General features: G+C 64.6%; 201 protein-coding genes, 2 pseudogenes and 1 riboswitch (2 of these 204 cut by a window edge). Of the genes and pseudogenes, 101 read left to right on the top strand and 102 right to left on the bottom strand.

What is annotated here, in order from left to right; genetic code table 11:
- Positions 1–606 carry the 5' portion of an amino acid aminotransferase gene (locus LQ232_RS09305; RefSeq protein WP_230180040.1) on the bottom strand. Its footprint begins 588 nt before the window's first position, so only the first 606 of its 1194 coding nucleotides appear in the window; its start codon is at positions 604–606; its stop codon lies off the left edge, out of view.
- Between the two features lie 17 nt (positions 607–623).
- Positions 624–1109, bottom strand: coding sequence for a glutathione peroxidase (locus LQ232_RS09300; RefSeq protein ID WP_230180039.1), 486 nt, complete (start codon positions 1107–1109; stop codon positions 624–626).
- 131 nt (positions 1110–1240) lie between these two features.
- On the opposite strand from LQ232_RS09300, the gene LQ232_RS09295 reads away from it, so the two are divergent.
- Positions 1241–2884, top strand: coding sequence for an ATP-binding protein (locus LQ232_RS09295; protein ID WP_230180038.1), 1644 nt, complete (start codon positions 1241–1243; stop codon positions 2882–2884).
- Between the two features lie 556 nt (positions 2885–3440).
- Here the strand turns inward: LQ232_RS09295 and LQ232_RS09290 are convergent.
- The 4 genes from LQ232_RS09290 to LQ232_RS09275 are packed head-to-tail and all read right to left on the bottom strand — an operon-like array spanning position 3441 to position 7701.
- Complete coding sequence (locus tag LQ232_RS09290) at positions 3441–4313, bottom strand: M14 family murein peptide amidase A (RefSeq protein WP_230180037.1); 873 nt, start codon at positions 4311–4313, stop codon at positions 3441–3443.
- Positions 4310–4885, bottom strand: coding sequence for a Holliday junction branch migration protein RuvA (gene ruvA / locus LQ232_RS09285; protein ID WP_230180036.1), 576 nt, complete (start codon positions 4883–4885; stop codon positions 4310–4312). The genes LQ232_RS09290 and ruvA overlap by 4 nt, the downstream gene beginning before the upstream one ends.
- The gene (locus tag LQ232_RS09280) at positions 4882–5544 is read right to left on the bottom strand and encodes a response regulator transcription factor (protein WP_230180035.1); all 663 of its coding nucleotides are present in this window, start codon (positions 5542–5544) and stop codon (positions 4882–4884) included. Before LQ232_RS09280 ends, ruvA begins: the two co-directional genes overlap by 4 nt.
- A gap of 15 nt (positions 5545–5559) precedes the next feature.
- Complete coding sequence (locus tag LQ232_RS09275; protein ID WP_230180034.1) at positions 5560–7701, bottom strand: sensor histidine kinase; 2142 nt, start codon at positions 7699–7701, stop codon at positions 5560–5562.
- A 124-nt stretch (positions 7702–7825) separates the two neighbouring features.
- Here LQ232_RS09275 and LQ232_RS09270 point away from each other — a divergent pair, with 124 nt between their 5' ends.
- From LQ232_RS09270 to LQ232_RS09230, 9 genes are all read left to right on the top strand, one after another.
- A complete protein-coding gene (locus tag LQ232_RS09270) occupies positions 7826–8833 on the top strand; it encodes a PhoH family protein (protein WP_230180033.1) in 1008 nt (335 codons plus the stop codon).
- Entirely contained in the window at positions 8830–9282 is a 453-nt protein-coding gene (gene ybeY / locus LQ232_RS09265; RefSeq protein ID WP_230180032.1) for an rRNA maturation RNase YbeY, read from the top strand. The genes LQ232_RS09270 and ybeY overlap by 4 nt, the downstream gene beginning before the upstream one ends.
- A 186-nt stretch (positions 9283–9468) precedes the next feature.
- Entirely contained in the window at positions 9469–10308 is an 840-nt protein-coding gene (locus LQ232_RS09260) for a hypothetical protein (RefSeq protein ID WP_230180031.1), read from the top strand.
- Between the two features lie 164 nt (positions 10309–10472).
- A complete protein-coding gene (locus tag LQ232_RS09255; protein WP_230180030.1) occupies positions 10473–10652 on the top strand; it encodes a hypothetical protein in 180 nt (59 codons plus the stop codon).
- 155 nt (positions 10653–10807) lie between these two features.
- Positions 10808–11596 (top strand): PEP-CTERM sorting domain-containing protein, encoded by a 789-nt coding sequence (locus tag LQ232_RS09250; RefSeq protein ID WP_230180029.1) that lies wholly within the window; start codon positions 10808–10810, stop codon positions 11594–11596.
- Positions 11597–11744: 148 nt separating this feature from the next.
- Positions 11745–12731, top strand: coding sequence for an HlyD family secretion protein (locus tag LQ232_RS09245; RefSeq protein WP_230180028.1), 987 nt, complete (start codon positions 11745–11747; stop codon positions 12729–12731).
- A 13-nt stretch (positions 12732–12744) separates the two neighbouring features.
- Positions 12745–15558, top strand: coding sequence for a ribosome-associated ATPase/putative transporter RbbA (gene rbbA, locus LQ232_RS09240; protein WP_230180027.1), 2814 nt, complete (start codon positions 12745–12747; stop codon positions 15556–15558).
- Between the two features lies 1 nt (position 15559).
- A complete protein-coding gene (locus LQ232_RS09235) occupies positions 15560–16705 on the top strand; it encodes an ABC transporter permease (protein WP_230180026.1) in 1146 nt (381 codons plus the stop codon).
- A gap of 32 nt (positions 16706–16737) precedes the next feature.
- The gene (locus LQ232_RS09230) at positions 16738–18357 is read left to right on the top strand and encodes an efflux transporter outer membrane subunit (protein WP_230180025.1); all 1620 of its coding nucleotides are present in this window, start codon (positions 16738–16740) and stop codon (positions 18355–18357) included.
- An 11-nt stretch (positions 18358–18368) separates the two neighbouring features.
- Here the strand turns inward: LQ232_RS09230 and LQ232_RS09225 are convergent, their stop codons facing one another.
- From LQ232_RS09225 to LQ232_RS09170, 12 genes are all read right to left on the bottom strand, one after another.
- Positions 18369–19454 (bottom strand): homocysteine S-methyltransferase family protein, encoded by a 1086-nt coding sequence (locus tag LQ232_RS09225; protein ID WP_371820221.1) that lies wholly within the window; start codon positions 19452–19454, stop codon positions 18369–18371.
- A 63-nt stretch (positions 19455–19517) separates the two neighbouring features.
- Positions 19518–20951, bottom strand: a complete 1434-nt coding sequence (locus LQ232_RS09220) for a bifunctional diguanylate cyclase/phosphodiesterase (protein WP_230180023.1) — start codon at positions 20949–20951, stop codon at positions 19518–19520.
- Positions 20952–20963: 12 nt separating this feature from the next.
- Entirely contained in the window at positions 20964–23078 is a 2115-nt protein-coding gene (locus LQ232_RS09215) for a bifunctional diguanylate cyclase/phosphodiesterase (protein ID WP_230180022.1), read from the bottom strand.
- A 97-nt stretch (positions 23079–23175) separates the two neighbouring features.
- Positions 23176–23457, bottom strand: coding sequence for a DUF3567 domain-containing protein (locus LQ232_RS09210; RefSeq protein ID WP_230180021.1), 282 nt, complete (start codon positions 23455–23457; stop codon positions 23176–23178).
- 463 nt (positions 23458–23920) lie between these two features.
- Positions 23921–24700, bottom strand: a complete 780-nt coding sequence (locus tag LQ232_RS09205; protein ID WP_230180020.1) for an SDR family oxidoreductase — start codon at positions 24698–24700, stop codon at positions 23921–23923.
- A gap of 15 nt (positions 24701–24715) precedes the next feature.
- Entirely contained in the window at positions 24716–25255 is a 540-nt protein-coding gene (locus LQ232_RS09200) for a DUF3833 domain-containing protein (RefSeq protein WP_230180019.1), read from the bottom strand.
- A 15-nt stretch (positions 25256–25270) separates the two neighbouring features.
- A complete protein-coding gene (locus LQ232_RS09195; RefSeq protein WP_230180018.1) occupies positions 25271–26527 on the bottom strand; it encodes an MFS transporter in 1257 nt (418 codons plus the stop codon).
- Positions 26520–27113 carry a chalcone isomerase family protein gene (locus LQ232_RS09190; protein ID WP_230180017.1) on the bottom strand — a complete coding sequence of 198 codons (594 nt, stop codon included), beginning with the start codon at positions 27111–27113 and terminating at the stop codon, positions 26520–26522. The genes LQ232_RS09195 and LQ232_RS09190 overlap by 8 nt, the downstream gene beginning before the upstream one ends.
- A gap of 7 nt (positions 27114–27120) precedes the next feature.
- Positions 27121–28365 carry a cyclopropane-fatty-acyl-phospholipid synthase family protein gene (locus LQ232_RS09185; protein WP_230180016.1) on the bottom strand — a complete coding sequence of 415 codons (1245 nt, stop codon included), beginning with the start codon at positions 28363–28365 and terminating at the stop codon, positions 27121–27123.
- Positions 28362–29156, bottom strand: a complete 795-nt coding sequence (locus tag LQ232_RS09180; RefSeq protein WP_230180015.1) for a DUF1365 domain-containing protein — start codon at positions 29154–29156, stop codon at positions 28362–28364. The genes LQ232_RS09185 and LQ232_RS09180 overlap by 4 nt, the downstream gene beginning before the upstream one ends.
- Positions 29153–30505: an NAD(P)/FAD-dependent oxidoreductase gene (locus tag LQ232_RS09175; protein WP_230180014.1), complete on the bottom strand. Its 1353-nt coding sequence runs from the start codon at positions 30503–30505 to the stop codon at positions 29153–29155. The genes LQ232_RS09180 and LQ232_RS09175 overlap by 4 nt, the downstream gene beginning before the upstream one ends.
- 74 nt (positions 30506–30579) lie before the next feature.
- Positions 30580–31176 carry a glutathione peroxidase gene (locus LQ232_RS09170; protein ID WP_371820160.1) on the bottom strand — a complete coding sequence of 199 codons (597 nt, stop codon included), beginning with the start codon at positions 31174–31176 and terminating at the stop codon, positions 30580–30582.
- A 117-nt stretch (positions 31177–31293) separates the two neighbouring features.
- Between LQ232_RS09170 and LQ232_RS09165 the strand changes: the two genes are divergently transcribed.
- The 8 genes from LQ232_RS09165 to LQ232_RS09130 all read left to right on the top strand — a co-directional run bounded on the left by LQ232_RS09165 (position 31294) and on the right by LQ232_RS09130 (position 42556).
- Positions 31294–32127 carry a ferritin-like domain-containing protein gene (locus LQ232_RS09165; protein ID WP_230180013.1) on the top strand — a complete coding sequence of 278 codons (834 nt, stop codon included), beginning with the start codon at positions 31294–31296 and terminating at the stop codon, positions 32125–32127.
- 161 nt (positions 32128–32288) lie between these two features.
- Positions 32289–33536 (top strand): hypothetical protein, encoded by a 1248-nt coding sequence (locus LQ232_RS09160; protein ID WP_230180012.1) that lies wholly within the window; start codon positions 32289–32291, stop codon positions 33534–33536.
- Positions 33537–33553: 17 nt separating this feature from the next.
- Positions 33554–34663 (top strand): transferrin-binding protein-like solute binding protein, encoded by a 1110-nt coding sequence (locus LQ232_RS09155; protein ID WP_230180011.1) that lies wholly within the window; start codon positions 33554–33556, stop codon positions 34661–34663.
- Positions 34664–34832: 169 nt separating this feature from the next.
- Complete coding sequence (locus tag LQ232_RS09150) at positions 34833–37058, top strand: type I secretion system permease/ATPase (RefSeq protein WP_230180010.1); 2226 nt, start codon at positions 34833–34835, stop codon at positions 37056–37058.
- Positions 37055–38563 (top strand): HlyD family type I secretion periplasmic adaptor subunit, encoded by a 1509-nt coding sequence (locus tag LQ232_RS09145; protein WP_230180009.1) that lies wholly within the window; start codon positions 37055–37057, stop codon positions 38561–38563. Before LQ232_RS09150 ends, LQ232_RS09145 begins: the two co-directional genes overlap by 4 nt.
- Before the next feature lie 4 nt (positions 38564–38567).
- Positions 38568–39779 carry a glycosyltransferase family 4 protein gene (locus LQ232_RS09140; protein WP_230180008.1) on the top strand — a complete coding sequence of 404 codons (1212 nt, stop codon included), beginning with the start codon at positions 38568–38570 and terminating at the stop codon, positions 39777–39779.
- Positions 39776–40381 (top strand): methyltransferase domain-containing protein, encoded by a 606-nt coding sequence (locus tag LQ232_RS09135; RefSeq protein ID WP_230180007.1) that lies wholly within the window; start codon positions 39776–39778, stop codon positions 40379–40381. The genes LQ232_RS09140 and LQ232_RS09135 overlap by 4 nt, the downstream gene beginning before the upstream one ends.
- Before the next feature lie 270 nt (positions 40382–40651).
- Positions 40652–42556, top strand: a complete 1905-nt coding sequence (locus tag LQ232_RS09130) for a calcium-binding protein (RefSeq protein WP_230180006.1) — start codon at positions 40652–40654, stop codon at positions 42554–42556.
- A 55-nt stretch (positions 42557–42611) separates the two neighbouring features.
- On the opposite strand, the gene LQ232_RS09125 is transcribed toward LQ232_RS09130, so the two are convergent.
- The 5 genes from LQ232_RS09125 to LQ232_RS09105 all read right to left on the bottom strand — a co-directional run bounded on the left by LQ232_RS09125 (position 42612) and on the right by LQ232_RS09105 (position 46730).
- Positions 42612–43313, bottom strand: a complete 702-nt coding sequence (locus tag LQ232_RS09125; RefSeq protein WP_230180005.1) for a PEP-CTERM sorting domain-containing protein — start codon at positions 43311–43313, stop codon at positions 42612–42614.
- A 117-nt stretch (positions 43314–43430) separates the two neighbouring features.
- The gene (locus LQ232_RS09120; protein ID WP_230180004.1) at positions 43431–44885 is read right to left on the bottom strand and encodes an NAD(P)(+) transhydrogenase (Re/Si-specific) subunit beta; all 1455 of its coding nucleotides are present in this window, start codon (positions 44883–44885) and stop codon (positions 43431–43433) included.
- The gene (locus tag LQ232_RS09115; RefSeq protein WP_230180003.1) at positions 44886–45203 is read right to left on the bottom strand and encodes an NAD(P) transhydrogenase subunit alpha; all 318 of its coding nucleotides are present in this window, start codon (positions 45201–45203) and stop codon (positions 44886–44888) included.
- A gap of 24 nt (positions 45204–45227) precedes the next feature.
- Complete coding sequence (panD, locus tag LQ232_RS09110) at positions 45228–45593, bottom strand: aspartate 1-decarboxylase (protein WP_230180002.1); 366 nt, start codon at positions 45591–45593, stop codon at positions 45228–45230.
- Positions 45594–45614: 21 nt separating this feature from the next.
- Complete coding sequence (locus tag LQ232_RS09105; RefSeq protein ID WP_230180001.1) at positions 45615–46730, bottom strand: Re/Si-specific NAD(P)(+) transhydrogenase subunit alpha; 1116 nt, start codon at positions 46728–46730, stop codon at positions 45615–45617.
- Between the two features lie 185 nt (positions 46731–46915).
- Here LQ232_RS09105 and LQ232_RS09100 point away from each other — a divergent pair, with 185 nt between their 5' ends.
- The 5 genes from LQ232_RS09100 to LQ232_RS09080 are packed head-to-tail and all read left to right on the top strand — an operon-like array spanning position 46916 to position 50567.
- A complete protein-coding gene (locus tag LQ232_RS09100) occupies positions 46916–47470 on the top strand; it encodes an NUDIX hydrolase (protein WP_230180000.1) in 555 nt (184 codons plus the stop codon).
- The gene (gene mnmA / locus LQ232_RS09095) at positions 47467–48579 is read left to right on the top strand and encodes a tRNA 2-thiouridine(34) synthase MnmA (RefSeq protein ID WP_230179999.1); all 1113 of its coding nucleotides are present in this window, start codon (positions 47467–47469) and stop codon (positions 48577–48579) included. Before LQ232_RS09100 ends, mnmA begins: the two co-directional genes overlap by 4 nt.
- Complete coding sequence (locus tag LQ232_RS09090; protein ID WP_230179998.1) at positions 48576–49031, top strand: putative toxin-antitoxin system toxin component, PIN family; 456 nt, start codon at positions 48576–48578, stop codon at positions 49029–49031. Before mnmA ends, LQ232_RS09090 begins: the two co-directional genes overlap by 4 nt.
- A complete protein-coding gene (locus LQ232_RS09085) occupies positions 49028–49597 on the top strand; it encodes a DUF1439 domain-containing protein (protein WP_230179997.1) in 570 nt (189 codons plus the stop codon). The genes LQ232_RS09090 and LQ232_RS09085 overlap by 4 nt, the downstream gene beginning before the upstream one ends.
- Before the next feature lie 28 nt (positions 49598–49625).
- Positions 49626–50567: a PaaI family thioesterase gene (locus LQ232_RS09080; protein WP_230179996.1), complete on the top strand. Its 942-nt coding sequence runs from the start codon at positions 49626–49628 to the stop codon at positions 50565–50567.
- 13 nt (positions 50568–50580) lie between these two features.
- On the opposite strand, the gene LQ232_RS09075 is transcribed toward LQ232_RS09080, so the two are convergent.
- The 3 genes from LQ232_RS09075 to LQ232_RS09065 are packed head-to-tail and all read right to left on the bottom strand — an operon-like array spanning position 50581 to position 53477.
- Positions 50581–51576, bottom strand: coding sequence for an NAD(P)-dependent oxidoreductase (locus LQ232_RS09075; RefSeq protein WP_230179995.1), 996 nt, complete (start codon positions 51574–51576; stop codon positions 50581–50583).
- Complete coding sequence (locus LQ232_RS09070; protein ID WP_371820157.1) at positions 51573–52655, bottom strand: hypothetical protein; 1083 nt, start codon at positions 52653–52655, stop codon at positions 51573–51575. Before LQ232_RS09070 ends, LQ232_RS09075 begins: the two co-directional genes overlap by 4 nt.
- A gap of 27 nt (positions 52656–52682) precedes the next feature.
- Positions 52683–53477: an SDR family oxidoreductase gene (locus LQ232_RS09065; protein WP_230179994.1), complete on the bottom strand. Its 795-nt coding sequence runs from the start codon at positions 53475–53477 to the stop codon at positions 52683–52685.
- Between the two features lie 91 nt (positions 53478–53568).
- Between LQ232_RS09065 and LQ232_RS09060 the strand changes: the two genes are divergently transcribed.
- Entirely contained in the window at positions 53569–54633 is a 1065-nt protein-coding gene (locus LQ232_RS09060; RefSeq protein ID WP_230179993.1) for an AraC family transcriptional regulator, read from the top strand.
- A 451-nt stretch (positions 54634–55084) separates the two neighbouring features.
- On the opposite strand, the gene glpD is transcribed toward LQ232_RS09060, so the two are convergent.
- Positions 55085–56722, bottom strand: coding sequence for a glycerol-3-phosphate dehydrogenase (gene glpD, locus LQ232_RS09055; protein ID WP_230179992.1), 1638 nt, complete (start codon positions 56720–56722; stop codon positions 55085–55087).
- A gap of 134 nt (positions 56723–56856) precedes the next feature.
- Here glpD and LQ232_RS09050 point away from each other — a divergent pair, with 134 nt between their 5' ends.
- The 16 genes and pseudogenes from LQ232_RS09050 to LQ232_RS08975 all read left to right on the top strand — a co-directional run bounded on the left by LQ232_RS09050 (position 56857) and on the right by LQ232_RS08975 (position 74448).
- Positions 56857–57675, top strand: coding sequence for a DeoR/GlpR family DNA-binding transcription regulator (locus tag LQ232_RS09050; protein ID WP_230179991.1), 819 nt, complete (start codon positions 56857–56859; stop codon positions 57673–57675).
- A 1-nt stretch (position 57676) separates the two neighbouring features.
- Positions 57677–59179, top strand: coding sequence for a glycerol kinase GlpK (gene glpK, locus LQ232_RS09045; RefSeq protein ID WP_230179990.1), 1503 nt, complete (start codon positions 57677–57679; stop codon positions 59177–59179).
- Between the two features lie 97 nt (positions 59180–59276).
- Positions 59277–60176, top strand: a complete 900-nt coding sequence (locus LQ232_RS09040; RefSeq protein WP_230179989.1) for an alpha/beta fold hydrolase — start codon at positions 59277–59279, stop codon at positions 60174–60176.
- Between the two features lie 183 nt (positions 60177–60359).
- Positions 60360–61238, top strand: a complete 879-nt coding sequence (dapA, locus tag LQ232_RS09035) for a 4-hydroxy-tetrahydrodipicolinate synthase (RefSeq protein ID WP_230179988.1) — start codon at positions 60360–60362, stop codon at positions 61236–61238.
- A gap of 66 nt (positions 61239–61304) precedes the next feature.
- Positions 61305–61697 (top strand): VOC family protein, encoded by a 393-nt coding sequence (locus tag LQ232_RS09030; RefSeq protein ID WP_230179987.1) that lies wholly within the window; start codon positions 61305–61307, stop codon positions 61695–61697.
- Positions 61698–61713: 16 nt separating this feature from the next.
- Positions 61714–62403 (top strand): YafY family protein, encoded by a 690-nt coding sequence (locus LQ232_RS09025; protein WP_230179986.1) that lies wholly within the window; start codon positions 61714–61716, stop codon positions 62401–62403.
- 73 nt (positions 62404–62476) lie between these two features.
- On the top strand, positions 62477–62743 hold the full coding sequence (locus LQ232_RS09020) for a hypothetical protein (protein ID WP_230179985.1): 267 nt from the start codon (positions 62477–62479) through the stop codon (positions 62741–62743).
- On the top strand, positions 62743–62913 hold the full coding sequence (locus LQ232_RS09015; RefSeq protein WP_230180696.1) for a DUF3365 domain-containing protein: 171 nt from the start codon (positions 62743–62745) through the stop codon (positions 62911–62913). The genes LQ232_RS09020 and LQ232_RS09015 overlap by 1 nt, the downstream gene beginning before the upstream one ends.
- A pseudogene (locus LQ232_RS09010) lies at positions 62880–63707 on the top strand (methyl-accepting chemotaxis protein); the annotation flags it as partial. The gene LQ232_RS09015 and the pseudogene LQ232_RS09010, both read left to right, overlap by 34 nt.
- Before the next feature lie 213 nt (positions 63708–63920).
- Positions 63921–65744: a right-handed parallel beta-helix repeat-containing protein gene (locus tag LQ232_RS09005; RefSeq protein ID WP_230179984.1), complete on the top strand. Its 1824-nt coding sequence runs from the start codon at positions 63921–63923 to the stop codon at positions 65742–65744.
- Between the two features lie 106 nt (positions 65745–65850).
- Positions 65851–68571 carry a leucine--tRNA ligase gene (gene leuS / locus LQ232_RS09000; protein WP_230179983.1) on the top strand — a complete coding sequence of 907 codons (2721 nt, stop codon included), beginning with the start codon at positions 65851–65853 and terminating at the stop codon, positions 68569–68571.
- Between the two features lie 10 nt (positions 68572–68581).
- Positions 68582–69166 carry an LPS assembly lipoprotein LptE gene (lptE, locus tag LQ232_RS08995; RefSeq protein ID WP_230179982.1) on the top strand — a complete coding sequence of 195 codons (585 nt, stop codon included), beginning with the start codon at positions 68582–68584 and terminating at the stop codon, positions 69164–69166.
- A 7-nt stretch (positions 69167–69173) separates the two neighbouring features.
- Positions 69174–70241 carry a DNA polymerase III subunit delta gene (gene holA, locus LQ232_RS08990; protein ID WP_230179981.1) on the top strand — a complete coding sequence of 356 codons (1068 nt, stop codon included), beginning with the start codon at positions 69174–69176 and terminating at the stop codon, positions 70239–70241.
- A 121-nt stretch (positions 70242–70362) separates the two neighbouring features.
- Positions 70363–71718, top strand: a complete 1356-nt coding sequence (locus tag LQ232_RS08985; protein ID WP_230179980.1) for a condensation domain-containing protein — start codon at positions 70363–70365, stop codon at positions 71716–71718.
- A 121-nt stretch (positions 71719–71839) separates the two neighbouring features.
- The gene (locus LQ232_RS08980) at positions 71840–72031 is read left to right on the top strand and encodes a hypothetical protein (RefSeq protein ID WP_230179979.1); all 192 of its coding nucleotides are present in this window, start codon (positions 71840–71842) and stop codon (positions 72029–72031) included.
- Positions 72032–72036: 5 nt separating this feature from the next.
- Positions 72037–74448 carry an EAL domain-containing protein gene (locus tag LQ232_RS08975; RefSeq protein WP_230179978.1) on the top strand — a complete coding sequence of 804 codons (2412 nt, stop codon included), beginning with the start codon at positions 72037–72039 and terminating at the stop codon, positions 74446–74448.
- An 11-nt stretch (positions 74449–74459) separates the two neighbouring features.
- Here LQ232_RS08975 and LQ232_RS08970 read toward each other — a convergent pair whose 3' ends face one another.
- From LQ232_RS08970 to LQ232_RS08960, 3 genes are all read right to left on the bottom strand, one after another.
- Complete coding sequence (locus LQ232_RS08970) at positions 74460–74855, bottom strand: thioredoxin family protein (protein ID WP_230179977.1); 396 nt, start codon at positions 74853–74855, stop codon at positions 74460–74462.
- Positions 74852–75565: a PEP-CTERM sorting domain-containing protein gene (locus tag LQ232_RS08965; RefSeq protein WP_230179976.1), complete on the bottom strand. Its 714-nt coding sequence runs from the start codon at positions 75563–75565 to the stop codon at positions 74852–74854. The genes LQ232_RS08970 and LQ232_RS08965 overlap by 4 nt, the downstream gene beginning before the upstream one ends.
- Before the next feature lie 106 nt (positions 75566–75671).
- Positions 75672–76610: a LysR family transcriptional regulator gene (locus LQ232_RS08960; protein WP_371820156.1), complete on the bottom strand. Its 939-nt coding sequence runs from the start codon at positions 76608–76610 to the stop codon at positions 75672–75674.
- A gap of 103 nt (positions 76611–76713) precedes the next feature.
- Between LQ232_RS08960 and LQ232_RS08955 the strand changes: the two genes are divergently transcribed.
- Complete coding sequence (locus LQ232_RS08955; protein WP_230179975.1) at positions 76714–77358, top strand: NAD(P)-dependent oxidoreductase; 645 nt, start codon at positions 76714–76716, stop codon at positions 77356–77358.
- Positions 77359–77487: 129 nt separating this feature from the next.
- On the top strand, positions 77488–79950 hold the full coding sequence (locus tag LQ232_RS08950; RefSeq protein ID WP_230179974.1) for a bifunctional diguanylate cyclase/phosphodiesterase: 2463 nt from the start codon (positions 77488–77490) through the stop codon (positions 79948–79950).
- A gap of 1 nt (position 79951) precedes the next feature.
- On the opposite strand, the gene LQ232_RS08945 is transcribed toward LQ232_RS08950, so the two are convergent.
- From LQ232_RS08945 to LQ232_RS08930, 4 genes are read right to left on the bottom strand one after another with little or no spacing between them, the layout of a single operon-like run.
- A complete protein-coding gene (locus LQ232_RS08945; protein ID WP_230179973.1) occupies positions 79952–81406 on the bottom strand; it encodes an ATP-binding protein in 1455 nt (484 codons plus the stop codon).
- The gene (locus LQ232_RS08940; protein WP_230179972.1) at positions 81403–82347 is read right to left on the bottom strand and encodes a hypothetical protein; all 945 of its coding nucleotides are present in this window, start codon (positions 82345–82347) and stop codon (positions 81403–81405) included. The genes LQ232_RS08945 and LQ232_RS08940 overlap by 4 nt, the downstream gene beginning before the upstream one ends.
- 16 nt (positions 82348–82363) lie before the next feature.
- Complete coding sequence (locus LQ232_RS08935; RefSeq protein WP_230179971.1) at positions 82364–84499, bottom strand: TonB-dependent siderophore receptor; 2136 nt, start codon at positions 84497–84499, stop codon at positions 82364–82366.
- Between the two features lie 12 nt (positions 84500–84511).
- Entirely contained in the window at positions 84512–85153 is a 642-nt protein-coding gene (locus tag LQ232_RS08930) for a response regulator transcription factor (RefSeq protein ID WP_230179970.1), read from the bottom strand.
- 347 nt (positions 85154–85500) lie between these two features.
- Between LQ232_RS08930 and LQ232_RS08925 the strand changes: the two genes are divergently transcribed.
- Entirely contained in the window at positions 85501–85836 is a 336-nt protein-coding gene (locus tag LQ232_RS08925; RefSeq protein ID WP_230180731.1) for a hypothetical protein, read from the top strand.
- A 69-nt stretch (positions 85837–85905) separates the two neighbouring features.
- Here LQ232_RS08925 and LQ232_RS08920 read toward each other — a convergent pair whose 3' ends face one another.
- A complete protein-coding gene (locus LQ232_RS08920) occupies positions 85906–87423 on the bottom strand; it encodes an aldehyde dehydrogenase (protein ID WP_230179969.1) in 1518 nt (505 codons plus the stop codon).
- An 89-nt stretch (positions 87424–87512) separates the two neighbouring features.
- Here LQ232_RS08920 and LQ232_RS08915 point away from each other — a divergent pair, with 89 nt between their 5' ends.
- A complete protein-coding gene (locus LQ232_RS08915) occupies positions 87513–88130 on the top strand; it encodes a ParA family protein (RefSeq protein ID WP_230179968.1) in 618 nt (205 codons plus the stop codon).
- A 15-nt stretch (positions 88131–88145) separates the two neighbouring features.
- Here LQ232_RS08915 and LQ232_RS08910 read toward each other — a convergent pair whose 3' ends face one another.
- From LQ232_RS08910 to LQ232_RS08855, 12 genes are all read right to left on the bottom strand, one after another.
- Positions 88146–89195, bottom strand: coding sequence for a PEP-CTERM sorting domain-containing protein (locus LQ232_RS08910; protein ID WP_230179967.1), 1050 nt, complete (start codon positions 89193–89195; stop codon positions 88146–88148).
- 170 nt (positions 89196–89365) lie between these two features.
- Complete coding sequence (locus tag LQ232_RS08905) at positions 89366–90784, bottom strand: DUF3138 family protein (protein ID WP_230179966.1); 1419 nt, start codon at positions 90782–90784, stop codon at positions 89366–89368.
- 49 nt (positions 90785–90833) lie between these two features.
- The gene (locus LQ232_RS08900; RefSeq protein WP_230179965.1) at positions 90834–91664 is read right to left on the bottom strand and encodes an ABC transporter permease; all 831 of its coding nucleotides are present in this window, start codon (positions 91662–91664) and stop codon (positions 90834–90836) included.
- A complete protein-coding gene (locus LQ232_RS08895; RefSeq protein WP_230179964.1) occupies positions 91661–92530 on the bottom strand; it encodes an ABC transporter permease in 870 nt (289 codons plus the stop codon). The genes LQ232_RS08900 and LQ232_RS08895 overlap by 4 nt, the downstream gene beginning before the upstream one ends.
- Before the next feature lie 8 nt (positions 92531–92538).
- The gene (locus tag LQ232_RS08890; protein ID WP_230179963.1) at positions 92539–93555 is read right to left on the bottom strand and encodes an ABC transporter ATP-binding protein; all 1017 of its coding nucleotides are present in this window, start codon (positions 93553–93555) and stop codon (positions 92539–92541) included.
- Positions 93552–94667 (bottom strand): polyamine ABC transporter substrate-binding protein, encoded by a 1116-nt coding sequence (locus LQ232_RS08885; RefSeq protein ID WP_371820155.1) that lies wholly within the window; start codon positions 94665–94667, stop codon positions 93552–93554. Before LQ232_RS08885 ends, LQ232_RS08890 begins: the two co-directional genes overlap by 4 nt.
- A gap of 4 nt (positions 94668–94671) precedes the next feature.
- Positions 94672–96057 (bottom strand): aspartate aminotransferase family protein, encoded by a 1386-nt coding sequence (locus LQ232_RS08880; RefSeq protein ID WP_230179962.1) that lies wholly within the window; start codon positions 96055–96057, stop codon positions 94672–94674.
- A 14-nt stretch (positions 96058–96071) separates the two neighbouring features.
- Positions 96072–97439: a glutamine synthetase family protein gene (locus LQ232_RS08875; RefSeq protein ID WP_230179961.1), complete on the bottom strand. Its 1368-nt coding sequence runs from the start codon at positions 97437–97439 to the stop codon at positions 96072–96074.
- A 15-nt stretch (positions 97440–97454) separates the two neighbouring features.
- Complete coding sequence (locus tag LQ232_RS08870; RefSeq protein ID WP_230179960.1) at positions 97455–98261, bottom strand: gamma-glutamyl-gamma-aminobutyrate hydrolase family protein; 807 nt, start codon at positions 98259–98261, stop codon at positions 97455–97457.
- 90 nt (positions 98262–98351) lie between these two features.
- Positions 98352–98825, bottom strand: a complete 474-nt coding sequence (locus LQ232_RS08865) for a VOC family protein (RefSeq protein WP_230179959.1) — start codon at positions 98823–98825, stop codon at positions 98352–98354.
- A gap of 87 nt (positions 98826–98912) precedes the next feature.
- A complete protein-coding gene (locus LQ232_RS08860) occupies positions 98913–99647 on the bottom strand; it encodes a DapH/DapD/GlmU-related protein (protein WP_253074361.1) in 735 nt (244 codons plus the stop codon).
- 263 nt (positions 99648–99910) lie between these two features.
- Positions 99911–100816: a LysR family transcriptional regulator gene (locus LQ232_RS08855; RefSeq protein WP_230179958.1), complete on the bottom strand. Its 906-nt coding sequence runs from the start codon at positions 100814–100816 to the stop codon at positions 99911–99913.
- A 103-nt stretch (positions 100817–100919) separates the two neighbouring features.
- Here LQ232_RS08855 and LQ232_RS08850 point away from each other — a divergent pair, with 103 nt between their 5' ends.
- The 4 genes from LQ232_RS08850 to LQ232_RS08835 all read left to right on the top strand — a co-directional run bounded on the left by LQ232_RS08850 (position 100920) and on the right by LQ232_RS08835 (position 105016).
- The gene (locus LQ232_RS08850; RefSeq protein WP_230179957.1) at positions 100920–101933 is read left to right on the top strand and encodes a zinc-binding alcohol dehydrogenase family protein; all 1014 of its coding nucleotides are present in this window, start codon (positions 100920–100922) and stop codon (positions 101931–101933) included.
- 73 nt (positions 101934–102006) lie between these two features.
- On the top strand, positions 102007–103059 hold the full coding sequence (locus LQ232_RS08845) for an AraC family transcriptional regulator (RefSeq protein ID WP_230179956.1): 1053 nt from the start codon (positions 102007–102009) through the stop codon (positions 103057–103059).
- Positions 103056–103925 carry a metal-dependent hydrolase gene (locus tag LQ232_RS08840; RefSeq protein WP_230179955.1) on the top strand — a complete coding sequence of 290 codons (870 nt, stop codon included), beginning with the start codon at positions 103056–103058 and terminating at the stop codon, positions 103923–103925. Before LQ232_RS08845 ends, LQ232_RS08840 begins: the two co-directional genes overlap by 4 nt.
- Before the next feature lie 86 nt (positions 103926–104011).
- The gene (locus tag LQ232_RS08835) at positions 104012–105016 is read left to right on the top strand and encodes a hypothetical protein (protein ID WP_230179954.1); all 1005 of its coding nucleotides are present in this window, start codon (positions 104012–104014) and stop codon (positions 105014–105016) included.
- Here the strand turns inward: LQ232_RS08835 and LQ232_RS08830 are convergent, their stop codons facing one another.
- Positions 105017–105535, bottom strand: a complete 519-nt coding sequence (locus LQ232_RS08830) for a hypothetical protein (protein WP_230179953.1) — start codon at positions 105533–105535, stop codon at positions 105017–105019.
- A 172-nt stretch (positions 105536–105707) separates the two neighbouring features.
- The gene (locus tag LQ232_RS08825) at positions 105708–107720 is read right to left on the bottom strand and encodes a PAS domain S-box protein (RefSeq protein ID WP_230179952.1); all 2013 of its coding nucleotides are present in this window, start codon (positions 107718–107720) and stop codon (positions 105708–105710) included.
- 107 nt (positions 107721–107827) lie between these two features.
- On the opposite strand from LQ232_RS08825, the gene LQ232_RS08820 reads away from it, so the two are divergent.
- A complete protein-coding gene (locus LQ232_RS08820) occupies positions 107828–108559 on the top strand; it encodes a response regulator (RefSeq protein ID WP_230179951.1) in 732 nt (243 codons plus the stop codon).
- Positions 108560–108572: 13 nt separating this feature from the next.
- Here the strand turns inward: LQ232_RS08820 and LQ232_RS08815 are convergent, their stop codons facing one another.
- Both LQ232_RS08815 and LQ232_RS08810 read right to left on the bottom strand, forming a co-directional pair.
- Positions 108573–109196: an OmpW family protein gene (locus LQ232_RS08815; RefSeq protein WP_230179950.1), complete on the bottom strand. Its 624-nt coding sequence runs from the start codon at positions 109194–109196 to the stop codon at positions 108573–108575.
- Positions 109197–109277: 81 nt separating this feature from the next.
- Positions 109278–110882: an FAD-dependent oxidoreductase gene (locus LQ232_RS08810; protein ID WP_230179949.1), complete on the bottom strand. Its 1605-nt coding sequence runs from the start codon at positions 110880–110882 to the stop codon at positions 109278–109280.
- A 101-nt stretch (positions 110883–110983) separates the two neighbouring features.
- Between LQ232_RS08810 and LQ232_RS08805 the strand changes: the two genes are divergently transcribed.
- Together LQ232_RS08805 and LQ232_RS08800 are read left to right on the top strand one after the other, a co-directional pair.
- Entirely contained in the window at positions 110984–112750 is a 1767-nt protein-coding gene (locus tag LQ232_RS08805) for a thiamine pyrophosphate-binding protein (protein ID WP_230179948.1), read from the top strand.
- Positions 112751–112768: 18 nt separating this feature from the next.
- Positions 112769–113983 (top strand): NAD(P)/FAD-dependent oxidoreductase, encoded by a 1215-nt coding sequence (locus LQ232_RS08800; protein ID WP_230179947.1) that lies wholly within the window; start codon positions 112769–112771, stop codon positions 113981–113983.
- On the opposite strand, the gene LQ232_RS08795 is transcribed toward LQ232_RS08800, so the two are convergent.
- On the bottom strand, positions 113973–117197 hold the full coding sequence (locus LQ232_RS08795; protein ID WP_230179946.1) for an AAA family ATPase: 3225 nt from the start codon (positions 117195–117197) through the stop codon (positions 113973–113975). The two genes, LQ232_RS08800 and LQ232_RS08795, sit on opposite strands and share 11 nt — an antisense overlap.
- A gap of 1 nt (position 117198) precedes the next feature.
- Positions 117199–119730 (bottom strand): winged helix-turn-helix domain-containing protein, encoded by a 2532-nt coding sequence (locus LQ232_RS08790; protein WP_230179945.1) that lies wholly within the window; start codon positions 119728–119730, stop codon positions 117199–117201.
- A gap of 538 nt (positions 119731–120268) precedes the next feature.
- Here LQ232_RS08790 and LQ232_RS08785 point away from each other — a divergent pair.
- Both LQ232_RS08785 and LQ232_RS08780 read left to right on the top strand, forming a co-directional pair.
- Positions 120269–122851: an EAL domain-containing protein gene (locus LQ232_RS08785; RefSeq protein ID WP_230179944.1), complete on the top strand. Its 2583-nt coding sequence runs from the start codon at positions 120269–120271 to the stop codon at positions 122849–122851.
- Positions 122852–122861: 10 nt separating this feature from the next.
- Positions 122862–123287, top strand: a complete 426-nt coding sequence (locus LQ232_RS08780) for an MAPEG family protein (protein ID WP_230179943.1) — start codon at positions 122862–122864, stop codon at positions 123285–123287.
- A gap of 1 nt (position 123288) precedes the next feature.
- Here the strand turns inward: LQ232_RS08780 and LQ232_RS08775 are convergent, their stop codons facing one another.
- Positions 123289–124437: a GGDEF domain-containing protein gene (locus tag LQ232_RS08775; protein ID WP_230179942.1), complete on the bottom strand. Its 1149-nt coding sequence runs from the start codon at positions 124435–124437 to the stop codon at positions 123289–123291.
- On the bottom strand, positions 124434–125594 hold the full coding sequence (locus tag LQ232_RS08770; protein ID WP_230179941.1) for a GGDEF domain-containing protein: 1161 nt from the start codon (positions 125592–125594) through the stop codon (positions 124434–124436). The genes LQ232_RS08775 and LQ232_RS08770 overlap by 4 nt, the downstream gene beginning before the upstream one ends.
- Positions 125595–125755: 161 nt before the next feature.
- Between LQ232_RS08770 and LQ232_RS08765 the strand changes: the two genes are divergently transcribed.
- The gene (locus tag LQ232_RS08765; RefSeq protein WP_230179940.1) at positions 125756–126121 is read left to right on the top strand and encodes a phage holin family protein; all 366 of its coding nucleotides are present in this window, start codon (positions 125756–125758) and stop codon (positions 126119–126121) included.
- Here the strand turns inward: LQ232_RS08765 and LQ232_RS08760 are convergent.
- From LQ232_RS08760 to thiL, 3 genes are read right to left on the bottom strand one after another with little or no spacing between them, the layout of a single operon-like run.
- Complete coding sequence (locus LQ232_RS08760) at positions 126107–126604, bottom strand: CinA family protein (RefSeq protein ID WP_230179939.1); 498 nt, start codon at positions 126602–126604, stop codon at positions 126107–126109. The genes LQ232_RS08765 and LQ232_RS08760 overlap by 15 nt on opposite strands.
- Position 126605: 1 nt before the next feature.
- Positions 126606–127193, bottom strand: coding sequence for a phosphatidylglycerophosphatase A (locus LQ232_RS08755; RefSeq protein WP_230179938.1), 588 nt, complete (start codon positions 127191–127193; stop codon positions 126606–126608).
- Position 127194: 1 nt separating this feature from the next.
- The gene (gene thiL / locus LQ232_RS08750) at positions 127195–128199 is read right to left on the bottom strand and encodes a thiamine-phosphate kinase (protein WP_230179937.1); all 1005 of its coding nucleotides are present in this window, start codon (positions 128197–128199) and stop codon (positions 127195–127197) included.
- Between the two features lie 112 nt (positions 128200–128311).
- On the opposite strand from thiL, the gene LQ232_RS08745 reads away from it, so the two are divergent.
- The 5 genes and pseudogenes from LQ232_RS08745 to LQ232_RS08725 form a co-directional block, all read left to right on the top strand.
- Complete coding sequence (locus LQ232_RS08745) at positions 128312–129457, top strand: GGDEF domain-containing protein (protein ID WP_230179936.1); 1146 nt, start codon at positions 128312–128314, stop codon at positions 129455–129457.
- A complete protein-coding gene (locus tag LQ232_RS08740) occupies positions 129454–130599 on the top strand; it encodes a GGDEF domain-containing protein (RefSeq protein ID WP_230179935.1) in 1146 nt (381 codons plus the stop codon). Before LQ232_RS08745 ends, LQ232_RS08740 begins: the two co-directional genes overlap by 4 nt.
- Before the next feature lie 104 nt (positions 130600–130703).
- Complete coding sequence (locus LQ232_RS08735) at positions 130704–132998, top strand: NADP-dependent malic enzyme (RefSeq protein WP_230179934.1); 2295 nt, start codon at positions 130704–130706, stop codon at positions 132996–132998.
- A gap of 204 nt (positions 132999–133202) precedes the next feature.
- Positions 133203–133604 (top strand): ribonuclease domain-containing protein, encoded by a 402-nt coding sequence (locus tag LQ232_RS08730; RefSeq protein WP_230180693.1) that lies wholly within the window; start codon positions 133203–133205, stop codon positions 133602–133604.
- 105 nt (positions 133605–133709) lie between these two features.
- Positions 133710–134096, top strand: a pseudogene (locus LQ232_RS08725) (barstar family protein); the annotation flags it as partial.
- 208 nt (positions 134097–134304) lie between these two features.
- Here LQ232_RS08725 and LQ232_RS08720 read toward each other — a convergent pair.
- Complete coding sequence (locus LQ232_RS08720; RefSeq protein WP_230179933.1) at positions 134305–135270, bottom strand: complex I NDUFA9 subunit family protein; 966 nt, start codon at positions 135268–135270, stop codon at positions 134305–134307.
- Between the two features lie 9 nt (positions 135271–135279).
- The gene (locus tag LQ232_RS08715; protein WP_230180692.1) at positions 135280–137478 is read right to left on the bottom strand and encodes a lytic transglycosylase domain-containing protein; all 2199 of its coding nucleotides are present in this window, start codon (positions 137476–137478) and stop codon (positions 135280–135282) included.
- A 96-nt stretch (positions 137479–137574) separates the two neighbouring features.
- Between LQ232_RS08715 and LQ232_RS08710 the strand changes: the two genes are divergently transcribed.
- Both LQ232_RS08710 and LQ232_RS08705 read left to right on the top strand, forming a co-directional pair.
- Positions 137575–138171, top strand: coding sequence for a 5-formyltetrahydrofolate cyclo-ligase (locus tag LQ232_RS08710; protein ID WP_230179932.1), 597 nt, complete (start codon positions 137575–137577; stop codon positions 138169–138171).
- 134 nt (positions 138172–138305) lie between these two features.
- Entirely contained in the window at positions 138306–139016 is a 711-nt protein-coding gene (locus LQ232_RS08705; RefSeq protein ID WP_230179931.1) for a PEP-CTERM sorting domain-containing protein, read from the top strand.
- A 94-nt stretch (positions 139017–139110) separates the two neighbouring features.
- Here LQ232_RS08705 and metF read toward each other — a convergent pair whose 3' ends face one another.
- Genes metF through ahcY form a run of 3 tightly spaced genes read right to left on the bottom strand, consistent with a single transcriptional unit; the run spans position 139111 to position 142197 of the window.
- Positions 139111–139956, bottom strand: a complete 846-nt coding sequence (gene metF / locus LQ232_RS08700; protein ID WP_230179930.1) for a methylenetetrahydrofolate reductase [NAD(P)H] — start codon at positions 139954–139956, stop codon at positions 139111–139113.
- 2 nt (positions 139957–139958) lie between these two features.
- Positions 139959–140732: a TlyA family RNA methyltransferase gene (locus LQ232_RS08695; protein WP_230179929.1), complete on the bottom strand. Its 774-nt coding sequence runs from the start codon at positions 140730–140732 to the stop codon at positions 139959–139961.
- Between the two features lie 16 nt (positions 140733–140748).
- A complete protein-coding gene (gene ahcY / locus LQ232_RS08690) occupies positions 140749–142197 on the bottom strand; it encodes an adenosylhomocysteinase (protein WP_230179928.1) in 1449 nt (482 codons plus the stop codon).
- A gap of 86 nt (positions 142198–142283) precedes the next feature.
- Positions 142284–142372, bottom strand: a riboswitch (S-adenosyl-L-homocysteine riboswitch).
- A gap of 94 nt (positions 142373–142466) precedes the next feature.
- On the opposite strand from ahcY, the gene LQ232_RS08685 reads away from it, so the two are divergent.
- The 3 genes from LQ232_RS08685 to LQ232_RS08675 all read left to right on the top strand — a co-directional run bounded on the left by LQ232_RS08685 (position 142467) and on the right by LQ232_RS08675 (position 145785).
- Positions 142467–143336 (top strand): hypothetical protein, encoded by an 870-nt coding sequence (locus LQ232_RS08685; protein WP_230179927.1) that lies wholly within the window; start codon positions 142467–142469, stop codon positions 143334–143336.
- Positions 143333–144088, top strand: coding sequence for a hypothetical protein (locus LQ232_RS08680; protein WP_230179926.1), 756 nt, complete (start codon positions 143333–143335; stop codon positions 144086–144088). The genes LQ232_RS08685 and LQ232_RS08680 overlap by 4 nt, the downstream gene beginning before the upstream one ends.
- 77 nt (positions 144089–144165) lie before the next feature.
- The gene (locus LQ232_RS08675; protein ID WP_230179925.1) at positions 144166–145785 is read left to right on the top strand and encodes a peptide chain release factor 3; all 1620 of its coding nucleotides are present in this window, start codon (positions 144166–144168) and stop codon (positions 145783–145785) included.
- A 23-nt stretch (positions 145786–145808) separates the two neighbouring features.
- Here the strand turns inward: LQ232_RS08675 and LQ232_RS08670 are convergent, their stop codons facing one another.
- Positions 145809–146549, bottom strand: a complete 741-nt coding sequence (locus LQ232_RS08670) for a PEP-CTERM sorting domain-containing protein (protein WP_230179924.1) — start codon at positions 146547–146549, stop codon at positions 145809–145811.
- Between the two features lie 239 nt (positions 146550–146788).
- Between LQ232_RS08670 and LQ232_RS08665 the strand changes: the two genes are divergently transcribed.
- A complete protein-coding gene (locus tag LQ232_RS08665) occupies positions 146789–147712 on the top strand; it encodes a triacylglycerol lipase (protein WP_230179923.1) in 924 nt (307 codons plus the stop codon).
- A 4-nt stretch (positions 147713–147716) separates the two neighbouring features.
- Here LQ232_RS08665 and LQ232_RS08660 read toward each other — a convergent pair whose 3' ends face one another.
- Complete coding sequence (locus LQ232_RS08660) at positions 147717–148961, bottom strand: HD-GYP domain-containing protein (RefSeq protein ID WP_230179922.1); 1245 nt, start codon at positions 148959–148961, stop codon at positions 147717–147719.
- 128 nt (positions 148962–149089) lie between these two features.
- The gene (metK, locus tag LQ232_RS08655) at positions 149090–150274 is read right to left on the bottom strand and encodes a methionine adenosyltransferase (RefSeq protein ID WP_230179921.1); all 1185 of its coding nucleotides are present in this window, start codon (positions 150272–150274) and stop codon (positions 149090–149092) included.
- A 253-nt stretch (positions 150275–150527) separates the two neighbouring features.
- On the opposite strand from metK, the gene LQ232_RS08650 reads away from it, so the two are divergent.
- The 3 genes from LQ232_RS08650 (at position 150528) to otsB (ending at position 154755) form a co-directional block, all read left to right on the top strand.
- Complete coding sequence (locus tag LQ232_RS08650; RefSeq protein WP_230179920.1) at positions 150528–151670, top strand: mechanosensitive ion channel family protein; 1143 nt, start codon at positions 150528–150530, stop codon at positions 151668–151670.
- A gap of 75 nt (positions 151671–151745) precedes the next feature.
- Positions 151746–153983, top strand: coding sequence for a trehalose-6-phosphate synthase (locus LQ232_RS08645; protein WP_230179919.1), 2238 nt, complete (start codon positions 151746–151748; stop codon positions 153981–153983).
- A 1-nt stretch (position 153984) separates the two neighbouring features.
- Positions 153985–154755, top strand: coding sequence for a trehalose-phosphatase (otsB, locus tag LQ232_RS08640; protein WP_230179918.1), 771 nt, complete (start codon positions 153985–153987; stop codon positions 154753–154755).
- Between the two features lie 40 nt (positions 154756–154795).
- On the opposite strand, the gene glk is transcribed toward otsB, so the two are convergent.
- Positions 154796–155812 carry a glucokinase gene (glk, locus tag LQ232_RS08635; protein ID WP_230179917.1) on the bottom strand — a complete coding sequence of 339 codons (1017 nt, stop codon included), beginning with the start codon at positions 155810–155812 and terminating at the stop codon, positions 154796–154798.
- Positions 155813–155876: 64 nt separating this feature from the next.
- Here glk and LQ232_RS08630 point away from each other — a divergent pair, with 64 nt between their 5' ends.
- The 6 genes from LQ232_RS08630 to LQ232_RS08605 all read left to right on the top strand — a co-directional run bounded on the left by LQ232_RS08630 (position 155877) and on the right by LQ232_RS08605 (position 162145).
- Complete coding sequence (locus LQ232_RS08630) at positions 155877–156782, top strand: lysophospholipid acyltransferase family protein (RefSeq protein WP_230179916.1); 906 nt, start codon at positions 155877–155879, stop codon at positions 156780–156782.
- Positions 156779–157675, top strand: a complete 897-nt coding sequence (locus LQ232_RS08625; RefSeq protein WP_230179915.1) for a lysophospholipid acyltransferase family protein — start codon at positions 156779–156781, stop codon at positions 157673–157675. The genes LQ232_RS08630 and LQ232_RS08625 overlap by 4 nt, the downstream gene beginning before the upstream one ends.
- A 635-nt stretch (positions 157676–158310) precedes the next feature.
- Positions 158311–159891, top strand: a complete 1581-nt coding sequence (locus tag LQ232_RS08620; protein WP_230179914.1) for a methyl-accepting chemotaxis protein — start codon at positions 158311–158313, stop codon at positions 159889–159891.
- 36 nt (positions 159892–159927) lie between these two features.
- Positions 159928–160791: a diaminopimelate epimerase gene (gene dapF, locus LQ232_RS08615; RefSeq protein ID WP_230179913.1), complete on the top strand. Its 864-nt coding sequence runs from the start codon at positions 159928–159930 to the stop codon at positions 160789–160791.
- Positions 160792–160829: 38 nt separating this feature from the next.
- A complete protein-coding gene (locus LQ232_RS08610) occupies positions 160830–161522 on the top strand; it encodes a DUF484 family protein (protein WP_230179912.1) in 693 nt (230 codons plus the stop codon).
- A complete protein-coding gene (locus tag LQ232_RS08605) occupies positions 161519–162145 on the top strand; it encodes a carbonic anhydrase (RefSeq protein WP_230179911.1) in 627 nt (208 codons plus the stop codon). Before LQ232_RS08610 ends, LQ232_RS08605 begins: the two co-directional genes overlap by 4 nt.
- A gap of 12 nt (positions 162146–162157) precedes the next feature.
- Here the strand turns inward: LQ232_RS08605 and LQ232_RS23595 are convergent, their stop codons facing one another.
- On the bottom strand, positions 162158–163702 hold the full coding sequence (locus LQ232_RS23595; protein ID WP_305878632.1) for a methyl-accepting chemotaxis protein: 1545 nt from the start codon (positions 163700–163702) through the stop codon (positions 162158–162160).
- A 112-nt stretch (positions 163703–163814) separates the two neighbouring features.
- Between LQ232_RS23595 and LQ232_RS08590 the strand changes: the two genes are divergently transcribed.
- The 5 genes from LQ232_RS08590 to LQ232_RS08570 all read left to right on the top strand — a co-directional run bounded on the left by LQ232_RS08590 (position 163815) and on the right by LQ232_RS08570 (position 170039).
- Positions 163815–164774 (top strand): tyrosine recombinase XerC, encoded by a 960-nt coding sequence (locus LQ232_RS08590; protein WP_230179910.1) that lies wholly within the window; start codon positions 163815–163817, stop codon positions 164772–164774.
- 55 nt (positions 164775–164829) lie between these two features.
- The gene (locus LQ232_RS08585; protein ID WP_230179909.1) at positions 164830–166023 is read left to right on the top strand and encodes a class I SAM-dependent rRNA methyltransferase; all 1194 of its coding nucleotides are present in this window, start codon (positions 164830–164832) and stop codon (positions 166021–166023) included.
- A gap of 102 nt (positions 166024–166125) precedes the next feature.
- Positions 166126–167217 (top strand): AraC family transcriptional regulator, encoded by a 1092-nt coding sequence (locus tag LQ232_RS08580; RefSeq protein WP_230179908.1) that lies wholly within the window; start codon positions 166126–166128, stop codon positions 167215–167217.
- Positions 167218–167287: 70 nt separating this feature from the next.
- On the top strand, positions 167288–168118 hold the full coding sequence (locus LQ232_RS08575) for an HDOD domain-containing protein (RefSeq protein ID WP_230179907.1): 831 nt from the start codon (positions 167288–167290) through the stop codon (positions 168116–168118).
- Positions 168119–168149: 31 nt separating this feature from the next.
- Positions 168150–170039: an ATP-binding protein gene (locus LQ232_RS08570; protein ID WP_230179906.1), complete on the top strand. Its 1890-nt coding sequence runs from the start codon at positions 168150–168152 to the stop codon at positions 170037–170039.
- A 4-nt stretch (positions 170040–170043) separates the two neighbouring features.
- On the opposite strand, the gene LQ232_RS08565 is transcribed toward LQ232_RS08570, so the two are convergent.
- Genes LQ232_RS08565 through LQ232_RS08555 form a run of 3 tightly spaced genes read right to left on the bottom strand, consistent with a single transcriptional unit; the run spans position 170044 to position 171799 of the window.
- The gene (locus LQ232_RS08565) at positions 170044–170619 is read right to left on the bottom strand and encodes a YceI family protein (RefSeq protein WP_230179905.1); all 576 of its coding nucleotides are present in this window, start codon (positions 170617–170619) and stop codon (positions 170044–170046) included.
- Positions 170620–170649: 30 nt separating this feature from the next.
- Positions 170650–171222, bottom strand: coding sequence for a YceI family protein (locus tag LQ232_RS08560; RefSeq protein ID WP_230179904.1), 573 nt, complete (start codon positions 171220–171222; stop codon positions 170650–170652).
- Between the two features lie 28 nt (positions 171223–171250).
- Entirely contained in the window at positions 171251–171799 is a 549-nt protein-coding gene (locus LQ232_RS08555) for a cytochrome b (RefSeq protein WP_230179903.1), read from the bottom strand.
- 167 nt (positions 171800–171966) lie between these two features.
- On the opposite strand from LQ232_RS08555, the gene LQ232_RS08550 reads away from it, so the two are divergent.
- The 3 genes from LQ232_RS08550 (at position 171967) to LQ232_RS08540 (ending at position 176540) form a co-directional block, all read left to right on the top strand.
- Entirely contained in the window at positions 171967–173157 is a 1191-nt protein-coding gene (locus LQ232_RS08550; RefSeq protein ID WP_230179902.1) for a diguanylate cyclase domain-containing protein, read from the top strand.
- Positions 173158–173182: 25 nt separating this feature from the next.
- The gene (locus LQ232_RS08545; RefSeq protein WP_230179901.1) at positions 173183–174343 is read left to right on the top strand and encodes a diguanylate cyclase domain-containing protein; all 1161 of its coding nucleotides are present in this window, start codon (positions 173183–173185) and stop codon (positions 174341–174343) included.
- Positions 174344–174422: 79 nt separating this feature from the next.
- On the top strand, positions 174423–176540 hold the full coding sequence (locus LQ232_RS08540) for an ATP-binding protein (RefSeq protein WP_230179900.1): 2118 nt from the start codon (positions 174423–174425) through the stop codon (positions 176538–176540).
- A 14-nt stretch (positions 176541–176554) separates the two neighbouring features.
- Here the strand turns inward: LQ232_RS08540 and LQ232_RS08535 are convergent, their stop codons facing one another.
- The 7 genes from LQ232_RS08535 to mnmG are packed head-to-tail and all read right to left on the bottom strand — an operon-like array spanning position 176555 to position 182942.
- Positions 176555–177088: a flavin reductase family protein gene (locus LQ232_RS08535; protein ID WP_230179899.1), complete on the bottom strand. Its 534-nt coding sequence runs from the start codon at positions 177086–177088 to the stop codon at positions 176555–176557.
- A gap of 52 nt (positions 177089–177140) precedes the next feature.
- The gene (locus tag LQ232_RS08530; RefSeq protein WP_230179898.1) at positions 177141–177887 is read right to left on the bottom strand and encodes a class I SAM-dependent methyltransferase; all 747 of its coding nucleotides are present in this window, start codon (positions 177885–177887) and stop codon (positions 177141–177143) included.
- 16 nt (positions 177888–177903) lie between these two features.
- On the bottom strand, positions 177904–178806 hold the full coding sequence (locus LQ232_RS08525; RefSeq protein WP_230179897.1) for a ParB/RepB/Spo0J family partition protein: 903 nt from the start codon (positions 178804–178806) through the stop codon (positions 177904–177906).
- 15 nt (positions 178807–178821) lie between these two features.
- Positions 178822–179394 carry an alpha/beta hydrolase gene (locus tag LQ232_RS08520; protein ID WP_230179896.1) on the bottom strand — a complete coding sequence of 191 codons (573 nt, stop codon included), beginning with the start codon at positions 179392–179394 and terminating at the stop codon, positions 178822–178824.
- A complete protein-coding gene (locus LQ232_RS08515; RefSeq protein WP_230179895.1) occupies positions 179394–180173 on the bottom strand; it encodes a ParA family protein in 780 nt (259 codons plus the stop codon). Before LQ232_RS08515 ends, LQ232_RS08520 begins: the two co-directional genes overlap by 1 nt.
- 7 nt (positions 180174–180180) lie before the next feature.
- Entirely contained in the window at positions 180181–180876 is a 696-nt protein-coding gene (rsmG, locus tag LQ232_RS08510) for a 16S rRNA (guanine(527)-N(7))-methyltransferase RsmG (protein WP_230179894.1), read from the bottom strand.
- 20 nt (positions 180877–180896) lie between these two features.
- On the bottom strand, positions 180897–182942 hold the full coding sequence (gene mnmG / locus LQ232_RS08505; protein ID WP_230179893.1) for a tRNA uridine-5-carboxymethylaminomethyl(34) synthesis enzyme MnmG: 2046 nt from the start codon (positions 182940–182942) through the stop codon (positions 180897–180899).
- A gap of 229 nt (positions 182943–183171) precedes the next feature.
- Between mnmG and LQ232_RS08500 the strand changes: the two genes are divergently transcribed.
- Both LQ232_RS08500 and LQ232_RS08495 read left to right on the top strand, forming a co-directional pair.
- Complete coding sequence (locus tag LQ232_RS08500; protein WP_230179892.1) at positions 183172–183765, top strand: PEP-CTERM sorting domain-containing protein; 594 nt, start codon at positions 183172–183174, stop codon at positions 183763–183765.
- Positions 183766–183890: 125 nt separating this feature from the next.
- Entirely contained in the window at positions 183891–184145 is a 255-nt protein-coding gene (locus tag LQ232_RS08495; RefSeq protein WP_230179891.1) for a YkgJ family cysteine cluster protein, read from the top strand.
- 11 nt (positions 184146–184156) lie between these two features.
- Here the strand turns inward: LQ232_RS08495 and LQ232_RS08490 are convergent, their stop codons facing one another.
- Positions 184157–185170: a sterol desaturase family protein gene (locus tag LQ232_RS08490; RefSeq protein ID WP_230179890.1), complete on the bottom strand. Its 1014-nt coding sequence runs from the start codon at positions 185168–185170 to the stop codon at positions 184157–184159.
- Positions 185171–185262: 92 nt separating this feature from the next.
- Positions 185263–185691, bottom strand: coding sequence for a YchJ family protein (locus LQ232_RS08485; protein ID WP_230179889.1), 429 nt, complete (start codon positions 185689–185691; stop codon positions 185263–185265).
- Between LQ232_RS08485 and LQ232_RS08480 the strand changes: the two genes are divergently transcribed.
- On the top strand, positions 185690–186487 hold the full coding sequence (locus LQ232_RS08480; protein WP_230179888.1) for an SDR family oxidoreductase: 798 nt from the start codon (positions 185690–185692) through the stop codon (positions 186485–186487). The two genes, LQ232_RS08485 and LQ232_RS08480, sit on opposite strands and share 2 nt — an antisense overlap.
- Here LQ232_RS08480 and LQ232_RS08475 read toward each other — a convergent pair.
- Positions 186419–187456 carry a hypothetical protein gene (locus LQ232_RS08475; RefSeq protein WP_230179887.1) on the bottom strand — a complete coding sequence of 346 codons (1038 nt, stop codon included), beginning with the start codon at positions 187454–187456 and terminating at the stop codon, positions 186419–186421. The two genes, LQ232_RS08480 and LQ232_RS08475, sit on opposite strands and share 69 nt — an antisense overlap.
- Before the next feature lie 230 nt (positions 187457–187686).
- Between LQ232_RS08475 and LQ232_RS08470 the strand changes: the two genes are divergently transcribed.
- Entirely contained in the window at positions 187687–188160 is a 474-nt protein-coding gene (locus tag LQ232_RS08470) for an RNA-binding protein (RefSeq protein WP_230179886.1), read from the top strand.
- Between the two features lie 90 nt (positions 188161–188250).
- Here LQ232_RS08470 and LQ232_RS08465 read toward each other — a convergent pair whose 3' ends face one another.
- Genes LQ232_RS08465 through LQ232_RS08450 form a run of 4 tightly spaced genes read right to left on the bottom strand, consistent with a single transcriptional unit; the run spans position 188251 to position 191246 of the window.
- On the bottom strand, positions 188251–189039 hold the full coding sequence (locus tag LQ232_RS08465; protein ID WP_230179885.1) for an SDR family oxidoreductase: 789 nt from the start codon (positions 189037–189039) through the stop codon (positions 188251–188253).
- Positions 189036–189668, bottom strand: a complete 633-nt coding sequence (gene lptC / locus LQ232_RS08460) for an LPS export ABC transporter periplasmic protein LptC (RefSeq protein ID WP_230179884.1) — start codon at positions 189666–189668, stop codon at positions 189036–189038. The genes LQ232_RS08465 and lptC overlap by 4 nt, the downstream gene beginning before the upstream one ends.
- Entirely contained in the window at positions 189665–190252 is a 588-nt protein-coding gene (locus LQ232_RS08455; RefSeq protein ID WP_230179883.1) for an HAD family hydrolase, read from the bottom strand. Before LQ232_RS08455 ends, lptC begins: the two co-directional genes overlap by 4 nt.
- 1 nt (position 190253) lies before the next feature.
- Positions 190254–191246, bottom strand: coding sequence for an SIS domain-containing protein (locus tag LQ232_RS08450; RefSeq protein ID WP_230179882.1), 993 nt, complete (start codon positions 191244–191246; stop codon positions 190254–190256).
- A 38-nt stretch (positions 191247–191284) separates the two neighbouring features.
- On the opposite strand from LQ232_RS08450, the gene LQ232_RS08445 reads away from it, so the two are divergent.
- Complete coding sequence (locus tag LQ232_RS08445) at positions 191285–193303, top strand: monovalent cation:proton antiporter family protein (protein WP_230179881.1); 2019 nt, start codon at positions 191285–191287, stop codon at positions 193301–193303.
- An 81-nt stretch (positions 193304–193384) separates the two neighbouring features.
- Entirely contained in the window at positions 193385–197425 is a 4041-nt protein-coding gene (locus LQ232_RS08440) for a response regulator (protein ID WP_230179880.1), read from the top strand.
- A 6-nt stretch (positions 197426–197431) separates the two neighbouring features.
- Here the strand turns inward: LQ232_RS08440 and LQ232_RS08435 are convergent, their stop codons facing one another.
- From LQ232_RS08435 to mnmE, 4 genes are all read right to left on the bottom strand, one after another.
- Complete coding sequence (locus tag LQ232_RS08435) at positions 197432–198490, bottom strand: HD-GYP domain-containing protein (protein ID WP_230179879.1); 1059 nt, start codon at positions 198488–198490, stop codon at positions 197432–197434.
- 33 nt (positions 198491–198523) lie between these two features.
- Positions 198524–198991 carry a cyclic nucleotide-binding domain-containing protein gene (locus tag LQ232_RS08430; protein WP_230179878.1) on the bottom strand — a complete coding sequence of 156 codons (468 nt, stop codon included), beginning with the start codon at positions 198989–198991 and terminating at the stop codon, positions 198524–198526.
- Between the two features lie 69 nt (positions 198992–199060).
- A complete protein-coding gene (locus LQ232_RS08425; RefSeq protein WP_230179877.1) occupies positions 199061–200422 on the bottom strand; it encodes a DUF3488 domain-containing protein in 1362 nt (453 codons plus the stop codon).
- 93 nt (positions 200423–200515) lie between these two features.
- Positions 200516–201937 carry a tRNA uridine-5-carboxymethylaminomethyl(34) synthesis GTPase MnmE gene (gene mnmE / locus LQ232_RS08420; RefSeq protein ID WP_230179876.1) on the bottom strand — a complete coding sequence of 474 codons (1422 nt, stop codon included), beginning with the start codon at positions 201935–201937 and terminating at the stop codon, positions 200516–200518.
- 135 nt (positions 201938–202072) lie between these two features.
- Between mnmE and LQ232_RS08415 the strand changes: the two genes are divergently transcribed.
- Both LQ232_RS08415 and LQ232_RS23530 read left to right on the top strand, forming a co-directional pair.
- A complete protein-coding gene (locus LQ232_RS08415; protein WP_230179875.1) occupies positions 202073–203059 on the top strand; it encodes a sterol desaturase family protein in 987 nt (328 codons plus the stop codon).
- Positions 203060–203147: 88 nt separating this feature from the next.
- Complete coding sequence (locus tag LQ232_RS23530; protein WP_256450035.1) at positions 203148–203276, top strand: hypothetical protein; 129 nt, start codon at positions 203148–203150, stop codon at positions 203274–203276.
- 84 nt (positions 203277–203360) lie between these two features.
- On the opposite strand, the gene yidC is transcribed toward LQ232_RS23530, so the two are convergent.
- The 4 genes from yidC to rpmH form a co-directional block, all read right to left on the bottom strand.
- On the bottom strand, positions 203361–205061 hold the full coding sequence (yidC, locus tag LQ232_RS08410) for a membrane protein insertase YidC (protein ID WP_230179874.1): 1701 nt from the start codon (positions 205059–205061) through the stop codon (positions 203361–203363).
- Positions 205058–205363 (bottom strand): membrane protein insertion efficiency factor YidD, encoded by a 306-nt coding sequence (gene yidD, locus LQ232_RS08405; protein ID WP_230179873.1) that lies wholly within the window; start codon positions 205361–205363, stop codon positions 205058–205060. The genes yidC and yidD overlap by 4 nt, the downstream gene beginning before the upstream one ends.
- The gene (locus LQ232_RS08400) at positions 205360–205863 is read right to left on the bottom strand and encodes a ribonuclease P protein component (protein ID WP_230179872.1); all 504 of its coding nucleotides are present in this window, start codon (positions 205861–205863) and stop codon (positions 205360–205362) included. The genes yidD and LQ232_RS08400 overlap by 4 nt, the downstream gene beginning before the upstream one ends.
- Positions 205864–205948: 85 nt before the next feature.
- Entirely contained in the window at positions 205949–206083 is a 135-nt protein-coding gene (rpmH, locus tag LQ232_RS08395) for a 50S ribosomal protein L34 (RefSeq protein WP_230179871.1), read from the bottom strand.
- Between the two features lie 250 nt (positions 206084–206333).
- Here rpmH and dnaA point away from each other — a divergent pair, with 250 nt between their 5' ends.
- From dnaA to LQ232_RS08365, 6 genes are all read left to right on the top strand, one after another.
- Positions 206334–207869, top strand: a complete 1536-nt coding sequence (gene dnaA, locus LQ232_RS08390) for a chromosomal replication initiator protein DnaA (protein WP_230179870.1) — start codon at positions 206334–206336, stop codon at positions 207867–207869.
- 246 nt (positions 207870–208115) lie between these two features.
- On the top strand, positions 208116–209240 hold the full coding sequence (dnaN, locus tag LQ232_RS08385; RefSeq protein WP_230179869.1) for a DNA polymerase III subunit beta: 1125 nt from the start codon (positions 208116–208118) through the stop codon (positions 209238–209240).
- 35 nt (positions 209241–209275) lie between these two features.
- The gene (locus LQ232_RS08380; RefSeq protein ID WP_230179868.1) at positions 209276–210217 is read left to right on the top strand and encodes a PEP-CTERM sorting domain-containing protein; all 942 of its coding nucleotides are present in this window, start codon (positions 209276–209278) and stop codon (positions 210215–210217) included.
- A gap of 85 nt (positions 210218–210302) precedes the next feature.
- On the top strand, positions 210303–211238 hold the full coding sequence (locus tag LQ232_RS08375) for a PEP-CTERM sorting domain-containing protein (protein ID WP_230179867.1): 936 nt from the start codon (positions 210303–210305) through the stop codon (positions 211236–211238).
- A 99-nt stretch (positions 211239–211337) separates the two neighbouring features.
- Positions 211338–213887, top strand: a complete 2550-nt coding sequence (gyrB, locus tag LQ232_RS08370; protein WP_230179866.1) for a DNA topoisomerase (ATP-hydrolyzing) subunit B — start codon at positions 211338–211340, stop codon at positions 213885–213887.
- A 236-nt stretch (positions 213888–214123) separates the two neighbouring features.
- Positions 214124–215224 carry a PEP-CTERM sorting domain-containing protein gene (locus LQ232_RS08365; protein ID WP_230179865.1) on the top strand — a complete coding sequence of 367 codons (1101 nt, stop codon included), beginning with the start codon at positions 214124–214126 and terminating at the stop codon, positions 215222–215224.
- 349 nt (positions 215225–215573) lie between these two features.
- On the opposite strand, the gene fic is transcribed toward LQ232_RS08365, so the two are convergent.
- The 4 genes from fic to LQ232_RS08345 all read right to left on the bottom strand — a co-directional run bounded on the left by fic (position 215574) and on the right by LQ232_RS08345 (position 220951).
- Positions 215574–216668 carry a protein adenylyltransferase Fic gene (gene fic, locus LQ232_RS08360; protein ID WP_230179864.1) on the bottom strand — a complete coding sequence of 365 codons (1095 nt, stop codon included), beginning with the start codon at positions 216666–216668 and terminating at the stop codon, positions 215574–215576.
- Positions 216669–216832: 164 nt separating this feature from the next.
- Positions 216833–218326 (bottom strand): M20 family peptidase, encoded by a 1494-nt coding sequence (locus LQ232_RS08355; protein ID WP_230179863.1) that lies wholly within the window; start codon positions 218324–218326, stop codon positions 216833–216835.
- Positions 218319–219725: a TAXI family TRAP transporter solute-binding subunit gene (locus LQ232_RS08350; protein WP_230179862.1), complete on the bottom strand. Its 1407-nt coding sequence runs from the start codon at positions 219723–219725 to the stop codon at positions 218319–218321. The genes LQ232_RS08355 and LQ232_RS08350 overlap by 8 nt, the downstream gene beginning before the upstream one ends.
- Before the next feature lie 44 nt (positions 219726–219769).
- On the bottom strand, positions 219770–220951 hold the full coding sequence (locus tag LQ232_RS08345) for an aminotransferase class I/II-fold pyridoxal phosphate-dependent enzyme (protein ID WP_230179861.1): 1182 nt from the start codon (positions 220949–220951) through the stop codon (positions 219770–219772).
- Between the two features lie 63 nt (positions 220952–221014).
- Here LQ232_RS08345 and LQ232_RS08340 point away from each other — a divergent pair, with 63 nt between their 5' ends.
- Positions 221015–221797: a class I SAM-dependent methyltransferase gene (locus tag LQ232_RS08340; protein WP_230179860.1), complete on the top strand. Its 783-nt coding sequence runs from the start codon at positions 221015–221017 to the stop codon at positions 221795–221797.
- Here LQ232_RS08340 and LQ232_RS08335 read toward each other — a convergent pair.
- A complete protein-coding gene (locus tag LQ232_RS08335) occupies positions 221790–222740 on the bottom strand; it encodes a class I SAM-dependent methyltransferase (RefSeq protein WP_230179859.1) in 951 nt (316 codons plus the stop codon). The two genes, LQ232_RS08340 and LQ232_RS08335, sit on opposite strands and share 8 nt — an antisense overlap.
- 44 nt (positions 222741–222784) lie before the next feature.
- Here LQ232_RS08335 and LQ232_RS08330 point away from each other — a divergent pair, with 44 nt between their 5' ends.
- Both LQ232_RS08330 and LQ232_RS08325 read left to right on the top strand, forming a co-directional pair.
- Positions 222785–223135: a nucleotide pyrophosphohydrolase gene (locus tag LQ232_RS08330; protein WP_230179858.1), complete on the top strand. Its 351-nt coding sequence runs from the start codon at positions 222785–222787 to the stop codon at positions 223133–223135.
- A 193-nt stretch (positions 223136–223328) separates the two neighbouring features.
- Positions 223329–223841 carry a hypothetical protein gene (locus tag LQ232_RS08325; protein ID WP_230179857.1) on the top strand — a complete coding sequence of 171 codons (513 nt, stop codon included), beginning with the start codon at positions 223329–223331 and terminating at the stop codon, positions 223839–223841.
- A 39-nt stretch (positions 223842–223880) separates the two neighbouring features.
- Here the strand turns inward: LQ232_RS08325 and LQ232_RS08320 are convergent, their stop codons facing one another.
- Complete coding sequence (locus tag LQ232_RS08320; RefSeq protein ID WP_230179856.1) at positions 223881–224234, bottom strand: four-helix bundle copper-binding protein; 354 nt, start codon at positions 224232–224234, stop codon at positions 223881–223883.
- A 115-nt stretch (positions 224235–224349) separates the two neighbouring features.
- Between LQ232_RS08320 and LQ232_RS08315 the strand changes: the two genes are divergently transcribed.
- The gene (locus LQ232_RS08315; protein ID WP_230180691.1) at positions 224350–224832 is read left to right on the top strand and encodes an MgtC/SapB family protein; all 483 of its coding nucleotides are present in this window, start codon (positions 224350–224352) and stop codon (positions 224830–224832) included.
- A gap of 6 nt (positions 224833–224838) precedes the next feature.
- Here LQ232_RS08315 and LQ232_RS08310 read toward each other — a convergent pair whose 3' ends face one another.
- Complete coding sequence (locus tag LQ232_RS08310) at positions 224839–225012, bottom strand: hypothetical protein (RefSeq protein WP_230179855.1); 174 nt, start codon at positions 225010–225012, stop codon at positions 224839–224841.
- A 102-nt stretch (positions 225013–225114) separates the two neighbouring features.
- On the opposite strand from LQ232_RS08310, the gene LQ232_RS08305 reads away from it, so the two are divergent.
- The gene (locus tag LQ232_RS08305) at positions 225115–225858 is read left to right on the top strand and encodes an SGNH/GDSL hydrolase family protein (protein ID WP_230179854.1); all 744 of its coding nucleotides are present in this window, start codon (positions 225115–225117) and stop codon (positions 225856–225858) included.
- Here the strand turns inward: LQ232_RS08305 and opgC are convergent.
- Complete coding sequence (gene opgC, locus LQ232_RS08300) at positions 225815–227068, bottom strand: OpgC domain-containing protein (RefSeq protein WP_371820148.1); 1254 nt, start codon at positions 227066–227068, stop codon at positions 225815–225817. The genes LQ232_RS08305 and opgC overlap by 44 nt on opposite strands.
- A 23-nt stretch (positions 227069–227091) precedes the next feature.
- A protein-coding gene (locus LQ232_RS08295; protein ID WP_230179853.1) for a potassium channel family protein crosses the window boundary here: on the bottom strand, positions 227092–227757 show its 3' portion. Its footprint extends 72 nt past the window's final position; only the last 666 of its 738 coding nucleotides appear in the window; the start codon falls outside the window, past its right edge — the gene reads right to left on this strand; its stop codon occupies positions 227092–227094.

The raw sequence follows: 227757 nt of genomic DNA, 5'->3' as shown, positions 1-227757 counted from the left end.
TTTCAGCACCGGGATCAACTGAGCCCATTGCGCCGCGCTCAAATCGACGCCAGTAGGGTTGTGGCAGCAAGCGTGCATCAACACGATGCTGTGAGCAGGCAGGCCGCTGATCGTGGCCAGCATGCTGTCGAAGCTCAAGCCGCCCGTGGCCGCGTCGTAATACGGGTAGGTGTTGACCTTGAAGCCGGCTCCTTCGAACATGGCGCGGTGGTTGTCCCACGTGGGGTCGCTGACCCACACCTGCGAATCCGGAAAGTAACGCTTGAGGAAATCGCCGCCTACCTTCAAACCGCCCGAGCCGCCGATGGTTTGCAAAGTGGCGATGCGGCCGCTTTTGACGGCTTCGTGGTCAGCCCCGAACAGCAGGTGTTGCACGGCCTCGCGGTAATTGCTGGCGCCCACCATCGGCAGGTAGGGCTTGGGGCCCACCGCGGCCAGCATGGCGCTTTCGGCCTCGCGCACGGCGGCCATCACGGGCAGCTTGCCGGCATCGTCAAAGTAAATGCCGATGCTGAGGTTGATCTTGTCGGTGCGCGGGTCTTTCTGGAAGTCCTCGTTCAGCGTGAGGATGGGGTCGCCTGGGTAGGCGTCAACGTGTTGGAACATGTCAGGCAACTTTCAAATCAACCGAGTGCTTTTTCAATGTCGGCGCGCAGGCTCTTGGGGGTGTCGGTGGGCGCGTAACGGCCCAGCACCGTGCCTTCGCGGTTCACCAAGAACTTGGTGAAGTTCCACTTGATGGCCTTGGTGCCCAGGATGCCCGGCGCCTCTTTCACCAGGTATTGGTACAGCGGGTGAGCCTCGGCGCCATTGACCTCGATCTTGGCCATCATCGGGAAGCTGACGCCGTAGTTGAGCTGGCAGAACGAGGCGATCTCTGCGTCGGCACCAGGGTCTTGTCCGCCAAACTGGTTGCACGGAAAACCCAGCACCGTCAAACCTTTGTCTGCATAGTCTTTCCACAGTTGTTCCAGGCCTTCGAACTGTGGCGTAAAACCACACTTGCTGGCAGTGTTGACGATCAGCAGCACACGGCCGCGATACTGCTCCAGCTTGACGGGGACACCGTCCGTGGAAAGCGCATCAAATTCGTAAATCGATTGGGTCATGATGGCCAAGAACTTTCTCAAAGTACCTACACATGAAGCGCCCATTCTGACATCATGAGTTCCTAGCTGTATCCCTTTGCTCGCCAGAGACAGGTGAGTATCCGCACCCCCGGTGCCGAGAGGAAAACGCCATGCCCCAAAACACCATTGAGGCCGACCTGCCAGTCACGACTGAGCAAGGTCTGCCCATGAGACAAATCCAGGCCGCTTTGCAACGCGCCCAAGCCACCAACCAAGAACTGGCCTTGCTGGCCGACCGGGTCAGTGACGCAGTGATGATCTGCGATGCGCAACGTTGCATACGGTGGGTCAATCCCAGCTTCTCCAGGCTGACCGGTTTTTCCTTGTCGGAAAGCCTGGACCAGCAGCCGGAAGAGCTGCTCAGCGGCCCCCACACCGAGGCAGCCCTGATCACCCGGATCAACCAGACGCTGGCGCAAGGCCACGCCGTTGAAAACCTCGAGATCTGCCACCACCGCAAGGACGGCGAGCCCTTCTGGGTGGCGCGTACCGTGCACCCCTTGCCCGACGCCGATGGCCAGGTCACCCGCTACATCGAACTGATGCGCGATGTCAGCGCCCAGCGCCGCGCCGAGGCCGAACACACGCGCCGCCTGCAGGCCGAGCTGACGCTGGTGGCCAAGGCCGACTTCCTGGCACGCATGGGGCACAGCATGCGCTCGCCCCTGAACGCCATCATGGGCTTCTCCCAGCTTCTGGACATGCAGGACCAGACGGGCATGCCCGAGACCCTGCAACGCCAGCTGGGCCACATCCGCACGGCAGGCCAACAGCTGCTCAGCCTGCTGGACCAGGCCCTGGAGTTCGCCCGCCTGGATGAACCCTCGGTCACCCTGCGGCCCCAGCGCCTGGCCATGACCGGCCTGCTGCGCGAGGTTTGCTCGGCGCAAGAGACTTTGGCCAGGGCGCACAACGTCACGGTCGTGGTCGATTGCGCACCGCACACCGTTTGGGCCGACCCGCAGCCCACCAAAGACATCCTGGTGCAGCTGCTGAACAATGCGATCCGCGTGAGCCCCTCAGGCTCCACGGTGTGGTTGCGGGCACGTGAAGTGACCGAAGAGCGCATGGGCATTGTCGAAGTGCGCGACCAAGGCGCCGGCATCGACCAAAGCGACCTGCCCAAACTCTTCCACCCTTTTACCCGCCTGGACCGCGCCACCGAAGCCGACAGCGGCGAAGGCCACGGCCTGGGCCTGGCGGTGGCCCAGCGCATGGCTGCGCTGATGCATGGACGCATCGAGGTGCACAGCACCTTGGGCGAGGGCAGCGTGTTTGGCCTGAAGCTGCCGCTGGCCGAGCGCACGCACACCGCCACGCCCACCAGCGCCCGTCCGTCCGAGCCTTTGGTGATGCTGCCGCCACTGCGCGTGGTGCACATCGAGGACAACGCGCTGAACCGCAGCTTGGTCGAGGCGCTGTTCGCCACTTACCCGCAAGTGCGTTTGTTGTCGGCTGACACGGCGGCCGATGGTCTGGCGTGTATTGAATCCATGCAGCCGGACGTGGCCTTGGTGGACATCAATCTGCCGGATGGCAGTGGTTTGGACCTGTGCCGCCAGTTGCGGGCCAAGGCGGCGTTCAAGAAGCTGCCTTTGATTGCGCTGAGCGGTGATGCTTTGCCGGATCACATTGCGCGGGCGCTGCAGGCGGGGTTCAACCAGTATTTGGTGAAGCCTTTGCAGATCAACCGGCTGCTGACAATTTTGGCTGCGCTGCCGAGTACGCAGGCGGCGCCACCGTTGAACTCCTGAATCGGGGAGCGCGGGGCGAGGGCTGGGCGGGTATCCGTCAGGGCTTCATGTTGGTGGTCCCGCTTTTCAAGCGGGACTGCCTTGCGGTGCTCGCAGCGAGGTGGTGTCGCCGAAACTCTCTTCGCGCCTTTCAGGCGCTGCGTTCAAACATCGGCGACAAGTCAGTTGACGATGCGCGCTTCGCGCACCCACCTCGCCGCTCCGCTCCTCAGCACCAACAAGGCGCCCCGCCGGATACACCCACCCAGCCCTTGTTTCGCCCCGCTGGTGGTGTGGCACGGCCCATTCGTGCTGCGCCACCAGCGGGGTGGATCAGGGATTCGGCGGAGGCGGGCGGGGCGACTTCGGGGGCGTCGAGGCGCACAGGCCATGGCGGGTTGCCCCTCGCACCGCGAGGGGTCGGCGAGGACTGTTTGAGCGCGTAGCGCGAGTTCCGCAGCCGCCCGCCGTGGCCGAGCACCGAGAGCAGTCCGCCGCGCAGCGGTGGACCGCCACCATAGGAGCCCTGTCCGCCTCCGCTGAATCCCCCACCCCGCGCTGCCCGGACAAAGCAAGCTCAGTTGGCCCCCAACCGCTCCGCCGTCCACCGCAGCAAATCCAGCCACATCTGCCGAATCTCGGCCTCTTGCGGCGTGCGAATGGCACTCGGCAATTCGATCGTCACCACCGGCATCTTCTTGTGCACACCGCCATAGTTGCCCAAGCTGCCCGGAAAGATCCCCACTTGGTCCAGGTACAGGCGTCCCAGCTTCTGAGGCGGCGAAGTGGGCCCGTCAAAGTCCAGCACGCCATAAGGCGCGTGCACCGACACGATCAAGTCGGGCTTCCAACGCTCCATCTCGTCAAACAACCACTTCGACTCAGGCTCGGACAAGGGCTTGGGCCCAGGGTAACGGCGCGGGTCGTTCTTGGTCCGCTTGCTCCAGTACTGCGGCGCTTCCTTGTCCCAATTGGGCGTGGGGAAATTGCGGTTCAGATCGACCCCGCGGGCATTGGTGCGCCGGGGCGAGGCCAGCAGCATGCCGTCCGGGTTCACCAAAGGCACGAAACGCCAGTGGATGTTGGACGGCGTCTCCGTGGCCGCGCGGATCCAGTGCAACACCAGCGAGGTGGACGACAGCTCGTCGCCATGCACACCGCCAATCACCAGCACGCGCAGGTGCGCGTTGGGCGAGATGACGTCGCGCTGCATCAGCGAATGCCCCTGGACCGACTTCGAGCCATTGGTCTGCAATTGCGCCTGGGCGCACAAAGCCATCGGCACATTGGGCAGCCGGCCCGCGGCCTGCTGGCAAAAAGCCTGGGGCGTCTGGATCAGCGCCACAGGCTGGGCGGGAGGCGCCAACTTGGGCTTGTTGGGGGCGGCCTGCGCAGACAGCGCCACGGCCAGCATCGCGCCCACGAACACCAATGAGAAACGCAAATTCATCGGGCGAGGTTCTTCAGGGCCAGCTTGATGCCGTCGCTCACGGAGACATCGGCCGGCAGTTGTTTGAGTGTGGCCTGCGCTTCCTTGTCGGTGTAACCCAAGGCCAGCAGGGCCTGCAGGATGTCTGACTGCGCGTCGCTGACCATGGAAAAACCAGGCGCCGAGAGCGCCGGGGCCAGCCTGCCCTTGAGCTCGAGCAACAGGCGTTCGGCCGTCTTCTTGCCGATGCCGGGCACCTTGACCAGGCGACCCGCATCTTGCGCCGCCACGGCCTGCGCCAGCTCGTCGGTGCTCAGGCCCGACAGCAAGGCCAAGGCAATGCGCGGCCCCACGCCGCTGATCTTGGTCAACTCGCGGAAGGAGGCACGCTCGCCCGCGGTCAGAAAACCGTACAGCAGCTGGGCGTCTTCGCGCACCACGAACTGGGTGAGCAGCGTTACGCGCGCACCCAGTTCGGGCAGGTTGTAGAAGGTGCTCATCGGCACCTGCACTTCGTACCCCACGCCGTTGCAATCGACCAGCACGTGGGGCGGGGACTTCTCGGCGAGAAGCCCGGTCAGGCGGGAGATCATCGGCGGAACAGGCCCAATCGTTGCGCTTCAAGGGCGGCTTCAGCACGCGAAGACACGTTCAGCTTGCGGTAGATCTGCTTGACGTAGTCGGCGATGGTGTGGCGCGACAGGTTCAGTTGCACGCCGATCTCGGGCAGGGTGAAGCCCTTGGCCACGCGCAGCAGCACTTCGTTCTCGCGGTCGGTCAGCTGCACGTGAGGCGTCACCGAGTCGGCCTGGGAGATAGGCTGCTGGCTGGCCTGCGCGGTGAAATACTTGATCACGCGGCGGGCGATGGACGGCGACAGCGGCGGCTCACCCAGGCTGATACGGTGCAGTTGCTCGGCCAATTGCTCGCGCGATTGCTCTTTCAGCAAATAGCCAAAAGCACCAGCTTGCAGCGCGGGGAACAGATGCTCGTCATCGTCGTGGATGGTGACCACGACCGACTGCACGTCGGGTTGCTTCTCGCGCAGCGCCTGCACCACCTCGACGCCCGAGCCGTCGGGCAGCCCCAGGTCGCACAGGGCCACGTCAAAACGCACGGCGTTGACCAGCTCAAGCGCATCGTGGACACGGGCACTCTCGCTGATGTGGGCGCCCGGGAAGACTTGCAGCGCCAGCGTTTTCAACCAGGCGCGGATTTCGGGAAGATCTTCAAGCAACAGAATCTGCTTCATGGCCGTGGCCTCACATCAAGGTGTCGTGCCCAGGGGAGATCCCTGTGCACTGTCGGGGATGCTAGCAGTGCTAGCGGGCTGCGTGTGCTCTATGGCCACCTTCTGTTGCACGACGGCAATTTCCAGCGGCAAAGTGAGCCGAATGACGGTGCCAAAACCGGGGCCTGATTCAACCAGGCACTGCCCGCTGAGCTGTTTGGCCCGGTGCTTCATGCTGGTCATGCCATGGCCACGGTCCAGTCGGCCATCCAGCTCCATCGGGATGCCCTTGCCATTGTCCTGGATCACCAGCAAGAAGTCATGGTGCTCCAAGTGCACATCGGTGTGAATCACCACGTGCGAGGCCTGGCTGTGTTTGATGATGTTGCTGACGGCCTCGCGGATGATCCGCGTGGTCTGCACATAGGTGCGCGCCGACAGGGGCTCTTCCACCTCGTCGATGGAATTGCGCCATTCGATCTCGATGCCGGCCTGGCCCAGGCGCGAGACCACCTCGGCGCGCCAGTCGGCCAAGGCATCGGACAGCACCATGGGACGGCCCGTCAGGCCGCGCACCGACAGGCGCATTTCTTCCAGAGCCTCTCGGGCCAGGGTCGAGATGCGGTCGTTGTCGCTGGTGTGCACGATGGTCAGCAGCTTGGCGCCCAGGTCGTCGTGCAGGTCGGCGGCGATGCGCTTGCGTTCTTTCTCGGCGATCTGCTCCACACGCAACTCGGCGATCTGGTTGAAGTTGCGTTCAATCTCGCCGCTGATTTCCTGCACGCGCTTTTCCAACTGGTTACGCGCGCCTTCGGCCGTCTTCAAGGCGCCAGCGTAGACCTGGATCAGGCGCACCGCCACCACGGCGTACAGCACCGGCATCACGAAGTAGGTGACATGCACGCCCCAGACGCGCAGCAAGCCGTTCTGAAATGACAGCTCGATGCCCATCACGGCCGAAACCACGCCCAGCGCCACACTCATCAGCCAGAACTCGGGCTTGCGTGTGCGGCCGGAGTGCCACAGAAAGTAGCCAATGGCCGCGAACAGCTCCAGGGCGAACAACACATACCAAAGGCGGGCCACCAGGAACAGGCCATTCGCCCCCACCAGCCACAGGCTGATCGGCAACAACAGGCACTGCGCCCACAGCATGGCGTTGACCTGGCGGGTCAGGTCACGTGCCTTGCGGTTGCGCACGCCATGGCCTGAATAGCCCAGCAAGAACTTGATGGCGAAGGCGGTCATGGGCGCGAACATCATCGCGATCAGCACTTCGGTGGAGACGTTGGACACCGGCAACTCGTTGATCCACCAACGCCCCGTCATCAGCGACCAGCCAATGGTCAGCAAACCAAAGTAGGTGAGGTAACTGAGCTGGCGCACCCAAGCCAGGCCCAGTGCGAACAAACCCAGCACCACCAGGATGCCGGCGATGACCTGCGACACCGTGTTGGACCAGAACTCGTGGTCCTGGTGCATGCGCTGCATGTCCTGCAGGGTGCCCACGCGGACCTCGTCAAGGCCACCCGCGCGCTGGCGCGCCGTGACCCGGTCAATCGGGTACCCGGTCACCTTCAAATCAAGCTGGTTGGCGCCTGTGCGCAGAAGAAAGGACGGCAAAGGCACCACGTGGGATTGGTCGCAATTGCGCGCCACCGGCTCGACCATGCGGCCGCCCCGGTACAGCAACTGGCCATTGAGGTGAACCTCGACGTTGGAGCAGGCGCGCTCGATGTAGGCGGCCAGCAACTTGTCGGCGCTGGGCTGGATGGGCGTGTCGAAATAAACGCGGTACCAGATGCTGCCCTCGTAACCGGGGTGCGAGCGAGACCATTCATCGGGCAGCCCGACCGACTGGCCCACACGGTCGATGGGGTAATGCGCACTTGAACTGGCCACGGCCCAGGCATCGCGGAACAACAAGGTGGCCGCTCCGCCATCGGCCAGCGTGGGCTTGCTCAGGCGGATGGCCTCCTGGTTGAGCACCACCAAACCCCAACCCACCACCCAGGCCAACGCCAGGCCCAGCGTCAACAGCAGCCACTGCCCGGCCCGGCTCACCGGGATGATGGTGCCGGAGGGCGTTTCAAGCGCGGCTTGGGCCGACGCGTCCGATCGCGGCCGATTCAACAGGTTTTGCCACCAGCGTTGCAACATGAATGAAGTCAATTCCATGGCCAAAACTGCGCACCATGCGCAATGTCGGGCCCATTCTGCAAGATCCGTCACACTTTGATGCCCCGGTCAAGCGACAATTTGCGGGCTTTTTGTTCACCAACGAGTTCACCCTGGGCCTCTCATGACCTTGCGTCACCGATTCATCCCGCTCGACAACACCCGACTCGCCCATTTGTGCGGACCGCTGGACGAACACCTGCGCACCATCGAGGCCGCGCTGGGCGTGACCTTGGCCCGGCGCGGCGACCAGTTCCGCATCGACGGCCCCAAGGGGCGCCCTGAAGATGCTTTGGAATTGCTGGAGACCTTGTACGCCAAATCGGCCCGCCAGCTCAGCCCGGAGCAGGTGCAACTGGCGCTGGCCTCGGTCTTGGCCAAGCGACAGAAACTCGGGCGTGGCAAGCGCGGCGCCAAGGACGCGGACGTGCCCGGCCCGGACGACGAGCCCGACGAAGGCCCGGTGCTGAGCACTCGCCGCAGCGACCTGCAGGGCCGCACCACCAACCAGGTCGACTACCTGCGCCACATCATGGCCCATGACCTGACCTTTGGCATCGGGCCGGCCGGCACCGGCAAGACTTTCCTGGCCGTGGCCTGCGCCGTCGACGCGCTGGAACGAAGCATGGTCCAGCGCATCGTGCTGACCCGTCCGGCGGTGGAGGCCGGCGAGCGCCTGGGCTTCCTGCCCGGCGACCTGTCGCAAAAGGTCGACCCCTACCTGCGCCCCTTGTACGACGCACTCTACGACCTGATGGGCTTTGACCGCGTCACCAAGGCCTTTGAAAAAGGCCAGATCGAAGTGGCCCCCCTGGCCTTCATGCGCGGGCGCACGCTCAGCCACGCCTTCGTCATCCTGGACGAGGCCCAGAACACCACGCCCGAGCAGATGAAGATGTTTTTGACGCGCATCGGCTTTGGCACCAAGGCCGTGGTCACCGGCGACGTGAGCCAGATCGACCTGCCCAAGGGCGCGCGCAGTGGCCTGATCGAGGCCGAACGCATCTTGCGCAAGGTCACCGGCGTGGCCTTCACCCGATTCACCCCGCACGACATCGTGCGCCACCCGCTGGTCGGCCGCATCGTCCAAGCCTACGACCGCGACGCCCTGAACACGCCTCCTGCCGCATGAGCACTGCCAAACCAACCCTGAGCCTGAGCCTTCAATTCGCCGACAAGACCCACCGCGAGCACCTGCCGCGCCACAAGGTGGCCCGCTGGATCAAAGCCGCGCTGGCCGTGGATGGCCTGGATGGCGAGATCACCGTGCGCATCGTGGGCGAAGACGAAGGCCGATCGCTGAACCGCGACTTCCGCCAGAAGGACTACGCCACCAATGTGCTGACCTTCGACTACACGCAAGAGCCCGTGGTGACCGCCGACCTGGTGATCTGCGCGCCCGTGATCGAGCGTGAAGCCCAAGAGCAGAACAAGCCGCTGCAGGCGCACTACGCTCACATGCTGGTGCACGGCACCTTGCATGCGCAAGGCTTCGACCACGAGGTCGACGACGAGGCCGAAGCCATGGAAGCGCAAGAACGCCGCATCCTGGCCGAGCTGGGTTTTGCCGACCCCTATTAGCAAACAAACAAACGTTTGAATACCTGCAATCAGGGCAGGCCAAAAGCATCTAATCGCCAATGCGTGCATTACCGCACGGGCGCAGGCACGCCCAAACAGGGGGGTGTTGGGGGGCACCCCCTGACCGGGTCAGGCGTCGATCTTCAGAATCCATACATCGACCAAGCCAACCCCTTGAGGTCCCCGATGTCCAACCCCAAAGCCAAGATCTACACCCGCTACCAAGCCCTGAACAACATCACTGTTCAGGACATCCGGGACATGTTCAAGGTGTTTTGCCGCTACTACGACAACGTCTCGCTCGACCAGTTCGTGACCGACCTGGGCAAGAAGACCGGCGCCTTCGTCGTGCGCCGCCAGCGTGACGACGCCATCGTGGGTTTCTCGACCTTCGGCGTGTACCGCATGCAGGTCGATGGTCGCGAAATCAAAGGCGTTTTCAGCGGCGACACCGTGCTGGAAAAAGAACATTGGGGCAACCGCGCCATCAACGCCGCGTTCGTCAAGCGCGTGCTGTGGGAAGCCATCAAGAACCCGCTGACGCCGCAGTACTGGTTTTTGATCTCGAAGGGCTACAAGACCTTCTTGCTCTTGAGCCGCAACTTCCCCGAGTACTACCCGCACCCCACGCAAAAGAACGATCACCTCAAGCACATCGCCGAGACCTACTGCGAAACGCTGTTCCCCGGCAAGTTGGACAAGCAGTCCATGGTGCTGGACTTTGGTGACGGCTACAACTGCCTGAAGGGCGACGTGACCCCCATCACCCGCGAGTTGCGCCAGCAGGCCGACATCGCCTTCTTTGAGAAATGCAACCCGCAGTGGGAACGCGGCACCGAGCTGCCCTGCGTGGGCCGCGCCGACCTGAAGGCTTTCTTCCAGGTGATCATTCCGCAACTGTGGAAGGTGCTGGTCAAGCCCTCACGCGCCCGGCCCGAAACCGTGCGCCAGCGTGCAGGTGCAGCGTGGGCTGATTCGAGTTTTGGCAAGGCCGTGGCCCGCCACCGTGACGCCTTGTGGGGCTAATCTGACAAACTGACATTCAAAACTTCCCAATTCGAGGGTATCTCCCCCGCTGATCTGGAGGGTCGCGAGGGATTCCCCGAAAAAGACGCCGTAACGCGCCTGGTTAGATTCCTTGTGTGTACCGAAGAGTGCACATTTCAACCAACCATTGAACAAGGAAAAACATGAAAGTTCTGAACACCCAGGAAGTGTCCCAAGTCAGCGGCGGCGAAAGCATCATCGACGCGATCCACCGCGCCGAGTACAACTCTTACGGCGTCCCCCTGATCAACGCCGGCATCTTCGCGATCAATTTGTTCTCGACCACGAAGATCCCTTACGTGACCACCAAGCCCGCTCCCTGATGTTCTGACATCGGATTGCCTGCCCTGCAGGCAATGCCCTGGCGGGACAAAAAACCCGGCCAGGGCCTCTCAAGTATTCACAAAATCGGACAACTGTCCTACAGTACGAGCCTCCAAGCAGCAGTTTCCCCTCGACCTCCACTCAAGGAGCCAGGATGAACACACTGACACGGCGCTCGAATCTGGCGCGCAGCTTCTTGCTCGCATCGCTCCTGGCGGCGGCCAACGCGCCCGCACAAGCCAATCCTGTCACCACCCTGCAACTGGTCATCGGCGGTATTTCGCTGACGGCGGACCTGTTGGGCATCGGCGGCACCTTCGTCGACATCTTTGGCGCCCCCAACCTGGGCACCCAGTCGGACGACAGCCCGTTGTACACCTCGGGCAGCAGTTCGCCCTCGCTCACCATCTCGGCCACCGACACCACGTTTGATCTGCTGCTCAAGCAGACGAACAACATCAGCGAGTTCGAGGACGATCTGCCGGCGGTGCTTTCCGGCATCACCAAGGTCAGCAGCAAGAACGGTCAGACCGACGCATGGAGCTGGAAGGTCACACTGGAAGCCAACATCAACACCTTCTCGTTCAGCGAGGTCTCGGCCCAGGGGTTTGTGCAGCACCTGTTCGTGGTGCACCCGGACCTGGATGAATCTTCACAAGCCCCGGCGCTCAACTACGACCTGCTGGCCAAGCAGAACTCCGTGCTGTCTGCCCACAACCTGTCAGACAGTGACACGGACACGCAAACCCATGCCAACGGGCCGCACCAAGATGTTTTGAAGCCGGCCACGCTGGAGACCCGGTGGGTGACCTCGGACGAGTTCGATTACGTGAACGTGCGTTTGCACGCGGTTCACGCGGTGCCCGAGCCGCAGGCCATGCTGTTGCTGGCCGCGGGCGGACTGGTGGCCTGGCTCGCCCGGCGCAGAACCACGATCAGCTAGCCGCGGGCTGCACTCAAGCGATCACCAGCCCCCTCAGGAACCCCGTCGCGTCTTGATCTGCGTTACTCCTTGACACACATCAACCCCGGTCCGGTGTGGAACAGGTCTGATACCTGCGGACTCCGGAATATGCAGTCAAGGCATGGTGATGAAGAAAGCGACAGTGACCATTGCAGCAGTACTGGCCACGCTAACTGCGGGAACCTATCTGGCCGTCAGCACCAACGTCAAGATGACCCGCCAGCCACAGGGCGTGGTGCAGGTCAACGGCCGACTTGAAGTCGAGCGCCTGGAGATCGCCAGCAAGTTTGCCGGGCAGGTCGTGGAGGTGGCCGTGCAGGAAGGCCAGCGGGTCAAGGCGGGCGACGTGATCGCGCGCATGGACGCGGCCGACCTGGAGGCGCAGTTGCAGGGCGTGCAAGCGATGGACCAGCGTGCCAGCCAAGCCTACAAACGGGCCCAGGGCGAAAGCCAAGTGCGCAACCAATACCTGCGCGTGGCGCAGCTTGAGTTGAAGAACACCGTCAAGATGCACGACGAGGATCTGGTGTCCAACGCCGAGCTTGAGCGGCGCCAGGCCCAGCGCGACGGCGAAGCAGCGGGGGTGTCGGTCGCGCGTGCCGCCATGGGCGAGGCTTCGGCGGCGAAGGCCGAGGCACAGGCCGGCATGAAGCGCCTGCGCCAGGCGATTGGCGACCACACCTTGCGCGCGCCGATGGATGGCCGCATCGAGTACCGCGTGGTCGAGCCGGGCGCTGTGATCCCCGCTGGCGGCCGCGTGGCCACGCTGCTGAACACCTCTCAGGTCTACATGACAGTCTTCCTGCCGACGGCCCAGGCCGGCCGCCTGCAGATCGGCGACGAGGCCAGGCTGGTGCTGGACGCCGCGCCCGGCATCGTGATCCCGGCACGGGTGTCGTTTGTCGCGGAAGAGGCGCAGTTCACGCCCAAGTACGTCGAAACCGCCACCGAGCGCGAGAAGCTGATGTACCGCGTCAAGCTCAAAGTGGAGCCGCAGCTGACACATCAATACGCCGCCTACGTCAAGGCGGGCATGACCGGCAATGGCTACGTGCGGATCAAGCGCGACACGGCCTGGCCGGACAAGCTGGCCGTCAATCTGCCCAAGAACTAGGGCCCGGGTGAGCATGAGCCGTCACCCATTCGCCGCTGCAACCGTCCCGGCTTCGCTGGCCGTGACGGAGCGTTGCGCCATCCGGCTGGAGGGCGTGTCGCACCGGTATGGCCAGCAGCTGGCCCTTGACCATCTCACACTGGAGTTGCCGGTGGGCGGCACCATCGGCCTGGTGGGGCCTGACGGCATCGGCAAGTCCACGCTGTTGGGACTGATCGCTGGCGTGAAGAAGCTGCAGCAAGGCCGCGTGCACGTGCTGGGCGGCGACATGCGTGACGCGCGTTTTCGCCGAGCGCTGTCGCCCCGCGTGGCCTACATGCCGCAGGGCCTGGGCCGCAACCTGTACCCGACGCTGACGGTCTACGACAACATCGACTTCTTCGCGCGCCTTTTCGGCCAGAAAGCGCCGGAGCGCCGGGCGCGCATCGAGCGCCTGCTGAAAGCCACCGGACTGGCGCCGTTTCCGGATCGCCCGGCCGGCAAGCTCTCGGGCGGCATGAAGCAAAAGCTGGGGTTGTGCTGCGCGCTCGTGCACGATCCCGATCTGCTGGTGCTCGACGAGCCGACCACCGGCGTCGATCCGCTGTCGCGCCGCCAGTTCTGGGCGCTGGTCACCGAGCTGTGCAACGAGCGGCCGCAGATGACCGTGCTGGTGGCCACGGCCTACATGGAAGAGGCCGAGCGCTTCGATCACCTGGTGGCCATGGACGCGGGCCGCGTGCTGGTGTCGGCGCCCACGGCCGAGGTGCTGGCGCGCACCGCAGCGCCCACCTTGGAAGACGCCTATGTGGCGCTGCTACCGCCGGAGCGACGGGGCAGCAGCGGGGCGCTGCTCATCCCGCCACTGCCGACGCCAAGCGGCCCGCCTGCGATAGAGGCCAAGGGGTTGACGCGCACGTTCGGCGCCTTCACCGCGGTGAAGGACGTGAGCTTTCGCATCGAGCGCGGCGAGATCTTCGGCTTCCTCGGCTCGAACGGCTGCGGCAAAACGACGACGATGAAGATGCTCGCGGGCCTGCTCGACATCACGGAGGGCGAAGCGACACTGCTGGGCCAGCCAATTGGGCGCGGCCGAGGCAAGGGCGCAGGTGACATGGCAGCGCGCTTGCGCGTGGGCTACATGTCACAGGGCTTCTCGCTTTACGAAGAATTGACGGTGCGCCAGAACCTTGAGTTGCACGCCAAGCTCTACCGGCTGGCCAACGAAGCCGCGCGCAACGCCATCGACACAGCACTCGACACCTTCCAGTTGCGAGCCGTCGTGGATGCGTTTCCCGGCGCCCTGTCGCTGGGCATACGCCAGCGCCTGCAACTGGCGGCGGCCTGTCTACACCGGCCCGAGGTGCTGATCCTGGACGAGCCCACATCGGGCGTGGACCCAGCGGCGCGCGACATGTTCTGGCGCCACCTGGTCAAGCTGTCGCGCCAAGAGAGGGTGACGATCTTCGTGTCGACCCACTTCATGAACGAGGCCCAGCGTTGCGACCGCATCTCACTGATGCACCGAGGTCGCGTGCTCGCCGTGGGCACGCCGGCCAAGCTGTGCGAGAACAAGCAGACCGAAACGCTGGAGCAGGCCTTCATCGACCACCTGCTGGCCGACGATGGCGAGTGGTCGCCGCCAAGCACGGGGGCGGAGCTGGCCGCTGCGCCGCAGCCACGGTCCGTCGCACCGCCGGTGACGGGGGGCCTGAGAGCCTGGTTCAGCTGCGTCTGGGCTTTTGCCGTGCGCGAGTCCATCGAGTTGCTGCACGACCGCATCCGGCTGAGCTTCGCGCTGATCGGCCCAATCGTGCTGCTGTGCGCGGCCACCTGGGGCGTGACCTTCGACGTCGAGCGCATCCCGTTCACCGTGCTCGATCATGACCGCACGGTCGACAGCCGGCGCCTGGTCGAGCACTTCGCCGGTTCGGCTTACTTCAGCCAGCAGCCGCCGCTGAGCGATGCGGCACAGATCGACGAGCAGTTGCTGTCGGCACGCTCGTGGCTGGTGATCGACATTCCGCCGCATTTCGGCAGCGACCTCGTCGGCGGACGCCAGCCAGAAGTCGCCTACTACATCGACGGCGGCCACCTGGCGCGCGCCGCCTACATCCGCAACTATGCGCAGGGCATCGCGCTGGAGCACGCCGTGCAGTTCGCGCGCAGCATCCCGGGCGCCCCCGACACCGCCTTGCCGGTACGCGTCGAGCCTCGCTTCACCTACAACCAGGAATTCCGCAGCGTCTTCGCCTCGGCCCCCAGCGTGCTGATGGTGGCGCTGATCCTGATTCCGGCCATGCTGACCGCGCTGGGCGTGGTGCGCGAGAAAGAGATGGGGTCGATCACCAACCTGTACGCCTCGCCAGCCTCGGTCGGCACCTTCCTGCTGGGCAAGCAGATGCCGTATCTGCTGCTCACGATGGCCAGCTACCTGAGCCTGGTGTTCGTGATGATCACGGTGTTTGGCGTGGCCGTGAAGGGCAGCTTCCTGGCGCTGACGCTCGGCGCGCTGGCCTATGTGTTCGCGGTCACGGCGCTGGGGTTGATGGTCTCGGCGCTGGTCAACACGCAGGTGGCGGCGCTGTTCCTGGCATCGATCGTCTGCGTGATCGTGGCCTCGAACTTTGCCGGCCTGCTGTGCCCGGTGTCGACCCTGCCCGACGAAGCCTATTGGATCGGCATGGGCTTCCCGGCCTCGTGGTTCCAGCTGATCAGCCTGGGCGCCATCACCAAGGGCCTGGCACTGCAATGGAACTTCTTCGGCCCGAAGTACGCGGCGCTACTGGGCTTTGGCATGCTCTACCTGTTGGTCGCGCGCGCACTGGTGCGCAAGCAGGAGGCCTGAGATGGACGACAGAACCAGCCCCCTGCGCCTGTGGCTGCGCAACGCGGCAGTGTTGACGCTGAAGGAGTTGCGCTGTGTGCTGCGAGACCGCAACATGATGGTCGCGATCGCGATCGCGTTCTCCGTGGGCGTCTACCTGGTGGCCACTGGCGTGCGTGCCGACGTTGCCAACGTGTCGGTCGGCGTGATCGACAGCGACCACTCGGGCCTGTCGATGCGCATCCGCGAGGCGATCCGCATGCCGCACTTCCACCCGCCGGTCGAGATCGACCGCGCGCAGGCCGACGCGGCGATGGACGCCGGCCGCTTCATCTTCATCGTTGACATCCCGCCGCACTTCGAGGCCGACGTCCATGCGATGCGGGCACCGGCCGTGCAACTGATGGTGGACGCCACCGCGATGACGCAGTCGAGCCTGGGCACCGCCTACCTCAACGAGATCGTGCTGCGCGAGACGCTGGCCTACCTGAAGGTGCAGGGCATCGAAGCGCGCCTGCCCACGCGTTCGGTGACGCACATTTTCTTCAACCCGAACGGCGAGTCGGTCTGGTTCGCGTCGGTGATGCAGGTGATCAACAACGTCACCGTGCTGGCCGTGGTGCTGGTGGGTGCGGCGGTGATCCGCGAGCGCGAGCACGGCACCATCGAGCACCTGCTGGTGATGCCGGTGCGGCCCTCCGAGATCGCGGCGGCCAAGATCATGGCCAACGGCTTGGTGATCCTGGCGGCGGTGGGGCTGTCAGTAGCGCTGGTGGTGCGCGGTGTGCTGGCGGTGCCCTCGGTCGGGTCGTTGCCGCTGTTCCTGCTCGGCACGGCCTTCTACCTGTTCTCGCTGACGGCGCTGGGGATCATGCTAGCCACGCTGGCGTCGTCGATGCCCCAGTTCGCACTGCTGTCGGTGCCCGTGTTCGTGATCATGTACCTGCTGTCGGGCTCGACCACGCCGCGAGAGAGCATGCCCATGCTGTTGCAGCAGGTCATGCTGGCCTCACCGTCCACCCACTACGTGAAGCTGGCCCAGGCCATCCTGTACCGCGGTGCGGGGTTGAGCGTCGTCTGGCCGCAGTTCGTCGCGATGACGGGGATCGGCGCGGTCTTCCTGGCCGTGGCGATGGCGCGCTTCCGCTCGATGCTGGCCTTCCAGTGATCCGCTTTTCAAGTCTGACTTCAAGGAACCCCATGGCCCACATCGCATGGCACCGCCTCGGCATGCTGCTGTCCATACCTGCGGCCGCGGCACTCTGCGCCTGCTCCAACACCGTCGAGGTGACCGTGCCAACAGCGCGGGTTCGCGTACCGGGGCATTTCATGAAGCGCCCCGGGGTTGACAAGATGCCAGCCGCGCCGAGGCCCGAGGAGCCACCAAGTCCTCCTCAGGCCGCCGGCACCGATCTGCAACGCTGGTGGCTCGACCTGAACGACCCGGTGCTCAACGCCTTGATTGAACGCGGTCTGCAAGAGAACACCGACATCCGCATCGCACTGGACCGCGTGCGCGAGGCCCGCGCGTATCAGACCCAGGCGGAGTCGGCGCATTACCCGACGGTCGAGGCTTTCGGGGGCTTGGCCTATTCAAAGGCGACGGTGCGCTTGCCCGACTGGCCACAACCACTGAACTGGCCGTCGGTGTCGCTGCCCACGGCCAAGCAAAGCGCGGCGGGCTTGGCCGTGGCTTGGGAGGTCGACCTGTTCGGCTCGCGGCACAGCTTCGCCGACTCGGTGCACCATTTGGTCCATGGCGCACAGGAACAGGTGCATGGCGCGCAGCTGCTGGTGGCCGGTGAGATCGCCACGCAGTACCTTGAGGCACGCGGCGTCGAGCAGCGCATTGAGGTGCTCAAGCGCGGCATCGTCGTGGCGCGCCGACTGGTCAGCTATGCCACCGGCCGCTTCAACGCCGGCCAGACCAAGCGCACCGACGTGCTGCGCGCCGAGGCCGAGGCCGAGTACACCGAATCGCAAATGGCGGGCCTGCGCCTGCTGCTGCAACAGCGCCTGCTGCGCCTGGCCACACTGACCGGCCAGGCCGCTGAAGACCTGCAAGCCCTGCCGCCACAGCCGGCGGGCGGCGGGATCCCGGCCAGCCTGCCGACCATGCTGCCCTCCGAGGTGCTGGAGAACCGGCCCGACGTGCGTGGGGCCGCGCACGTCGTGCGTGCACGCGCCGCCGAGCTGGGCTCGGCCAAGGCCGACCTGCTGCCCAAGTTCTACCTGGGCTTCCTGGCTGGCGAGGGCCACATCAGCCTGTCGAACCTGCCGACCACCCGGGCCAGTTTGCAAGCCTGGGGCTTGGGCGTGCAGCTGCCGCTGTTCACGGCTGGCCGCCTGCACGCCAAGATCGCGGTGCAGGACGCCCGCCTGGACTCGGCCGTGGCCGACTACGAACGCGCGATCCGGCAAGCGCTGGAAGACGTCGAGAACGCCTACCAGGCGCGCTTGGCGCTGGACGCCCGCAACACCCAGCTGGAGCGAGCCGTCAACTTGCAGCAGGAAGCCTCGCGCGACGGTGAGAAGCTCTACCGCGCCGGCCAGGAACTGCTCCAGCCAGTGCTGGAATCGCAGGCCAAGGCCCTGCAGCGCGAAGACGAACTTGTGCAGTCACGCACCGTGAGCACGACCACCACGGTGCTGCTCTACAAGGCGCTTGGCGCGGGATGGTCGGAAGCCAGCGCGCGGGCGTCGATGGCTGCGCTGGAGGCTTCAGCGGAGGGCCCGGCTGCCCAGCCCCCGCAGGCTGCACCAACCGAGTTGTCACCTGCGGTGCAGAGCTGGTTGCGCGGCCAGCGCCGACGGCCCTGAAGTGTTGGCGGTCAGGTCTTGAGCCCAGTCAAGAAACCCGTCGCACCTTCATGCAGGCACCTGGGTTTGTACTGCCCCACCCGCTTGGCAATCGCCGCGATGTGCGCTGGCGTGGTGCCACAACACCCCCCCGCGATGTTCAGGAACCCCGCCTTGGCAAAGTCCTCCAGCAGCCCCCCCGTGATCTCCGGCGTTTCGTCAAACCCCGTGTCACTCATCGGGTTGGGCAAGCCGGCGTTGGGGTAGCAGCTGACAAAGGTGTCCCCCGCAATCTTCGTCAATTCTTCAATGTAGGGGCGCATCAGCGCCGCACCCAAAGCGCAGTTCAGTCCGATGGCCAGCGGGTGCGCATGCCGCACCGAATGCCAGAAGGCGCTCACGGTCTGGCCAGACAGGATGCGGCCCGAGGCGTCGGTCACCGTGCCCGAGATGATGATGGGCAGGCGCTCGCCGGTGTTTTCAAACAGCTCATCCAGCGCGAAAATCGCGGCCTTGGCGTTGAGCGTGTCGAAAATGGTTTCCACCAAAAAGACATCGCAACCGCCTTCAAGCAAGGCTTCGGCCTGCTCGTAATAGGCCTGGCGCAGGGTGTCGAAGCTCACATTGCGCGCGGCCGGGTCGTTCACGTCCGGGCTGATGCTGGCGGTCTTGGGCGTGGGGCCGATGGCACCAGCCACGAAGCGCGGCTTGTCGGGCGTGCTGTACTTGTCGCAGGCCAGGCGCGCCAGGCGGGCGCCTTCGATGTTCATCTCGCGCGCCAGTTCGGGCAGGTCGTAGTCGTCCTGGGCCACGGTGGTGGCGCCAAAGGTGTTGGTCTCGATCAGGTCGGCGCCGGCGGCCAGGTACTGCTCGTGGATCTCGCTGATCACCTCGGGCTTGGTCAACTGCAAGAGCTCGTTGTTGCCCTTGAGGTCCTTGTGGTGATCCAGGAAACGCGTGCCCCGGTAGTCGGCCTCGGTCAGTTTGTAGCGCTGGATCATGGTGCCCATGGCGCCATCCAGGATGGCGATGCGCTGGCGCATGATCTCGGGCAACTGGGCCCCACGGGTGTAGGGGCGGCGTTCCACCGGCAAGGTGGTTTTGGAGGGGGTGAGGATGGCGCTCATGTCCCTATTGTAGGAACCCCGTCAAGCCGCCGCTGCAAAGTGGCCAATCTGCCGTCAATCCGGCCGCTCCAGGCGCATCGGCGGCGCGGGCCGGGGCACCGCTTCGCTGCTGCGCGCCCACAAGGCCATCTGCACCGGCGACATGGGCCGCGCGAACAAATAGCCCTGCAGCTCATCGCAGCCAAAGCGCAGCAGGATGTCCTGCTGGTGTGCGGTCTCCACGCCTTCGGCCACCACGTTCAGCCCCAAGGCGTGCGACAGGCGCACGGCGGCATCCACGATGGCCTGGGCGTCTACATCGTGCTCCAGGCTTTGCACAAAACTGCGGTCGATCTTGAGCTGGCAGGCCGGCAGCTTGCGCAGTTGGCTGAGGTTGGCGTTGCCCATGCCGAAGTCGTCGATCGACACCTGCACGCCCAGGCGCATGAACTGCTCGAACAGGCGCACACAGGCCTGCGGATCGGCCATGGCGGCGATCTCCGAGACCTCGAACATCAGCCGGTCGGCCTGGATGCGCTGCGCCTTCAGCGCGTGCTCAATGCGCTCGACCAGGTCGGCCTGGCGCACCTGGTGCACCGACAGGTTGATGGCCACGCGGAGGTCCAGGCCTTCGTCCTGCCAAGCGCGTTGCTGCCGACAGGCTTCGTCGATCACCCATTGGCCCAGGGCACCGATCAAGCCGAAGCGCTCGGCCACCGGGATGAAAACGTTGGGCTCCACCGGGCCCTGTTGCGGATGCCGCCAACGCAGCAAGGCCTCCACGCCGGTCAGGCGGCCGCTCTTGGTGTCCACCTTGGGCTGGTAGTCCAGCGACAAGCCCTCGCCGCCCAGGTCCAGGGCGTGGCGCAGGTCGCGTTGCAAATCAATCTGCGCCTCGCTGTTGACGGCCATGTGCGGCTCGAAGAACACGTGCATGCCGCCGCCGGCCTGCTTGGCCACGGACATGGCCGCGTCGGCGTGGGCAATGAGCTTGGCGCGCGGACCGTGCTCGGGGTACAGCACGATGCCCACCGAGCACGACAAGCGCAGCTCACGGCCCTCGACCTGGATGACTTCGGCCAGGCTGGCACGCAGGCGCGCGGCCACCACGGCCGCCGCCGAGGCATCGGGGTGGCTGTCCAGCAGCATCAGGAACTGGTCGCTGCCCAGGCGCGCCACGGTGTCGGACTGGCGTGCCTGCAATGCCACGCGGCGCCCCACCTCGCGCAGCAACTCGTCGCCCGCCTTGTGGCCATACGACTCGTTGACCGCCTTGAAGCCGTCCAGGTCGATAAACAGCACGCCCAGGCGGCGGTTGGACGCCTCGGCCCGACGTGCTGCACCATCCAGCCGGTCTTCAAACAGAAGGCGGTTGGCCAGCCCCGTCAGCGGATCGTGGTGGCTCAGGTCCCTCAGGTTGACGGGCGCGGGCGGCAGGGCCAGGGGCACCACGGCAGGACTGGCCCACAGAGCTTTGGCGCGGGCGATCCAGCGGTCAATTCGGCGCATTCAAAACCTTCATCAAGCAGGTAGCAGGTGGATGGGTGCCATGGGCACCGTCCGCGCAACCATCCAGGTCCGCAGATCGGAATCGGCCATGGGCCTGGCAAACAAGAAGCCTTGCAATTCGTCGCAGGCCAGCTTGGCCAGCACCTGGCGCTGCCCCTCGGTCTCCACGCCTTCGGCCACCACCGTCATGCCCAGGGCGTGCGACAGGCGCACCACGGCTTCAACAATGGCCTGCGCATCGGCGCTGTGGTCCAGGTCGCGCACAAAGCTGCGGTCGATCTTGAGCTGGCGCGCGGGCAGGCGGCGCAGATAGCTGAGGCTGGAATAGCCGGTGCCAAAATCGTCGATCGACAGCTTCACCCCAATGCGGTCCAGCATGTCGAAGACTTTCAAAGAGGCCTCGATGTCGTCCATGGCCACCGACTCGGTGATCTCCAGGATCAGCATGTCGGCAGGCAGGGCATGGCGCGCCAGGGTTTCGCGGATGCGGTCTTCCAGGTCGTGTTCACGCAGTTGGTGCGCCGACATGTTCACGGCCACCGGGATCTCCAGCCCGGCATCGAGCCACAGCCGCATGTGCCGGCAGGCCTCGTTCAGCACCCACTGGCCCAACTCGCCGATCAGACCAAAGCGCTCGGCCACGGGGATGAACTCGGCCGGGCTGACGGGACCCCGTTGCGGGTGCGTCCAGCGCAGCAGGGCTTCCACACCCACCAGGCCGCCGCGCGCCGCGTCCAGCTTGGGCTGGAAATGCAGGGCCAGCTCGCTGCGCTGGATGGCATAGCGCAAGTCCCGCTGCATCTCGACCTGCTTGGCGCCGCTGATGTCCATGCCCGGCTCGTGCAGGCAGTACACGCCACCACCGGCTTTGCTGGCGGCCAGCATGGCCTCGTTGGCATGGCCGATCAGTTGCTCGGCCGTGACGCTGTCGGGGTACAAGGCAATGCCCACGGAGCAGGTGATGGTGAGGTCCTCGCCATTGATCACGCAAGGCTCGCTCACGGCCAGGCCGATGCGGTGGGCCAGTTGGGCCACCGCGTGCTGGTCAGGCATGCTGGGCAACAGCAGCAGGAACTCTTCGCCATCACCACGCGCGGGCGCATCGGTGTTTCGAATTAACACCAGCAGGCGCTGGGCCACCCGATGCAGCAGCTTGTCGCCCAAGGCGTGGCCATAAGTGTTCACCAACGCCCGAAAGCCATCCAGGTTGATGCGCATCACGGCCAGGCACCCCGCAGGCGCCTCGCCCGATTCGTCCAGTGCGCGGATGACCTCGCGGAGATGCTGCTCAAAGCCTTGGCGGTTGAGCAGGCCAGTCAGGACGTCGCGTTGGGCGGCCACCTCCAATTCGGTCTGCGCCTGCTGAAGCGAGCTCTCCAATCGCGCGTGATGGTGCCTCAAACGCGTGTCGAGGATCGTGCACAACTGCACCCCCATCAGCAAGATGGCGCCAATCAAGGTGACCAGCCAGTCCAGGTAGGTGCCTGACAATTGCTGCACGCTCAGGCACACCGTGCCCGCCTGAACCTCGGCCGATTCCAGCATCAGCAATTGCGCCAGGTGCACCGCGCTGCCCAGCACCAGGGCTACGCTGGCCTGGCTGATGAAACTGGCTTGGCGCAACAACTCGCGCCGAAGCATGACCGAGGCCAGAACATTGCCCACCAGGATGACGGCGAAAGCGGCCAGCAACCACCGCGGGTCCCAGGCCACCTCGGGCTGCAACACCATCGCAGAGACGTTCAGGTAGGTCAGGAAGCCAAAGCCCAAGGCCGCCAGAAAGCCCGCCATGACCCGCTTGTGGACTGGCTGCTGAACGCGGCCGACTGACCAGATGAGCACGGCACAGATCAGCACCGCAGGCAGCCAGGCGGCCATCACGACGGCCGGCAGGTAACCCACCTGGATCGGCAACTGGCGGCTGAGCATGCTGATGAAGCTTTGAGCCCAGATGCCGGTGCCCACGGTCACCGCGCCGCCAAGCCACCAGCCGATGGCCACGTCACGGGCCGAAGCCCGCACACGGCGTACAACCAGGGTCATGACGTAAATGGCGTAAACCGCCAAGAACCACGCTGCGGTCATTGCAACGCCGTTATGGCGGACGACCAACAGGTCTTGAGGCATCAGCCCTCCGCAGCCACGAGAAACCAGATTACAGGGACAGTCTGGTTACATTTCGGCGGTGGCGGCGAGGACTTGAATGCTTGTGAGGCTGTTCTGCCTAATGCATCACGACTGGCTGCTGTGCCAGGCCCGTGAAGCCTTCCAGGTAGGCGTCAAACTCTTCGACGCTGGGCGAGGTTTCAATCAGGGCATCGACCCCGACCTTGAAGCTTTCGGCCAAGGCGCCCTCGATGAACAGTTCCTTGCGGGCGAACTTGTCCACGATCTCGTAGCCACCACGCGTGAGGGTGCTGACGACCGAAGGGGGAACCGGGACTTCATCCGCAGCCAACTCGATCTGAACGACCGCGTAGTTGTCGGAGTTGTAAAGCATTTGCATGGACTGCACTCCAGATTCATGGGCTTGTCTCTCAGATGGGGACACAGCAGGCAAGCGCAAGCGCATGATGACGTTTCCTTCGACAGGAACACCCCCCGACTTGAGGGCCCGTGAGCCGCGTCAGCGGCCCTCGTGTGGCTAATTGCACGACAAGCGCCTAGCGAACCCCCTCAAACACGGGGGCACTCAAGCACCTCGGCCCCAGCCGCCACACAGCACCCCCGACAGAGGGATATGGGGGGCCCATGGCCGCTTCTACATTAGCGAGCACACAACAAGCTGTCGTCACGTTTGAAGTGGAGAGGGGGAGTCGATAACGGGGCTTGATCACATGGCGGTGACGTGAGGAACGCATCACATGCCCAACCACATCAAGGACAAGCTTCCACAGTTCCAGTTCATTTCATGGATTGAAACGCCCCGCCCCATCGGCGGGGCTTTTTTTTGGCCATGTCCAGACCTATCAGCCGCCAGTGATGCGGCTGACCGCCGGGAAGTACCAGGCATGTGGCAAGTGCCGCAACAGCTTGAGCCACAGTGTGAAGCGCCAAGGAAAGTGGATCTCGAAACGCCCAGCGTGCCAGCCCGACACAATCTCATGGGCGGCTTGCTCGGGCGTCAACAAGGCCGGCATGTCGAAATCGTTGCCCGCGGTCAGGGGCGTTTGCACAAAGCCTGGGTTGACCACCGACACGCCTATGCCCATGGGGTGCAGGTCCAGGTACAGGCACTCGGCCAGGTTGTTGAGCGCGGCCTTGGTCGGCCCATAGGCCATGGCCTTGGGCAAGCCCCGAAAGCCCGCCACGCTGCCGACCAGGCTGAGGTGGCCGGTGCCTTGCTCTGTGAGCCAAGGCAGGGTGGCGGCCAGCACATGCAAGGCCCCCACGTAGTTGATCTGCTGGTGACGCAGGGCCTCACCCAGGTCAAAGGTTTGCGCCCGCATGGGTTGGTAGTGGCCCGCGCAATACACCACCATGTCCAGACGCCCCGATGGCGACCGTTCGCGAATGCGCGCCGCCACTGCGTACACGGCAGCCGAGTCGGACACATCCAGCGCTTCAAAGTCACTCCCGGGGTGCGCGGCCACAAAGGCCTGCAGGGCCGGCACATGGCGCGCTGACACAATCACCTGGGCACCCTTGGCGTGCAGCAGCGCGGCCGTGGCCCGGCCAATGCCGGTCGAGGCCCCGATGAGCCAAACGGTGCGGCCTTGCCAAACGGTGATGCGTGGGTTGAGGGCCATGTCAGGCTTTCATCGTCAAGGCTTGTGGAAGGACAAGGTCACGTCACCCAGGTGCAGCCCGAACTTGCTCATGGCGGCCTTGTTGAGCATGGTGTGCTGGTCCATCAGGATCATCCAGTCGTTGAACTGGACGTCGTAGGTCTTGCCATCCACGGGCAGGCGCAAGGTGTACCGCCACTGCAAGGCATTGCCCGCGGCGTGGCCCTCGGCGGTGCCCACCACATCATCGGCCTGGCCGGTGTAGCGGCCTTGACCGTGGTTGGTGATGCGCCAGACACGGCGCTGCTTGGTGCCATCACTGTACGAGAAGTCTTCCTCGAGCACGCCCTGGTCGCCATTCCAGCGGCCCACCATCTGAACCTTGAAGCGTTTGACGACGCGGCCGGCGCGGTCGGTGAACATGCCGTGCGCAGTGAGCGGGCCATTGAAGTACTGGCGCAAATCCAGTTGGGGCTTTTGGTCGGCGTAGTCGGCCGGGGTGGGCGCGCTGGCGCAGCCCAGCAGACTCAGGGCCAACAACAGGGCCAGCCAGGATGATCGTGAGGTGAGGCGCATGGTGGTTTCCTTTCGTCATTCCAGGTTCTGACGGCGCCACAAGCGCCACCACAAGGTCAGGGCCAACAACTTGAACAGGCAAGGCAAGGCGCCATAAGCCCAGCTCAAAGCCTGCAAGGCCTGGGGATCACGTGCACCTGGCCCATAGCCCCACCACTGCAGGGCGGGCAAGGCCAGGCCGGCGGCCAGGGCCAGGTTGAGCTTGGTGGCCAATTGCCACCAGCCCGCGTAAGCACCTTCGGATTGGCCCGCATGGCCAGCCCGCTGGATGACCCCCGTGAGCAAGGTGCCCGGCACCGTGAGGTCAGCGCCCAAGGCCAGGCCACTGGCCAGGCAAACGGCCAGGTAGGCCATGCGGTCGCCCGCGCCAATGGCCAACACGCCCACAAAGGTGAGCACGTTCAGGCCCATGCCGCACGCCCAGGCGTTGGAGGGCCCCAGGCGCTTGATCAGCTTGAGCCAAATCGGCACGCTGGCCGCGCCCATGACGAAGTACGCCCCCAGGAACACGGGCGCCCAGTCCGCCGCCTGCACGCGGTCATTGATGAAGAAAATCACCAGCGTGGCGGGAATCGCGCTGGCGATGCCATTGACCATGAAGAGCGCCATCAAATGGCGGAACTCGCTGCCGCGCCACGGCAAGGCCAGCGACTGATGGGTCGTCAGTAAAGCGGCATGCGCGCCGACCAGGTGGGGCACGGGGGCCGCGCTCAATGCCCACAGGCCCAAGGCCAGGCTGAGCCACAGGACCGCCGTGGTGGCCACCAGACCGGCTTGCGTGGCCAGCACATTGGCCAGCAACACGCCCACCAAGCCCAACCCTTCGCGCCAAGCCACCAGGCGTGAACGTTGCACGGCCGAGCCCCCCAGGCGGCTGCCCCAGGCCTGGTGCACCACGCTGGCCAGGCTGAAAGCCGTGAAGGTGGCCATCAGGGCCGCGGCACACCACAGCAGCAAGGCCGTGTTACCTCGAACAGCCGGAAAGAACAAGGCCGCAAAGCCGGATCCCAAAACCAAGGCTCCGCAGGTTGCGGCTTTCAAGGCGCGGGGTGGTGACCAGCGCGCATCCACCCACCGGCCAAGGACCGGGTCGATCACGGCATCGAACAAGCGGGTGCCCAGCAGCACCAGGCCCAGCAGCGCCAAAGGCACACCCAATTGCGCGTAATGCGCCGGCAACATCACATACAGCGGCAAGGCCACGAAGGCCAAAGGCAGGCCGAGCAAGCCATAGCGGGCCGACGCGACATGGGGCAAGGCGGCGTCACGCACCGAGCAAGTCCCGCCGCAAGCCCGGCGCCGATGTAGCGCTGGACAACCAGATCCCAAAGAACAAGCCAGCGAAGCGCTTGTCGTTGATCGCCTGGGTGGCCTGGCCATTGAAGAAGAAGCTCGCGCCGCCCTCGACCTGGTGGAGGCCGGTCAAACGGTCGCCATTGCGCACATCGGCAAAGGCCGCCGTCATGGCTTGCGACCAGCGCTGGGCTTCGGCGTCGCTGACCGTGGCCTGGCGACGCATCTCTTCCACTGAGCGTTCAGCGATGTCACGCGCCTTCAGGCTGCGCGCATAGATCAGGCTCAAGGCAAAGGGTTGGCTGAACAGCTTGGCCGCGTCAAACGTGGGCGGAACCCAAAGCTGGGCGTCGTACACATGGAAGCCGTAATGACGAAAACGCGAGCTGCCTTGCAGCCGGGCTTGCGGCAGGTTCTGCACCAGCTCGGGTGGGGTGGGCGCATCGCGGCGGGTGCTGGGTTGCGCCAACACGCCCTCGCCCAGGGCCATCGTCCAGCCGGCCACGGCCAAACCACGCAAGGCTTGTCGGCGTGATGCATGGTGTGGAGGGCTTTGCAGCTTCATGGCGCGCTCAAACCCGGCGCAGGGTGTACTGCACCACGCTGGTGTTGCCCATGTCGAAGGCGGCTTCGCAATAGGCCAGGTAGAACTCCCAGATGTGCAGGAAGCGTTGGTCGAACCCCAGGCGTTGCACACTGTTCAAATGCTGAATGAAGGCGGCCCGCCAGCGGCGCAGGGTCTCGGCGTAGTCGGGCCCGAAGGCCAGCGCGTTCACCACCTCCAGGCCGGCCTTGCGCGCCTCGGCCTTGAAGGCCGCGTCGCTGGGCAGCAAGCCACCGGGGAAGATGTACTGCTGAATGAAGTCGGTGGACTTCACATAGCGATCGAACAGGTCATCCCGGATGGTGATGGTTTGGAGGCAGGCGCGACCACCCGGCTTGAGGCAGCGCTTCAAGGTGGCGAAGTAACTGGCCCAATACTCGTGGCCCACGGCCTCGAACATCTCGATGGACACGATGGCATCGAAGGGTTCGTCCTGGATGTCGCGGTAGTCCTGCAAACGCAGGTCGGCCTGCCTCGACAAGCCTGCGTCCTGCATGCGTTTTTGCGCCCAGGCCAGTTGCTCGGATGACAAGGTCACGCCGGTGATGTGGGCACCGCAATCGCGCGCGGCCACCTCGGCCAGGCCGCCCCAACCGCAGCCGATCTCCAGCACGCGCTGGCCGGGCTGATCGGCCGTGACACCGGCTTCGCGCAAGGCCCGCAAGATCTTGGCCTGCTGGGCCTCGGGCATCGACCGCGAATGGTCGCCTTCGAACCAGGCGCTGGAATAGCTCATGGTGGGGTCCAGCCACAGGCGGTAGAACTCGTTGCCCAGGTCATAGTGGGCCTGGATGTTCTTGCGGCTGTTGGCCTTGGAGTTGTGCCGCAACAGGTGGCGCACGCGGTACAGCAAGCGGCCCCACCAACTGCCATACACCGCGCTTTCGACGTGGTCGCGGTTGGCGATGAGCAGCTTGAGCAGCGCGGTCAGGTCAGGCGTGGTCCAGTCGCCGGCGATGTAGCTTTCGGCAAAGCCGATGTCGCCGGATTTCATGGCGGCGGCACACACCTTCCAGTTGTGCAGGCGCAAGGCCGCGCGAGGCGCTTGCTCGGCCGCTTGGCCAAAGTGGGCGGTGCTGCCATCGGGCATTTGCAGGTCCAGGCTGCCCACCTGCAGTTTCGCCAACAGCCGCATGGCCATGCGGGCAGAGGCCGGTGCATCTTGGGGTAAGGAGGTGGCGCTGGTCTGGCGCAAAGTGGTCGATCGGTTCATGGTGTGGTCTGGCCATGCGGCCCGGTGACGAGTTCGGCAGGGGGGGCTGGTTTGGTGCGCAAGGGCACGCCCTTGACCCATACGCGCAAGGCCTGCCAATGGATGCGCGCCACCACGCCCACCGTCATCAGCGGCCAGCCCCAAAAGGCGCGGAGGGCACTGGCACGGGTCAGCGGCACCAATTGGCCGCTCAGACTGGTCTGCAGCACCGGACAACCTTCCTGATCGTCATGGTCGATGCGCACCACGATGCGGTCTTTGGCGGTGCGCATGAATCGAAAGCGGTAGGTGCCGGCCACTTCGCAAAATGGCGAAACGTGGAACACCTTGTCGGCCGTGATCTCGTGGCCCCAGGCCAGGGTCGGGCCATGCAGCAGGTAGCAGTGCCGCTCGCCAAAGGTGTTGTTGACCTCGGCCACCACGGCGGCCAGGCTGCCATCCACGCGGTGCACATACCAAAAGCTCACGGGCTTGAACACGTGGCCCAGCACGCGCGGGTAGGTCTGCAACCACACCTCGCCTTGGTCGATGTCCGGGCCGCCAATGCCCTCTTCACGCAACATGTTCTCCAGCCAGGCGAGCGCATCGGCGCCACCCAGGCCATGGTCGGCATCGTGAAAGCTCAACCCGCCAAAGCGGTTGCGCTTGACCTCGTCCGCGGCTTGCCGGCGCAAGGCCCGCATGGGCAGCAACCAGAAATAACTGGGGTAGGCAAAGGCATTGCGCGCCGGCCTGAGCCGGGTGTGACGCACCTGCCCAAAGCCGATCAGCGGACGGGGTGTTGCGCTCATGCCCAAAACCGATCAGTGATCACGCCCGCGCTTTGGCGCGTTGTATGCGCATGGCGCTCATCGCGGGCCAGCAACTGGTCGGCCACGCCCTGGCCGGCCTTCAGGCCATCTTCATGGAAGCCATAGCCCGTCCACGCGCCGCAAAACCACACGCCACGCTGACCCTGGATGATCGGCAAGCGCAATTGCGCCTCGATCGCGGCCTGGTCGAACACCGGGTGCGCGTAGTCGTAGCTGCCCAGCACCTGCTCCGCCCTGGGCTCGCGCAAGGGATTGAGCGACACCACCACCGGCGTTGTCCAGGGCAAGGGTTGCAAGCGATTGATCAGGTAATGCAGGCACACCCCTTGTCGCTCGGCATCAGCACTGGCGGCCCCTTCGTAGTTCCAGGCCGCCCAAGCGCGCGGATTGCGTGGCAACAGGCTGGTGTCGGTGTGCAAGACCGCGCGGTTGCGGTGGTAGCCAATGGCGCCCAACAGCTCGCGCTCGTCAACCGTGGCAGCACTGCCCAGCAGGGCAAGGGCCTGGTCACTGTGGCAGGCCAGCACCACCTCGTCAAAGCGCTCGCTACCCGCGTCGGTGTGCACCAGCACCCCACCCGCACCGCCTTCGCCCAGGCTGGTCAGACTGCGCACGGGAGTGGCCAAACGTGCATCGTCCAGTTGCTCTACCAGGCGACGAACATAGTTGCGCGAGCCGCCTTGCACCGTGTACCACTGAGGCCGGTTGGTCACTTGCAGCAGGCCATGGTTATGGCAGAAGCGGATCAGAGTGGCCATGGGAAAGCGCAGCATCTGGTCCGCAGGGCAAGACCAGATGCAGGCAATCATCGGCATCAGGTAGCCTTCTCGAAACTCCTTGCCAAAGCGGTGTTCGGTCAAGAAGTCGGCGATGGGCTGCGACAGCTCAAGGTCCAGTCCTTGTTCGGCCATGCGCGTGGCCAGTTTGTTGAAGCGCATCAGGTCGGCCAACATGCGCCAGAACGGCGGCGACACCAGGTTGCGCCGCTGCGCGAACACGGTGTTCAAAGACGACCCACACCACTCCAGGCCCCCAGCCTGTACCGAAAACGACATGTCGGATTTGGCCCGTGGCACACCCAAGGTGTCGAGCAAACCCAGCAATTTCGGGTAGGTGCGCTCGTTCATGACCAGGAAGCCGGTGTCCACCCCGTGGGTGACACGCTCGCCCGATGGCGCCGCCAAGGTCACGTCCACCGTGTGCGCATGGCCGCCAAAGTAATGGGCCGCCTCGAACAGCGTGACATGGCGATCACCGGCCGCCGCGCTCAAGCGTGCCGCTGCCCCCAGACCTGCCACCCCCGACCCCACCACTGCAATGCGTTTCATGGGTTCCGCTCCTGTGGCCGGCGCTGCACGACCCCAATAAATTACTGATTAGTCATATCGTAACTCATTGGTAATTATTTTGCACTGAGGCGTTTTTCCACCTCCGCCACCAAATCACGGTCATCCGGGGTGGTGAGGCTGCTGTAAGACGTCACCGTGCGGCCATCACGGGCGATCAGGTACTTGTAAAAGTTCCACTTGGGTGTGGTGCCGGTGATCTTGATCAGGCTGGCGTGCAAGGGATTGACCTCGTCGCCCCGCACGTGGCTTTTGCCAAACATCGGGAACTTGACGCCGTAGGTGTTCTCGCAGAAATCGGCGATCTGCTTGGCATTGCCCGGATCCTGGTTGCCAAAATCATTGGAGGGAAAGCCCAGCACCACCAGGCCTTGGTCCTTGTACTTGGCGTACAGCGCCTCCAGGCCCTTGAACTGCGGCGTGAAACCGCAATAGCTGGCCGTGTTCACCACCAGCACCACCTTGCCCGCGTATTGGCACAGTGACTGGGGCTTTTCGTCCTGCAGACGGGGGAAAGTCTTGTTCAACAAAGCGGGGCAACTGGTGGGCGAAGCGGCTGCGGCGGGTGCGGTCTCAGCCGCCCAGCCCCATGCAGGCACGACGCCCAAGCAGGCGGTGGCCAACATCCAGCCAGAGAAACGAGGTGTTCGCATGAGCTTGGCCTTTTGAAGTGGGGGATCACATCACACCACAAACCCATGCCGCCAGCTGCATTGCAGCCACATTGTCAAAATTGTCGGGTAGGCTGTTCGCAGTATTTGGAGATCGCCATGCTTTACCCTGAACTCTTCAAGCAACTCGAATCCGTCCGCTGGAACATGGACACCGACATCCCCTGGGACCAGTTCGACGCCAGCCAGTTGACCGACGAGCAGGCCCAGACCATCAAGATGAACGCCATCACCGAGTGGGCCGCCCTGCCCGCCACCGAGATGTTCTTGCGTGACAACCGCGACGACAGCGACTTTTCGGCGTTCATGAGCGTGTGGTTCTTTGAAGAGCAAAAGCATTCACTGGTGCTGATGGAATACCTGCGCCGCTTCCGCCCCGATCTGGCGCCCACCGAAGAAGAGCTGCACGAAATCCGTTTCGATTTCGACCCGGCCCCCGCGCTGGAGACGCTGATGCTGCACTTCTGCGGCGAGATCCGCTTGAACCACTGGTACCGCCGCGCCGCCGAATGGCACACCGAACCCGTCATCAAAGCCATTTACGAGACCCTGGCCAAAGACGAGGCCCGGCATGGCGGCGCTTATCTGCGCTACATGAAACGCGCTATCAACAAGTTCGGTGATGAAGCCAAGGCTGCCTTCGCCAAGGTGGGCGTGCTCATGGCCAGCGCACGCCGCACCGCGCAAGCCCTGCATCCCACCAACCTGCACGTCAGCGCCAAGCTGTTCCCGCGCGACACCATTCAATCGCGCCTGCCCGATCCACAGTGGCTGGAGCACTGGCTGGACCGCCAGATCAACTTCGATGCCGTGTGGGAAACCAAGGTCGTGGACCGCATCCTGCACAACATGAGCCTGATCATGGGCCGCAGCTTTGCCAGCGTGCAAGAGCTCAACCGTTTCCGAAAAGAAATGCTTCGCAGCGCTGCATAACACCCCCTGGATGCGGGGCTCCTTAGGCATTACCCCATTGAAAGCGTACGGGCAAGGGGTCGACACATCCGCGGCTGAACTCCACAATCGGCATTCGTTCCGTTTTAAAGAAGTGTGGAGTTCCTCAGATGCGTGGTATTTGTTCTTTGCGTGTGGTTGCGGTGGCAACCGGTCTGGCTTGTCTTGGCTCGTTCAACGCGCAAGCGCAGTCCGCCTCTCCTTCCGTGGAAGACCAATACCGCGAAGGCCTTTACCAGCGCGAAACCGGCCGCCCTTACAGCGCCATCGAAACGCTGGAAACCATCCTGGCCGCCAACCCCACGCTCAACCGCGCCCGGCTTGAAGTGGCGGTGGCCTATTACCGCACCCTGAACTTCGCCAAGGCCAAGGCACAAGCGCAAGCGGTGCTGGACGATCCCAACACCCCAGAAGCCGTGCGCCTGTCGGTGCTGTCCTTCATCAAGCAGCTTGAACTGGACGAAGCCGCCACCTTTGGCCGCCCCCACAAGCTGGACTACAACCTGTCCGTCGGCGCGGTGTACGACAGCAATGTCAATGCCGGCCCTGACAACGCCGTGCTGCCCGGCGGCCTGGTGCTGAACCCTGGCTCCACCGCCCGCGCCGATGGCGGCTATGCCCTGCAGGCCGGCGTGAACCACAGCTGGATGTCACCCACGCCGGTGCGCTCTGGTGAATCAACCGGCCGCTTCGGCTGGAACAGCCAGCTGGGCGTTTACTACAAGGGCTACGGCCGCCTGAGCGAATACAACCTGGGCGTGCTCACCGCTGCCACTGGCCCCGCCCTGATCATGGGCAAGAACTGGCGCGGCAACCTGAACTTCCAGGCCGACCGCCTGACCCTGGGCGACCGCAAGCTGGCCCTGTACACGTCGGTGTCCCCTTCGGCCACTTGGCGCCTGAACTCTGGCGATGAATTCACGGCCGATGCCCAGCTGGCCTACCGCAACTTCGCGCGGCCCGATGACCAGGGTCGTGACAGCCACTACAGCTCAGGCGGCTTCAGCTATGGCGGCTTGTTCAACAAGAACCGCCTGACCCTGCAAGCTGGCGCCCGCATGTTCGACGAAGAGGCTCAACTGGACCGCTTCAGCAACAACGGCTACGAAGTCTTCTTTGGCGGCCGCCAGAACGCCTGGGAAGGAGGCGACTTGTTCGCCCGTGCTGCTTGGCGCCACAGCGGCTACATCGGCGTGGAGCCCTTCTACGGCATCGCGCGCCGCGAAGACGAGTACCGGCTGGAGTTCGGCGCCAACCACCAATACAAAACAGGCTGGCTGGAGAAGTGGCAAGGCTCGGCCACGTTCACCATCATTCAAAACCAAGCCAATCTCGCCTTGTACGAATACAACCGCAACTTGGTGCAGATCACGTTGGGCCGCAGCTACTGAAGTAAGGAAGTTCCATCATGAAGACTCACTCTCTCAAAGCACTCAGCCTGGCCGTGGCCACCTTGGTGGTGCAAAGCCAGGCGCAGGCCGCCCCCACCAACGCCGAGCTGAACAGCGTCAAGCTGTATGGCAACGTGACCATTGCCCAGGACTCGGTCAATGGCTGGGGGCCGTGGACGGAATTTGAACCGCCTGCGGCGGGTAATCCGCCGTTGGCTCAATTGCCAACAAATCCGGATCTGTACCGCACCTTGCCGCAAGCCGCCGCGGGCGGTGGCGGTACGCCGCCTGTCGTCACGCCCTTGCCGGAATTATTGGGGTTTGGTGCCTTCTACACTTTGATCACCAAACCAGACACGCCGGACCTGATCGACGGACCGCATCCCATCAACGTTTCGGGCACAACGATCACGCCCACGACCCAAGAGTCATGGCGGCCCGACTCCTTCCAGATGGACATCACCCCGATCACCGGCGTCTATCCCCCGCCAAACTCGGTGCAATTGACCTTGCAAGAAGGTGTCTACGCGAACACCACCGAGAACGGACAGACCTCTCTGACCTTGATTGAAAATCCGGATGACCCGGTCGATGCAGAGGCCAACCAGGTCAGCTTTTACAAATTCCTCTCCTACCTGCGCTCACCTGAAGACCGTGCGCCGCAAGTCATCACCCATCTGGGCGTGATTGGCCGGCCCACATCGTCTGCCGACATGGCCGAGCTGAAAGCCAGAAACTTCTCGGGCACTTACACCGGCTACTCATTGACCAACGGTGGCGCCTTTACACCCATGACCATGGATGTGAACCTGGCCGGGGCAGGCTCCTGGAGCGGCACCTGGAACAACGGCGCGGACGCCAATGGCGCCGTGGGCTATTCCGTGACGGGCGGCGCCATCAACGGTTCGACCTTCAGCACCACGGCGGCGAGCAAGTTCTCATCGATTGACGGTGGCACCATCTCCGGTTCGGTCAACGGCGGCTTCTATGGCACCAATGCATCGGCCGTGGGCGGCGTGGCCGACATCACCAAGAATGGCACCCGCTATGTGGATCCATTCCTGGCGACACTGCAACAAAATACAGTGAACGTGCCCAAGACACCGGCAGTGGGTGCCGCGCAGTAAGCCGGCAGTTTTTCGCATCTCATCAAGCCGGACACTGTCCGGCTTTTTCACGATCAACATTTGCTTACACAAATGTAAGCGCCGACCACCAATCAGGGTGGGGCGTTTGTCACGCAGCCAATTCCATAATGGCTCGTTCACATTAGAAAACTCAGGGTAGGTTTCAGCCATGCAGTCCTCCGTCATTCAGAGGGCGGAAGACGTTTCGTCGTCCGACTCTTCATCAGGGCGCCCTCAGCAACCTTGGCAAGCATTGTGTCTGCTGGCCCGCCTGCACCACATCGCGGCCGATCCCGACACCTTGATGCACGAACGCGGCCTCACCGCCAGCGTGCAAGCCACTGACGACGAACTGCTGAGCGCGGCCAAGCAAATCGGCCTCAAAGCCAAGATCAGCCGCACGCAAGCCGACCGCCTGGCTCTGGCCCCTCTGCCCGCCTTGGCCAAGCTGGTGGATGCCGATGGTGCCGAGCGCTGGGTGCTGCTGGCCCAATGCGATGGCCAACGCGTGCTGTTCCAGGATCCCTCGCTTGAAGGCGGTGGCCGCCCCACCATCGAACCCGTCGACACCTTCTTGCAGCAATGGGCACCCAGTGGCGCGGGCCTGCTGCTGTTGGCCACCAGCCGCGCCAGCCTGGCGGGTGATCTGGCCAAGTTCGACTTCACCTGGTTCATCCCCAGCCTGGTCAAGTACCGCAAGCTGCTGGGCGAGGTGCTCACGGTCTCCTTGTTCCTGCAACTGTTCGCACTGGTCAGCCCCCTGTTCTTCCAGGTGGTGATGGACAAGGTGCTGGTGCACAAGGGCTTGAGCACGCTCGATGTGCTGGTCATGGGCCTGGTGGTGGTGGTGCTGTTCGAAAGCCTGCTCACCGGCTTGCGCTCTTACGTGTTCAGCCATACCACCAGCCGCATCGACGTGGAACTGGGCTCGCGCCTGTTCAAGCACCTGCTGCGCCTGCCCCTGGCTTACTTCCAGGCTCGCCGCGTGGGCGACTCGGTGGCGCGCGTGCGTGAGCTGGAAAACATCCGCAGCTTCCTCACCGGCCAGGCCTTGACGCTGGTGCTGGATGTCGCTTTCTCCATCCTGTTCATCGCCGTGATGTTTTTGTACAGCGTGCCGCTGACCCTGATCGTGCTGATCAGCCTGCCGCTGTACTCGGCCTTGATCCTGAGCATCGTGCCCGTGCTGCGCGGCCGCCTGAACGAGAAGTTCGCCCGCGGGGCTGAGAACCAATCGCTGCTGGTCGAGACCATCACCGGCATCCAGACCGTCAAGGCCAATGCGCTGGAGCCCGCCATGGCCCGCCGCTGGGACAACCAATTGGCCGGCTACGTGTCGGCCAGCTTCAAGACGCAGAACCTGGCCACCTGGGCGCACGAGGGCATCAACCTGATCGGCAAGCTGGTGAACGCCGCCACGCTTTGGTATGGCGCCAAGCTGGTGATGGACCATGAGCTGTCGGTGGGCCAGTTCGTTGCCTTCAACATGTTCGCGGGCCGCGTCTCGCAACCCATCATGCGCATGGCGCAAATGTGGACCGATTTTCAGCAAACCGGCATCTCCATGCAGCGCCTGGGCGACATCCTGGACACCCGCACCGAGGTGCCGCCCACCACCGCCGCGCAACTGCCACCCATCAAGGGCCGCATCACGCTGGACCAGGTCACCTTCCGCTACCGGCCTGAGGCCGCGCCCGTGTTGCAGAACGTGGGCCTAGATGTGAAGCCCGGTGAAATCATCGGCATCATCGGGCGCAGCGGATCCGGCAAGAGCACGCTGACCAAGCTGGTGCAGCGCCTGTACGTGCCCGAGCAAGGCCGCGTGCTGATCGATGGCATCGACATCAGCCTGGTCGATGCCGCGCAACTGCGCCGCCAGATCGGCGTGGTGCTGCAAGACAACTTTCTGTTCAACCGCAGCGTGCGCGAGAACATCGCCATCTCTGATCCGGCCGCGCCCATCGAGGTTGTCATCCAGGCGGCGCGCATGGCGGGGGCCCATGATTTCATCAGCGAGCTGCCTGAGGGTTATGACACGGTGGTGGGCGAGCAAGGCGCCTCGCTGAGCGGCGGGCAGCGCCAGCGCGTGGCCATTGCGCGGGCCCTGTTCACCAACCCGCGCGTGTTGATCTTTGACGAGGCCACCAGCGCGCTGGACTATGAGAGCGAGGCCATCATCCAGCGCAACATGGCGCTGATCAGCAACGGCCGCACCGTGATCATCATTGCCCACCGCCTGAGCGCCGTGCGGCACGCCAACCGGATCATCGCCATGGAGCGTGGCCGCATTGTGGAGGCCGGCACGCACGACGAACTGGTCAAACGGCCCAAGGGCCTGTACGCCTACCTGTGGAGCATGCAGCAAGGCACCCACCCCACCGAAGGTCAAGCATGAGCGCTGAAGTTGCCAAGCACCCCACCCGCGAGCTGCTGGGCCGCTACAAGGCCGTCTTTGCCGAGGTCTGGAAGCACCGCCACGAGATGGCCGGCCCCGCCCGCCTGGCCGATGAAACCGCGTTTCTGCCTGCGGCACTGAGTCTGCAGGAGGCACCTCCCCACCCGGCCCCGCGCCGTGCCATCTGGGCGGTCATCAGCCTGTTCTGCATCGCCTTGCTATGGGCCTGCTTCGGCAAGGTCGACATCGTGGCGGTGGCGCCCGGCCGCATCGAGGTCAGTGAAGGCACCAAACTCATCCAGCCGCTGGAGGCCAGCGTGGTCAAAGCCATCCACGTGCACGATGGCGACAAGGTGAAAGCCGGCGATGTCTTGATCGAGCTGGACCCCACCATGGCCCAGGCCGATAGCAGCCGCGTGACGCAAGAGCGGGCCGGGGCCTTGTCAGAGGCGTGGCGCACGCAGGCCTTGCTGGCGGCGTTCACGGCCAAGTCGGGCACATCAGCGCCCAAGCTGCCCGAAGTCAAGGCGGAAGCCGAGGCCTTGAGCAGCGATCAGCGCGCGCAAGCGCAGGCCCAGCTCAACGCCGAATGGCAAGACTTGCAAGCGCAGCGCGCCAAGCTGCAGGCCGACATCCTAGCTAAGCGTGCCGAGATCGACACGGTGCGCGAGCAGATCGCCAAGCTCCACACCACGCTGCCCCTGCTGCAAAAGCGCGAGGACGATTTCACGGAGCTGTCCAAGCAGGGCTTTGTGAGCCAGCATGCCGGCCAGGACCGCACCCGCGCCCGCATTGAGATGGAGCAGGACCTGGCCACTTACCGGGCCCGGCGTGAAGAAACCAAGGCGGCGCTGCAGCAGGCCGAACAAGCCCGCACGGCTTGGGTGGCCGACACCATCAACAAGCTCAATGACCGCCATGCCAAAGCTGATTTGCAGCAGCGCCAACTGGTGCAAGAAGCCAGCAAGGCCACGCAGCGCGAGCGGCTGACCAGGTTGACCGCGCCCACCACGGGCACGGTGCAGCAGCTGGCGGTGCACACCACGGGTGGGGTGGTCACACCCGCGCAGGTGCTGATGGTGGTGGTACCCGAGCAGGCTGACGTGACCGCCGAGGTCACGCTGGAGAACAAGGACATCGGCTTTGTGAATGCGGGGCAGACGGTGGAGATCAAGTTGGAGACGTTTCCGTTCACGCGGTATGGCACGGTGCCGGCCACGGTCAGCTCGATCACGGCGGATGCGGTGGTCAGGGCACCTCAGCCTTCGCGGGGGGAGCCGGGGAGTGATGGGGCGGGTGCTTCAGCCGCAGGCAGTGGTGGTGGTGCGGTGTTTCCGGCCACAGTCAAGCTGCACCGCAATCACATCAATGTGGATGGCAAGGCCATCAAGCTCAGCCCGGGGATGAACGTGACGGCTGAAATCAAGACGGGGCAGCGCAGGGTGATTGAGTATTTGCTGAGCCCTGTGCAGACGTATGCGAGTGAGAGTTTGAGGGAGCGTTGAACCCATGCGCATCCTCTTCATCCACCAAAACTTCCCCGGCCAGTTCCGCCGCATCGCCCAATCCTGGGCACAGCAACCCGGCTGGGAAGTGCTGGGCCTGGGCCGCCGCACGGCACCCGGCATGGACGAGGTGCGCTGGTTGCCCTACGACCTGCACCGCGCCACCGGCAAAGACCAGCATCCTTACCTCAAGCAGATGGAAGGCGCCGTGCTGCACGGCCAGGCGGTGGCGCGCGTGCTGCTCAAGCTCAAGGCACAGGGCTTCGTGCCCGACGTCATCATGGCCCACCCAGGCTGGGGCGAAACGCTTTACGCCAAAGACGTATTCCCCAACGCCAAGCTCATCCACTTCTGCGAGTGGTACTACGGCACGCCTGATGGCGATGCCGGCTTCGACCCCGAGTTCCCCTTGAGCTTCGACGCGCAAACGCGCATGCGCACCTGGAATGCCCTGCACGCCTTGAACCTCACGCATTGCGACACCGGCATCAGCCCCACCCAGTGGCAACGCAGCCGGCACCCGGGCATCTTTCAACCCAAGATCCACCTGGCGCACGAGGGCGTGGACACACAAGTGCTCGGCCCCGACCCACACGCCACCTTCACCCTGCCCAACGGCCATACCGTGAAGGCGGGGGACCCGGTGATCACTTACGTCGCCCGCAACCTCGAGCCTTACCGAGGCTTCCACAGTTTCATGCGCGCTTTGCAGCGCGTGCAGCAAGCCCACCGCCACTGCCACACCATCATCGTTGGCGGTGACGATGTCAGCTATGGCGGCCGCCCCAAAGACGCCGCCAACTGGCGCGAAAAGATGCTGGCCGAAATGCCGCTCGACCCCACCCGCACGCACTTTCTGGGCAAGGTGCCTTACAACGCCTACCGCCAAGTGTTGCAAGTGTCAGCGGCCCACGTTTACCTCACCTACCCCTTCGTGCTGTCCTGGTCCTGCCTGGAAGCCATGGCCAGCGGCTGTTTGGTGATTGGCTCACGCACCGCGCCGGTTCAAGAGGTCATCGAGCATGGCCACAACGGCTTGCTGGTTGATTTCTTCGACCCGGTGGAGATGGCCCGCACCATCGTGGATGCGCTGGAGGCACCCCAGGCCCTGGCCTCACTGCGCGCGCAGGCTCAGCGAGACATGGCAGCGCGGTACAGCTTTGAGGCCGGCGAGAGCGCCTACCGCGCCTTGCTCAACCCATCACACCATTCATGAAAACGCTTCTGCATGTTGGCTGCGGCCAAAAGCGCATTGCGCAAACCACCCCTGGCTTCAATACATCGGAGTGGAAGGAGCTTCGCCTGGACATCGACACGGCGGTGCAGCCCGATGTGGTGGGCAGCATGACCGACATGTCGGCCGTGTCCAGTGAAAGCGTCAATGCGATTTTTTCAAGTCACAACATCGAACACCTTTACCCGCATGAGGTGCCGGTGGCCTTGGGCGAGTTCCTGCGGGTGCTCAAGCCAGAGGGTTTCGCGGTCATCACCTGCCCCGACCTGAAATCGGTTTGCGCCCTGGTGGCGCAAGACAAATTATTGGAGCCCGCCTACCAATCGCCGGCAGGCCCCATTTCTCCGCTCGACATCCTTTATGGCCACCGACCCGCCATGGCGCAGGGCAACTTGTTCATGGCACACCGATGTGGATTCACGCAATCGTCCATCGCCATGACGTTGAAACATGCCGGGTTTAAAAGCATGGCCACGGTTGCCCGGAATCGCTTTCTTGATTTGTGGGCCATTACCACCAAACAGTCTTGCGACGAGCAGCACCTGCAGGCCCTGGCCAAGGCTTATTTTCCGCCGACTCCTTAATCCAATCATGCCCGCTCCGATCGGCGCACATCAAAACGATGCGCCACGGATTTCAACCCCGGGCATCCATCAAATCAGGGAACAGACATGCGCATCCGCAACCATTTCAAGCCATAGGTAAGGCCCAAGCAGGCGTCGCCCTGCCTTGAGCTGTTCGCCTCCCGGCAACACCCCAACACCCAACAACGCGTCACGGCATCCGCCGAGACGTGGGTGTGCTCGCTCGTCCATTTCGGACTTTCAACAACCTTTCACAGGGAAACTTTTGACATGGCTAACATTTACATTGGCTCAGACACGCTCAATGACAACATCGACCGAAGCGCCTTCGGCACCAGCGATGTCCTGCAAGGCTTGGGTGGCAACGACACCCTGCTGGGCGGCACCGGCAACGACACACTCGACGGTGGCACTGGCGACGACTCCATGGTCGGCGGCAATGGCAATGACACCTACCACGTGACCTTTGCCCAAGATGGCGACATCGTTCACCTGGACAAGGTGGTCGAGCTGGACACTGCCTTGTCCGGAATCGACACCGTCATCACCGCCAGCAGCGGCTACACCTTGGCCAAGAACGTCGAGAACCTCTCCTTGACGGCGGGTGGCCTGGGCATTGGCAACGCTTTGGGCAACCTCATCACGGGCTCAGCCGCAGTCGACTACCTCTACGGCCGCGGCGGCAACGACACCATCACGGGCGGCCAAGGCAACGACACACTCTACGGCGACGAGGGCGATGATGCACTGGATGGAGGCGAAGGCAACGACGGCCTCTACGGCGGCTTGGGCACCGACACCCTCACGGGCGGCGATGGCAACGACACCTACTACGTGACCAACTATTGGGACGACGAAGGCGTGCTGCACCGTGACCAGGTGATCGAAGGCAACTCGGCCACCTCGGGCGTTGACACCGTGTTCACCTACGACAGCGACTACACGCTGGCCAACAATGTGGAGAACCTGACCCTGCTGGCGGGCGTCCTGGCCCATGGCAACGCACTGGGCAACCTCATCACCGGATCTGATGCTGCCGATTTCATTGACAGCCGGGCCGGCAACGACACCATCGTCTCCGGTATTGGCAACGACATCATTTGGGCGGGTGAAGGCAATGACTTCGTTGATGGCGGGGTAGGTAACGACTACATCGAGGGAGGTGGCGGTAATGACTCGCTGTACGGCGGCGAGGGTAACGATACTCTATACGGCGCGCTTGGCAACAGCACTCTGTACGGCGGAAATGGTGACGACACCTATTACGTTGTCAACACGGAAGATGACTTTGGCAACCTAACATTTAACCGTGTCAAAGAAGTCGGCACCACCGGTACCGATACGGTCATTCTTCTTTCGGACACATACGATCCGTATAACCTAGCCGAAAATATTGAGAATCTGACTCTGATGGTCGACGGTTTTGCCAGAGGTAATGCTCTTGACAATACTCTCATCGCGAGCAGCGGCGGGAATGCTATCGCCGGAATGGCAGGCAACGACACCATCATGGGCAGTAATAGCGACGATATCCTCGCCGGTGGCGAAGGCCACGACTCCATCATTGGCGGCGATGGGTACGACTACATCTGGGGCGATTCAAACATACTCGCGACCAGTGGCAGCACAACTGGAACTGGAAACGACACACTTCGTGGGGGTGGAGGGACTGACCAAATCGAGGGCTGGCTTGGCAATGACATGTTGTATGGCGATGAGGGTAACGACTCACTAGACGGAGGCGAAGGCAACGACGTCTTGAACGGTGGAGCAGATAACGACACCCTGATCGACACCTCCACCACATCCAACGACACCTACATCTGGGGCCGAGACCAAGGCATCGACACCCTGTCCGACTCCGGCGGCATCGACCGCCTAGACGTCTTGTCAGGCGTCACCGCCAACCAGCTCTGGCTGCGCCACGTCGGCAACAACCTGGAGATCTCCGTCATCGGCACGAACGACAAGTTCACTGTCAACAACTGGTACACCGCGGCGGCCAACCAGGTCGAAAGCGTGAAGCTCTCCGATGGCAAGACCCTGGCGGCGAGCAACGTGGACAACCTGGTCAACGCCATGGCCAGCTTCACGCCACCAACCGCAGGCCAGACCACCTTGCCCGCCAACTACCAGACCGCCCTCAACCCGGTGATCGCCGCCAACTGGGCCTAAGCCGAAGCAGGTAACCAAACCAAAAGCCGGGCAGTGCCCGGCTTTTTCACGCGCCTCAGCGCTTCTGGCGACGTTGGCGCATCAGCAGTAAAGCGCCAAAGCCCATACCGATCAGCACAACAGTCGATGGCTCGGGCACGGCGCCAATACGCACGGTGACCTGCAATGCGGCGGGACTGTCAAGACTGGTGAGCGTGCCCAATTCGAGGCTGCTCGAATAGAGGCCGGTGAAGGTGGTGATGGGCTTGCCGAGGTAGCTTTCGATGCCGGAGATCAAGACGCTTGTGTCGCAACCTCCGCCGTTGTAGGGCAGCGAGTAGCCGCAGGCCGCGATGTAATTGCCCTGCCCTGATCGATTGACCACCTTGCCGCCGTCAATGCCAAAAGCTTGGCTTGCGCCATACCCGTTGATGACCACCGAAGTCAAGGAAGCGACCCCATCCCCCATCAAGAACCAGTTGGTTCGCTCATAGGCCGACAAGACCAACGACACAGCGCCAGTGGAGGAACCCAGGACATTCACCACGGTCGTTCCGGGGATGTAAACACCCAGCGAGTTGGAGTTCGGCCCCGAACTCCCACCGTCATACAAACCGATGACATGGACTTCGTCGGTGGTGGCAGCGTTGGCCACATATTGGCTCGTTTGGACGATGTTGCCGTTGCCAATGGTGACAACGCTGGCCGAAGCTTGGTGCGAAAGGGCAATGGCCGCCAAAGTGGCGACGACCAAGCCGGTGGTCATGTTGAATTTCATGAGGCTCCCTGTGAAAACTGCATTAGCGGCATTGAATGCCTACGGCAGTTTCACCGGGACATGTGCCAAGCACAATCCCTTAAGAGAGGGCCGGGATCACCCTCCCCTGAAGGATCCTTATTCGACCGCCTTGACCATGTCCTCGACCACTTTCTTGGCATCGCCAAACACCATCATGGTCTTGTCGCTGTAGAACAGTTCGTTGTCCAGCCCGGCATAACCCGCCGCCATCGAGCGCTTGTTCACGATGATGGTCTTGGCCTTGTACGCTTCCAGAATGGGCATGCCGTAGATCGGGCTGCCCTTGGTGTGCGCCGCAGGGTTCACCACGTCGTTGGCACCCAAGATGATCGCCACATCAGCCTGGCCGAACTCGCCGTTGATGTCTTCCATCTCAAACACCTGGTCGTAAGGCACTTCGGCCTCGGCCAGCAGCACGTTCATGTGACCAGGCATGCGCCCCGCCACCGGGTGGATCGCGTACTTCACCGTGATGCCCTTTTCGGTGAGCTTGGCGGCCAGCTCCTTGACGGCATGTTGCGCACGCGCCACGGCCAGGCCGTAGCCCGGCACGATGATCACGGTCTCGGCATTGCCCAACACGAAGGCCGCGTCGTCAGCCGAACCGCTCTTGACCGGACGCGCCGCTTGCGCGCCACCCGCCACGGCCGCGGCGGCATCACCGCCAAAGCCGCCCAGGATCACGTTGAAGAACGAGCGGTTCATGGCCTTGCACATGATGTAGCTCAGGATCGCGCCCGACGAGCCCACCAGCGAACCGGCGATGATCAGCATGGAGTTGTTCAGCGAGAAGCCGATGCCCGCCGCCGCCCAGCCCGAGTAGCTGTTCAACATGGACACCACCACCGGCATGTCGGCGCCGCCGATCGGGATGATGATCAGCACGCCCAGGACGAAGCTCAGAACGATCAGCGCGACGAACACGTCCATGCGCTGCGTGGCCATGAAGGTGCCGATCAGGCCGATCAGGCCCAGGCCCAGCACCAGGTTCAGCAGGTGCTGGCCCTTGAAGCTCACCGGCGCGCCCTGGAACAGGCGGAACTTGTACTTGCCGCTCAGCTTACCGAAGGCGATGACCGAACCGCTGAAAGTGATGGCACCAATGGCCGCACCCAATGACAGCTCAAGCCGGTTGCCCGTGGGGATCGGCGGCACGGTACCGTCGGCCAGCTTCTGCACGATCTGGAAGGCGTAAGGCTCGGCCACCACGGCCACGGCGATGAACACCGCGGCCAGGCCGATCATGCTGTGCATGAAGGCGACCAGCTCGGGCATCTTGGTCATCTCGACGCGCTTGGCCATGATGGCGCCGGCACCGCCGCCGATCACCAGCGCGCCCAGCACATAGCCCAGGCCTGCACCGAAATCAATGCCCAGCGACTGCGCCTGGCCATGGATGAGGCCAATGGTGGTCAGCACGGCGATCGTCATGCCGACCATGCCGAAGAAATTGCCACGGATCGACGTGGTCGGGTGGCTCAAACCCTTGAGCGCCTGGATGAAACACACCGAGGCGAACAGGTAGAGCAAAGCGATGAGGTTCATGCTCATTTACTTGGCTCCCGCTTTCTTGTCTTTCTTCTTGAACATTTCGAGCATGCGCCGGGTGACCAGGAAGCCCCCGAACACATTGACCGCGGCCAGCGCCACGGCGAGCACGCCCATGGTCTTGCCCAGCGGCGTGACGGTCAGCGCGGCGGCCAGCATGGCACCCACAATGACGATGGCCGAGACCGCGTTGGTCACGGCCATGAGGGGGGTGTGCAGTGCCGGCGTCACCGTCCACACCACGTGATAGCCCACATAGATGGCCAGCACGAAAATGGACAGGTTGATGACGACATGGTCGACTTGGGCAATGGCTTCCATCGTGTCTCCAGGGGATTTGAAAAATCAGTCGAACTTGCGGATTTCTTTGATGGCGTTGCCCTCGTCGAGCAAGACCACCTTGGGCTTGTAGCCGGCCACCTCGGCCTCGGTCATGGGCGCGTAGGTGCAGATGATGAGCAGGTCGCCCACGTGCGCCTTGCGCGCGGCCGCGCCGTTCAGAGAGATCACGCCCGAGCCGCGCGCGGCCTTGATGACGTAGGTCGAGAAGCGCTCGCCGTTGTTGATGTTGTAGAGCTCGATGTACTCGAACTCTTTCATGTCGGCCGCTTCGAGCAGGTTCTCGTCGATGCCGCAGGAACCTTCGTAGTTCAGGTCGGCCTCGGTCACGGTGGCGCGGTGCAGCTTGGCACGCAGCATTTGGCGTTGCATATCAGTCTCCTCGATCCGTCGTCAGGCGCGCAGCAGTTGGCCGCCCTGGCACACCAGGCAAGCCTTGACGATGTCGTCTTCCAGGTCCACGTGGAACTGGCCTTCCTTGTTGAAGACCAGCTTCAGGAAATCCAGCACATTGCGCGCGTACAGGGCCGAGGCATCCGCGGCCACCAGGGCCGGCAGGTTGGTCTCGCCCACCAGGGTCACGCCATGCTTGACCACGGCCTGGTTGGCCTCGGTCAGGGGGCAGTTGCCGCCTTGTGCGGCCGCCAGGTCCACGATCACCGAACCCGGCTTCATGGCCTTGACCATGTCCTCGGTCACGAGCACGGGGGCGGCACGGCCGGGGATCAGGGCGGTGGTGATGACGATGTCGGCGGCGGCCACGCGCTTGGCCACTTCCACCTTCTGGCGGTCCAGCCAGCTTTGGGGCATGGGGCGGGCATAGCCCCCCACGCCTTCGGCGGCTTCTTTTTCTTCAGCGGTTTCGTAAGGCACGTCGATGAACTTGGCGCCCAAGGATTCGACCTGTTCCTTCACCGAAGGACGCACGTCGGAGGCTTCGATGACCGCGCCCAGGCGCTTGGCCGTGGCGATGGCCTGCAAACCGGCCACGCCCACACCCAGGATCACCACGCGGGCGGCCTTGACGGTGCCCGCGGCGGTCATCAGCATCGGGAAGATGCGCTGGTACTTGTCGGCGGCGATCATGACGGCCTTGTAGCCCGCCAGATTGGCTTGCGAGGACAGCACGTCCATGCTCTGCGCACGCGTGGTGCGGGGCGCTGCTTCGAGCGCGAAGCCGGTGGCCTGGGCGTCGGTCAGCGCCTGCAAACCGGCCTTGTCGAAGGGATTGAGCATGCCCACCACGACCGCGCCAGGCTTGAGCAGCGCGAGTTCGTTGGCGAAGGGCGCCCGCACCTTGAGCACCATGTCGGCGCCAAACGCGCCAGCCACATCGGTGATTTCGGCGCCAGCGGCAGCGTAGGCTTCGTCGGTCACGCTGGCGGCAATGCCGGCACCGGACTGGACGCGAAGGGTGTGCCCTTGCGCCTTCAATTTCTTCACCGTCTCGGGGGTCACGGCCACGCGGCTTTCACCGACAGCGGTCTCCAAGGGTATGCCAATCAGCATACGGTCTCCTAATTAGGGGGTGCGGCAGCGGCATTTGCGCCAAACCTGCCAGCATACACAACAATCTTGCATTCTCGGTGCGACCGTGGCTGGCGCACCCTCAAATGTGAGGGTCGGCGTTGTCACATTGTGAAGAATCACGATTGCCACACATTGACACACCATTGACGGATAATCCTGCGCTCATGAAGACCGCCGATATTTTGGAAGCGGAGGCCAAGGCTGGCTCCCCCCTTGTTCCTTCGCAACGCTGGAAACCCAACGTCACTGTGGCGGCGGTGGTTGAGCGCGACGGCCGCTTTCTGCTGGTGGAAGAACAGACCAGCGATGGCCTGCTGCTGAACAACCCGGCCGGCCACCTCGATCCAGGTGAATCACCGTTGCAAGGCGTGATGCGCGAGACGCTGGAAGAGACCGCCTGCCAGTTCACCCCGCAAGGCTTTCTGGGCATGTACATGTCTCGCTTTCGGCGCACGCGCACTGGCGAGGACATCACCTACCTGCGCCTGACCTTCTTCGGCACCGTGTCTGAGCCCGACCCCACGTTGCAGCTGGATGAAGGCATCGTGCGCGCCGTGTGGATGACCGCCGACGAAATCCGCGCCTGCCCTGAGCGTCATCGCAGCCCCCTGGTGCTCGAGTGCCTGGAAACCTACTTGTCGGGCGTGCGCTATCCCTTGTCCATCCTGACGATCCACGACAGCGTCTTCGCACCGCCAGCCGCCGTCCGCTCGGCATGAGCGCCGCCCGGCCGCAGCGCGTCGTCGTCGGCCTCAGCGGCGGCGTCGATTCAGCGGTCACCGCGCACCTGCTCAAGCAGCAGGGCCACGAGGTGGTCGGCATCTTCATGAAGAACTGGGAAGATGACGACGACAGCGAATATTGCTCGACCCGTCAGGATTTCCTGGACGCGGCCAGCGTGGCCGATGTGCTGGGCATCGAGATCGAGCACGTCAACTTCGCGGCCGATTACAAAGACCGCGTCTTCGCTGATTTTCTGCGCGAGTACCAGGCCGGCCGCACGCCCAACCCCGATGTGCTGTGCAACGCCGAGATCAAGTTCAAGGCCTTTTTGGACCATGCCATGCGCCTGGGCGCCGAGAAGATTGCCACGGGGCACTACGCCCGAGTGCGTGAGCGCGAAGGCCGCTTCGAGTTGCTCAAGGGCCTGGACCCGCTGAAAGATCAAAGCTATTTTTTGCACCGCCTGAACCAGGCGCAACTGAGCAAGACGATGTTCCCCGTGGGCGAGTTGCCCAAGACCGAGGTGCGGCGCATCGCGGCTGAGATCGGTCTGCCCAACGCCAAGAAGAAAGACTCGACCGGCATTTGCTTCATCGGCGAACGGCCGTTCCGCGAGTTTCTGAACAAGTACCTGTCGAACCAGCCAGGCCTGATCAAGGACGACCGCGGCCGCACTTTGGGTGAGCACGTGGGCTTGAGCTTTTACACGCTGGGCCAGCGCAAGGGCATCGGCATTGGCGGCGTGAAAGAAAAGGGCGCGCCGCGCGGCGGGGGCGAGCACGACGCCTGGTTCGTGGCTCGCAAGGACATGGCGGCCAATGTGCTGTATGTGGTGCAAGGGCACGACCACTCCTGGCTGCAATCGCACACCTTGAGCGCCGATGACCTGAGTTGGGTGGCGGGCAATGCGCCGCCCCTGAGCCCTTGTGCGGCCAAGACACGCTATCGGCAAGCGGACGCGGCCTGCTCGATTGACGCGGCCGACCACGCGCACCTGCGCTTGAGTTTTGCCCAGCCGCAATGGGCCGTGACCCCGGGCCAGTCGGCTGTGCTGTACGACGGTGACATCTGTCTGGGTGGCGGCGTGATCAGCGGCGCGGCATGAACACCGAAGCCAGCACTCCTGCCGCGGCCGAAGTGCCCATCATCATCCTGGACACCAACGCCCTGCTCGACTGGCGCGTGTTCAAGGACCCGTCCGCCTCGCCCCTGGCCGAAGCCCTGCAAGCGGGCCAACTGCGCTGGCTGGCCAGCCCGGCCATGCAGACCGAATGGGGCCACGTGTGGCCACGCAGCGCGTTCGCGCGCTGGCAGCCTGATCAAGCCCTGACCACCACGGTGTTCAGCCATGCCCAGATGGTGGACGAACCGCCCCGCGGCCCGCTGAAGTGCAAGGACCCCGATGACCAGGTGTTCATCGACCTCGCCCTGCACGTGGGCGCACGCTGGCTGATCAGCAAGGATGCCGCCTTGCTCAAGCTGGCCCGGCGCGCCAGGCTGCTGGGCGTGAACGTGATGACGCTGCAACAATGGTCCACCTTGCCCCTCGCCTCATGAATTCATTGATCCCGAACCGACGATCGCTCTTCGTCATCGCCGCCGCGCTGGCCATGGGCCTGGCTGGCTGCGCCACCCTGATGGGCCCGCGCACCGTCGAGATCTCGCGGGAGCAACTGCTGGCAAAGCTGTCCAAACAATTCCCCATGCGCAAGACGCTGGCCGAGGTGTTCGAGGTCGAAGCGCAAGCGCCGAGGCTTCAGCTCAATCCCGACACCAACCGCGTCGCGTCCGAGTTCGACATCAAGGCCACGGACCGCCTGTTTGGCCGCAGCTACCAAGGCACGGTGGGCGTCAGCTTCGGCATGCGCTATGAAGCGCAAGACCGCACCATCCGCTTGAACACGGTGACCATCGACAAGCTGGCGATTGCTGGTTTGTCGGAGGCCACGCAGCGGCAGTGGACCAAGCTGGGCGCGATGTTGGCCCAAGACAAATTGCAGGACTACCCCATCCACCAGTTCAAGCCCGAAGACCTGCGCGAGGTGGACCGTCGCGGCTACCAGGTGGAAGACATCCGCGTGACAGCCGCCGGCCTGTCCGTCAAACTCGTGCCCAAGCCCTGACCTTCCCCCTGATTCCGCCACGATCCCCATGAGCCTTTTCAACGACAGTGACCGCCTGCAATGGGTCCACGCCTTCATCGCCGGCATCCCTTATGCCCGCGCCTCCAACATGCGCGTGACCGAGGCCTTGCAGAACCACGCGACGCTGGCCATGCCGGCTTGCGGCGACTGGACCGGCGACGCCGAGCGCCAACTCACGCACCCTGGCGTGCTGACCGTCCTGGCCGACACCGCTTGCGGCGTGGCCGTGGGCACCGCGCTGGACGTGATGGAGCCCTTCGCCACGCTGGATTTGCGCATGGACTACCTGCGCCCCGCCGTGGCCGACCGCGAGCTGATCTGCCACGCCGAATGCCACCGCCTGTCGCGCAGCGTCGCCTTTGTGCGCGGTGAGATCCGCCAGCCAGGGCAAGACGAGGTGCTGGCCACCGTGCAGGCCACGTTCATGCGGGCCACGGCCAGCGTGCGGCGTGACCCGTCGGCCGCGCCCAAGCCCGCCCGGGCCACCGCCGAGGCCAAGCCCGCTGAAGCCGCCCAAGCTCTGCCACCCACCGTGACACCCGCGTTGAAACCCGGCGTGTCGCCTTATGTGGATTACCTCGCCGTGCACCAAAGCTCGGCGGAGGGTGATGACGCACCCTTGTTCCGCCTGCCCTTCAAGCCCGATCTGATCGGCAACCCGGTGCTGCCCGCTTTGCATGGCGGCGTGTTGGCCGGTTTTGCCGAAACGGCCATGGTGCTGCACCTGGTCTCGACCATGGGCTTGAGCGACGGCACGCCACCGCGCGGCGTCGATTTCTCGATCGACTACCTGCGCTCGGCCCGGCCGGTGGACACCTTCGCGCAAGCCACCACGATCCGGCAAGGCAGCCGCGTGGCGCTGGTGCAAGTCACGGTGTGGCAAGAAGACCAGCGCAAGCCGGTGGCCACGGCGCGCGGCCATTTCCTGCTGCCCCGCGACCAGGCCTGAAGCGCAAGCAAACTCAAAGCCCGCGCGCCTGGATGTCCTGCTGGATCGACCGCAGGATTTGCGGGTAGTCCACGGCCGGAGCCCACCCCAGGGAACGCGCCTTGTCGGTGGGGAACTGGTTGTCCCACGCGATCAGGTTGAGCGCCTCGCGCGTCACGGGCGGACGTTGCTTGGGCAAAAAGCGCCTGTAGACGGGCTCGACCACGCGGGCGCCCAGGTAGGCCAGCGCTCGCGGGGTGGACCGTGGCGGCGGCGTGCCCATCAAGGCGGCCAGGTCCGTGAAGTAGCGGCGCCACGTGAGCGGCAATCCGTCGTGGATGTTGAAGGCCTGGCCAAAGGCCACGGGTGTCTGGCTGGCCAGCACCAAAAAGTCGGCCACGTTGTCCACGATGGCCAGTGCAGCGCACCCCTGCCCACCGCCCACCAAGGCCGGCAATCCTTGGCGCAAGGCGTGCGCAGCGTCCAGCAACCAGGGCCCCGAGCCCGGCCCGATGATGTTGGCGGGCCGCACCACGCACACCCGCCCCCCTTGATCGCGAAAGCGCCAGGCCAGCGCCTCCTGGCCTTGCTTGGCCCGGCCATAAGGGCCTTGCGGCTGGCCCAGCGGCGTGTCTTCACGGCACACGCCGCGCTGGATGGCATCGCCATAGGCGCACACGCTGGTGGTGAGGACCACGGCCGAGTCCTGCCGCCGCGCCACCTCGAACACATGCGCCGTGCCGCCCACGGTGACGCGCTCGTGCTGGGCGTACGTGCCGCCGTCCCCCACCAAGGCGGCCAGGTGGAAGATGCGCGCACAGCCTTGCGCGGCCAGCGCCACATCCTCAAGGCGGGTGATGTCGCCACGCACTACCTTGACGCGCGATGACCATTCAGGCGGCACTGCTTCGTGGAGCAGCGCCAGCACCTGGACAGGGCCAGTGGCTTGGCGCAAAAGCTGGTTGACCAAAGCGCGGCCCAGGAAGCCGCAGCCCCCGGTGACCAGCACGCCGTCGTCGCCCGGCCTCATCGACCCTGCACCTGGCCGAAATGCGCTTCACCAAACAGGTGGCTGGCCACATCGCCGGGGAACAACCAGAACGGCGTGCGCTCGCTGGAGGTGGCGCAGTTGGGGTATGCCGGATTGGCCGAAGGCCCGGCGAGTGTTTTCTCGAGCACCATGGAGATGTACTGGTCGTTGCTGCCCTCCAGCGTGTTGCCGTTCAGGATCACTTCCACCCCCGTGCTCAAGGCGTGCTTGCGCACCGCGTTGATGCGCGAGTGCCTGGGCTCGTAGGCATCGACGCCCACGCCGTTCTCGCTGGTCACGCGGATGCCATCGGGCACGCGCGCCGCCATCGAGTGGTTGCCCTCGGTGTGACCGGGCGTGTGGACCAGCGCCAGGCCTGGGCCCAGGCTCACACTGCGGTCAAAGGTGATGACGCGCTCGGGCGCGATGCCATCGATGCCACGCGGGCAATACCAATCGGCCTGGATGGGCAGCAGGTGCTGGGTCGACGCCCACTCCTGGTGGTGCACCAGCAGTTTGGCCTTGGGAAAGAAGCCCGGCGTGCCGTGGCTGCCCAGCCAACGCCGCACATCTTGCGTGTGCAGGTGGTCGTAGCTGATGTAGTCCACCTGCTCGGGCTGGATGCCGCATTCGGCCAGGGCGCTTTGCACCGTGTGGTACTGCGGTGCAAACACGCTGTTGAAGCTGCGCGGCACGCTTTGCGCCAGCCGTTTGAAGAATGGCGTCTCGCGGTTGGCTTCATGGTCGGTGGGTGAAAGCATGAGCGTGCGCACCACGCCAGCATGGTCACGGTACTGCACCACGAACAAGCGGTTGAGCAAGTGCACCAGCGGGAACTTGAAGCCCCGATGCGCGAACACGCCTGAGAACGCGTAGTAGGTGGGATAAGGCGCGCGGATGAGGTCGAAGCTGCGGTAGAACAGCACTTCGGGCTCGGCCATCATGCGGTCGTGCAGGGCCTGCGCGCGGCGGCGCACCTCTTGCAGCCGCGCTTGCGGGCTGTTGGATTCGCGGGCCTGGTCAAAGTCGGTCAGCGCCTTCATGCCGGCGGGCAAAGGCGTGGTGTCAATGGTCATCATGAAGCGGTCTTTGAAAAGTGAAGGGCGTCACTGGCCGGCCATGCGCGCCGTGACGAAACGGTTGATCGCATCGGGCGAATGCTTGGCCAATTGGTAGAACAACTTGGTCTGCCAACCCACGACCGAGTGGCCGGGCAAGCGCGAAGGCTTGCCTTGCGACAAACGCCAGACGGTGCGGGCCACGTCGTCGGCGCTCAGTCGCACGCCCAGGGTCTGCACGGTCTTCATCTTGCTGACGTCATCACGGACCATGGCGGTGTTGACGAACAAAGGCAGCACATCGACCACGCGGATGCCGTGGCGCTGCCACTCGATGTCGAGCGCCTCGGTGAAGCCGCGCACCGCCGCCTTGGTGGCCGAATAGGTGCTGAGCATGGGCTGGCCATACAGTGCCGAGGCCGAGCACATGTTGACCACGCGCGCGCCCGGCGTGCGCTTGAGGAAGGGCAAAGCATGGTGGCAGCCGTTGACCACGCCCTTCAGGTTGATGTCGATGAGGCGGTGGTGGCGGGCCAGTTCGGCCTCTTCAAAGGGGCTGGTCACGGACACGCCGGCGTTGTTGAACAAAAGATCAAGCCGCTGTCCTGCGGCCTGCCAGAAGGCCTCCAACTGGGGCGCCCAATCATCGGCATTGGACACATCCAATCGACCCGCGTGGCAACGGTCCGCGCCCAGTTGCTCGCGTAAGGCCCGAAGGGCCGCTTCGTCCACGTCATACAGCCCCACGAACCAGCCGGCATGGGCAAAGCGCTCGGCCACGGCCCGCCCGATGCCGGCGGCAGCGCCTGTGATGAAAATGCTGGGGCGTGGGTGACTGCTCATGCGGTGAATGCTCCTCAATGGAGCGCCCAGCATAGCCAGGCAGGGATGACCCGTCTTGACCTGATCGACCTGAAATTTGACAATTTCGTCCATGCCGCCCTTGTCCCCGCTTTCCTCGCACCCATCCCTGCCCGCCCGCCTGTACGAGCGCGATGTGGTGCAAGGCATGGTGCCGCTCAACCTGGTGCGGGTGCTGGGCGAATACCTGTCATCGAAAGGTCTTGATCCCCATGGGGTGCTGCCCCGAGACCTGGATCTGGGCAGTGCCAACCCACTGGGTCGCTTCTCGGCCGAGGCTTATTGCCAGTTGCTGATCAAGGCGGCCGAACGCCTGCACGATCCCTTGCTGGGCCTGCACCTGGGGCAGACCATCCAGCCGGCGCACCTGGGCGCGCTGGGCTATGTGCTGCTGGCCTGCGAGAACCTGGGGGGTGCGCTGCAGCGCATCCAGCGTTACCACCGCCTGGTCCACGACATCAACCCGGTGCAGCACCGCATTGAAGGCGGCAACCTGGAGCTGCAATGGGGCATCGCGCATGGCAAGCCAGGGGCTTTGTTCGACGAATCAGGCATCGCCGGCCTGGTGCAGTTTGGGCGCGATGTGTGTGCGCAGCAACTGCCTTTGGTCCAGGTCGATTTCGTGAATCCGCCGCCATCTGATCTTCGGCCCTACCTGGATTACTTTGGCTGCCCGGTGCGCTTCAACCAGCCCATGACACGCCTGGCCATCCCGCTGGACAGCCTGATGGCGCCCTTGCGCCAGGCAGACCCCACGCTGCTCAAGCTGATGGAAGAGCAGGTGGACGCGGCCATGGCGCAGTTGCCGGATGCCGGCGACCTGGGCGAGGTGACCCGGCGCGTGGTGGCTCACCTGGCGCCCTTGGGCACGCCAGAGTTGGAGCAGGTGGCCCAGGCATTGCGGCTGTCGCCCCGCGTGTTTTACCGTCGCCTGGCCGAGCAGGGTTTGAACTTTCGGGATCTGCGCGAAACGGCCTTGCAGCAGGTGGCCGAGCTGCATTTGCGCGACCCCAGGTTGACGTTGGCCGAGGTGGGTGCCTTGCTGGGCTATTCCGAGCAAAGCGCTTTTTCGCGGGCTTTCAAGCGTTGGTCGGGCGTGCCGCCTTTGCAGTGGCGGCAGGGGCTCAAGGATGTGTGAGGTGCTGGCTGGGAGCGCGGGGCGAGGGCTGGGCGGGTATCCGTCAAGGCCTCGTGTTGGTGGTCCCGCTTTTCAAGCGGGACTGCCTTGCGGTGCTCAGCACCAACAAGGCGCCCAGCCGGATACCCACCCAGCCCTTGTTTCGCCCCGCTGGTGGCGTGGCACGAAATGCGGCCGTGGCATGCCACCAGCGGGGTGGATCAGGGGTTCGGCGGAGGCGGGCGGGGCGACTTTGGGGGCGTCGAGGCGCACAGGCCGCGGCGGGTTGCCCCTCGCACCGCGAGGGGTCGGCGAGGACTGTTTGAGCGCGCAGCGCGAGTTCCGCAGCCGCCCGCCGTGGCCGAGCACCGAGAGCAGTCCGCCGCAACGCGGTGGACCGCCACCATAGGAGCCCCGCCCGCCTCCGCCGAATCCCCCGCCCCGCGTTTCCAGACAGAAGCAAGGCCATCGATCAGCGGCTCATCCCACTGTGGTGAAACCCCAGCGTGCGCCCCGGCGCCGACTGGGCCTGCAACCAATCGGCCACCGCCTGGCGCTGCTCCGGCGTGTAATGCAGTCCCAGCTTGCTGCGCCGCCACAGGATGTCATCGGCCGTTTGCGCCCACTCGTGCCGCTTCAGGTAAAACAACTCGATCTCGTACAGGTCGGGCGCCACCTCCGCACCCAGGTCGGCCCGCGATGTCACACCATCCAGCAGGCGCAAGACACGACTGCCATACGCACGCGTCCAGCGGCGCATCAATCCGAGGTCCAGCCAGGCATGGCGCCGGCGCAAGCGCGACTGGAACTCGGTCATGTCCAGATCGGGGTGCACGGCCTCATCGATCAGGTCGGTCAACTGCCCGCCCGGCAAAACGGCATCGGCCGTCCAGCGGTGGCGCAACTCGCCCAGTTGGCGCCCCACCAAGTCGGCCGCTTCTTCTGACAACAAGCGGAAGGTGGTGAGCTTGCCGCCCCACACCGTCAACCACGGCGCTGGAAAAGACTGCGCCTCCAGCCGATAGTCGCGCGTCACGGCCGAAGCCTTGCCACTGGCATCGTCCAGCAAGGGGCGCACCCCCGCGAACTGCCACACCACATCACCCGGCTGCACCGCCTGGCGGAAGTAGCGGCTGGCGTGCTGGCACAGGTACATCACCTCTTCGGGATCAACGCCCACGGCGCCTGGCGCGGCCTTGTGCTCCACGTCGGTGGTGCCGATCAAGGTGAAGTGGCGCTCATACGGAATCGCGAAGATGATGCGGCGGTCTTCGCCCTGGAAGATGTAAGCGTGGTCGTGGTTGAAGATGCGCGGCACCACGATGTGGCTGCCCTTGACCAGGCGCAAATGGGCATGGGCCGCGTCACGTTTGCTGGACGACGCCCTGGGCTGCACGCCCATGACTTGGCGCAACAGGTGCTCGGCCCAGGGCCCGCCGGCATTGACGACGGCACGCGCCCTGACGCGGATCGTGTGCGTGGCCTCTTGCGTGAGCGCATCGTGGTTCACCAGCTCGGCCAACCAGCCGCCCGGCATGGCCTGCAGTTTCTCGCAGCGGGTGCGCGGCAGAATCATCGCACCCCGTTCAGCGGCATCCATCGCACACAGCACCACCAGGCGGGCATCGTCCACCCAGCCATCGGAGTAAACAAAGGCCTTGGACCATTTGGCGTTCAGGGGCGCGCCCAGCGCATGCCCGCGCAAGTTGATGCTGCTGCTGCCCGGCAAAAATTCGCGCACCGCCAGGTTGTCGTACAACCACAGGCCCATGCGGATCATCCAGGCCGGCCGCATGGACGCGTCGTGCGGCAGCACAAAACGCAGTGGCCACATGATGTGCGGGGCAGAGCGCAGCAGCAGTTCGCGCTCGGCCAAGGCCTTGCGCACCAAGGAGAACTCGCCATATTCCAGGTAACGCAGGCCACCATGGATCAGCTTGGTCGATGCCGACGAGGTGTGGCTGGCCAGGTCGTCCTGCTCGCACAGCACCACGTTCCAACCGCGCCCGGCCAGGTCGCGCGCGATGCCCACGCCATTGATGCCGCCGCCCACCACGAGGACATCGCAATGGTGATCCGCCGATGAAGCCTCAGCACTGGTCGTTGACAAACGAGGTCTCCTTTTTCACCTGACCGCAAATCATACTTTGGCGACTTTCTTACACGCCTCGGGCAGATCATCCCCCACTAGGCAAGCTCGTTTTTTTTCATTAATGTTGGTTTTTTTCGTTTAGCCTGACCGTCATGACGAGCAACCCATCCACGAAGGAAGCCGTTGTCGCGCCCGCCAGCGACGATTGGAGGCCCAACCCGCGCCAGATCGCACTGCTCGAAGAAGTGCGCGCGCGCGGGGCCGTGTCAGTTGAACGCCTGGCCTTGCGCCTGAACGTGACCATGCAGACCGTGCGCCGCGACGTGCAGCGCCTGGCCGACGCGGGCTTGCTGCTGCGGTTTCACGGTGGCGTCAGCCTGCCACGCACCGCGCCCTCGGTGGGCGCCTGGAAAGCGCGGCAAGCCCTGCGCGCCGACGCCAAGGCGCGCATCGCCCGCTCGGTGGTCTCGGCCATCCCCGATGGGGCCAGTTTGATGCTGGGCACCGGCACCACGGTGGAGGCGATTGCGCGCGAGTTGCTGCGCCGCCCCGGCCTGCGCATCATCACGCACAACCTGCACGCCGCCCAGGTCTTGAGCGAGCACCCTGACTGCAAGCTGCACATCGCTGGCGGCATCCTGCGCACGCGCGATTGCGCCTTGGAGGGCGAAAGCACCGTGGCCTTCCTGCAGCAGTTCAAGGTCGACATCACCATCCAGTCCACCATGGGCATCGACGCCGATGGCACCATGCGCGACATCGACCTGCGCGAGCTGCCCGTGGCCCAGACCATGATGAACCAGGCCCGCGAATGCTGGCTGGCCACCGACGTCAGCAAGTTCAACCAGGCCGCGTTGGCCGAGGCTGGACGGCTGCACCACATCAAACGCGTGTTCACCGAAGCCCTGCCGCCAGCGCCCTTCCCGGCGCTGCTGCAGGAAGCCGGCGTCGCGCTCACCATTGCACCCTGACATGGCCTTGATCCTCGCCCTGGACCAGGGCACCTCCAGTTCGCGCAGCATCGTGTTCAACGAGCACGGCCAGATCCTGGCGCAAGCCCAGCGCGAGATCCGCCAGGTCTACCCGCGCCCCGGCTGGGTCGAGCACGACCCGATCGAGCTGTGGACCAGCCAGCGCGACACCGCCCTGGCCGCTTTGCAACAAGCGAAAGCGCAAGGCCATGCCCTGACCGACGTGCGCGCCATCGGCATCACCAACCAGCGCGAGACCACGGTGCTGTGGCGCCGTGACACTGGCGAGCCCGTGGCCCATGCCATCGTCTGGCAAGACCGCCGCACCGAAAGCCTGTGCGCCCAATGGCGCGAGCGCGGCCTGAGCGACACCATCCGCGCCAAGACCGGGCTGGTGATCGACCCCTACTTTTCGGGCACCAAGCTGAAGTGGCTGCTGGACAACGTCGATGGCGCGCGCGCTGCCGCCGAGCGCGGCGAGCTGGCCTTCGGCACGGTGGACAGTTGGCTGCTGTGGCAGCTGACCGGTGGCCGCGTGCACGCCACCGACATCACCAACGCCTCGCGCACCTTGCTGTTCAACATCCACACCCAGCAATGGGATGAGGAGTTGCTGAGCCTGCTCGGCATCCCGCCTTCGCTGCTGCCCAGCGTGCACCCATCGAGCCACGCGTTTGGCGTGGCCGATGTGGACGGGCTCCAGGGCCTGCCCATTGGCGGCATCGCGGGCGACCAGCAGGCCGCCCTGTTCGGGCAGGCGGGCTTCACCGCGGGCCTGGCCAAGAACACCTACGGCACCGGCTGCTTCATGCTGATGCACACCGGCGGCCTGGCCCAGCCTTCGGCCAATGGCCTCTTGACCACGGCCGCCGCGCAAGTGGGCACAGCGCCCGCCCAGTACGCGCTTGAAGGCAGCGTCTTCATCGGCGGTGCGGTGGTGCAGTGGTTGCGCGATGGCCTGCAAGCCATCCGCGCCGCCAGCGAGGTGCAATCCCTGGCCGAAAGCGTGCCCGACTCGGGCGGCGTGATCTTCGTGCCCGCCTTCACCGGCCTGGGCGCGCCCTACTGGGACAGCGAAGCACGCGGCGCCATCGTCGGCCTGACGCGGGGCAGCACCGTGGCGCACATCGCGCGCGCCGCGCTCGAATCCATCGCCTTCCAAAGCGCGGCGCTGCTGCTGGCCATGAGCCGCGACGCGGTTGCCGCGGGCGGCCACCCGGTGACCGAACTGCGTGTGGACGGCGGTGCCTGCGTCAACAACCTCTTGATGCAGTTCCAGGCCGACCTGCTCGGCATCCCGGTGGTGCGGCCCAAGGTGGTCGAGACCACAGCCTTGGGCGCGGCATTTTTGGCCGGCCTGTCCTGCGGCGTCTACGAAGACACGGCCACCCTGGCCCGCCTGTGGCAGACCGACCGCGTCTTCCACCCTACCCTGCCTCGTGAACGTGCGCAGGACTTGATGGCGCAGTGGGAGCGCGCCGTGCGGCAGGCTTGCACCACCTGATTTCCAAGGAAGACCCGGGGGCCGAATGTCGCCGCCACTTCCCTGCTGTCGCGCCCACCCCTAGGTTATTGACCTGCGAGTCATTAACATCCGCTGGATGAACACCCCACTGTCCAGCACTTCTTCCTTTGTCCAGGCCCCCGGCGGCCGTCTGGCCTTGCGGCGCTGGGGCACTGCGGGCAAGCCCGTCATGGTGCTGGTGCATGGCTACCCCGACAACAGCAGCAAGTGGGAGGCCGTGGCCCAGCACCTGCGCAAGGACTTCGACGTGGTGGCCTACGACGTGCGCGGTGCGGGCGAGTCCTTCAAACCCACCGCCGTGGCCGACTACAAGCTGGCCCGCCTGACCGAGGACTTCACCGCCGTGATCAACGCCGTGAGCCCCGACCAGCCCGTGCACCTGGTGGCGCACGACTGGGGCTCGGTGCAAAGCTGGGAGTTCGTCACCGAGCCGGCGCTGAAGGGCCGCATCGCCTCCTACACCTCCTGCTCCGGCCCTTCGCTGGACCACGTGGGCTTCTGGATGCGCGACCGCTTGCGCCACCCCAGCGCCACGGGCCTGGGCCAGTTGGGCATGCAGTCGCTCAAGTCCTGGTACATCTACTTCTTCCAGCTGCCGTGGCTGCCGGAAGCCCTTTGGCACGGGGTGCTGGGCCGCCACTGGCCCGGCCTGATGCGCTTTCTGGAAAGCACCCACATCGAGCCCCGGGCCTCGCAGGCCGACGACGGCGCCCATGGCATCAACCTGTACCGCGCCAATGTGTTTGCCTGCATGGCGCGACCGCGCGAGCGCTTTGCCCATGCGCCGGTGCTGCTGCTGGTGGCTTTGAAAGACCGCTTTGTCAGCCCAGCCCTGACCGCCGACCTGGCCCGCTGGGTGCCCAGCCTCACGCGCCGCGAGCTGAACGCGGGGCATTGGGTCACGCTGCAGCAGCCGCAGGCCTTTGCCCAGGCGGTGCGCGAATTCATTGGCACTTTGGGTACACTCAAGCCATGAACGCCCCGGCCTTCTCCTTCAAATCCAAAAAACAGCAGCTCATCTGACCGGAGCCACGCTGTTCCGTCCAGATGAGCGACGGAACAGCAGCTGACGTGCCCTGCCAAGGGACACACTCATCCCCCAATGTCCTCGCTCTTCTGAACGGCCCCTTCATGCGGTCAATGTTTCAGGAGTGTTGTCATGTCTTCCCTTTTTTCAGGCGTCTGGGTGCCACTGGTCACGCCCTTTCAAAACGGGGCGGTCGATCACGCGGCCTTGCGGCGATTGGTGGGCCATTGCACCGCCCAAGGTGTCCATGGACTGGCGCCGTTAGGCACCACGGGCGAGCCCGCCATGCTGGACGACAACGAGCAGTTGGCCGTGCTGGACACCGTGCTGGAGGCCGCCCAAGGCCTGCCGGTGATGGTGGGCCTGGCCGGGGTGCACCCCAGTGATCTGCAGCGGCGGCTGCAAATTTTCGCCACCCGCCCTATCGCGGGCGTGATGGTGCCGGCGCCGGCCTATGTGCGCCCCACCCAGCAGGGCATCGCCGATCACTTCACCCGCTTGGCCGATGCCTCGTCCGTGCCCCTGGTGCTGTACGACATCCCTTACCGCACGGGTGTCGAGATCCAGCTGGACACGCTGCTGGCCCTGGCCGCCCACCCCAACATCCGGGCCATCAAGGACTGCGGCGGCTCGCCCGACAAAACGCAAGCCCTGATCGCCGACGGGCGCCTGGCCGTGCTGACTGGCGAGGACGCGGCCGTGTTCACCACGCTGTGCATGGGCGGGCACGGGGCCATCGCCGCTTCGGCCCAGGTCCGGCCCGAGCTGTTCGTGGCGCTGTACCAGGCGGTGCAAGAGCAACGACTGCAGGATGCGCGCGCGCTCTTCCACGCCCTGGCCCCGCTGGTGCGCACCTTGTTCGACGAGCCCAATCCCAGTGGCGTCAAGGCGGCGCTGCACCTGCAAGGGTGGCTGGACAACGAGCTGCGCCCGCCGATGACCCCTGTCTCGGATGCCACACACTGGCGCCTGGCCAAACACCTTGAAACGCTGGCCAGCGCACCCTCCTGACACCACGTTGTCAGCAGCCCCTGGGCACCATGAAGGCTCCTGTCAACAACACCCAAGGAGCCTGTCATGAGCAACCCATCCACCGCCATCCACCACGCCATCCACTGGTTCGAACTGCCGGTCCGCAGCATTGACCGCACCCAGCCGTTTTACGAAAAAATGCTGGGCGTCAAGCTCAAGCGCGAAAACTTTGGCGGTGCCGACATGGCGGTCTTCCCGGCCGACGACGGTGGCATCCACGGCTGCCTGCTGGCCGAGCCCAATGCCCCGCTCGATCACCACGGCGGCGCCCTGGTCTACCTGAACGCCGCCCCCAGTCTGGACGCCGCCTTGCAACGTGTGGAGGCTGCTGGCGGCCGCATCATCACGCCGCGCCAGGAACTGCCCCAAGGCATGGGCTGCTTCGCGCACGTGACCGACCCCGAAGGCCGCCGAGTGGGTCTGCACGCCCAAAGCTGAGGACAATACCGGCACCATGCGCCGCGCCGACCGACTCTTCCAACTGTTGCAACTGATGCGGGGCCGCCGCCTGTCCACGGCGGACTGGCTGGCACAGCGCCTGGAAGTGTCGGTGCGCACGGTCTACCGCGATGTGGCCGCCCTGCAGGCGCAGGGCGTGCCCATCGATGGCGAGGCCGGCGTGGGCTACCGCGTGGCGCGCGACTACAACCTGCCCCCGCTCATGTTCACCGCCGAACAAGCCCAGGCCCTGGTGGCGTCGGTGCGCATCGCGCGCAACCGGCTTGACCGGGACCTGGCCGCGCGGGCCGAAGATGCGCTCAGCAAGATTTTGAGCGTGCTGCCCACCGACAGCCGCGCCGCCGCCGACAGCCTGCAACTGCACTCGCTCTCGCGGCCCCACGAGCCGCTGCACCTGGACCGACTGGGCCAGTTGCGCCGGGCCATCGAATCGAAATGCGTGGTCTGCATCCAATACCAGGATGTGAACGGCCAGCCCAGCGACCGCTGGCTGCGGCCCCTGGCCTGCCTGTATTGGGACACCGTCTGGACGCTGTCGGCCTGGTGCGAGCTGCGCGAAGACTTCCGGCAGTTCCGCATCGACCGCATCCAGCAATTGCAGGTCGGCCCGCGCACCTTCGCGGATGAGCCGGGCAAGACCCTGGCGGATTTGTTGCGACAAGTTGGGCGACCTCTGCCCCAGTGACCGCAACGCGGTTCAGCTCGCCTGAAAAGTTGCCGATAACGGGGAAAGACCAGGGGCAAGCGTTAAGCCACCCTTGTGTGTCTGCGCCGAGAAAAACGCCACCCTGCCCCCGCCCGCCACGCTCGTCAAGGCTTTGGGCGAGACCATCGCCAAGGACTACCCGGGCACCGAGCTGCGCCTGCTGTCCAACCACCCCTTTCCCAACCGGGCAAACGGTCGCCAGTTGGACACCTTCCAGAGCGCCGCCCTCGCTGCCCTGGAAAAAGACCCGAAAACCCCCATCCACAGCGTCGAGGAAATCAATGGCCGCCTGTCGTTCGCTACGCCGTGGCCGACGTGATGAAGGAAGGCTGTGTGGCCTGCCACAACAGTCATCCCCAGTCGCCCAAGAGGGACTGGAAGGTCGGCGACGTGCGCGGCCTGATCGAAGTGGTGGCCCCGGTCGATGAAGTGGACAAGAGCATCAGCCAGGCCGGCGCGATGAAGTGGGTCGCCTGTTCACGGCTTTGAACGACATGGTGAGCAAACTGCGTCACACGGTGGGCCAGGTGCGCACCTCGGCCCACAGCCTGCAACACGTCACATCCGAAGTCGCCAATGGCAACGCGGACCTGAGCCAGCGCACGGAACAGACCGCCGCCAACCTGCAGACCACCGCCAGCTCGATGACCCAGCTGACGGCCACCGTCGAGCGCAGCGCCCAGTCGGCCGCCACGGCCAACCAACTGGCCTCCTCGGCAGCGGAAGTCGCGCAGCGGGGAGGTGTCGTCGTCGCCCAGGTGGTCGAGACCATGGACGAGATCTCCGCCAGCTCGCGCAAGATTTCCGACATCATCGGCGTGATCGACGGCATCGCCTTCCAGACCAACATCCTGGCCTTGAACGCGGCGGTGGAAGCCGCCCGCGCCGGTGAGCAAGGCCGTGGCTTTGCCGTGGTGGCCAGCGAGGTGCGCTCACTGGCCCAGCGCAGCGCCGAAGCCGCCCGCGAGATCAAAGCCCTGATCAGCACCTCGGTGGACAAGGTCGAGAACGGCGCCCGGCTGGTTCAGGACGCCGGTGCCACCATGGACGAACTGGTGGCCAGCGTGAACCGCGTCAGCGACATGATCGGCGAGATTTCCGCCGCATCGCACGAGCAGTCGGGCGGGCTCAACCAGGTCAACGGCGCGATCAGCCAGCTCGACCAGATGACCCAGCAGAACGCCGCCTTGGTGGAACAATCGGCCGCCGCGGCCGAAAGCCTGCAGGATCAGGCGGTCAAGCTCACGGACGTGGTGTCCACTTTCCGGCTGGACAAGGTTTGAGTCCGACGGGTGGTCAAGACAATTGCGTGTCATTGCGCCACTGCAATTAAACAACATCCAGGTGCATCGCCTGACGCTAGACTGCTTTTCGAAAATAACATCTTCAGGGAATACATCGGCGTCAGCCCCCGATCGCCAAATTCGGGCAGGCTTGTGAACCATTGAAGATGCTGTTTTCAGCATTCATCTTCAATATGTCCACAGGAATTCACCATGAAGAAGTTTCGACTAGCTTGCGTTCTTTCTCTGGCTCTTTCTCCTATTGCACAAGCCGCCACAATCTACGTGAGCAATACCAGCACCGGAGCCTGCAGCTTGCCTACCACCGGCTGCGGCGGTTATTTCAACCCCTTTAAAAATCTGCGAGAAGCCATTGATTCTGCAGCCGCCGGCGATGACATCGTGGTTTGGGGCACCTCCGCAAATGTCCCCTATTATTTTTATAATCAGGGCACCCCTCAGACCTACATCGGCCAGTCCATGATGGCGATAAGCAAATTTAATTCCTCGACGTTAACCACCACCATACGGGCGCCATCTGGATCGACGTACAAGCCGGTCATCCGCGGCACATTGATTTATAAGAACTGGACGCTCGACTCAACCAATAGTAACGGCTATTTGTACAAAATCTCCTGGACATTAACCCAATACGGCCAAACCACGCCGCAGGAACCCGAGGTCGTTTTCCGTGACTCGCTGCCCGACGGGCAGCGCCAGCTTCAGCAGGTGGGCGGCAAGGTCTTCGGGGACTACGACCCCAGCGCCACCCCGAAAACCACCAATGCTGACCTGTTGGCGGGCGAATCCGGGGTGGTCGGCGGTTTGTGGCCAGGCTACACGCCGTTCATGGGTTTGCTGTCCCTGGCAAAAAACCAATTTTACTATGACCGCGTCGCCAAGGTTCTTTATATCCGGCTGGAAACGCCCTTGGCCACGAACGAAGGCATCGAGGTCGGCGCGTTGCAGTTCATCGCCCAGGGATCGGGCATGAAGAACGTCACCTTCCAGAATTTGATTTTCGAACGCTCGAATACATCGGCCTATTGGCGCGGAGGCGCCGTGCTGACCAGCGGCAATTATCTCAACTTCGATAGTGTCGATTTTCGGGAATCGGATTCACATTGCCTGCAAATCGAAGGCAATAACAACAAAGTGCAGAATTCGACCTTCAAGCGCTGCGGTCAGGTCGGGCTCGTGGCCAACGGTTCAACCAACCTGATCAAGAACAACTATTTCACCGGCAACAACACGGCCAGAAATTTCAATCCGATGTGGGAGGCCGGCCCGACCAAATTCATCGGGAACAACGGGCTGGACAATTCGGAGATCTCCAGCAACGTCATTGCATCCAACAATGGCACGGGGATCTGGCTGGACACCTACAACGACAACAATGTCATCAAAGACAATGTTTCGGCCTACAACACCATTGGCATATTCCTTGAAAATTCCGGTCCGAATACAGTTCAAAACAATGTCATTTTCGGCAACCGCAACCAGGGTATTCAATTACGGGGCAGCCCCAGCACCGTGATCGACAGCAATTTGCTGGTGGGCAATTTGCAGGATGGCGTGTTTGTGCACCCCATTGCCAGCAGCGACGCCGCTTATCCCTCGAGCAACGTTCGGATCTCGAACAATGTCCTGGCTTGGCATGACGAAGCGACCAACAAGAAGCCGGTCTGGGTCCCTCCATCCACGGTCCTGTATGGCAACCGCTATTGCGGCAGCCCCACGGGCACAGGCTCCCTGCACTTCTGGTTGCAGGACTGGAATCCGGACCCCACCCTGGGCTATGCCAACAATGTTTTCACCTGGGCCACCTGGCGCGCACCCAAAGTTTCGGCTTACAACCCCACGGCGCCGGCTTACGACTACAACGCGACCTACCCCAGCGTGATGCAATTGGCATCGCCGCCCAGCCGCGTCTTGAACTGGCAGACCACGCCGGAAACAGGCCTGATCAGCTATCCAGGTGGCGTGGCCACCACGCGATCCTCCGTCCTGGCCATTGTGAATCAGTACTGCCTGTAAGTACCCCTCGGAAAGGGCCATGCGGCCCTTTCTATAATCCAGTCAGTTCACCCATTTCTGCCCGACGCCCTCCCAGGCGCCGGGCCTCTTGTTTTTCCGGCGCACCATGACCTCTTCTACAACGCCCCCCGCACCTGCCGACCAGCAGTCCTACGATCCCAGCACGGTCGAAGCACGGGCCCAGCAGCACTGGAACGAGCGCGACGCCTACCGCGTCACCGAAGACAAGAACAAGAAGCCCTTCTACGCCTGCTCCATGCTGCCCTACCCCAGCGGCAAGCTGCACATGGGCCACGTGCGCAACTACACGATCAACGACATGCTCACGCGCCACCTGCGCATGAACGGTCACAACGTGCTGATGCCCATGGGCTGGGACGCCTTCGGCCTGCCCGCCGAGAACGCCGCCTTCAAGAACAAGGTGCCGCCCGCGCAATGGACCTACGACAACATCGCTTACATGAAGAAGCAGATGAAGGCGATGGGCCTGGCGATCGACTGGTCGCGCGAGGTCGCCACCTGCCAGCCGTCGTACTACAAGTGGAACCAGTGGCTGTTCCTGAAGATGCTGGAAGCCGGCATCGCCGAGCGCCGCACACAAACCGTGAACTGGGACCCGGTCGACCAGACCGTGCTGGCCAACGAGCAGGTGATCGACGGCAAGGGCTGGCGCTCGGGCGCGCCCGTTGAAAAGCGTGAGATCCCTGGCTACTACCTGAACATCGTCAAATACGCGGATGAGCTGCTGAGCGCGGTGGCCAACCCCGAAGACCCGAACTACCTGTCCGGCTGGCCCGAGCGCGTGCGCGTGATGCAGGAAAACTGGATCGGCAAGAGTGAAGGCGTGCGCTTCGCGTTCAAGCACGACATCCGGGGTACTGATGGTGCCTTGATCAACCACGGCCAGCTGTGGGTCTTCACCACGCGCGCCGACACCATCATGGGCGTGACCTTCTGCGCCGTGGCGCCCGAGCACCCCCTGGCCACGCACGCGGCCGCATCCAACCCCAAGCTGCAGGCCTTCATCGAAGAATGCCAGACCGGCGGCACCACCGAAGCCGAGCTGGCCACGCAAGAAAAGAAGGGCCAGCCCACGGGCCTGTTCGTCAAACACCCCTTGACCGGCGACCAGGTCGAGGTCTGGGTCGGCAACTACGTGCTGATGTCTTATGGCGACGGCGCCGTGATGGGCGTGCCCGCACACGACGAGCGCGACTTCGCGTTCGCCAAGAAGTACGGCATCGCGATCAAGCAAGTGATCGCCGTGGAAGGCGAGGCCTTCGACACCGCCGCCTGGAAGGACAGCTACGGCGACAAGCAAAAGGGCGTGTGCGTCAACAGCGGCGTGCTCAACGGACTCGCCCACAAAGAGGCCGTGAACAAGGTCGCCGAACTGCTGTCCGCCCAGGGCATCGGCGAGAAGAAAACCACCTGGCGCCTGCGCGACTGGGGCATCAGCCGCCAGCGCTACTGGGGCACGCCCATCCCCATCATCCACTGTGGTGATTGCGGCCCCGTGCCCGTGCCCGAGAAAGACCTGCCCGTGGTTCTGCCCGAAGACGTGGTGCCCGATGGCAGCGGCAACCCGCTCAAGTTGCGCCCCGACTTCCTGAACGTGGGCTGCCCGAAGTGCGGCAAGCCGGCCCAGCGCGAAACCGACACCATGGACACCTTCGTGGATTCGTCCTGGTACTTCCTGCGCTACACCGCCGCGGACAACGCATCGAGCATGGTCGACGAGCGCACCGAGTACTGGATGGGCGCGGCCAACGCCCCCGGCGACCGTGGCATGGACCAGTACATCGGTGGCATCGAACACGCCATCCTGCACCTGCTGTACGCGCGCTTCTGGACCAAGGTGATGCGTGACCTGGGACTGACCAAGGTCGACGAGCCCTTCAAGAAACTGCTGACGCAGGGCATGGTGCTCAACCACATCTACTCGCGCAAGACCGCGCAGGGCGGCGTCGAGTACTTCTGGCCGCACGAGGTCGAGAACGTGATGGACGACGGCGGCAAAGTCGTCGTGGGCGCCAAGCTCAAGTCCGATGGCTCGATGGTGGATTACGGCGGCATCGGCACCATGTCCAAGTCCAAGAACAACGGCGTGGACCCGCAGGAGCTGATCGAGCAATACGGCGCCGACACGGCCCGCCTGTTTGTCATGTTCGCCTCGCCACCCGAACAGACGCTGGAATGGAATGATTCGGGCGTGGAAGGCGCGCACCGCTTCATCAAGCGCGTGTGGAACTTCGTGACGCGCAATGCCGAGCTGATCAAGCCCGGCTTCGACGTGGACCGCACGCAGCCCGTGGCCTTTTCAGACGAGGCCAAGACCCTGCGCCGCGAGATCCACCACATCCTGCGCCAGGCCAATTACGACTACGAGCGCATGCAGTACAACACCGTGGTGTCGGCGCTCATGAAGATGCTGAACACGCTGGAAGCCGCCAAGCTGCCCGCCACACCTGAGAACAGCGCCGCCTTGGCCGAATGCGTGAGCATCCTGCTGCGCCTGCTGGCCCCCGTGTGTCCGCACATCAGCCACGTGCTGTGGACCGACCTGGGCTACGTCGCCTGCTGTGGCGAGCTGCTGGACGTGGCCTGGCCCGGTGTGGATGAGACCGCCCTGGTGCAAGATGAGATCGAGCTGATGCTGCAGGTGAACGGCAAGCTGCGCGGTTCGATCAAGGTCAGTGCCACCGCCGACAAGGCCGCCATCGAAGCCGCCGCCCTGGCCAGCGAAGACGTGGCCAGGTTCAGCGAAGGCAAGCCGCCCAAGAAGATCATCGTGGTGCCCGGCCGCCTGGTCAACGTGGTGGTGTAAGGTGCCCAACATGAACCGCCGCACCTTCACCTTGTCCCTCCTGGCCTTGTCGGCCAGTGCTGCCGTGGTCGGCCTGTCCGGCTGCGGCTTCGAGTTGCGCCGTGCGCCCAACCTGGCCTTCAAGAGCGTGCAGTTGGCGGGGTTTGCCGCCAACTCGCCGCTCGCGGCCGAGCTGGCCAAGGCCCTCGAAGACGCTGGCGTCTCGGTGGTCGAAAGCACGGCCGCCGCGGCGGCGCAACAGAACGTACCGGCCAGCGGCGCCGCGTCCAGCCCGCGCATCCTGAGCACGCACGTGGTGCTGCAAGCCTTGTCGGACACCCGTGAGCAGGCCGTCGCCTCCATCACCGCCTTCAGCCAGGTGCGTGACTTGTCCTTGCGCACCCGCTTCAGGTTCCAGCTCACGCGCGCCGATGGCACCCTGCTGATCCTGCCCACCGAGCTGCTGCTGACCAACGACCTGCCCTACAACGAAAAAGACGCCCTGGCCAAGATCGACGAATCGGCCGCCATGCACCGCGCCATGCAGACCGACATCGTCCAGCAGGTCATGCGCCGCTTGGCCGTCGTCCGGCCCGAACAACTGGCCACGCCCTGACCCGAGCATGCAACTGCGCCTGGACCAACTGGCCGCCCACCTGAGCAAGGTCGGGCCCAGCGGCCTCAAGCCTATCTACACCGTCTACGGCGACGAGCCCCTGCTTGCCCAAGAAGCGCTGGACACCCTCCGCGCGGCGGGCCGCGTGGCGGGCTACACCGAGCGGCAGGTGCACACCGTGTCGGGCGCTTATTTCGACTGGTCCAGCCTGCTCGGCGCGGGCAGCGCCATGTCCCTGTTCGGCGACAAGCAGTTGATGGAGATCCGCATTCCCTCCGGCAAGCCCGGCAAGGATGGCTCCGTGGCCCTGCAAAGCTATTGCGAGCGCCACGCCAACGACGACAGCGTGCTCACCGTCATCACCCTGCCCCGGCTGGACAAAACCCAGACCACCAGCGCCTGGTTCACTGCGCTCGACAACGCTGGCGTGACCCTGCGCTGCGACCCCATCGAGCGCAACGCCCTGCCCTTGTGGATCGCCCAGCGACTGTCCGCCCAAGGTCAGCAGGTCGAACCCGGCGAGGCTGGCCAACGCGCCTTGGCCTTTTTCGCCGACCGGGTCGAGGGCAACCTGCTGGCCGCCCACCAGGAAGTCGCCAAGCTTGGTTTGCTGCACCCGCCTGGGGTCATCACCATCGATCAGATCGAAGAAGCCGTGGTCGACGTGGCCCGCTTCAACGTCTTCAAGCTCAGCGACGCGGTGCTGTCGGGCCAGGTGCAACGCACCCTGCGCATGATCGATGGCCTGCACGCCGAAGGCGAAGCCGCCGTGCTGGTGCACTGGGCTTTGTCGGAAGAGATCATGGCCCTGCACCGCAGCCGTGCCGCCCTGGACGCCGGCAAGCCCCTGCCCATGGTGCTGCGTGAGCAGCGTGTCTGGGGCCCGCGCGAGCGCCTGTTTGAGCGCGTGCTGCCGCGCCTGAAAAGCCCCAACCTGGCCCGCCTGGTGACCGCCGCCAGCACGGTCGATGGCATCGTGAAGGGCCTGCGCCACCCCCAGTGGCCGGAAGACCCCTGGGAAGCCTTGCGCCGCCTGGCCCTGATGCTCTGCCGTCAGCTCGCGCCCCAGCACTGAACGCCTTGGTGCGCCGCAGCATCGCCTGAATTGGCCATGCTTGCGCTGGAAAATCCGCACGCCGGCCCCTTGGGCCGCTTGTTATATTGCGGAACGACTGGCATTAAAAAGAAAGCATCCCTTGAGCGACGCCACCTTGGTTCCCCTGAACCGATCCGAGCACATGTACTGGGCCGGAGAAGGCTACCTCGGCCCCATCAACATGCCTTTCATGATGCGCTTCGACCGCCCAGTCGACGAGGCCCTGTTGAGGCAAGCCCTGCGCGAGTTGACCACCGCCTACCCGCGCATGCGAGGGGTGATCGTGCCCACCGCCTTCACCTACAAGCTGCGCATCCTGCCCGATGACCTGTGGCTGGACCAGCTCTTCGACGACGCCTACCGCGTGCAACCCGGCATCGACGCCAGTTCACGCGCCGCGCTGGAGCACTTCCACAGCGCCTTCCTCAACGAGCCCTTGTCACTGGAACGCGGCCTGCCCTGGCGCGCCCGTTTCATCCCGCACGAGACCACGCCCCTCCTGGTGTTTTCCGTGCACCACATCATCGGCGATGGCCGCTCGATCGTGCACATGTTGGCGGCGCTGCTCGGCCGGCTCAGCGGCCAGCCCATCAAGGGCTTGCCACTCGAATCATCCAGCATGGTGGCCGCCGTCACGCCACACAAGTGGACGCAGTGGCCGGCCAGCATCCAGGGCTGGTGGCGCAACAAAAAACGTGATGAGCAAGGCAGCCGCGGCCAGAAGATCATCACCCTGGCGAGCCGCCGCAGCGAGCGCTACACCACCACCAGCGTCCGCTACCACGCGCTGCCCTGCACCTCGGACCAGCTCAAGGTGATCGCCAAGCAGACCGGCACCACCGTCAACAACTTGGTCGTCGCGGTGATGGCCAATGCTTTCCTCACGCTGGAGCCCCACAACCCGCAGGCGGTGTCGGCCATCCGGATTTCGGTCGATTTGCGACGCTATTTCCCGGAAGGAAAGCAGCCCGAGTTCGGCAACTTCGTGTCCTCGTTCACGGTGCGCTCTGGCGCGAAAGACACCTTGGCCGCGCAAGTCCAGTCGGTCGAGAGCCAGGTCAAGGATCACCTGTCACGGTACGAAAGACGTGAGTACGCACTTCCTCTCATGTTCTACGAAATCCTGCCCTGGATGGGCCGCACGCTGTACAGCCACTTCATCGTGAAGTCCAAGGCCAAGGGCTCGCTGCCGGTGCTCAGCTGCCACTTCACCAACCTGGGCAACGTCGAAGCCATCCACCCGAAAGACGCCCAGGCGCGCTTCACCGAAATCTGGCCCGCCACGCTCAGCACGGCCTTGCTGCTGGCCCTGGTCAACTTGGGCGGCAAGCTGTTTTTCACCGTGGCGTTCCAAAACGACGAAACTGACGAAAGCGCGGTGCAGGACTTCTTCCAGCGCCTGGACCAGCAGTTCCGGCACATCACCTCAGCGCCACCGCCAAACCCCGCTGCGTGACAGCCGTCACGATCTGAAGGGCCCCGCACCGCCATGACCACGCACAAGCCCATCAAGACCTCACCGCCAATGCCGATATTCCATGGGTCGGATAAAGATCTCTGGAGCAATGAGGCGCGGTATGAAACAGCAGTTCGATCAAGTCAGTGCAGGCGCCAAAGCCCCCGCGACTTCGCGCTCGACCAGGCTGGCCTCACCGCCCACTGCCGCCAGCCATCCCGGCAAGACCGTGACCACGCCAGCACCCACCAGTGGCGCCTGGCTGTCCGAAGCCCTCAAGCTCTGGTGCACTGAGCCCCACACCGCCCGCTGACCCTCATGCTGCCCGCCTTCTTCAACCCACGTCGCCTGCAGGCCCGCATCGTGGCGGTTTACCTGGGTTTGCTGATCGTGGTGCAGGCTGTGAGCTACTGGTTCATCCAGGACAGCATCGATCGCAACGCCCGCGCCTCCATCCACACTGAATTGCTGACCGGCGAGAAAGTGTTCCTGCGCCTGCTCAGCCAGAACGCCGACAACCTGGCCCAGGCCACGCGCGTGCTGTCGGCCGACTACGGCTTTCGCTCGGCGGTGGCCACCGGTGACCAGGAGACCTTGCGGTCAGCCCTGCTCAACCACGGAGACCGCATCAAGGCCAGCGCCGCCGTCTTCACCGACGACCAATTCAATGTGCGGGCCAGCACCATCCAGTCGCCCGATCATTTCTTGGCGGCCGTGCAGCGCTATGCGCGCCAATCCGTGGCCGCCGGCAGCGACCAGCGCCAGGTCGAGATCATCGATGGCCAGCCGTACCAGATCGTGGCCGTGCCCGTGCGTGCACCCGCCATCATCGGCTGGGTGGGCATGGGCTTTCCCATTGGCGACAAGCTCTTGTCCGACATGAAAGGCCTGTCTGGCCTGGACGTGTCGCTGCTGCTGCGCAAGCCCGATGGCGACTGGCGTGTGAGCCTGGCCACCCTGCAACCCAAGGACTGGCCTGCGCTGGCCACGGCCTGGACGCGGCCCACCAGCGATGGCGGCAGCGGCCTGACCTTGCAAGTGGCCAACGCCGAGTACAGCGGCCACCAACTCATCCTGCCAGGGTCGCCCGGCCAGCCCCCCGTCACCGCCCTGCTGATGCGCTCGGTGGACCAAGCCCTGGCGCCCTACATGGAGCTGAAGCTGACCTTGCTGCTGCTCAGCGCCGTCGGCATCGCGGTGTTCGGCTTTGGCAGCTATGTCACGGCGCGGCGCATCACCACGCCTTTGCGCATCTTGTCCAACTCGGCCCGCCGGCTGGAGCGTGGTGATTACGGCGCCGAGGTGAAGATGTCCTCGCGCGATGAGATCGGCGAGCTGGCCCAGTCTTTCGAGACCATGCGCCAGGCCATCCAGACCCGCGAAGGCGAGATCCGCCGTCTGGCTTACCAGGATGCGCTGACCGACCTGCCCAACCGCGAACAGTTCCGCCACGACCTGCGCCAGGCCATCGTGCGGGCCAAGGAAGAAAACACCCCTTGCACCGTGCTGCTGCTGGACATGGACCGTTTCAAGCACGTCAACGACGTGCTGGGCCACCGCTTTGGCGACCGCCTGCTGCGCTCCGTGGCCGAACGCCTGACCACCGAAGTGCTGGGCGAGCGCGACGTGCTGGCCCGCCTGGGCGGCGACGAGTTCGCCATCTTGTTGCAAGGCACCAGCTCGCAAAAAGCCTACCCCGTGTCGCAGCGCATCCTGCGCGCGTTCGAGCGCCCCATCACCCTGGACGACCACACGGTCGACTTGAGCGCTGGCATCGGCATCGCGAGCGCCCCCGAACATGGCCTGGAAGCCGACACCCTGCTCAGCCGCGCCGAGGTGGCCATGTACGCCGCCAAGCAGCAGCAGGCCGGCACCGTCACCTACCATCCGGGCCTGGATTCGACCAGCGAAGAGTCGCTCACCCTGCTGAGCGAGTTGCGCTACGCCGTCGACAACCACCAGCTGCGCCTGTACCTGCAACCCAAAATCAGCCTGCACACCGGCCAGTGCATTGGCGCCGAAGCCCTGATGCGGTGGGAACACCCCACCCGTGGCATCGTGCCGCCCATGCGCTTCATCCCGTTTGCTGAGCAGACTGGTTTTGTGCGCGTGCTCACCGCGTGGATCACCGAGCAGGCGGCCATCGTCAGCAAGTCGCTCAGCGACGCGGGCATGCCGCTCAAGATCGCCATCAACCTGTCAACCCGCGACCTGATGGACCAGGAGCTGCCTGCCAAGCTGGACAAGCTGCTCAGCCAGCATGGCGTCAACCCCGCGATGCTGGTGATGGAGATCACCGAAAGCGCCATCATGGACGACCCGCAACGCGCGCTGGTCACCTTGAACAAGCTGCACGCCATGGGCCTGAAACTGTCGATCGACGACTTCGGCACCGGCTATTCATCGCTGGCCTATCTGAAGCGCTTGCCGGTGGACGAGCTCAAGATCGACAAGTCCTTCGTGATGAACATGGAAAGCGACTTGCAAGACGCCAAGATCGTGCGTTCCACGGTCGATCTGGCCCACAACCTGGGCCTGACCGTGGTGGCCGAAGGCGTCGAGAACGCCAAGTCCTGGAAGCTGCTGGCCGGCCTGTCGTGTGACGAAGCCCAGGGCTTCCTGATCTCGCGCCCGATGCCCTGCGAGCACTTCGCCAACTGGGTGCGCGGCTGGACCCCGCCCGACACATCGCACGAATGGCTGGGCACTGAATTCGCGGCGATGATCTGAGGTCGAAGGCCCTAGCGGCCCGACCGCAATGCGCGGGCCAGCGCCTCATAGGCCTGGAGCTGATCAGCCGGCATGTGGCGGGCCACTGACGAAGCCTGGTTTGCCAACAATGCTTCGATCAAGCGCTGCGCGTCACCCAGACGAGGCAACACCGGCCCCGCGAACAACACCTGGCCTTCCTGAGCCACCAACAGCGTGGGGAAAGTTTCCACATCGATGTCACCCACCAGGTCTGACTCGTCCTCGATGTCGATCCAGCGGTAGCGGTGCCCGGGCATGGCCGCTTGAAGCGCCTTGAACATGGGCTCGTATTCGCCACAGGTGCCACACCAGGCGGCACACAGGCACACCACATCCAACTGGGTCAAAGTGGTGCTCAGCGGGCTGGGGTCAGGGGCATGGTTCATCGCTCCCAATAATATATAGCCCCTGTCCCCGCATTCATGACACGCCGTCGCCATGACCGCGCGCCCAGCACCATGCCAAGCCCGCCAACCGCCAGAGCCCAGACACCTGGTTCGGGCACTGGCGTGGGGAAGGTGCCCTTGTAGATGGCATCAGCGGTGTGCACCCCCTTCACATTGAACACGTAGGTCTTGTAGGTGGGGTTGGCGGGCGTGCCCTTGAGCAGGCTGGCGTACGCGTCGCGGTGCTGATCCGCAAAATTGGGCTTGAGCGGGTGTGCGAGCATTTCCCAACTCTGGTCGCCTCCACCAGGCTGCCTGACCAGGTCATTGCCCAGGTTGATCTTCAAGTCAAATTTGTAGAGGCCGCCTTCATCGGCATCCCCCGCGTGCGGCGCGGTGGTGTGCAGGAAGCTGCCCTTGATCACGACCTGCGCCCCCCGGTCAGGCATGATGGTTTCGTTGAACAGGTCGATCTTGAGCTTCCAGAAATTGCCGGTGAAGGTGCCCGGGAAGTTCTGGTCGGACAAAGGGTTGTAGCCCCCGAACTTGACCGGCTGATTGGAGGTGAGCTTGAACTCGCCGACCTCTTTGGCGTCCTCGACCCACTCGCAGGTGAAGAAGCGGCCACAGCCCACGGCAGCCGCATGGCTGGCAGGAGAGGCAACAGCGGTCAGCGCGCAGGCCAACAAGGGCAATAGCTTGAGTTCCATGGCAGTCCTTTCCAGGAAAGATGATTCCGCTAGATCGTGCTGTGACCCACATTGGCCAGCACGATCGCCTTTGATTTTGCTGGCGCCCCATCGGTCTGCGCCATCCCTATGAATGCAGTCCCTCCTGGCGTGGCACATGAACCGAATCCGGCCATTGCGCCATGTGCGCCAGCAAAGCCTCCAGCGCCAGCCGCACCTTGGCCGGCTGTGCGCCACGCTGCGGCGTCAAGGCGTAGATGGGCAAAGGTGGCAGCGACCAGCCGGGCAGCACGGGCACCACGCGGCCTTCGCGCAGGGTGTCCACCGTGTCGTGCGCGGCCAGCACGGCCACACCCAGGCCGGCCTCGCACATGTGCTGCACCCACGATTGGCTGTTGCTGCTCAGGCGGCTGCGCCAGGCGGGCTTGACGGACACGGCCCGGCCCACCGGGTCCAGCAGGTTCAAGTGCGGCGCCACCCGGCCCGTGTTGAGCTGCACGGCATCGTGTTGAGCCAGGTCATCAGGGTGCACCGGGATGCCATGGCGGGCAAGGTAGCTGGGCGCCGCGCACAACTGCATGCGCAAGTGCCCCAGCGGCTGGGCCACCCAGTTGGAATCGGGCAGGCGCCCAAAGCGCAGGGCCAGGTCCATGCGCTCGGCCACCAGGTCGGTGTGGGCATCGTCGGCCAGCAAATGCAGGCCCAACTGTGGGTGGTGCTGCAGCAATGGCTTCAGGGCATCGCCCAGCATGCGTGCAAAGCCGGCGGGCACGGTCATGCGCAACTCACCCACCGGTGCATCGCGCATCTCCAGCAGGGTCTGGCCCGCGCGCCGGGCGGCGGCCACCATCTCAGCGCAGCCTTCATGAAAGCGCTGGCCGGCGGTGGTCAGGGCCACCTGCCGGGTCGAGCGCGCCAGCAGCGTCATGCCCACTTCCCGCTCCAGCGCGCGAATCTGCTGGCTGACCGCCGAGGTGGTGGTGCCCAATGCCCGGGCGGCGGCGCCGAAAGAGCCTTGCTCCACCACGGCGGCAAATGTGGCCATGCGCTTGAGTTGATCGATCACGTTTGTGCAGTTTTTCTAAACAATGAAAACCTATTTTGAGGACTTCCCCTGTGATTGTGAAGTTCGTATCGTGGAGACATCGCAACGCAACGGAGAAATCACCATGAAGATCGCATTGATTGGCGCCACGGGTTTTGTCGGATCAGCCGTCCTGGCCGAGCTGCTGCAGCGTGACCACCAGGTCACCGTGCTGGCCCGCCACCCCGCCAAGCTCACCCCGGCCCCCGGCCTCACCGTGGTCCAGGCCGATGCGCAAAACGCCGCCGAAGTCGCCCAAGCCGTCCAAGGCCATGATGCGGTGGTCAGCGCCTACAACCCCGGCTGGGCCGTGCCCGACCTGCACGACCAGTTCCTGCGGGGCGCGCGCGCCATCGTCTCGGGCGTCAAGGCCGCCGGCATCAAACGCCTCCTGGTGGTGGGTGGCGCAGGCAGCCTGTTCGTCGCCCCCGGCGTGCAATTGGTCGACACGCCGGAGTTCCCCGCCGAGTGGAAGCAAGGCGCTCTGGCCGCGCGCCAGGCCCTGACCGAGTTGCAGACCGAATCCTCGCTGGACTGGAGCTTTGTCTCGCCCCCGATTCTTCTGGAGCCCGGCGAGCGCACAGGCCACTATCGGCTGGGCAGCAACGAACCCCTGCAGGACAGCGCGGGCGGTCCGGGTCGCATCTCTACCACCGACCTCGCCGTGGCGATCGTGGACGAACTGGAGAAAGCCCGGCATCTGCGGCAACGTTTCACGGTTGCGCACTGAACATCAAATGGGGCAATCAGGCAGGCCCTCAAGTCAGTTTCGTGCGGGCCGATATGAGTGGGGCCACAGTGTCGTTGCAAGGGGTGCATTGCTCGACACAGCGTCATCCACTTGAGGGGCCCCACGCCAATGCACTCGCTGAACGCCACCACGAAGAACCGCCTTGATGCCCAATCCCACTGGGACCGGGCGCAGACCATGGCCCACATCGGCTCCCTGGAGTTCGACTTCGTGGGCCAGATTTCTTTCGTGTCACCGCGCCTGTGCGAGATGCTGGGCCAGCCCGCGGGCTGGGCCCCCTCGGTTGTCGAGCTGCTGCGCCTGCACCCCGAGCACGAGCGGGACAACATCCACCAGCTGTGGCGCGGGGCCTTCAAGCACCGGCGCACGCACCTTCAGTACCAATGCTCGGTGGTCCATGGCGGGCAGACCCGCCACCTGCACTACCAGGGCGAGATCAGCTACTCGGACGATGGCGAACCCATCACCTTGTTCGCCGTGGTGCAAGACCTGACCCAGCACAAGCAGAGCGAGGCCCTGCTGCAAGCCGGCAGCAACCTCAAGGCCCTGGAAGATGCCACCCCCGACACCATTGCCCACTTTGACCTGGAGTGCCGGCGCACCTATGTGAACCCGGCCATGCTGCGCCTGAGCGGTGTGCCCGCCGAAGCCTTTCTGGGCCGCCGCCCCACCGACGATTCAAGCAGCGAGCAGGCGCGAGAACTGGAAGCCGAACTGCGCAAATGCATGAGCGAAGGGCGCCGTGGCCGCCACCTGTACACCTACTACTACTTCAATGAGCGCGGCATGATCCGCGGCATCGCCGACCTGGCCATCGTGCCCACGCGCAATGCGCAAGGCGAGGTGATCGGGGCCTTCACCATTGGCCGCGACATCTCCGCGCTCAAGGAGGCGCAAGGCCAGTTGGAAGACGCGCAGCGCATGGCCCCCATCGGCCACTGGAGCCTGGACCTGGTGCTCAAGCAAGCGCAGATCAGCAGCGTGGGCCGCGATCTGCTGGGCCTGCCGGCCGAGGCCGACTTCAGCTTCAACCAGCTGGTCGAGCAATTCCCGGCGGGACAGGTCAGTGGTGTGGTCGAGGCCTACCGCCAGGCCGTTGAACAGCAGCGCACCGAGTTCCACCACGACCACAGTCTGACGGGCGCCAATGGCTCGCTCAACGAGTTGCACAGCTGGGTCCGCATCGAGTACACGGACAAGGGCCGGCCCGTGCGGGTGATGGGCGTGACGCAAGACCTCACGGCCTTGAAGACATTGGAGCGCCAGACCCACCAACTGGCCTACTACGACGCCCTGACGCATCTGCCCAACCGCGCCATGCTGCGCAATGCCTTGCAGCAGGCCATCTCGGACTCGACCCGCCACCAGCTCACCTTTGGCCTGGTGATCCTGGGCATCGACCACTTCCAAAAGGTCAACGATTCACTGGGGCAACCCACGGGCGATGCCTTGCTCAAAGCCATCGCCAGCCGTTTGGGACAACACCTGCGCGGCTACGACACGGTGGCGCGCATTGGCGGTGACGAGTTCGCGATCGTGGTGCCCAAGATCCGCCAGGCGCTGGACGTGGGCGCGACCTTGAGCCATTTGAAGAACGCTTTCCGCGCGCCCATCCACCTGGCCGACACCGAGATCATGGTGACGGCCAGCGCCGGCATCGCCGTCTTCCCGTTCGATGGGGTGGCCGCCACCGAGTTGATCGCGCATGCGGACGCGGCCATGCACCACGCCAAGCGTTGCGGCCGCGACAACTTCCAGTACTACTCGCCCGAACTGACCAGCAGCGCGCGCGAACGCCTGAAGATTGAAAGCGACTTGCGCAAGGCCGTGGTCCGCTCCGAGCTGGAGCTGTTCTACCAACCCAAGGTGGACCTGATGACCGGCGAGATGGTGGGCGCCGAAGCCCTGATGCGCTGGCGCCACCCCACGCGCGGCCTGGTGCCGCCTGACCAGTTCATCAGCATCGCCGAAGACACGGGCCTGATCCTGGGCATGAGCGAATGGGCCTTGCACACGGCCTTTGCGGCCACCCACCGGTGGAACGAGCACGCCGCCAAGCCTTTGAAGATCGCGGTGAACCTGTCGCCCAAGCAGTTTTACAACAACGACCTGGTGGCCACGATCTACGCGGCCATGGAGGCCACCGGTTGCAAGCCCGAGTGGATCGAGCTGGAGATCACCGAGAGCCTGCTGCTCAACGACCCCACCGAGGTGCGCTCAACGCTGCAGCGCCTGCACCACATGGGCATCAGCATCGCCATTGATGACTTTGGCACGGGCTACTCGTCGCTGTCCTATCTGTCTCGCTTTCCGGTGGACGTGCTCAAGATCGACCGGTCCTTCATCCGCGAACTCACCACCAACCCCGACAGCGCCGCCCTGGTGCAGGCCATCGTCAGCCTGGCGCGCGGCCTGCGCATGACGCTGGTGGCCGAAGGCGTGGAGACCGGCGCGCAGCGCGATGAGCTCAAAGCCTTGGGCTGCGAGCTGGCACAGGGCTACCTGTACAGCAAGCCCGTGCCCGTGGAGCAGTTCGACACCTTGATCACCGACTGGCAAGCACCGGCCTGAATCACTTCGCGGGCAGGGGCCAGGTCACGCACACGGTGGTGCCCTGGCCTGGCACTGAGGTGATGCGCAGTTCGCCACCCACGGCGGCCACGCGTTCGCGCATGCCGATCAAGCCAATGCCGGTGCCGTGCGGCGACTGGGGCTCAAAACCTCGGCCATTGTCATGGATCACCATGCGCAGGTGCCCCGTCTCTGGCAGCGCACTCAAGGTCACCGAGGCCATGGTCGCGTCCGAATGCTTGGCGATGTTGTTGAGCGCCTCCTGCGCCACGCGGTAGGCCGGCATGGCCAGCTCGCCGCGCACATCGGGAAAGCCAGGGTCCGCCTGGAAGGTGAAGCGCGCCGCCGGGTGAACCTGGTCAGCATGCCGCACGAGCTCCTCCACAGCGCCTGCCAGGCCCAAGGTGTCGATGACTTCGGGGCGCAGGCGCTTGACGATGTCGCGGGTGCTTGCGTAGAGTGACTGCGCCGTGGTGGCGATCCTGCGGGCATCGCCCTCCATCTCCAGGTCGCCCTTGGCGCGGGCCCGGGCCACCAGGCCGCTGGCCTCCAGCCGCACCGAGATCAGGGACGCACCCAGGTGATCGTGGAGGTCCAAGGCAATGCGCCTCCGCTCCTCCTCAACCAAGGCATTGCTGCGCACGATGAGTCGCCGCTTCTCGGCATCGGCCTGACGGGCCAGGTCCACAGCCTCCTGCAATTGCTGCGTGCGTTTGGCCACCTGCTGCTCCAGGTCATGCCGCGAAGCATCCAGGGTGCCGGCCATTTGCACGATCGTCCTTTGCAACTCGCCCAACTCACCCTCTTGGTCGGTGGCCAGTTTCACCTGGAAACGGCCCTGGCGAACATCGCGCAAGGCCGCCATCACGGAGCCCAGCGTGTCCCGCAATCGCCGGGCCAATCGAAGTGCAATCAGGCAGCTCGCCACGGCGGCCGCCAGCACGAAGGCGAAGGCCACCAGCAGCGCCCGGCGCTTGGATTCAAAAATGGGCGCTGGCGACATGGTGACCCGCACGCTACCGACCTTGCGCCAGGCGCCTTCCCTTGGCGGCGTGGGGATGGACTCGAATTGGTCAACCTCCGGCAGCGACTCGATGCGGATTGGCACCTCGAACGACTCGGTCTCGCCGGGCATGTCGCCCTGGCAGTCGGACACCACTGGGCGGGCCACCGCATCGGTGATGGCGATGCACGCGATGCTGGGGTCCGCCTCGATCAGGTGGCGCAGGGTTGTTCGCAGGTAAGCCGTGTTGCCCGACACCAGGCCGTACTGGCTGCTTTGTGCCAAAGCCATCGCGACGAGTTGCCCCCGCGCGGCAACGTCGCGGCGCACATCACGCTGGGCCAGGCCATACAGCGCGGCAGTCACCGACACGAACATGATGCTGGCAGGCAGCACAGCAATGACCAGCAACCTGGTCGCGATGCCCCACTGGCTCAGGACACGGCCCATCATCGAGGCCGCCCTGGTGGCTGTTTGCCCAACTGGCGAACCTTGTCGCTCATGGGCATCCCCAATGACCGGGCCACGTTTTCGTTGACGATGACTCGCCAGTATTGCGGGAAGCGGGGTTCAGGCAAGGGCGCGGAGCCCGATGCACCCGTGCCTTCGATCAACTCGACCAGGTCCGCGACCACGTCATCCACCGCGCAATAGGCCGTGGCCAAGGTACCGGCCACCACGGTGGCAGATGAGAAGCCCACCACGGGCATGCCACGGCGGTATGTCGATTCGAGCAGCACCCTGAGCGTCTCGGGTGTGTAAAGGGTGCTGTCGGGCACGGCCAGCAACACGTGGGCGCCGCGCAACCGCGTGAGCGAGCGGGCCACATCAGAGGACGCCGCCAGCTGCTCCACCAACAAATCAAGGCCCACGCTGGCCGCTGCCTGCCGCAATAGCCGTTCAAGGTACGCAGAGGCATCCGAGAGCAGCACACCGACCGTGATTCGGCGCTCGAAGATCGCCGCGATCAACTGGAGCTGCGCCAAAGGAGATGCCTCGGCATAGATGGCGGTGATCCCGCTGCGGTCGCTCACCACGTCCTGGGCCAGCAGGCGCCGGTAGGTCTGGCTGGAGGTCAACACCGAAACCAGCGGATTCCTGGAACCGGCCTCCAAAGCCCGCCGCAAAGCCGCAGGCCCGATGGACACGGTCATGGCCGGGCCTTTGCGAGCCTCCAGCACCAGTGGATCGGCCTCCACCACCAACGCGGGATAACGCAACCTCAAGGCCTGAAGAATCTGTGCACCCGAGGCTCCATCAGGGCTGGTGATGATGCGCAATTCCCGAGAAGGGCCAGGCCCGGCCGCATGGGCCACCGGCCCGACCCAACACTGTCCCGCACCAAGCCTCGCCAACAGGCGCAGCGATCGGCGACGGGCGGGATCAAGTTTCACGGCGTCGTCACCACGCTCAGAACGCTACACGGACCTGACCGTGAATGCTCAGTTGCCTGTCGTACCTGGAGGTGAAGTAGCGTGTGGCATCCAGGTAGGTGTTCACCGCCGGAACGTCCAGGTAGCTCAACGTCAACGACAGGGAGCCTGCTTGTGCGCCCATCGACAATGCATGCCCGATCGTCAGGTCGGTGCGCCCATACCTCAGCTGGTACACGCCGTCGCCACTGGCCGCATAGTGGGCCACCCCCGCACTCCAGTTTTTGGAAAAGGCCAGGCTCACCCCCAAGGCGCCACTGTGGCGCGAGTACTGCATCGTCTCTTCAATGTGGCTGACCTCACGGCTCAGCAGGTAGCCGTAGTTGGCCCATGTCGACCACCGATCTGAAAGCGTCCAGTTGAGCTGCAATTCGGCCCCTGTCAAACGCACAGAGCCGCTGTTGTCTGGCGAGAAATCAAGTGTGGTCAGCCGCTCCGAGATCAGCTTGCTCAGGTGATCGTCGAACACCCGCGCATCCAGGCTCAGACCGATGCGCGGAAGCATGAGCAGGTAGCCGAGCTCATGTGACCAGATCTGTTCACTGGACAGGTCGGACCGGGCCTTGACGGCGGTGAACAAATGCCCGGTGGTGGACCCATCGATCGGGACACTCAAATCCCTGACGGTGTAGCTCCAGTTGGCACGCTCTTCAAAAAGATCGGGTGTCCGCGTGCCCTTCGACACCACCGCCCGCACCGTCTGATGGTCGGACAACCGTACATTGACGGCCAGCCTGGGCGAGAAAGTGCTGCCGCTCAGCGAGTTCGATTCGCCATAGCCACCAACGTTCGTGGTCAACCAATCCACAGGTCGGTATTCAGCATGCCCGAAGACCCACTGAACATTGTTGCTGACGCTGCCACCAAAGTAGGTTTCACTGCTGGCGCGTTGATGGCGCAAGCCCGCCCCGCCGACAAACCGCAGCTGATCGGACATGACGAACGTATCCTGAACCTCAATCTGGGTGCGGGACTCCCACCCGTCCTGATTGACTGATCCGCAGGTCGTCATGGCCAGGCTGGAGGCCAGCCCCCCCTGACCAAGAAGGCGCAGAACAATCTGGCCCAGGAGTTCGTTGTCGCGCGCTGACCCACCAGTGGGCGGCTGCCCCGCCAACACCCGGTTGACGAGTTCAGGGTTGGATTGGAAAAGTTCGCGCACTTCGGGCCAATAAGCGGCTTGCGGCCAACAGGACGTCCAGCGTTGCCTGGCCGAGGTGGTGGCGTGAGAAGCATTCACCTGAATTTCGTGAACGGCTGACAAGGACTTGGTCCAACGCCCGCTGAGCACCGAACGGTTGATCACCTGGTCGGGCGGGCTGACCTGGAATGGATCGACCACGCCATCCTCGATCTTGCCCCCAACGTAAGCGGCCTGCACATCCAGCGATGACCCGCCGCCCAACTCATGCTGGGCGCGCAGGTTGAGTTGGTTGATGCTGGTGCCATCGCGACCGGCACCATAGCTCGTGCTGCTGTCGTAGCCATGATCATGGCGTGAACTGACCGTGGCCCTCAGGCTGGTCGCGCCCACGTTGGTGGCCAGACGCACGGTGCCATCCAGCATGCTGTGAGCACCCGCCGACATGGCCACCAGCCCCCGCTCGACATCCTTGGGATGCTTGGTCAGGATGTTGACCACCGCCGTCATGGAGTTGGGGCCATAGGCGGACGAATCAGGGCCACGGATCACTTCGATCCTTTCCACGTCCTCCAGGGCCACCGGAAGCAAGCTCCAGGGCACTTGCGAAAACGCCGGCATGTACGCCGAGACGCCATCGATCAGCACATTCAGCCGGCGCGGGCTGGTGGCACTGGTGCCATGGAAATTGATTCGAAAATCATTGCCAGTGGCTTGGGACACCGCCATGCCCGGCACCATGCGCAAGGCCTCTTCGATCCGGGTGATGCCATGGCGGCGCAGGGTGTCGGCCGTGATGATGGTGACGCTGGCGGGTACATCGGCCAGTGACTGGCGCAGACGGGTCGGCGTGATCACGACGGGGTAACTGGCATCGCTCAGGTCTATGGCGTCAACCTCTTGAGCCCGCGCCAAACTGGCGAAGACAATGGTGGCCACCATCACCTGGCCAAGGAACTGCTTTGGATTCATGGGACAAACAGATCAAGGCTCGATGAGGCCGCACCTCACGGCCAGCAAGGTGATGTCCGCAGGCCGGTGAATGCCCAGGTGGTCCTTGATCGACTGGCTGGTGGTGCTGATGGTTTTGGGCGAGAGGTTCAGGAGCGACGCGATCTCGACATTGGTCAAGCCTTGCGCCATGAGCTTGAACACCTCGACTTCCCGAGGCTGCAGCTTGGACAGCGGCGACTCATCGCCCCGAACGCTCATCAGCGCCAGGCGAGTGGCAATGCTGGGCAGGAAAACGGTTTCACCACGGTGAACCTTGACGATGGTTTCAGCCAGTTCCGAGGGATCGATGTTCTTCGTCACGAACGCTTTGGCGCCACGCTTGTAGGCCTCTCGGACCACTTCATCCTGATCAAACTGGGTATAGACCACGACTTTGACTGCGGCCCCCCGATCCTGCAATTGCTGCAATACATCCAGGCCCCCGATGTCGCCGTCGCCAAATCGCAGGTCCAGCACCAGCACATCGGGATGCAAGCTTGCCAGGGCATCCACCACGGCCGAGGCCTCTTTGGCCGACCCGACCACATTCAGGTCATGACGCGCCAACACGCTCGTCAGTCCCTCCACGATCAGAGGGTGGTCGTCGGCAATCATCACGGTGATCTGAGTCATGGCATCTCGTCTGAGGAAGGGTCACAAGTTGGCAGCTGGGCACAGAAGTGTTACCACTTGTATAACGCTTCATTGCCACGTCATCGCACCATTCGCCCATGGAGTGGGCTGCATTTTACCCTGGCTTAACAGCAACACCCCATCCAAGCGGGGCGCCACGGCCACCCCTTGAACAGGGGGGAAGGCATTTTTCAACCATTGACACGCAAATGCGTTGCCACATACATTCATATCAGTTACTACATAATAGTAACTTAATTGCCAACAAATACCAAGAGATGCAGGGGTCCCGTTGTATTCAACTGCTTTTTCGAGGTCCTGATCAACCTATCCATTCAAGTCAAACCATGAAAAAACTCTCCATCCTCGTCGCCCTGATTGCGGCCCTGTCCGCCACCGCCGCCAACGCCGCCGTGATGACCGGCAAGGTCACCTCCATCGCCACCACCGGCCTGGGCGACAACCAGGACTTCTACGTCAAGATCACCCCCACTTCGGGCGCGGCCGCCAGCTGCGCCACCAGCACCACGGCCAACATCTGGTTCACCACGCTTGACGGCGCCCACCCCACCACGCTGCAGCTGCTGCTGGCCGCCTACACCACGGGCAAGAGCGTGAAGGTCACGGGCATCAACCTGTGCAAGAACGGCTCTGAAATCCTGAAGGACATCGTCATTCAGTGATTTTCAAAAGAAATGTAGGGAGGTAAGAATTGCGCCCCCCGCCTGATGGCGGGGGAGCGCATTTTTTATTCAGCGCTCCAGCCGGATCCAGGTCGTCTTCAGATCGGTGTACTTGTCCAGCGCGTGCAGCGATTTGTCGCGCCCATTGCCAGACTGCTTGACGCCACCAAACGGCACCGTGATGTCGTCCTCGTCATACTGGTTGACGTGCACGGTGCCCGCCCGCAGATCGCGCGCCACGCGGTGGGCCCGGTCCAGGTGCTGGCTCCACACGCTGGCCTGCAAGCCGTAGCTCGAATCATTGGCCAGGGCCACCGCCTCGGCCTCGCTCTTGAAACGGATCACACTCAGTACCGGGCCGAAGATTTCTTCCTGCGCGATCTTCATGTCGTTGCGCACGTGGTCAAAAATGGTGGGCTCGACGAAGTAGCCGCCCGAGGCTTCGCGTGCACGGTGCCCGCCGATCACGCAATCGGCCCCTTGCGCTTGACCCGAGGCGATGTGGCCCAGCACGGACTGCATCTGCGCCTCGTCCACCAAGGCACCCATGGTGGTGCTGGGCGACAGGGGATCACCCGGCTGAAACCGCGTGGTCTGGCCCGTCACCGCCGCCACCAGCACATCGGCGATGGATTCGTGCACCAGCAGGCGCGTGGGTGCATTGCAGGATTCACCCTGGTTGTAGAACACCGAGCCGGCCACGGCCTGCGCGGCGCGGTCCAGGTCGTCAAAATCGTCGAACACGATGAAGGCCGACTTGCCCCCCAGCTCGTTGAACACGCGCTTGAGGTTGCTGCGGCCCGAGTATTCCAGCATCTTGCGGCCCACCCGCGTCGAGCCCGTGAAGCCCAAGGCGTCGACGTCCATGTGCAGGGCCAGCGCCTCGCCCGCCTCGTGTCCATAGCCGGGCACCACGTTGAACACACCTTCGGGCAGGCCGGCCTGCAAGGCCAGTTCGGCCAGGCGCATGGCGGTCAGGGGTGATTTCTCAGAAGGTTTGAGGACCACGCTGTTGCCCGTGGCCAAGGCGGGCCCGAGCTTCCAGGCCGACATCAGCATGGGGTAGTTCCACGGCACGATCGCGCCCACCACGCCCACCGGCTCGCGCTGGATCAGGGCCAGCGCGTTGGCCGGCGTGGGCGCGATCTCGTCATAGACCTTGTCGATGGCTTCGGCATACCAGGCGATGCAGCGCGCTGCACCCGGCACGTCGGCCTCCAGGCTGGCCTGGATGGGCTTGCCCATGTCCAGGGTTTCCAGCAGGGCGAGTTCGTCCCGGTTGTGCAAGATGAGTTCGGCGAAGCGTTGCAGCACGCGCTTGCGCACCGCCGGAGCCTGGCGCGACCACGCCCCGCTGTCGAAGCTGCGTCGCGCGGCGGCCACGGCCAGATCGATGTCGACCGCCTGCCCCCGGCTGACCTGGGCCAGCAGCCGTCCGTCGATGGGTGATCGGCATTCGAAGGTCTCACCTGTGACGGCGGCCACGCGCTGCCCGTTGACGAGGGCGCGCCCATCCGGCGTGATGTCCATGGCGCGCCGGTGCCACGGTGAAGCCACAAGCGAAGCGGTGTCGGTCGGTGTCGTCATGCGCTGCCTCCGCAATCAAGGTGGTCCCCACTCTAGCCCACATTCAGGCCACAATGCTTTCCATCGCCAACTCCAATGAAGGCCTTGCAATGCCAGTGATCGTTGTCGCCAACCCGAAGGGCGGCGTGGGCAAATCCACCCTGTCCAGCAACATCGCGGGCCACCTGGCCCAGCAAGGTCACAGCGTTCTGCTGGGTGACATCGACCGGCAGCAGTCATCCCGGCTTTGGCTGCAGTTGCGACCCACCAACGTTCCCAGGATCGAGGCCTGGGAGGTGGACGAGCAGTTTGTGGCCAAGCCCCCCAAAGGCGTCACCCACGTGGTACTGGACACGCCGGCGGGCATGCACGGCAAGCAGCTCGACGCCGTGATGAAGATCGCCGACAAGGTCATCATCCCGCTGCAGGCCAGCGTGTTCGACATCTACCCCACCCGCGATTTCATCGCCAAGCTGCACAAGGGCCGCCGCTCCGACAAGGTGCAACTGGCGGTGGTGGGCAACCGCATCAAGGAGCACACCAAGGCCACCGAGCACCTGCGCGAGTTCCTGGCCACGCTGGACGTGCCGGTGCTGACCTTGCTGCGTGACACGCAAAACTACGCCCACCTGGCTGCGCATGGACTGACTCTGTTCGACGTGGCGCCCGCCAAGGTCGAGAAAGACCTGGAGCAGTGGGCGCCATTGACAGCCTGGCTGAAGGGCTGAACGCCCTTCGCAGGATCAGACTTGGTGGCGACGACGGGCCCAGGCCAGGCCGACCAGGCCCAGGCCCATCAGCAAATAGGTGCCAGGCTCGGGAATCGAGGGCACGCCGCCACCACCGCCGGTCTCCGTGGTTGGCACAAAAAGAGCTGCGTACAGCTCCAGACTCAGCGCCACTGAGCCTTGCAGCGCATTGGACGTTGTGTTCTTCAGCGTGACGCTGACCACCTTGCTGCCCGAACCATCGATTTTCGATTGGCTGCTCATGCCGTAGTCAAAAGGGTTAGCCGCCGACACAGCATCGGCGGCATCTTGAAAAGAGTCCCAGGCCGAATCGTTCAAATCCACCAAAGGGTGGGACCATGCCAGCAACAGCGTGGAATCTGCGCTGATCGCCACATCCATGCCGCGAGGATCACTGCCCAGGGCTGCCACCGCCGCATGGTCGATGTCAGCCTGGTATCCCATGGTGGCTTCCGCGATCACCATCGTGTTAGCCGACACGGTGAAGTCGTAAGTGGAGCCCTGGTCAAGCACCTTCACAATGATCTGTTGCCTCACCGGATCGAAGACGTAGTCAACACCGAGACCACCGCGAGCGCGCGCAGCAAGGTCACCCGCCTGAGCTGCACTTTGGTTGCCCATGAACGCCGTGTACCCCTGGTTATTGAGGTGCCAATCGTCCGCCGACGCCCGAACGCCCAACTGCAAGCCGTCTGGGTTGGCCCCTGCCGTGGCCATCCCGTCCGCAGATTGAGTGCTCATGGGCTGGGCCGGGAACAGCCCGCCGCTGTATGAAGTGCTGGCCGGATAGCCCAGGTAGAAGCCATCCGTTACGTGACCATTGGGGATGAAGGCGCCCCCTTGCCCGCCAGACCCAGCCCCAAGGTTGAGCTGGATCCAGGGCGTTTCGCCATCATCTGGTGTCAGGTCGACAAGCCGATAGGTGATGCCACCCAAAGATGCCGACGCCGTGTACAAATCTCCTGGGATTGCGGCATGCGCCAGAGATTGCGTCAAGGCCATGGCGGCCAGCGCGATCCACTGAAGCTTGAATGGTTGGTTCATGAGGGATCCCTAAATCAAAGGTTTTGAATGCTATTCATCAAGCAAGCAAGGCCGATCCGGGCGTGGTGCCGCATCATGATCCTTCCCTGCTTTTATCGAATCGCCACCCTACAACCTGTGGTCAGCAGGGTCAATCCGCCCGTACCCCCTGACCAAGAGAGTTGGCGCGTTTAGAAGCTGACCAGCACCGACGCACCGATCAGCTGGTTGTTCTTCTTGTAGCTGCCGTCCTTGGCGTCCAGGAAGACAGGGCCGCTGGCGTGGTCGAAGCGGTACTCGAACTTGAAGGTCGTGTTCAGGTTGTAGAGGTAGCTCAGGCCGAAGGTGAGGGCGCTGCGGTTGACGCCGTGTTCGGTGTCGTCCAACACATCGATCACACCATCAGCGTTGGTGTCTGCCACACCCAAACCATTTCGGTCATCATTGGCCGTGTAGCCCAGCAAGCCGCCACCATTCTTGCGGTTGTTGATGAAGTCGGCGCGCACCGTGCCTTCCAGGCGCGGCTCGAACTTGTAGGCTGCCAGGGCCGACAGCCCCCACCATTGAGAAGCACGCAAGTCGCCGCTGACTGGATCGGGGCTGATCGCGGCCTTGGCTTGCCGCCCGATGCTCCACTGGCCCTGCACAGTCCAATCGCCACGGATGAAGTAGGCATCCAGCTCGAACAAGTCAATGCGCGAATCGCGTTGTGCGACCGGGTCACCATTGATGTCCAGAACGTTCTCAGTGAAATTGGCCGCCTTGCCATGCACCCCCGCAAAACCAAAGCCCTGGAACTCCCCTTTGGCGTAGTCCACGCGGTAGGCCACGCCGGGCGAGGTCTCGCTGGCGCCACGCTTGCTCGCGTTCACATTGGCCAGCATCACCTTGGTCAGCCACTTGCCGCGCGTCACTTCCAATCCGGCGCCGGTGTAGGCCGTGGGCAGCGTGAAGTCAAACAGCAGGTTGTGCGTGATCAACTTGTTCAGCGTGGGCTGCAGGTACTCATAGCCCGACCAATCGGGGATCTGGCCCGCGATCAGGCGCGTTTGCAAGTCGGTCAAGGGGATGGAGACCGAGGCCTCGTGGATGGGCGAGTTGCCATCGAACACGGAGCCCACGCCGCGGTTGGGCGCCAGGGTCAGGCGCCAACGCGAGCCGCCGTCGGTCTCTTTGGTGAAGTCGATGACGGCCGCGCCGAAGTAGGAGTTGTCGTAGTTGTAGCCGTCACCACCATTGGCGGTGTCGACCCGGTTCAGGAACTGGAAGCCGGCCCGGTCCTGGCGCTGGTTGTAGATGAAGGTCGGGTCCATGTAGCCGCTGATCTTCAGGTTCTTCAGACCCAGTGCATCGCGCGCGTCTTCCATGGCCTCGGTCTTGACGGCAATGCGGTTGAAGTCCTGCTGCTGCTCCACCGTCATGCCCTGCGGGGTTTCGGCGATCTTGGCGTCTTGCGCTTCGAGCTTCTTCTCCAGCTCGGCCACGCGCGATTTGAGCGCCTTCAACTCGTTGAGGATGTCTTCGTTGACCCCGGCGCGGGCCACCGTGGGAAAGGCCAGGCAGACGGCCAGGGCCACGGGCAGCAAGGCCAGGCGTGTGGAGCGGATCATGGTCAAAACCTCCTTGAAAGATGGGTGTTGTGTTCGTTGAAATTCAGGATCAGGACCGGGCCGCTTGTGCGACCTCGCGGGCGCGGCGGCGCTCGGTGCGGGCCAGGGCATAACTGCCGCCGATCACGGCCAGCGACACCACGACGATCACCACGGTGGCCACGGCGTTCACGCTGGGATCGACCCCCAGCTTGGCGCGCGAAAAAATCACCAGGGGCAAGGTGGTGGAGCCCGGCCCCGACAGGAAGGCCGCCAGCACCACGTCGTCCAGCGACAGGGTGAAGGTGAGCAGCCAGGCCGACAGCAAGGCTTGCGAGATCATGGGCAGGGTCACCAGGTAGAAGACTTGCGATGGCCGTGCGCCCAGGTCCAGCGCGGCTTCTTCCAGCTGAGGGTTCAGGCCCTGCAGTCGCGCCTGGATCACCACCGTGGCATAAGCCATGCCCACCAGCAGGTGGCCCGCCCAGATGGTGCCCATGCCCCGCTCGGGAACGCCCAGCCAGCGCTGGATCGACACCAGCATCAGCAGCAGCGACAAGCCGACGATGACCTGCGGCATCACCAAGGGCGCGTTGACCATGCCCACCATTAAGGTGCGGCCGAGGAAGCGCTGGTAGCGCACCAGGGCCAGCGCGGCCAGGGTGCCCAGCACCACAGCGGCCGTGGCACTCATGAAGGCGATGCGCAAGGACAGCCACAAGCCTTCCAGGATCTCGCGGTCGTTCGCCAGTTCGTGGAACCACTTCACCGTGGCGCCACCCCACACCGTGGGCAAGGGCGAATCGTTGAAGGAATAGGTGACCAAGGCCACGATGGGCAGGTACAAAAACGCGAAGACCGCCGCCAGCCAACCCCGCGACAACCAGGTACCGCCGCTCATGATCGAGGCCCTTGCGCGTCGGCCCTGGCCTTGCTGAACAGCGCCAGCGGCACCAGGATCAACAGCACCATCACCACGGCCACGCTGGAGGCCATGGGCCAGTCGTTGTTGGCGAAGAACTCGTCCCACAGCACGCGGCCGATCATCAATGTTTGCGGGCCACCCAGCAACTCGGGCACCACGTACTCGCCCACACAAGGGATGAACACCAGCATCGACCCGGCCAGGATGCCGGGGCGCGACAAGGGCACGGTCACCTTCCAGAACGCCACCCAAGGCGAGGCGCCCAGGTCGTGGGCGGCTTCCAGCAGGCGGCCATCCTGCTTGGACAGGTTGGCATACAGAGGCAGGATCATGAAGGGCAGGTAGGCGTAGACCATGCCCAACACCAGCGAGAAGGCCGAATTCAAGTACTGGCCCGGACCGCCGGTCACCCCGAAGGCCATCAGCAGCTGGTCCACGTGCAAGGCGTTGAGCACCTGCGCCACCCAGCCGCCCTCGGCCAACAAGCCCTTCCAGGCGTACACCCGCAACAGGAAAGACGTCCAGAAGGGCAGCATCACCATCAGCAGCAAAGCCGGTTGCACGCTCTTCTCGGCCCGCGCCATGAAGTAGGCAAAGGGGTAGCCCAGCAACAGGCAAACGCCCGTGGTGATGGCCGCGTACTTCAGGCTGGCCAGGTAGGTTTTGACGTACAGCGCGTCCTGCGCCAGGAAGGCATAGTTGGACAGCTTGAAGCCGCTCAGTTGGCCGGCCATGTCCATGTCGGACACGCTGATCTTCAGCACGATCAAAAACGGCAGCATGAAGAACAGCAGCAGCCACACGAAGGGGATGCCAATGATGGTGCGGTCCAGCCACTTCATGCGCGGCCTTATGGCGCCAGCACCACTTGGGCGGAGGACGACCACCAGGCCCAGGCCTGGTCGCCCTCGCGCAGAGCCGCCTCATCGGGGTGGCGCTCGGTGTTGCTTTGGCTCACCTTCAAGGTCTGGCCGCTGGGCAGCTGCAGGTGGTAGACGGTGTAGCTGCCAAAGTAGGCGATGTCACGCACGCAGCCCTGCACCCGGTTGAGGGGCCCCGCTGGCTGCTCGGCCGGCAGGTGGCGCGACACACGGATTTTTTCAGGGCGCACGGCCACGTTGCCGTCCAACACGTTGATGTTGCCGATGAAGTCGGCCACGAAACGCGTGGCGGGGTTTTCATACAGATCGCGCGGCTCGCCCACCTGCAGGATGCGGCCTTCGCTCATCACAGCGATGCGGCTGGCCATGGTCATGGCCTCTTCCTGGTCGTGGGTCACCATCACGCAGGTCACGCCGACCGACTTGAGGATGTGCACCAATTCGATCTGGGTTTCCTCGCGCAGCTTCTTGTCCAGAGCACCCAGGGGCTCATCCAGCAACAGCAAGGTGGGTTGGCGCGCCAGGCTGCGGGCCAGGGCCACGCGCTGCTGCTGCCCACCCGACAACTGGTGCGGCTTGCGCTGCGCCAGCTTGCCCAGTTGCACCAGCTTGAGCATGGCCTCGACCCGCTCGGCGATCCGGGCCTTGGGCAGGCCTTCGCGCTTCAGGCCAAAAGCGATGTTGTCCCATACCGTGAGGTGCGGGAACAGCGCGTAGGACTGGAACATCATGTTCAACGGCCGTTCATGCGGCGGCAGCTTGACCAGATCCTGGCCCTTCAACAGGATGCGGCCAGACGTGGGTGTTTCAAAGCCCGCCAGCATGCGCAGCAGCGTGGATTTGCCGCAGCCACTGGAGCCCAGCAAAGCGAAGATCTCGCCCTGCGCGATCTCCAGGCTGACATGGTCCACCGCCCTGAACGCCGCGCCGCCCGCGCTGGCGCCGAAGTCCTTGACGACTTCCTGGATGCTCAGGAACGCCGTCACAGGCCGGTCTTGAAGGAGGTGTAGATGCGCGTCATCTGGCGACGCAGATCGTTGTTGATGGCCTCGGGCATGGCCATCTTCTTCATGTCCGACTCGGAGGGGAAGACCGCCGGGTCATTGGCCACCTCGGGCTTGAGCAGCTTGCGCGAAGCCAGGTTGGGGTTGGCGTAGAAGACCTTGTTGGTCAGCCCCGCATGCACCTCGGGCCGCATGATGTAGTTGATGAACTTGTGGGCGTTGTCGGGGTGTGGTGCATCGACCGGGATCACCATGGTGTCCATGAACACCACGCCGCCGATCTTGGGGATCAGGGTCTGGATGTTCTGGCCGGTCTTGCCTTCGATGGCGCGGGCCCGGGCGATGTTCATGTCACCCGACCAGCCCAGCGCCAGGCAGATCGAGCCATTGGCCATGTCGTTGATGTAGCCGGACGAGCTGAACAAGGTCACGTAAGGGCGGATGGCCTTGAGCATGGGGCCCACGGCCTGGTAGTCGGCGATGTTCTTGCTGTAGGCGGGCTTGCCCATGTAGTGCAGCGAGGCGGGAATCACTTCGCTGGCGGCATCAAGGATGGAGACGCCACAGCTCTTGAGCTTGCTGATGTACTCGGGCTTGAAGACCAGGTCCCAGGCGTTGTCGGGCATGGGCATGCCGCCCAGCGCGGCCTTCACCTTGTCGACGTTGATGCCCACGGTGGTGAAGCCCCACAACCAGTCGGCCATGTACTGGTTGCCCGGGTCGAGCTTGGCCAGTTGCGCCTGGAACTGCGGATCGAGGTTCTTCAGGTTGGGCAGTTTGGATTTGTCGAGCTTTTGCAGCAAGCCGCCATCGGCCTGCATCTTGGCCCAGTAAGACGATGGCATGACCACGTCGTAGCCCGTCTTGCCGGCCACCAGCTTGGCGTGCACCACTTCGTTGCTGTCGAAGTTGTCGTAGCGCACCTTGATGCCGAATTCCTTCTCGAAGTTGGCGATGGTGTCGGGCGCGATGTAGTTGGACCAGTTGTAGACGTTGAGGATCTTCTCTTCCTCGGCGCGGGCGCCCGTGGTCACGGTCATCGCGGCCAGCACGGCGCAGCTCAGCGCGCTCAGGCGCTTCCAGGAACAGGTCATGTTGTCACTCTCCCTTTAAGTCGGTCCAGGTCAGGTCCAGGCAGCGCCGGATCAAGACCATCATCTCGTCAATCTGCTCACACGTCAGCACCAATGGTGGCGCGATGATCATGCGGTCACCCACGGCGCGCATGATCAAGCCGTTGGCAAAACAATGCCCCCGGCACGCCATGCCCGCGCTCACCTCGGGCCCGAAAGGCACAGCAGCTTGCGTGCCAGAGGCCTTGGTCTTGACCAGGCGAATGGCCGCCATCAAACCGCAGGTCTCGGCCTCGCCCACCAGGGGATGGTCGGCCAATGCCGCGTATTGTTTCGCAAGATAGGGGCCGGTTTCGTCCCGCACCCGCTCAACGAGTTGTAAGTCTTCGATCAGTTGCAAATTTGCCAAAGCCACGGCGCAGGCCACGGGGTGGCCGCTGTAGGTGTAGCCGTGGTTGAAGTCGCCGCCCTGGTCGATCAGCACGCGCGCCACGCGCTCGCCCACGAGCACGCCACCCAAGGGGATGTAGCCCGAGGTGATGCCTTTGGCGAAAGTGATGAGGTCGGGCTTGTAACCCAGGCGCTCGCAGCCGAACCATTCACCAGTGCGGCCGAAACCGCAGATGACCTCGTCGGACACCAGCAGGATGCCGTGCTTGTCGCAGATGCGCTGAATCTCGGGCCAGTAGGTGTCGGGGGGGATGATGACGCCGCCCGCACCCTGGATGGGCTCGCCGATGAAGGCCGCGACTTTGTCGGCGCCCACTTCCAGGATCTTTGCTTCAAGCCACGAGGCCGCGCGCAGGCCGAAGTCGTCGCGGCTTTCACCGGGCTTGGCGTGCTCGACCATGTAGGGCTGGTCGATGTGCACGATGCCCGGGATGGGCAGGCCGCCTTGCGTGTGCATGTCGGGCATGCCGCCCAGCGAAGCCCCGGCCATGGTCGAGCCGTGGTATGCGTTCTGCCGGCTGATGATGACGCTGCGTTCGGGCTGGCCCAGCAGGTCCCAGTAACGCCGCACCATGCGCACGATGGTGTCATTGCCCTCCGAGCCAGAGCCGGTGAAGAACACGTGCTCGAAGCCCGGGGGGCTGAGGCTGGCGATCTTCTCGGCCAGCGCGATGGCCGGTGGCGTGGCAGTCTGGAAGAAGGCGTTGTAGAAGGGCAGTGTTTCCAGCTGACGCGTGGCCGCGTCGATCAGGGCGCGCTGGCCGTAGCCCACGTTCACGCACCACAGACCGCTCATGGCGTCAAAGATCTTGTGGCCGTCACTGTCCCACAGGTAGATGCCTTCGGCCTTGGTGATGATGCGCGAGCCCTTGGCCGCCAGGGCCTTGAAGTCGGTGAAGGGGTGCAGGAAGTGGGCGGCGTCGGCGGCCTGCCACTCGGCGGTGGTGCGGGTGTGAGGCATGGTGGTCTCTTGTTTCAGACGTGAAGCAGCAGGTGCTCGCGCTCCCAGGGTGAGATCACCTTCATGAACTCGGTGTACTCCACTTCCTTGATCTCGGTGTAGACCGTGATGAAGGACTTGCCCAGCACATCGTGCAGGTCGGATTGCTCGCGCAGCAAGCCCAGCGCTTCGCCCAGGCTGCGGGGCAGTTGGAAGTCGCCCAGGTAGGCATCGCCCCGGCATTCGGCCGAAGGCTCGATCTTGTTCTTGATGCCCAGGTAACCGCAAGCCAGCGTGGCGGCCAGCGCGACATAAGGATTGGCATCAGCACCGATCACACGGTTCTCGATGCGGCGTGCGGCTGGCGTGGCCAAGGGCGCGCGGAAGCCCACGGTGCGGTTGTCCACCCCCCATTGCGTGTTGATGGGCGCGGCCGTGGCGCGGGCCAGGCGGCGGTAGGAGTTGACGTAGGGCGCGAACAGGCCCATGGCCGCCGGCACGTAACGCTGCAAGCCACCGATGTACCAGTAGAACTCTTTGGAGGGCGTGCCATCTTCGTTGCTGAAGATGTTGCGGCCGGTCTCTTTGCTGACCACGCTTTGGTGCACGTGCATGGAACTGCCGGGCTCGTTGGCCATGGGCTTGGCCATGAAGGTGGCGTACATCTCGTGGCGCAAGGCGGCCTCGCGGATGGTGCGCTTGAAGAAGAACACCTCGTCGGCCAGGCCCAATGGGTGGTCGTGGAAGAAGTTGATCTCCATCTGCCCGGCGCCGACTTCGTGGATCAGGGTGTCCACGTTCAGCTCCATCTTCTTGCAGTAGTCGTAGATGTCTTCGAAGAGTGGATCGAATTCGTTCACCGCGTCAATCGAATAGGCTTGGCGCGAGGTTTCGGCGCGCCCGCTGCGGCCACGGGGCGGGCGCAAGGGCTGGTTGGGGTCGATGCTGCGTTCGATCAAATAGAACTCGAGTTCGGGCGCCACCACGGGCGACCAGCCTTCGTCGTCGAACAACTGGCACACGCGCTTGAGCACCGAGCGCGGCGCATAGGGAATCAGCACGCCATCGCGGTCAAAGCAATCGTGGATGACCTGCGCGGTGGGGTCGGTGGCCCAGGGCACGATGCGCACCGTGCTGGGATCGGGCTGCAGGTGCATGTCCCGGTCGGTGGGGGTGATGACGTCGTAGTACGGACCCTCGGCCGGGAACTCACCGGTCACACCGATGGCGACGATGGCCTCGGGCAGACGCATGCCCCGGTCTTCGGTGAATTTTTCGCGCGGCAGGATCTTGCCGCGCGCCACGCCCGTCAAGTCGGGCACCAGGCATTCGATCTCAGTGACGTGGCGCTGGTTGAGCCATTGCTCCAGCTCGCTGAAGCTGCTGGGTACCTTGGATTGCATTGCGTCCCTTCATGTTCATGGTTTCTGCTTGCCAGCATGCCACGCCCGGCAGGCTTGGCCAAAAGCTTCAAAGATCCGCATCGACACCGGGTTGTCGGCGGCCTTCCATTCTGGGTGCCATTGCAGGCACAGGCTGAAGGCGCCGGGGTGAACCGGGTCGGCCACGCTCACGGCCTCGACCACGCCATCCGGGGCACGGGCTTCAACGCGGAGCTGGGGGGCCAGGCGGTTCACGCCCTGGCCATGCAGGCTGTTGACCTGGAACTCGCCTTGCTCGCTGAGGATGCTGGCGGGCAGGCCGCGCAGTGCCTGGTCCAAAAATCCGCCGGGCACCAATTGCGCGGTGTGGGCAAAGCCGTATTCCTCGTCCAGCGGCAAGGTGTCGTCACTGCGGTGGTCGCTCAAACCAGGCTGTTCGTGCACGGCCTGGTGCAGCGAGCCCCCCAGGGCCACGTTCACTTCCTGGAAGCCCCGGCAGATGCCCAGCAGCGGCAGGCCCATGGCCACAGCGCGGCGCACGATGGGCAAGGTCCAGGTGTCGCGTTCGGGGTCGAGCGGCAGGGAGGGGTCGTGCACGTCTTCGCCGAAGTGGCTGGGGTGCACGTTGGAGGGCGAGCCGGTCAGCAAGATGCCATCGGCGATTGACAGCAGCGTGTCCAGCTCATCGGGGCTGGCGCCGGGCACAACCAGCGGCACACAGCCCGCCAGGCGCACTGCTTCGACGTACTTCTGGCCGGCGGTGTAACAAGTGAGCGCCCCCACCGGCTTTTGGCAGGCGGGGACCAGGACGATGGGCAAAGGGGCATTGAGGTCGGCTTGCATGGTGCGTTATACCGTGCAAGCAGTGTGCCAAAACTTGCGCCCAAGGCAAAACCACGCGGCGCAAAGCGGCCAAGCCGCCTATTGCGCGCCTCAGCACCCACCCATCTTGGCCATCCCCTCCTTGATCTCATCAGGCGTCAGATCACGGGTGTGCGTGGCGACGGACCACTTGTGGCCGAAAGGGTCTTCCAACTGCCCATAGCGGTCACCCCAGAACATGTCGGCCGCCGGCATGGTGAGCTTGGCACCCGCAGCCACGGCCTGTGTCAGACTGGCGTCCACATCCTGCACGTACAGGTGAAGATAAACGGGCGAGCCCTTCAGGGCCTTGGGGCCAAGCGAGCCCCACTGCGGCGACTCGTCGACCAGCATCAGCACCGAGTCGCCGATGCGCAGGGCAGCGTGCATGAGTTTGCCGTCGGGCCCCGCCAGGCGGGTCAGCTCAATCGCGTTGAAGGCCTTTTTGTAGAAATCGATGGCCTCGGTGGCGCCGGCACAAACGAGGTGCGGCGTCAGCGAGTGCATGCCATCGGGGATGGGCTTGACGGTGGATGTTGAAGTCATGGTCTCTCTCCTGGTTGCAATGTGGCGATGGGGACATCGACACGACGAACGTCGCAACCCGGATTCGACATGGCTTGGCCCCAAGTTTCAAGTGTTGACATGCAAAGCAGCGTTGAGGCCGCCCCAGCGTCCCGCACCGGTCGGCAGCACTTCCACGGCGCCGGTCTGGCTGTTGCGGCGGAACAAAAGCCCGGGCTGGCCGGACAGCGCCCGGGCCGACACCACCTGGCCGTCAGGCAGCTTCACCTTGGTGCCGGCGGTGACATACAGCCCGGCTTCGACGATGCAGTCGTCGCCCAGCGAAATGCCGATCCCCGCGTTGGCGCCCAGCAGGCTGCGTTCACCGACGGCATTTCTTTGCTTGCCACCACCCGACAGCGTGCCCATGATCGAGGCGCCGGCCCCGATGTCCGAGTTCTTGCCCACGACAACGCCCGGCGTGACCCGACCTTCCACCATCGACTCGCCCAAAGTGCCCGCGTTGAAGTTGACGAAGCCTTCGTGCATGACCGTGGTCCCTTCGGCCAGATGCGCGCCCAGCCGCACCCGGTCGGCATCGGCGATGCGCACGCCGCGGGGCACCACGTAATCCGTCATGCGCGGAAAGCGGTCCACGCAAGGCACGGTGAGGTGGTGGAACTCGGCGGCCAGCAGATCGCGCAGTGCCTCCACCTTGGCAGGCAGGACGGGGCCGGCCGAGGTCCAGGCCACGATGGGCAGCCAGCCGAACAGGCCCTCCAGGTTGACCGCGTTGGGCAGCACCGCCCGTTCTGACAAAAGGTGCAGACGCAGGTAGGCATCTTCGGTGGAGGCCGGCGGCAAGTCGAGGGACTCGATGGTGACCTAAAAGGTGCAGACGCAGGTAGGCATCTTCGGTGGAGGCCGGCGGCAGGTCGAGGGACTCGATGGTGACCTCGACAAACCCGCCGCGGATCAGGCCGACCTTCTCGGCCAGGCAGCCGCGGTTTTTCTTCTGGTTTGAGGCGGCGAACCAGGTGTCGAGGGTTTGGCCAGACTCCTGGTCTTGGTAGCGGTGGCCCAGGCGTTGCACTGCGGTCATGTTCTCTTCTCCCTTTCGTTCGTTGTCAAATCAGGCGGGCTTTCAGGAAATCGCCCAGCACCCGCATTCTCGCGCTCAGGTGCGTGCCCCGCGCCAGCGCCAGCACGAGGGGATAAGGCGGCGACTCGACCTTGGGCAGCACCTGCACCAAGCGGCCCGCCGCGCGGTCGGCCGCCACGTCCAGCTTCGACTTGAGCGCGATGCCGTGGCCATCGATGGCCCACAGGCGCGTCATCAAGCCGTTGTCGGCCACGCGGCGAATGCGCGGGCGAACCTCCACCGGGCTGCCGTGGTCCAGCAGTTTCCACACCAGGCCGGAGCGGCCGGCCAGCCGCAAGGCGATGCCCTCGTGCCCCGACAGGTCTGCCACACTCAAGGGCGTGCCAGCGCGCTGCAGGTACTCGGGGGAGGCCACCAGGATGGCGGTGTTGTCGGCCAGATGGCGCACGATCTGGTCGGCCTGCGTCGGCTCGCCGTAGCGGATCGCGGCGTCCACCGGCTCGCGGCTCAGATCGGTCACGCGGTCGCTGACCAGCAGGTCCAACTCGATCAGCGGGTGGCGTTGCAGGAACTCGTCCAGCAGCGGGCGAATCACCTGGGTGCCCAAATCCGTCGACACGCCCAGGCGCAGAACGCCGCGCACCTGGGTCATGGGCGCGTGCAGTTCGCCCACGCCGTGGTCCAGCAACAGCAAGGCCTCGCGCACCCGCGCCAGGAACTGCGCGCCCTCGGGCGTGGTGCGCAAGGCCCGGCTGCTGCGCGCAAACAGCTTGACTTTGAGGTGCCCCTCCAGGCGGCGGATGGCCGCGGTGGCGGTGGCGGGCAAGAGGTCTTGCTCGCGCGCGGCGGCGGCCACGCTGCCCAGGTCGGCCACGCGCAGGGCCAGCCGCAAGGCAGGCAGTTCCAGGTGGCCCAAGGCAAGGGTGGACATGGTGGATTGACAAATGGTGTTTGTGACTGGTGCAGTTTCCCACGGCTGGTTTGTGCGTCAAGTGGGGCGCACAGTCCACCCATCAACTTTTTGGAGACCTCCCATGAAAGCCGTTGGCTACCACCAGAACCTGCCCTTGTCCCATCCGGAATGCCTGCTGGACCTGGACCTGCCGGAGCCCACACCCGGCCCGCGCGACCTGCTCGTGCAGGTGCACGCGATCTCGGTCAACCCGGTGGACCTGAAGGTGCGCGCCAGCACGCCGCCGGTCGCCGGCCAAGCCAAGGTGCTGGGCTGGGACGCGGCGGGCGTGGTGCTCTCGGTGGGCGAGCAAGTCCGCCACTTCAAATCCGGCGACCGGGTCTGGTACGCCGGCAGCATTGGCCGGGCTGGCAGCAACGCCGAGCGCCAGGTGGTGGACGAGCGCATCGTGAGCCACATGCCCACCAGCCTGGACTTTGCGCAAGCGGCCGCCCTGCCCCTGACGGCCATCACCGCCTGGGAACTGCTGTTCGACCGGCTGGGCGTGCAGCGCGGTGGCGGACAGGGCCAGCGGCTGCTGGTGGTGGGCGCCTCGGGTGGCGTGGGCTCCATCCTGGTCCAGCTGGCGCGGCAATTCACGCAGCTGCAGGTGATCGGCACCGCCTCTCGGCCCGAAACGGCGGACTGGGTCCATGCGCAAGGCGCGCACCACGTCATTGACCACAGTCAGCCTTTGAATGCGGAGCTGGCGCGCATTGGTGTGCAGGGCGTGCACCTGGTGGCCAGCCTGACGCACACCGACCGGCACTTCGAGGCACTGGTCGAGGCCCTGCTGCCCCAGGGCAAGCTGGCCTTGATCGACGACCCGGCCACGCCGATCGACGCCCGCCTGCTCAAGCGCAAGAGCCTGTCGCTGCACTGGGAGATGATGTTCGCCCGTTCGGTGTTCGAGACGCCTGACATGGCCGAACAAGGCGCCCTGCTGGCGCAGGTGGCCCAGGGCATCGACCAAGGCGTGCTGCGCAGCACGGTGACGCGCGACTTCGGCACCGTGACCGCCGCCCACCTGAAAGAAGCCCACGCCTGGGTGGACAGCGGCCGCGCCATCGGCAAAGGTGTGCTGAGCTGGCGTTAACTTGTCGCAAAAGGCCCCCTTCGTGTCGCGCAGGGGACTGGTCGCGACACGGGCGGGTGCCTACAGTCCAGGCATGCTTGACACCACCCGTCCGGGTTCGCCCACCATCAGCGACATGCCCTTCGTCGCCGCCAATGCCTGGATCAAGGCGGCGATGCACTGTCGCTTCAACATCGACCCGCTGTTCGCCGAGGCGGGTGTGAACCTGGGCGCCAGCCCGGTCCCTGTGGTTCGCCGGCAGGCGCTGCCCCGGCTGATGCAGCAGTGCGTTGCCCGGGCCGCGCCGCACTACTACTTTCCCTTGGTATTGGGCGAGTTGTTCGCCTTTGACCACCTGCCCGCGCTGGAAACCTTCCTGGCCACCAGCCCCACCTTGCGCCAGGCCTTGCCCGCACTGCAATGGGCGGGCATGACCATGCCGAACATGGCCTTGCGGGTGGAAGAAGGCGAGGGCCAATCGGCCTTGCTGCTGGACATCGACTTGCACGACAACGACCTCGCCATGCGCGGCTACTTCGTTGAATCGGTGCTGGCCGCCATCAACAAGATCGTGCGCCTGGCCGTGGGCCACACCGACCTGATCCACCACATCGAAGTGCGCCACCAGCCCGATGCGCTGTTCATGTCACAAGCCTCGACCCTGCCCGCACCCATCCGCAGCCGGCAGGCGCGCGACGCCGCCGTGTTCGCCACGCGCCTGTTGGACATGCCCTTGCCGGGCGCCGCCCCCGGTTTGCACCAACGTGCGCAGGCGCTGCTGAACCAGCAACTGCCCGTCACCGGCCAGGCCCTGGTCAGCCAGATCGAAGGCCACTTCAAGCAGAACCCGGCCCTGCTGTGCCAAGGGATTGAGCGCATGGCCGAGCGGCTGGGCCTGCATCCGCGCACACTGCAGAGGCGCTTGCGCGAAGAAGGCCAGGCCTACACCGACATCCAGGCGCAATGCCGGTTGACCCTGGCCAAGGCGGCTCTGCAAGCGCCGCGCTGCAACATTGAATCGCTCAGCAACGAGCTGGGCTTTGCCGACCGACACAGCTTCACCCGCGCCTTCCGGCGCTGGACCGGCCTGTCCCCCAGCGCCTTCCGTCAATCGCAAGGCACCGCAGAACAAGGAGAGACACCATGAGCGACCACGCCACCATCGTCCCCCGTGAGAACCTGGACTTCGGCCTGGACGGCGACATCCCCAAATACTGGATGGACAACGACCCGTTCAAGACGCGCTTCTTTGACGCCATGTCCACGCTGTTCCCCATGGGCGAGAAGTTCTTCATCACCAGCGTGCGCGAGTTCAAGGACCAGATCACCTCGCCCAAATTGCAGCAGGAAGTGAAGGACTTCACGCGGCAAGAAGCGCAGCACAGCCTGGTGCACCGCCAATACAACGAGCGCCTGAAAAAGCAAGGCGTGGAGATCGATTCCATCAATGATCAGATCGAAAACCGCCTGTTCGTGGAAGCGGCCAAGTTCACCACCCCCGTTCAGCGCCTGGCCATCACCTCGGCGCTGGAGCACCTGACCTCGATGATGTGCACCAGTTTTTTCGAGCGCCGCGAACTGCTGGACAAGAGCGACGCGCGTGTGCGGGCGCTGTACGCCTGGCACGCCATCGAAGAAGTCGAGCACAAGGCCGTGGCCTTTGATGTGCTGACGCAAGTGGCCAAGGCAGGCTATTGGCAGCGCAACCTGGCCATGCTCACGGTGAGCTTCGGCTTTCCACTGACGGTGTCCAAGATCATGAACCACATGTTCAAGGTCGATGGATTCAACCGCGGGCAGCGCGTGCGCATGTGGGCCAAGGGGCTGTGGTGGTTCTACAAGCCGGGCGGTTTGTTCATGCCCACGCTGAGCTACTACCTGGCGTACTACAAGCCGGGCTTTCATCCCTGGAAGGTGAAGGAGATGCCCAGCTATGGCACCTGGCTGCAGACCTTTCAGCGCACGGGCGACCCGATCGCGGCGGGCAACGCGTTGCACGCGGCGGGTCAGTGAACAGGCGGCGAATCCAAGACCTTTTCCTCAACCTTTCAACCGGGTTCTGATGGAACATGGGCACCTCGCCAACCCGGGAGGTGAACGTGGATGCATCCGTCAAATCGAACCAGCATGTGGCCATCCTCGGCCAGGGGCACCGCCTCCCTGAGCACATCCGGGGCAACGACGACCCCATTTTCGACTGGCTCAAGGCGCACCAGCCCGCTGGCTCCGACCTGTTCAATGGCCTGAAATACCGGCGCGTGCTGGCCCACGCCGATGACGTGGTCGGCATCATGGTCGATTCGTGCAAGACGGCGCTGGCGCAAGCCAGGGTGCCGCTGGATGAAGTGGATCTGTTGCTGGGTTCGGCCACCGTCAGCGCGTATTACGCACCCAACAACCTGGCCGCCGTGCACCGCGAACTGGGCTTGTCACGCCAATGCCGCGTCATCTCGCTCAACACCGACGAAAGCAATTTCATCGACGGCATGAAGCTGGCACACGACATGGTGAGCTGCGGCACCGCGCGACATGCCCTGGTGGCCTGCGGCAACAACTGGACGCACCACATGGACTACCACGAGCCCGTCTCGCTGGCCGCTTCCGATGGTGCTGGCGCGGCCGTGGTCGGCTGGACGGGGGACACGACGCGCTTTCGTTTGATCGATTGGGACAACGACACGCAGACGCAGTACTTCAGCGCCCTGCGCATGGCGCAGCGGCCCTCACCGCATCACCGCGACCTGTTCACCAAGCCCTTGATGAAGCTGGACGACAAGACGGGCGAAAACGCGGTCAAGACCTTTGGCTTCCAAGTGCCCGGCGTGGTGGTGAACCGCCTGCTGGCCAAGCACGGCTTGAGCGGCCAAGACATCACGCTGGTGGCACACCAGACGTCCAAGGCCGTCTTCGATGCGTGGAACGCGGCCATCCAGCCGGCGCACTACCTCAACACGATCGAAGAGCTGGGCGACATGGTGGCCTCGTCGGTGCCGGTCAACTTTGCCCGGTGCCAGGACGAGATCACCACGCGGCATGTCGTGATGCTGGGCATCGGCATGGAGATGCATGCCGTGGCCCTGCTTTACCAACGTGACCTGGATTGATCAAGCCAGCACACCGGCGATCGAACCCAGGGTGAAGCTCAGGTTGCGCACGCTGCCCTGGGCTTTTTGAACCATCAGGCCATGGTCGTAACTGGCGTTCAGCGTGGCCGGGGGCATGCCGCCGATGGGCACGCCCTTGAGCTTGCGCTGGTAGGTGACCACGCCGGTGTCGGACACGGTGATGGCCACGGTGACTTGGTCTTCCACTTTCTGGAAAGCGTCTTCAGGGCGGGCGGGCATGTCGAAGATGGCAGGCGAGCCAGCGTCGTGGATGTTGCGCCAGACCTTGAGTTCACCGCTCAGCATTTTCTTGTCAGCCGAGAGCTTCAGGCGGCCATTGGTGTAGGTCACCAGGTCGGACGAACCGTTGGCGGTGCCGGGTGGGTGCGAGTCGGCGAACTGCTCGACAAAGGTCACGTACACAGCGGGGTAGACGGGGAAGTCCTTGCCGGGGTTCAGCACGCCCTGCTTGGCGTAGTCGAACAGGGATTGGATCGAGGTGTCGTTGATGGTAGTCATGATGTGTTCCTAAGTTTGTGATGAAGATGCTGTGACGGGGAAGGTCCCGGTTTCATCGGAGCGGCTTGTGTGTGTTCCGATGAAAAGAAGTTTGCGCGGGGCCCGTTTCAGCAGCGTTTCACCACTCGCACGCCTGTGTTGCAATTGTTGCGGCCACACCGGCGTGCGCCAGCTAACTCATCAGTGCCGCCACCTTGGCCAGCAGGTCGGCCTTGGAGAAAGGCTTGTCCAGGCTGTCGCTGCGCGAATCACGCAGAAACTTCTGCGCGTCCAGCGAGAGCGTGTCGCCGGTGACGAACAGCATGCGGCGCGACAGGCTGGGGTGCCTTTGCGAAAGCTCACGCCACAGCGCCGACCCATCCATGTCGGGCATGCGCAGGTCGGACACCACCGCGTCAAAGCGGGCCATGTCCAGCAACTCCAACGCCACCGCGCCCGACTCGGCCGTGGCCACCTCATAGCCTGCGCCTTCGAGCATGTCGCGCATCAACGAGGTCAACTCGGGCTCGTCGTCCACCACCAGGATGCGGGCCAGCATGGGCTCGTCTTCCAGCTCGGCCAAGGGCGCGGGGATGGTGTCTTCGGGCGGCTGGGCGCACATCGGCAGCACCAGGCGGAAGCTGGCGCCGCGCAGGCCGTCCGGGCTGCTGTCCACGTCCACCGATTCGAGCAGCAGGTCACCCCCATGTTCACGCGCCAGGGCCCGCGAGACGGCCAGGCCCATGCCGGTGCCCATGCCATCGGGCTTGGTCGTGAAGAAGGGCTCGAACACGCGGCCATGCAACTCGGGCTTCACGCCTTGTCCGCTGTCGCGCACACGCAGCCAGACACCCGCCTGGCCCGATGCCGACTCCACCCCCGTCTGAACACTGACGCGGCGCGGGCCGTCCAGGCTGGCCAGTGCCTGCTGTGCATTGACCAGCAGGTTCAGGATCACCTGGCCGATCTGGTCGCCATCGGCCAGCACCTCAGGCAAGGTCGGGTCCAATTGCAATTGGAGCTCGATGCCGTGGCTGCGGTAGCCGTAGTGCAGCATGTCGGTGGCCGCCTGGACCATCTCGTTGAGGCCCACATTGTGGCGCTGCGAAGGCCGGCTGCGCGCCATGTTCAGGAAGGTGCGCACGATGCGGCCGCAGCGCTCGGCAGCCTCGCGGATGCGCTGCACATCGGCCTTCAGGTCGGCCGACTCGCATTTTTCTTCCAGCAGGCTGGCCCGGCCCATCACGATGGCCAGGGGGTTGTTCAGCTCGTGGGCCACGCCCGCCAGCAAGCTGCCCATGGCGGTGAGCTTCTCGCTTTGCCGCAGGGCTTCACGCTGGCGTTCAATCTGCTCGGCGGCATTGTGGCGCTCGGTCAGGTCCACCATCGAGGCCGTGTAGAAGATCGAGTCGTGCACGCTGGTGCGCCACAGCACCATCTCGATCGGGAACTCGCTGCCATCGGCGCGCAGGGCGTGCATCTCCATGCGCTTACCCAAAATGCGCGCTTCACCGCCGCCATCCATGCGCTGCATGCCGGCTTCGTGGGCGGCACGAAAGCGCTCGGGCATCACGATCTCGCTGACGGGCCGGCCCAGCACATCGGCGCGCGTGCGGCCAAACATCGCCTCGGCCGAAGGATTGAACTCGACGATCAGGCCCTTGGCATCGGTCGAGATCAAGGCGGCCAGGGCGTGATCCACGATGGCGGACTTGAGCGCCTCGCTGGCCTGCAGCTCTTGCAGCTTGTCGGCCAACTCCAGTTCGCGCTGCTTGAGTTCGGTCAGGTCATGGCGGAACACCGCCACCGATTGCACCGCGCCATCCACCGGGGCAAAAGGCACCATGGATTCCTTCAGGAAGCGCCACCCTTGGCCGGGCCCACCCAGCCAGCCGCTCCAACGCAGGGTTTCGCCAGAGAACAGCCGCTCGCTCAGGCGGGCATAGCGCTCTTGGTACAAGGCGGGGCCCAGCACGGTCGACAGGTGCCGGCCCACCACCTGGTCCCACGTGCGGCCCAGGCCATCCAGCATTTCCTGGTTGGCATATTGGTAGACGTGGTCGCGGCCAAAGATGCCGACCTGCGTGGTGCTGTGGTCCAGCAAGGCGCCCAGCAGCGTGGGGTCCAGTGGAAAGGCCGGCGTCGTGCCCGCCCGCTCGGACGTGACCGACCACTTGAATTCGCCGTCTTGTTGCTCGTTGCTCATGCCTGTCGCGCTCCCGGTGCATTGGCGGGCCATCCTTGGCCAGTGCGGCATTGTGATGGATGGGCGATATCATCGCGGCCAGACAACAAAGCGGGAGACCTCAGGCCATGGTGCCAGGCAACAAGACCACGCCGGTGGTGATGGTGGTGGACGACGAACCCGAACTGCGCTCGCTGTTGAGCGAGTACTTCGAGCGTCACCAGTTCACCGTGCGCACCGCGCCCGATGCGCTGTCGGCCCGCGCCCTGGTGGCCGAGGCCGTGCCCGATGTGGCCATCCTGGACATCAACATGCCGGGCGAAAACGGCCTGTCGCTGGCGCGCTGGCTGCGCGAAACCCACCCCGGCATCGGGCTGGTGATGTTGACCACGGCGGGTGATTCGGTGGACCGGATCGTGGGCCTGGAGCTGGGCGCGGACGACTACCTGCCCAAGCCCTTTGAAGTGCGCGAGCTGTTGGCCCGCGTGCGCGCGCTGGTGCGCCGGCTGCGCTCCGAGGCCACGGCCCAGCCTTCAGCGGCACCGCTCACCACGCAGCGCGTCCGTTTCGGCCAATGCGCCCTGGATTTGGATTCACGTCAGCTCTTCAGCCACGACGGCGCCGAGATCCCCGTGACCGCGTCCGAGTTCGAGCTGCTGGCCCTGTTCGCCTCGCACCCCAATCGGCCGCTCAACCGCGACCAGATCATGGAGCAGGCGCACAACCGCGGCTGGGACGTGTTCGACCGCTCCATCGATCTGCGCGTGATGCGCCTGCGCCGCAAGGTCGAGCGCAACCCCGACAAGCCCGAGGTGATCAAGACAGTGCGCAACGTGGGCTACGTCTTCATCCCGGGCTGAGGTTGCAACAGTCTCAGAACCGCATGCCCACGCCCACGCCCAGCAGCCAGGGGTCCACCTTGAACTCGCCGACCTTGGCCCCGGCGGACTTGATGTCGGTGCGGATCTGCACTTTCTTCACGTCCAGGTTCAGGTACCAATTTTTGCGGAATTCAAAGTCAACACCGGCTTGCAGAGCCAGACCGAAGCTGTTCTTGCTCACACTGGGCTGCAAAGCAGCCTGCACGGCGGGGCTGAAGTGCACGCTGGAAAAGCGCGTGTAGTTCACACCGATGCCCAGGTAGGGCTTGAACTCGCGCATCTTGTCGAAGTGGTACTGCAGCGTGAGCGTGGGCGGCAGGTGCTTGAGCGAGCCAATCTCCGCGCCGCCCGAGTAAATGGTCTGCTTTTGCGGGTAAGTCAGCACCAACTCCGCCGCGATGTTCGGCGTGAAGAAGTAGGAGATGTCGACTTCCGGGATGATCTTGTTGTTGATCGCCAGGTTCAGGCCCGAGGAATCCTCGTTGTCGCTTTCCAGGTCCACGGCGCGCACGCGCACCAACCAGGGTGATTCCTCGGCTTGCGCGGCGACAGGCAGGGCGGCAGCGCTTGCCAAGGCCAACAGCACGGCGGCGCATTGAGCGTTCTTTGTTCTCATGGTCTCTTTCCTAACGGTGACGAGGGCAAATTCCTCAAGCGGAATTTCACTGCAGTCAGCGGCGGACCATGTTGCGATGCGTCAAGCTTTGGACGACGGACTACCCGCCAGATAAGGGGGTGGCCGCAGACCAAAATGCCCCTGCAGCATGGCCTCTGCTGTTTCGAGCGCCCCTTCCACCCAGCCCTGGCCGTGCGAATAGGCTTCCCCGCAGATGAACACCGGCACGTCATGCACGGGCTTGAGGATGCGGTGGGCCACGTTATAGCTCTCGACATGCTGCGGCCAGAAGTTGGCACCGCCGCCAAAAGGGTCTTCGCCCCAGTCGCGAAAAGCTGCGGCATAAGGCTGCAGGTCGGGCTGGTCTTCCAGGCCGTGGATCGCCAGCAACTGGCGGTGCGCCTCCTGCACCATCAGCTCGGGCGCAGGGTGCTGCATCCATTCCTGCTCGGGCCAGGGCACATCGCCGGCCAAGGTCTTGTTCTGGAACTTGGCAGGGTGAGCGATCAGGTCGCACCAGTAGTCCAGGTCCAGGCCATCGTTGTAGATGAGGATGGCGCCAGCCTGGGTATCGTCACCCACCGGCCAGTAGTAGCACTGGCGGATCGGCAGGTCGGTGACCGACTGGCCTTGCGTGATGCCCAGCTTCTCCCACCAGCGCTCGCGGTAGCACAGCGCCAGCTTGAACAGGGGAATGGGCGTGACGGACTTGATCAGCCGGTGCACCTCGTGCTGGTCGGCCCCCAGCACCGCCCCGGTCTGGGCCAGCAGCTCCAGTGAGCGGCGCGGCATGGCCAGGATCAGCTGGCGCGCATAAAGGGTTTCGCGGTGGCCATCGCGGTCAAAGTGCATCTCGATCAGATTGCCTTCGCCTTCGTGCTCGACATGGTCGAAACTGATCAGTCGGTGCTTGAGGTGCAACTCGCCGCCGGCCTCTTCGAACTTGCCGCGCAAGGTCAGGGGCAGCGACTCATAGCCGTCTTGAAGGCGCTTGTACTCGATGGCCGCACCATAGTCGGCCAGGTTCCACGGAAAACCATCGGCCGCGTTCCAGGTGAAGAAGATGCTGTCGTAGCCACTGGTGTCTTCGGCAAACTGGAAAGCCTCGTGGCTCACCGAGCGGTTGAACACGTAGCGCATGGGCAGGTCGCGCAGGTAATGGCCTTCGTACCGCCCATCACGCGCCAGCTTTTCCCACGGCACGGATTTCAGGTCCACATGGGGTTGGCCCATCACCTGCTGCAAGAAGTTTTCCGCGGCCATGGCAGTGAAGCCATCTTTGATGCCCTCGCGCTCGGCCTGGGTCAGGACATAGGGGATTTTGTCGGGGTCGGTCAGGTCGGCGGTGCGCAGGCGGTGGCCGCGCAGGTAGGCCATGTTCTGGTTCTGGCCCACCGGGAAGGGCTCGGTGGCCAGGTTCAGGTAGGGCACCAGGGACATCACCAGTTGTTGGCCCGTGGTGAAGCGCATGCCACCCAGCTCGATGCGGGCCTCGGGCATGCCTGGCGGCGTGACCGACAACAAGCGCCCGCCCACGCGGTCACTGCATTCGAACAGAGACACCGTCTTGGGTTGGTCTGGCGAGGGGGTGGTCAACAAACGCCAACCGCTGTAGAGGCCGGACACGCCGCCCCCCACGATGGCCACATCCAAAACGGTCTTGCGCGAAGCGCTGGGCTGCGTCATGGCTTGAACTCCCGGTGATTTGTCTTGGAATTCTGGCAGCTGCCGGGGCCGGTAACGCGGTAATTTCAGGCACCTTTCACCGCCATATTCAGGGAGCCCCCATGCAAACCACCGTCGCACAGCTGCTGTTGGATTACTTGAAAGCCGAAGGCGTCACCAAAATCTTCGGCATACCGGGGGGTGCGTTGGTCTGGCTGATGAACGAGTTGAAGCTCAGGCAGGACATCGACTACGTGATCTGCCGGCACGAAACCGGCGCGGCCTACATGGCCGATGGCTACGCACGGGCTGGCGGAGGGCTGGGTGTGGTGATGACCACCTCGGGCCCCGGTGCCACGAACGCCGTGACGGGCGCGATGAACGCCCAGGCCGCCAACTCGTCGATGCTGGTGGTCACGGGCGAAGTGCCCGAGAAGTACTTCGGCCAGGGCTACCTGCAAGAAGGCGCCGATGCCAAGCTGGACATCACCAGCATCTTCCGCAATTCGGTGCAGTCCAGCGACATGATTTCCAACCAGAGCAACTTCCAGACGCTGTTCCAGCAGGCGCTGCGCAACGCTTGCTCCTTGCCACGGCGGGCCGCGCACATCAGCCTGCCCAACGACGTGGCGGGCACGCCTTTGAGCAGCACGCCCGCCAGCATCCAGCCCCGCAGCTACCGAGCCGTGGCCGCCTGCACCGACGCCAAGGCGGTGGCCGCCACCCTTCGCGAGTTGATCAAGGCCGATCGCCCCCTGCTCTTCCTGGGCAACGGCTGCCGCGAGGCGCTGGCCGATCCCCACCGGCTGGCCGCCTTCACCCATTTTGTGGAGCGCTTTGGCATCCCCGTGATGACCACGCCCAATGCCAAAGGCATCTTCCCTGAAACGCACGCCTGGTCGCTGCGCAACTACGGCATGTGCGGCTCCGCCTGGACGCAGCTGTACATGAAGCCGCCCACCGATCCTGACCACGTGGACACCCTGGTGGTGATGGGCTCGACGCTGGGCGAGCTGGCAACCTCGGTCGTGGCCTCGGACCTGTACAGCCGCACCCTGAGCCCGCGCAAGCACTTTGTGCAGATCGACCTGGACGCCAGCGTGATCGGCCGCGACTTCCCCATCACGCGCGGCGTGGTGGCCGAGCTCGGTGCCACACTCGACGAGTTGTGCGAGCAGGCCACGCGCCATGCGCCGGATGAACACCGTGTCGAGCAGCGCCGAGACGCCATCGCCCAGATCAAACGCGCCCAGGCCCCGTGGGCCGACCCGGCAGGCCGCGACTCCACCAGCGCCCCGGTGCACCCCGCTGCGATGATGCGCGTCATCAACGAGGCTTTGGCAGACGGCCACATCTTCATCGACGCGGGCAACTGCGTGGGCTGGTCGCTCAACAACCTGGTGGTCGACCCGCCCTTGCGCTACCAAAGCGCGCTGGCCATGGGCCCCATGGGCTTCGCCGTGGCCGCGGTGATTGGCGCCAAGCTGGCCGCGCCCGAACAGCCCTGCCTGGCCATTGTTGGCGACGGCGCCTTCATGATGCACGGCGCGGAGATTTCAACCGCGGCGCAGAACGGCGTGGGTGCCATCTGGGTGGTTCTCAATGACAACGACCTGGCCATGGTCAGCCAAGGCATGGCCCAACTGCTGCCGCCCGCAGCGGCCTGGACCGACTACTACCAGCTGGGCCGGCCTGACCTGGTCAAGTTCGCCGAAGGGCTGGGCGCGCAGGCGGTGGCGATTGGCCCTGATCAAGGTACAAGCGCTCTGGCCGAGGCACTGTCAAATGCGCTAGCATCTGCGCAGTCCAACCGGCGACCGCAGGTCATCGTGGTCCACATCGACACGAAGCCCGCCCCACCGTATGGTTGGCCCAAGTTGACGACCTAGCAGTATCGAGTCTTGACTATGCATGATGTGATTGTGGTGGGCGCCCGGTGCGCCGGCGCGGCAACGGCTTTGCTGCTGGCGCGCCAGGGACACAAGGTCCTGATCATTGACCAGGACCGCTTTCCCAGCGACATGCGCTTGTCCACCCACCTGGTGTGGCACGCGGGGGCCGACCTGCTGCAAAAGTGGGGCGTGCTTGAAGCCGTGCGCGCTTCACGGTGCCCTGCCCTGACCGAGTTCTCGCTCGACTTGGGTGAGCTGGTGCTCAAAGGCACGCCGCCCGATGCCCAGGTGGGCGCGGCCTTTGCGCCCAAGCGCATCGTGCTCGACCAGATCCTGCTGGACGCGGCCGTGGCCGCTGGCGCCGAGTTACGCGAAGGCGTGCTGTTGGACGACCTGCTGCGTGAAGGCGACCGCGTGGTCGGCATCACCGCCAAGAACCCCGATGGCACGGTCATGACTGAGCAAGCCCGCTGGATCGTGGGCGCCGATGGCCGGCACTCGCGTGTGGCACGGTCGGTGGGCAGCACCGCGTACCACGAGTTCCCCAAGGAAGCAGGCTCGCTCAACACCTTCGCGTATTTCAGCGGCGTGTCGCTCAAGGGCGTGGAGTTCATCTCGCGCCCGGAGCGCATGGCCTACGCCTGGGCCACCAACGACGACCAGGTGCTCGCGGGTGTCATGCTGCCCGGCCACTCGCCCCGGGTGGCGCGCCAAGACACCGAAGCCTTCTTCTTTGCCGAAATGGAGGCCATGAGCCCCGACCTGGCCGCCCGCCTGCGCGCCGGCAAGCGCGAAGAAGACTGGATCAGTACCAGCGTGGGCACCTTCTGCCGTCAACCGGTGGGCCCGGGCTGGAGCCTGGTCGGTGACGCCGGCCTGACGGTCGACCCCATCACCGCCGCCGGCATCACCAATGCCCTGCGCGATGCCGACCTGCTGGCCGAGCTGCTTCACCAGGGCTTGTCGGGTCAAGGCGATCTGGATGCAACCGTGGCGGCTTATGCCGCTCGGCGCGATGCCGTCTCGGTGCCCTTGCACCTGTTCTCACAAGACATGGCCCGCCTGGCTCCGCCCACCGATGAAGTCATCCAGCTGTTCACCGGGCTCGCGCACAACCAGGCCCAGGCTGACCGCTACTTTGGTGTGTTCGGCCAGACGGTGTCGCCGGCTGATTTCTTCAGCCCCGAGAACATGCGGGCGATCACCGATCAGGCCGCGATCAGCGCCTGAGCGGCAGCTGGTCCAGGTCCGCCTGCGCACGGCGGGCCCAGTTTCGGGCGCCCTGCGCGGTGGCCACCTTCAAAGCCTGGCGGATGCTGGCCTCCGCCCCGGTCCAATCAGGCTGGGGCCCAGAGGCCAGCACTTCGCCGCGGATGCGGTGCAGTTCGGCCTCGTGCCAGCGCTCGCCGCCTTGCTCGGTCAAAGCCTGTGAGGCATCCAGCAAGGCCAGCGCTTCGCTGCGCCGCCCGGCGCGGCCCAAAGCTTGCGCCAACAAGGCCTGGAAGAAGGGCACCACGATGCCCGCGCCCGTCTGATTGAACAGCGCCAGGCCGCGCTGCATTTCGTCGATGCCTTCTTGCAAACGTCCGTCTTGCTGAGCCCAGGCCCAACCCCGGGCGATCACGCCGACCGAGGTCACGTAGGTGAAACCGTGCTGCTCGGCCAGGCTCAGGCCGCGCTCCAGCCGGTTCAGCAAGCCGTCGACATCACCCCTGAACAAGTAAGACATGGCGCCCCAGGCGTGGGTCCAGGCCAGGCTGTGTGGGTGGTTCAGCGAGGCGGCAAAGCGCTCCTGTTCCAGGCACAGGGCCTCGGCATCATGGTCCTCACCCGCGATCCAGCGCGCCTGCGAGCCATGCACCAGCGCCACCAACTTCAGGTCCATGGTGTACAGCGTGATGAGCGTGCGGTCTTGCGGATCGCTGTAGCGGTGAATGACCTGGTCGGCATGCTCGGCGACCTCGTTCACCCGGCCGCTGTAAAGGCACAACTGCGCTTGCATCATGTTGGCCACCAGCCAGGCGTGGCGGCTGTTGGATTGGCGGGCCACAGTCATCAAGCGCTGGCCAATGGACTCGGCCTTGTTGACCTCGCCACGCACCAGGTGGAACACGCACACACCCCACAAGGGCCAGATCGATTCCTCGACCTTGTCGGCCGCGTCCGCCAGCTGGTTGGCGCGCGCATAGGCCCGCTCGACCTCGGGTGCGCCCCAGCCTTTGGCCAGCATGTGCACCGTGCCCAGCGAGGCCCGCAACTGCAGCTCAGTCTGATCCCGGTGAAGCGAGCTGGGCAATGCCGCCACCGCCGCCAGACCCGCATCCAGGTGCGCCACCGCCTCGTGCAGTGACAGGCGCTGCAATGCCATGTCACTGGCCTTGCGCCAATACGGAATGGCCTGCTGCGGCTGCCCGGCCGCAGTGGCATGGCGCGCCAGCATCTCGGGTTTGCCCTGCTGAAGGGCCGGAAAGCGCGATTCCACCACCTGCACGATGGCCGCGTGCAGGGCCTGGCGCTGCGGCTTGAGCAGCGAGTCGTAGGCAGCGTCTTGCACCAAGGCGTGCTTGAAGGTGTAGATGGTGCCCTGGTGGCTGACCTGCTGCGTGGCCAGGCCCGATTGCGTCAGCGCCGCCAGCGCGGCCGTCAGCTCGGCCGACGACATGCTCGACAAGGCCTCGATCAACTCGTGGCTGAACTCGCGCCCCAGCACCGAGCCGATCTGTGCGATGGCCTTGGCCGCCGGCACGCGGTCCAGGCGCGCCATCAGTGAATCGCGCAAGGTGGCCGGCACCTGGGTGCGGTGGGCATGACTGCCTTCGCCCAAGGGAAGCTCAAGGATGGACTTGGTCAGCTCTTCAATGAACAGGGGCACGCCATCGGTCTTGCTCAGGATGTGCTGGGTCAGCGCCGTGGGCAAGGCCACCTCGCGCGACAAACGCGCCACCAGCTCGGCCACCTCGGCGCGATGCAGCCCGGGCAGCCTCAGGGTGGTCACGTGCTGGTCGCCATCGCCCAGCGACAACTGGAACTCGGGCCGGTGGGTGACGACCAGCAACATGGGCACGAACCGCGCCCGCTCGATCAACAAGCTCAGGAAATCGAGGGTGGCCGGATCCGCCCAATGCACGTCCTCCACCAGCACCAGCGTGGGCTCGCGCAGGGCCGTGGCCTCGACCACGTCGACCAGCGCCATGACCGTGTCGCGCTCGTGCTGCTGCGGGCTTTCCACAAGCGGGCCATAGCGGTCCTCAAAGGGGATCGAGAGCATGGAGGCCAGCAGCGCCACCTGCTGCGCCGAACGGTGCAACTGCCCCATCACCATGCGCTCCAGCGAGGCCAGCTTGACGTCGGCGGGCTGGTCGCGGCTCAGGTTCAACACGCGCTCGAAGTGGTCGATGCTCGGGTGGAAGGCGCTGTGCACCTGGTGGGCCGAACATTGCAGGCACACCGCCCCGAGGCCCGCGTTGCCCAAGCGATCACGCAGTTCCTTCAGCAGTCGTGACTTGCCGATGCCGGGTTCGCCCGACAGCACCATCACCTGGCCTTGCCCGCGTTGCACGGCATGCCAGCGGTCCAGCAGCAGGCCCAGCTCATGGGCACGGCCCACCAAGGGGGTCAAGCCCGCGCTGGTGGCCGCGTCAAAGCGGCTGGTGGCGGTGTTGACGGCCTGGACGCGCCAGACCTGGCGCGGCTCCCGCACGCCTTTGAGCACCGGGCGGCCCAGATCCTCGCACTGCAGGCCGGCTCCGGCCAGCTTGCGCGTGCTGTCGCTGATCACCACGGTGTTGGGTTGTGCCAGGGCCTGCAGGCGCGCGGCCAGATTGGGGGTGTCGCCCAGCGCCAGTTGTTCGCGCCGGGCACCCCCGCCAATCTCGCCCATCACGACCAGGCCGGTGTGGATGCCGATGCGCACGGCCCAAGGCAAGGGCTGATCGTGTCCGGGCGGCTGTTTGGGCAAGCGCCCGATGGCTTCAACCAGGGCCAGGCCCGTGCGCACGGCGCGTTCGGGCGCATCTTCTTGCGCCTGGGGGTGGCCGAAGTACACCAACAGCCCATCGCCCAGGTACTGCGCGATGGTGCCGCCAAAACGTTCGATCACCGCGGCCGATGTCTGCTGGTACAGCAACACCACCTGCTGCCATTGCTCGGGGCTCAGCCGTTCACACAGTTGCGTGGAATCGACCAGGTCGCAAAACATGATGGTCAGCTGGCGCAACTCGCCCTGGCTGGCCAATCCCGGCTTGGGGGTGGAGCGCACGGCCTGCTGGCGCAACACCCCGATGGCTTGCAACAAGCGCTTGCGGTCGCCCATGGACACACCCAGCTTTTCCAGGTCGGCCTCGGTCAGGCTGGTGATGACTTCGGTGTCGATGTCGTTGTCGAGCAGCACGCGCTCGACCCGGGCCATGCCAATCGACGACAGCCAATCGGACAGGGCTTGCACGTCAAACGTCCACGCGGGCCAGGGCCCAATTGCAAACGGCCTCGGGCGCCATCTGGGCGCCTTCATAAGCCAGGCGAGAGGTGGTGGCCAAAGGCAACACGGCGTTCACCAGGCTGCTGGCGCGCTCCCAGGCCTGGCCCGCCTGGACATCGCGCGAGCCCAGTTGCTGGTGCGCGCGGTCGGCGTAACCCAGCAGACGGGCCGCCGTTTCATGGCGCCCCTCGATGGCGGCCAGCAAGGCGAACAAGCCGGAATACAAACCGAACCATTCCCAGTCGCGGCTGCGTGACGCTGCGGCGAAGTCCACCAAAGCGCCGCGGGCCTGCTCGTCATCACCTTGCATGAACAAGGCCGTGGCCTTGATCGCCATGGCATGCAGGATGAAGTTGTCACGGCGATGCCGGCCACGCGCGATGAGGTCGCCGCAATGCTGCACGGCGGCGTCAGGATCGCCCACGGCCAGGCTCAGGGCCGCCAGGTCGGCCAAGGCGGCGGAGACCACGGCGTCCAGGCCGTTGGCCTGCGAGTGCGACAGCAGGGTCTCGCACACACGCTTGGCTTGGTCCAGTTGCTTGCCCGAACGCAGCACGCTGACCGTGGCCAGTTGGCGCTGCAAACGCAATCGTGGCGGCCAGGCCGGTTTTTCCAGCCCGATCATTTCTTCCAGCAGGTTCTTGGCTTGTGCTACGGGCAGCACACCACTGCCCGCCATGCAGCGCAAGGCCAGGTAGCGGCCCACGTCGTCTTGGAGAGCGCGGCTTTGCTCGGCGGCACGGCGCGCGAAGTCGTGCATCAAGGTGTTGGACACGCCCCAGTTCAGGCGGCTGCGCTCCAGCCAGTAGCGCGCCACCGTCGGGCAGGCTGGCATGGCCAGTACCTGCGACTCGACCGCCAGGCAGCGCCGGCGGCACTCCGGCGCCAGGCCCAAAAGCAGGAATAAAGGGCTGGAGGCGCCCACCATGTCCACCGCCAGAGCGGGTTCATGGGCCATCACCCAGTCCAGCGCGGCACGCACGTTGTCGATCTCGGGGCCATAGGTGTCCAGCCAGGTGGCATCGGGCGTGCGCCAGTAGGCGGCATAGGCCTGCTCCATCAGGGCTGCCATGGTCGACACATGGCGGCGCTTCATCAACCAGTGCTCGCCCGAGGCGTCCAGCTTCAAGCTGGCAAAGTCGCGCGTGCTTTCAAGCAAACGGTAGCGCGGCACGTCGGCCCCATCGGCCGCCACCAGGGAGCGGTCCACCAAGGCACCGAGCAGTTCAATCACGGCCCACTCGTCCAGGGACTCGTCCATGGCCACCGCGCTGGCCAGTTGCAGGTTGAACCCCCCCGCGAAAACGCAGAGCCGGCGGAACACCGTCTGCTCGTCGGGCGACAAGAGTTCGTGGCTCCATTCCAGCGTGCCCATCAGCGTTTGCCGGCGTGGCGGTGCCAGGTGGTTCTGGCTGCGCAGGAGCTTGAAACGCTCGTCCAGGCGCGCGACCACCCCCTGCAAGCCAAGCAAGGGCAGGCGCGCCGCGGCCAGCTTGATGGCCAGCGCCATGCCGTCCAGACGGCGGCACAGGCCGATGACCTCTTCCAGATTGGCCTCGGTCAAGGCAAAACGCCGATCGGCCGCTTGCGCCTGGTCGGCAAACAGGGCGATGGCGCCATGGGTCATGGCTTGCTCGAGCGAGGCGCCCGGTTCGGGCACCGACAAGGCACTGAGCCGAAACAGCCGCTCGTTGTCCAGCTTCAAGGCCACCTGGCTGGTCACCACCAGCCGCACCTGCGGCGCGGCGGCCGTGATGGCCTGGGCCATGCGCGCCACCGCGTCAAGCAGGTGCTCGGCGTTGTCGATCACCAGCAGCAATTGCAAGGGCCTCAAGGCTGCCACCAGCGAGGCCAGGGGCTCTGCGCCGCCCGAGGGCAAGCCCACCGCCTGGGCCACCACCGTGGGCACCAGGCCGGGATCGGTGATGCCCGCCAACTCCACCCACGCCGCGCCATCGCGGTGCTCGCGGCACCAGACATGCGCCGCCGCCAAGGCAAACGCCGTCTTGCCGATGCCGCCCGGACCCGCGATGGTGATCAAAGGATGGTGGGCCTCGCGGTGCAAAGCCACCAGGTCGGAGTCGCGGCCCCACAAGCGGCCGGCCACACTGGGCAGCACAGACAGCACGTTTTCTGTGGGCTGCGGGTGGCTGGGCGTGTCTGACACGGGTTGGACGAAGCGGCTGGGCGCCGAGTCGTCGTCACGCACCATGGTCAAGGCAAAACGGTAGCCGCGGCCAGGGATGGTGGAGATGGCCTGCTGCCCAAGCACCTTGCGCAGGCCTGACACCTGCACCTGCAGGTTGTTTTCTTCCACCACCAGGCCAGGCCAGACCAGGTCCAGCAACTCGTTCTTGGACACCATGCGGCCGGACCGCTCCACCAGCACCAGCAGCAAATCGATCGCGCGCGCGCCAAGGCCGACAGGTTCACCGTCGATGTACAGCACACGCTCCACAGCGCGCAGCTCGAAGCGGTCAAAGCGATAGCAGTGTGACAACTCTACCTCTGCGGTTTCTAGCGTGGCGCCTCTTTTTCAAGAGGTTTCAGAAGATTTTCAGGCCTTTTAAGGACTTACCAGGCGGCAGATCAGACAATGAAATCATTCTAAAGAAAACAAGCATTTCCGAACTTGGCATCAACGAGGCTTTTCACATCAAGTTGCGGTATTTTCAAAGCAGAGGCGTTCCATGGAGGTGGAATGGTCAAAGCCCCGAAAAGCCATGTCCGATAAACCGGAACTCTTGAATTGATGAGTGTTGATACTCTCGGCTAGTGCAAATAACGCTGTCGTTTTGTACCAAGAATCAAGAATATCAAATGGAATTGGGAGGTCAAAGGCAGGCTGACAAGGCTGTTTTTGACAAGAACAGGGAGTTCTGTTTTCTATTCGATCGGATCCCGTCCTGACGCAACGCGTCAGGACGCCGGTTTCCTCAAGTCGCCCGCTTTTGCGGGCTTTATCATTTTTATCACTAGACTCTGGCTTGTCCACCACGGGGTGGTTTCCTGCTTTTGACTGAAGCGGCCTCTGTGACATGTCGATCCGCCTTCCGATGCGCATCCAACGCTGGTTGCGCCTGAGCATCGCCCTGGCGGCCTGGCCTTGCTGGGCGGCCACTGCGCGCCCCACCCTGACGGTGGTCGTGGACGACAACTACCCGCCCTACATTTTTCGCGACGCCCATGGCACGCTCGATGGCTACCTGGTCGATGCCTGGGCCTTGTGGGAGCGCAAAACCGGCGTCCACGTGAACCTGGTGGCCTCGGATTGGGACAAGGCCGTGGCTCGGATGAGCGCCCACCAAGCCGATGTCATCGACACCATCTTCAAGACCGCCGAGCGCGAACAGACCCTTGATTTCACGGCGCCTTATGCGAACGTGCCTGTCACGATCTACAACCACGCCAGCATTGGCGGCATCACCAGCCTGAAAACCCTGCAAGGCTTCCTGGTGGGCCTGAAGGCCGGTGATGCCTGCGCGGACAAACTCCAGGCGGCCGGCATCACGACCGTGCAGCCTTACCCCAACTACCAGTCCCTGGTGCAGGCGGCCGTGGCGGGCCAGGTCAAGGTGTTTTGCCTGGACGAGCCGCCGGCCCACTACCTGCTGTACCGCGCGCACGCCGAGCAGGACTTCCGCCGCGCCTTCCGGCTTTACCAAGGTGAGCTGCACCGCGCGGTCCACAAAGGCGATGCCCGCACCATGGCCTTGCTGAACCAAGGCTTTGACGCCATCACGCCCGGTGAATGGGACGGGCTGCGCGACAAGTGGATGGGCAGCAACCTGAACATCTCGCCGTGGGGCCGTTACATAGGCTACGCCGCCCTGGGCGTGGCCCTCAGCGCCGGGGTGCTGGTGTTGTGGGGCTTCACCCTGCGGCGCGTGGTCCAGCAGCGCACTGCCCAGCTGGATGAAGAGCGCAGCCGCCTGCGCACCCTGGTGCGCACCATCCCCGACATGGTGTGGGTCAAAAGCCGCACGGGCGTCTTCATGAGTTGCAACCCGGTGTTCGAGCGCTATCTGGGCAAGCCGGAGGCCGAGATCGTCGGCAAGAACTGCCACGAGCTGTTCAGCCCTGAGCTGGCGGACGCATTTCAGGAAGGCGACCGCCAGGCCATGCAGACCGGCCAACCTTGCCGTCACGAAGAGTGGCTCACCCTTGCCGGAGACGGCCATCGCCGGGGTTTGTTCGAGACCGTCCGAACGCCCCTGGTCGACTCGACCGGCAAACTGATGGGCGTGCTGGGCATCGCCCGCGACATCACGCACCGCAAGGCGGCCGAAGACGAAATCAAACAGCTGGCTTTTTTTGACAGCCTGACCAATCTGCCCAACCGGCGCCTGCTGCAAGACCGCCTGCACCGGGCCTTGGCGATCAGCGCACGCACGGGCCGCCTGGGCGCCCTGCTGTTCATCGACCTGGACAACTTCAAGTACATCAACGATGTGCTGGGCCACGACCATGGTGATCTGCTGCTGCAGGAAGTGGCATCGCGCCTGGCCTGCTGTGTGCGCGAGAGCGACACCGTGGCGCGGCTGGGCGGCGATGAATTCGTGGTCATGCTGGAAGACCTGAGCGAAAGCGCCGAAGAGTCGGCCAGCCAGACCGAGGTGATCGGCGAAAAAGTGCTGGCCAGCCTGAGCGAGCCCTACCTGCTGGCCACGCAAGAGCACCATGCCACCGCCAGCATGGGCATCACCTTGTTCCATGGGCACCAGAACACCATGGACGACCTGCTGAGGCGCGCGGACCTGGCGATGTACAAGGCCAAGGCCGCCGGGCGCAACACCTTGCGTTTTTTCGACCCCGCCATGCAGGCGGCGGTCACCGCGCGCGCCGAGCTGGAGGGCGACCTGCGACGTGGCCTGCAGCAGCAGGAGTTCGTGTTGCACTACCAGGCGCAAGTGGGCCTGGATGGCCAGGTGACGGGGGCCGAGGCCCTGGTGCGCTGGCAGCACCCCCGGCGCGGCATGGTGCCGCCCATGGAGTTCATCCACCTGGCCGAGGAAAGCGGGTTGATCCTGCCCCTGGGCCAATGGGTGATGGAGGCCGCCTGTGCCCGGCTGGTGAGCTGGGCCTCGCAACCCCACTTGGCCGCCCTGACCCTGTCGGTGAACGTGAGCGCGCGCCAGTTCCGCCAAGCCGATTTTGTGGCGCAGGTGCTCGCTTTGGTCCAGCGCAGCGGGGCCAATCCGGATCGCCTGAAGCTGGAGCTGACAGAGAGCCTGCTGCTGGACGACGTGGAGGACATCATCGGCAAGATGGTGGCCCTGAAATCCCACGGCATCGCGTTCTCGCTGGACGACTTCGGGACCGGCTATTCCTCGCTGTCCTACCTCAAGCGCCTGCCCCTGTACCAGCTCAAGATCGACCGGTCATTCGTGCGCGATGTGCTGACCGATCCGCAAGATGCCGCGATCGCGCGCGCCATCGTGGCGCTGGGGCAGAACCTGGGCCTGTCGGTGATCGCCGAAGGCGTGGAAACCCAGGCGCAGCGCGCCTTCCTGGCCGAGCAGGGCTGCCACGCCTTCCAGGGCTACCTGTTCAGCAAACCCGTGCCCGCTGAAGCCTTCGAGGCTTTGCCCGGCTTGCATCCGGCCCCGTCCAGCACCTAGGATGGCGCCCATGAACTTCGAACCCATCCACATTTTTCAGCCCGTCACGGTGCTGGCGTTCTGGACCATGCTGGTGTTGCTGCAGATCCCGATCCGCCGTTTTCGCGCGGCCTTCAAGGGCGAGGTGGGGCCGGGCGATTTCCGTTTCGGCGAATCGGGCCGGGTGCCACCGCATGTCAGCATCCCCAACCGCAATTACATGAACCTGCTGGAGCTGCCGGTGCTGTTCTACGCTGGCTGTGTGGTGGCGTATGTCACCCAGCATGTCGACCACGTGCTCGTGCTGCTGGCCTGGGTCTACGTGGCCTTGCGCATGGCACACAGCGTGGTGCACCTGAGCTACAACCATGTCATCCACCGCCTGGTGGTGTTCGCCATCAGCAACGTGGTGCTGCTGGGATTCTGGGCTCGCCTGGCCTGGCCGCTGTGGCGCTGACTCAAGCCACCACCGTGGCCACGACCTGGTCGCGGCCAGCGTGCTTGGCGCGGTACAGGTTCTGGTCGGCGATGCGCAAGGCGCGCTCGCCCTGGCCCCCATGCACTTCGGCGATGCCAATGCTTTGGGTGACGTGGAACGAGGCGCCATCGGCCTGAAAAGCATGGCCGCGCAAGCTGCTGGCGATCTTGGAAGCCACCCGGCTGGCGCCATTCAGGTCGGTGTCGGGCAGCAGCAGCACGAACTCCTCGCCGCCCAGCCTGGCTGCCGTGTCGATCTGGTCTCGGGTGCTGGACCGCAGGATGTGGCCCAACTGCGCCAGCACCGCGTCGCCCGCCGGGTGGCCCCAGCTGTCGTTGACCTTCTTGAAGTGGTCCACATCGCAAACGACCAGGCAGAAAGGCCGGCCACTGCGGGCGTGGCGGTGCGATTCGATCTCCAGCTGGCTCATGAACTCGCGGCGGTTGGACAGGCCGGTCAGGGCGTCAGTGCGCACCAGGCTCTCCAGCTCCTTGCGCTGGCGGCGCAGGGTGTTGAAGGTGAAGAAGAGCATGGCCGTGAAGGGCAGCACGGCGGCCTGGAACATGATGCGCAGCCAAAGCGCCCACCACGCGCCGAGGTCTTCGCCATTGAACACCGGCGCGGTCAGCAAGGGGGCGTACACAAACTGTCCTGACTTGATCAAGAGCTCGCTGGCGGCCAGCATGGCCACCATCAGGACCAAGGTGGACCTGAGCCTGCGCAGGCTGAACAGTGCGCGGGCCACCACCAGCTCCTGGATAAGCACCATGCCCATGGGCGTGTCCTTCAATCCATGGCCGATGGCCAGCAACAAGAAGACGATGAAGGTGGGCATGACCGTCCATGGCGCAAGCCACTGGGCATCGCGGCCTTGGCGGCGCAACTGCCAGGTCAGCAACAGCACCATGGCCAGCCACAGGATCAAGGCGGTCAGGCCTTGCTGGGCCAGGCGCAGGGCGCCAGGGCGGTAAAAGGCCGCCGCTTCGGGGTGGGCCAGGGCATAGGCCTGCAATCCCCACAAGATGAAGCACATGGGCAAGGACATCACCGCGAACACCATGCAGCGGTTGGCCACCTTGCGGTCCAGCAGGCGCAGCTCAATGCTGCGCATCAGCACCTTCAGGTTCATGCGCCCACCTCGCTGGCGTCCGGGGCACTGTCCACGCTGTAGATGGAGCGGTTGCGCCCCTCCTGCTTGGCCCGGTAGAGGTTGCGGTCGGCCTGCTTGAGCACGACCTCGGCGCTTTGGCCGCGGCACTGCGCCACCCCAATGCTGACCGTGAGATGAAAGGTGTGGCCCGCGGCCTGGAACGCGTGCGCAGCCAGGCGACTGTGGATGCGCCAACTCACGGCCTCGGCCTCGTCCACCGTGGTGTCGGGCAGGAGCACGGCGAACTCCTCCCCCCCCACCCGAGCGGCCAGGTCGGTGGGGGTGCGCACGCTCTCGCCCAGCAAACGGGCCAACACGGTCAACACTTCGTCGCCCACCGCGTGGCCATGGCTGTCATTGACGCGCTTGAAGTGATCGGCATCGATCAGCATCAGGGACAAGGGCTGGGCGGTGCGGCCCTGGCGCGCCACCTCGGCGTGCAACCGATCCATGAAATAGCGCCGGTTGGGCAGGCCCGTCAGCACATCGGTGTACGACAGCTTGTTGAGTTTGCGGTGCTGTGCGTCCAGGCGGCCGAACATCACCAGCAGCATGGTGGCGATCACGGTCAGGCCGGCATAAAACACCACATTGCGCCACACGGCCCACCACCATTGCGGTTCCGGGCCCTGGAAGGCCAGGCGGGTGATGGCCGGTGCATAAGGCACGTGGCCGGCGATCACAAACAGGTCGTAGCCCACCAACAGACCGGTGCACACCAGGAATGAAAGCCACATGGTGCGCAGGTCGAACAGCAGCAGGCCGATGGCCAGCACGCCCAGCAGCGTCATGTTGGCCCCGGTGGTGAAGGTGCCAGAGAACAAGGCGATCAGGGTGTAGATCACGCCGATGTTGACGGTCACCGCCAGGCTGAGCCGAGGCATGGGGCGAGGATCGCGTCGCCGTGGCCACAGCCAGGCCACGAAACCGATCGACAAGCCGGTGCTGATCACCAGGGCGCCCTGCAATGTCCAGACGACTGGCTGCCTCAGGCCCATCCGCACTGCGGGGTCCAGGAGACCCGCCAGGTTGATGAACCAGTAGGCGATGTAAAAAGGCGTGGATGCCAACACCGCCAGCAGGCAACGGCTGGCCGGATTGGCTTCATCAAGAAAATGCTCGAACTTCTGGCGCATGTACCCGCACAACGTCAACGAACCACGGCGGCATGACCGTGTTGGCCGCGTCCTTGGTCCTTGGAGTATCGAGTAAATCCAGCAGGAGCAAAACCCGTGATCACCAGGGGACTGGGGGCCAGACGTGACTAAATGCGCTGCCCTGGGATAAGCTGCGCTGCATGAAATTGCTGATCCGTTGGTTATTACTGTCTTCCGCCCTGATGTTGCTGGCCCAGTGGGACCATGGCGTGCAGGTCAACAGCTTTGGCGCGGCCATGATCGCCGCCGCCGTGCTGGGCCTGCTGAACGCGTTTGTGCGGCCCTTGCTGATCTTGCTGACACTGCCCGTGACGGTGCTCACGCTGGGCCTGTTCCTGTTCGTGATCAACGCCTTCACCTTCCAGATGGCCTCGGGCTTGCTGGATGGCTTCCATGTGCGCAGCTTCTGGGACGCGCTGCTGGGGTCGGTGATCTACAGCCTGTGGGGCGTCGTCATCGACGTTGCGCTGGAATACGTCTTCGGCCGCCGCTCAACCGGGCGTTGACGGCGTGGCCAGCAGGCCTTGCAGGGCCTGCGCCACCGTGGCCCAGCGCACCGCCGCCCGGTCACCTGGGAACTGGCAGCGTTGTGCCCGCGTGTCACCGCCTTGCACGGCCCAGGCCAGCCACACTGTGCCGACCGGCTTGTCGGGCGAGCCGCCGGTGGGCCCCGCCACGCCAGTCACGGCCACCGCGATCTGCGCGCTGGAGCGGGCCAGGGCGCCTTCGGCCATGGCACGGGCCACGGCCTCGCTGACGGCACCATGGGCGTCGATCACGGCCGCGTCCACGCCCAGCAGCTCGGTTTTGGCCAGGTTGCTGTAAGTGACAAAACCGCGCTCGAACCAGGCGCTGGAGCCGGACACCTCGGTGCAGGTGGCCGCGATCAGCCCGCCAGTGCAGGATTCGGCAGTGGCCATCAGCCAGCCGCGCGCCTGCAATTGAGTGGCCAGGTCGGCCACCAGGTTCATGAGGTTTGCCGTGGCCATGTCAGGGGGCCAGCCAGTTGGGCCGGATGAGCATGACCCCCGCCAGGACCAGCAAGGTGCACAGGGCCGCGACAAAATCGTCGAACAGGATGCCAAAGCCTTGCGCCCAACCGATGCCCTGGCCGGGCTGGCGCTTGAACAGGCGATCAGCCCACGCCACCGGCCCCGGCTTGGCCGCGTCAAAGTAGCGGAACAAGGCGAAGGCCAGCAACTGACCAATGAAGCCGGTGGGGGTGAGCAACCACAGCACCAGCCAGAAGGCCAGGATTTCGTCCCACACGATGGCGCCGGGGTCGGCCACACGCAGGCTGCGTGCCGTGTGCGTGCAGGCCCACCACCCCACGGGCAAGCCCACGCCGATCAGGCAGGCCCACTTCACATCGGCCTGCGGGCCCACGCCCCACACGCTTTGCAGCGCCCAGAAACTCACCCACGCCCACAGGGTGCCCACGGTGCCGGGCGCCTTGGGGCTCAAACCACTGCCTGCGCCCAAGGCGATCAGATGCGCGGGGTGACTGAGCAGCAGGGCCACGTCAGGGCGGCGCGGTGGCAAGGCCGCCAGGGCATCGGCGTCTAAAGGGCTTGGCATGTCAGCTTTTGAAATGGTCAAACGAAGTCCAGCGGTTGAGCACGGGCTGAGGCTGGTCGTCGTCGGGCCAGACGTCCAGCTCGCCTTGCCACAGTTGCAAACCGGGCGCGGCGATGATGTTGCCGATGCGCGTCAAGGGCAAGCCCAGATGATCACCCAGCCCCAGGATGCGCGTGCGGTGCTCGGCGGGTGCGGTGAACACTAGTTCGTAGTCATCGCCGCCAGCCAAAAGGCAGTCGTGCTGTTGGTTCAGCGGCCGCTGAGCCAGCACGCGGTGCATGGGCAGCGCATCGAGCACCACCCGGGCGCCCACCTGGCTGCGGCGCAACACGTGGCCCAGGTCGCCCAGCAGGCCGTCAGACATGTCGATGGCGGCCGTGGCCAGGCCGCGCAGCGCCAAGCCCAGGGCCACGCGGGGCTCGGGGCACTCCATGGCGCGGCGCGCGGTGTCGAAATCCTCGCTCGACAAGGCGGGCTGCAAGGTGCCCCGGAAGGCCTCCAGCGCCAGACGCGCCAGGCCGGGCCAGCCGCTGACCCACAGGTCGTCGCCCGCGCGGGCGCCGCTGCGCAGCAGGGTTTGGCCGGCGGGCACCTCACCCATCACCGTGATGCCGATGGCCAGGGGGCCAGCGGTGGTGTCTCCGCCAATCAGCTCGCAGCCGTGGGCATCGGCCAAGGCGAGCAAGCCTTGGGCAAAGCCAGCGAGCCAGACTTCGTCCACCCGAGGCAAGGTCAAGGCCAAGGTGAAGGCCAAAGGCTGGGCCCCGCACGCGGCCAGGTCCGACAAATTGACCGCCAAGGCCTTGTGTCCAAGCCGCATCGGATCGACGGTGGACAGGAAATGCCGGCCTTCCACCAAGGTGTCGGTGGACACGGCCAGCTGCATCCCGGCACCCGGCGCGATGACGGCGCAATCGTCGCCATTGCCCACCACGGCGCGGCGCGGCCCCTGGCCGGCAGGGCGCCAGAAATACCGTTCAATGAGGTCGAATTCACCCAGGCTCATGGGGGGATTGTCGCGCGGACCGTGTGCGATTCACGCCTCGGGCACCACCAGGCGCGAAACTGCCTCAACTTGGCCTGCCGCGCGTCCGAAATCAATTGCAACGATCGTCCTCATGGCAGACCTGAACCCGTCCTTTTCGCAAACGCACCCCGCCGATGGCGAGCCAACCCTCGTGCGGGCGGTGCTCGGGCCTGCCGGCACCGTCCGTCAAGGTGTCAAGCGCCTGTTGTGGATGCTGCCCGCCTATGCCTTTGCCATGGCGTTGATGGCTTGCGCGGTGCTGCTCCAACGCGTGCAGGTGTGGCAGGGCTGGGTTTTGGCCGGCTACATGCTGTGCGGGCTGAGCTGCTTTTACGCGGTGTTGCGCACAGGCCTCGTGGCCCACCGGCCGGAACCAACCTTGGCCTTCCCCCAGGTGCTGTTCAGCCTGACCACGGTTTGCCTGTCTTACGCCATGATCGAATCCTCGCGGGGCATGGCGCTTGAGTGGATGTGCCTGATCCTGGTGTTCGACATGCGCCGCCTGACGGGCAGACAAGCCCAGCTGGCCACGTTTGGCGGCTTGGGCCTGCTGGTAGCGATGCTGCTGTTCACGTGGTGGCTGAACCCAGCCGCCACCAACCTGCAGGTCGCACTGGCCAGCATCGCCACGGCCAGCCTGACCATGCCCACCGTGCTCATCGTCACCAAGGTGGGCCGCCGCCTGCACCAGCGCCGGCTGGACCAGCGGGCCGCCTTGGCCACCGCCCTGGAACAACTCCATGCGCTGTCCATCCGTGACGGCCTGACCCAGTTGTTCAACCGCCGCCACATGCTGAACCTGCTCGACGACGAAGTCAGGCGCCAGCAACGCAGTCGACGGGCGTTCTGCGTGGCCATCCTCGACATCGACTTTTTCAAGCGGGTGAACGACCAGCACGGACACGCTGTGGGCGATGCGGTGCTGCGAGATTTCGCCACCCTGGCGCGGGGCGCTTTTTCAGGCAGCGACGCGGTCGCACGCTGGGGCGGTGAAGAGTTCCTGGTATTGATGCCTGAAGCCGACCAATGGCACGCCATGCAAAGGCTGGAGCGATTGCGCCAGGCCGTCCGTCAGCATGACTGGAGCGTGCACGCCCCAAATCTGGCCATCACCTTCTCGGCCGGCGTGCGCGAACACACACCCGATGACGCCTTGACCCAATCGCTCGAACACGCCGACCGTGCCCTCTACAAAGCCAAGGCACAGGGCCGCGACCGGGCCATCGCCTCGACATGACAAGCAACGCCGCCGCCCGCTCCTCGCCCGGGTCGCACCCCTTGGTCGACCTGATCCTGACCACCGATCCCCGGCGGCGCACCACCCTGGGCATGTGCCTGCTGGGCACCGGGGTCTACATCGGCTTCCTGGCGCTGATCTGGTTCTACATCGAACCCACCTTGCTGTCCGACCAGGAGCGGACTTGGACCTGGCTCTTCACCAGCCACGAACTCATCGCCATTTTCCTGTTCTATCCGCTGATCCGAAGTGGCTGGACCCTCCAATATGACGACCCTGGCCTGGTCGCGGCCCAAATGATCTGGGCCAGCGCCGCGGTCGTGCTGGGCTACGCGGTCGCCCCGGTCATGCGGGGCGGCAATTTGCAGCTGCTGTGCCTGATCCAGGTCTTCGGCTTCATCAGCCTGCACCCGCGCGCGGTCATGCTGACAGGCAGCGCCACGATTGCCATGCTGCTGGCCATGTGGGGCACCATGAGCCTCCTGCATGACCCCCACTTCAACCCGGTCAACGAGGCATTCCAGGTGTTTCCCACCTGCTTCATCCTGGGACTGCTGACCTGGCAATCCCGCAACTTCGGCTTGTCGCGCCAACGCATGGCCGCCGAAAAAACCCGCCTGATCACCGCCACCGAACGGGTCAAGCAGATCGCCCTGCACGACCCGCTGACCGGCCTGTTCAACCGCCAGCACCTGCAAACCCGCATCGACGCGGAGCGCGACCGGGTCGCCCGCAGCGGCAGCGGCTTTTGCATCGCGCTGATCGACCTGGACCATTTCAAGGCCATCAACGACGCCCACGGCCACCATGTGGGCGACGAAGTGCTGCTCGCCTTTGCGCAGCAAGCCCAGGCCATCTTGCGCGAGACCGACCTGATCGGCCGCTGGGGCGGCGAGGAGTTCGTGGTGGTGATGCCCGAGACCGACCCGGCACAGGCCGGCACGATTGGACTGAACCGTCTGAAAGAAGCGCTGGGTGACGCCGATTTGTCGGCGCGCGTGCCGGCATTGCGGGTCACGTTCTCGGCAGGCCTTGCGGCTTGGCAACCTGGCGAGTCGACCGAACAGCTCATGCAACGTGCCGACCAGGCCTTGTACCAAGCCAAGGCGCAAGGGCGCAATCGCGCGGTGATCGCGGGGTAAATGCCAACCCTGCGGCCAACCACATGGCCGGGGGCCCTTCAAGTTCCTACAATGCAGGGGTCAGGCGCGGCCAACATGGCCAGCGCCCTTGAAAGGCACCCCGCATGACCACCCCCGAAGCAAAACGCGCCGAGCTGAAAAAAGCCGCGCTTGAATACCACGAGTTCCCCACCCCCGGCAAAGTCGCCATCAGCGCCACCAAGCAGCTGACCAACCAGCGCGACCTGGCCCTGGCCTACTCGCCCGGCGTGGCCGCCGCCTGCGAGGAGATCGTCGACAACCCGGCCAATGCCTTCCGCTACACCAGCCGAGGCAACCTGGTCGCGGTCATCACCAACGGCACGGCCGTGCTGGGCCTGGGCAACATCGGCCCGCTGGCCGCCAAGCCGGTCATGGAAGGCAAGGCCGTCCTGTTCAAAAAGTTCGCCGACATCGACGTGTTCGACATCGAGATCAACGAGAACGACCCGGAAAAACTCGTCCAGATCATCGCCTCGCTCGAGCCCACCTTCGGTGGCATCAACCTCGAAGACATCAAGGCCCCTGATTGCTTCTACGTCGAGCGCCAGCTGCGCGAGCGCATGAAGATCCCGGTCTTCCACGACGACCAGCACGGCACCGCCATCGTGGTGGGCGCCGCCCTGCTCAACGGCCTGAAAGTGGTCGGCAAGGACATCAAGCAGGTCAAGTTGGTGGTCTCGGGCGCCGGTGCTGCCGCCCTGGCCTGCCTGGGCCTGCTGGTCAAGCTGGGCTTGCCGCGCGAAAACATCTGGGTGACCGACCTGGCCGGCGTGGTCTACGAAGGCCGCGTCGAGCTGATGGACCCCGACAAGGCTTTTTTCGCCCAGAAAACCAATCTGCGCACCCTCAGCCAGGTCATCGAGGGGGCCGACCTCTTCCTGGGCCTGAGCGCCGGCGGCGTGCTCAAGGCCGACATGGTCGCGCGCATGGCCCCCAAGCCCATCATCTTCGCGCTGGCCAATCCCAACCCCGAGATCCTGCCCGAGGACGTCAAGGCCGTGCGCGACGACGCCATCATGGCCACCGGCCGCAGTGACTACCCCAACCAGGTCAACAACGTCCTGTGCTTCCCGTACATCTTCCGGGGTGCGCTGGATTCGGGCGCGACCACCATCACCGATGAGATGGAAATCGCCGCCGTCCACGCGATCGCCGAGCTGGCCCAGGCCGAGCAAAGCGATGTGGTCGCGGCCGCCTACGCTGGCGCCAACCTCAGCTTCGGCCCCGAGTACCTGATCCCCAAGCCCTTTGACCCGCGCCTGATGATCAAGATCGCGCCGGCCGTGGCGCTGGCGGCGGCGGCCTCTGGCGTGGCCTCGCGCCCGGTCAAGGACTTCGTGGCGTATGGCGAAAAGCTGCAAAGCTTCGTCTACGCCTCGGGCCAGACCATGAAGCCCATCTTCAGCGTGGCCAAGCGCGCCAAGAACAAGCGCATCGCCTTTGCCGAGGGCGAAAACGAGCGCGTGCTGCGTGCCGCCCAGATCGTGGTCGACGAAGGCCTGGCCTGCCCCACCCTGATCGGCCGCCCAGCCGTGATCGAGCAGCGCATCGAGCGCTTCGGCCTGCGCCTGAAAGCTGGCACCGACTACCAGGTGGTCAGCGTGGAGCACGACCACCGCCACCGCGACTACTGGCAAACGTATCACCGCCTGACCGAGCGCAAGGGCGTGACCGAGCAGATGGCCAAGATCGAAATGCGCCGCCGCCTGACACTGATCGGCTCGATGCTGCTCTACAAGGGCGAGGTCGATGGTCTGATCTGCGGCACCTGGGGCAACACGCCCCTGCACCTGCACTACATCGACCAGGTCATCGGCAAGCGCGCCGGCGTCAAGACCTACGCGGCCATGACCGGCCTGCTGCTGCCCGGCCGTCAGGTCAATATCCTGGACACCCACGTCAACTACGACCCCACGGCCGAGCAATTGGCCGAAATCACCATCATGGCGGCCGAAGAGATGATGCGGATCGGCCAGCGGCCCAAGGCGGCGCTGCTGTCGCACTCCAACTTTGGCTCCAGCAACCATCCCTCGGCGCTGAAGATGCGCGAGGCGCTGGGCCTGATCCAGGAACGCGCGCCCTGGCTGGAAATCGACGGCGAGATGCATGGCGACGCCGCCCTGAACGCCACCTACCGTGCCGAGCTGATGCCCCGCAGCACCCTGGCGGGCGAGGCCAACCTGCTGGTCTGCCCCAACATCGACGCGGCCAACATCGCCTACAACCTGCTCAAGGAAGCGGCCGGCAACGGCATCGCCCTGGGGCCCGTTTTGCTGGGCGCAGCCAAGCCGGTGACCATCCTGACGCCATCGGCCACGGTGCGCCGCATCGTCAACATGACGGCCATGACCGTGGCGGAGGCCAACGCCATCCGCTGAAAGGGCAAACAGGCGCTTGTCAAAAAAACGTCATATAGCACAAACTGTCAACCCCTCACGCAAAGGCCCCTGTCCCCCGGTTTTCCAGGGCAGGGGCCTTGAGCTTTTGGCCCGTTTTCAGTAGCATCACGGCTTTTAGAGACCTGAGCTGGCGTGAAGAAGTTGTTGACCAAGTCATGGACTGGCCTTGCCACATCGTGGCTGATGTCGGCCAGCCTCTTGACCAGTGCGGCACTGCTGGATGCCAGTGTTTCATCAGCCTGGGCTCGGCCAACGCCCACGGCATCGGCGCCCAGCCTCGTTGACGGTTCGTCAACGATCGGCTTGTCGCAGTTGCCGCGCCAGGCCCAGGACGTTCATCGGCGCATTCTGGCGGGTGGACCTTTCAAATACGCCAAGGACGGCATCGTCTTCGGCAACAGGGAGCGTGCCTTGCCTCGAAAACCGCGTGGGTTCTACCACGAGTACACGGTGCCCACACCAGGATCGCGTACCCGAGGAGCCCGTCGCATTGTTTGCGGAGGTGAAGTAGTGCAAATCCCTGAAACTTGTTTTTACACCGAGGATCACTACAGCAGCTTCAAACCCATTGATCCCCGGCACTGAGCCTCACCGCTCAAGCTGCTTCGCTCTTTTGTCCTTTTCTTCGACCCTCAAATCTGGCCCACGAGGGCAGTGAGCATCTCAATGCACTCTCGGCCCCAAGCGATCATGTTGTTGCAATCCGTTCGACCCAACATCGTTCAATCCATCCGCGCCTTTCGCCCGGAAGACTTGCAACAGGCGGCCCAGGATTCCGGGCAGCACTTCCTGTACACCAACCTGAGCGAAGCCCAGTCCAAGCAAGACGTGCTGGACATCATCGCCAAAGACTTCCTGTTCCCCGATCACTTCGGCAAGAACATGGATGCGCTGTACGACTGCATGACCGACCTGGTCCACAAGTCGGGTCCGCAGCCAGGCTTCGTGGTGGTGCTGGAACTCATCCCCGACGGCGTCAAGTTCGACCGCGAAACCCGCGAGTTGCTGCTCGACTCCTTCCGCGATGCCGCCGACTTCTGGTCCGAGCGCAAGATCGCCTTCCGCGTGTTCTATTCCATCGCCGTCTCGGGCAAAGAGTCCGCCGGCAACTGGGACCGCGCTGAAGTCGCCCAGAACGACTCGCCCGCCGCGGCCGTCGTTGTCAAGCCGACCAAGGTCTCCAAGAACGCGCCCCAGCCCATGACCATGAACCTGCCGCCCATGAGCAGCGCGTTCGACACGGCCATGCTGCTGGTCGCCTGACAGCCCCTGATTGGTCTGCGCCTCAACGGCCGGCGCGTGAGCGCCAGTCGTTGAGCAGTTCACCCCCCGCGTGCTGGTCACGCAGGTAGCTGGGGGCGATGCTGGTCACAGGCGTGGGCGTCACGCCCAGAGCCTGCAGCCCAGGCCACCGCCCGGTGGCCACATTGGGCACCTGCATCGAATCCAGGTTGTCCTGGGACATCAAAGGCTCGCCAGGCATGACGGCCATGACCATGGCCTGCAAGCGCCCCGCCCACAGCGGGATCGGCACAATGGGCCGCTCGTGGCCGCTGAACCAACCCGCCATCGCCACCAGCTCTTTCAGGGTGTAGACCTGCGGGCCTGCGCACTCATAGGTTTGCCCCACGGTGCGCGGATCTTCCAGACACCGCACCAAGGCCTTCGCCACATCACCCACCCACACTGGCTGGAACCGGGCATCGCCGCCGGCCAGCGGCATGAGCGGGAAAACCGCCTGCAAGCGGGCGAACAGGTTCAGGAAACGGTCGTGCTCGCCAAAGATCACGCTGGGGCGCAGCACCGTCAAATCCAGGCCGGCCGAACGCAGCGCCAACTCGCCCGCCGCCTTGGTGCGCAGATAGTTGGACGGCGCCAAGGCCGGGTCGTCGGGCACGCCCAAAGCGCTGACGTGCACCACCCGCCGCACACCCGCCCGCACACAGGCGGCCGCCAGCCGCTGGGGCAGCCCCACATGCGCGTGCTCGAACTCGGCCTTGCTGCCATGCAGGATCGCGATGAGGTTGACCACGCCATCGCAACCCGGCAGGAGCCGCATCAAGGCTTTCTCGTCATGCAAGGAGGCCTCGACCACGTCGACGGTGGGCAGGGGAAGCAGGTGCTGTGCGTGAGCACGCCGCCGGGTCGGCACGATGAGGCGTGCGCCACCCCCGCCGTGGGCATCCACCATTTGTTCACACAAGGCCCGGCCGACAAAGCCGGAGCCGCCCAACACCAACCATCGTTTCATCTGTGGCCTTCAGGGCAAGTCTTGTTGTGGAGGAGGCTCATTCCTGGGGCGGGGCCCAATGGTGCCACCCAGCCTGGTTTTAATCGACAACGGCCGTCCGTGCAAGACATGCCCGTACAGCACCGCATTGGTCAGCACCTTCTTCACGTAATCGCGGGTTTCGTTGAAGGGGATGTTCTCGGCCCAGGCCGCCGTTTCCAGGCGCGGCCCTTCGCGCCAGCGGCGTGGCCGACCCGGCCCGGCGTTGTAGGCCGCCGCCGCCATGGCCTGAGACCCGTCAAAATCGTCCTGGATCAGCTTGAGGTAGCCCGCGCCCAGCTTGATGTTGGTCAGGCGGTCGGTGATCAGGTCGGGGGTGTAGTCGATGCCCAGCTTGCGGGCCGTCCAGGCGGCCGTGGCGGGCATGACCTGCATCAGGCCAGCCGCGCCCACATTGGAGCGGGCCGCCACGATGAACCGCGACTCCTGGCGGATCAGGCCATACATGTACGCCGGGTCCAGTCCGACATCCTGGGCCGCCGCCAGCACATCGCGCCGGTAAGGGGTGGGAAAGCGCTGGTACAAATCGACCTCCTGGCGCGTGCGCTCACTGGTGTTGATGCAGCGGTCCCAGATCTCCATTTCGCAGGCCACCTCGGCCACGGCCAGCAGCTCTCGATCGGTCAGGCCACCCGCCTTGCCATAGGACAAGGTGTAGTTCCACTCACGCACCGCCTCCGAGCGCCACCCCAGGGCAAACAGGCGCAAGGCCCGGTCAACGCCGGGGATGGCCTTGGCCTCGGCTTTCTCGACCTCGCTCACGGCCGCCGGGCGGGCGGGCACCTTGGCCGGCGCACCAGTCAGGTCTTCGGCGGCCAGCAGCCCGTAAAAGCCCACGGTGCCGCTGAGGCGGGCCATCAACTCACGCCCCTGCTGCCGGGCATCGGCCGGCTGAGCCACCCCAGGCACCGGCACCGCCGGGTTGGCCGGCCGCGCCATCAAGGCGCGCGCCTTCCAGTACACCCAGGCAGGATCCTGCTGCTGGTCGATCGGCATGGCATCCACTGCGCGCTCCACCAGGGGCCAATGCTGGGACTGGCCCGCCGTGGCCGCCCGCAGCGCCGAGCGGGCCATCCAGGCCAAGGTGTCGCTCGACCAGGTGCTGGCCACATCAGAAGGTGACAAACCGCCGCCCACGGCCATGGCCCGCTCGTAGAGCGCGGGCGCCTCGGGCTGCAAACGCCAGGCACTTTGCCGCCCCACCTGGGCCCAGGCCCAGGCCGCCTCTTCGGCCGTCAAGTGCCAGCGCTCGCGGGCCTCGGGGTCGTCCAGGGCCGCCGCCACGGCCGGCGCGTCCATCGCCGCCCAGCGCACCAGCGCCAACAGGTTCAAGGGGCCCTGGATCTCCTTGGGCAAGCCGGCCACGGCGGGTGCCACCTGCGGCAGATCACTGGGCCGCACGATCTTGCGGCGGCCTGACGCCTGGCGTGCCTTGCCCCGCCCTCCAGAGTCCAGGTGCGCACCGGCCACACGGTTGGCCCTGCCACCACTTTTGGCGGGGCCGAACCCGGCGCGGGGGAACAGGTGATCTTTGGGCTGGCCCAGCAAACGGTTCACCGCCTGGGCCACCGTGTCGCCCAGCAACTGCGCGGTCTGCTGAGTCACCTTGGGCTTGTCGGCCTCCAGGGACAAGCGCAACTTGCGCCAGACGTCCGTCGTAGTGATCACGCCAGCGGGCACCAAGGTCTGGGCCATGGTGGCACAGCCGGTGTCGGGCTCTTTCTGGGCCCACCAAGCTTGCCGAGCCTGCTCACGCAGGTCACCAGGTCCCTCGGGGATCGCATTGGTCTGGTAGCGGGCCAGCACGCCATAGCAAACCACTTCCTTGTCGTCGTTCATGCGGAAGCCAGGCTGGATGCGCAGGAAGGTCGCCCAGTCGCGCCGTTGCCCCAGCACCAGCAACCAGTCGTTGCGCAAACGGTCGGCCACGTAGGCCTGGGGCCAGCGCGCCAGGAAATCATCCACCTCGGACACCGAGGCCTGGACCAGGCGGTTCTGCACCGCCCAGAAGTCGGCCCAGGGCGCCAGGGGATGGCGCGCTGCGATCAGGGCATCGCGGGCCGCCGCGAGCCGCCCGCTGTCGCGCACACGCAAGGCCTCCCGGGCTTCCACCACGGCCAGGTCATCGACGGCCGCCTGGGCCAAGGGCAGGGCCCCCAACGCGGCCACCCCGGCCAAGATCAGCGCCCGCCCCCATCGTCCACTCTTTGCAACGGCCGCATACTCGTTAACTTGTATCAATTGTTTAGCCCTTTTGCCCTTGCCATGACCGCTTCGACCCCACCGGACACCCGGCCCTCTGATCCCCGCAGCCCACTTCGCCAACAGCTCAAGGCTGCGCGCCAGGCCTGGGCCAGCGACCCGGCCACGCTGGCCTCGGCGCAAGCGGCCCTGCAAGACAAGTTGATGGAGGTGCTGCGCCAGCTGGAGCCCGAGTGCCTGGGTCTGTACTGGCCCATCCAGGCTGAATTTAACCCAAGGCCCGCCGCCCTGATGGCGCAAAAGGAATGGTCATGCCAATTGGCCCTGCCCTGGGCCGCCCGCGCCACACGAGAGATGCATTACCGGCCTTGGCTGGGTGATGAACTCACCACGGTGGACGAATGCGGCATCCCCAGCCCACCGGGACGCCCGTGCGAGCCCGACGTGGTGCTGGTGCCCTGCCTCGGTTTCACTCCCGATGGTTTCAGGCTGGGCTATGGCGGCGGCTACTTCGACTGTTTTCTGGCAAAGCACCCTGATGTGACCGCCGTGGGCATTGCCTGGTCGCAGGCCCAGTTGGACCCGATCGTGATTAGTTCACAACCCCATGATTTCCCCTTGATTGGCGTTGTTACAGAGTTGCAGATCTTCGGTTCATGACCCCCCAAATCGAGGGGGACCACGCGAGAACCCTATACGTTATGCGCCTGCCATGCAGCAAGATGGCCTAACCGTCAAGTAAGACAAAGGGCGTCAGTTCAGAGCCCTGCTTCAACACCACAAGGAATTGACAAATGAAATCATCCATCAAGCTCAGCATGATCGCCCTGGCTGTCGCCGCCTCGGGCATGGCTTCTGCCGCCACGCAACCCTTCAATGCAGTCACCGGCTCGGTCACCCTCGACTTGCCTGCCGTCACCGCTGCACTGAATGGCTACACCATCAGCGCCGTGGGCCAGTCCACGTACAACAGCACCACCGGCGTCCTGACGGACCCAGTGCAAGGCGTGTCCATCGCGACGAACCCCGGCTCCTTGCTGATCGACTTCAACGACGCCTCGGGCATGAAGTTCACCAAGCCCTTCGCCACGTCGATCACGATGTCGAACTTCAGCTTCGACGTCGGCACCAACACACTGTTTGGTGACCTGCTGGTGGGCTCGGCCTCCTTCCCCCTGCTGAACCTGACCAACCAGTCCTTGCTGACCGCCGCCAATGTGTCGAGCAGCTTCGGCACCCAATCAGGCACCAGCGTGACCAGCTCGGCCACGCCTCGCGCCCTGGGCTTGCTGGCCACCAACTTCAGCCTGTCGGCCGCTTTCAGCGACTACCTGGTTGCCCGCGAACTGAACCCAGCTGACTTCGGCTACATCGCCGGCATGATCAAGGAAATCAAGGTTGGCACCGTGGCTTCCGTGCCAGAACCATCCACCTACGCCCTGATGGGCATCGGCCTGGTCGGCATGGGCCTGATGGCTCGCCGCCGCAAGGCTGCCAACGCCTGATCGATCCCCTCGATCAGTCAGCAAAAAGGCTCCCGACCGGGAGCCTTTTTTCATTCATGGCGATGACCTTGTCTTGTCATCGCCACCAGAAAAATCACCAGCCCAACCGTTGGCACAAGGCCAGCACCGAGGTCGACTGGTTCATCGTGTAGAAGTGCAAGCCCGGCACGCCTGCGCGGCGCAGCTTTTCACACAGCTCGGCCACCACATCCAAGCCAAAGGCCTGGATGGAGGCCTTGTCATCGCCATAGCCTTCCAGGCGCGATCGGATCCAGCGCGGGATTTCAGCGCCGCAGGCGTCCGAGAAGCGCATCAACTGCGTCGAATTGGTGATCGGCATGATCCCCGGGATGATGGGGATGCTGACGCCTTGCTTGGCCGCGTCGTCCACGAAACGGAAGTAGGCGTCGGCGTTGAAGAAATACTGGGTCAGGGCCACGTTGGCACCGGCCTTGACCTTGGTCACGAAAGCCTCCAGGTCGGCCTGCGGGTTGCGGGCCTGAGGGTGCATTTCGGGGTAGGCCGCCACTTCGATGTGGAAGTGGTCGCCGGTTTCTTCACGGATGTAGGCCACCAGCTCGCTGGCATAGCGGAACTCGCCAAAACCGCCGTAGCCGCTGGGCAGATCGCCCCGCAAGGCGACCAGGCGGCGGATGCCTTGCGACGCGAACTGCGCCAATTGCTCGCGCACGCCGGCCTTGCTGGCGCCAATGCACGAGAAGTGCGGCGCCGCGTCAAAGCCTTCGGACAAAATGGCCCGCACCGTCTGGATGGTGCCATCTTGCGTGGAGCCGCCCGCGCCATAGGTGACGGAGCAGTAATGCGGCTTGAGCGGGTACAGCTGCTGGCGCACGGCCGCGAGCTTGTCGAAACCTTCCGGCGTCTTGGGCGGAAAGAACTCGAAGCTCAGCGGCAAAGAAGTAGGGGCAAGCGTGCTCATGCTTATTCAGTTGTTGATGAGGGCGAAGATGCCCAGATGAAGAACTCCTGGTTGCCGTCACCCCCTGCGATCGGGCTGTTGAAGCCCTTGTGCACGGTCCAACCCAGGTCGGTGCAAGCACGGCGCACCATGTCTCTGGCCCGCGCATGCAGCGCCGGGTCTTTCACCACACCACCCTTGCCGACGTTGCCCTTGCCCACTTCGAACTGGGGCTTGATCAACATCAGCACATGGCCGCCCGGCTTGAGCCAGGTCTTCAGGTGCGGCACCACGCTGGCCAGCGAGATGAAGGACAGGTCGGCCACGATCAGGTCAAAGCCATCGGCCGGGGCGTGCTCGCGCAAGGTGCTCTTGTCGAGCTCACGCGCATGCACCTCTTCCAAAGACACCACGCGGGTGTCTTCTTGAAGGCGGGGGTGCAACTGGCCATGGCCCACGTCCACGCCCACGACCTGGCTGGCGCCGTTGGCCAGCAGCACGTCGGTGAAACCACCGGTGCTCTGGCCCACGTCCAGGCAACGCCAATCGGACACGTTCAGGTTGATCTGGGCCAGCGCGCCTTCGAGCTTGAGCCCGGCACGTGACACCCAGCGCAACTCCGCGTCATTGGTGACACGGAACTGCGTGCCGTCAGGCAGATCTTCACCAGCTTTGCGCAAGGTGGCCCAGCCTTTGGGGCTGAGCCATTGCGCGGCGCTGGCGTCAATCAAACGGTGGGCGGCGGAGCGGGTGGGCGCGTGCCCACCCGCGACCAGGAGTTGATCGGCTCTGGGCATCAGTGACTTTGAAACATCAATAGCGGTAAGTGTCGGGCTTGTAAGGGCCCGTCTTGGGCACGCCAATGTAGGCGGCTTGCTCGTCGGTCAGCTCGGTGAGCTGGGCGTTCAAGGTGGTCAGCTGCAGGCGCGCCACCTTTTCGTCCAGGTGCTTGGGCAACACGTAGACCTTGCCGTTGTCGTAGGCGTCGCTGTGGGCGAACAACTCGATCTGGGCGATGGTCTGGTTGGCAAAGCTGGACGACATCACGTAGCTGGGGTGACCCGTGCCGCAGCCCAGGTTCACCAGGCGGCCCTTGGCCAGCAGGATGATGCGCTTGCCGTCCTTGAAGATGACGTGGTCGACCTGGGGCTTGATCTCTTCCCACTGGCACTGCGTTTCCAGCTCGGCAACGTCAATCTCGTTGTCGAAGTGGCCGATGTTGCAGACGATGGCGTTGTTCTTCATCGCGGCCATGTGCTTGAAGGTGATCACGCTCTTGTTGCCGGTGCTGGTGACGAAGATGTCGGCCTTGTCGGCGGCCCAATCCATGGTCACGACGCGGAAGCCTTCCATCGCGGCTTGCAGGGCGTTGATCGGGTCGATCTCGGTCACCCAGACTTGGGCGCTCAAGGCGCGCAGGGCCTGGGCTGAGCCCTTGCCCACGTCGCCGTAGCCGGCCACCACGGCCACCTTGCCGGCCACCATCACGTCGGTGGCACGCTTGATGCCGTCGACCAGTGATTCACGGCAGCCATACAGGTTGTCGAACTTGGACTTGGTGACCGAGTCGTTCACGTTGATGGCGCGGAACAGCAGCGTGCCCTTGGCAGACATCTCGTTCAGGCGGTGCACGCCGGTCGTGGTTTCTTCGGTCACGCCGATGATCTGGGCGGCCTTGCGGCTGTACCAGGTGTTGTCCACGGCCAGCTTGGCCTTGATGGCGGCAAACAGGATGCGCTCTTCTTCGCTGCCGGGCTTGTCCAGCACAGCCAGGTTCTTTTCAGCCTGCTTGCCCAAATGCATCAGCATCGTGGCATCGCCGCCGTCGTCCAGGATCATGTTGGGGCCTTCGCCTTCGGCGCCCTTGGCGCCGAATTCGAAGATGCGGTGGGTGTAGTCCCAGTACTCTTCCAGCGATTCGCCCTTGTAGGCGAACACGGGGGTGCCGGCCTCGACCAAGGCGGCCGCAGCGTGGTCTTGCGTCGAGAAGATGTTGCACGAAGCCCAGCGTACCTGGGCGCCCAGGGCCTGCAGGGTCTCGACCAGCACGGCGGTCTGGATGGTCATGTGCAGCGAGCCGGTGATGCGCGCGCCCTTGAGGATCTGCTTGGCCGCGTATTCGGCACGAATGGCCATCAGCGCCGGCATTTCGCTTTCGGCGATCTTGATCTCTTTGCGGCCCCAGGCAGCCTGGGACATGTCGGCGACGACGCAATCAACGCCCTTGTGGTCGGTGATCAGTGATTTTTGTGGAGCGCTCATGGCGAATTTCCTTCAAGCAACATTGTTTTGAAGCCGCAGGACTGCCGGGGGAGAAGGAAAAAAGACAACTCACCCAGCGGGACACTTGCGGGTGAGCGCGGTTGCAGGGGAGGCACTTTCGAGCCTGGGGTCCGTGCCTTGATGAAAGACGAACCTTGCAACGCTCCTCGAAAGGATCGCCAGTATAAAACCGATGAGCGCGGTGTGCCAGGAAAATATGCAGGTTGGTTCGAGGCCAGCTTGAGCGATCAAGCGCCGCCGGTCACCGCATGAACGGCATGGGCCAGGGCAAAGGCACACCATCCTTTTCAGCACAGGTCTTGATCTGCATCAATCCATCCATCGGGCCTGGCTCAGGACCTAGGGGTTGCGCCCATGCGCTGGGTATTTATTATCAACAAACGCACATTCCGGGGAACAAAATGGCTGCCTCATATCCGTCTAGAGCACTCTGCGTTTTAGTTTTGATTGGGCCATTGCTGATGCCAGCAAATGCGAAATTGGTCTCGTATAACTTCACTGCATCTATTGATGGCTTAAACACTGACAAAGTTGGCGAGGCAGGCCCTGCATCCTCTCTTAACGTCCCGTCAATAGGAACCGTTTCCTTGGGAGATGTGATCAACGGCACCCTCACCTACGACTCTCTTTCCCGGCTCGTCAGCAGTTTTTTTGAATTCACTTACGAAACCCGGACAGACGTGCCGACACTAACTTACAGTGTCGGCAACACGGGGCAGCAAATTTCGACTTCGGGACCTCAATCCATTGACGTTGACGGGGGTGAAACCTCCTTCATCGCATTCTATGCAAGAAGCAATTTCGGCCCACAAATCAATCACTTTGCGAGCCTCTATTTTTTAGGTGGGGAACCTGGCATTCTCCAAGGTTCACGCCTTCCCGAACATTTGAGCATTGACGACTTTCCAACCCACCGCATATATATCAACTGGACGGTTTTGGATGCGCCCGGTTATATTGTTTCCGTAGACGCCGAAATCACATCATTCACCGCCAACCCAGCCATTCCTGAGCCAAACGTCTCTTTGCTGACTGGTGCAGGGCTTGGCATATTTGGCTGCGCCAAGTTGCGCTTCAAAAAGCCTTCGCACCCCACCATTGAAGGAATACGCACATGAGGACTTTGCCCATTTCACCCCGAATCCTCTATGCACTTTTCTTGATTGTATCCATGCTCGCACCCGCCCACGCCAAGGTGGTGTCGTACAATTTTAGCGGCACTGTGGACTATATTTTTTACAAACCACTTTCTTCCATTGATATACCTAACCTAGGCAAGGTTTCGCTGGGAGACACTGTTACCGGCACCCTTACCTATGAAACGCAGTCTCCGCTCAAAGAGTTGAGTGGCGGCGGACACGAGAAACTCTTTCGATACGAGACACTCGCCGAGGCGCCCCTGCTCACTTACCACATTGGCAACATCGAGCAACCTATTTTAGCGCAAGGACGGGATATCTACATTCGCCAAATTGTAGACAATCTGAACTACCCCAATGGATGGATCAACATAACATTTTACGGCGGGAACTATCACGATCCCCGATTGGCAGGAGATCAAATAAATTACTTCACCTTCTACGCAGCCAATCAAGCCCTGACCCCAAACCCCCTTGAGTCCATAAATCTCCTTGATTTTGACCCTGAAATATTGGGGGTTGCTTTTTATCTGCACGATGGGAGCGGATCTGAAGTTGGCGTGAGTATGAAAATCAACTCGATCACCCCAGCGGTTCCAGAGCCCAATGCGCTGCTATCTCTTGGAGCCGGGCTTTTTATTGTCGTGATCGGCAGGAGCCGGGGCAATCAACAAAAAAAGCAGCTCAGTCTGCACATGCCATGCTGGATGCCTGTCATCCGGTCGAGGTAGACGACTATCGACGGCACCCTGCTGCTCCGGTACCATCGGCGGTTTTGCCCGCCGTCCGCCCGCTGGAGTTCCGTTCCGTGTCTTCCCTGCTTTCCGAAACCCGCCGCCGCCGCACCTTTGCCATCATTTCCCACCCCGACGCCGGCAAGACCACGTTGACGGAAAAGCTGCTCCTGTTCTCGGGCGCCATCCACATCGCTGGCAGCGTGAAAGCGCGCAAAGCTTCACGCCACGCCACCTCCGACTGGATGGAAATCGAAAAGCAGCGCGGCATCTCGGTGGCGTCCAGCGTCATGCAGATGCTGTACCGCGACCACGTGGTCAACCTGCTCGACACCCCTGGCCACAAGGACTTCTCGGAAGACACCTACCGCGTGCTGACCGCGGTCGATTCGGCCTTGATGGTGATCGACGCGGCCAACGGTGTGGAAGCGCAAACCCGCCGCCTGATCGAGGTCTGCCGCCAGCGCGACACGCCCATCATCACCTTCGTCAACAAGATGGACCGCGAGGGCCGCGACCCCGTCACCCTGCTCGATGAAGTCGAAGCCGAGCTGGGCATGCCCTGCGTGCCCATGACCTGGCCAGTGGGCCAAGGCAAGCAGTTTGGCGGCATCGTCAACCTGCGCACGCAAAGCATGCGGCTGTTCGACGCGGGCGCCGACAAGCGTGGTGGCGAGGACGAAACCGTGCCCCTGAGCGAGCGCGACAAGCTGCACGAGCGCTTCGGCCACGACTGGGAACTGGCCGAACAGAACATGGAGCTGATGGCCGGCGCCGCCCCAGCGTTTGACCTGGAACTGTTCCTCGCCGCCAAGCAAACGCCCGTGTTCTTCGGCTCCGCCGTGAACAACTTTGGCGTGCAGGAGATCCTGGATGCGCTGGTGGACCTGGCGCCCTCGCCCCGTTCGCGCCAGAGCACTGAGAAAGACGGCTCGCACAAGGAGATCGTGCCCGAGATGGAAAACTTCTCTGGTGTGGTCTTCAAGGTGCAGGCCAACATGGACCCTTCACACCGCGACCGCATCGCCTTCGTGCGCGTGTGCTCCGGCAAGTACGAGCCGGGCATGAAGCTCAAGGTGCAACGCTCTGCCAAGGAGTTGCGCCCTACGTCGGTGGTGACCTTCCTGTCACAGCGCCGCGAAGCGGTCGACGAAGCCTACGCGGGCGACATCATCGGCTTCACCACCCACGGCGGCGTGCAACTGGGCGACACCATCACCGATGGCGTGACCCTGCAGTACACCGGCCTGCCCTTCTTCGCACCCGAGCTGTTCCAGACAGTCGAGCTGGCCAACCCCATGAAAAGCAAGCAATTGCAAGCAGGATTGATGCAGTTGGGCGAAGAAGGCGCCATCCAGGTCTTCAAGCCCGACACTGGCGGCTCCATGCTGCTGGGTGCCGTGGGCCAGCTGCAGTTCGAAGTCGTGCAGCACCGCCTGAAGGCCGAATATGGTGTCGATATCCGCCTGATGCCCTGCCGCTTCACTGGCGCGCGCTGGATCACGTCTGATTCAGTGGCCGACTTGAAGAAGTTCACCGACGAGAACGCCAGCAAGCTGGCCCACGATGCGGCCGACACGCTGGCCTACATGATGACCTCGGCCTACGACCTGCGCCTGACGCAGGAGCGGCACCCGAACATCCACTTCCACCCGCTGCGCGAGCACGCGGGCTTGAGCTTGTCGAGCCAGTGACGGGTTAAGCCGAAAAAACCTCGTCAGATGGCCTGACGGCGGCGGGCGGCCAGCAGCAAACCCGCCAAGCCCAGGCCCATCAAGACAGAAGCGGCCGGTTCGGGCACCGCCGTGGCGGGGGAGAAGGTCACGCCGGCGAGGTAATAGTCTTCCACCGACTTTTGCTGGGCGTAGCCAAAGGTGAAGCGCTTGCCAGTCAAGGGCAACGCGAAATCCACGAATTGGCCACCCGCCTTGCCAAAAGAGTATTCCTTGAACGCACCGCCGTCGACGCTGACCGTGAAGCCGTCAAAGGAATCCAGCTCGTGCGTCAGGGCAAACGTGGACCGGTCATCGGGGAAGAAGTTCGCCTTGGTGAGCACCACGTTGTTGGCGAAGCTGAGGGTCAAGGTTTCATGGCGGTCGTCCAGCGCGTAGTTGCCGTCGTGGATGCCAAACGCACCACCGCTCACGTAGCCGCTCGCCACGCCCAAGCCGGCGTTGAGGTCCTTGCTCTGAAACGCCAAGGCGCTGTAGCCGCTGAGGTCGGACGCGGCCGTGACCGTGAGCAGGCCGCCCGCCACTGTGTTGAAGGCCAAGCTGGGGGCACACAGGCCATTCGCGGCGCACGGATTGGCGGCCGAAGGCGTGCCGGTGGCCAGGGCGCCCGGCAAGGTGACCACATTGCTGGTGGTGAAGGCCAGGCTCTCGGCGTGGACCGCGGAAGCCGACAACACCAGCGCGGCCAAGGCACCGACGGCGCCGAACAGATTTGTATTTTTCATTGCAACCCTTGGGATACGACCATTGACTGATGGCAGGTTAGCAGCCGGCCCTGTCGGTGTGCGCCTTTGAACAAGGTGCACCCCCAGAGCGAGGGGCGGCCGCGCGGTGAGATGTCACGAACGGGGCGTGGCTGGCTTCACCCCCTTGTTCACTGTTCTCGCAATCCCGGATACCCGGTCGGGCATGATTTGGCAGAAAATTAGTTCTACTAAGTAACAATATGACCGCCGAGGACCCCATGCACAAACCACTGTCTGCCCTCCTGTCCGCAGCCGCCATCGCGCTCACCGTGGCGACAGGCCTGCTGCCGCTGTCATCCGCACAGGCAGCCACCGCCTCCACCACGGCCCAGACCAAGTACCCCATCGTGCTGGTGCACGGCTTCATGGGCTTCAAGGACATCCTGGGGGTCGATTACTTCTACCAGGTCCCGGCCGATCTGCGCAAGAACGGCGCCACGGTGTACGTGGCGGCGGTGTCCCAGGTCAACAGCAGCGAGTTGCGGGGCGAGCAGTTGCTGCAGCAGATGCGCGCCTGGGCGGCCCGCGACGGGATCAAAAAGTTCAACCTGATCGGCCACAGCCAGGGCGGCCCAACGGCCCGCTACGTGGCCGGCGTGGCACCCGAGTTGGTGGCCAGCATCACCACCGTCGCCAGCCCCGCTCGCATGACGGTGGAAGACGGCAACAACCCGGTCAACGACCTGATCACCAACTACAGCAAGCTCACCACCTTCTTGGGCTCTTTCGTGGCCTGGGTGTCGGGCAACAGCCAACTGCCCCAGGATGTGGAAGCGGCCAAGGACTTTGCCAAGGAGGTCAATGCCTTTGCCACCCGCTTCCCCGCGGGCGTGCCCTCCACCTACTGCGGGCTGGACGGCAAGGAGTTCGAAGCTGGCATGTATTTCTACTCCATCACGGGCAACAAGCCCAAGACCAATGCCTGGGATTTGTCAGACCTGGCCATGGTGGAGTCGAGCGTGCCCAGCGATGGCACCCTGCCCGTTTGTTCCACACACTTTGGCAAAGTGCTGCGCGACGACTACCCCTGGAACCACATCGACGAGATGAACCACATCTTCGGGCTGCTGGGCAAGGGTGCGCCCGATCCGGTCGCGTTCTACCGCACGCAGGCCAACCGGCTCAAGCTCAAGGGCCTGTGATGAGTCAGCGGTCGGCCGTCCAGAAGTCATCCAGGTTGGCGAAGCCCCAGGCCGCGGGCGATTCACGCGACACGATCTGGTCGTTGCAACCAGGCGACTCCAGATCAAGCAACTGCGGCACGATCGGCTCACCAGCCTTGCTGGAATAGAACACCTTGAGCAAAGGCGCGAGCAAGGAGCCGGCGCCCTGGTCCACCACCACGGCCAGGCGGCCGGATTTGAGCTTCACGAGGGAGCCGGTCGGGTAGATGCCGACGCTCTTGACGAAGGCCTGGAACACGGTGCCATCGAAGTGGCCTTCCCGCGTCCACTGGGCCATCTTCTGCACCGATTCGGCCGGGTCCCAGCCGGCCTTGTAGGGGCGGTTCGAGGTGATGGCGTCGTACACATCGCACACCGCACCCATTTTGGCGAAGAGGCTGATCTCGTCGCCTTTCAAACCGTGCGGGTAGCCGGTGCCATTGACCTTTTCATGGTGGTGCAGGCAGACGTCCATCGGGATTGGACCCACGCCCCGGCCTTCGAGCAGCATGTGGTGACCCACGGCAGGGTGGCGCTTCATGATGTCGAACTCGGCTGGGGTCAGCTTGCCAGGCTTGTTCAACACCTCCATGGGCATGGCGCCCTTGCCCAGGTCGTGCAGCAGGCCGGCCATGCCCGCCTCGCGGGTGTCTTCGGCCGACAGCTTGAGCTGGCGTGACAGCGCCACCATCAGCGCGCACACCGCCACCGAGTGCATGTAAGTGTAGTCGTCGCTGGTCTTCAGGCGCGCCAGGCTGACGATGGCGCCCGGATTGCGCTGCACGGACTGGGTGATGTCGTCGACCAGGGGCAGGCAGTGCTCCGTGTCGATGGCCTTGCCCATGCGCACGTCCTGGAACATGGTCTTCATGGCACCACGGGCTTTGGCGCAGATGCGCCCGGCCCGGGCCACCTCGTCTCGCAGGGACACGGTCGGTACCTCGGCGGGCACCTCGGGCACCTGCAGCTCTTCTTCGGAGGCGGAGGCCGAGAACTCGACCCCCTCGACCACATGCACCTGCGGCGGCGGGACATCGTCGCTCACATCCAGGCCTTTGAGGGTGTCAATCCAGACCGCCTTGATGGGGCTGCTTTGGATCTGCGCCAGCCGCTTCGGGTCGGTCAGCAACACGGCCGATTTCCAGAAGGGGTTGTCCAGCCATGAGCCGTCCACTGCATCGATGAACATGCCCACCCGCAACTGCCCAACCTGTATTTTTTTGCGCATGATCCATCCATCGTAAAGCGACTCGTGGTGGGTCAAGGCATTAAAAAAGGGGCCTCCCACACGGAGTCCCCTTTTTTAACGAATCCAAGGTGCCGCAAGGGCACCTCAGGCCGTCAGATCAGATCAAGTCACTTCAGACCAGCCGCGGCGCGCAGTGCAGCGGCCTTGTCGGTGCGCTCCCAGGTGAACTCGGGCTCTTCGCGTCCGAAGTGGCCGTATGCCGCGGTCTTGCTGTAGATCGGGCGCAGCAGGTCCAGCATCTGGATGATGCCCTTGGGGCGCAGGTCAAAGTGCTCTTGCACCAGTTCAGACAGCTTCTCGTCGCTGATCACGCCAGTGCCTTCGGTGTAGACCGTGATGTTCATGGGGCGGGCCACGCCGATGGCGTAAGCGACCTGGATCTGGCACTGCTTGGCCAAGCCGGCGGCCACGATGTTCTTGGCCACGTAGCGGGCGGCATAGGCAGCCGAGCGGTCGACCTTGGACGGGTCCTTGCCCGAGAAAGCGCCACCACCGTGGGGGCAGGCGCCGCCGTAGGTATCGACGATGATCTTGCGGCCGGTCAGGCCACAGTCGCCTTGCGGGCCGCCGATGACGAAACGGCCGGTGGGGTTGATCAGGTACTTGGTGTCCTTGATCCACTCTTTGGGCAGCACCGGCTTGATGATCTCTTCGATGATGGCTTCGGTGAACGAGGCCTTCATCGAGTGCTGCGTCTCGGATTGATCCGGGTCGTGCTGGGTGGACAGCACCACGGTGTCGATGCTGTGCGGCTTGCCATCCACATAGCGCATGGTGACCTGGCTCTTGGCGTCAGGGCGCAGGAAAGGCAGGCGGCCATCCTTGCGCAGTTGCGCTTGGCGTTCGACCAGGCGGTGCGCGTAATAGATGGGCGCGGGCATCAGCTCGGGCGTCTCGTTGCAGGCGTAGCCGAACATCAGGCCCTGGTCGCCAGCGCCGATGTTCAGGTGGTCGTCAGAAGCGTGGTCCACGCCCTGGGCGATGTCGTTCGACTGCTTGTCATAAGCCACCAGCACGGCGCAACCCTTGTAGTCGATGCCGTAGTCGGTGTTGTCGTAGCCGATGCGCTTGATGGTGTCGCGGGCCACCTGGATGTAGTCCACATGCGCGTTGGTGGTGATCTCACCGGCCAGCACCACCAGACCGGTGTTGCACAGCGTTTCGGCGGCCACGCGCGAGCGAGGGTCTTGCTGGAAGATCGCGTCGAGGATGGCGTCCGAGATCTGGTCGGCGACCTTGTCGGGGTGGCCTTCAGAGACGGATTCGGATGTGAAGAGGAAGTCGTTCGCCACGTTAAGTGCTCCAAAAAGATAAGTTCAAGACTGGCTGCGTCGCCGGGCTTGATGAATCTTTCGAACAAGCGGCGAACGCTTTAGCGGCATTTGTGAATCGCCCCGCAAGTTGTTCCTTTAACTCGGCGATGGGCCCAGTGTAATAGATGGGCCAGGGGCTTTTCCCTGGATATAACCCCGAAAACAGGCCGAAATCGGCCATTGCCAGCGCCTCAAAGCCCGTTTTGGGTACGCCGATTGCTGAGCGGCTCGCATGGATTTGAATTTGTCGCCCTGGGCCATCACCATCGTGTCAGCCGCCGTCGCCATGACCGCGGCCTGGTTGATCTTCTTCAGTGGCGCGGCCATCGTGAGACGTGGCACTGCGCACTCCAAGCCGGCATCGGCGGTCGCACAGGCCGCGCGCAAACCCGCGGGGCTCGTGCTGCCACTGCTGGCGCTGCAGTTCGTGCTGCGGGGCGCCCCCGACGACCTCGCCCACATCGCGCTGGTGCGGCAAGCCACCACCATTTTGCTGATCGCGTCCCTCACCTGGCTGCTGATGCGCATGGCGCGCGGCTTCGGCCAAGCCGTCGTGATGACCCATCAAATCAGTGACGGCGACAACCTGATGGCGCGGCGCGTCCAGACGCAGACCCAGGTGGTGTCGAGGCTGGTGGTGTCGGGCATCGGGCTGATCGGCTTCAGCATGGCCCTGATGACCATCCCGGATGTGCGCCAGATCGGCATGAGCTTGCTGGCCTCGGCCGGGGTGGTGGGCATCGCGGCGGGCCTGGCGGCGCGGCCGGTGCTGGGCAACCTGATGGCGGGCCTGCAGATCGCGTTCAGCCAGCCCATCCGCCTGGACGACGTGGTCATCGTGGAAGGTGAATGGGGCCGCGTCGAAGAGATCAACAGCACCTACGTGGTCGTCAAGATCTGGGATGAGCGGCGCCTGATCGTGCCCTTGCAATGGTGGATCGAGCACCCGTTTCAAAACTGGACGCGCAACAGCGCCAACATCCTGGGCACGGTGTTTTTGTGGGTGGACTACCGCATGCCCTTGCAGCCGCTGCGCGACGCCATGCAGGCATTGTGCGAGAAGTCATCCCTGTGGGATGGCCGCGTGTGCCTCATCCAGGTGACCGACTTCAGCGAGAAGGCGATGCAGCTGCGCTGCCTGATCAGCAGCGCCGATTCGGGCAAGGCCTGGGACCTGCGCTGCCTGATCCGCGAAGAGCTGATGAAGGTGATGCAGCGCGACTACCCCGATTACCTGCCCCGCGCCCGCGCCGAGATCGACAACCCATTGCCCGGCCCCGGCCACCCCGATCCCCGCGAGGCGATCGGCCGACCAACGCCCGCCGCGCAACGATCACCCACGCCGGAGAACGAGCAGACCTCCACGGCCAGCTGATACCAGTGTTCAAGCATTGCGCCAGCGGGCACGCCGATTGCCCACCTGGAAGCACTACATTTTTCGGCTTCCTTGATGAACACATTGCGCCTCCAGCTTCGCTTTTTGGTGCCGCTGGTCCTGACGCTCATTGCCGCCGCTTACCTGGCGGTGCCTTTGATGGACCGCCTGACCCTCCGGTGGTTTTCACGCGACCTGAATCTGCGGGGTTCGCTGGTCACGAAAACACTGTCTGATTCGATCGCCGAAGGGCTGCAAGAGCCCGGCAGCTCGCGCATGCAGTCGCTGTTCAACCGCGTGGTGCAGGACGAACGCCTGGTCGGCATCGGCCTGTGCTCGATGGATGGCGAACTGTTGCGCCGCTCGCCGGGCTTCCCGCGCTCGCTGACCTGCGCCAAAGCCACCGTCATTGGCGAACAAGACGAGCCCCAGATGCGCATCGAGGGCGGCCCAGTACACGTGGGCATCTACCCGGTCACCGACGAAAACGGGCCCATCGCGCAGTTGATCCTGCTGCAAGATCTGAGCTTCGTGGAGCACCGCAGCCAGGACACGCAAAAGTACCTGATCATCCTGATCGCCGGACTGGGGGTGATCATCGCGCTGATCACCGTGGTGGTGGCGCAGCTGAGTTGGCGTGGCTGGGTGTCGGGCGCGCGCGCACTGCTGCGGGGCGAAGGGCTGATCAGCCCCTTGATGTCGTCGGCCGCGCCCGAGTTGGAACCCTTCGCCGCCGACCTGCGCGCCCGTCTGCGCGACCTGGAGGACGAGTACCGCCGCTCACTGGGCCCCGAAGCGGAGTGGAACCCCGAGCGCCTGCGCGCCCTGCTGCGCACGCAACTGCGCGGCGACGAGTTGATCGTGGTGGCCAACCGCGAACCCTATATCCACGACAAGGTGGGCGACAACATCGTCGTCAAGCAACCGGCCAGCGGCTTGGTGACCGCGGTGGAGCCGCTGCTGCGCGCCTGCTCGGGCACCTGGATCGCACACGGCAGCGGCAGCGCAGATGCCGAGGTGGTCGATGCCCACGACCGCGTGCTGGTGCCGCCTGGCAAGAACGAGTACACGCTGCGCCGCGTCTGGCTCAGCGAGGCCGAAGAGAACGGCTACTACTACGGCTTTGCCAACGAAGGCCTGTGGCCCTTGTGCCACGTGGCCCACGTGCGGCCCGTCTTCCGCGAGTCGGATTGGGAGCACTACCGCGCCGTGAACCAGCGCTTCGCCGATGCCGTGGTGGCCGAGGCCCGCAGCGAAGACCCGGTCGTGCTGGTGCAGGACTATCACTTCGCCTTGCTGCCGGCCATGATCCGCAAGAAGCTGCCGCGCGCCACCATCCTGACCTTCTGGCACATCCCCTGGCCCAACCCCGAGTCCTTCGGCATTTGCCCCTGGCGGCAGGAGATCCTGGAAGGCATGCTGGGCAGCACCATCCTGGGCTTCCACACGCGCTTTCACTGCAAGAACTTCATCGAGACAGTGGACCGGTACCTGGAAGCGCGCATTGAGCACGAGCACTCGACCATCTCATTCCACGACGACAGCACCTTCGTGGAAAGCTACCCCATCTCGATCGAATGGCCCTCGGAAGCCACGCAAGCCTCGTGGCTGCCGGTGGAGCAATGCCGCCAGAACGTGCTGGCGCGGCTGGGCCTGCCACCCGACCACCGCATCGCCATCGGCGTGGACCGTTTTGACTACACCAAGGGCATCCTGGAGCGCATCCACGCGGTCGAGCGCTTGCTCGAAAAACACCCCGAGTGGATCGGCAAGTTCTCGTTCGTGCAGATCGCGGCGCCCTCGCGCGGTTCGCTGGAGGAGTACAAGTCCTTCCAGGAGCGCATCCATGCGCTGACCGAGCGGGTCAACAAACGCTTTGGCTACGAAGGCTACAAGCCCGTGCACCTGCTGGCCGTGCACCACGACCAGAGCGCGCTGTACGAGCTGTACCGCGCCGCTGATGCCTGCATGGTCACCAGCCTGCACGACGGCATGAACCTGGTCTGCAAGGAGTTCGTGGCCGCCCGCAACGACGAGCGCGGCGTGCTGATCCTGAGCCGCTTCGCGGGGGCCGCGCGCGAAATGAGCCAGGCCCTCATCGTGAATCCGTATCATGTGGAAGAGACCGCCGACGCCCTGCACCGCTCGCTGACCATGCCCGAGGCAGAACAGCGCGAACGCATGGGCAGCCTGCGCATGACCGTGCGCGAATTCAACGTCTACCGCTGGGCCGGCCGCATGCTGACCGATGCCGGGCGGTGGCGATTGCGGGAGCGCATCGAGGCACGCGTGCAACGACACCAACCGGGCTGACATGAAACACCATTTGTTCACCCCCCCGGGCCAGCAGGCCCTGGAAGCCGTGATGCAGCGGCGCCCCTTGCTGGCCTTTGATTTCGACGGCACGCTGGCCCCCATCGTGACCCGCCCGGACGACGCCCGTGTGGCCATTGGCGTGGCCCACCGCCTGGAACAACTCGCCGAGCACCTGCCCGTGGCCATCGTCACCGGCCGCCGGGTGGACGATGTCGCACCGCGCCTGGGCTTTGATCCGCACTACATCATCGGCAACCATGGTGCCGAGGACCCCGAGCAACCCGCCTTGCCGCCCGAGGTCTACATCGCCCTGACCGACAAGCTCAATGCCCTGCGCCTGAAGATCGAGACCAGCGCAGAGGCGCTTGCGTCAGCGGGCATCCAGGTGGAGGACAAGCGCCATTCGCTGGCCTTTCACTACCGCCTGGCCCGCGACCGCGACGCCGCGCTGGTCACCATCGAGACCTTGCTGCGCGGGCTGGACCCGGCCCTGGCCAGCTTTGGGGGCAAGTGCGTGGTCAATGTGGTGGCGGCCGATGCGCCCGACAAAGGCGATGCCGTGGCCATGCTGGTGGCGCGTTCGAAGTCGGACGCAGCCATGTTTGTGGGCGATGACCTGAACGACGAATCGGTGTTTGAAAGCGCCCAGCCGCACTGGCTGACGGTGCGCATCGGGCGCGACGACCCCTTGTCGCGTGCCCGTTTTTACCTGGACACGCATTCAGAAGTGGCCACCATGTTGCAGAAGATGCTGGCCCTGCTGCGCTGAGGCGAGCCGGTAAGAATGACACGCACCGGTCAAAAGCGGATCAAATGCGCCCGCCGATGGCCGCCGCGCCACGCAAGCCCAGGTCGGGTTCCTGGACGACGTGCACGGGAACGGTGTTCATGAAATCGGCGTAAGGCCCTTTTTGCCGAAAGCCGACCAGAAAGCGCCCGTCCTGCATCAAGGGCCCCAGCTTCTGCGCAATGCCGCCAGCCAGGAACACACCACCCTTGGCCAGGGTGGCCAGCGCGTAGTCGCCCGCCACCACGCCATACGACAGCAGAAAATGGTGCAAGGCGTGCAAAGCGCGCGGCTCGCCGTCCTGCATGGCGCGGCGGCAGATTTCCTCGCCCGTCAGGCCACCGGTGTTGCTGGCGGTGGCCACCGTGTGGCTGTCCTTGACCAAGGTCTTGCCGCCATCGGCCGTGTCCAGAAATGTGTAGAAATTGGCCAGGCCCGGGCCCGACACGAAGTGCTCGGCCACCGGCCGCGCCACATGCGCCCGCAGCCGCATGAGGGCGCGGTCTTGTTCGGCATTGAGCGGGGTGAAGCCAAAGTGGCCGCCTTCGCCGGTCACCACCTGGTAGCGGCCACCTTCGGGCGTGGGCTGCCAGATGCGGAAGGCCACCCCCAGCCCCGAGCCCGCGCCGATCACCACTTGGGGCGCGCCGGCCACGGGTTGGCCCGCCTGCAGGCACAGCAGATCGTGAGGAGCCAAGCCATCGATGCCACTGGCCGCGGCTTCAAAGTCATTGGCCAGCCGCACGGGGATGCCGCCCAGCTTGTGGCTCAGCGCGACGGCATCCAGGCGCCAGGGCAGATTGGTCATCTGCACCACCTGGTCGTGGACCGGGCCCGCCACGCCAAAACAGGCCGCGCGCAATGGCGAGCCCAGGTGCTGGGCCTGGTCCTTCAGGAACTGGTCCAGCATGGTGTCGAACGAGGCCACGTCGGCGGCCACATACCGCTGAGCGGCCACGATCCTGGCCCGCCCCGAGTCGTCCAGCCGCGCCAGGCCCAGCAGGGTTTTGGTGGCCCCGATATCCGCGCACAAGATCATGCTGTCTCCTTTCGCGTGAACAGGTCGCCAGAATAGCCCGGCTCGCCAAGTAACATCGCGGCCCATGTCTCGCTTGTTTTTCTTGCTGGCCCGCTGGCCGCTCGGCGTGCTTCACCCCATGGGTGCAGCCCTGGGCTGGATCACCTACGCGGCCTCGCCGTCTTACCGCAAACGCCTCAAAGCCCACACCGATCAGGTGGGTTTGAGCACGCCCCAGCGCTGGGCGGCCGTGGCCCATGCCGGGCGCATGGTGGCCGAGTTGCCACGCCTGTGGGCTCGGCCCGCCGGCGTGAAGCTCGGCGACCGGGTGCGGTGGACTCACCCCGAGGTCGTCGATCAAGCCTTGGCCAAGGGCAAGGGCGTGGTGCTGCTGTCGCCACACCAGGGTTGCTTCGAGATTTGTGCCCAGGCTTACGCCGAACGCTTTGGTGCCCAGCAGCCCATCACGGCGCTGTACCGCCCGGCCAAGCAAGCCTGGCTCGCCAGTATCCTGGAGCACGCGCGCAACCGTGAGCACCTGCACACGGCCCCGGCCACGCTCACCGGCGTGCGGCAACTGCTGCGGGCGCTGAAGAGCGGCCAGACCCTGGGCATGCTGCCCGACCAGGTGCCGCCGGAGGGCCTGGGCGTGTGGGCCCCGTTTTTTGGAAAGCCCGCCTACACCATGACCATGGTCACCAAACTGGCCTACCAGACCGGGGCGAGCCTGGTGTGGCTGCGGGGTGAGCGGCTTGGATTCTGGCAACGCCACAAAGTGGGCGCTGACTTCATTGTTCACGCCCAAGCCCCTGGTCCCGCTTTGGTCGAGGCCGTGCGCCTGGGCGATCCCGCCCAATCCGCCATCGCGCTGAACCGTGAAATGGAAGCCATGATCATGCAGTGCCCCCAGCAATACCTTTGGGGCTACAACCGCTACAAGCAACCCAAGGCCGACATGCTGACCAGCCCGCCCTGCAAGGACGCCCCTTGAAGGTCCTGGGTGTTCGCCTGGCCCTGGGCCTGCTGTGGCTGCTGTCGTGGTTGCCTTTGCCATTGCTGGCCGCGCTGGGCCGCGGGCTGGGCGCCGTGCTGTACCCCCTGGCGGGCTCGCGCCGCAAGATCGCGCTGCGCAACCTGGAGCTGTGCTTCCCCCAGATGCCCGAGGCCGAGCGACGCGCGCTGGTCAAGGAGCACTTCGGCTGGCTGGCGCGCAGCCTGCTGGAGCGCGCATTGTTCTGGTACGCCCCCGCTGAGCGCCTCAAACGCCTGATCCAGGTGGAGGGCGACATTGAACTGGCCGAGCGCGAGTACCAAACCACCGGCCGCGCGACCATGTGGCTGTGCCCGCATTTCGTGGGGCTGGACGTGGCGGGCGCCTCGATCCTGCTGCAGCAGCAACGCCCAGGGGCGTCGATTTACCAAAAGCAGAGCAACCCGGTGATCGACGAGGCGATGAAGCGCGGCCGCCTGCGCTTTGGCGACGCCGAGATTTTTCCGCGCAGTGATTCGGTCAAGCCGCTGTTCAGGGCGATCAAGGCGGGGCGGGGGTTTTTCAACCTGCCAGACATGGACTTTGGGGCCAAGGACGCGGCCTTTGTGCCGTTTTTCGGCGTGCCGGCGGCCACCTTGCTGGCACCTTCGCGCATGGCGCGCATGCTGAACATGGTGGTGCAGCCGGTGATTGCCGAGACGCTGCCGGGCGGGCAAGGCTGGCGCATCCATTTTTTACCGCCGATCAAAGACTTTCCCACGGCGGATGCCGAGGCAGACACAGCGCGGTTGAACCGGATCATCGAAGCGGAGATTTTGAAAAGGCCGGCTCAGTATTTGTGGGTGCATAAGCGGTTCAAGACAAGGCCGCCTGGGGAGCCTGGCGTTTATTGATCGCTTTATCGGGGAGCACGGGGCGAGGGCTGGGCGGGTATCCGTCAGGGCTTCGTGTTGGTGGTCCCGCTGGTCGCGGGACTGCCTTGCGGTGCTCGCAGCGAGGTGGTGTCGCCGAAACTCTCTTCGCGCCTTCCAGGCGCTGCGTTCAAACATCGGCGACAAGTCAGTTGACGATGCGCGCTTCGCGCGCCCACCTCGCCGCTGCGCTCCTCGGCACCAACAAGGCGCCCTGCCGGACACCCACCCAGCCCTTGTTTCGCCCCGCTGGTGGCCTGCCACGGCCGCATTTCGTGCTGCGCCGCCAGCGGGGTGGATCAGGGATTCGGCGGAGGCGGGCGGGGCGACTTCGGGGGCGTCGAGGCGCACAGGCCACGGCGGGTTGCCCCTCGCACCGCGAGGGGTCGGCGAGGACTGTCTGAGCGGGCCGCAGGCCAGCGAGTTCCGCAGCCGCCCGCCGTGGCCGAGCACCGAGAGCAGTCCGCCGCGCAGCGGTGGACTGCCCCCATAGGAGCCCCGCCTGCCTCCGCCGAATCCCCCACCCCGCGCTGCCCCAAAAAAGCACAAACCACTCAAGTCCAACCTCAAATCAACCGATACACGCAATAGCTGAAAGTTTGCCCTCGGAGACAAAAATGAGTTCCTGGATCACGTTGTTGCGTGGATTTTCAATCCGCGCCCGTCTGCTCGCCTGCATGGCCCTGGTCGTGGTGATCGGCCTCATCGTGGGGGCCGGCTCCACCTGGCAACTGTCACAACTGCGCGGCGAATTCGACGCCTTTGCCACGCAAGAATTTTCAGCCACCCAGCGCATGAGCACCCTGGCATTGCAATTGGGCCAACTGCGTGGATTCGAGAAGTCGGCCATCATCAACACGGGCGATTCGGTGTCCGCCTCGACCCACATCAAGGCCTGGCAAACCTCGCTGGTCAGCACCCTGAAAGCCACGCAAGACCTGGCCCAGGTGGCCCCCAACGCCACCATCGCCGAGCAGGTCAAGTCGGTGGAAGCCAAGCTGCAGAGCTACGGCAAAGGCCTGGCCCCCACGCTGGAGCTGATCAACTCGTCGGCCATCACCTCGCCCGCCGAGGCCTTCCAGTCCAGTGAACCGCAACGCGCCGAAGGCGACACAATCGATGCCATCGTGGCCAAGCTCAACGTTGACATCGAAAAGCTGGCCCAGGCCCGCCGCGCCAAGGTCAGCCACAGCGCCAACAACGCCATCATCTCGCTGTGGGCCCTGCTGCTGTCGCCCGGCATCATCTTCCTGCCGCTGATGGGCCTGACCATCGCCTCCGTCACGGGCCCACTCAAGCGCGCCGAAGCCCACACCCAGGCCATCGCGCATGGCGACCTGACGCAAGAGATCAACCCGCGCGGCCACGACGAGATCGCCCGCCTGATGACGTGCATGAAGGACATGCAGACATCGCTGCGCACCATGGTGGCCTCCGTGCGCCAGTCTTCGCAGAACATGCTGGTGGCCAGCACCGAAATTGCCGCCGGCAACCAGGATCTGTCCGACCGTACCGAGCAGGCCGCTTCCAATCTGCAGCAAACGGCCTCGTCGATGGACCAGCTCAGCACCACCGTGGCGCAATCGGCCCAGTCGGCCAATGTGGCCAACACCCTGGCCGACACGGCCTGCCAGCGCGCAGAGCAAGGCGGCCTGGTGGTCGACAGCGTGGTGCTGCAGATGGCCGACATCAGCAAGGCTTCGCAGCAGATCAGCGACATCATCGGCGTGATCGATGGCATCGCTTTCCAGACCAACATCCTGGCGCTGAACGCGGCCGTGGAAGCGGCCCGTGCTGGCGAGCAAGGCCGGGGCTTTGCCGTGGTGGCCAGCGAGGTGCGGCTGCTGGCCAAGCGCAGCGCCGACGCGGCCAAGGAGATCAAAGGCCTGATTGGCCAGTCGGCAGAGCGCGTGGAGGTGGGGTCCAGGCGCGTGAAGGATGCCGGCAACGTCATGGCCGAGATCGTGGACGCCATACGCCGCGTCACGCAGGCCATGGGCGAGATCGCCGACGCGACGCAGCAGCAGTCTCTGGGCATCAGCCACGTGGGCGAATCGGTGAGCCAGCTGGACCAGATGACGCAACAGAACGCCGCGTTGGTGGAGCAATCAGCCGCCGCCGCCGACAGCCTGCGCCAGCAAGCCCAGGGCCTGAACGACGCCGTGGCACGCTTCCAGGTGGACATTCGACCCGCCTGACGCGCACGACGCCCGGCCGGGCGGATAATCGCGGCCATGAAGCTGCGCTTTACCAAAATGCACGGCGCGGGCAACGATTTCATCGTGCTCGACGCCACCCGGGGGCCATTGCCACTGAGCGAGGCCCAATACCGCTTCCTGGCCGACCGCCGTTTCGGCATCGGAGCCGACCAGATCCTCATCGTCGAGCCCGGCTCAGCCGAGCAGAACACCGACTTCACCTACCGCATCATCAACGCGGATGGCGGTGAGGTCGAGCAATGCGGCAATGGCGCCCGCTGCTTCGCGCGCTATGTGCACGACCACCAGCTCACCCGCAAGACCAAACTGCGCGTGCAGACCATGCTGGGTGTGATCGAACCACAGTTGCAAGACGACGGCCGCGTCACCGTGGACATGGGCCAGCCCATCCTGGAGCCTGCCCAGGTGCCCTTCAACAGCGCCGGCCTCACGCCCAAGCTGGTCAACGGCTGCGAGCTGTGGCCCCTGCCCCTGGCCGACTACCCGGTCGACGTGGCCGTGGTGTCCATGGGCAACCCGCACTCGGTGCTGCGCGTGGACGATGTCGACCACGCGCCCGTGGGCGAGATCGGCCCGCAGATCGAAAGCCATGAACGCTTTCCCAAGCGCGTCAACGCCGGCTTCATGCAGTTGGTGGGCCGCGCGCACATCAAGCTGCGCGTGTTCGAGCGCGGATCAGGTGAGACCCTGGCCTGCGGCTCGGGCGCCTGCGCCGCCGTGGTCGCGGGCATCCGCCTGGGCTGGCTGGACGCCACCGTGGACGTTGAAACGCGTGGTGGCCTGCTCACCATCCACTGGGCTGGCGTGGGCCACCCGGTGATGATGACCGGCCCGGCCGCCACCGTGTTCGACGGCGAAATCGACGTGCCCGCGCTTTGAAAAATCAAGCGCCGCCCCAAACCCAACCACACGCCACCATGACGACACCCCTGCAAGGCATCACCGAAGACGACATCGCCAACTACCTGGTCAACACGCCCGGCTTCTTCGAGCGCCACGCCCAGCTGCTGTCCAGCGTGCAACTGACCAGCCCGCACGGCCTGCGCGCGGTCTCGCTGCAAGAGCGCCAGATGGAAATGCTGCGCGACAAGAACAAGGGCCTGGAGCGCCGGATCATGGAGATGATCCGCCACAGCCAGGAGAACGAGGCCATCGCCCAGCGCCTGCACCATTGGGTGCGCTCGGTGCTGATGACGCACGACGACGCGGCCCTGCCCGACGTCATGCTGACCGAGCTGCAACGCGAGTTCCTGATCCCGCAAGCCGCCGTGCGCGTGTGGGATACGCCCACCCTCCCGGTGCGCGAAGCCCTGCGCGAGCTGCCCGCCGCCCAGGCTGTGAGTGACGACGTGCGCAGTTTCGCGGCCAGTCTGAGCCTGCCCTACTGCGGCGTCAACGCCGGCTTTGAAGCGGCCAAGTGGATGCAGGACGCCAGCACCATCACCTCGCTCGCGATGATCCCGCTGCACCACCTGGGCCAGACCTACGGCCTGCTGGTGCTGGGCTCGCCCGACCCGACCCGCTACACGGCCGACATGGGCGTGGACTTTCTGCAGCAGGTCGGCGAAACCGCCAGCGCCGCCCTGGCACGCTTGCTGGGACCAGCATGAACGCCGCCCACGATGCGCTGGAGCGCTTGCGCGAAGGCAACCGCCGTTTCGTGGCCAGCATCCAGTCGGGTCAGACCTTGCTGGGCCCCACCAAGCCCATCGAGCTGGGCCAGCCGCAAAATCCCTTCGCCATCATTTTGGGTTGCTCCGACGCCCGCGTGCCTGCCGAACTGGTGTTCGACCAGGGCCTGGGCGATCTGTTCGTGATCCGCGTCGCCGGCAATGTGGTGGCGCCTTCGCAAGTGGGCAGCGTCGAGTTCGCGGCCTCGCGCTTCGGCACGCCGCTGGTGGTGGTGCTGGGGCATTCGGGTTGTGGTGCCATCGTGGCCACCATCGAAGAGCTGCAGTCGCCCTCTGGCAGCGCCTCCTCGCGCAACATCCACTCCATTGTCAACCGCGTGAGGCCCTCGGTCGAAGGCCTGCTGGCCACCGAGCTGCGCCACGACATGCACCAGCTGGTACACCACGCCGTGCGCGCCAATGTGCGCGCCTCGGTCAACCAGTTGCGCCATGGCTCGGAGCTGCTGGAGCAACTGATCCAGCAAGGCAAGCTGACCGTGGTGGGCGCCGAGTACTCGCTCGATACCGGCGCGGTCGAGTTCCTGGACCTGCCTGGCGCCTAAGCCCGCTTCGGCTCAAACCGCCAGCTTGAACACCGACACCGTCTGGGCCAGGCTGGCCGCTTGATGGCGCAGGCTTTCCGACGCGGCGGCTGACTCTTCCACCAAGGCGGCGTTTTGCTGCGTCACCTGGTCCAGCTGGTTGACCGCATCGCCGATCTGGCCAATGCCGGTGCTTTGCTCGATGCTCGCGCTGGTGATCTCGCCGATCAGGTCGGTCACCCGCTTGACCTGCTTGACCACGTCGTCCATGGTCGAGCCCGCCGTGCCGACCAGGCGCGTGCCGTTCTCGACCTTTTCCACGCTTTCGCCGATCAGGGTCTTGATCTCCTTGGCAGCCTGCGCGCTGCGCTGTGCCAGGCTGCGGACTTCGCTGGCCACCACGGCGAAGCCGCGGCCTTGTTCACCCGCCCGCGCCGCTTCCACGGCCGCATTCAGCGCCAGGATGTTGGTCTGGAAAGCGATGCCATCGATCACGCCGATGATGTCGGCCACCTTGCGCGAGCTGGCCGTGATGTCTTCCATCGTGGCCACGACCTGGCCCACCACCGTGCCCCCATCCACGGCCACGGCCGAGGCGCTGCTGGCCAGTTGCGACGCCTGGCGCGCCGTGTCGGCGTTCTGCTTGATGGTGGCGGTGAGCTGCTCCATCGACGCGGCCGTTTGCTGCAGGTTGCTGGCTTGTTCTTCGGTGCGTTGCGAGAGGTCGGCATTGCCCATGGCGATCTCGGCCGAACCCGTGGCGATCGAATCAGAGCTGGCCCGCACCGCGTGCACGATGCCATGCAGGGACGCGACCATGCGCTGCATGGACTGCATCAACTGACCGATCTCGTCTGAAGAGTCTGCCCGGACATCGACGCTCAGGTCACCATTGGCGATGGCTTCGGCCGCGGACTGGGCGCGGCGCACCGGCACCACGATGGAGCGGGTCAAGGCCCAGGCCAATCCGCAGCCCACCACCAAGGCCAGCACCGTGCCGATGGTCAGGGCCGTGATGCCCTCCATCGCCGCCTGGTCGGCTTCGTCCTTGGTGCGCTGCATGGCCTTGTTCTGGAAGTCGGCCAGGCGTTCGACCGATTCCAGGTAGCTCTGCGCCGCCGGGAAGACCTTGGCCAGCACCTCCGCGCCCACGTCCTCGCCGGCCTCCTTGCGCTTGAGCAAGGCGTTGCGTTCGGCCTGGAAGGCATTGCGCTGCTCGGAGATGTCCTTGATCAACTGCTTTTGCTCGGCAGATCTGGCCAGTTCGTCAATGCGCTTGATGCGGGCCGTGGTGGCGGTGACAGTGGCCTTCATCTCTTGCTTGACGCGGCCGACCACCGTTGGATCAGTGGCGAAGAACAGCACCCAGGTGCGGGCCGCGTTCGATTCGATGGCGCTCGTCCAGCGCTGGGTCAGGACCAGCAGTTCGGCATCGTCGCTGCCCAGGCGGTCGGCAATGGCGCGAACGGCCCTGATGCGCTCGATGCCCACGCCAGCGGCAATCAGGCTGAGCAGGATCAGCACGGCAAAGCCCAGGGTCAGGCGTTTGCCGAGGTTCAGGTTGGTGATGAGGTTCATGGCGGTGGCCCTTCCCGTTTGAATGATGGTGATGGAGGCGGCGCGGGCCCCTCACCGCAGTGCTATCGGCAAAGCCGTGGCGCTACTTGAGGGCCCGGTGTGACAATGGGCCATGACGCCTTCGCCCCCCGACCTGGTCACCCGCCACCTGGAGCACCTGCGCGTGCAGCGCCGCCTGGCCGAGCGCACGCTGGCCATGTACCAGGACGCCTTCAAGCAGCTGGATGCCTTTTGCGCGAAAGAGAAGCTGGCGCTGCCCGCCGTCAAACCTCACCATGTGCGCGGCTGGGCGGCCCGGCTGCACGCCGCGGGTCTGGGCCCCCGCAGCATCGCGATCACCTTGTCGGCCTGGCGGGGCTTGTTCCGCTGGATGGGGCGCGAAGGCCTGGCCACCATCAACCCGGTGGAAGGCGTGCGCGCGCCCAAAGGCGCCAAGCCCCTGCCCAAGGCCCTGTCGGTGGAACAGGCCGTGGCGCTGTCCACCGAAGCACCGCCCAAGCCTGCGCCCCCGCGCAGCCGCGACGCACGCGAAGCGCCCTGGCTGGCCGCGCGCGACCACTGCATGGTCGAACTGCTTTACGGCAGCGGCCTGCGCAGCGCAGAGTTGCTGGGGCTGGACGTGAGCGCCGGCCCGCAGGCCCAAGGCTGGCTGGACCGCGATGGCGCCGAAGCGCATGTGCTGGGCAAAGGCAGCAAGCGCCGCACCGTGCCCGTGGGCAGCGCGGCCTTGAAGGCCCTGGACGCCTGGCTGGACCTGCGCGCCGCCTTGGCCGCACCCGGTGAGGCGGCCCTGTTCGTGAGCCGCCTGGGCCACCGCCTGACCGCTGTGCAATTGCGCAACCGCCTCAAACAGATGGCCATCGACGCGGGCCTGCCCACCCACGTGCACCCGCACATGCTGCGCCACAGCTTTGCCAGCCACCTGCTGCAATCCAGCGGCGACCTGCGGGCCGTTCAGGAGCTGCTCGGCCACGCCCACATCACCACCACCCAGGTCTACACCAAGCTGGATTTCCAGCACCTGGCCAAGGTGTACGACGCCGCGCACCCCCGGGCCAAGCGCAAGGACTGAAGTACCGCCTTCGCGAAGAGGCGGACAATCGCGCCTTTCAGCACCGTCAGCCCCCATGAAAACCATCACCCTGCGCGCAGGCAAGGAACGCTCGCTCCAACGCCGCCACCCCTGGGTGTTCCAAGGCAGCATCGCCAAAGGCGGCGGCGACCCCGGCGAGACCGTGCGCGTGCAATCGCACGATGGCCAGTTCCTGGCCTGGGGCTCGTTCAGCCCGACCTCGCAGATCCGCGTGCGCGCCTGGAGTTTTGACGAGGCCGAGCGCATTGACGCCGCCTTCTTCCAGCGCCGCATTGCCCAGGCCGTGGCCTTGCGCCCGCGCCTGGCCATCCACAGCGACGCCATGCGCCTGATCCACGGCGAGGCCGACGGTCTGCCCGGCCTGGTGGTGGACCGCTACGCCCACCTGCTGAGCGCCCAGTTTTTGAGCGTGGGCGTGGAGCGCTGGCGCGACGTGATCGCCGACGCCCTGCTGCAAGCCACCGGTTGCCAACACCTGTACGAACGCTCCGACGTGGGCGTGCGCGAACTGGAAGGCCTGCCCCAACGCACCGGCTGGCTGCGCCACCCCGAGGGCGATCCCCTGGTCACCGAATTGGCCATCCGCGAGCACGACTTGCGCCTGAGCCTGGACGTGGCCGAGGGCCACAAAACCGGCTACTACCTGGACCAGCGCGACAACCGCAAGCTGTTCGCCGATCTGGTCCGCCAGTTGAACGCCCAGCGCGTGCTCAACTGCTACAGCTACACCGGCGGCTTCAGCGTGGCGGCCTTGATGGGCGGCGCCACCGAGGTCATCAGCGTGGACTCGTCCGGCCCTGCGCTTGAGCGGGCCAAGGCCCACGTGGCCCTCAACGGCTTTGATGCCAGCTTGCACACCGCCCTGGACGCCGACGTGAACGCCACCCTGCGCCGCCTCATCACCGAAGGCCAGCAGTTCGACGCCATCGTGCTGGACCCGCCCAAGTTCGCGCCCACCGCCGCGCATGCGGAACGTGCCGCGCGGGCCTACAAGGACATCAACCGCCTGGCCTTCCGGCTGCTGTCGCCGGGCGGCGCATTGCTGACCTTCTCGTGCTCGGGCGGCATCAGCGCCGACCTGTTCCACAAGATCGTGGCTGGTGCGGGGCTGGACGCGGGCGTGGACGGCTACATCGTCAAGCGCCTGGAGGCCTCGCCCGACCACCCCACCACCGTTACCTTCCCGGAAGGCGAATACCTCAAGGGCCTCGTGATATTGCGCCGTTGAATAACCCCGGTTTTCGTCGGGACATGTGGAAGTGCGGACATCAGCATTGGTATTGGCGGACATAATTTGTAACGCCAATGAACAACCAATGGAAGTAGTCGCATGAGTTCCAAGCCCACGATCTGGGATTTCCGCCGAGGCATCGCCACGGCCCGTGTCCTGACCCAGCTGGGCTATGAACGCGGCGTCAGCGTGGACGCCATGCTGCGCCACACCGGCATCACCCGGGCCCAGCTGGACGACCCCAAGGCCGAGATCGAGGCGCTGCAGGAAGTCCAACTGATCCGCAACCTCAGCACCGAGCTGAACCACGCCTCCGAGCTGGGCATCCATGCCGGTTGCCGTTACCACGTCACCACCTATGGCCTGTGGGGCTACGCGGTCATGAGCAGCTCCACGCTGGGCAACGCCGTGTCGATGGCCTCGCGCATGCTGAACCTGACCTTCTCGCTCACCACCAACGTGGTCGAGCGCCAGGGCGACGTCATCACCTCCACCTTTCAGACCGACCACCTGCCGCCCGATGTGCGCCAGTTCATCATCGACCGGGACCGAGCCGCTGTGGTCACCTTGCAGCGCGAGATCCTGGGCGCCCCGATCCCGTACCGCGAGGTGCAGATGAAGTGCCCCGAGCCCGCGCCCGAGGTGGTGGCCGCCTACACCGCGCTGTTCGGTGTGCGCCCCAGCTTCAACATGCCGCACGAGCGCAACATTTTTGACGCCAGCCTGATGGACCTGCCCTTGCCGCAGGCCGATCCGCACACCGCCCAGCTCTGCGAGCAGATGTGCCGCAACCTGATGGAAAGCCGCCATGCCCGCACCGGGGTGGCCGCCAATGTGCGCGACCGCCTGCTGCGCACCCCCGGCCACATCCCCGACATGGAAAAAGTGGCCGAGGAAATGAACATGACCTCGCGCACCCTGCGCCGCCACCTCACGGCCGAAGGCGCCACCTTCCGCGGCCTGCTGGAAGAGGTGCGCCGCACCCTGACCGAAGAGCTGATGGCCACCGCCAGCCTGACGCACAGCGAGATCGCCGAGCGCCTGGGTTATGCCGATGTCACCACCTTCATCGAGGCTTTCCGCCGCTGGAAGGGCATGGCGCCCAGCGAATACCGCCGCAGCCAGGGCCTGACCCCGCCCACCACACGGCTGGCCCGCGCCCGCCTGAGCATCAAGAATACTGTGGCCTGAAGGCGGCGCATTTCCCCTTTCACGATGCGGCGGGCAGGCATAGACTGCACCGTGAAAGGTGCCTCCCGCCATGACGATCGAATCCCCCCTGCGCAATCTGAACATCGACCTGCCCGCTTGCCCCAGCACCCTGGTCAAGCTGTCGCTGTTGATGGCCGAAGAAGATTGCACCACCGAGCAACTGGCCGAGGTCATTGAAAACGACATGGCCTTGTCCTCGGCCGTGGTGCGCACCGTCAACTCGGCGCTGTTCGGCCTGCTCAAACGCGTCGACACCGTGCACGAGGGCATCCGCTACCTGGGCATGGCCCAAGTCGCCGGCCTGACGTACGAGATTGGTCTTCGCGGCGCGTTCCCGCCCGGCCCGCTGCTGCAGGCGATCTGGGACCGCGCTGGCATCCGTGGCCTGGCCATGGGCAGCATCGCCCGCCAGCTGGATGTGGATCAATGGCTGGCCCACACCATCGGCCTGTTCGCCGAAAGCGGGCGCGCCGTTCTGATCGCCTACGACCACCAACGCTACACGGCGCTGGACAGCAAGAGCGCCAACGAAGAACAACTGGCCGAGGCCGAGATCGCCGCCTTTGGCGTCAGCCATTCGGCCCTGGGCGCCGCCCTGTGCCAATCGTGGGGCCTGTCCCGCGAGGTGGCCGATGGGGTGCGTGGCCGCCTGCAAAGCCCGGCCTCCTGGGCCAATGAGCGGCCCCAAGTGCAGCGCCTGCTGACCATCGGCGCCGCCGTGGACGGCCTGCTGCTGGATCCGGTCTCCGCCGCCGAGCCGGCCGCCATGTGGCAAAAGCTGGAGCCGCTGACCCAACAGATCGGCATGAACTTCCAGGCTTTCCAGATGGCCACCGTGCGGGTGTGTGAACGACTCAACACCGCGCGTCAAAAAGCCTGAAGCTGCGGCCCGCATCGCTCAAGTCGCCGGCATGCCGGACGATAAACAGACGATGCTGCTCTTGCCGGACCCTTTGCGGGTCACCCCTGACGACCCCCAACTCAAGCGCCTGATCGAAGCCGAACGGGTGCGGATGCTGTTCGGCGCCGCTTTGCCGGTGGAGCTGGTCAGCAGCGTTTTTTCCGTGGCCCTGGCCGCGCTGATTGGCGCGCAGGTGGGCTGGCGGCGCGCCGTGATCTGGGCCGTGGTGTGCCTGTGCGTGACCGGTGTACGCCTGTGCATCTACCGGGCCTACCTGCGATCGCAGCACCGCGCCCATCCCCACTGGCTTGGCAAGATGATGCTCATGTCCGGCCTGCTGGGGGGCACCTGGGGGCTGGGCAGCGCCTGGTTGCTGCCGGTCAACGATTTGAACGTGTCCGCCGTCATCGTGGGATCGCTGATTGGCGCCAGTGCCATCTGCACCTTCGCGCTGCAGGCCGATCCCCGCCCCAACCGCATCCTCAACATCAGCATGCTGATGCCCAGTGCTGTGATGCTGTTCACCCGCCAGGATGCCTATGGCCTGTTCGGCGGCTGCGGCCTGTTGACGCTGATGGGCATCATGCTGCTGGAAGGCGAACGCTCGGCCCGGCGCATCACCGAACTGCTGTGGCTGCGCTTCACCACCGACCGCATCGCGCAAGAGCGTGCCGAAGCGCTCAAGCTCGCGCAGCGCCACAGCGCCGTCAAGGACCAGTTCCTGGCCACCATGAGCCACGAGATGCGCACACCGCTGCACGGCATCCTGGGCCTGGCGCGGCTCGTGGGCCAAAAGCTGCCACCGCGCCCGGGCGTGCTGAATGAATCGCGCGAACACCTGGCCCTGATCGAGCGCTCGGGCGAGCACCTGCTGGGCATCATCAGCGATGTGCTGGATTTTTCGCGCATCGAGGCTGGCAAGCTGCAGATCGACCAGGCGCCCTTCGACCTGCACGCGGTGGTGGACGATGTGCTGTCGCTGCTGGCCGTCACCGCCGCTGAAAAGGGCCTGCCCTTGACGCGCGATGTGCAACTGCCCTCGCCCTGCATGGTGTTTGGCGACGCGGCGCGCTTGCGCCAGGTGCTGCACAACCTGGTGGGCAACGCCATCAAGTTCACCGACCTGGGCCACGTGCGCGTGACCGTGCAACGCCACCATTGCGATGACGATGGCCCCGACAGCGCCTGCGCCAAGCGCGTGGTGTTCCGGGTGGAAGACACCGGCATCGGCATCTCGCCCGACCAGCAAACCATGGTGTTCGACGCCTTCCACCAGGCCGATGGCAGCTTTGTGCGCCGCCACCGCGGCACCGGTTTGGGCTTGACGATCTCGCGCGAGATTGCCCGTGCCATGAACGGCGACATCCTGTGCGAAAGCACGGCCGGCCAGGGCTCGGTGTTCACCTTGAACGTGCCGCTACCGCGCGTCACCAACAGCGAACCCACCCGCTTCCTGGCCACGCGCCCTTCGCCCCTGATGAGCGAATTGGGCTTCAGCGGCCACGTGCTGCTGGCCGAGGACAACCCGGTCAACGCCCTGGTCGCCCAAGCCATCCTCACCAAGCTGGGCCTGCAGGTCACGCACGTGGAAGATGGTCAGCAGGCGCTGGCCGCCTTGAGTGCGCCGCACCACGGCATCGACCTGGTCCTGATGGATTGCCAGATGCCCGTGCTGGATGGCATCGAGGCCACGCGGCGGCTGCGCTGCATGGAGCAGGAGCAGGGCCGCCCCAGCCTGCCCGTGATCGCGCTGACCGCCAATGTGATGAGCCAGGACCGCGACCGTTGCCGGGCCGCCGGGATGGACGACCACCTGGCCAAGCCCTTCACTCAGGAAGACCTGAGCGCCATGCTCAAGGCCCACCTGCACACCGAGCGTCAGCCTTCGGTCACGGCTTGACCACTCACTGCTTGACGGCTTCGACCTGGATGACCAGGTGGATGTCGTTGGGGATGCCCGGCAGCCCATAGGTCATGCCGAAATCGCTGCGCTGGATGGTGGTGTCGAAGTCGCCACCGCACACCTCACGCTTGAGCATCGGGTTCTGGTAGCAGTTGAAGTTGTGGGCCTTCAAGGTCACGGTCTGGGGCTTGCCCAGCAATGTCAAGGTGCCCACCACGGCCGTGACTTTCTCACCTTCGAACACCAGCTTGTCACTGACGAACGTGGCCTTGGGGAAAGCTTCGACGTTGAAGAAATCCTTGCTCTTGAGGTGGCGGTCAAACGGGGCCGTGCCCGTGTTGATCGAGTCGGTGTCCAAGGTGACATCGACCTTGCCGGTCTTGGCGGCCTTGTCCAGCGAGATGCTGCCCGATTTCTTGTCGAAGCGGCCACGGTTGGTCGAGGTGCCGAAGTGCTGGGCCTCGAAGGTGACGAAGGTGTGCGTCGGGTCGATGGCGTAGGTGGCCGGTTCAGCGTGAACGGCGGCGGCAGCCAAAGCGGCCGTGGCGGCCAGCAGGGTCAGGGAAAGCTTCTTCATGGTCGGGTTCCTCAGGGTGAATGAAAGGGATCAAAGCGCGGGAACGCCTTGCAGAACGAGTTTGAACTTGACTTGCACGTCGTTGGCCACGACCGACGGGTCGGCCCAGTCGCCATCGCCGATCTTGAAGTCCAGGCGCTTGATGCCAAAGGTGCCCGTGGCCGTGGTCAGCGCCCCGGCCTGGGTCAGTTGCACGGGCACCACCAGATCCTTCGCGGTGCCTTTGATGGCCAGCTTGCCGGCCACTTCAAAGCGCCCGCCGCCCAGGGCCTTGATGGCGCTGGACTGGAAGGTGGCCTTGGGGAACTTGGCCGTGTTGAACCACTCGGGTTTGACCAGCTCGGCGTCGGAGTCGGCGTTCACGGCCACGCTGCCCAGCTCGATCTGGAAGGCGATCTTGCTGGCGGGCAAGGCCTTGGGATCAAACGCCACCTGGGCGGCGAAGCGCTTGAAGCGGCCATCCAGCGGCACGCCCAGCTGCTTGGCCACGAAGGTGATCTCGCTTTGGGCGGGCAGCAAGGTCTGATCGGCGCGGGCCAGTTGAGGCACGGCGATGGTGGCCAGGGCCACGGTGGCCAAGGCAGAGGCAAACAATCGTTTCATGTCAAAAGATCCTTGGGGTGAAAGTGGATCAGCGGCCGGGACGCATGCGCAGCAGCAGGCCATCGCGGTCGATGAAGTGGTGCTTGAGGGCGGCCGCCACGTGCAGGCCCACCAGGCCGATCAGGGCAAAGGCCGAAATCTGGTGCCAGGGCTTGATGGCTTCGGCCAGGGCTTTGTCCACCGGCACAAAATCAGGCAAGGGCAACACGCCAAACCACACGATGGGGTAGCCGTGCGCCGAGCTGTAAGCCCAGCCAATCAAGGGCACCGCGAAAAACAGCACATACATCAGCCAATGGGTGCCGTGGTACGCCAGCTTTTGCCAGCCCGGCATGGCACGCTCGATGCTGGCCGGCAGCGCGGGCGGTCGGTGCGTCAAGCGCCACAGCAAGCGCACCGCCGACAGCACCAGGATGGACACGCCCGCCCACTTGTGCCAGTTGATCAGCTTGAGCTTGGTGGGCGACATGCCCAGCCCCGTCATGTACAGCCCCACGCCGAAAGCCGTGAGGATGGCCACGGCCAGCAACCAGTGCAGGGTGATGGCAAAGCCGGTGTAGCGTCCCTTCGCGTTCATGTTCTGAGCCTTTGGCAGATAAGAGGCAATGGCCACAGCTTACCGCGTAGGTAATCGCCGGGGTTGAACCCGGTTAACGCCCTAATTCAAGAAATTTGAATCCTCACTTTGCTCTTAAGCTGGCCCGATTGCTGCCGAAACACATGACATACAACATGTAACCCCCCATGAGATCACCTGCACTCAAGTGGCTCTTCATCGCGGCGTTCGGCGCAGACCCCAAGCAACGCTTGCGGATCAAGCGCTCCCTCATGGCCGCCACGGTTTACCTCCTGTGCATCGGCCTGCAGATCTACGCCTATTACGTGGGCTACATGCAGCTGGACGACGCCAAAGTGCTGTCGGCCGCCTGCATCGGCAACATCGTGTTCTGGTACGCGGTGCTGCGCTCGGGCGTCAACCTCCGGTTCAAGGACCCTTCGCTCACCTTGCCGCAGATCTTGTCTTCCTTGACGATCATCGTCGGGGCGTATGCGCTGACCGGGCCCGTGCACGGCTCCACCATGATGTTGCTGGCCCTGGTGCTGGTGTTCGGCATCTTCAACCTCAAGGCGAAGGGCGCCATGATTGCGGGGGCCTACACCGTGGTGATCATCGGCATCGCCATGGCCATCAAGATCCAGATCGATCCCGTCCACTACCCCTTCAAGCTGGAGTTCGCCCACTTCTGGATGACCGTGGCCATCGTGCCCACCATCTCGTCGCTGGCGGTGCAACTGAGCAACATGCGCGAGAAGCTGAAAGCGCAAAAGAACGAGCTGGCCGAGGCCCTGACCCGCATCCAGGTGCTGGCCACCCGCGATGAGCTGACCGGCCTGGTCAACCGCCGCCACATGCTGGACGTGCTGGGCCAACACCAAAAGCGCCTGGAGCGCTCTGGCCACCACCGCTTCTGCCTGGCCATCCTGGACATCGACCACTTCAAGCGCGTCAACGACACCTATGGCCATGGTGTGGGCGACGAGGTGCTGCGCCACTTCGCCGAAGAAGCGCAGAAAGTGATGCGCGACACCGACGTGCTGGCCCGCTGGGGTGGTGAAGAATTCCTGCTGCTGCTCAACGACACCTCGCCCGCGCTGGCCAACATCGGCCTGGAGCGCATCCGCACCCACCTGGCCAGCGTGACCATGGCGCCCAGCCAGCCAGGCCTGGCCCCGACCTTTTCGGCGGGCCTGACCGGCTATTGCGACAACGAGCGGCTGGACGTGTGCATCGAGCGGGCGGACAAGGCGCTCTACAAGGCCAAGCGCGACGGCCGCAACCGCACCGTCATCCAGGCCAGCCCTGTCGAGCTGCAAGACATCCAGGCCGCCAAGGAAGCGCTCGCGCAGCCCAGCGCTTCCGGCACCATGAGCTGAACGGGGCGCGCCGACCCACCCATCCATGCACCCCGCCCTGAAACGCATCGGTGACCTGATCCTGGGCACCGAACGCAAGGTCCGCATGCGCGTGACCTTGGCGATGATCGCCTTCTATGGCTACAGCATCAGCTCCTTGCTGCTGCTGTTCGCCATCGACATCGGCCTGGTCGAGCGCCAGCAAGGCCTGTGGCTGATGACCTACATCTGGGTCGGCATGGGCACCTTCTACCTGCTGGTACGCACCGACTGGTCCTCGCGGCTGGGCAACCCGGGCATGGACCTGCCGCAATGCCTGTACGCCACCGTGGCCATCCTGTGGGCCTACATGATCGCCGGCGAAGTGCGCAGCTCGGTGCTGATGCTGGTGGCCTTGGTGCTGGTGTTCGGCATGTTCTCGCTGAAGGCCCGCGAGGTGGTGATCCTGGGGATCTTCACCGTGGCCAGCCTGGGCGTCATCATGACCATCATGACCCGGCAGAATCCCCACATTGATGCACGCCTGGAGTTCATCCGTTTCGTGCTGGCCGCCAGCACGCTGCCCGCCGTGTCGGGCGTGGCCTATTACGTCAGCCAGATGCGCGCCCGGCTCATCGAGCAGAAAGCCGAGTTGGCCCACGCCTTCGCCTTGCTGCAAGAGGTGGCCTCGCGCGATGAGCTGACCAGCCTGGTCAACCGCCGCCACATGCAGCAGCGCATCGAGGAAGAAGCCGCGCTGCAACTGCGCACCCATGAGCCTTTCTGCCTGGCCTTGATCGATCTGGACCACTTCAAACGCGTCAACGACCAGCACGGCCACGCCATGGGCGACCTGGTGCTCAAGGAGTTCGCGCAGGCCGCGCTGGAAGTCCTGCGCCAGACCGACGTGCTGGCCCGCTGGGGCGGCGAGGAGTTCCTGCTGCTCTTGCCCAACGAACACCCGGGAGATGCCCAGGCGGCCTTGTTGCGCGTGGCCACCTGCCTGAAGCGCCACCAGAACGGCCCCCGGGCCAGTGGCCTGCCCGTGACCTTCTCTGCCGGCCTGACGGACCACCCCAGCGGCGAGCCTCTGCACGAAACGCTGGAACGCGCCGACCAGGCCTTGTACTCCGCCAAGGCGCAGGGCCGCAACCGCACCGTGGCCCGGCTGGCCCAGACCGCCGCCACCGACCAGGCAAACTCGCTGGCCGATGCCCGACAAGTGTGAGACAGTTGGGCCTGAGCCCTGGGGTACACCACCTCCCGAGGCTCGGCTGTCAAGCCCGGTGGTGTCTGTCCCCAGATCCATGCACAGCCCTTCAGATCCTGACCCCAACGACACCGCCGTCCAGTTTCTCAGCCGTTTGGCCACCGTGGACGGCCGGGGCATGTCCGGGTGGGATCTGGTCCAGGCCCAGTTGACCGAGCTGATGGTCTTCACCAGCAGCCCTTGCGGCTTCATCGGCGACTTGGTCGATGCGGCCTCGGGCCAGTTGCAGTTGCACAGCGCCGGCCCGCTGGTCTGGCCCAACGATCCCCGCCAGGCACCCTCCACCCTGTGGGCCACCGTGCTCGACACGGGCGGCCCGGTGGTGAACAACCAGGTGGACAGCCAGACCATCAAGGGCGTGCAGAACCTGATGGCCCAACCCCTGCTTCGCGGTGGCCAGTTGATCGGCATTGTGGGGCTGGCCAATCGCCCTGGCGGTTACAGCGACCTGATCACCCGGCAACTGACGCCTGCGCTGGCGCTGTTGGCCAGCAGCGTCGCGGCCTGGCAGGCCGAGCACCGCCAGCGCGAAGCCCTCACTGCCTTGGCCATCGCCCGCGGGGCGCTGCGCAGCACCGAAGACCACTACCGCCAATTGTTCGACGCTGCGGGCGTGGGCATCGTTCGCCTGTCAGTGGGTGGCCGCTTCCTGGACGCCAACCACCGCTTCACCGAGATCACGCGCCGCACGCGCGAGCAGTTGCTGCAACTGCACCACCACGACATCACGCACCCTGACGATCTGGCCACCGACGAAGCGATGGCCGCCTCGGCGCTGGAAGGGCAGCGCCAGCGCTACAGCCTTGAGAAACGCTATGTGCGGCCCGATGGGCAAGCGGTGTGGGTGATGCTGTCGACCGCGCTGGTCCGCGATGCCCAGGGCCAGCCGCTGCACTTCGTGGCCGTGAGCGAAGACATCACCGAACGCCGCCAGTTCGAAGAGGCCATGAACTCGGCCAAGGCCGCCGAACGCGCCAACAAGGAAAAAACCGATTTCCTGTCACGCATGAGCCATGAGCTGCGCACGCCTCTGAACGCCATGCTGGGCTTCGCGCAATTGCTGCGCGTGGACCCCACCAACCCGATCAACGACATCCAGCGCAAGAAGGTCAGCCACATCGAACGCGCGGGCGCCCACCTGCTGGCCATGCTGACCGACGTGCTCGACTTGTCCCGCATCGAGGCCGGCGGCCTGCCGCTGAGCCTGGAGCCGCAGCGCCTGTCCGGCGTGCTGGAAGAGGCCGTCGCCCTGGTCAGCAACCAGGTCACCCAAAGCGATGTGCAGCTGCTGCTGACCCCGCCCGCCGAAGACCTCTTCGTCAAAGCCGACCAGGTGCGCCTGCGCCAGATTTTGGTCAACCTGATGACCAATGCCGTCAAGTACAACAAGCCCGGTGGGCGCGTCATGATCGAGGCCCAGGGTGTGCGCTCGTACGTGGTCATCACGGTCAGCGACACGGGCCGGGGCCTGAGCGAAGAGCAGCAGGCCCACCTGTTCGAGCCCTTCAACCGCCTGGGCGCCGAACGCACCTCGGTCGAGGGCACGGGCATTGGCCTGGTCATCGTCAAGCGCCTGATCGACCTGATGCGTGGCCGGCTTGAGATCAGCAGCCAGATTGGCATCGGCTCCAGCTTCCGGGTTTGGTTGCCCGCCGCTCTCAATCCCCAACCGCAAGCGGCCGATTCCATCGCGGGACGCCTGGGCGGCCGTTCGGGCTTCGGCGCTTTCGACGCGCTCAACCCCGGCACCCTGACCCTGCTGTACGCCGAGGACAACGTCGTCAACGTGGAGCTGGTGCGCCAGGTCATGCACATGCGGCCCAAGTGGCACATGGAAGTGGCGCGCAATGGCGCCGAGGCCATCCAGATGGCCCGCGCCTGCCCGCCCGACCTGCTGCTGCTGGACATGCACCTGGGCGACATGAGCGGCCTGGACGTCTCGGATGTGCTGGCACGCCGGGCCGAAACCGCAGGCATCCCGCGCGTGGGCTTGTCGGCAGACGCCATGCCCGACCAGATCGCCGCCGCGCGCGCGCGTGGTTTCCTGGATTACCTCACCAAGCCCCTGGACGTGGCACGCCTGCTGGCCCTGCTGGACAGCTACGCCAAGCAGTTGACTGCGCAAAACAACGAGGAATCAGCCGAAGAAGGCTGAGGCCGGCCGGGCGCTCACCAGGTCAGGTCGCTGAAAAAACGCCCGCCATGGAACACCAGGGGTGCGGCGCCGATGCGGCGGTTGCAATGCGCCACTTGGCTGACAAAGATGACGTGGTCACCCGCGTCATGGTGGCTGCGGTGCGCACACTCGAACACGGCCACGGCCCCAGGGATCACGGGGGCGCCCGTCAGGCCCTGGCGCCATTGCACGCCCTCGAACCGGTCGATGCCCTTGCGCGCGAAGCGCTCGGCCAATTGGCGCTGATCCGCCGCCAGCACGTTGATGGCATAGTGCGTGGCCGACAGGAAGGCCGGCAAGGACGACGATTGCCGCGCCAGGCTCCACAACACCAGTGGGGGCGACAGCGAGACCGAATTGAAGGAATTGGCCGTCAGACCCACCAGCACGCCCTCGGGGGTGCGGGCCGTGACGATGGTCACCCCGGTGGTGAACTGCCCCAGGGCTGCGCGAAACTCTTCGGGCGTGAACGGTGCGCCAGCAGAGGCGGGAGTGTCGGTGGCAGCGGGGTCTGAAGGCAGGGACATCGAATCGTTTTCCAGAACAAGGCCACAGTGTAGACCCCTGCCCAAAGCGGTGTCAGTGTGCGGGCTGGTACATCCACACGGGTCGGCCGTTTTCCAAGGTCAAACGGGCTTGCGGCGTCAAGGGCACGCCCTGCTCGTCCACCGCTTCGAACTCCAGGCTGACCAGCCAGGCACCACGCTGGAGTTCCCGGCGGGCCTTTTCAACCGCGCGTGGCATGGACTCGGGCCGCTGGAACAGGTAGACCATGTCGTAGCCCGACCAGTCGGCCGCCCACATGTCCGCACGGCGCACCGACGCCCAGGGGCACCGCAGGCCGCAGACCAGGCGCCAGGGCCAGCTCCACTCGATGCCGTGCAGCGCCGCGTGGGGGTAGGCGCGGTGCAATTCGGCCAAGCCATCGCCCATGCCACAGCCAGCGTCGAGGATGCGGGCATTCGCGGGCAGGGGTGCGTGCTGGGGCAGCTTGGTCAGGGCACCGCGCGGCGTGGGGAACACCGGCGCATCGCGCCAGGCGTTGACGGGGTAGGCCAACAGCAGCAGGCCCAGCGGTGCCAGCCAGGCCCAGGCCGGCAGGCCGCTGCCCTGGCCCAGTGCCAGGGCCGACAGTGGAAAGCCGCCTGCCACGAACACGCGCCGCCAGGGCGTCGCGGCCACGCTCGGCCACAGGGCCAACAAGGCGCCCAGCGCGGTGGGCAAAGCCAATACCGCCCACAAGGGCGCGGCGCTGCTGCGCAAGGCGAAGCACAAGCCCCAGGCCAGGGCCCAGCTCAGCAAGGCGGGCAGTGGCCAGGGCCCCATGCCGGTCCTTGCTCGCTCAGGCTTGCGGGCCGCCACGCAGCTTGTCGATCAAGCCGTTGAGCTCTTCCAGGCTGCCGAACTGGATGGCCAGTTCGCCCTGCTCGCCGCGCTTGGTGCGCTTCTTGACGCGGATCTCCAGTTGCGCGGTCAGCAGGTCAGACAGCTCTTCTTCCAGGCGCAGCACATCGCGCGACTTGTCCCCCTTGATGCGCATCAGCGGCGTCTGCCGCCCTGCCCCGATCTGCTTGTTGACGAGCTTTTCGGCATCGCGCACGCTCAGCTTTTTGCTGGCGATCTCGTGCGCGGTGGTGACCTGCTGAGCCTTGTCGAGGGCCAGCAAGGCACGGGCGTGGCCCATGTCGATGTCCCCGGCCATCAGCATGCCCTGCACCGCGTCGGCCAGGTTCAACAGGCGCAGCAGGTTGCTGGCGGCACTGCGCGAGCGGCCCACCGATTGGGCGGCCTGTTCATGCGTGAGTCCGAATTCCTGGGTCAGGCGCTGCAAGCCTTGGGCTTCTTCCAGCGGGTTGAGATCTTCGCGCTGGATGTTCTCGATCAGCGCCATCACGGCAGCCGATTCGTCGGGCACGTCTTTCACCAGCACGGGCACTTCGGTCAGGCCGGCCAGCTTGGCGGCGCGCGAACGGCGTTCACCGGCGATGATCTCGTAGCGCCCGCCACCGATGGGCCGCACCAGAATCGGCTGCATGATGCCCTGGGTGCGGATGCTCTCGGCCAGCTCGTACAGCGAGCCTTCGTCCATGCGCGTGCGCGGCTGGTACTTGCCGGCCTGCATCAAGGACAGGTTCAGGATCGTGGGAGGGCCTTCGGCCGCTGCGGGTGCCGGGGTGTCGCTGACTTTGGGGCCCAGCAGGGCCTCCAGGCCCAGCCCCAGGCCTTTGGATTTTTTGGTCGCCATGGCCGGGATTGTCCGTCAGTTTCTGCGCGCGGCGTGTTCTTGCAGCATTTGCCAACCCTCTGGCCAATCGCCGTGGCCGGAAGCCTCGTTCACATGCCCAGCCTCACCCAGGTCCAGCAGGCCCGCGCCCCAGTCCTGGGCCAAGACCCGGCTGCGCTCAAAGTTGGCATAGGGATCGGTGCGCGAGGCCAGCACCATGGCGGGAAACGGCAGCCGCTGCCGCACGACCTTCCGCCAGCCCTGCAGCTGTGGCGCCGCCGTGGCCGGGTTGGGAGGGCCATCCAGGTCAGGCGGCGCCACCAGCCATGCCTCTTTGACGCGGCGCGTGTGCTGCGAGTGCACCGCCCAGGCCGCCACCAGGTGGCAGCCCAGGCTGTGGGCGACCAGGATGGCGGGATCGTGCTCAAACGCCCGGTCGGCCAGCAGCACCTCGTCCAGGTTCATCATCCAGTCGCCGCGTTTGGGCCAGGCCCAGTCGTCCTGATCGACTTTGCAGAACCGAGCCTGTTTGCCGTGAAGCTGGGGCCAGCGGCTTTGCCAATGGGCCGGGCCCGAGTCGTTCCAGCCCGGCAGGAGCAAGAGCCGCATCACGCCAGCGACTTGTTCGCTACCCGTTCGACCACTTCCTGGGCAAAGGCCACGAAGGCCTGGGCACCTTTGGAGCTGGGATCGAACACCACGCCGGGCACACCGTAGCTGGGCGCCTCGGCCAAACGCACGTTGCGCGGGATCACGGTGTCGAACACCTTGTCGCCAAAGTGCGCCTTGAGCTGGTCGCTCACTTGCTGCTGCAGGGTGATGCGCGGGTCGTACATCACCCGCAGCAGGCCGATCAATTGCAGATCGCGGTTGAGGTTGGCGTGCACTTGCTTGACGGTGTTGACCAAGTCGGTCAGGCCTTCGAGCGCAAAATACTCGCACTGCATGGGCACGATCACGCCATGGGCGCAGGTCAGTCCGTTGAGGGTGAGCAGGCTGAGGGATGGCGGGCAATCGATGAGCACGAAGTCGTATTCGGCGGCCACGGCTTCGAGTGCGGTTTTGAGCCGCCGGTCGCGCCGCTCCAGCGGCACCAATTCGATCTCGGCGCCAGCCAGATCGCGGTTGGCGCCCAACACGTCGTAGCCGCCTTTGGGGCTGCGTTGGCGCGCGTCGGCGATGGTCACGTCTTCCAGTAACACGTCATAGACGGTATTGCTCAGGGTGCGCTTGTCCACCCCCGAGCCCATGGTGGCGTTGCCTTGCGGGTCCAGGTCAACGATCAAAACGCGCTGGCCGACTTGGGCCAAGCCGGCCGCCAGGTTCACGGTGGTGGTGGTCTTGCCGACCCCGCCCTTTTGGTTGGCAATGCAGAAGATGTGCGGCATGCCGCCATTATCCCTGCTGCGGGCGCATCCAGACCAGGCAACGCTCGGCTTCCAGGCCGGGCACCTGCAGTTGTTCCACGTGAAACACACTGACGCCCTCGGGCAAGGCGGTGATTTCATCGCCAGGGTGCTTGCCTTTCATGGCCATCCACACACCCTGGGGCGCCAGCAGATCCTGCGTCAACACCACAAAGTCATGCAGAGAGGCAAAGGCCCGGGAGGTGATCACTTGCCAGGGCTTGGGCTTGAGGTCTTCCACCCGAGAGTGCTCGGCCTTGAGGTTGGACAGGCGCAATTCGGCCGCCACCTGCCGGACAAAGGCGGCCTTCTTGGCCACGGCATCCACGCACACCACCTCCAGTTGCGGCATGGTGATGGCCAAGACCACGCCAGGTAAACCGCCGCCGCTGCCCACGTCGAGCAATGCCGCCGGCTGGCCCTGCAGATGCCGCCAAAGCGGAGCGCGCACCACCAAGCTGTCCAACAGGTGCAGGCTCAGCATCTCGACCGGGTCGCGCACGGCCGTCAGGTTGTAGGTTTTGCCCCACTGCCCCAGCATGGCCACGTAAGCCAGCAACTGGTCAATCTGGTGGTCGGTGAGTGGGGGCGCGCCACCCAGGTCCAAGCCGGCCAAAGCCTGGCGAAGCTCGGACGCCAAAGCGGGCGCCGTGCTGGCGGTGGATGAAAGTCGGGTTTGGTTCATGGGCAGGGGAACATCAGCGATCAGGTCAGGTTGGCCTCTTCGGGCACGCGGTCGAAGCCCTTGAAGCGGCCCTTTTTAAGGTGAATCAGCAACAACGAAATGGCTGCAGGCGTGACACCTGAAATCCGCGATGCTTGCCCCAGGGTCTCGGGCCGGTGCTGGCTCAACTTGTGGCGCACCTCAAAACTCAAGGCTGGCACCTGGTGGTAGTCCAGTTCGGCGGGCAGCTGCAGATTCTCGAAATGGGCAGACCGCTCCACCTCATCGTTCTGCTTGTTGATGTAGCCGGCATATTTGATGCTGATCTCCACCTGCTCGACCACCGCATCGGCCAAGGTATTGCCCAGCTCGGCTTGCAGCGCCGCACGAGACACCGGCACTGTTTCACGTGGAACAGTGCCCTGCCCTGACGCCACTTTCTCAGCGTTCAAGGCGGCCTGGGCTTGGTGGGCGAGCGTGCTGACTTCTGCCAACACATCAAAGTTCACGCCCGGCCGGCGCAGCAAATCTGCCAAGCTGTATTCGCGCTCCAGAGCCTTCCCGACCAGCCGATGGGCGTCGGCCGCTGCCAAGGTGGCAGGCCGCACCCACTGAGCGCGCAGTCGTTCTGTTTCACGTGAAACAGCATCCCGCTTGCGGTTGAATGCGGCCCAGCGCTCATCGCCCACCAGCCCCAGCTCACGCCCGGCTTCGGTCAGGCGCATGTCAGCATTGTCTTCGCGAAGTTGCAGGCGGAATTCGGCCCGGCTCGTGAACATGCGGTAAGGCTCGGTCACGCCCTTGGTGATCAGGTCATCGACCAACACGCCCAGATAGGCCTGGTCACGCCGAGGCAACCAGGGACCTTGGCCCCTGGCTTGCAAGGCGGCGTTCAAACCCGCGAACAAGCCTTGTGCAGCCGCCTCTTCGTAGCCGGTGGTCCCATTGATCTGGCCTGCGAAGAACAAGCCACCAATGGCCTTCGTCTCAAAGCTGGACTTGAGCTCGCGCGGATCAAAGTAGTCGTACTCGATCGCGTAGCCGGGGCGCAGGATGTGCGCGTTTTGCAGGCCCGGCATGGAATGCAGCGCGGCCAGCTGGATGTCAAACGGCAGCGAAGTGCTGATGCCGTTGGGGTAGAACTCGTGCGTGGTCAGGCCTTCCGGCTCCAGGAAGATCTGGTGCGTGTCCTTGTCGGCAAAGCGGTTGATCTTGTCTTCGATGCTGGGGCAGTAGCGCGGCCCCACCCCTTCGATCACGCCGGTGAACATGGGGCTGCGGTCAAAACCCGAGCGGATGATGTCGTGCGTCTGCTGGTTGGTGTGCGTGATCCAGCACGGTAATTGCGCCGGGTGCTGATCGGCCGTGCCCAGAAAACTGAACACCGGCACCGGGCTGTGGCCATCCATGCCGTCGCCGGGCTGCTCGGTCAACTGGTTGAAATCGATGCTGCGACCGTCAATGCGCGGCGGCGTACCGGTTTTCAAGCGGCCTTGCGGGAGCTTGAGCTCCTTCAGGCGCGCCGACAGCGACACCGCCGGCGGATCACCCGCCCGCCCGGCGCTGTAATTTTGCAGCCCGACGTGGATCTTGCCGTCCAGGAAGGTGCCGGCCGTCAGCACCACCGTCTTGGCCCGAAAGCGGATGCCCACCTGGGTGACGGCACCCACCACCCTCTCGCCCACCCCATCCGACTCCACCATCAGGTCGTCCACCGCTTGCTGAAACAACCACAGGTTGGGCTGATTCTCCAGGCGCGCGCGGATGGCGGCCTTGTACAAAATGCGGTCGGCCTGCGCGCGGGTGGCGCGCACCGCCGGCCCCTTGGAAGAATTCAAGATGCGAAACTGGATGCCGGATTCGTCGGTGGCGGCCGCCATGGCACCGCCCAAGGCATCGATCTCCTTGACCAAATGCCCCTTGCCAATCCCGCCGATGGACGGGTTGCAGCTCATCTGGCCCAACGTCTCGATGTTATGGCTCAGCAGCAAGGTGGCGCAGCCCATGCGGGCCGCAGCCAAAGCGGCCTCGGTACCGGCATGGCCACCGCCCACCACGATGACGTCGAATTCTTTGGGGTACAGCATGGCCACCTCGCGCAAGTCAGGACAGTTGCCTCATTTTTGGGCAACCCGGGATTGTACTGAAATCGCCTCCCCAGCGGGGTGAATCCGCATGGGACGGCAGCCCACCTAGCGAGTCGAAGTTTCGATCAGTTACAGCGTGAACTATTCCCGCCAATTAAGCTTGGGCCTGGGTCAGTTCATTCAGCAGATGATGCCCATCGATCTATCCATCAAATTCAAGGAGGAACCCATGAAAACAATCATCAAACTCGCTCTCACCCTGACTACATTGGCCGCCACCCAGGCCCATGCCCTGGTTGAAGCTGGCCACTGGAAGCCCTCGCCGTTCACCGGATCGATGGGCGACAATTTTTCCGTCAGCGTGGACCAGACGCCCGAAGGCGACTTCACCGGCGTGTTCATGAACTACGTCAACGGCAAACTCAACGGCGTCACGGTGAATGCCGACGAGGGCGCGGTCATGTACGTGGTCAAAGCCGGCGACGTGTTCACCCAGGCCTCCAGTGCATCAGCGGCCAATGTTTTCAGCAACCCACCGCTCACCGTGGGCAGCGACTTCTACCTGGCCGCCAAAACCCGCAGCTACACCGACCCTGGGTTCAGCTACGACGACTCTTTCTACACCTCATTCGGTTGGGCGCACTTCAAGGTCGATGCCTTGGGGCTGCCCCAAATACAAGAGAGCGCAATGGCTTTTCGTGAAGGCGGCATCATCGTGGGCACCTTGCAGGCCGTGCCCGAGCCCAGCACCTGGGCCATGATGGGCGTCGGCCTGGTGGCCCTGGTCTGGCGCCGCCGTTCAGCCCGCCATACCAAGGTCTGAACCAGGGGGTTTGCAAATCCGGCCCGCTTCGTTAGGATCCGTTCGAACAAGCGCTGTCATCGCGAAGAATATTAAAACAGGGCTTTTTTTCCAACACCCGCGGTGGCAGACAGACAATGCAGGCCATGAACTGCCGCCCAGGTTGCGCCGCGTGCTGCATTGCCCCCTCCATTTCGTCGCCCATGCCGGGCTTGCCCCAGGGCAAGCCGGCTGGCGTGCCCTGCCCGCACTTGAGCACTGATTGGCGTTGCCAATTGTTCGGCCTGCCCGAGCGGCCCGCAGTGTGCGGATCGCTTCAGCCTTCGCACGAGATGTGCGGCACCGACCGGCAGTACGCCATGCGGTGGCTGGGCCGGCTGGAGGCCGACACCGCCAGCTGATCACCCACGGATCAAGGCGCGGTTTTCAACGCCAGGTCGTCGGCCTCTGCGTCATGTGGGCGGCGATGGCGGTCCAGCAACTCGTCTGGCGGCACGCCGGTGGGCGAGCCCGTCCGGGCGGCCATCTCGCGGCGCAGGTCGGCGGTGGTCAAGCCCTGACCATCGGGCGCCCAGCCTGGCGGCATGAACATGTAGCCCAAGGCATCGCGCAAGCGGCGCGCCCGGAACACATCCCTGAAAATGGCGATCCATTCGCTGAACAGAATCTTCAGCGCGCTGTTCGTCGTCACCTGCTTGACCAGACCATAGCGGATCGGCACACCTTGCTTCTCGGGCACGTAGGTGCCGAAGAGGCGGTCGAAGATCATGATCGTGCCGCCGTAATTGGCATCCAGGTATTCGACATTGGCAGCGTGGTGCACACGGTGCGCCGAGGGGGTGTTCAGCCAGCCCTCCATCCAGCCCATCTTGTCGATCAGGTCGGTGTGGATCCAGAACTGGTAGGCCAGGTTCACGCCGTAGGAGATCAGCACGGCATTGGGCGAGAAACCGAAGAAGCACTGCGGTGCGAAGAAAATGAAACCGCCCGAGATTTTGCCCGTGACCGATTGGCGGAAAGCCGCCGACAGGTTGTACTGGTTGCCCGAGTGGTGGATGGAATGCGAGGCCCAGTACCAGCGCACCCGGTGGCCCGTGCGGTGCAACCAGTAATAGAAGAACTCGGTGCAGAAGAACATGGCCACCCAGCCCCACCAGGTGTCCATCGGCACCGTGAACAGGCGGTGCTCGTAGACCCAGGCGCCGAAAGGCAAGGCCACGCCGATCACCGCGCCCATGGGAATGGCCTCGACGAGGGCGCGCCACATGTTGATGCGGATGGTGGTCCAGAACGCCTTCCAGTCGTAGGCCTCAGGCCCCCGGTTGCGCGCGATCAGCACCCCTTCCAGGGCGGTGATCGCCACGGCCGATCCGCCGAGGATCAGCATCATGGTCTTGACGGGGTCGAGATCGAGTGAGGGCAACATCTGATGCGCTTCGTCTAATGCGTGAACAACAACCTCCAACCATACGGATTTGCCCAGAACTTGTCTTGCGGGGAAGCCCTTTCACTCAGGCATTAACCCCGCATTTGAGGGGCATCGACGTAATACCAGCGCCCACCTTCGCGGACAAACGCGCTGACCTCCTGCAAACGGTGGGCGCGTCCGCCCAACTTGCTGCGCGCCACGAAGTCCACGGTGCCCTCGTCTTCCGACGTCATGACAGCGTGCCGCACCGTCAAGCCCAACCACTTCAGGCCCGGCTCGGGCGGCTCGATCAAGGGCGGGCGGGTGGAGGGGTGCCAGGTGCTCAGCAGGTAGTCGCGCAAGTCCTTGACGAAGGCGCTGTAACGCGAGCGCATCAAGGCCTCGGGCGTGGGCGCCTGCCCGGCCAGTGGTCCTTGGTGGTAACGACCACAGCACGCCAGATAGGTGGCGGGCAATCCACAGGGGCAGGGCTCGGGCGTCGTCATGGTCGCGGCAAAAGGCCCTATCGTATCGGTCATGACCCCTCCCGCTCCAACCCCGCCCCACCCTTTCCGCCTGGACGGCCGGCTGGCCCTGGTCACCGGTTCGGCCCGGGGCCTGGGCCTGAGCATGGCCCGCGCCTTGGCCCAGGCCGGCGCGCAAGTGCTGGTCAATGGCCGCCACGCAGATGCCGTCCATGCCGCGGTCCAAGACATCATCACCGAGGGCGGCCAGGCCCACCCCGCCGTGTTCGACATCGGCCATGCCGAGGCGGTGGCCCGCGCGATGGACGAACTGCGCCAGCGCCACGGCGCCCTGCACATCCTGGTCAACAACGTGGGCCAGCGCGACCGCCGCCCCCTGGACGATTTCGCGCTGGACGAGGTGCGCCGCCTGCTCGAGGTCAACCTGGTGGCACCACTGGAGCTGGCCCGGCAGGCGGCGCGGCTCATGCCGGTGGGCCAGGGCACCGCCGCGGGCGGGCGCATCATCAACATCACATCGATCGCCGGGCCGATTTCGCGCGCGGGCGACGTGGCCTACACCACCGCCAAGGGTGGCCTGGATGCGCTGACCCGGGCCTTGGCCGCAGAACTTGGGCCGCGGGGCATCACGGTCAACGCGGTGGCCCCGGGCTACTTCGCCACCGAAGCCAACCGCGAGATGGTGGCCGATGCGGCCGTGGCCCACTGGCTGGGCCAACGCACTTCGCTGGGGCGCTGGGGCGACCCGGGTGAAATCGCCGGGGCCGTGGTCTTCCTGGCCTCAGGTGCCGCCAGCTACATCACCGGCCAGACCCTGGCGGTCGATGGCGGCTACCTGGCGCATTTTTAGATCGGCATGGTGCGCATCGGTCTCGGCCATGCGCTCACGCAAGGTCACGTAGATCTCGCACACGCCCCGCAGGTAGACCAAGGTGGGCAGCACCAGGCCCAGCGCGAACACCACGCCCCCACCCACCGACGCCGCCGAGATGTAGGGCACCGCATCGGCGGGCACGCTGGCCACCGGCACGCCGCGCAGGCTGTGGCCGAACAGGCCCGCCATGAACAGCTCGGGCGCCACGTCCACATCCAACAGCCAGACCGACAACAAGGCCATGACCCGCCCACCCGCAATCACCACGAAACTGGCGCCCGCGCCCACCAGCGCGGTGACCACGCTCAAGGAGGCCATCAGCACGGCCCCCTGCAGCAACTGCTCTCGGATCAGGCGCCACAAAATGCGCGGGCTTTCAAGCGACGACGCCCCGGCCCAGACCGAAGGCCCGGCCAGCGGCCCGACGATGGCCGCCCCGGCCACCAGGGCCAAGCCCAGCACCATCACGGTGAGCGGCACCACGACCACGAACAACCAGGGCCCCACCTTGGGCAGCGAACACAGCCAGAACAGCCCCAGCACCGCACCCGCCAGCACCGCCGCCACCAGCGAGATCACCACCAGTGAGAAGAGCAGACGGTGCGCGATGCCCAAGGCATCTTCCAATGCCTGGCCCACGTCCCGGCCGGGGCGGCCCATGGCCCGGTCCATCAGCAACAGGCCGGCCGCATTGCTGCCATAAAACGCGATGAACAAGGCGGCCGCGCCCTGCCCGATCGCCCAGGGCACATCGCTGCGGGCCATCGACGCCTGGGCGCAAGCCACGGCCAGCCCCGTGGCCGAGAAACTGGCCAAAAGAACATACATGGCGCGGCCATCGCGGATCGCCTCGACGCTGGCCAAGACGCGGATCAGGGCACGCCACCAGTCAAACCGCTGGGCAAAAGACGACCCATGCGGGTGGTGAAAAGAAGTGGAGGGCATGGGCCAAATCATAGGGGCAAGCCCTTAGCCAGGATTGAGGGAGAAGCACAACAGCCGGGTCAGTGGGTTGACATATGCGCACAAATAAGGGTTGAAAACGCTTGAAAATATTGGCCAGACAATAAAGTCTCACCCATAATGTGCGAGTCTGTGTCTGGAAGCGGCACCTTCGATGGAATGGGTCCTGATGGGTTGAAGCTCCACATGGTTACTTTGAAAGGAGCTCTCTCGTGGGCAACAAACTTTACGTGGGCAATCTTGCCTACAGCGTGCGCGATCAGGATCTGCAAGATGCTTTCTCGCAATTTGGAGCCGTCAGCTCCGCCAAGGTCATGATGGACCGCGACACCGGTCGCTCCAAGGGCTTTGGTTTCGTTGAAATGGGCACCGACCCAGAAGCACAAGCTGCCATCAATGGCATGAATGGCCAATCTCTGGCTGGCCGCGCCATCGTGGTGAACGAGGCCCGTCCTCGTGAAGAACGTCCCAGCGGTTTCCGCAGCCCCTACGGTGGCGGCGGTAGCGGTGGCGGCGCCGGTGGTGGCGGCGGCTACGGCGGTGGTGGTGGCGGCGGCGGTGGCCGTCGTGAAGGTGGTGGCGGCGGCTACGGTGGCGGCGGTGGCCGTTCCGGTGGCGGCGGCGGCTACGGTGGTGGCGGCGGTGGCCGCTCCGGTGGCGGCGGCTACGGCGGCGGCGGTTACTAAAAAAAATCGATTCGTGGCCCGCATGGGTCACGACGATCTGCAAAAAGGCGGTGCTTCAAGGCGTCGCCTTTTTTCATGGCCGCTCCAAATTCAACGGCGGCGTTTTTTGCGGTGCTTCTGGGCACCCACCACGGCGTCGAACAACCAGCGCGGCATGAAGCGCAGCACCGCGGCCACGATGCCCATGGGCCAAGGGATGACGCGAAAGCGCACCCCCGCGCTGATCGCCTTGAAGGCGCGGTGGGCAAAGGCTTCAGGCGTCATCAAAAAGGGCATGGGGTAGTCATTGCCCTGGGTCAGCGGGGTGTCGATGTAGCCCGGCGCGATGGTCACCACCTTCACGCCAAAGGGCTTGAGTTCGCCCCGCAAGGTTTCGCACACATGCACCACGGCCGCCTTGGCGCCGCAGTAGCCGGCATGGCCGGGCAGCCCGCGCATAGCAGCCACGCTGGCCACGCCCACCAAGGTGCCCGATCCCCGCTCACGCATGGGCGCGATGAATGGCTGGAAGGTCGACGCCACGCCCATGACATGGGTCTCCAGCAGGTCGCGCAGCACGGGCAGGTCTTCGGCCAGGGACAAATCCACGCCCACACTGATGCCGGCATTGGCGATCACCACGTCGGGCAACCCGTGGATGCGCAGGCACTCGCTGGCGGCGGCCAGCACCTGGGCTTCATCGCGCACATCGGCGCCATGCACAGACCAGTGGTCGGCGGGCCAGCCCTGCTGCGTGGCCCACTCGCGCATCTGATCGGCCCGCCGGGCCACCAGGGCCACGCGCCAACCTGCCTGCACATAACGCGCGGCCAGCGCCTGGCCAATGCCACTGGAAGCACCCGTGATGAACGCCAGCGGCCGGGCGCGCGGAAAAGTCACTGGCGGGCGGGCGCGTCGTACCGCCCACGAACACGCTGGCCCAACTCGCCGATCCGGGTGGCTTCTTCATAACGCAGGGTGCCGCCCACCATCTGCCCTTGGGCATGCGTGATCTTGACCGGCAACTCCGAGCTCACCACCCGATCCCGCGTGTTGAAGCGCAGCATTTCGCCTTCGATGACCACGGGCGACTGGTCCACACGCTGGCCTTTGACGTCAGCGCCCGATGCCGGTGTGGCCACCACACGCGCACCGCCGTGCAGGATCACGGTGTCCTGGTTGCCAAGGGCTTCACCCTGGCGGGCCACGCCTTGCACGTGCTGGCCCTGCAGATCACGCGCCGACAATTGCACAGCGTCGATCTCCAGGCGGTCACCAACGGCATAGTGGCGCATGGCCTGGCCATCCAGGATGGCGATCAACCGGCCATCAGCGTTGTAGCGCTCGATGCGCGCTTTCTGCAGTTCATAGTCGGGGCTGGACGAGGCCTTGGCCGCGGGCCGGGCGCCATCGAGCGACGGGGCCGATTGCACCAGCCACCACGTGAAGGCGGCCAGACCGGACAAGGCCACCATGGGCACGGCGGCACGGGCATGGTCCAGCGCGGTGAGCCAGCGACGGTTGCTCATGGCGTGGCGCCGTCCGACGTGGTGTCCAAGGTCTCGAGGTGGCCGCGCAGCAAAGCCTCATAGCGTCCGGTGGCCCACAAGAGCAGGTCGCAGCATTCACGTGCCGCGCCTTCGCCGCCGCGCAAGGTGGTCACGTGGCGGGCGATGGCTTTCACCTCGGCATGGGCGTTGAGGGGTGCACACGCGAAGCCGGCGCGCACCATCAAGGGCAGGTCGGGCCAGTCGTCGCCCATCACGGCCACATCACGCCAGGGCAGGCCCAGCGAGGCCAGCAAAGGTTCGGCCGCGGCCAGTTTGTCGTGCGCGCCAAACACGGCGTGGACCAGACCCAGGTCCTTCAGGCGGCGGCGCACGGCGGGCGAATCGCGCCCGGTGATCACGATGGGCGTGATGCCACCTTGCGCCAGCAGCTTGAGGCCATGGCCATCGAGCGCGTTGAAGGCCTTGAGCGTTTCGCCCGCTTCGCTGATGAACAAGCTGCCATCGGTGAGCACACCATCGACATCGAAGATGGCGGCGCGGATGCTCCGGGCAAAGGGCCTTAAATCGGCTGAGAACGACAGGGTCGGGTTGAGGCTTCGCATGTCAGATCACCTTCGCGCGCATCAGGTCGTTGGTGGTGACGGCGCCCGTGAGCACGCCATCGGCATCGACCACCAGCAGGGTGTTGACGCGGTGGGTTTCCATCAGGGCCACGGCCTCGGCGGCCAGCACGTCATCGCGGATGGCGCGCGGCCCCGGGGTCATCAGTTGCTCGGCGGTGGCGCTGCGCAGTTCCACGCCCGCTTCAATCTTGCGGCGCAGGTCGCCATCGGTGAACACGCCCAGCACCTTGCCAGCCGCATCGACCACGATGGCGGCGCCCAGGCCCTTGGCGCTCATTTCGCGCATCACATCGCTGAACGCGGCGTGTGGCAAGACGCGGGGCAAGGCATCGCCCGAGCGCATCACATCGCGCAGGTGCGTGAGCAGCTTGCGGCCCAAGGCGCCGCCCGGGTGCGAGCGGGCAAAGTCTTCGGCCTTGAAGCCACGCGCATCGAGCAGGGTCACGGCCAGGGCATCGCCCAGGGCCATCTGCGCAGTGGTGCTGGCGGTGGGCGCCAGGTTCAATGGGCAGGCTTCCACCGCCACAGCGCAGTCCAGCACGATGTCGGCGTGGCGGGCCAGGGACGATTGCGGGCGCCCGGTCATGGCCAGCAAGACCACGCCTTGTCGTTTGAGCAAAGGCAGCAAGGCGGTCAGCTCTTCGCTTTCGCCCGAGTTGGAGATGGCCAGCACGACGTCACCCGGCGTGACCATGCCCAGGTCGCCGTGGTGGGCCTCGGCCGGGTGCACGAACATGGCCGGTGTGCCGGTGGAGGCCAGCGTGGCCACGATCTTGCGGCCCACATGGCCACTCTTGCCCATGCCCATCACCACCACACGGCCCTGGCAGGCCAGCACGGCCTGCACGGCCCGCGCAAAGGCCTCGCCGGCCTCGCCGCTCAGGCGGGTACTCAGGTCCTGCAAGGCCTGCGATTCGATGTTGAGCGCCTGCTGGGCCAGGGCGACGAAGGAAGATGGGGGCAATTGGGTCATGAACGCACCGGGTAGGATCAGAGGATTCTAGGGACAAGATGGCCTCCACGCTCGACCTCACCTTGCTGTACCTTTTTGCCGCCGTGCTGGGCGTGGTGCTGTGCCGTCTGGTGAAGTTGCCGCCGATGCTGGGTTACCTGGCGGTGGGCGTGGTGATCGGGCCCAACGCCCTGGCGTTGGCCAAGGATTCGGCCGGCGTGCGCCACCTGGCCGAGTTCGGCGTGGTGTTCCTGATGTTCGTGATCGGGCTGGAGTTCAACCTGCCCAAGCTCAAGAGCATGCGTTCGCTGGTGTTCGGGCTGGGCTTCAGCCAAGTGGGCGTGACCATGCTGGCCACCCTGGCCGGCTACTTCGCGCTGGATGCGCTGCTGCCTTATTTCAACATCGAACACGGCCTGCTGGGCTGGTCGCTGAACTGGCAAAGTGCCGTGGCCCTGGGCGGCGCGCTGGCCATGAGCAGCACCGCCATCGTCGTCAAGATGATGGCCGAGCGCCTGGAGCTGGACAGCCCGCATGGCAAGCGCGTCATGGGCATCCTGCTGTTTCAGGATCTGGCCGTGGTGCCCTTGCTGGTGCTGATCCCCGCCCTGGGCGAGAACAGCGGAGATCTGCTGCGCACCCTGGGCATCGCCACCGTCAAGGCCGTGGTGGTGCTGACCTTGCTGCTGGTGGGTGGGCAAAAGGTGATGCACTGGTGGCTCACGTTGGTGGCGCGCCGCAAGAGCGAAGAGCTGTTCATGCTCAACCTGCTGCTGGTCACCTTGGGCCTGTCGTGGCTGACCGAACACGCGGGCCTGTCGATGGCGCTGGGCGCCTTCCTGGCCGGCATGCTGATCGCCGAGACCGAATACAAGCACCAGGTGGAAACCGACATCCGCCCCTTCCACGATGTGCTTCTGGGCCTGTTCTTCATCACCATCGGCATGAAGCTGGATTGGCACATCGTGGTCGACAGCTGGGCCCTGGTGATCGTGCTGACCACCTTGCCGGTGCTCTTCAAGTTCGGCCTGATCGCCGCCTTGGCGCGCCAGCTGTTCGGCGCCGACACGGGCGTGGCTTTGCGCACGGGCCTGTACCTGGCGCAGGCCGGCGAGTTCGGCTTCGTGCTGCTGTCCCTCGCCACCGACAACCACCTGCTGCCCGAGCGCGCGCAAAGCCCGGTGCTGGCCGCGATGGTGCTGTCCATGCTGGCCACGCCGTTCATGATCCTGGGCAGCAACCGCCTGGTGATGAAGCTGTCGTCCACCGACTGGCTGTTGCAATCGCTGGCCATGACCAAGATCGCGACCAAGGCCATCAACATCGAAAAGCACGTGGTGATCTGCGGCTATGGGCGCAGCGGCCAGAACCTGGCGCGGTTGCTCACCCAGGAGGGCATCCCCTACATGGCGCTGGACCTGGACCCCGACCGCGTGCAACAGGCGGCCGCAGCCGGCCAGAACGTGGTCTTTGGCGATGCCACCCGGCCGCAAAGCCTGGTGTCCGCCGGCCTGGCGCGGGCCAGCGCGGTGGTCATCACCTACCCCAACACCCCCTCGGCCAAGAAGATCCTGCACCTGGTGCACGAGCACGCGCCCGAGGTGCCCGTGGTGGTCCGCACCATCGACGACAGCAGCCTGGACGAGCTGCAGAACGCGGGCGCCACCGTGATCGTGCCCGAGGCCATTGAAGGTTCATTGATGCTGGCCTCTCAGGCCCTCGCCCTGGTGGGCGTGCCCATGCGCCGCGTGATCCGCCTGGTGCAAACCCAGCGGCAAGCCCGCTACGGCATCATGCGCGACTACTTCCACGGAGGCGATGACGACACGGTGGACGAGATGGAGCTGCAGCGCCTGCAGTCGGTCACCTTGGGCGCCAATGCGGCCTGCGTGGGCCACACCCTGAGCCAGTCTCTCGCGGCCGAGGAAATGCGCGTGGCCGTGGTCTCGGTGCGCCGCGCCCATGGCGCCGTGGTGGCACCCGACCATGGCCTGGTGCTGGAGTCGGGCGACACCCTGGTGCTGTCGGGCAGGCCACAAAACCTGGCCCGGGCCGAAAGTATGTTGCTCAAAGGCTGAAAACGCGGGGCAATCTCCTACCGGATCGACGCCAAGACCGGGCACACTGGCCGGACTAAAAAAATACCGGAGAGCGCGCCCATGGAGGCTTCGGCAACACCCTTGCAGGCCCGTGCCCACAGCACCAACAGAAAGTGGTGGCTCCTGGCCCTGCTCTGGACGGCGGTGGTGGCGGGCGGGGCTTTCTGGCTGATCCAGCAAGACATCGACGACCACCGCGCCGAACAGTTGCAAAGCTCGCGGCACCGGTTGTCCAGCCTGAGCGATTCGCTCACCTTCACCTTCCAGCAACTGCAGGCCCTGCCCCGCGCCTTGGGCCGCCAGATCGCGGTCCACCAGTTCCTGGAGTACGCCACGGTCGACAACTCGGCCACCATGACCGAAGCCGACCGCCTGTCGCTGCAGGCCTCGCTGGCCAAACGCAACGATGTGCGCGAGATGTCGCAGCTCATGCGCCAGACCGCGGACGATTTCAACATCCATGACATCTACGTCATCGACCGGTTTGGCACCGTGGTGGCCAATGCGCGCATGAAGGAAGAAGTCAATGTGCTGGGGGCCAACTTCCGCACCCGCCGTTACTTCAACGACACGCTGGAAAGCGGCAGCGGCACGCAATTCGCCGTGGGCCGCATCACCCGCATCCCCGGCTTCTACTTCGCCACCCGCGTCGACCAGGACGACGCCACGGCTGGCGTCATCGTCGTCAAGCAGAACACCGAATCCCTGCAACGCCTGTTCGATGACCCGCAGCGCCTGCTGTTCATCACCGACGCGCAAGGGGTGGTCCTGGTGGGCAGCAAGGGCGTCGAGGCCCTCAAACGCGTGCCCATGCAAGGGCCCCTGACCATGGATCCCGCCCAGGCCGAGCGCCTGTACATGCGCAAGCTGCAGGCGCTGCCATGGACAGCCGCCCCCCTGGAAATCAAGGGCGACACCGTCACCCAGGTGACCATCCAGGGGCAGCGTTATCTGGCACAGCAGCAGCCCTTGTCCTATGGCTCCCTCACCGCCTGGACACTCACGCCCCTGGCCAAGGAAAACACCACGGTGGTGAGCTGGTTGGGCGGCGCCGCGCTGGTGCTGGTGTCGGGCTACTGGGCCATCGCCCACGGGCGCCAGCGCTCGCTGCGCCTGCGCGCCCTCACCCAGACACAAACCGCCCTGACCAGCATGGCCCACGCCCTGCCGCTGGTGGTGTTCCGCTATGAGCAGCCAGCTCAGGGCCGGGGCCGGTTCACCTTCATTGGCCAGGGCCTCAAATCCGTGCTGGGCGTGGACGCGGCGGCCCTGCAAGACGATCCCGAACTGGCCTGGCGCCTGGCCGGACAAGACACCCTGCTGCCTCCCACCCACTGCATCGAGTTCCCCGTCAACCTCTCGGGCAAGAACGGCTGGGTGCGCTGCGAAGGCACCCCCACACGCCACGACAACGGCGACATCACCTACAACGGCTACTGGCAAGACGCCACCGACCAGAAGCAGGCGCAGGCCCGCTCGGAGGCCGTGTTCAACCACGCACCGCTGGGCTTCCTGTTTTTTGACGACCAGCAACACATCATCCGCGCCAACGCCGCGGCGATCGCCATGTTCGGCGCCAGCAGCGAGCAGGCCCTGCTGGGCTTGCAGCCCTCGGCCCCACCCCTGAGTCCCCCCATTGCCAAGGACGACCTCGCCCTGCAGCAGAGCACCAGCGCCATCCTGCAAAAGATCAGCCAGCGCGAGATCTTTCGCTTCGAGTGGAAGCACACCCGCCTCGATGGCGAGCAGTTCGACGCTGAGATGGTCGTCATCCCCTTTGAAGACCGGGGCCAGCGCCAGCTGTGCACCATCATGCAGGACATCACCCCGCGCAAGCAGGCCGAGAACGCCATGCGCGAAGCCAAGCTGGCCGCCGAGGCCGCCATGCACGCCAAGTCGCGCTTCCTGGCCAACATGTCGCACGAGATCCGCACGCCCATGAACGCCGTGATGGGCATGACCCACCTGGCCTTGATGGAAGACCTGTCCAGCCGCGCCCGCAACTACGTCGAGAAAGCCCACCGCGCCGCCGGCAACCTGCTGCACGTGCTCAACGACATCCTCGATGTTTCCAAGATCGAGTCGGGCAAGCTCACGCTGGAATCGGCCGACTTCCAGCTCGAGCAGGTCATCAACAACATGGCGGATGTGCTGGGCGTCAGGGCCGAAGAAAAAGGCCTGGAGCTGCTCTTCACGGCCGATCCCGACATTCCCACGGCCTTGGTCGGCGACCCCATGCGCCTGGGCCAGATCCTCATCAACCTGGGCACCAATGCCATCAAGTTCACAGAGCGCGGTGACGTCGTCATCGGCGTGGAAGTGCGCCGCCTGGAGGCCGACCGTGTCGAGCTGCACTTCTGGGTGCGCGACAGCGGCATCGGCATGTCGCCCGAGTTGCTGGAGCGCCTGTTCCAGCCCTTCACACAGGGCGACAGCTCCACCACGCGGCAATACGGCGGCACCGGCCTGGGCCTGACCATCTCGCGCCAACTGGTCGAGATGATGGGCGGCAAGATCTGGGTGGACAGCCAGGTGGGCAAGGGCTCGACCTTCCACTTCACCACGCGCTTTGGCCTGCAGGCCCAGCCCCTGCCGCGCCGCGCCCTGCTGGCCAGCGAACTGCATGGCCGCCGCGTGCTGCTGGTCGATGACAACCCCACCGCGCGTGAAGTGCTGGGCGACATGATGCGGCGCCTGGGCCTGAACGTCGAAGTGGCCAGCGATGGCGAGCAAGCCCTGAACAGCATGCGCCAGGCGCAGCAGAACGGCCAGTTCCACCACCTGCTGCTGACCGACTGGAAAATGCCTGGCATGGACGGCATCGCCTTTGCACGCCAGGCCCTGAGCCTGCCACCCGAACAGCGTCCCTGCGTGCTGCTGGTGACCGCCTTTGCACGCGACGAAGCCCTGCGTGCCGCCCATGGCGTAGGACTGGCCGGGGTGCTCAACAAGCCCGTCACACCCTCCACTCTGCACGACAGCATCTCGCGCGCCCTGGGCCAGCACGTGGACCTGCCCACCACCGCCCACCACACCAGCAAGGTGTTGGAAGTGGCGCAACGCCAGTTGGCCGGCGCCCGCCTGCTGCTCGTGGAAGACCAGCCCCTGAACCAGGAGCTGGCCTGCGACCTGCTGGAGCGCGCCGGCATTCACGTGGTCACCGCGCTCAATGGCCGCGAAGCCCTGGACAAGCTGGAGCACGGCGGCCAGTTCGATGGCGTGTTGATGGACTGCCAGATGCCCGTGATGGACGGCTACACCGCCACCGAACGCATCCGCGCGCGGCCCGAATGGCAGAACCTGCCCATCATCGCCATGACCGCCAGCGCCATGGCCTCGGACCGCCACCGCGTGCTGCAAAGCGGCATGAACGACCACATCACCAAGCCGCTCGACCTGGGCCAGATGTTCAACATCATGGCCCGCTGGATCGTGCCCGCGCACCCCGCCGCCAACCCCAAGGCCAGCAACCAGCTGCACCTTGAAAAGGCCCACGGTTTGAACCCCCAGGCCGCCCTCACCACGCTGGACACGACCGACGGCATCGCCCGGTGCATGGGCAACCTGGACCTGTACCGCCGCCTGCTCAAGGGCTTCGACAAGACCCAGCAGGACTTCGGCCCGCTGTTTTCGCAGGCCTTGCGTGAGCAGGACGAGGAAGGCGCGCTGCGCCAGGCACACACCCTCAAGGGCCTGGCCGGCAACATCGGCGCGATGGCCTTGCAGCACGCGGCCGGCGAGCTGGAAAGCGCGTGCCAGCCCGGCACCGACGCGCCCGCCATGGAGGCGGCCCTGGCCCACACCCTGGCGGCCCTGAGCGCCGTCCGCAACGACATCCGCGCCCTGGTCCAGCCGGCCGAGTTTGAACCGGTGGATGCCAGCCAACTGCTGCGCAACCCCGCCATCCAGGGCCAATGGGTGAAGCTGTCACAGTTGATCAACGACAACGACGCCCAGGCGCAGGATCTGATCCAGGACTTGGTGGAAGGCTGGCCCGGCCTGGTGCAACTGGCCCATGTGCGCGAGTTGAGCGAAGCCCTCGGCCGCTACGATTTCGACGAGGCCGGCACGGTGCTCAAAGCCCTGCGCCAGCAGGCCTGACGCGGCTCACTGGTCCATCATCGCCCCGCGGTCATCGGAGTACAGCTCCATGACCTTGAGGATCTCGAACTGCTGCTGGAAGAAACACTCCAGCAGCATCGGATCGAAGTGCTTGCCCTTTTGCTCGGCCATGATGGCCAGTGACTCGGCGGCCGGCAGCGGCGGCTTGTAGGGCCGGCGCGTCATCAGCGCATCGAACACATCGGCGATGGCCACGATGCGCCCGTTCATCGGGATCTGCTCGCCCTTCAAGCCTTGCGGATAACCGGTGCCGTCCCACTTTTCATGGTGGGTCAAGGCGATGGCGCGCGCGGTGGCCAGCAGCTCGTTCTCGTGCCGGCCGATGATGTCCGCGCCAATCTGGGCGTGCTGGCGCATGATCACCCACTCGTCTTCCGTGAGCGGGCCGGGCTTGAGCAGGATGCGGTCGGGCACGCCGATCTTGCCCAGGTCGTGCATGGCCGCGGTCTGGAACACCAGTTGCACGGCCTCGGGGCCCAGGCCCGCCTGCTGCGCCACCAGCCGCGCAATGTGGCTCATGCGCACCACGTGGTTGCCAGTCTCGTTGTCCTTGAACTCGGCGGCGCGACCCAGGCGGCGGATGATCTGCTGGCGCGTGGCCACCAGCTCGGCCGTGCGCTGCGCCACCATGCGCTCCAACTCGCGGGATTGGTCATACAAAGCCAGGTGCGTGCGCACGCGGGCCTGCACCAGCGGCGGGCTGATCGGCTTGGAGATGTAATCCACCGCGCCCATGGCCAGGCCCAGGCTCTCGTCCTCCACCGTGGTCATCGCGGTGACAAAGATGATGGGGATGCGGCGGCGGTCCGGGTTGGACTTGATGCGCTGGCACACCTGCAGCCCGCTCAGGTCGGGCATCATGATGTCGAGCAGGATCAGATCCGGTGGTTCGTCTGAATAGGCGATCTTCAGGGCCTTCTCGCCCGAGGTCGCCACTTTGATTCGGTACTCTTGTCCCAGCACCCTCGACAGCAACTCGATGTTCTGGGGTGAATCGTCAGCCACCAGAATCGTGGGGCGGCGCAACTCTTGACTGATCAACATCCTGACCCCACTCCCTCATGGCATGAAGGCGCTTCAGGCAGACGGCACCTGGCGCTGCAAATTGGCCCGCATGCGCGTGGCCATGACGCCCCCGGCCGCGCGCATCACCTCGACCGCCACGCCTGGCACACGGGCGATCAGCTCTTCAAAACGTTGCAGGCGCAGCGCGAAAATCACACAAGCCGTCATGGCCTCGATGTTGGCCATGCGCGGCGTGTCGGCGAACAAACCGGGCTCGCCGCACATCGACCCGGGGCGCAAGATGGCGATGCGGGCCGCACCTGGCACCCCACCCGTGACAAACACCTGCAAGGAGCCTTGCCCCAAGAAGTACACGGTGCGGTCGTGGTCACCTTGCTTGACCAGCAAATCACCCGAGCGCAATTCGTGGCGAGTCAGGTATTGGCAAAACGTCCGCCATTGCTGAGCATCCAGACGCGGCCGAAACACATCTTCAGTGTTCAATGTCTGGATGGCCTGAACCAGTTCAGTGACTTCCATCTTTTCCTCAAAGTTGCGCTGCAACGCACAATCGCCCAAATTTATACGATCCCGAGGGGCTCGTGGTGGCTATTTCGCAGCAGAAAAGCACTCGGAAGCGGCACAGACGGGCAGCTTGGCATGGCTGTAGAAGTCGGGGTTCAGATAAGGCCACGCCGCATAGGTGGCAAAAGCCACGGTCATGACGGCCAAGGCGACCACATCCAGCTTGCCAAGGCTTTGGCCAGGCGGACGGGCCAGCAGCACAAAGACCGGGATGAAGGGGTCGAAGTACTTCTGGTACAGCAAGCTGGACGGCAACACCGACAGCGCGAAAGCCAGCAGCGACAAAGTGCCGATGCTGGTCGGCGCCTCTTTCAGCATGGTCACCACCGCGGCGCAGCCCAGCGGCACCAGCAGCCAGAACAGCCAGGACGTGTGCAGCAAGGTAGGCACGCCGCGTGACATGCGCCACAAAAAGCCGTCATCAACCGCCTGACCGGGCAGGGGCAGCAACACCAGCAAAAGCAGGCCCCCGGCCAGCGCAGCCATGAACACGGGTTGCCTTTGCAAAACGCCCTGCGCGAACCGCTGCGGGTTGAACAGTGGGTAGTACAAACCCAGCACCGCCAAGGTGAAGCCCAAGGCGCGCGGATTGAACAGCGAGCGGGCCTCGTGCGCCACCTGGAACGATGGCGGCATGAGCCCATGCCAGCCCATGAACAGGGCCAACAGCGGCAGGGCGGCCACACCCAGCATCGCCATGCGCAGCAGCCTGTCGGCCAACGCGGGCGTGCGTAACCAGGCCACGCCCGCCGCGCTGAGCAGCAACCACAAGAACGACTGGCGGGTCAGCAAGGTCAGGCACAGGCAGGCACAACCCAGCGCCCAGACCAGCAAACCCGCACGGCGGCGGCGCATGTTCAAGGCGCCAAGGAAACACGCCAGCGAGAGCATGCACAACAACCAGGCAAGGTTGTCGGTCAGCAAGAGGAAAGAGACGCCGAAGAAATACGGCGACAGCAGGAACACCAGGCTCATCAGCAGCGCGAACGCCCAGCTGTGCCGAAAATGGCCCCGCAACAACTTGAAGTAGACCAGGCCCGCCCCGCACGAGATGAGGACGTTCACCGCCCGCAGTTTGTACAAGTCGAAGCCGCACAGCTTGCCCAACAAGGAAAAGCCCAGGTGGAACAGCGGCGTGGTGGCCGAGGAGTAGTCGCCCAGCACCGGGCGCGGCCACTGTTGGGCGAACCGCAAGATGGCGGGATAGTGGAAGATCAGCTCATCGGTGCCATGGAAGGTCACGATGGCCACACGCAAGTCGTTCAACCAGTGGGCCACCACCAGAAACGGCAACAGCAACAAGGCGGCGGCCAAAGCGTCGCTGCGCAAGTTTGAACTGGTGGAGGTGCCTTTCAAGAGGCCCCTGGCGTGGCTGAGCGTTGGCATGACTCTCCCTGAATCCGTCCTGGGTTGACCGCGTCGCTTGCCTGGCGAGGGAGCGGCGAGGGTATCAGATGTTCAATCAGGCCTTCAATCGGCTCATTTACCTATGCAAAAGCGGGTGAAGATCTCGCCCAGCAGGTCATCCGGGGTGAACGCCCCGGTGATCGTGCCCAGGGCGTTGTGCGCCAGGCGCAGCTCCTCGGCCAGCAGGTCCAGGGCGCCATCGGCCTGGTTGGCGTGCTGTTGCGCGCCTTCCAGGTGTTCGCGCGCCAGGCGTAAGGCCTGCACATGCCGTTGCCGGGCGATGAACACGCCCTCTGGCGCGGCCTGCCAGCCCGCCTGTTCCAGCAGCATGCGCCGCAAGGCCTCCAGCCCATCCCCGGTCTTGGCCGACAAGGCCAGCATCGGCCCTTCGGGCTCGTGGGCCAGGGCCTGCAAATCGCCCACCGCCAGGCTGTCGGCCTTGTTGAAAACATGGATCACCGGCACGCCGCCCGGCAGCTTGCCCGCGATCTGCACATCGGCCGCCACGTAGGCGGCGTCCTGGCTGCGCGTCAGGTCGTGCAAAAACAGCACCGCGTCGGCCTGGGCAATGGCTTCCCAGCTGCGCGCCATGCCAATGCGCTCCACCTCGTCGCTGGCCTCGTGCTCGGCGCGCAAACCGGCGGTGTCGACCACGTGCAGCGGCACACCTTCGATCTGGATGGTCTGGCTGACCTTGTCGCGCGTAGTGCCCGCGATCGGCGTGACGATGGCCAGCTCGGCCCCCGCCAGCGCGTTGAGCAGGGAGCTTTTGCCCGCGTTGGGCTGGCCGGCCAGCACCACCTGCAGGCCTTCGCGCAACAAGGCGCCCTGCCGAGCCTGCTGCAAAACCTGGTCCAAGGTGGCGGCCACACGGTTCAGGCGGCCCCTCGCATCTGCCTTTTCCAGGAAGTCGATTTCCTCTTCCGGAAAATCCAGGGTGGCTTCCACCAGCATGCGCAGGTTGATCAATTGGTCGCGCAGCAGTTCGATCTGCTTGGAAAAGGCGCCGCCGAGCGAGCGCGTGGCCGAGCGCGCCGCGGCCTCGGTGCTGGCGTCGATCAGGTCGGCGATGGCCTCGGCCTGGGCCAGGTCGATCTTGTCGTTCAGGAATGCCCGTTGGGTGAACTCGCCAGGCTCGGCCACCCGCAGGCCGGGCAGGCGCTCGCGGCCCGTGTCCGCCGCCACTTCGCGCGCGGCCTCCAGGCAGCGCGCCAGCAGCAGCTGCAGCACCACGGGGCCGCCATGGGCCTGCAATTCCAGCACATCCTCGCCGGTGAAACTGTGCGGCCCGGGGAAGTAAATCGCCAGGCCGTGGTCAATCGCCTCGCCTTTCGCATCGCGCAAGGGGCCGTAAGTGGCCAACCTGGGCAGCAAGGCCCGCCCGCACAAGGCCTGAACCAGCGCCGCCAAACCCTGTCCGGACACCCGAACAATCCCCACGGCGCCCCGGCCAGGCGCGGTGGCCACCGCCACGATCGGGCTGTTGCGATCCATCCACGACATGCTGCTGTTCACTTTCTCTGTCACCTTGGAAAGACCGATTGTCCCCCCTGGGGAAGCCCCTCTGCGCATGAAACGCGCTCCGTCATAAACTGAGCGGGTCTATCACGCGCAGTTCATGGAGTCGTCGTGTTCAAACTCCTCGCCAGTTGGGGCTTTCTTGTCGGTTCAGTGCTGGGTGGCATCGCCGCCGTGCTGCATTTCGGCTTCGACCCCGGCCGGGTCTTCATGTACTACCTCGGGCCCTACTATCTGGTCTGCACCCTGATGCAGTACGTCTGGCCTGAGCAGCCCAACCGGTTCGAGAAGGGCGAGGTCCTGACCGACACGCTCAACAATGGCGCCATGGTGGCCGTGGGCAGCATCCAGAACTTCCTGACCCACGCCCTGATCGCCGCCACGGGGTCGGGCTTGTTGTTCCACTTCGGCATCCTGGACGACAGCCTGGCCGCACGCCACCTGCCCATGCCCGTGCAGGTGCTGATCTCGTTCCTCACTTTTGATTTCATGTTCTACGTGACGCACCGCCTGGCGCACGAGGTCGACTTCTTCTGGCGCATGCACAGCGTGCACCATTGCGCGCACCGCCTGAGCGTGCTCAATGCCAGCCGCGCCCACCCGATCGACCTGATCTGGCGCCGCATCGTGCCCGCCTTCGTGGTCTTCCAGACCGGCGTCAGCCAGGAGGCCTTCATCATGAGCGGCGTGATCGGCAGCGTGCTGGCCACCATCACGCACATGAACGTCAACTTCAAGTTCGGCGTGCTGAACTACGTGATCGGCACGAACGAAGTGCACCGCTGGCACCACTCCAACAACATCGACGAAGCCAAGAACTTCAGCGTCTTCATGCTGTGGGACCACCTCTTCGGCACCTACGTCTACAAGCCCCGTGGCCAGCAGCGCCCAGCCCACATGGGCCTGTTCAACGAGAACTTCTACCCCCTGCACAATTTCTGGGGCCAGTTGCTGGTGCCCTTGAACTGGAAACGCATGAAAGCCCGGCAACTGGCGGCCGAAACGGCATCGCCCGCCAGCAACAAGCCGGCCCAGACCAGCCAGCCCTCCTCGGCCACCACGGCTGGCACGCCCGACGGAGAAGGCGTGATCGCCTGACATGCCCTGTGGGGGCGTCATGCCCCTGTCATGCGCCAAGCTGACCATGCTGGTTCACGCCCACGGGCGACAAACCAGGAGCTTGGTCATGATCCACATCCTCAACGACTGGCTGATGTTCAACAGCGCCTCGCTGGCCGAACCCCCACTGTGGCCCTTGGCCTTGGCCGCCATCTTCGCCTCCGCCATGATCCTCAGCCGCCACACCGGCGACTGAGCAAAAAAAAAGCCGCCTTGGTCGACAAGACCAGGCGGCTTTCGATTTGTCGGGGCGCCGTCATCCGCGCCCCGAACCCATCCTTCACTTGGCGGCAGCGGCCGCTTCGATCTTGCGGTTGATCATCCACTGCTGGGCGATCGACAGGATGTTGTTGGTCAGCCAGTACAGCACCAGGCCCGAGGGGAAGAAGAAGAACATCACCGAGAACAGCATCGGCATGATCCACATCATCTTGGCCTGGACCGGATCAGGTGGTGTGGGGTTCAGCCAGGTCTGCAGCAGGGTCGAGGCCGTCATCAGCGCGGGCAGCACGAAGAACGGGTCCTTGACCGACAGGTCATGGATCCATCCGATCCACGGGGCGTTGCGCATCTCGACGCTGGACAGCAGCACCGAGTACAGCGAGATGAACACCGGGATCTGGATCACGATGGGCAGGCAGCCGCCGATCGGGTTGACCTTCTCTTCGCGGTAGATTTTCAGCATCTCTTGCTGCATCTGCTGCGGGTTGTCCTTCAGGTTTTCGCGCATGGCCTGGATGCGCGGGTTCAGCGCCTTCATCTTGGCCATCGATTGGTAGGCCTTGGCGTTCAGCCAGTAGAAAGCCGCCTTGAGCAACACCACCAGCGCCACGATCGCCCAACCCCAGTTGCCGATCAGCTTGTGCAACTGGTCCAGCAGCCAGAACAGGGGCTCGGCCAGCACGCGTTGCCAGCCGTAGTCCTTCACCAGCTCCAGGCCGGGGGCCAGGGCAGACAGCTTGTTTTCTTCTTGCGGGCCCACGAACAAGACCGCGTCAAACGACTTGCTCTGCCCTGCGGCCAGGTCGCCCAAGGGAAACAACATGCCCGTGCGGTACAGGTTGGGGCCGGTCTTGTCGACGAAGAAGGTGCGGGGGGCGGCATCGTTGTGCAACCAGGCCGAGGCGAAGTAATGCTGCACCATGGCCACCCAGCCGTGGGTGTCGTTCTTCTCGAACTCGGCGGTGTTCTCGTTCAGGTGCTTGAAATCCACCTTCTGGTACTTGGCCTTGGCCGAGTAGATGGCCGGGCCGGTGTAGGCCGTCGGGCCCATCAGGAAGCTGGGGCCTGCCTGCACGGGCTGGGTGCCATCGCGTGTCAGTTGCAGGTACAGCTGCGGGTGCACCGTGGCGGCCGAACCGTTCACGACCTCTTGCTTGACGCCGATGGCGTAGTCACCGCGTTTGAAGGTGTAGGTCTTGAGCAGCTTCACGCCATCGACCGGGGCCGATTCCAGCTTGACCATCAGCGTGTCGGCGCCATTGGCCAGCGTGCGCTCGGGCGTCACGATCGTCATCGGCGTGAGGTGGTTGGGCAGGCGCTCGGCACTGCCGCCCCCGATCAGGCCGGTCTGCGCCACGTAGGTGTGGTTCGCGGTCTGGTTGAGCACGACCATGTTCTTGCTGGCGTCGTCCTGGTCGAGGTGCTTGAGCAGCTCAACCTTGACCACGTCACCACCTTGGGTGTCCAAGGTGATCTTGGCCACGTCGGTGGTGAAAGTCACCAGCTCGTGCGCGGCAGGTGCCGAAGCGGCTGCCGCGGCAGCCGGAGCGGCCGTGGCAGGGCTGCTGCCCGTGGCCACCGCGGTGGGCAGGCTGGCTGCCCCGCTGGCCGCGCCCTGAGGCTCAGCAGCGACGGTTGCCTGAGGTGCCGGCGGTGCGAACAAGGACGGTTGGCCGGTGTGGCGCAGCCAGCCATCCCACATCATCAACAGTGAGACGGCAAACACCGACCACAACAGGGTGCGACGCAAATCATTCATGGGTGAGCTTGGTCTGACGGAATGTTGGAAGAAGAAGAGAAAGAAAACAGCCCCACGCGCCGTTCGGGCACAGGATCATGACCGCCGTGACACCCCGGGTGGCAGCGCACAAGGCGCCGCGCCGCCAGGTAAGTGCCCGCCGCCGGGCCATGGCGCTCGAGCGCCTGCACGGCATACAAGGAACAGGTGGGGGTGAAACGGCAGGCCGAGCCCAACCAGGGACTCAGGAAAAACCGGTAACCCTTGACCAGGGCCAAAAGCACCGCGAGTATCCCAGACCTGAGCCACCGGATCGGGGTCATGGCCGGGATTTGGCGCACAGCGCCACCCACAAGGTGTCCAGCTCCAGGCGCACCACGCGGCTCAAAGCCTCGGAGGCGGCGCTGGGAAACTGCTGGCGGTCGAAGGGCGCACGCAGGCGCAGCACCCAGGCATCGGCGGGGTGCTGTTGGGCCCAAGCGGTGGCGGCCACCATGGGGGCATGGCGGACCACGGCGGCCCGCGCCTGGTGGCGCAGCAAAGACCGCGTCACCGACCGGCGGGCCAGCTTTTTGGGCAGCACCAAACCGAGCCGCCAGGCTGGCAACTCGGTCGGTGTGGACGAGTCATCCACACACACGGCATCCCCCAAGGCCAGGGTTGTTGACAACTCTGGCTCAAGGGACGTGGAAGGTGCGGCAGTGGCAGCCAACTTTGCCTCGGTGTGTGGCAAGTGGTGCAGCACAAAATGGGTTGTGCGCGCCACCGGGCGGGTGCCCAAAGCCTTTTGGAACTCGGCCGCTTTCAGGCTGGCACTGCGCACGGCGGTCTAACGGCCAAGCCATCGGGCCTGCATGCGCGCATGCGGCCCAGGTGTCGGATCAGTTGCCGGGATCAGACCAGCAAACTCAGACGGCCAGACGAGCGCGGCCCTTGGCGCGGCGTGCGTTGATGACCTTGCGGCCACCCTTGGTCTTCATGCGGACCAGGAAACCGTGGGTGCGGGCGCGGCGGGTCTTGGAGGGCTGGTAAGTACGCTTCATGATCAATCCTTCTTCTGCAATTAATTTGCAAGTTTTTTACCTTGGCGATGCAATTGCCGCGCAAGGATTTCCAGCCTGTGGCCGGTCGAACCCGCGATTACAGCAAAACTTGAGGCTTTGGTCAATGCCCCAAGCCCAGGGGTGCGGCGCCCCACCTGGACAACCCTGGGTAAAAATCTGTGGATAACCTGTGTTGGAAGCCCCCGGTCACCTTAGAATTGCCGGCCCACTTCAGGACTTGTCCACACCCATGAGTGCGTTTGAATCCAGCGCCGCCAGCCACCCCTCCGCCGACCTGTCGAGTCTGTGGCAACGCAGTTGCGAGCGCCTGGCCACCGAGCTGCCCGAACAGCAGTTCAACACCTGGATCCGGCCCCTGCCTCCGGCCGACGTCAGCCTGCAAGACGGCCACACCGTGGTCAGCGTGCGCGTGGCCAACCGCTTCATGCTCGACTGGATCCGCACCCAATACAGCGCCCGGCTGGAGAGCATCGTCGGCGAGCTGACCGGCGGCCCGGTCAAGATCGACCTGGCCCTGGCGGTGCGTGCCGCCGTGCCGCGCCCGGCCATGCCCATGCCGGGCATGGGCAACCCTGGCGGACTGAGCCTGCCGGCCAATGCCCATCCAGGCGCTTATCAAGCCTACAACGGCCCCTCGGCCAACATCCCGCAGGGGCCCGCCAGCTACAGCCCGGGCCAAGGTTATCAACAGCCTCAGCGCGCTCCGGAACACCATCAGGGCAATGGCCACCGCGCCCACCCGCAGGTCATGGGCCTGAACCCCGCCCTCACCTTCGACACGCTCGTGCCCGGCCGCGCCAACCAGATGGCCCGCACCGCCGCGCTGCACGTGGCCGGCGCCCCCGGCCACATGTACAACCCGCTGTTCATCTATGGTGGCGTGGGCCTGGGCAAGACCCACCTGATGAACGCCGTGGGCAACGCCTTGCTGGCCGACAAGCCCGACGCGCGCATCCTCTACCTGCACGCCGAGCAGTTCATCAGCGATGTGGTCAAGAACTACCAGCGCAAAACGTTCGACGAGCTCAAGGCCAAGTACCACAGCCTCGATCTGCTGCTGATCGACGATGTGCAGTTCTTCGCGGGCAAGGACCGCACACAGGAAGAGTTCTTCAACGCGTTCGAGGCCCTGCTGGCCAAGAAGGCGCACATCATCATGACCAGCGACACCTACCCCAAGGGCCTGGTCAACATCGACGAGCGTTTGACGTCCCGCTTCGACGCCGGCCTCACCGTGGCCATCGAGCCGCCCGAGCTGGAAATGCGCGTGGCCATCCTGATCAAGAAGGCCGAGGTCGAGGCCATCACCATGCCGGAAGACGTGGCCTTCTTCATCGCCAAGAATGTGCGCGCCAATGTGCGCGAACTGGAAGGGGCCTTGCGCAAGGTGCTGGCCTTCGCCAAGTTCAACCACAAAGAGATCACGATCGCCCTGGCCCGGGAGGCCCTGAAAGACCTGCTGTCCATCCAGAACCGCCAGATCAGCGTCGAGAACATCCAGAAAACGGTGGCCGATTTCTACAAGATCAAGGTGGCCGACATGTACAGCAAAAAGCGCCCGGCCAGCATCGCCCGCCCGCGCCAGATCGCCATGTACCTCGCCAAGGAGCTCACGCAGAAAAGCCTGCCCGAGATCGGCGAACTGTTTGGTGGCCGCGACCACACCACGGTGCTGCACGCGGTGCGCAAGATCGGTGGCGAGCGGGGCAAGGACTCCGAACTGAACCAGCAATTGCACGTGCTCGAGCAGACGCTGAAGGGCTGACGAATAACAGATGCCGAAGCAGTGGAGAATGTCAAGCCAACAAGGTTGTGGATAAATAAAGGACAAGCACCTGCTTATCCACAGGCCCTGGGCTTTTTCCAAAGTTGTTGTCTGTTGTCCCCAAAACGTTGCCGGGTGCCATCCACAGGCTTGTCATTGGTCTAAACCATTGATGGAACAAGACAAAATAGCGTTGTTCACAAAAAATGCGGCCCTCTACTACGACGACCAATTTGAAAGACTGAAATGATTGTGTTGAAAGCAGCTCAAGAAAAAGTTCTCTCAGCCCTGCAGGTGGTTGCCGGTATCGTCGAACGTCGCCATACTCTGCCCATCTTGGCAAACGTGCTGATCCGCAAGACTGACGGCTCCGTCGAATTCACCACCAGCGACCTCGAAATCCAAGTCCGCACCGCGGCCCAGCTCGATGGCGACGATGGCAACTACGCCGTCACCGTCGGGGCCAAGAAACTGATCGACATCCTCAAGAGCCTGCCCAGCGACCAACTCGTCTCCCTCACCGCCAACCAGGCCAAGTTGACCCTGCAAGCCGGCAAGAGCCGCTTCACCTTGCAGACCTTGCCCGCCGAAGACTTCCCCCTCGTGCAAGAGGCCGTCGATTTCGGCCCCGCTTTCAGCGTGCCGCAAAAGACGCTCAAAAGCCTGATCGGCCAGGTGCACTTTTCGATGGCGGTGCACGACATCCGCTACTACCTCAACGGCATCCTGTTCGTCGCCGAAGGCAAAACCTTGACCCTGGTCGCCACCGATGGCCACCGACTGGCACTGGCGCAAGCCACGCTCGAAGTCGAGATGCCCAAGCAGGAAGTCATCCTGCCGCGCAAGACGGTGCTCGAGCTGCAACGCCTGCTGAAAGACGACCCCAAGGGAGCCGAAGAAGAGCAGCAGATCGAGATGCGCTTTGCTGGCAACCAGGCCAAGTTCAATTTCGGTGGTCTGGAGTTCGTGACCAAGCTGGTCGAGGGCAAGTTCCCCGACTACAACCGCGTCATCCCCAAGAACCACAAGAACCACATCACCCTGGGCCGCGCCACCTTGTTGTCCAGCTTGCAGCGCGCTGCCATCCTGACCAGCGAGAAGTTCAAGGGCGTGCGCCTGAACGTGTCGCCCGGCGCCCTGGGCATTGCATCGAGTAACGCCGAGCAGGAAGAGGCCAAGGAAGAGCTTGAGATCGACTATGGCGGTGACGCCTTCGAGATCGGCTTCAACGTGGGTTACCTGATGGACGTGCTGGCCAACATGAGCCAGGACATGGTGACCGTGTCGCTGCACGACAGCAACAGCTCGGCCTTGATCACCAACCCCGAGATCGAAGGCTTCAAATACGTCGTGATGCCGATGCGGATTTGAGGATCTGGAATACCGGGGTGGGGAAGATGAAGATGATGACGATGAAATCAGCCTGGCTGGCCGGGGCTATGTCCCTGGCCCTGTGCACCCCGGGATGGGCCCAGAGCGATGCAGTCCTGAGCACGGGATCGGCCTGGATCAGTGGTTTGTCCTATCACCTGGAAGACCTGGACCCCAGCGATGGCGTCACGCCCTGGGTGCGCTTCAACCAAGTGGGTGCCTATGCCGGGTACTACCAACCCAACGATGCTCAGCATGTGGTCTTGAGCAACGATGTGTTCTCCCAACCCATTGGCTCGGTCACCTCTCAATCCGGGGAGTTGGCTGCGGGCGGGTCAGGCACGGCCTACACCGCTTACTCCCAACTCAAAGCCAGCACCGTCCAGGACTTGAACGGTGTTGGCGCGCAAGCCGGCGAGTGGCTGTACGTCGACTCCACCGGGGTGGTCAGTGGCTACGGCTCCAGCGTGGATGACAGTGGGGTGCCCTCGCCCCTGGTCGGTGACCATGCCTGGACCTTGTCGCCCAACACGGTCTTGGTGATCGATGGCACCACCCAGGTCCAGGCCCATGTGGATTTGAGCCAGTTGACCCAAGGCAGCCTGGTGCAGCACATGGCGGGTGGTCAATACGGTGTGCAACTGACGATGCTGGCCTTCACCGCTGTGCGGCTCAGCGCGGATGGTGCCGATGGTGAGCCCTTTGGTGATTCAGCCGAAGCTTTTGCCAGTGCCCGGCAGATCCTGGATGCCTCGGGCTTGTCCTTGGACCCCGACTATCTGCTGAGCGACAGTTTCCGCAACAGCTTCAGCGTGAGGCTGAGCAATGCCAGCATGGGCGAACTGAGCGGCCAGTTGTTCATGAGCGTGGGCACGGCCGCCACGTTGGAGGCCACGACGGTGCCAGAACCCAGTTCTTGGGCTTTGATGGGGCTGGGCTTGGGCTTGATGGCTTGGCGGACCAAGGGCCGCCGCTGATTTTTGAATGCCGGGTTTCTCCGGTTCAGAAAGACTTGGGTCATGTCGTTCAATGCACGTTATTCAAAACGCATCAGGGAGTGTCATGTCCAAGTTCAATGTTTTGTCGGTGGCCTTGGCGGCCGCACTGGCCCCATGGCCTCAGCTGGCGCAAGCTCAAGTCGTGACGGGGCAAGCACAACTCACCAATTTCAGCGTCAAGCTAACCGACCTCAACAAGTTCGATTTCACCTCGCCATCCTTGAAACTCATCGATGCCGACACCTCTGTTGTACTGGCGGGTGACGCTCGCCTGAGCGGCACCTACCTGACCTCGATCCAAGACCAGAGGACTTCCACCCTTGGTGCCGGCAGCCTGCTGGACACCACCAAGTTGCAAGACCAACTGGCGTTGACCTCCGGCCTGCTCCAATCCTCCAAAGATGGCGGAAACCTTTCAGCGCAAGTGACGGCCGACGCAGCCACTTTCAGCAATGTGCCCTTCGGCTTTTACCGCACCGTCCCCCAAGGGGCTTCTTTGCTGTCGACTGCCACGGCGACGAGCCAGTGGACCTTGTCTCGCAACACAGATGCCGTGTTCACCGGCACCTTGCTCCTGCAGGCAAATGCCAATGCCAATACCTTGGCAGACCGCGCCTGGAACCCGGTGGGCATCAAGGCATCAGGCTCTGCCAGCTTTCAGTTGACCATGTTTGCCCTGCGGGGCGATTCAGATGCATCCGAGGTGTTTGACGGTGGCGAGCCTGTCAATTTGTACGAATCCATTGGATTTTCGGATGTGGTGGTGGCTGATGGCTCATCCCTGGGCACCAGTGGCACCAACTTGCTGGAACGCACGTTCTCCATCCACGTTCGAAATGCCTCCAACCAGGCCCTGACCGTGGGTTTCACAGGCTTGATGAGCGCTTATGGCTCGGTGTTGCCCACCCGCACGCTCGTGCCTGAGCCCGGCACCTGGGCCTTGATGGGCCTGGGTTTGGGCTTGATGGCCTGGCGCGTCAGGACCGGCCGCCGCGCCTGATTTCTCCTGTGAAAACACCCCGGATTCAAGGGGTGGAAAGACGTTAAAATGGGGAGCTCGGACAACCTTGTCCGGGCTCTTTCCTTTTCTGGGCCTCCCATGAGCGACACCCCTCTGAATCCCGAGCAGCAACCTGACGTCACGCCCGACCCCATCGTCGTGCCGCAAACCGAGGCGCAAATCTCGGCCGGTTATGGCGAAGGCAGCATCCAGATCCTGGAAGGCCTGGAAGCGGTGCGCAAGCGGCCCGGCATGTACATCGGCGACACATCGGACGGCACTGGTCTGCATCACCTGGTGTTCGAGGTGGTCGACAACTCCATCGACGAGGCCCTGGCCGGTCATTGCGACGACATCGTCGTGACCATCCACACCGACAACTCCATCAGCGTGACCGACAACGGCCGCGGCATCCCCACCGGGGTGAAGATGGACGACAAGCACGAGCCCAAGCGCTCGGCCGCTGAAATCGCCCTGACCGAGCTGCACGCCGGCGGCAAGTTCAACCAGAACAGCTACAAGGTGTCGGGCGGCCTGCACGGCGTGGGCGTGAGCTGCGTGAACGCGCTCAGCAAGTGGTTGCGCCTGACCATCCGCCGCGATGGCAAGGCCCACCTGATCGAGTTCAAGCAAGGCATCCCGCAAGACCGATTGCTCGAGATGCGCGACGGCTTTGAAGTCAGCCCCCTGCGCGTGACCGGCGAGACCGAGAAGCGCGGCACCGAAGTGCACTTCCTGCCCGACGACGAGATCTTCAACAACATCGATTTTCACTACGAGATCCTGGCCAAGCGCCTGCGCGAACTCTCGTTCTTGAACAACGGCGTGAAGATCCGCTTGGTCGACGAGCGCAACAACAAGGAAGACAACTTCGCCTACATCGGCGGGGTCAAGGGCTTTGTGGAGTACATCAACACGGGTAAGAAGATCCTCAACCCGACGGTGTTCCATGCCCAGGGCGACAAGATCTCTGAGTTCGGCACCAACGTTGGTGTCGAGGTGGCCATGCAGTGGAACGAGAGCTACAACGAGAACGTGCTCTGCTTCACCAACAACATCCCCCAGCGGGATGGCGGCACCCACCTGACCGGCCTGCGCGCCGCGATGACCCGCGTCATCAACAAGTACATCGAAGACAACGACCTGGCCAAGAAGGCCAAGGTGGAAGTGGCCGGCGACGACATGCGTGAAGGCCTGGCCTGCGTGGTGTCGGTGAAGGTGCCCGAGCCCAAGTTCAGCAGCCAGACCAAGGACAAGCTGGTGAGCAGCGAAGTGCGTGCGCCGGTGGAAGACATCGTCAGCCGCCTGCTGACCGACTTTTTGCTTGAGAACCCGATCGACGCCAAGATCATCTGCGGCAAGATTGTGGAAGCTGCGCGGGCACGTGAAGCGGCCCGCAAGGCCCGTGAAATGACGCGCCGCAAGGGTGTGCTCGACGGCATGGGCCTGCCAGGCAAGCTGGCCGACTGCCAGGAAAAAGACCCGTCGCTGTGCGAGATCTACATCGTGGAGGGTGACTCCGCCGGTGGCTCTGCCAAGCAAGGCCGCGACCGCAAGTTCCAGGCGATTTTGCCCCTGCGCGGCAAGATCCTGAACGTCGAGAAGGCCCGCTACGAAAAGCTGCTGACCAGCAATGAAATCATCACGCTGATCACCGCCCTGGGCACGGGCATCGGCAAGGGTGGCGGCACCGACGACTTCAACCCGGACAAGCTGCGCTACCACCGCATCATCATCATGACCGACGCCGACGTGGACGGCGCGCACATCCGCACCCTGCTGCTGACCTTCTTCTTCCGGCAGATGCCCGAGCTGGTGGAGCGTGGCCACATCTACATCGCGCAACCGCCGCTGTACAAGGTCAAGCATGGCAAGCACGAGCAGTACCTGAAGGACGCGCACGACCTGGACACCTACCTGATGAAGGTGGCGCTGGACACGGCCTTGATCGAACCTGGCGCAGGCAAGCCCGCCATCAGTGGCGAGCCTTTGGTGGAACTGGCCAAGGCCTATGTGCTGGCCAATGATGTGGTCAACCGCTTGAGCAAGTGGATGGACGTGGACGCCCTGCGTGCCATGGCCAATGGCTTGACCTTGAACCTGGACACCCTGGAGCAAGCCGAGGCCAGCGCTGCGGCCTTGAAGGCCGGGCTGCACGATGCCGAAGTGACCGCCGAGTTTGACGAGCGCACCGACAAGCACGTGCTGCGCATCAGCCGCATTTACCACGGCAACGTGAAGAGCAGCATCATCACGGCCGACTTCATGCATGGCGCCGATTACGCGGCGCTGAGCACGGCGGGCACGACCTTCAATGGTCTGCTGGGCGCTGACTCGGTGGTGAAGCGCGGTGAAGGCGATCGGCAGAAGGAAGCGCGCGTGAAGGACTTCCGCGAGGCCATGGCCTGGTTGATCACGCAGGCTGAGAACACCGTGGGGCGCCAGCGCTACAAGGGGCTGGGCGAGATGAACCCATCGCAGTTGTGGGAGACCACGATGGACCCAACCGTGCGGCGTTTGCTGCGCGTGCAGATTGAAGACGCGATCGAGGCTGATCGGGTGTTCGTGATGCTGATGGGGGATGAGGTTGAGCCGCGCAGGGAGTTCATTGAGAGCAATGCGCTGCGTGCTGCCAATATCGACGTTTGACGTTGTCGGGTGACACGGATAGTGAAAGGTTCCGACAGAAAACGCCCGGCATAGCCGGGCGTTTTACTTGGCGAAGTGCACGTGCGCGGCGAATGAGTAGGCAGGACCGCAGAGCCAGGCAATTGGCATTTGACGTGCGTCAACATCTGGGCTTGCCGACGGTGTAACTATTCCAAAGTTGTCACAAGTTCACGAGGTTGATGATGAAGACGCGTGTGAGATCTTGGAGAACCAGCATGTTCAGACCATCTGCATCTGCATCTGCATCTGCATCTGCACTTGCACTTGCACTTGCATTTCTGTCCACCCCGTTGCTGTCACATGCAACGCCAACGTTCGGATCCCTGGCCAACTTCGACGCGGTGAACGACACCGGCATAACGGCGCACGGCTTCGTCATCGAACTTGAGGGCATCACGAAGAGTGAGATCACCGATGTGTTTGGTCTGAACCGCAACTTCGGAACGCCATCGCCTGGAGATGTCGAACGCTATGGCTTGCCTGCGGTGAGCGACTTGCAGGATGGTGTGGGCAATGTCATTGGTGCCAAGGTGACTTACCTTGCCAATTTTACCAATGGCGTGTGGTCCGCCGCCACGGCCTCGGGCGTCTTCAATACGCCTGGCGAAAGCTGCTGGAAATTCGGAAATGTCGGTTATCCGAATGTGCCTTGTGACCACTTTGGGGTGAGTACGCTTGGCTCACCCACCAAGACCACCTACAGCTGGCTTGTCGAGGGGGCTGCGCCTGGGGCACTGGTTGCCGCGAATGTGGCGATCCCATCAGTGACCTTCACACCGCCTCCACCGCCCGCCCCAGCTCAACCAGCTGCACCGGTGGTTGCGGTCATCAAGGCCCAGCAAGTCGATCCGGTTGTTCCACAAAACAATGCTTACTGGGTCAAGATCGTTCAGACCACCTTGCCCGAGAACGTGGGCCTCAACGATTTGATGGGCGGGCACCATGCATTCCAGAATGATGATGTCGCTGCACTTGATGACATGCCGGAGACTGAGATTGAGTGGCAAGTGCTGCAACCAGGCAAAGTCGATGAGGTCTCCAAGTCATTGGATCTGAAAGGTGACCCGTCGGTCGTGGTTCGATACCAGTTCTTCAAGTACTTGGGCAACTTTGATAATGAGGGCTTGGTAGACCCAACCGCGGAGCAGAAACCGATCGGCAACGTTCTGAATGATTCGGTGGGATCCTATGTTGGCGAACAAATTGCAGGATTCAATGCGGTACAGGCCGTCCCGGAGCCGGAGACTCTTGCTTTGATGTTGGTTGGTTTGGCCTCCATCGGGCTACACCGTTTGCGCAGATCCAGCCGCGCGTGAGGAAGGGGGCCTGCGCAACGTTCTGATGCCGCGCGCAGGGTGTCAGGGACACCTCGCCCCCAACTGCCCGTTCCGCCGGTGGCGATCCTCTGTCTCGCGCCAGCAAGTGCCTGCGCGTGTTGGCGCCGAGCGAAGGATGAGCCAGTGTGCCGACGGCTCTTTGAGCCAGCCCGATCAATGCAAACCCGCTTGAGCACTCATTGGCGTGTCCAAATGGGCGGCTCACAGCTTCATGGGATGGCCCAGCGTTTTGACTCAATTTGGTGTCGGCCGCAACATCCGTGTGTCAAAGGCCGAAAGAAGTGCTCTTGCGGACCTGTGAAGAAGGGGTGCTGCATGGCGTGACCGTTCAATCCTGTTTGAGCAACTCGATGAAGCTGGGATTAAGGAACAGCTTCTCCCGCCCTAATTTGTGTTCTCGAAGGATACCGATGGCCACGAGTTGCTTGAGGTGCACGCTTGCGGTCTGGCGGTGGCCCAGGCCCGCCTCGACCAGATGGGCAATGCGGCAATACGGCCGCACGAAGATCAGTTCAGCCAACTCGCGACTGTAGATCTGAGGCGCTTGCGTGCGCATGCGCTCGGCGGTCTCTTCGATCTGTGATCGCAGTGCCACGATTTTGCGTGTGGTCCAGCGGGCCGTATCAGCCACGCCGCGCAGCATGTACAGAATCCACGGCTCCCACGCGCCATCGGTGGTCACGGCCAGCAGGCCGTTGTAGTAGTCAGCCTTGTTGCGGATGATGTGACGGCTCAGGTACAGCACGGGAATGTCCAGCAGGCCTTGGTCAACCAGGTACAACAGGTTGAGTACGCGCCCCGTGCGGCCATTGCCGTCTACAAAGGGGTGGATGGCTTCGAATTGGTAGTGCCCGATGGCCATGCGCACCAATGGGTCCAGCGCATCGGTACCGGCCAGGGCACCGTGCATGAACTGCTCCCAATTGGCCAGCTTGTCGCGCAGCAGAGCTTCGCCTTCCGGCGGGGTGTATATGGTCTCGCCAGTGCGTTCGTTACGCAAGGTGGTGCCAGGGGTCTTGCGGATGTCGAGCTCAACGCCTTTGATGGCGCGGCAGATCTGGACTGCCGTGTTGGTGGTTAGCGGGCGGTCTTTGAGTTGCTGGAAGCCTTGCCAGAGTGCGGCGCGATACCGAAGCGCCTCTTTGGTCGCGGGGTCGGCTTCGGACTCGCTGGCGCCATCGAACAGGAACATCTGGTCTGTCGTGGTGACGATGTTCTCGATCTCGCTGCTGGCCTGGGCTTCGAGCAAAGGGATGCTGTTGATCAGCACGCCCTGGTTGGGGACGAGCAGGCCGGCTGCCTTGGCCTCGGCGACGGCGGCGCGAGCTTCAATGCAAGCCTTGAGCACGGCGCGCGTTTCAATGTCACCCACAGGGGGCAGGTCAGGAAGCGTGTTGTATGGGGTTTGGGTGTCGAATGCCATGTGTCGAGAAAATGCATTTCACTCGACACATCCTTGGGGCATGTCGAAGTGTTCAACATATTGCCTTGACGTGTCGAAATTGTCTACAATATTCGACGCATAAAGTTTGGCGCCGATAACGAGCGCCGTGGGCCAGCCGCGGTCAGCTGCACGTTCAGTTCGATTCAACGCTTGTTGACATTCCGCAGCAGCCGCTCATAAAACTGAATCATCTCGGCATACTGCGCCACACCAATGCGCTCATTCGTGCCATGAAGGCGCGGCAAGTCCTGGGCCGTGGCATGAATGGGCCGAAAGCGCAGGATGGTCTCTGCCAAGTCCGCGAAGTGAATCGAATCCGTGCCCCCGATCAGCAACCCCGGCGCCACCACCGTGCCCGGCTGCAACTCGCGCAAGCTGCGCGCCAAAGCCCGATACGCTTTTGAATCGGTGCTGGAAACCGGCGCGGCCTCCGCACCCTTGGGCTGGCGCTCAACACTCACGTTCAGGCCTTCAACCACCTGCTGCACGTGCTGGATCACATCCTGGCTGGTGTTGCCCGGCAGCAGCCGGTAATTGATGGTGGCCGACGCCAACCCCGGTACCACGTTCTCCAACTCACCGGCGTTCAAGATGGTCGGCACGGCCGTGGTGCGCAGCATGGCATCAGCAGCCGGTGTCTTGGCCAGTTCGCGCTCAACCAAAGGCCGCGTCAGCCACAGATTGCTCAACACCACGCGCATCGGGCCGCTCGCCTCGGCCGCCACCGACTCCATCATTTCGCGGGGCAGGCCTTCCAGGCGGCCGGGCAAGGGATGGGCCTCCAGGCGCTGCAAGGCCTCGGCCAGCACCCCGATCGCATGCCGCTTGGGCGGTTGGCTGGAGTGGCCCGGTTGCCCCTTGGCGGTGAGCTTGAGCGTGAGGTAGCCCTTTTGCGACAGGCCCACCAAGGCCACCGGCGCCTTCACGCCAGGCACCAGGCCGTGCGTGATCACCAAGCCTTCGTCCAGTAAGAAATCAAGCTTGATGCCTTGCTGGCGCCACAGCTTGGCCACCTGCGCGGCACCTTCGTCGCCACCCACTTCCTCGTCGGCGTTGAAGAGCAGGTAGATGGTCTGGCGCGGCTTGAACCCGGCTTTCACCAATGATTCAACCGCTTCCAGGATGGCCATCACGCTGGACTTGTCGTCCCAGGCGCCACGGCCCCACACGAAGCCGTCCTGGATCGTGCCCGAGAAGGGCGGCACCTGCCAGTCCTTGTCGGTGCCCGGCGCCACGGACACCACATCCTGGTGGGCCAGCAAGGCGATGGGTTTGGCCTGAGGGTCCGTGCCTGGCCAGGTGTAGAGCAAGGCGTGCTGGCCGATGACCTGTCGCGTCAAAGTGGCGTGGGCATTGGGGTAGCTGGTCTGGATCAGTTGGCGCAAGGCCTCGAAGGAGGCCGCGTTGGCATCAGTGGCCGACCACACGGTGCGCAACTGAACGGCAGCGCTCAAGCGCCCTGCCGCCGCCGCGGCATCAACCGCCACGCCTGACCGGGGTTCGACCTGGATCTGCCGCGAAGGGAAGCGCCAGGTTTGCCAAGCCAGGATCACGGCCAAGCCAAGCAACAGACCGGCCACGAGCCAGAGGGTGCGTTTGATCAGAGATGTCTTGTGGGAATGGGTGTCGTCAGCCATGGTTCACTTGTCTCGCCAGTGGTGAGACTGTGCCACGCCCCAACAAGCGCCTCCGCGTCTTCTCAATGTTGTTCCTGAGCGCGTACAACTCGTCCGCATGCGCCAGCGGCACGGTGATCTGCGCGGCCACGCGGTCCAGCTCATCCAACTCGTTCAGCAACTCGCTGGTTTCGGCGTCACCATCTTCCATGTGCGCCTCCACCTGCCGCAGTCGCTCGTACCAGCGGAACACGCGCCGCCTGACGCGGTAGGTGTACAGCGGCGGCACCACGCGTGACAGGGGCAGCAGCAGCACGATCAAACCGCCGATCACCAGCCACATGCGCTCGAGCAGGTTGCTGGCCCAGAAGGGCAGATAGCGTTGGTAGACCGGCGGCGTGCCATTGATGGCGCGGTCTCCCTCGGGGCTCACGGGCAACTCGCTGGTGCGCGTGTTCGGAAAATCGCGCGTGCCATTGAACCAGCCTGATCCGCCATGGATCTGCTGCGCGGCCTGTGCGAACAACTGGCGCAGGGCCGGGTGGGTGTCATCGCGGGTGAGCAAGGCCGTGGTGGCCGCCAGCAGGCCGATGTCCTCGGGCGGCAGGTCACGCGCCAGGTCGACCATGCCGCGCGGCAGCGTCACTGTTTGCAAGAAGGGAAAGCGCCTGGCCAGCGCGTCGGCTTGCGGCAGTTCGGCCAGCAAGATGCCGGGCTGTTGCACCAGGCGCTGGACCACGGGCGATTCCGGCGCGGTCATCAGCACCAAGGCGTCGATCCGGCCCTCTTGCAGGGCCTGAGCGGCCGCGTCGGGGGCCATCTCGCTGGCGATGATCTCGTTGGACATCAGGCCATTGGCCTGCAGCAGACGGTCCATCAGCTCGGGCACGCCGCTGCCGCGCTGGTCTAGATTGACGCGCAGGCCGCGCAGTTGGCTGAGCGATGTCAGGCGCGCATCAACCATGGCGGGGGGCTTGCCTTTCGCCGGGGCCGTGCTGTGGCTGGTCAATGCGGCGGGGCGGTAGAACAACCACAGCGGTTCGTAGAACAAGGCACCCAGGGACATGATGTCCTTGCTGCCATCGCCGTCCATGTTGGCGCTGCCACCGCGCACGAAGGCGGCGTCGGCTTGGCCTTGGCGCAGTGCTGCCAGGTTGCCTGCCGGGCCGTCGGTGGTGAGCAGCTGCACGCGGATGCCGTCCTTGGCGAGCGCCTGGGCGTAGCGCTGCCCGAATTCGGCGTAGGCGCTGTCCGCGGGCCCCGTGGCCAGCGTGACGGTGCGAGGGGGTTGTGGGTCCAGCCACCAATAAGCGCCAGCCAGCAGGGCCACGGCCAGGAACAACACCGGGCCGACCGAGGCCAACATGTCGCGCAGCGAGAGCAGGGCCAGGAGCAGGGCTTGTTTGATTTGGCGGGTCATGGCGGAGTGGGTAACAGGGCTGGCTAACTGTATGCTCTTCTGGTTCAAATCGTTGCCACGAAGCGCTTGAGCCGTGCCAAACCTTCTCGCAAATCATCCTGCGAAGCCGCATACGACAAGCGCACATGCTGGGCGGCCCCACACGCCCCAAAGTCATCCCCCGGCGTCAGGGCCACATGCGCCTCCTCCAGCGTGCGCTCGCAAAAGCGCATCGCGTCCAGACCCGTGCCACTCACATCGATGTAGACATAGAACGCGCCATCCGGCCGCACGGGCACGGGCAGGCCGATGTCTTCAAGGCCTTGCAGCACCAGCGCACGCCGCTCGGCAAACTCATGCCGCCTGGCCTCGCACACCGCGATGGAATCGGGCGTGAAGCAGGCCAGCGCGGCCATTTGGGCCGGCGTGGGTGCGCAGATGTAGTAGTTCTGCGCCAGCCTTTCCATCGCCGGCACCAGCTCATCGGGCACCACGGCCCAGCCCAGGCGCCAGCCGGTCATGCCGAAGTACTTGGAGAAGCTGTTGATCACGCACGCACTCGGGTCAAAGGCCAGTGCGGTTTGTGCAGGCTGGCCTGAGGCCGAAGCATCCACATCGCTCAGGTTCAGGTAGATCTCATCGACGATGCGCCAGGCCCCATGGGCACGGGCCCAATCGCAGATGGCGGTCAGCTCGGCCGGTGGCACCGAGGTGCCGGTGGGGTTCGAGGGCGTGGCGATCATCAGGCCCTGGGTGAGCGGGCTCCAGTGCTGTTGCACGGCGGCCAGATCCAGCTGAAAGCGTGACGCGGCATCGGTGGGCACCAGGCGCACATCGGCGCCAAAGCCGCTCAAGAACTGCCGGTTGCAAGGATAAGAAGGATCGCCCACCAGCACCTCGTCGCCCGGGTCGACCAGCGCAGCGGTGAGCAGCAGCAAGGCGGCCGAGGCACCAGCCGTCACCACCACGCGCTCGGGGCTGATGCACACGCCGTGCGCGCTTTGGTAGAAACCGGCGATGGCCTCGCGCAAAGCGGGCAAGCCCAAAGCGCCCGTGTAGGGCAAAGGTGTGTTGCTGCCCATGATGCGCTGCAGCTCGGCGCGCACGGCCGGTGGCGCGCCAAAGTCGGGCTCGCCCAGGTTGAGGCGGACCACGTGGTGGCCAGCGGCTTCAAGCGCGGCGGCGCGCTTGCCAAACTCCATGGCCAAGAAGGGCGTGATGGCCTGGGCGCGTTGGGAGATCTTCATGGCGAGGCAGTGTAGTGCTTGCCGGTATGCTGCCTGCTTCTTGTTCAACCTCAGAGAATCAACATGCCAGACCAGACCATCCGCTTCGAAGACGGCGCCGCATATGAAGCCATGATGGGCAGGTGGAGCCTGCTGGTGGGTCAGCAGTTCCTCGATTGGATCAACGCGCCCAAGCAGGCCAGTTGGGTTGATGTCGGTTGCGGCAATGGCGCTTTCACCGAACTGATCGTGCAGCGCTGCGCCCCCTCCGCTGTGCAGGCCATCGACCCTTCCGATGCACAGCTGGCTTATGCACGCCAGCGCTTGCCGATCGATGCGCCCGTCAGCTGGAGGAAAGGCGATGCGTTGCACGTGCCCGTGGCCGATGGCAGCCGCGATGTCGCCGTGATGGCGCTGGTGCTCTTCTTCGTGCCCGATGCGGCCAAGGGCTTGGCCGAGATGTGCCGCGCCGTGAAGCCCGGCGGCATCGTGGCGGCCTACCACTGGGACATGCTGAACAAGGGCTTTCCACTGTCGGCCATTGGCGCAGAGATGCTCAAGTTCGGCCTGACGCCCAGCATGCCGGTCAGCGTGGAGGCGTCCACCATTGAGGCCTCCCAAGCACTGTGGGTGCAAGCTGGCCTGCGCGATGTGCGCACCACGCAGATCACCGTGCAGCGTTCATTTGAAAACTTCGAGGAGTACTGGAACAGCGCCTCGGGCAGCAACATGATCCGCGGCATGATCGACGAGCTGCCGGCCGACCAGAAAGCGGCTTTGAAAGAGAACGTGCGTCAGCGCCTGCAAGCCGGCGACGGCCCGTTCACCGTGAGTGCGCGGGCCAACGCGGTCACCGGGATCAGGTGATCGCCGGATCAAGCGGCCTGGCTTTGTAGACCAGCACCTTCAAGGCCCGGTCACTGCTCACATCTTCGAACACCGCCGGGTTGGCCACGCGCTCGACGAAGCTCAAATCGGGCGCCAGCTCCATCATCTGATCCTGCAAGAAGGCCACGCTGTGTTTGGGCGAGTTCAGGCACAGCAGCGCATGCCCATCGGGTGCCAGCAGATCAGGCAGGCGGCGCATGAGCTTGGCATAGTCCTTCTCGGCCACGAAGCTGCCCTTTTGATAACTGGGCGGGTCCACGATGATCAGGTCATGAGGGCCGCGGCGGCTGATCGTGCCCCACGAGCTGAAGATGTCGTGCGGCAGAAAGCTGGCGCCACTGGTCAGGCCATTGAGCTGGTGGTTCTGCTTGCCGATGGACAGCGCGGCGCCACTCATGTCCACGTTGACGACTTGCCTGGCGCCGGCCTGCAGGGCCACCACCGAGAAGGCACAGGTGTAGGCGAACAGGTTGAGCACCTTCTTCAAACCAGGGCGTGATGACACGTGCTGGTGAACCCAGCGCCGGCCCTCGGCCATGTCCAGGAAGAGGCCGTGGTTCAAGCCCTTGAGCAAGTGCACCCGGTAGCGCGCCCCTTGCGCCTCCACCACATGAGGCTCGGGCACTTCGCCGGCCAGCACGCGGGCGTCGGCCCGCGCATCGTCGCGGGTTTGCAGCACGAGGGTGAAAGCCTGGCCTGGCGCGATCTGGGCCCAGCGTTGCGCCAAGGCCATTTGAATGGGCGCCAGCGCTTCATCGCTCACCACTTGGAAGCTGGTCAGCAGCCACACTGGCGTGAAGTAATCCAGCGACCACTGCTCGCAACCCGGGAACAAGCCGCCTCGGCCATGGAAGACACGCTGCGCCTCGGCGGGCAACTCGATGGTGGCGATGGCATCGAGCAAGGCTTGGAAGGGTGTCACGGATCGGCTGCAGAATGAGGGTGACCGCATTCTGCCTGCACACCATGGATGACCCACTCCAACAACTGGCCCAAGACCTGAACCAGTTCGCGCAAGACCGCGATTGGCAGCCATTTCATTCGCCAAAAAATCTGGCATCGGCCTTGACGGTGGAGGCCAGCGAACTGTTGGAACACTTCCAGTGGCTGACCGAGGCGCAAAGCCATCAGCTGGATGCCGACCAGCGCCAGGCCGTGGCGTTTGAGATGGCCGATGTGCTGCTGTACCTGGTGCAGTTGTCATCGGCCTTGAACATCGACCTGATGGACGCCGCCCGCCGCAAGATGGTCATCAATGCCCGGAAATACCCCGTGGCGCCATCGCGCGGCAACAGCCAGAAACCCAGCGATCTGTGAAGTGCGGAGCAACAGCATATCGCCGGATGATGACTTGGTGCTGCCCCGTTGCATGAAAACCCCGAATCGGCATATTCCTGCCAATTCGGGCCACCAAAGCCGGCCCGATTTCTGCATGATGGTCACCAGTGGCCTTTGCAATGCCGCAGAGGTCACCTTCCTGAAACCGATCGATCTCACGGAGGATGGCGCCATGAACTGGTTTGACAATGTATCGTCAGACAGCGATCAACGAATTGCCCCGGCTTGTCTGTACCAGGGGCATTGGCGGCACCGCCTGCGCGCCCATGGCGAGCTGCTCATGTGCCGGGTGGTGCTTGATGTGGCCGAGCCCCGGGTGGTGGCCGCCCAGGTGATCGAGCAGGGCCTGGTGGAAGACCTGGATGCCAGCGAGCTGGAAGAGTTGAACCAGGTGATGTTGGCCCAAGAGGTGCATCACCGGCCCCTGGCCTGGGGCCTCACCGCTTGCGCCATGTTGCCGCTGTGGGCCAAGCCCACGTTCAGCGAAAGCCAGATCGAAGAGATGGAGCGCATCCAGGGTTACCTGATCGATGCCTCGGATGATTCGGTGGACACCGTGCTGCAGTTGCGCGATCAGTTTCTGCAGGGCATTGGCATGACCTGCGAGGATGTGCACCGCGCGGTACGCCAGCCCAACGAGTATGGCAAAAGCCTGCGCAAAGGGGGGCGCGGCCTGGCCAGCTGAGCTGGCAGGCCCATGCGCCAACAGGTGGTGGCGCCTGCGTCAAAGCGCGTGCTTCTCTGAGGCGTGCTTGGCGCAGGCCACCGCGCACAGCTCGCAAGCGGCCTTGCACTGCTTGCAGTGAACGTGGTCGTGGCGTGCGCACTCTTGCGCGCATGCGCGGCAGATGTGAGCGCACAGTGCGCAGAAGTCGCCGTGGTGGTCCGAGCCGCGTGCCATGACCTTCAGCGTGGCGGCGCAGATGTCCGCGCAATCCAGGCAGATCAAAGCGCACTTGGCCATGGCCGCATCGGCCTCGCGGATGTCGGCGGCAGCGCATTGCTGCGTGAAGTGAAAAGCTTCTTGGCAAGCTTCAATGCAATCGTCAAAGTCTTGCTGGGTGTCGGGGTGGGCCATGGCGTTCTCCTTGGGTTGGGGTCAACCATGCGGGCAATCGACATGCCTCGCGGTGCGCGGCCGTGACACCGTAAGATGAGCGCGACCTCTGAGGAGCCCGTCCGTGTTCGATCAAATGGTGGCCACCTTGGCCGACGAGTTTTCCGATGTGCCCGATGCGGCGCAGATCACCCGAATCGTGGTGCGCCTGTTGCTGGCGGCCTTGCTGGGTGGGGTGCTGGGTTATGAGCGCGAGCGGCGTGGCAAAGCCGCGGGCGTGCGCACACACATGCTGGTGGCCATGGGCGCCGCTTTGTTCGTGCTGGTGCCTCAGCAAGGGGGCATGGAGGTGGCCGACCTGAGCCGCGTGATGCAAGGCGTCATCGCAGGGATTGGTTTCCTGGGCGCGGGTGCCATCATCAAGAACCATTCAGAAGAAGACGTGCAAGGCCTGACCACCGCCGCCGGGGTGTGGATGACGGCCGCCATCGGCATCGCCTGTGGCTTGGGGCGCGAGGTGACCGCCTTGATCAGCACGGTGATGGCGCTGGCGGTGCTCAACACCGTGCCGCGCCTGTTGGGCACGGACAAGCCCAACGGCAAGAACAGCGAACTCTGACAGGTTTCAGTGTGAGGGATCGCGCGTGCGTGTCTTGGCCACGCCCGTGACGATGCCCAGACCCAGCAGGATCAGGCAGGCGATGCCGATGTAAAGGTGAGGCACGCCCGCCACCACCAGGCCCCAGGCGACGCCGCCAGTGATCAGCAAAAAGCCGACGAGGTAAAGTGCGAATGACATAGTGGTACTCCTTCTTTGAGGGCCACTGTAGCAATGGGCATGGCACTGGGCCCATCAGCCAGCGCCCGCACTTTTTGTAGGCCCGCACCTACAGCCTGCCTTATGTTTGAGCTCAGTTTCCGCACCCGGTCCCGCATGGCGGCTGTTGCCGCAGGGGCCCTGCTCGGCCTGGTCCTGCTGTGGGGGCGCGCGCAGGCACAGGCCGTGGGTACTCAAGCGCCCTCACCCGATGACCACTGGGCCGCCGCATTCCAAGACTTCGAACGGGCGGATGCAGCCAACCCCACCTTGCCGGGCGGCGTGGTATTCGTGGGCAGCTCATCCATCCGCTTGTGGTCGGACATGGCCAAGCAGTTCACCGGTTGGCCCACGGTGATCAACCGGGGTTTTGGTGGGTCCGAGCTGGCCGACTGTGCCCGCCACGTGCAGCGCCTGGTGTCCCTGTACCAACCCCGCCTGGTGTTGGTCTACGCAGGCGACAACGACCTGGCCGCCGGGCGTTTGCCCCACCAGGTGCTGGAGAGTTTTCAGACCTTTGTGGCCGGTGTGCGCGAGCGCCAACCGGGCCTGCCGGTGGTGTTCATCTCGATCAAGCCCAGCCCTTCGCGGGCCAAGTTGATGCCCAGTGTGCGCGAGGCCAATCGGCTGATTCGGGACTACGCGGACCAGGACAAGAACCTGTACTTCGTGGACGTGTTCACACCCATGCTGGGCCCCGATGGCGAGCCGCGTGCCGAGCTGTTCAAGCCCGATGCCCTGCACTTGAACCAGGCGGGATACGCGCTGTGGCAGTCCACCATCGTCAAGAGCCTTCCACCGAATTTGTTGACCCCTGCGGCGCGCTGAGGGCCTGGTCAGCGGCGGGGCGCTCACGCGGCCAGCGAGGTGCCCACCTGGGCCAGGCGTGGGCCACGGCCAGCAACACGGCCAGACTGCATCCAGCGATGGCCAGATCCTGCCACCAGGGCCGATGCGGATCGGCCTCACCAAACACGGCCAGCACCAGCAAGACCACGCCCAGGTGCGCGCAGAACACGGGCAATGAAGCCCGCCCCATGGCTTCAAGGGGACGCAAGCGCCGCATGCGCGCGGTCAGCCAGGGGCCGAAGCGCAGGGTCAGCACCATCAATGCCAGCAGGTTGAGCAGGCGCAGCGGGCCCAGCAGCCATTTGTCGAACAACACATTGACCTCTGGCCAGTTAGGCAAGGGGACCTGCCCGATGGCATGGCGCCAAGCCAGTCCCGTCAAGCCCATGGCCAGGGCCACCAAGACCATCCAGCGTGGAAACGGCGCCCGGGGGGGCAGGGTCTGTGGCGCCACCACCAACTGGGCGCCCATCCACAAACCCAGAATCCAGATGAACTGCCAGGCCAGGGTGTCGAAAGAGCCGGTCTCCTGGAAGGGCACGGGCAGGCCCGTGTGCGCGACCACCCAGTCGTACATCAGGTGCGTGACGCCAAATTGGGCTAGCAGCCAAAGCGCGAGGCTGGTCGCGAGCAAACCCCGCCAGCCATGCCGCATGCCGTGGGACAGCACCCATGGGCTGATCAGCATGAAGAGGATGTACAGCGGCAAGATGTCGAGCAGCGGCGGTTGGTAGACCAGGGCCATCGCGGCCAGCAAGGCCGTGACGGGATGCTGCAGGTAGAAAGACATCAGGTTCTTGACCGCGGGTTGGTCAATGCCCAGGCCCAGCACGGCGATCACGGTGAACAGGAACAGCAAGGCCAGCAATTGGCAGCCATAGATCACGAGTGCCCGTTGCCGAAAGGCGCGCCGCATCACCGGGATGCCATGGCGGCGCCCCTTGCGCGTGTAGACCATGCCCGCCATGAAGGCCGACAGCAGCACGAAGCCCTCGGCGGCCGACACGTAGCCAAAGGGCTGGCCCAGGTGCTCGGCCAGGCGAGTGGGCAGGTGAGTCAGCGTCATCAGCACCAACATGAGCCCGCGCAGCGCGTCGAACTCCCAGCGGCGGGTAGGCCTTGGGGGCGCAGGCGGCGGGGCGGTCGACAAGGCGGCGGGCATGGGCGCCATGATGATGGGCCGCCGCATGCCACGCCGCGTGAGGGGGATTGCTAAGACGGCGTGTTGGCCCCCTGCCGAAGGGTGGCCAGGTCATCGCGCAGGCCTTTGATCTGAAGGTGCAGATCGCGCAGGATCTCACCCTCGATGCGCTTTTCTTCGGATTGCACCCACATCGCGGCGATGGCGGCCGTGATCAGGGACAGCGCGGCAAAGCCCATCAGCACCACGAACACCGCGAAGATCTTGGCCGCGGGCGTGGTGGGCACGATGTCGCCATAACCCACGGTGGCCGCGGTGGTGAAGGCCAGCCAGAGCCCATCTCCGAAGGTGTGCGCTTGCGGCTCCAGCCACCAAAAGCCCAAGCCGCACAGCCCCAATACACCGACAGCCAGGGTCAGCAGGTGGGCCAGACCACCACGCCAGAACCTGGGCCACAGTGATTGGCCCCACCGAAGAATGGTCAGGATTGCCGTGGCCAGGCGCACGCCCAGCACGTCCAGCTGTTCACCCAGGGGCAAGATGGCCGACAGGAGCAAGGCACCTGCCAGCACGCTTGAAAGCTGGTGGGTGGCGAAGTGGCGGGTCCAGGGGCCGCGTTGTTTGGCGTGGCGCATGTCGTGGACGATCGCCATTGTGCAGGCCGCAAAGCCCAGCAGGTACAGCGCCGCGCTGGCCAGGCGGTGCGTGGACAAGGCGGCCATGTAGAAGGCCGGGAT

It is taken from the genome of Aquabacterium sp. CECT 9606, from assembly GCF_918741295.1.
Classification (GTDB): domain Bacteria; phylum Pseudomonadota; class Gammaproteobacteria; order Burkholderiales; family Burkholderiaceae_C; genus Aquabacterium.
This window is presented reverse-complemented; position numbering and strand designations above follow the sequence as displayed.

What these genes read in the sequence shown, in the direction of transcription:
- LQ232_RS08325 (WP_230179857.1), top strand. Translation starts at nt 223,329, where the DNA reads ATGAACTGGTTTGACAATGTATCGTCAGACAGCGATCAACGAATTGCC.
- LQ232_RS09105 (WP_230180001.1), bottom strand. Translation starts at nt 46,730, where the DNA reads ATGCTGATTGGCATACCCTTGGAGACCGCTGTCGGTGAAAGCCGCGTG.
- LQ232_RS09115 (WP_230180003.1), bottom strand. Translation starts at nt 45,203, where the DNA reads ATGGAAGCCATTGCCCAAGTCGACCATGTCGTCATCAACCTGTCCATT.
- LQ232_RS08915 (WP_230179968.1), top strand. Translation starts at nt 87,513, where the DNA reads ATGCCAGTGATCGTTGTCGCCAACCCGAAGGGCGGCGTGGGCAAATCC.
- LQ232_RS08490 (WP_230179890.1), bottom strand. Translation starts at nt 185,170, where the DNA reads ATGTTGCCCTCACTCGATCTCGACCCCGTCAAGACCATGATGCTGATC.
- LQ232_RS08825 (WP_230179952.1), bottom strand. Translation starts at nt 107,720, where the DNA reads ATGAGCAACGAGCAACAAGACGGCGAATTCAAGTGGTCGGTCACGTCC.
- gyrB (WP_230179866.1), top strand. Translation starts at nt 211,338, where the DNA reads ATGAGCGACACCCCTCTGAATCCCGAGCAGCAACCTGACGTCACGCCC.
- LQ232_RS08515 (WP_230179895.1), bottom strand. Translation starts at nt 180,173, where the DNA reads ATGCCGCACATCTTCTGCATTGCCAACCAAAAGGGCGGGGTCGGCAAG.
- LQ232_RS08760 (WP_230179939.1), bottom strand. Translation starts at nt 126,604, where the DNA reads ATGGCCACGGCAAACCTCATGAACCTGGTGGCCGACCTGGCCACTCAA.
- LQ232_RS09215 (WP_230180022.1), bottom strand. Translation starts at nt 23,078, where the DNA reads ATGCCTCAAGACCTGTTGGTCGTCCGCCATAACGGCGTTGCAATGACC.
- LQ232_RS08355 (WP_230179863.1), bottom strand. Translation starts at nt 218,326, where the DNA reads ATGGCTGACGACACCCATTCCCACAAGACATCTCTGATCAAACGCACC.
- LQ232_RS09250 (WP_230180029.1), top strand. Translation starts at nt 10,808, where the DNA reads ATGAACACACTGACACGGCGCTCGAATCTGGCGCGCAGCTTCTTGCTC.
- LQ232_RS08780 (WP_230179943.1), top strand. Translation starts at nt 122,862, where the DNA reads ATGAACTTCGAACCCATCCACATTTTTCAGCCCGTCACGGTGCTGGCG.
- LQ232_RS08665 (WP_230179923.1), top strand. Translation starts at nt 146,789, where the DNA reads ATGCACAAACCACTGTCTGCCCTCCTGTCCGCAGCCGCCATCGCGCTC.
- ruvA (WP_230180036.1), bottom strand. Translation starts at nt 4,885, where the DNA reads ATGATCTCCCGCCTGACCGGGCTTCTCGCCGAGAAGTCCCCGCCCCAC.
- LQ232_RS09060 (WP_230179993.1), top strand. Translation starts at nt 53,569, where the DNA reads ATGCCGCCCTTGTCCCCGCTTTCCTCGCACCCATCCCTGCCCGCCCGC.
- LQ232_RS08840 (WP_230179955.1), top strand. Translation starts at nt 103,056, where the DNA reads ATGAGCGACCACGCCACCATCGTCCCCCGTGAGAACCTGGACTTCGGC.
- LQ232_RS08785 (WP_230179944.1), top strand. Translation starts at nt 120,269, where the DNA reads ATGTCGATCCGCCTTCCGATGCGCATCCAACGCTGGTTGCGCCTGAGC.
- LQ232_RS08610 (WP_230179912.1), top strand. Translation starts at nt 160,830, where the DNA reads ATGACGACACCCCTGCAAGGCATCACCGAAGACGACATCGCCAACTAC.
- rpmH (WP_230179871.1), bottom strand. Translation starts at nt 206,083, where the DNA reads ATGAAGCGTACTTACCAGCCCTCCAAGACCCGCCGCGCCCGCACCCAC.
- LQ232_RS08605 (WP_230179911.1), top strand. Translation starts at nt 161,519, where the DNA reads ATGAACGCCGCCCACGATGCGCTGGAGCGCTTGCGCGAAGGCAACCGC.
- lptC (WP_230179884.1), bottom strand. Translation starts at nt 189,668, where the DNA reads ATGAGCAACCGTCGCTGGCTCACCGCGCTGGACCATGCCCGTGCCGCC.
- dapF (WP_230179913.1), top strand. Translation starts at nt 159,928, where the DNA reads ATGAAGCTGCGCTTTACCAAAATGCACGGCGCGGGCAACGATTTCATC.
- LQ232_RS09070 (WP_371820157.1), bottom strand. Translation starts at nt 52,655, where the DNA reads ATGATGACCATTGACACCACGCCTTTGCCCGCCGGCATGAAGGCGCTG.
- LQ232_RS08365 (WP_230179865.1), top strand. Translation starts at nt 214,124, where the DNA reads ATGTTCAGACCATCTGCATCTGCATCTGCATCTGCATCTGCACTTGCA.
- LQ232_RS09220 (WP_230180023.1), bottom strand. Translation starts at nt 20,951, where the DNA reads ATGCGCCGAATTGACCGCTGGATCGCCCGCGCCAAAGCTCTGTGGGCC.
- LQ232_RS08765 (WP_230179940.1), top strand. Translation starts at nt 125,756, where the DNA reads ATGAAATTGCTGATCCGTTGGTTATTACTGTCTTCCGCCCTGATGTTG.
- LQ232_RS08645 (WP_230179919.1), top strand. Translation starts at nt 151,746, where the DNA reads ATGAACACATTGCGCCTCCAGCTTCGCTTTTTGGTGCCGCTGGTCCTG.
- LQ232_RS09125 (WP_230180005.1), bottom strand. Translation starts at nt 43,313, where the DNA reads ATGAAATTCAACATGACCACCGGCTTGGTCGTCGCCACTTTGGCGGCC.
- LQ232_RS08320 (WP_230179856.1), bottom strand. Translation starts at nt 224,234, where the DNA reads ATGGCCCACCCCGACACCCAGCAAGACTTTGACGATTGCATTGAAGCT.
- mnmE (WP_230179876.1), bottom strand. Translation starts at nt 201,937, where the DNA reads ATGGATCGCAACAGCCCGATCGTGGCGGTGGCCACCGCGCCTGGCCGG.
- LQ232_RS08710 (WP_230179932.1), top strand. Translation starts at nt 137,575, where the DNA reads ATGACCGCTTCGACCCCACCGGACACCCGGCCCTCTGATCCCCGCAGC.
- LQ232_RS08445 (WP_230179881.1), top strand. Translation starts at nt 191,285, where the DNA reads ATGGCCTCCACGCTCGACCTCACCTTGCTGTACCTTTTTGCCGCCGTG.
- LQ232_RS09005 (WP_230179984.1), top strand. Translation starts at nt 63,921, where the DNA reads ATGAAGAAGTTTCGACTAGCTTGCGTTCTTTCTCTGGCTCTTTCTCCT.
- LQ232_RS08340 (WP_230179860.1), top strand. Translation starts at nt 221,015, where the DNA reads ATGCCAGACCAGACCATCCGCTTCGAAGACGGCGCCGCATATGAAGCC.
- mnmA (WP_230179999.1), top strand. Translation starts at nt 47,467, where the DNA reads ATGAGCGCCGCCCGGCCGCAGCGCGTCGTCGTCGGCCTCAGCGGCGGC.
- fic (WP_230179864.1), bottom strand. Translation starts at nt 216,668, where the DNA reads ATGGCATTCGACACCCAAACCCCATACAACACGCTTCCTGACCTGCCC.
- LQ232_RS08885 (WP_371820155.1), bottom strand. Translation starts at nt 94,667, where the DNA reads ATGACCTGTTCCTGGAAGCGCCTGAGCGCGCTGAGCTGCGCCGTGCTG.
- LQ232_RS08830 (WP_230179953.1), bottom strand. Translation starts at nt 105,535, where the DNA reads ATGACTACCATCAACGACACCTCGATCCAATCCCTGTTCGACTACGCC.
- LQ232_RS09175 (WP_230180014.1), bottom strand. Translation starts at nt 30,505, where the DNA reads ATGAAACGCATTGCAGTGGTGGGGTCGGGGGTGGCAGGTCTGGGGGCA.
- LQ232_RS08740 (WP_230179935.1), top strand. Translation starts at nt 129,454, where the DNA reads ATGACAAGCAACGCCGCCGCCCGCTCCTCGCCCGGGTCGCACCCCTTG.
- LQ232_RS09190 (WP_230180017.1), bottom strand. Translation starts at nt 27,113, where the DNA reads ATGAAGCTGCAAAGCCCTCCACACCATGCATCACGCCGACAAGCCTTG.
- LQ232_RS08540 (WP_230179900.1), top strand. Translation starts at nt 174,423, where the DNA reads ATGCACAGCCCTTCAGATCCTGACCCCAACGACACCGCCGTCCAGTTT.
- LQ232_RS09180 (WP_230180015.1), bottom strand. Translation starts at nt 29,156, where the DNA reads ATGAGCGCAACACCCCGTCCGCTGATCGGCTTTGGGCAGGTGCGTCAC.
- LQ232_RS08925 (WP_230180731.1), top strand. Translation starts at nt 85,501, where the DNA reads ATGAAAAAACTCTCCATCCTCGTCGCCCTGATTGCGGCCCTGTCCGCC.
- LQ232_RS08425 (WP_230179877.1), bottom strand. Translation starts at nt 200,422, where the DNA reads ATGCCAACGCTCAGCCACGCCAGGGGCCTCTTGAAAGGCACCTCCACC.
- LQ232_RS08435 (WP_230179879.1), bottom strand. Translation starts at nt 198,490, where the DNA reads ATGTTGATCAGTCAAGAGTTGCGCCGCCCCACGATTCTGGTGGCTGAC.
- LQ232_RS09185 (WP_230180016.1), bottom strand. Translation starts at nt 28,365, where the DNA reads ATGAACCGATCGACCACTTTGCGCCAGACCAGCGCCACCTCCTTACCC.
- LQ232_RS09210 (WP_230180021.1), bottom strand. Translation starts at nt 23,457, where the DNA reads ATGCAAATGCTTTACAACTCCGACAACTACGCGGTCGTTCAGATCGAG.
- LQ232_RS08380 (WP_230179868.1), top strand. Translation starts at nt 209,276, where the DNA reads ATGACGATGAAATCAGCCTGGCTGGCCGGGGCTATGTCCCTGGCCCTG.
- LQ232_RS09260 (WP_230180031.1), top strand. Translation starts at nt 9,469, where the DNA reads ATGTCCAACCCCAAAGCCAAGATCTACACCCGCTACCAAGCCCTGAAC.
- LQ232_RS08685 (WP_230179927.1), top strand. Translation starts at nt 142,467, where the DNA reads ATGAACGGCATGGGCCAGGGCAAAGGCACACCATCCTTTTCAGCACAG.
- LQ232_RS09100 (WP_230180000.1), top strand. Translation starts at nt 46,916, where the DNA reads ATGAAGACCGCCGATATTTTGGAAGCGGAGGCCAAGGCTGGCTCCCCC.
- LQ232_RS08970 (WP_230179977.1), bottom strand. Translation starts at nt 74,855, where the DNA reads ATGAACCATGCCCCTGACCCCAGCCCGCTGAGCACCACTTTGACCCAG.
- dnaA (WP_230179870.1), top strand. Translation starts at nt 206,334, where the DNA reads ATGAGTGCGTTTGAATCCAGCGCCGCCAGCCACCCCTCCGCCGACCTG.
- rsmG (WP_230179894.1), bottom strand. Translation starts at nt 180,876, where the DNA reads ATGAACCAAACCCGACTTTCATCCACCGCCAGCACGGCGCCCGCTTTG.
- LQ232_RS08660 (WP_230179922.1), bottom strand. Translation starts at nt 148,961, where the DNA reads ATGCGCAAAAAAATACAGGTTGGGCAGTTGCGGGTGGGCATGTTCATC.
- LQ232_RS08900 (WP_230179965.1), bottom strand. Translation starts at nt 91,664, where the DNA reads ATGAGCGGCGGTACCTGGTTGTCGCGGGGTTGGCTGGCGGCGGTCTTC.
- LQ232_RS08500 (WP_230179892.1), top strand. Translation starts at nt 183,172, where the DNA reads ATGAAAACAATCATCAAACTCGCTCTCACCCTGACTACATTGGCCGCC.
- LQ232_RS08880 (WP_230179962.1), bottom strand. Translation starts at nt 96,057, where the DNA reads ATGCCTCACACCCGCACCACCGCCGAGTGGCAGGCCGCCGACGCCGCC.
- LQ232_RS09040 (WP_230179989.1), top strand. Translation starts at nt 59,277, where the DNA reads ATGAACACCCCACTGTCCAGCACTTCTTCCTTTGTCCAGGCCCCCGGC.
- glk (WP_230179917.1), bottom strand. Translation starts at nt 155,812, where the DNA reads ATGATCTTGTGCGCGGATATCGGGGCCACCAAAACCCTGCTGGGCCTG.
- LQ232_RS08305 (WP_230179854.1), top strand. Translation starts at nt 225,115, where the DNA reads ATGTTTGAGCTCAGTTTCCGCACCCGGTCCCGCATGGCGGCTGTTGCC.
- LQ232_RS08820 (WP_230179951.1), top strand. Translation starts at nt 107,828, where the DNA reads ATGGTGCCAGGCAACAAGACCACGCCGGTGGTGATGGTGGTGGACGAC.
- LQ232_RS08810 (WP_230179949.1), bottom strand. Translation starts at nt 110,882, where the DNA reads ATGACGCAGCCCAGCGCTTCGCGCAAGACCGTTTTGGATGTGGCCATC.
- lptE (WP_230179982.1), top strand. Translation starts at nt 68,582, where the DNA reads ATGAACCGCCGCACCTTCACCTTGTCCCTCCTGGCCTTGTCGGCCAGT.
- LQ232_RS08475 (WP_230179887.1), bottom strand. Translation starts at nt 187,456, where the DNA reads ATGCCCTCCACTTCTTTTCACCACCCGCATGGGTCGTCTTTTGCCCAG.
- yidC (WP_230179874.1), bottom strand. Translation starts at nt 205,061, where the DNA reads ATGAATGATTTGCGTCGCACCCTGTTGTGGTCGGTGTTTGCCGTCTCA.
- LQ232_RS09145 (WP_230180009.1), top strand. Translation starts at nt 37,055, where the DNA reads ATGAGCGCTGAAGTTGCCAAGCACCCCACCCGCGAGCTGCTGGGCCGC.
- LQ232_RS08495 (WP_230179891.1), top strand. Translation starts at nt 183,891, where the DNA reads ATGAACTGCCGCCCAGGTTGCGCCGCGTGCTGCATTGCCCCCTCCATT.
- LQ232_RS08480 (WP_230179888.1), top strand. Translation starts at nt 185,690, where the DNA reads ATGACCCCTCCCGCTCCAACCCCGCCCCACCCTTTCCGCCTGGACGGC.
- LQ232_RS08800 (WP_230179947.1), top strand. Translation starts at nt 112,769, where the DNA reads ATGCATGATGTGATTGTGGTGGGCGCCCGGTGCGCCGGCGCGGCAACG.
- LQ232_RS08755 (WP_230179938.1), bottom strand. Translation starts at nt 127,193, where the DNA reads ATGCCAAGCCCTTTAGACGCCGATGCCCTGGCGGCCTTGCCACCGCGC.
- LQ232_RS08525 (WP_230179897.1), bottom strand. Translation starts at nt 178,806, where the DNA reads ATGGCGACCAAAAAATCCAAAGGCCTGGGGCTGGGCCTGGAGGCCCTG.
- LQ232_RS09135 (WP_230180007.1), top strand. Translation starts at nt 39,776, where the DNA reads ATGAAAACGCTTCTGCATGTTGGCTGCGGCCAAAAGCGCATTGCGCAA.
- metF (WP_230179930.1), bottom strand. Translation starts at nt 139,956, where the DNA reads ATGAGCACGCTTGCCCCTACTTCTTTGCCGCTGAGCTTCGAGTTCTTT.
- LQ232_RS08310 (WP_230179855.1), bottom strand. Translation starts at nt 225,012, where the DNA reads ATGTCATTCGCACTTTACCTCGTCGGCTTTTTGCTGATCACTGGCGGC.
- LQ232_RS08520 (WP_230179896.1), bottom strand. Translation starts at nt 179,394, where the DNA reads ATGCGGCTCTTGCTCCTGCCGGGCTGGAACGACTCGGGCCCGGCCCAT.
- LQ232_RS08930 (WP_230179970.1), bottom strand. Translation starts at nt 85,153, where the DNA reads ATGACTCAGATCACCGTGATGATTGCCGACGACCACCCTCTGATCGTG.
- LQ232_RS09200 (WP_230180019.1), bottom strand. Translation starts at nt 25,255, where the DNA reads ATGCGCCTCACCTCACGATCATCCTGGCTGGCCCTGTTGTTGGCCCTG.
- LQ232_RS09050 (WP_230179991.1), top strand. Translation starts at nt 56,857, where the DNA reads ATGACGAGCAACCCATCCACGAAGGAAGCCGTTGTCGCGCCCGCCAGC.
- LQ232_RS23530 (WP_256450035.1), top strand. Translation starts at nt 203,148, where the DNA reads ATGATCCACATCCTCAACGACTGGCTGATGTTCAACAGCGCCTCGCTG.
- LQ232_RS08550 (WP_230179902.1), top strand. Translation starts at nt 171,967, where the DNA reads ATGAGATCACCTGCACTCAAGTGGCTCTTCATCGCGGCGTTCGGCGCA.
- LQ232_RS08965 (WP_230179976.1), bottom strand. Translation starts at nt 75,565, where the DNA reads ATGGAACTCAAGCTATTGCCCTTGTTGGCCTGCGCGCTGACCGCTGTT.
- LQ232_RS08875 (WP_230179961.1), bottom strand. Translation starts at nt 97,439, where the DNA reads ATGCAATCCAAGGTACCCAGCAGCTTCAGCGAGCTGGAGCAATGGCTC.
- LQ232_RS08565 (WP_230179905.1), bottom strand. Translation starts at nt 170,619, where the DNA reads ATGAAGAAGCTTTCCCTGACCCTGCTGGCCGCCACGGCCGCTTTGGCT.
- LQ232_RS08805 (WP_230179948.1), top strand. Translation starts at nt 110,984, where the DNA reads ATGCAAACCACCGTCGCACAGCTGCTGTTGGATTACTTGAAAGCCGAA.
- LQ232_RS08850 (WP_230179957.1), top strand. Translation starts at nt 100,920, where the DNA reads ATGAAAGCCGTTGGCTACCACCAGAACCTGCCCTTGTCCCATCCGGAA.
- LQ232_RS08730 (WP_230180693.1), top strand. Translation starts at nt 133,203, where the DNA reads ATGTCGGCCAGCCTCTTGACCAGTGCGGCACTGCTGGATGCCAGTGTT.
- LQ232_RS08910 (WP_230179967.1), bottom strand. Translation starts at nt 89,195, where the DNA reads ATGAACCAACCATTCAAGCTTCAGTGGATCGCGCTGGCCGCCATGGCC.
- ybeY (WP_230180032.1), top strand. Translation starts at nt 8,830, where the DNA reads ATGAGCACTGCCAAACCAACCCTGAGCCTGAGCCTTCAATTCGCCGAC.
- holA (WP_230179981.1), top strand. Translation starts at nt 69,174, where the DNA reads ATGCAACTGCGCCTGGACCAACTGGCCGCCCACCTGAGCAAGGTCGGG.
- LQ232_RS08680 (WP_230179926.1), top strand. Translation starts at nt 143,333, where the DNA reads ATGAGGACTTTGCCCATTTCACCCCGAATCCTCTATGCACTTTTCTTG.
- LQ232_RS09140 (WP_230180008.1), top strand. Translation starts at nt 38,568, where the DNA reads ATGCGCATCCTCTTCATCCACCAAAACTTCCCCGGCCAGTTCCGCCGC.
- LQ232_RS08845 (WP_230179956.1), top strand. Translation starts at nt 102,007, where the DNA reads ATGCTTGACACCACCCGTCCGGGTTCGCCCACCATCAGCGACATGCCC.
- LQ232_RS08870 (WP_230179960.1), bottom strand. Translation starts at nt 98,261, where the DNA reads ATGCAAGCCGACCTCAATGCCCCTTTGCCCATCGTCCTGGTCCCCGCC.
- LQ232_RS08570 (WP_230179906.1), top strand. Translation starts at nt 168,150, where the DNA reads ATGCCGGACGATAAACAGACGATGCTGCTCTTGCCGGACCCTTTGCGG.
- LQ232_RS09130 (WP_230180006.1), top strand. Translation starts at nt 40,652, where the DNA reads ATGGCTAACATTTACATTGGCTCAGACACGCTCAATGACAACATCGAC.
- LQ232_RS08815 (WP_230179950.1), bottom strand. Translation starts at nt 109,196, where the DNA reads ATGAGAACAAAGAACGCTCAATGCGCCGCCGTGCTGTTGGCCTTGGCA.
- LQ232_RS08920 (WP_230179969.1), bottom strand. Translation starts at nt 87,423, where the DNA reads ATGACGACACCGACCGACACCGCTTCGCTTGTGGCTTCACCGTGGCAC.
- LQ232_RS23595 (WP_305878632.1), bottom strand. Translation starts at nt 163,702, where the DNA reads ATGAACCTCATCACCAACCTGAACCTCGGCAAACGCCTGACCCTGGGC.
- LQ232_RS09170 (WP_371820160.1), bottom strand. Translation starts at nt 31,176, where the DNA reads ATGCGAACACCTCGTTTCTCTGGCTGGATGTTGGCCACCGCCTGCTTG.
- dnaN (WP_230179869.1), top strand. Translation starts at nt 208,116, where the DNA reads ATGATTGTGTTGAAAGCAGCTCAAGAAAAAGTTCTCTCAGCCCTGCAG.
- LQ232_RS08560 (WP_230179904.1), bottom strand. Translation starts at nt 171,222, where the DNA reads ATGAAACGATTGTTTGCCTCTGCCTTGGCCACCGTGGCCCTGGCCACC.
- LQ232_RS08770 (WP_230179941.1), bottom strand. Translation starts at nt 125,594, where the DNA reads ATGCGCCAGAAGTTCGAGCATTTTCTTGATGAAGCCAATCCGGCCAGC.
- LQ232_RS08545 (WP_230179901.1), top strand. Translation starts at nt 173,183, where the DNA reads ATGCACCCCGCCCTGAAACGCATCGGTGACCTGATCCTGGGCACCGAA.
- LQ232_RS08530 (WP_230179898.1), bottom strand. Translation starts at nt 177,887, where the DNA reads ATGGGGCCCTGGCCACTGCCCGCCTTGCTGAGCTGGGCCCTGGCCTGG.
- LQ232_RS08895 (WP_230179964.1), bottom strand. Translation starts at nt 92,530, where the DNA reads ATGAAGTGGCTGGACCGCACCATCATTGGCATCCCCTTCGTGTGGCTG.
- LQ232_RS08735 (WP_230179934.1), top strand. Translation starts at nt 130,704, where the DNA reads ATGACCACCCCCGAAGCAAAACGCGCCGAGCTGAAAAAAGCCGCGCTT.
- LQ232_RS09245 (WP_230180028.1), top strand. Translation starts at nt 11,745, where the DNA reads ATGAAGAAAGCGACAGTGACCATTGCAGCAGTACTGGCCACGCTAACT.
- LQ232_RS08945 (WP_230179973.1), bottom strand. Translation starts at nt 81,406, where the DNA reads ATGATGGGCCGTGTCCTGAGCCAGTGGGGCATCGCGACCAGGTTGCTG.
- LQ232_RS09275 (WP_230180034.1), bottom strand. Translation starts at nt 7,701, where the DNA reads ATGGAATTGACTTCATTCATGTTGCAACGCTGGTGGCAAAACCTGTTG.
- LQ232_RS08670 (WP_230179924.1), bottom strand. Translation starts at nt 146,549, where the DNA reads ATGAAAAATACAAATCTGTTCGGCGCCGTCGGTGCCTTGGCCGCGCTG.
- LQ232_RS08585 (WP_230179909.1), top strand. Translation starts at nt 164,830, where the DNA reads ATGAAAACCATCACCCTGCGCGCAGGCAAGGAACGCTCGCTCCAACGC.
- otsB (WP_230179918.1), top strand. Translation starts at nt 153,985, where the DNA reads ATGAAACACCATTTGTTCACCCCCCCGGGCCAGCAGGCCCTGGAAGCC.
- LQ232_RS08865 (WP_230179959.1), bottom strand. Translation starts at nt 98,825, where the DNA reads ATGACTTCAACATCCACCGTCAAGCCCATCCCCGATGGCATGCACTCG.
- thiL (WP_230179937.1), bottom strand. Translation starts at nt 128,199, where the DNA reads ATGAGCCTGGGTGAATTCGACCTCATTGAACGGTATTTCTGGCGCCCT.
- LQ232_RS09235 (WP_230180026.1), top strand. Translation starts at nt 15,560, where the DNA reads ATGGACGACAGAACCAGCCCCCTGCGCCTGTGGCTGCGCAACGCGGCA.
- panD (WP_230180002.1), bottom strand. Translation starts at nt 45,593, where the DNA reads ATGCAACGCCAAATGCTGCGTGCCAAGCTGCACCGCGCCACCGTGACC.
- leuS (WP_230179983.1), top strand. Translation starts at nt 65,851, where the DNA reads ATGACCTCTTCTACAACGCCCCCCGCACCTGCCGACCAGCAGTCCTAC.
- LQ232_RS08345 (WP_230179861.1), bottom strand. Translation starts at nt 220,951, where the DNA reads ATGAAGATCTCCCAACGCGCCCAGGCCATCACGCCCTTCTTGGCCATG.
- LQ232_RS08350 (WP_230179862.1), bottom strand. Translation starts at nt 219,725, where the DNA reads ATGACCCGCCAAATCAAACAAGCCCTGCTCCTGGCCCTGCTCTCGCTG.
- LQ232_RS08745 (WP_230179936.1), top strand. Translation starts at nt 128,312, where the DNA reads ATGGCAGACCTGAACCCGTCCTTTTCGCAAACGCACCCCGCCGATGGC.
- opgC (WP_371820148.1), bottom strand. Translation starts at nt 227,068, where the DNA reads ATGCGGCGGCCCATCATCATGGCGCCCATGCCCGCCGCCTTGTCGACC.
- LQ232_RS09230 (WP_230180025.1), top strand. Translation starts at nt 16,738, where the DNA reads ATGGCCCACATCGCATGGCACCGCCTCGGCATGCTGCTGTCCATACCT.
- ahcY (WP_230179928.1), bottom strand. Translation starts at nt 142,197, where the DNA reads ATGAGCGCTCCACAAAAATCACTGATCACCGACCACAAGGGCGTTGAT.
- LQ232_RS09085 (WP_230179997.1), top strand. Translation starts at nt 49,028, where the DNA reads ATGAATTCATTGATCCCGAACCGACGATCGCTCTTCGTCATCGCCGCC.
- LQ232_RS09300 (WP_230180039.1), bottom strand. Translation starts at nt 1,109, where the DNA reads ATGACCCAATCGATTTACGAATTTGATGCGCTTTCCACGGACGGTGTC.
- LQ232_RS08695 (WP_230179929.1), bottom strand. Translation starts at nt 140,732, where the DNA reads ATGCCCAGAGCCGATCAACTCCTGGTCGCGGGTGGGCACGCGCCCACC.
- LQ232_RS08455 (WP_230179883.1), bottom strand. Translation starts at nt 190,252, where the DNA reads ATGCGAAGCCTCAACCCGACCCTGTCGTTCTCAGCCGATTTAAGGCCC.
- LQ232_RS08630 (WP_230179916.1), top strand. Translation starts at nt 155,877, where the DNA reads ATGTCTCGCTTGTTTTTCTTGCTGGCCCGCTGGCCGCTCGGCGTGCTT.
- mnmG (WP_230179893.1), bottom strand. Translation starts at nt 182,942, where the DNA reads ATGCTGTACCCCAAAGAATTCGACGTCATCGTGGTGGGCGGTGGCCAT.
- LQ232_RS08330 (WP_230179858.1), top strand. Translation starts at nt 222,785, where the DNA reads ATGGATGACCCACTCCAACAACTGGCCCAAGACCTGAACCAGTTCGCG.
- LQ232_RS09295 (WP_230180038.1), top strand. Translation starts at nt 1,241, where the DNA reads ATGCCCCAAAACACCATTGAGGCCGACCTGCCAGTCACGACTGAGCAA.
- LQ232_RS08430 (WP_230179878.1), bottom strand. Translation starts at nt 198,991, where the DNA reads ATGGAAGTCACTGAACTGGTTCAGGCCATCCAGACATTGAACACTGAA.
- glpK (WP_230179990.1), top strand. Translation starts at nt 57,677, where the DNA reads ATGGCCTTGATCCTCGCCCTGGACCAGGGCACCTCCAGTTCGCGCAGC.
- LQ232_RS09080 (WP_230179996.1), top strand. Translation starts at nt 49,626, where the DNA reads ATGAGCCTTTTCAACGACAGTGACCGCCTGCAATGGGTCCACGCCTTC.
- LQ232_RS08650 (WP_230179920.1), top strand. Translation starts at nt 150,528, where the DNA reads ATGGATTTGAATTTGTCGCCCTGGGCCATCACCATCGTGTCAGCCGCC.
- LQ232_RS08485 (WP_230179889.1), bottom strand. Translation starts at nt 185,691, where the DNA reads ATGACCGATACGATAGGGCCTTTTGCCGCGACCATGACGACGCCCGAG.
- LQ232_RS08855 (WP_230179958.1), bottom strand. Translation starts at nt 100,816, where the DNA reads ATGTCCACCCTTGCCTTGGGCCACCTGGAACTGCCTGCCTTGCGGCTG.
- LQ232_RS08955 (WP_230179975.1), top strand. Translation starts at nt 76,714, where the DNA reads ATGAAGATCGCATTGATTGGCGCCACGGGTTTTGTCGGATCAGCCGTC.
- LQ232_RS09065 (WP_230179994.1), bottom strand. Translation starts at nt 53,477, where the DNA reads ATGAGCAGTCACCCACGCCCCAGCATTTTCATCACAGGCGCTGCCGCC.
- LQ232_RS08950 (WP_230179974.1), top strand. Translation starts at nt 77,488, where the DNA reads ATGCACTCGCTGAACGCCACCACGAAGAACCGCCTTGATGCCCAATCC.
- LQ232_RS08450 (WP_230179882.1), bottom strand. Translation starts at nt 191,246, where the DNA reads ATGACCCAATTGCCCCCATCTTCCTTCGTCGCCCTGGCCCAGCAGGCG.
- yidD (WP_230179873.1), bottom strand. Translation starts at nt 205,363, where the DNA reads ATGACCCCGATCCGGTGGCTCAGGTCTGGGATACTCGCGGTGCTTTTG.
- LQ232_RS08720 (WP_230179933.1), bottom strand. Translation starts at nt 135,270, where the DNA reads ATGAAACGATGGTTGGTGTTGGGCGGCTCCGGCTTTGTCGGCCGGGCC.
- LQ232_RS09090 (WP_230179998.1), top strand. Translation starts at nt 48,576, where the DNA reads ATGAACACCGAAGCCAGCACTCCTGCCGCGGCCGAAGTGCCCATCATC.
- LQ232_RS08440 (WP_230179880.1), top strand. Translation starts at nt 193,385, where the DNA reads ATGGAGGCTTCGGCAACACCCTTGCAGGCCCGTGCCCACAGCACCAAC.
- LQ232_RS09270 (WP_230180033.1), top strand. Translation starts at nt 7,826, where the DNA reads ATGACCTTGCGTCACCGATTCATCCCGCTCGACAACACCCGACTCGCC.
- LQ232_RS09290 (WP_230180037.1), bottom strand. Translation starts at nt 4,313, where the DNA reads ATGAATTTGCGTTTCTCATTGGTGTTCGTGGGCGCGATGCTGGCCGTG.
- LQ232_RS09205 (WP_230180020.1), bottom strand. Translation starts at nt 24,700, where the DNA reads ATGGCCCTCAACCCACGCATCACCGTTTGGCAAGGCCGCACCGTTTGG.
- LQ232_RS08580 (WP_230179908.1), top strand. Translation starts at nt 166,126, where the DNA reads ATGAGTTCCAAGCCCACGATCTGGGATTTCCGCCGAGGCATCGCCACG.
- LQ232_RS09165 (WP_230180013.1), top strand. Translation starts at nt 31,294, where the DNA reads ATGCTTTACCCTGAACTCTTCAAGCAACTCGAATCCGTCCGCTGGAAC.
- LQ232_RS08535 (WP_230179899.1), bottom strand. Translation starts at nt 177,088, where the DNA reads ATGTCCCTGCCTTCAGACCCCGCTGCCACCGACACTCCCGCCTCTGCT.
- LQ232_RS09150 (WP_230180010.1), top strand. Translation starts at nt 34,833, where the DNA reads ATGCAGTCCTCCGTCATTCAGAGGGCGGAAGACGTTTCGTCGTCCGAC.
- LQ232_RS08315 (WP_230180691.1), top strand. Translation starts at nt 224,350, where the DNA reads ATGGTGGCCACCTTGGCCGACGAGTTTTCCGATGTGCCCGATGCGGCG.
- LQ232_RS09155 (WP_230180011.1), top strand. Translation starts at nt 33,554, where the DNA reads ATGAAGACTCACTCTCTCAAAGCACTCAGCCTGGCCGTGGCCACCTTG.
- LQ232_RS08975 (WP_230179978.1), top strand. Translation starts at nt 72,037, where the DNA reads ATGCTGCCCGCCTTCTTCAACCCACGTCGCCTGCAGGCCCGCATCGTG.
- LQ232_RS09120 (WP_230180004.1), bottom strand. Translation starts at nt 44,885, where the DNA reads ATGAGCATGAACCTCATCGCTTTGCTCTACCTGTTCGCCTCGGTGTGT.
- LQ232_RS08705 (WP_230179931.1), top strand. Translation starts at nt 138,306, where the DNA reads ATGAAATCATCCATCAAGCTCAGCATGATCGCCCTGGCTGTCGCCGCC.
- LQ232_RS08575 (WP_230179907.1), top strand. Translation starts at nt 167,288, where the DNA reads ATGACGATCGAATCCCCCCTGCGCAATCTGAACATCGACCTGCCCGCT.
- LQ232_RS08620 (WP_230179914.1), top strand. Translation starts at nt 158,311, where the DNA reads ATGAGTTCCTGGATCACGTTGTTGCGTGGATTTTCAATCCGCGCCCGT.
- LQ232_RS09015 (WP_230180696.1), top strand. Translation starts at nt 62,743, where the DNA reads ATGAAGGAAGGCTGTGTGGCCTGCCACAACAGTCATCCCCAGTCGCCC.
- rbbA (WP_230180027.1), top strand. Translation starts at nt 12,745, where the DNA reads ATGAGCCGTCACCCATTCGCCGCTGCAACCGTCCCGGCTTCGCTGGCC.
- LQ232_RS09255 (WP_230180030.1), top strand. Translation starts at nt 10,473, where the DNA reads ATGAAAGTTCTGAACACCCAGGAAGTGTCCCAAGTCAGCGGCGGCGAA.
- LQ232_RS08555 (WP_230179903.1), bottom strand. Translation starts at nt 171,799, where the DNA reads ATGAACGCGAAGGGACGCTACACCGGCTTTGCCATCACCCTGCACTGG.
- LQ232_RS09025 (WP_230179986.1), top strand. Translation starts at nt 61,714, where the DNA reads ATGCGCCGCGCCGACCGACTCTTCCAACTGTTGCAACTGATGCGGGGC.
- LQ232_RS08590 (WP_230179910.1), top strand. Translation starts at nt 163,815, where the DNA reads ATGACGCCTTCGCCCCCCGACCTGGTCACCCGCCACCTGGAGCACCTG.
- LQ232_RS09280 (WP_230180035.1), bottom strand. Translation starts at nt 5,544, where the DNA reads ATGAAGCAGATTCTGTTGCTTGAAGATCTTCCCGAAATCCGCGCCTGG.
- LQ232_RS08905 (WP_230179966.1), bottom strand. Translation starts at nt 90,784, where the DNA reads ATGATCCGCTCCACACGCCTGGCCTTGCTGCCCGTGGCCCTGGCCGTC.
- dapA (WP_230179988.1), top strand. Translation starts at nt 60,360, where the DNA reads ATGTCTTCCCTTTTTTCAGGCGTCTGGGTGCCACTGGTCACGCCCTTT.
- LQ232_RS08775 (WP_230179942.1), bottom strand. Translation starts at nt 124,437, where the DNA reads ATGAACCTGAAGGTGCTGATGCGCAGCATTGAGCTGCGCCTGCTGGAC.
- LQ232_RS09030 (WP_230179987.1), top strand. Translation starts at nt 61,305, where the DNA reads ATGAGCAACCCATCCACCGCCATCCACCACGCCATCCACTGGTTCGAA.
- LQ232_RS08980 (WP_230179979.1), top strand. Translation starts at nt 71,840, where the DNA reads ATGAAACAGCAGTTCGATCAAGTCAGTGCAGGCGCCAAAGCCCCCGCG.
- LQ232_RS09075 (WP_230179995.1), bottom strand. Translation starts at nt 51,576, where the DNA reads ATGAGGCCGGGCGACGACGGCGTGCTGGTCACCGGGGGCTGCGGCTTC.
- LQ232_RS08935 (WP_230179971.1), bottom strand. Translation starts at nt 84,499, where the DNA reads ATGAATCCAAAGCAGTTCCTTGGCCAGGTGATGGTGGCCACCATTGTC.
- LQ232_RS08375 (WP_230179867.1), top strand. Translation starts at nt 210,303, where the DNA reads ATGTCCAAGTTCAATGTTTTGTCGGTGGCCTTGGCGGCCGCACTGGCC.